This is a genomic window from Prauserella rugosa (genome assembly GCF_000719975.1).
Lineage (GTDB): Bacteria > Actinomycetota > Actinomycetes > Mycobacteriales > Pseudonocardiaceae > Prauserella > Prauserella rugosa.
Map to the genome: position 1 here is coordinate 1 of NZ_JOIJ01000004.1, position 230,686 is coordinate 230,686.

The following is a 230,686-nucleotide window of genomic DNA, read 5'->3' on the forward strand; positions in this document are numbered from 1 at the left end:
TGTGTGGCGCAAAGTCCTCTGCGACCCCGCCACCGGCCAGCCGCTCGACCTGGGTCGTAGTCGACGACGGCCCAACGCAGCCATCCGCGAACTCGTCCGGGTGCGGGATCGGGAATGCGTGGTGCCGTGGTGTCGGCGGCCTGCTCGGCACTGCGACCTCGACCATCAGCGTGAGTGGTCGGCTGAGAACGGGCCCACCTCCGCCGCTAACACCGCACCACGGTGTCGACGTCATCATCGGATGAAGAACGCGCCCGGGTGGATCACCCGCCACGACCCACTCCACGGCACCTCGGCCATCACCACACCCCACGGCTCCACCTACACCGGCAGACGCCGACCCGTCCTCGCGCCGAAACCCACCGGCCCCGACGACCCACCGTTCTGACCGGGCGCCGGCGCATCAACGGTCCGGGTAGAACTCGTCCGGATCCACCAGGCCGTCGTACGCCTCGGGGTGAGCCACGCAGCCCGTGAGTTCGGGATCGACGTCGGGACTCAGATCGGGGTCGACAGGCGGATCCGTGTCCGGGTCCCCGTCGGGGCCGGTCTCCGGATCGACCTCGGGGGCGGGGCGTGCGTCGAGGTCGGTGCGGTAGCGGAACATCGGCAGGAGGTCCTGCTCCACGGCCTCGCCGGCCACGTCCGTGGCGCACGCCTCGACGTCGGCGCGCAGCGCGTCCGCGTCGATGCCGGCGCCGATGAGCACCAGACTCGTACCGGTACCGGCGTCGTCACCGCCGCCGCGGGGACGCTGCCGTGCGGCCAGGCGCACATAGGCACCGACCGTGTGCAGCTCGTAGACCTCGTGGTGCCCGGGCACGCCGAAGCGCACGGAACCCTTCATCCGATACAACCCGGCAGGCCTGGACTCCAGGAACTCCGCGAACCGCCGCGGATGCACCGAACCGAGCTCCACCGTCACCGTGTCGTACACCGCGTGGGCGTGCGTCGAATGGTCGTCCTGCGCGCCGTGATCGTCCCGACCGTCATGAACGCCGTCGTCGCCACGGTCGAGGCGCAGATCGTCGAAGGAAAGCTGGCGTGGGCCGTCGGGGGAATCCGACGTGACGCGGTCGAACAGCAACTCGGGATCGACGCGCCCGAACTCGACGGGAACCACGGGAGTGGCGCCCGCGAGGTCGCGGACGAGATCCACGACGCCGCCGGAAGCCCGGTCGACCTTGTTGACGACCACGAGATCGGCCATGGTCAGCTGCTCGTCGAGCTCGGGATGGCGCTCGCGAGTGTCGGCGAACTCGGCGGCGTCGACCAACTCGACCAGGCCGCCGTACTCGACGTACGGATCCTCACTGGCGAGCACCAAGCGAACCAGACTGCCCGGCTCGGCCAACCCACTGGCCTCGACCACCACGACGTCCAACCCCGCCGACGGATCGGTCAACGCGCCCAACATGCGATCGAGCCCGCTGGCGTCGACGGCGCAACACAAACAGCCGTTCTCGAACGACACCATCGAATCGACCTGCCCGGCCACGCTGAGCGCGTCGACGTTGACACTGCCGAAATCGTTGACCACCACGCCGATCCGCATCCCGCGCGTGTTCGCCAGCAGGTGGTTCAACAGCGTCGTCTTCCCCGCACCCAGAAACCCCGCGAGCACCACCACGGGCACCCGCCGGAGATCGGCACGACTGCGCTGCGGCATGGATCACGCTCCCGGGAACACTCGGACGTCGGCAGCAGTTGAGATAGTCGGCAACACCACCGCCTGAGAGGGTACCGACGTGCCGCACTACGACATCGTCATCATCGGGACCGGATCGGGGAATTCGATCCTCGACCAGCGCTTCGCCGACCGGAAGGTCGCCATCGTCGAAAAGGGCGTGTTCGGCGGCACGTGCCTCAACGTCGGCTGCATCCCGACGAAGATGTTCGTCCACCCCGCCGACCTGGCCGCCACCCCGGCCGCGGCGGCGCGGCTCGGCGTCGACGAAACCCTCGACGGAGTGCGCTGGCGCGACATCCGCGACCGCATCTTCGGCCGCATCGACCCCATCGCCGCAGGCGGACGCGAATACCGCATCGAACACGACGACAACGCCAACGTCACCGTCTACGAAGGCGAAGGCCGCTTCACCGGCCACAAGGAACTCACCGTCGACCTGCCGGGCGGCCAGGAAACCCTCACCGCCGACCGGTTCGTGCTCGCCGCAGGCGGACGCGCCGTCGTCCCCGACATCGCGGGCCTGGACCAGATCGACTACCACACGTCCGACACGATCATGCGCATCGACGAGCTGCCGCGGCGCCTCGTCATCCTCGGCGGCGGATTCATCGCCGCCGAGTTCGCGCACGTGTTCTCGTCGTTCGGCGTCGAGGTGACGGTCGTCGCGCGCTCCAACACGCTCCTTCGCCACGAGGACGAGGACGTCAGCCGCCGCTACACCGACCTCGCCGCGCAGCGCATCGACGTGCACCTCAACCGCGTCGCCCAACGCGCGCGGCGCACCGACGAGGGCATCGCACTCGACGTCGAAGGCCCCGGCGGCGCCGAAACCGTCGAAGGCGACCTGCTGCTGGTCGCCACCGGCAGGCGGTCCAACGCCGACGTGCTCGGCGTCGAGGCCACGGGGGTCACCGTGACCCGCTCCGGCCACGTCGAGGTCGACGACCACCAGCGCACGAACGTCGACGGGATCTACGCGCTCGGCGACATCAGCTCGCCGCACGAACTCAAGCACGTCGCCAACCACGAAGCACGCGTCGTCCAGCACAACCTGCTGCACGACCTCGGCGTCGAGGACGCCCCCGTGACGGCCGACCACCGCTTCGTACCGCACGCCGTGTTCGGCTCCCCGCAGATCGCCTCGGTCGGCATCACCGAACGCGACGCCGCCGCCAAGGGCATCCGCTACGTCACGGCCGTGCAGGACTACGGCGGCATCGCCTACGGGTGGGCGATGGAGGACGAATCGCACTTCGCGAAACTCCTGGCCGACCCGTCCACCGGACAACTGCTCGGCGCGCACATCATCGGCCCGCAGGCACCCACACTGATCCAACCGCTCATCCAGGCGATGAGCTTCGGCCTCGACGCCCGCAGCATGGCCCGCGGCCAGTACTGGATCCACCCGGCCATGCCCGAGCTCATCGAGAACGCGCTGCTGAACCTGCCGCTGGACTGAGCCGGCCGTCAGCTCAGACGAAGCGCCGGGCGGCCGAGGCCGCCCGGGCGCTTCACGTATCGGGTAGCTACACGTACCGGGGTTTGCCCGCGTACCAGCCGAAGGCGAGCTGGGCGACCACGACGCCGATCACCATCGTCATCGGCACCGTCCAGTCCCCCGTGACGTCCCGCAGGAACCCGAACAGGAACGGACCCAACGCACCGAGCAGGTACCCGAGGCCCTGCGCCATACCCGACAGCGACGCCGTGTCTGCCGCCGTCCGCGCCCGCATCGTGATGGCGCTGAGCGCCAACGAGAACACGGCCATGCCCAGTCCGATCAGGACCGACCACAACAGCGGTGCCGCGGCGGGCGCCACGGTGAGGCCCGTGAGCCCGGACACCCCCAGTACGCCCAGGCCCACCGACCAGAAGCCGAGTCCACCGCGCGCGCCCACCAGCGGCGGGATGAGCAGGCTCACCGGCAGCCCGAGCAGCGACACCAAGCCCATCATCAGCCCGGCCGACGTCCGGCTCACCCCGGCGTCGATGAGCACCTGCGGCATCCAGCCCATCATGATGTAGGCGAAACACGCCTGCGTCCCGAAGAAGCCGGTGACGATCCACGCCAACCGGTTCCGCAGCAACGAGCGGCGCTCCCCCTGACCGCCACCCGCGTCCGGTTCGACACTCTCGGCCGCGTCCTGCTCGCCGGAATCGGCCGCAGCGGAGCGTTTTCCGCCGACGACGCCGCCCCTCGTGGCGGCGAACCACAGCACCAGCGCCAGCACGGCCAGGCCCGCCCACGCACCGAGACCGCCGCGCCATCCGCCGGTCGCGTCGCTGAGCGGCGGGGTCAACGACGAGCCGAGAGCGCCACCGGTCTGCAACGCCGCCGTGTACACCCCGGTCATCAACCCCACGCGGGCGGCGAACGAGGTCTTGACGACCACCGGGATGAGCACGTTGGCCAGCGCGATACCCGCGCTCGCCACCAACGTTCCCGCCAGCACCACGAACGGGCCGTTCACCACGCGCACCACCAACCCGGCCGCCAGCACGGCGAGCGCGAGCCCCAGCGCAGGCGCCAGTCCGAGCCTGCGAGCCAGCCACGGAGCGCCGAACCCGGCGATGGAGAAGCACAACCCGGGCATGGTGGTCAGCGCGCCCGCCCACGTGTCGCTCGCACCGAGCGCATGCTGCGCCTCGTCGAGGATCGCGCCCACCGACGTCACCGACGGACGCAGGTTCATGGCGGCCAGGACCACCGCCACCGCGAGCAACCCCGCGCCCGCGACGGCCGCCCTGCCCGTGGCGCTCCGCGCCGTCGAGTCGAGCGTGTCCAGCGAGTCGTCGGTACTCCGTGCCATGCATCCCACGGTAACAAAAGGTAGGATGATCGGGCGTTGGGACGTTCCCCAGGGCATGACCGCACGTCAGGGACGCCCGGGCACAATGGTCCGCTCATCCGGGAGGTGACGTCCGTGCCGCTGTCCACGACCCACCGCACGGGACTGGTCGACCAGGTCATCGAACAGCTGCGGGAGGCGATCCGCAGTGGCGAATGGCCGCTCGGCGAGCGCATCCCCACCGAATGCACCCTCGTCGCCGACCTCGGCGTCGGACGCAACACGGTGCGCGAGGCGGTCCGGGCCCTCGCCCACAGCGGACTGCTGGAGGTGCGGCAGGGCGACGGCACCTACGTCCGCGCGACGAGCGAGGTCTCCGGGGCGATCCGCAGGCTCGCGGGCACCGAACTGCGCGAGGTGCTGCAAGTACGCAAACCCCTCGAGATCGAGGGGGCACGGCTCGCGGCGGACGCCCGCACCGACGACGACCTGACCCGCATGCGCGAGCTGCTCGACGCACGCGACAAGGCGTGGGCGGACGGACGTCTCGACGAGTACGTCCGCATCGACGCCGCCTTCCACCAGGCGACCATCGACGCCGCCCACAACACCGTCCTCACCGAGCTGTATCGCGGACTGACCGAGGTCGTCGTGGCCAGCGTCGCCGCGACCACCCAGCTCGACGTGCCCGAGCCCGCGCCCACCGGCCACCACGGACTGCTCGACGCGCTCGCCGACCGGGACGCCGAGCGCGCCGCCGACGAGGTGTGCGCCTTCTTCGACGAACTGGCGACCCGAGCCTGAGCGGGCGCCTCCGTCGCGGGGTCAGGACAGGCGGTGCAGCCGCAACGCCAGTTGGAGCTCGAGGGCGCGGTCCGGACTCTGCCAGTCGTCGCCGAGCAGCACCCCGATCCGCTCGAGCCGCTGCGACACCGTGTTGACGTGGACGTGCAGGCATTCTTTGGCCCGCGTCAGGTTGCCCCCGCACGCGAAGTAGGCGTCCAACGTGCGCAGCAGTTCGGTGCCCCGCGCCTCGTCGTAGTCCAGCACCGGGCCGAGCGTGTCCCGCACGAATCCCGGCACGTTCGCCTTCTCCCCCAGCAACATGCCCACGAAACCGAGCGCCGCGGCGTCGGCGCCGCTGCCGTGTCTGCCCAGGACCAACAGCGCCCGCAGACATCGGGCCGCCTCGGCGTGTGCCTCGGCGATCCGCGCGGGCCCCACCGCCGGGCCGGCTCCGCCGACCGTCACGGGGAGACCGAGTCTGCGCGTCAGGTCCGCCGCGACGTCCGGAGCCGCTGTACCGCGCTCTGCCTCACGCACCAGCAGCACGACGCGATCGGCGTGCACACCGGCGAGCACCCCGTGCGCCGACGCGGCCGAGGCCAGCCGCGCGCGCGTGACCCCGCCGTCGGAGGCCGTGTGCAGCACCAGGACCGCGTGCGGGGCGTGCAGATCGAGCCCCAGCCTGCGCCCGCGTTCCACCAGCGAAGCCGGCTCGCGGTCCGGCGCGCTCAGCAGATCGACGAGCAGTTCGCCGCGCACGCGTTCCTCCGCCTCGGCCGACGACGACCGCAGCAACAGCACGAGCGCGGTCACCATGCCCGCCCGTTCGAACAGGCGCCGGTCCGCATCGCCCAGGTCCGGCCGTCCGGTGAGCGTGATGCTGCCCAGCAGCTGCGGACCGGCCATCACCGCGCACACCCAGTCGTCCCCGTCGGCGACCGCCCTGCCGGACGCCCGCGACGACGCGACGGCGAAGGCGTTGCGCCCACCCGAGTCGGTGCCCGCGCACGCCAGCTCGGCACCGTCGGGGTCGTGCACGACCACCCCGCCCCCGAGCACGGCCGCCACCTCGGCGGCCACCTGCGGCACGTCGGCACCGCCCGCGGCGAGCTCGGCCAGCCGGTCGTGCGCCTCCTGCGCCCGCGCCAGCGCCTCGTGGTGGGTGCGGATCGTGTCGTTGGCCTCGCCCAGCTCGTCGAGGGCCGCGGCCGTCGACTCGATGAGCCGGGCGTTGTCGATGGCGATCGCCGCGTGGTCGGCGAGCGAGGACAGCAACGCCACCTCGTCCGGGGTGAACGTGCGTGGCCTGCGGTCGGAGGCGTACAGCACGCCGATCACCTGCCCGCCCAGCGAGAGCGGCACGCCGAGGATCGCGATGAGCCCCTCGTCGCCGACCGCCCTGTCGATCGGCCCGGTGTGCTGGAACCGGTCGTCGCCCGGATAGTCCGACGTCGCGTACGGCCGCGCCGTCTGGGCGACCAGGCCGCCCAGCCCTTCGCCCATCCCGAGACGCACCTGTTGGAACAGCGCCGAGGCCGACCCGTCGGTGACCCGCATGTAGGTGCTGTCGGCGCCGTCGTCGTTGAGGCTCAGGTACGACACGTCGACCCGCAACAACATCCGGGCCCGGCGCACGATCGACCGCAGCACCGCATCGAGATCCCGCAACCGCGCCAGGTCGCTCGCCGTGTCGAACAACGCGGCCAGTTCGGTCTCCCGCCGGGTGTGCGCGTCGAGCGTGCGCCGGATCGTCAACGCCGACCGCAGCGCCTCCTCGGCTTCGGGATCACCCGCGGCCGCGGCACCCTGATCAGCCAGTTCCTCCGCAGACGCCCCCTCGGCCAGCAGCCGCAGTAGCCGGACCGCACCGTTGCTCACCGGTCGATCGTCGCACCGCCGGGCTGCTCGGACGAGGCCGACGGCGCCGTCTGGTCGTCGGACAGCGAACTGCCCTTCGTCTCGCGGGCGAGGTAGACCGCCACCAGCGTGACGACGCACGTGAACGCGACGTAGACCGAGATCGCGATGCTGCCTCCGGTGGCGTCCAGCAACGCCGTCGCGATCAGCGGCGCCACGCCGCCCGCGGCGATCGACGCCAACTGGTAGCCGATGGAGGCGCCCGAGTAGCGCACCCTCGTGCCGAACAGCTCGGAGAAGAACGCCGCCTGCGGGCTGTACATCGCGCCGTGGAGCACGAGGCCGACGGTCACCGCGGCGATGGTTCCCCAGCCGGATTCGGTGTCGAGCAGCACGAAGAACACGAACGCCCACACACCGGTTCCGGCGGCGCCGAACAGGTACACCGCGCGCCTGCCGATCACGTCGGACAGCCAGCCCCACACCGGAATCGTCACCAGGTGCACGGCCGAACCGACCAGCACGGCGTTCAACCCCATCGACCGGGAGACGTCGAGATGGTTCGTCAGATACACGAGGACGAACGCGGTGATGACGTAGTACGAGGCGTTCTCCCCGAACCGGGCTCCCATCGCGATGAGCACCTCACGCCAGTGGAACCGCAGCACGGTGAGGATGGGCGCCTTCTCCGGTACTTCCTCACCGTCGGCCTTGCGGACCGCCTCGACGAACACGGGCGACTCGGCGACGGCGAGCCGGATCCACAGTCCGATGACCACGAGCACGCCCGAGAGCAGGAACGGGATGCGCCAGCCCCACGACTCGAACGCCGCGTCGGTCTGCACCGCAGCGAGGATCGCCAGCACCGCGGTGGCGAGCAGGTTGCCCGCGGGCACGCCGGCCTGCGGCCACGACGCCCAGAATCCGCGCCTGCGCTCGTCACCGTGTTCGGAGACGATCAGGACCGCACCGCCCCATTCCCCACCGACGGCGAATCCCTGCACCAGCCGCAGGAACACCAACAGCAACGGCGCCGCGACGCCGATACTGGCGTAGGTCGGCAACAGTCCCATGAGGAACGTCGCACCGCCCATCAGCAACAGGCTGAGCACGAGCAGCTTCTTGCGGCCGAGCTTGTCGCCGTAGTGCCCGAAGACCAGGCCGCCGAGCGGGCGCGCGACGAAGCCGATCGCGTAGGTCGCGAAGGCCAGCAACGTGCCGGTGAGCGGGTCGGACTCCGGGAAGAAGAGCTTGTTGAAGACCAGCGCGGCGGCCGAGCCGTAGAGGAAGAAGTCGTACCACTCGACGGTGGTGCCGATCATGCTGGCGCCGACGACCCGTTTGATGGAGGTCGGTTTCGGCTGCTCGCCGGCCGGGGACGTGGGGTCTGTCATCGTCGATCACCACTTCGTTGTGTGTGGACGGTGTCTGTTGCGGATGGACAGTCGTACGTGGACGGTTCGATGCGGACGGTGGACGGGTCAGGCGGCGGTCCATCCGCCGTCGACGGGGATGGACGCTCCGGTGAGGTAGGCGGCGTGCTCTCCGCACAGCCACACCACCACGGCTGCGACCTCGGCCGGTTCGATGAGCCGTTTGACAGCCGTGCGGGCGAGGAACACCTCGTCGACGACGTCGGCCTCGGCGATGCCGCGGGTGCGGGCCTGGTCGGCGATCTGCCCTTCGACCAGTGGGGTGCGCACATAGCCGGGGTCGACACAGTTGCTCGTGACGCCGTGTGGGGCGCCCTCCAGCGCGGCCACCTTGCTCAGGCCTTCGAGGCCGTGTTTCGCGGCGACGTAGGCGGCCTTGTGGGGACTGGCGCGCAGCCCGTGCACGCTGGAGATGTTGACGACCCGGCCCCAGCCGCGGGCGTACATGCCCGGCAGGTGGCGGCGCATGAGCAGGAACGGTGCGGTGACCATGAGGCGTTGCACCGTGTCGAAGACGTCCGGAGGGAATTCCGGGATCGGCGCGACGTGCTGGATACCGGCGTTGTTGACGAGGATGTCGACGTCGGAGGGCAGGGTGTCGACGGCCGCGGGGTCGGTCAGGTCCGCGGTGTGGGCGTGGGCGCCCGTCTCGTCGGCGACGGCACCGGCGGCGTGGGAATCGACGTCGACGAGGTGCACCGTGGCACCCGCCTCGGCGAAGGCGTGGACGCACGCGCGGCCGATGCCGCTGGCACCGCCGGTGACGAGGACCGTGCGGCCGCCGAGGGTGTCAGGAGTGGTCGTGGTCACAGCTGACGACCGTACGGCCGCGCCATACCGTCGACCATGTGCGTGAGGGCCACAACCGGCAGTGCCGATGTGTGGCCCTCCGACACTCAGTGGCTCACGGGAGGGTGAGCACCTCGGCGCCGTCGGCGTTCACGACGAGCGTGTGCTCGAACTGGGCCGTCCACTTCTTGTCCTTGGTGGTCACGGTCCAGTCGTCGTCCCACACGTCGTAGTCGATCGTGCCGAGGGTGATCATCGGCTCGATGGTGAACGTCATGCCCTCTTCGATGACCGTGGTGACGTTGGGTTCCTCGTAGTGCAGCACGGTGGGCGCGGTGTGGAAGGCGGGGCCGACGCCGTGCCCGGTGAAGTCGCGGACGACGCCGTAGCCGAAGCGCTTGGCGTAGGACTCGATGACGCGGCCGATCACGTTGAGCTGACGTCCCGGCTTGACGGCCTTGATGGCGCGGCGCAGCGACTCCTCGGTGCGTTCGACGAGCAGTCGGGCCTCCTCGTCGACGTTCCCGGCGAGGAACGTGGCGTTGGTGTCGCCGTGCACGCCGCCGATGTAGGCGGTGACGTCGATGTTGCAGATGTCGCCGTCCTCGATGACGGTCGAGTCGGGGATGCCGTGGCAGATGACCTCGTTCAGCGAGGTGCAGCTGGCCTTCGGGAAGCCGCGGTAGCCGAGCGTCGACGGGTAGGCGCCGTGGTCGCAGAGGAACTCGTGGATGACCTTGTCGACGTCGTCGGTGGTGTTGCCGGGCTGGACGGCCTTGCCGCCCTCCTGGAGCGCCTGCGCGGCGATCTTGCCCGCGACGCGCATCGCCTCGATCACCTCGGGGGTGCGTACGCCGTTGCCGGTGTCGCGCTGGGGCGCGGGCTTGCCGACGTACTCGGGGCGGGCGATCGACTTCGGAACGGGGCGCTGCGGCGTCTGAACGCCGGGCGTCAAGGGAGCGCGAACGGGCATACCCCGAGCATAATGCGCGCGTCAGCGCGTCCTTGGGGGGTGGCGGCTGGGCGACGGGTGGGCTAGTCGCGCGTCAGCGCGTCCATGGGGGGTGGCGGCCGGGCGACGGGTGGGCTAATCGCGCGTCGACCACGCTGTCCGCCACGTGATCACACCTCGGCCAGCAGGGTGACGGCTCCGAGACAGCCGAGGGCAACGCTCGCGACCACCTCGATGCCGATCTGGACGGATCGTCGCGCCAAGGTCCGGGTGAGCAGTCCGATCGCAGTGACGTATGCCGTCCACCAGATCGCAGCACAGGCGACGACCACGAACCCGAGCAGCAGGGTTTCGGTGAACACAGCGCCTCCGGGAGTGAGGAACTGTGGAATGAAGGTGAGGTAGAAGATCAGCGCCTTCGGGTTGAGGACGTTGTTCAGGAATCCCTGGACCAACGGAGTCCGGGAACCCGGCTGCTGCGGGACGTTCCCGCCGGGCGTCGATCGTCGACGCCACGCCGACACCGCCAGCATCGCACCGAGGCACAGCAGATAGCCGCCACCGACGATGCGCAGTGCAACAAGAAGTCCGTCATCCGCCGCGACCAACGCGGCGACGCCGCCCGCGGTCGCCAGCGTCAGAAACAACAGTCCGGCACAGATGCCCAGGGCTGTGAAGCAGGCGGATCGCCGGCCGCCGACGGCGGCATTGCGAGTGATGATGACGAAGTCGGGCCCGGGGACGACCAACATCATGAAAGTCGTCGCGACGAAGACGGGCAGTTGCGCGAGCATGGACGGCCCTCACGATCCGAGGTTCGGTGTCAGGCATGAACGCGGCCATCGTCGCTCTGACGCCGATAGAACTGGACTCATTCCGCGTAGGGTTCGGCGCATGCCGAGAACGACCGAACTAGATCCGACGGACCTGCGGATCCTGACGGCGCTGCAGAACAACTCCCGGACCCCCAACAAGGACTTGGCCGCGGCGGTGGGCATCGCACCGTCCACATGCCTGGACCGGGTCAATCGGCTCCGGGAGGCAGGGATCATCCGCGGTTACAAGCTCGCTGTCGACCCGGAGAAGCTGGGCAGACCCCTGCAGGCCCTCCTCTACGTCCGCGTCCAACCCCATCGCCGACCGCTCGTGGACCCATTCGTCGAACACGTACTGGCCCAACCCGAGACGCGCGAGCTGTACCACCTCACAGGTCCCGACGATTTCCTGATCCATGTGGCGGCGGAGAACGCCGCCGCATTACAGCGCCTGGTTCTCGACGAACTCACGGCTCGCGACGAGGTTGCGCTCGTCCACACGAATCTGATCTTCCAACGCTGGGAAGGCGGCCCCTTGCTCCCGCCGTGAACCCACGACGGAAACGTCGCGGTGCCGAAGTAGATCAATACCGTTCCTCGTCCCGCACCCGCTGGAGTTCGTCGGAACCGCTGAAGTCCACCGGAGCGGGGTCGGGAAGGCAGGAGAAGGACCCCGTTCCACGCTCGGCGGGCTGAAGCTCGCCGCTGGCGCGCATGTCCTCGACGGGCGACTCACCGTCCACGGTTCCTTCCATCGGCTCATGCTCGCACGGCACACCGACGATCTCCCGGATCACTGCAGGCCGGTGAGGAAGTCGCGGGTGACGTCGACGGCCGGTTTCGACGAGCCGGCGCCGGTGAGCAGGGTGGCGAACGCGAGATCGTCGCTCGGGCCCTCTCCGACGTAGCCGGCGAACCAGCCGTGTGCGTTGCTCCCGTCGCCGAACTGGGCGGTGCCGGTCTTGCCGTGGACGCCGGGCACGTCGCGGAGTGCGGTGGCGGTGCCGTCGGTGACGACCTCGCGCATCATCCGGCGCAGCGGGCGCAGGACGTCGCCGGACAGCGGTTCGCCCTTCTTGCTTACCTTGGTGCGGTCGCCGCGCACGAGTCCCGGGGTGGGCAGCTCGCCCCGGTCGACGGTCGCCGCGACGAGCGCCATGCCGAACGGACTGGCGAGCGTGGTGCCCTGGCCGATGCCGTTCTCGGCGCGTTGCACCTCGTCGTCGGACTCGGGCACCGAGCCGGTGATGGTGGTGATGCCGGGGATGACGAAGTCCGCGCCGAGGCCGAGCGAGCGTGCGGCGTCGGTCAGTGCGTCGGCGGGCAGTTCGGCTGCCAGCTCCGCGAAAGTGGTGTTGCACGACTCGGCGAACGCGGTGTGCAACGGGACGCGGCCCAGGTCGAAGCGGTTCTCGTTGGGGATGAGCCGGTGCCCGACGGTCGTCGTCGCGGGGCAGGCGACGGTCGCATCGGGACGCGTGGCACCTGCCGACAGTGCGGCCGCCGCCGTGCCGATCTTCAACGTCGACCCCGGCGGATACCGTCCGCTGAGGGCGATCGTCCCCTCGTCGTCGGCGGCCTCGTTCTGTGCCACGGCGAGGATGTCGCCGTCGGAGGGGCGTACGGCCACGACGGCCGCGGGACCGTCGACCCTGGCCAGCGCCCGCTCGGCTGCCTTCTGGGTACGCAGGCTCAGCGTGGTGTGCACCGCGGACGCCGGCTTGGCCGCCGCGGCGTGCAGCTCGTCGATCTCGGCGCCGGTGCTGTCGGTGACGACGACCCGCCAGCCCTCCTCGCCTGCCACCCGATCGGCGACGTGCTCACGGATGAGCGGCAGGATCCGCGTGCCCAGTCCCCGTTCGGCCGACAGCAGCCGCTCCTGGTTGGTGAACCGCACGCCGGGCAGGTCGTAGATGCGCGAACGGATCCGCTCGTAGTCGGCCGAGCGCAGGCTGACGACGGTGTAGGCCTGCCCCTGCTCGGTCTCGCGCAGGCCGGAGCGGATCGAACGGCTCGTGATGTCGTCGTCGAACTGCGACACGGCCTCGGCCAGGGTGGAGACCACGTGGTCGAGCTCGCCGCCAGCCTCCTCGCGGTCGAGGGTCACGCCGATGACGTTGTCGGCCGCGAGCAGCGGCGCTCCGTCCCGGTCGAGGACCGGCGCCGGGGTCGGGGTCTCGGTGACGAGCGACAGGCTCTGCTGCGGGCCGAGCTCCGGGTGCACGATGCGCGGTGTGAAGTGCACCTTCCAGCCGTCGTCGGAGGAACGCACCTCGGCCTGGGCCCGGTAGCTCCACGTCCGGCCGTCGCCGAGGTCCCAGCGGAGCTGGTAGCGGCCGTCGGCGCTCGTGCCCTCTTCCGACTCGGTCACCTCGCCCGGTTCCGCCGACAGTGCCTTCGGGTCGAGCGCCTTCTGCGTGCCGCGCAGCAGGTCGCGGGCGGAATCCGGCGAGTCGGTCAGCGCGGCGGCCTCGCGCAACGAGCCCTCCTGCCAGGCGGCGAGGAACTCCTCGAGCACGTTGCCGGCCTCGCTCCCGCCGAAGACGCTGCACCCGGACGTCGTGAGCACGGCCGCCAGCACGAGGGCGGTCATCGAACGCATTCTCATCGCGACAGCAGCACCGGCCTCAGAACAGCACCGTCGCGAAGCTGCCCACCTGGCGGAAGCCGATCCGCCGGTAGGCGGCCAGCGCCGGGGTGTTGAACGAGTTGACGTACAGGCTCGCGACCCGGCCCATCCCGCGCACCAGCCGGGACGCGATCGCCGCGGTGCCCGAGGCGCCGAGGCCCTCCCCGCGCCGGTCCGGATGCACCCACACGCCCTGGATCTGGCCGACCCGCTGGGACAACGCGCCGATCTCGGCCTTGAACACGACCTCGCCGTCCTCGAACCGGGCGAACGCCCTGCCCCCGGCGATCAGCTCGGACACCCGCGCGCGGTAGCCGGCACCGCCGTCGCCCGCACGCGGGTCGACCCCGACCTCCTCGCGGAACATCGAGATCGCGGCGGGCAGGTAGCGCTCCAGTTCGTCGGCACGCACCGGCCGCACCGCGCGGTCGGGGAGCACGTCGGGTTGCCGGTCCAGCGCCATCAACGGCTGGTCGCTACGGACCTCCCTGGCCGGACCCCACTCCCCCGACAGCTCGTCCCACAGGTCCAGCACCTGCTGCGAGGGCCCGACGACGGACGAGCACATGCGCGCACGCCGCAGCGCCCGGTCGGCGAACGACCTGATCGCCTGCGCGTCACCGCACAAGGGGATCAGGTTCGGCCCGGAGAAGCACAGTCCGTCCAAGGCGGCTTTGGAGGCGTTCAGGCCCGCTCCGAAACCGGAGCCGCCCGCGCCCCAGAGCTCACCGCCCAGACGCCACGGATCCACTCCCGCGATCTCGACACGCGCGGACACCATGCAGCTCGCCACCGGGTTCGCGCCGAGCGCGGCCCGGACGGCCGGATAGTCCCTGTCATCGAGAAGCCGCGCACCAGCAACCCGCAACACGCAACCCAGACTGCCAGAGAACAGGGCGTAAGGGGAAACAACCCTCCGCTCGGGTGGTGCTCCCGAGGGCCCTTTGGTCGCTCCCACCCGTCTCCCACCACCACCCAAACGGACACGCTCCGCGTGACAGCGTTCGATTCAACGCGACTATGGGGCCCTCGGGAGCTGCCCCGGGTGGTCAGGCGCCGGGGTAGGTGCCGAAGACCCAGACGGTTCCTTCGGGGTCGGCGATCGACACGTTGCGGGATCCGTAGTCGGTGTCGCGGGGCGGGTCGACGACGTTCGCACCGGCGTCCACGGCCCGCCGGTGCACGGCGTCCGGATCGGCCGTCACCACGTAGATCCACTGCCCCGCCGGGCTCGCCCCGCCGTGGGCCTGCGGCGTGCGGGAGCCGAACATCACCCCGCCGCCCTCCGGCCAGCGGAGTTCACCGTGCACCACACCACCGTCGTCGCCGGGCACGACCAGCGCCTCGGTGAACCCGAGCACGCCGGTCAGGAATCGGCGCGCCCGTGCCACGTCGGCGTACAACACACTGGGCCACACGCCCGGCTTCACATCCGTTGTCGTCACATCCGTCATGGCTCCGAGTCTCGGACCGGCACCGCACCCGGGTCTTGGAGAAACGGGAGCTCTGCTCAACGGGCCCCGTGCGGACGCTCGTCGGGCGGTTGCTCCTCGGCGAGCCAGGTTGTGGGTGGGCAGCCGGCCAGCGCGCGCCATTCGCCGGTCAGGTGGGCCTGGTCGGCGAATCCGCACACGGCGGCGATGTCGGCGAGCCGTTCGCCGCGGCGCAGCAACGCACCGGCCCGTTCGAACCGCACCACCCGCGCCGCTTGTTTCGGGGTGAGCCCGACGCCGCGCCGGAACCGTTCGCCGAAGTGCCGCCTGCTCCACCCGAGCTCCGCGGCGAGCGTCTCGACGCGGACCGTGCCGCCGGAGCGTCGGATCCGCCGCCACGCCCACTCGACGTCCGGCGGCGGAGCCGACTCACGGACGGCGGCACCGAGCAGGCCGCCGAGCAACCGGTCGAGGAGGGCGAATCGGCTCGGCCAGTCGGGCAGGGCGGCGAGCCGGTCGGCCAGGCCCGCCCACGCCGGACGAGGCAGGTCGGCGAGGTCGACCACGTGCCCGGCGAGCTCGGCCGACGGCAGTCCGGTGAGCGCAGCGACACCCAGGGGTTCGAGCGCGAGCTCGACTCCGTACTCGGCGTCGTCGCGGGCGATGAGCGCGGGCGCGGTGTGCAGCCCGCCGAGCAACGCCTGGAACCGGCCCGGCGACTGGTCCGCCCTCGGCATGCCGACGACGTGCACGGGCGCGCCGAGGCTGATGTTGAGCGTGAGGTGCCCGCTGGGCAGTCCCCGGTGCACACCGCCTGCCGCGACCGCGTGCGCGTAGCCGACGTAGCGGGTCACCCACGGCCGCAGCCGCGGGTGCGGGCGCGCCACCGCCCAATCCGCCACCGCTACGCCCCGCGGCCCGCAGCCATGTCAGCTCACCGTGACGACCGGTTCGCCGGAGCCCTCGACGTCGCCGTTCTCCTCGGCGATGCGCATGGCCTCCTCGATCAGGGTCTCGACGATCTGCGCCTCGGGGACGGTCTTGATGACCTCGCCCTTGACGAAGATCTGACCCTTACCGTTGCCGGAGGCGACGCCGAGGTCGGCCTCGCGCGCCTCACCCGGCCCGTTGACGACGCAGCCCATGACGGCCACGCGCAGCGGCACCTCCATGCCCTCCAGGCCCGCGGTGACCTCGTCGGCCAGCTTGTAGACGTCGACCTGCGCGCGTCCGCACGACGGGCACGAGACGATCTCCAGCTTGCGCGGGCGCAGGTTGAGCGACTGGAGGATCTGCGTACCGACCTTGATCTCCTCGACCGGCGGGGCCGACAGCGACACCCGGATCGTGTCGCCGATGCCCTGCCGCAGCAGTGCACCGAACGCCACGGCCGACTTGATGGTGCCCTGGAACGCGGGCCCGGCCTCGGTGACGCCGAGGTGCAGCGGGTAGTCGCACTGCTCGGCGAGGATCTCGTAGGCCCGCACCATGACGACCGGGTCGTTGTGCTTGACGGAGATCTTCAGGTCGTGGAAGTCGTGCTCGGCGAACAGCGAGGCCTCCCACAGCGCCGACTCGGCGAGCGCCTCCGGGGTGGCCTTGCCGTGCTTCTCCATCAGCCGCTTGTCGAGCGATCCGGCGTTGACGCCGATGCGGATCGGCGTGCCGTGGTCCTTCGCGGCCTGCGCGATCTCCTTGACCTGGTCGTCGAACTTGCGGATGTTGCCGGGGTTCACGCGCACACCCGCGCAGCCCGCCTCGATCGCGGCGAAGACGTACTTGGGCTGGAAGTGGATGTCGGCGATCACCGGGATCTTCGACTTCTGCGCGATCGCGGGCAGGGCCTCGGCGTCGTCGGCACTCGGGCACGCCACGCGCACGATGTCGCAGCCCGCGGCGGTCAACTCGGCGATCTGCTGCAGCGTGGAGTTGATGTCGGCCGTGTTCGTCGTGGTCATCGACTGGACGGAGATCGGGAAGTCGCTCCCGACCCCGACGGAGCCGACCTGCAGCTGACGGGTCTTGCGACGGTCGGCCAGTACGGGCGGGGGTGTTCCGGGCAGACCAAGGTCGACGGTCATCGATTCCTCTGCAAACGTCTGGAGCGAACGCGTTCGCCCCCACGATACTCCCGACGGGTTACCGGCTCGGGTCAGTGGAGGCGACCAGGTGCCGGCCTACTGCATGATGCGGATCGGGTTCACGATGTCGGCGGTGATGGTGAGCAGCACGAACGCCCCACCGATCACCACGATGACCATCGTCACGGCGTTGAGTTTCGTGTAGTCGACCGGTCCACCCGCGGCCTTGCCGCGCAGCTTGCGCAGCCAGTCGCGCACCCGCTCGTACCACGTCACCGCGATGTGCCCACCGTCCAGCGGCAGGAGTGGCAGCAGGTTGAAGATGCCGACGAAGAAGTTGAGGCTGGCCAGCAGGAAGAAGAACAGCTCCCACAGCCCGTGCTGGACGGCTTCGCCACCGATCCGGCTGGCGCCGACGACGCTGACCGGGGTGTTCGGATCGCGCTCGGCACCGAAGATGGACTCGACCACAGCGGGCACCCGCTCGGGGATCTCGAGCAGCCGCTTGCCCGTCTCGACCATGAGGTCGCCGGTGAACGACAGGGTGCCGCCGACGGCGCTCAGCGCGTCGTAGTCCCAGCGGTTCTGGAACGTCACACCGATCGAGCCGATGTCGACCAGCCGGGTCTGGTCCGGGTTCTCCGGGTCGGCGACGGGCCGCGTGACCTTCTCGACGTCGACGGTCAGCGGGACGGTCTCGCCGCCGCGTTCGACCTGGAAGTGCGCGGGGCCGGACAGGTTCTCGACGGCGGCGATGACGTCGCTGTAGGTCTCGGTCTCCTTGCCGTTGACCGAGACGATCACGTCGCCGTGCTGGATACCGGCGTCCCGGGCGGGTGCGGGGGCGCCCGGCTCACAGGTCGGGTCGGTGTACTCCTGGTTGGTGCGGGCGTCCTGCACGCACTGCGAGACCTGGGACACCTCCGGGGTGCCGAACATGTTCGGCAGGCCCATCGTGACCGCCATCAGGTACAGGACGACGAACCCCAGGATGAAGTGCGTGAACGACCCGGCCGCCATGACGACCGTGCGCTTCCAGGTCTTGAAGCGGTACATCGCGCGGGGCCGCTCGTCGTCGGTGATCTCGTCGAGCGCGGTCATTCCGGCGATGTCGCAGAAGCCGCCGAACGGCAGCCACTTCAGGCCGTACTCGGTCTCACCCCGGCGGAAGGAGAACACGGTCGGCCCGAAGCCGACGAAGTAGCGGCGCACCTTCATGCCGAAGGACTTGGCCGCCACCATGTGCCCCGCTTCGTGCAGCGCCACGGACACGCAGACGCCGAGCGCGAAGAGCACGACCCCCAGGATGTAGACGAGCACGCGCTACTTCCCTCCCATACCGTTCATCGGTCCCCCGACCTCGCGAGCACGCGTGCGCGCCCACTCCTCAGCGGCGAAGACGTCGTCGACGTCGCGGGGTTCGCGGCGCCACTCGTCGGCCGCGGCGACCACCGCACTCACAGTGTCCACGATGGACGTGAAGCCGGTGTTGCCGGCCAGGAAGGCCCCGACCAGCTCCTCGTTGGCCGCGTTGTACACGGCGGGCAGGCAGCCACCGACGGCGCCGACCTCGCGCGCGAGCTCCACTGCAGGGAAGGCCTCGTCGTCCAGCGGTTCGAACGTCCACTGCGCAGCCTCGTCCCAGCGGCAGGCCGGCGCGGCTCCGGGCACCCGGTCCGGCCAGTTCAGCGCCAGCGCGATGGGCAGGCGCATGTCGGGCGGGCTGGCCTGGGCGATCGTCGAGCCGTCGGTGAAGGTGACCATCGAGTGCACGATCGACTGCGGGTGCACCGTGACGTCGATGCGCTCGCACGGGATGTCGAACAGCAGGTGGGCCTCGATGAGCTCGAGCCCCTTGTTGACCAGCGTGGCCGAGTTGACGGTGATCAGCGGGCCCATCGCCCAGGTGGGATGCGCCATGGCGTCCTCGACCGTGACGTCGGCCATCTGCGCGCGCGTGCGGCCGCGGAACGGTCCGCCCGAGGCGGTGAGCACGAGGCGGTCGACCTCGGTCTCCCTGCCCCCGCGCAGTGCCTGGGCGATCGCCGAGTGCTCGGAGTCGACGGGCACGATCTGGCCGGGCGCCGCCGCTCCGAGCACCAACGGGCCGCCCGCGATGAGCGACTCCTTGTTGGCCAGTGCGAGGCAGGCGCCCGTCTCGATCGCCGCGAGCGTGGGCAGCAGCCCTTGCGAGCCCGGCAGGCCGTTGAGCACGACGTCGACGGGTTCGGCCGCGACGAGCTCGGTCACCGCGTCGGCGCCGGCGAAGATGCGGGGCAGAGCGAACTCGCCCTTCGCGTAGCCGCGCTTCTGCGCCTCGGCGTACAGCGCGAGTTGGAGGTCCTCGGCCGCGGTCGCGCGCGTGACGGCCACCGAGCTCACCCCGTGCTCGATGGCCTGGGCGGCCAGCACCTTGGGGTCGGAGCCGCCCGCGGCGACACCGGCGACCCGGAACAGGTCGGGGTTGCGGGCGGCGATGTCGAGCGCCTGGGTCCCGATCGACCCCGTGGATCCGAGGATGAGAACGCTGCGTGGGTTGTTCACGTGGCCATTCTCTCCGACTCCTGACGACCACCGGACGGCAGGCGTATGGGATCATCGCCGACGAGCACTGGCTGAGCACGTGAGGAGTGAACGTGGCTGGCAACGCGGTCGAGAAGCGCGCCGGGTCCGAGGTGAACTACTCGAACGGGGTCGACCCCCACGACGAGCCGTCCGCCGAGTGGGGCTGGCACGGCGGGTTCCCGAAGGCCACGCAGGGTGCAGGCTGGTTCACCGTCTTCGCACTGCTGATCATGCTGATCGGCAACCACGAGAACAACACCGAGAACGTGTGGCTCGTCGGTACCGCCATCGCCGTGGCGATCGGCCTGATCTACGACCTGCGGCGTCGTCGCACGGCCTGGCGCCGGAGCTGACCGAGCACTGCAGCCGGCCGAGCACCAAAGCCGGCCCTAGCACGGCCTGTCGCCGGAATCGAGCCGAATACTGCCGAGAAGGTCCCGGACGCGTGACTGTCACGAGTCCGGGACCTTCTCCGTGCCGGTAACCGCCAACCGTCGGCCCGCCTCGAACCTGGCTCCGCTCACTCCGCCACGCGATCCTGCGTCGGGGGCGTCTCACCGCCCATGCGCGGCAATCTCTCTTCGTAGAACGACGGCCACACTGCGCCAATGCCCGGTATGGGCAGCTCGTGCCGCGCCGCTGTGACACCGCACGCCTCGCCCTCGTTGACGGGGCGCCGTTTTGGATCCAAACTGACGGGCATTCGCCGGTCGGTCACGTGGAGGTGCCATGTCGTTCTCGTCCCTCAGCCATCTCGAGTGCTCACGTACGGGCGAACGGGTCGAGGCCGACCAGGTGGCGGGAACGTCGGCCGCGGGCGCGCCGCTGCTGGCCCGCTACGACCTCGACCGGGTTCGGGAGACGGTGACGCCGAAGGACATCGCGGCGCGTGAGCCGAACCTGTGGCGCTACCACGAGGTGCTGCCCGTCCGTTCGCCCGAGCACGTCGTGACGCTGGGCGAGGGCATGACGCCGCTGCTGCCGACGCCGAACTTCGGCAAGCACGCCGGCGTGCCGAACCTGTTGATGAAGGACGAAGGGCTCGTGCCGACGGGCTCGTTCAAGGCCCGCGGCGCGGCCGTCGGGGTCTCGCGGGCGGCCGAGCTGGGCGTGCGGGGCGTCGCGATGCCGACGAACGGCAACGCAGGTGCCGCATGGGCGCTCTACGCCGCGCGGGCGGGCATGAAGAGTCTCATCGCGATGCCGGACGACGCACCGTCGATCACGATGAAGGAGTGCCAGTCGGCGGGCGCCGAACTGTATCGAGTGGACGGTCTGATCGGCGACGCGGGCAAGCTCGTCGGCGCCGCGGTGGCCGAACGCGGCGGCTACCAGGAGACCTCGACACTCAAGGAGCCGTACCGGCTCGAAGGCAAGAAGACGATGGGGTACGAGATCGCCGAGCAGCTCGGCTGGCGCGTGCCGGACGTGATCCTCTACCCCACCGGCGGCGGCGTCGGGATCATCGGCATCTACAAGGCGATCCTGGAGATGCAGCAGCTGGGCTGGATCGGCGACAAGCTGCCCCGCCTCGTCGCGGTCCAGGCGGAGGGCTGCGCCCCGATCGTCGACGCGTTCGCCCGCGGCGCCAGGGAGAGCGAACCGCCTGCCGAGGCACGCACGATCGCCTTCGGGATCACCGTGCCGAAGGCGCTCGGCGACTTCCTCGTGCTCGACGCGGTCTACGCCACCGACGGCACCGCCGTCGCGGTCAGCGACCAGCAGCTCCTGGCCGCGCAGCGCACGCTGACCGAACTGGACGGCACGTTCATCTGCCCCGAGGGCGCCGCCTGCTTCGCCGCGCTGGAGCAGCTGCGGGAGTCGGGCTGGGTCGGTGAGAACGAGGAGGTCGTCGTCCTCAACACCGGCGCGGGGATCAAGTACCCGGAGACGGTGGAGCTCGACGCTCCCCTGCTCGGCAAGACCGAGCCGATCCCCGCTCGATGAGCCGACGAATCGAATCCAAAACCGCAGGGGATCCCGGCAGGTGAGCGATGCGGCGGGCAGTCTCGTCCGGACGGCATACGACGCCGTGCGCGAGGCCGTGCTGAGGCGTGAGCTGCGTCCCGGTCAGCGGGTGACGGTGCGCCCGTTCGCCGAACGTCTCGGCATCTCCCCGACCCCGGTCAAGGCCGCGCTGGCCGTGCTGGAACGCGAAGGGTTCCTCGTCTCGCGCCCGCACGCCGGATACTTCGTCGCCGAGCTGACCGCCGCCGACATGCGCGACATCTACGACCTGCGCTCGGCCGTCGACGCGCTGGCCGCCCGCGACGTCGCACGGGCCAGGTCACCGGAGTTGCTCGCCCGGCTCCACGAGCTGCTGGCCGGCCAGCGCGCCGCCCTCGCCGACGGCGACATCGACCGCTACGCCGACCTCGACCGCGCCTTCCACCAGTCCATCTGGGAGGGCTCGCCCAACCGCCGCCTGCTCGGCATCGCCGACCAGCTCGGCGCGCAACTACGCCTCGGCCGGAACGTCACGATCACGGTGCCAGGACGACCGGAAGCGAGCCTCGACGAGCACGCGGAGATCCTCGACGCGCTCGAGGCGGGCGACACGGCGGCCGCGGAACACGCCACCCGCCGACACGTCACCCAGGTCATTCGCGCACTGGAAACGGCACTGAATTCCACCAACTGACCCGGCGGAACACGTCCGGATAAAACCGCTTCAAGTATCCGTTTCCCCGGCGGTCGAATAATTCCCGTACCCACCAGAACTCGACCAAAGGCCGCATCATGCCACCTCAGAAGCACCGATAATGAGGGCAGTTCTACCCACAAAGCTACCCGAAAAATTCGCGAGCTCGGTTCATTTCAACCCCGTTAACCCAGTATTTGTTGTCGCCACGGAAAGGCGAGCAGTACCACTGAATACGCAGTGATCGACGTTTTCGGAAAGGAATCACATGCGCTCCAGTGTCAAACGTTTCGCCGCGGCGGCCGCCGTGACGGCGGGGCTGACCGCCACCCTGTCCGGCACCGCCTTCGCGGCCGACACCTCGGCCGGCACCACGCCCGCGCCCCAGCAGCTCGCCTGCGCGCCGGGCAGCGCGGCCGCGTGGAACCGCACGGCCGAGACCGCCCCGGTCTTCGAGTTCCCCGGCACCGGCGAGGCGTTCATGTCCGTGCCGCCCGGTGGCCAGGTCTGCACCGACTACAACCGGGCGAACGGCCCCGACGGGGTGTACCTGCACTTCACCGGTGACGGCCACACGGGACCGGCCGACGGCTGGATCCACGAGCGGTTCGTCTCGCCCTGACCCGCCGCGTCCGGCTGGGCGGTCATTCCGCACCGCCCAGCCGGGCGGCCAGTTCGGCCCGTGAGCGGACGCCGAGCTTGCCGTAGACGCGGGTCAGGTGAAACTGGACCGTCTTGGTCGACAGATACAGCTCGGCCGCCACCTCACGGTTCGTCATGCCCTGCGCGACGAGCCTGGACACGGCCTGTTCCTGCGGTGTGAGCTCGCCCGGGTCGCGATCCGCCCGCGGAGCCCGCACGCCGCCCGCCTTGGTCTCGCGGTCGCACCGCTCGACGTAGGTGGCCGCGCCGAGCGCGGCGAACGTCTCCCGCGCGCTGCGGAACACCTCGTCGGCCTCCTTGCGTTTGCCCGCCCTGCGCAGCACCTGGCCGTGCACGAACTCGATACGCGCCCGGTCGTAGCGAAGCGGCAACCCTTCCAGCAGTTCGAGCGCCTCGCCGAACGCCATGCGTGCCGCCTCGAGGTCGCCGCGGGCGGCCTCCAACCTGCCCCGTGCCGCACGCAGCCTGGCGCGAGCCGACGCCGAACCCCGCTCGTCGGCGAGCGTCTCGTGTGGACGGAGGAACCCATCGGCCTCGTCGAGCTTTCCGGAGGCCACCAGTGCGTGGGCGTAGGTGTCGGCCCAGGGCCAGCGGCCCGGCTCGGCCACGATCGACGACCGTGCCCACGGTCGGGTCAACGGGCGCAGCGCACGCAGCACGCCCGCCGCGTCGGCCTGCACCTCCGCGACGAGCGCGTGCGCCAGGCACGACGGAACCTGCATGATCTCGTAGTCCCGTGGCCCCGCGTCGACACGCAGCAGCGCCTCCCGCGCGGCGTCCCACTCCCCGCGCAACGCATGCACCGCAACCGCCGACCAGTGCAGCAGCGGCCCGGTGACGGCGATCCCACTGCGGTCGAGCACATCCTGCGCGGCGTGCACCGTGCGCAGTGCCTCGTCCCAGTCACCGGCCAGGAACTGCGCTCTGGCCAGCCAGCCGCGCGCCCACAACGACACGCGGGTCGATCCGCCGAGCACCGTCGTGGGCACCCCCAGTTCGAGATCGGCCCGCGCGTCCTCGAGCGCGTCCCTGCCCAGGTCCAACCAGCCGCGGCCCATGACGATCCGCTGCCACTGCGCCCCCGACGGCACCCGTTCGGCCAGCTCGGCGTACTCCCTGGCCGCTTCCTCCACCCGGCCCGTTCCGGCGACGCCCAGGCCGCGGATGGCCGCCGCCTCCACCGAAGCCGGGTCGTGCTCCCCGGCCAGGTGCAGCGCGCGGTCGGCCCACTCCACCAGTTCGTCGGGACGGCACCGGCACAGGCAGTGCAGGACGTACCGCTGGCAGATCACCGCCGCGACCTCCGGTTCGCGGTCGGCGTTGACAAGCCGCCACGCACGCGCCAGGCGCGCCTCGGCCTCGGCGGGACGGCCGCGCACGACGGCGAGATAGCCCAGCACCGCGTTGCGCAACGGGGTCTCCCGCAGGCCCTCGATCTCCGGGACCAGCGCACCCGCCCCCAGCGCATCGCCCGCGCCGATGAGCGCGTCGACGGCTCTGGTCATGCGCCGCTCCCGCAGCGGTCGATCCTCGGTCAATCTGCCCGCATCGCTGAGCAGCGAGGCCGCGACACTCCACGCGCCCTCCTCGGCGTGCTCACCTGCCAGCGCGTCGAGCCGGTCAGCCAACTCGGCATCCGGAACCGGGGTCGCCGCGACCAGCAGCCGTGCCCTGCGCACCGGGTCGTCGACGAGATCCGCGGCCCGCCTGCGCAGCTCGGCGGCCGAGGCATGGCCGAGTTCGTCGAGGACGGCCTCGCGCACCATCGGGTCGGCCGGGCTCAGTTCGGTGAGTCCACGGGGGCCGGTGCGGACCAGTCCGCTCGCACACGCCTCGTCGGCCACGTCGAGCAGCGTCGCCGTGCTCGACGTGAACCCGGCCAACATCGCCACGTCGCGCACCGCGGTGCCGGGGCCGAGGACCGCGGCCGCGTCGACGAGCCGCCGTGCGTCGTCCGAGCACCCGGCCCTCGCTGCCCGCACCCGCTCGGCGACCGCCGCGGGCGCGGGCAGCCGCGGGTCGAAACGCCGCCAGGTCTCGGCGGGCACCTCGGCCAGCAGGTCCACCACGTGCAGCGGAATGCCCGACGTGTGCCGGGTCAGCTGCTCGGCCATCGCCCGCGACAGCGGTGTGCCGTGGGCCTCGGCGAGTGCCGCGACGTCCCGGACGCCGAGCGGCCGCAGCGCCGCGACCGTCGTGGCGGCGTGCCGCAGGACGTCCCGGCCCATGCTCCGCGCAACCGCGACCACCAGTAGGCGCGCGGCGGGGTGGTGCCGCACCGCCGACACGAGTGCGCGCAGCGACTCCTCGTCGGCCCACTGGGCGTCGTCGACGACCATCAGCGTCACGGCGTCCGCCTCGGCCTGCGAGGCGGCGGCGATCCGGGCGGCGACCTCCTCGACGCCGAGTTCGGACACCGCGGAGGGCGTCCTGCGCAGCAGCTGGCCCGCGACCCCGAACGCGAGCTCGACCTCCCATTCGGCGCCCGCGGCCCGGTGCACCGGCCCCGCGTGGCGGGCGGCGAAGGCCTCCACCAGTGCGGTCTTGCCGATCCCCCGCTCCCCCGTGACGAGGGCGAATCCCGGTCCGTGCTCGGCGACCCGGTCCCGTGCTCGCTGGAGTGCCGCCAGCGCGCGGCCCTGACCGGCCGGAGCGAGAGCACCATCGCCCGGCCCCGCCGTCCCGAGCACGTCCACGCTGTCGCTCACGCCCGCACCGTACCGCCCGCGCCGCCGCGAGCGGGCCTGTCGATCCGCCCGGGCCCCGGCGGCGGGCCCGGAGACGACCGAGCCAAGGACGACGGACCCAGAGCCGGGCCCGCCGGCGGCAACCACCGGCGGGCCCGGACGCTCACGTGGGGACGCTGCCACGGACGCCGGTCAGGTGGCCGGTTCCGGCTGCACGGCGGACGTCCCGACCCGCGGTGCCGCGGCGTCGGACCGGCGCGGCACCAGCATCGTGACCAGCGCCGCCAGCAACGCGACCCCGGCGAAGATGTAGAACGCCGTGAGACCGCCGAGGCCGGCTCCGACGAGTACGCCGCCCACGACCGGCCCGACGATGCCGCCCAGCCTGCCGAACCCGGCACACCACGCCACGCCTGCCCCGCGTGCCCGCGTCGGGTAGTAGTTCGACACCAGTCCGTAGATCAGCACCTGGGTGCCGATCGTGCCCACGCCGGCGACCGCCACGGCCGCGAGCAGCACCACGAGCGGCAGGTTGAGCGGCAGCAGCGCCAGGGTGATCGCCGCGAGCACGAACGTCGTCGCGACCACCGGTTTCGCTCCGATCCGGTCGGCCCACGCGGAGGCGAGCAGTCCGCCGACGATGGCGCCGCCGTTGAGCACGAGCAGGAACGTCAACGAGTAGCTCTCGCCGTATCCGTTGTCGACCATGATCTGCGGCAGCCACGTGTTGAGGCCGTAGGTCAGCAGCAGTCCGGCGAAGCTCATGGTGCCCAACAGGAACGTGGGCCAGGCCAGGGCTTTCGTGGCCAGCGCGGGGAATCCGACGCGCCCTCCCGGCGGTTCGGTCTCCGGGGCCACGGTGGCGCCCGTGCGTTCGGCGACGATCCGTGCCTCGTCGTGCCGCCCGCGCGAGGCGAGCCACTGCGCCGACTCGGGCAGTTTCACCATGGCGAGCGGCAGGACCAGCACGATCGGCAGCGCGCCGATCCAGAACAGCCCGCGCCACCCGATGAGGTCGGTCAGGCCGAGTGCCAGTAACGAGGCCAGCACACCGCCCGCCGGGATTCCACTGTAGACGATCGCGTTGAGGCGGTTCCGTTGCTGAGGCGGGGCGAACTCGGCGACGATGGCGCCCACCGTGCCCACGAGCGCGCCGACACCGATACCCGTGAGGAACCGGCCGAGGCCGAACACGGTGACATTCGGTGCCATCGCCGTGAATCCCATGCCCAGCGAGAACCAGGCGAGGTTGAACAGCATGACGCGGCGACGGCCCACGACGTCGCCGAACGTGCCTGCGGCCAGCGCACCGACGAGCACGCCCACCAGCGCGTAGCTGCCCAGCGCGCCGCCCTGTTCGGGGCTGAGCGCACCGAGCTGACTCGGGTCGTCGAGGAGGATCGGAAGGATGGTGCCGTAGATGACGAGGTCGTACCCGTCGAAGACGAGGGCGATCGCCGACAGGGCGACCACCCAGAACACGGTACGTCGGCGCTTCGTTGCGTCGAGCTCGGACATGACGGACTCCCGGGGTGAAGGGACGGGTTCTCCGCACACCGGCCGGTGCGCGGTCCAGCGCGCGTGAGCGGCCTGAGCCGCCTGCGCCGCCACGCGATCGCCGTCGAGCGATCCAGGAACGGTTCGGTGTCGTGCCGGCGTGCCGGCCGCCGGGACGGGAGTGGCCGGGTGGGCGCCCGGCTACCCCTGGTCGCCGCCGCCCACGGGGACGACGGTGCCGGTCACGTAGGCGGCCTCGTCGGAGGCGAGGAAGGCGATCACGGCGGCCTGCTCGTCGAGCGTGCCGTAGCGCTTCATCAGCGACGACTCGACGGTCTGGTCGATGTGCGCCTGGAACCAGGCCTTCTCCTGCTCGGTCTGCGGGGCGTCCCCGCCGCGCGGAATCCGCCGCGGCGGGGCGTCGGTGCCACCGGGTGCCGTCGCGACGACCCGGATGCCCGAGCCCGCGTACTCCATCGCCAGCGACTCGGTGATGGCGTTGATGCCGCCTTTGGCCGCCGAGTACGGAATGCGGTGGATGCCGCGCGTCGCCACCGACGAGACGTTCACGATCGTGCCGCTTCCCTGCCGCACCAGCGCGGGCAACGCCGCGCGGCACGACCACAGCGTCGTCATCAGCGAACGGTTGATCTCCGCCTGGATCTGGTCGGCGGTGAACTCGGTGTAGGGCTTGAACCACATGGCGCCGCCGACGTTGTTGATCAGCACGTCGATGCGGCCGAACACCTCGAGCGCCTCGTCGATCACGGCCTGCGCGCCCTCGTAGGTCTCCAGGTCGGCGAGTACGGCCCGCGCCCGGCCGCCCTCGGAGGTGACGTCGTCGGCCACGCCCTGCACCAGGTCGGACCGGTCGGCGAGCACGAGCGCGCCGCCCTCGGCTCCGATCCGCCTGGCGGCGCGTTCGCCGATGCCCTGCGCCGATCCGGTGACCACGACCACCTTGCCCGCGAAGCGCCCCGGGGAGACGAACGCGGGCCTGGTCGCCTCGCGCGCCTCCTTCATCGCGCGCCGGGTCGTCGCCTTGGAGCGTTCCGCGTGTTCGGCGACGAGGGCGCGAGCGGCCTTGCGGTCGCCTGCCTCGAACGCGGACACGATGTCGAGGTGGTCCTGGGTACAGCGCGGATCGCACCACGTGGCCTCGCGCAACGTCTCGTCCATGTGTCCCTTCACGCCGAGGGCACGGTAGGCGTGGAGGAGGTGTTCGTTGCCGGTGAGGGTGAACAGGTAGTCGTGGAACGCCGCGTTGGCCTCGGTGTAGGCGGCGGCGTCGACGAACCGGTCACCGTCCACATAGGGCACTGTGGCCTCGGCGAGGAGCCGGAAGCCGGCCAGCTGTTGCGAGCTGAGCCTGCCGATCGTGATCTCCACGGCGCCGAGCTCGAGGGCTTGGCGTGCGTCGAACACCGCGTCCGACTTGTAGATCGACGGGTGCTGTTCACCGATCTCGTAACCGTCGGGCGTCGCGGTCACCCCGGCAGCCGCGCCCTGGTTCGGTTGCACTGCGTTCGGCTCGGACTGGGGCTCGGACTCGTGCTTGGCGGGTGCCGGTGCCGGACCGCCGAGGGGACGGATGCCGGTGTTCTCGGTGAGCATCTCCTGTCCCGCGATCGCCCGTGCGGCGCCGGCCGGCACGAGGTCCTCACCCGCGTCGAGGGCGCGGGTGGTCCCCGTACCCGCAGGCCAGATGCCCTGGCCCGCGACGGAGCGGAGGGTGTCGACCTCGTCGACGCCGGCCCTGGTGCTCCCGAGGGCCCCATAGTCGCGTTGAACGCGACTATTGTTCCCATCGCGCGCCGCGCCAGGTCCCACGGGTGCGGCCGTAGTGGCGGCGAACATCGGCTGGCCTGCGAGCTCACGCCCCTCCCCCGCCGCGACGGAGGTGAGTTCGAGGAGCTGCTGCCGGTCGCGGGATGCGGGTGAGACGGCGCCGAATGCGGTCTCCTGCATGGTGTCCACGGTGTCCTCCGACGGTGTGTCGGGCTGCGGGGCGTCCTCGGGCTCGGCCGCGCTGTCGGCCTCGGTTCCGGGGGCGGCGGCGAGGGCGAACTTCTCGTAGTAGATGCCGGTGGGTTCGATGCCGCGTTCGGCGAAGTGGGTGCGGACCGCTTCGACCATCGGCGGTGGCCCGCACAGGTAGACGGCGACGTCCCCGCCGTGCAGGTGTTCGTCGCGGATCGGGCTCATCACGTAGCCGGTGTTGGGCGCGGTGCTGGCGGGATCGGAAACGACGTAGTCCCAGGTCAGCTGGGGAAGTTCGGTGGCGAGTTTGGCGATGGTGTCGAGTTCGACGACGTCGTCGTCGGTGCTGACGCCGTACACCAGGTGCACCGGCCTGCGCGAGCCGGTGGCGACCATGGTGCGCAGGATCGACAGGATCGGTGCCAGGCCGGTGCCGCCTGCCAGCAGCAGCACGGGGCGGTCGGTCTCGCGCAGGAAGAAGCTGCCGTGCGGGCCGGTGAAAGTGAGTTCGTCGCCGACGGCGGCACGGTCGGTGAGGTAGTCCGACATGACGCCACCGGGAGACAGCTTCATCAGGAAGGTCAGGGACTTCTCGTCGGGCCCGTTGCTGAACGAGTACGAGCGGGTCTCGTCGGTTCCGGGCACGGCGATATTGACGTACTGCCCCGGCAGGAAGGCCAGGTCGGCGCGCTGCGGGGTGTCGATGGTGAGCGCGACGGTGGTCGGCGAGAGCCGGTCGAGTGCGGTGATCGTGGCGGTGAACTCGCCCGCCTGGGTCTTGGCGACCTCGGAGGTGGTGGCGATCTGCAGGACGAGGTCGGATTTCGGGGTCATGCTGCACGGCAGCACGTAGCCGCTGGCGGCTTCGTCGTCGGTGAGGGCGTCGTCGATGTAGGTGCCGCCGTCGTAGTCACCGGATTCGCAGAACGCTTTGCACGTGCCGCACGCGCCGTCGCGGCAGTCGAGTGGGATGTTGATCCGCTGCCGGTAGGAGGCGTCGGCGACGGTCTGGTCGGGATCGCACTCGATGAAACGTGTGACTCCGTCCTCGAAGGACAGCGCGACCTGATAACTCACAACAGCTCCTAGCAAATATGAGACCCGAAACCGCCACGAAAACCCAGCGATCCAACTTGCCTACGGATACGACCCGCCCACGCGCTATTCACGGGCCCGACCCGGCACGGCCATTGGCACCGACATTGGCACCGACCAGCAAAAGAAGTTGACAGGTTCTAGATGTGGTAGATGTCCACAACGTGGTGGATGTAGTCATTCTTGAGAATGACCGTCTTGCGGCGGATGAGTGGTGATTCGCCGGAGAAGTCGATGGTGTAGAACGAGGTTCCGTAGTAGGGGTCCACCGTGTTGTAGCGAAAGTACATGGTGTGCCAGTTGAACCGCACGTCGAGGAGGTCGCCTCGGCGTTCGATGACCTCGACGTTGTTGATGTTGTGGCTGGTCCGCGGTTCGGGGATGGAGGTGGCGCTGGAGCGTTCGGTGCGGATGCGGAAGACGCGGTCCTCCAGGCCACCCTTGTTGGGGTAGTAAATCAGCGACATCTCCCGCTGCGGGTCTTCGGTGAGGCGGTCGTTGTCGTCCCAGCAGGGCATCCAGAACACGACGTCGTCGGCGTAGCATTCGAGCCATTTCTCGAATTCCCGGTCGTCGAGGTAGCGGGCCTCGCGGTAGAGGAATTGTTCGAGGTCGTTCTGGGTGATGTGCTTGGTCGGGGCGGGGGTGTCGGTGGCCGTGCCCGTCCCGTTCGTGGTGGTGTTGTCGGCGGTGACAGTCATGTCGGGAAAGCCTCCTTGTCGGTGGTGCGGGCGGGCCGATCAGGCGCCGGCGCTGTCGGCCGCGGCCTTCCTGGCGGCTTCCTGCTCCAGGGCTTCCTTGGCGACGGCGGCGCGCATGGTCTGGGTCCAGTAGCCGTGCTGCACGGGATAGAGCCCTTCGTCCTCGTTGCGCTGGCCTGCGGAGATGACGCCGTCCATGCCGAGTGCGGTGGCGACCTCGTCGGGGCCGCTCAGCCAGTGTTCGGCGCCTCGGCTCATGTCGTTCCACGGCGCGGCTGTAGCGCGGAAGGTGAGCTGGCAGGAGCGGAACTCTTCGAGGTCGTCCGGGGTGGCCATGCCGGAGGCGTTGAAGAAGTCCTCGTACTGGCGGATGCGCCAGGCCCGCGATTCGTCGCTTTCGCCCTTCGGGGCGATGCAGTAGATGGTGACCTCGGTCTTGTCGGGCGCGATGGGGCGGAAGTGCCTGATCTGGGTGGAGAACTGGTCCATCAGGTAGACGTTCGGGTACAGGCACAGGTTGCGCGAGCCCTTGACCATGAACTCGCCCTTGGCGTCGCCGAACTCCTTCTTGAGCTCCTCCATGCGCGGCCACAGTGGACGGTCCTGGGGGTTGCCCGCCCATGTCCACAGGCACAGGTGCCCGTTGGGGTACGACCAGTAGCCGCCTCCGGACTTGCCCCAGCTGCCCGCGTCGAGGGTCTTGGTGTCGTTCTTGGACTCGCCGGTGCCCCTGCGGGAGGTGGTGGCGGCGTAGTTCCAGTGCGTCGCGGTGACGTGGTAGCCGTCGGCCCCGTTCTCGGCCTGCACCTTCCAGTTGCCGTCGAAGGTGTAGGTGGAGGAGCCGCGCAGCACCTCGAGGCCTTCGGGCGACTGGTCGACGAGCATGTCGATGACCTTGGTGGTGTCGCCGAGGTGTTCCGACAGCGGCAGCACGTCGGGATTGAGGCTGCCGAACAGGAATCCACGGTAGGAGTCGAACCGGGCGACCTTGGTGAGGTCGTGGGAGCCGTCGGTGTCGAACGAGTCCGGGTAGCCCGCACCGTCGGGGTCCTTGACCTTGAGCAGCTTGCCGTCGTTGCGGAACGTCCAGCCGTGGAACGGGCACGTGAGCGTGGTGCGGTTGTCCGTCTTGCGGCGGCAGAGCATGGCTCCGCGGTGGGCGCACGCGTTGATGAGGCAGTGCAGCTGCCCCTGCTTGTCGCGGGTGATCACGACCGGCTGGCGGCCGATGTAGGTCGTGAAGTAGTCCCCTGGGTTCGGGACCTGGCTCTCGTGGGCCAGGTAGATCCAGTTGCCCTCGAAGATGTGCTTCATCTCGAGTTCGAAGATCTCCTCGTCGGTGAAGATCCGACGGTTGGCGCGGTAGACACCGGCTTCCCGGTCTTCGACGACGGCGTCGGCGAGGACGGCCGACACGTGGTCAAGGGTCTCGGTCATTGAGTCCTCCTGCGGCCGTTCTGATCGGCTCTGATCGGCGGGTGCACCGACTGTGACAGCGCGGTTAACGACGCAAACCGGGTAAATGCCCAGTCCTGACCCAGGGGGCCTTTGATCGTTGTTGTTTATCAATCCTGCGGTAAGAAGTCCTTGTCATGGATCAATGCAGGTACCTACCGTGAAGAATCGGCCCAGCGCGGAGCAGGAAGGAGGTGCGCGGATGGAGCTGCGGCACCTTCGCTACTTCGTGGCGGTGGCCGAGACGTGCCACTTCGGCCGTGCCGCGGAGCGTCTGCGCCTGGCCCAGCCCGCGCTCTCGCACGCCATCCGCCAGCTCGAGTCCGAGTTGGGAGCGACGCTGTTCGCCCGCACGACGCGCCAGGTCAGCCTGACACCCGCAGGTGAGTTCTTCCTGGCCGAAGCGCATCGGGTGCTCGACACGCTCGCCGACGGGGTACACGGGGTCCGCCAGATCGCGGGCGGCAGGCTCGGCCTGTTGCGCATCGGTTTCACCGGTACCGCAGCGTTCTCCCACCTGCCCCGGATCGCCCGCGCGCTGAAGCGGGACCTGCCCGAGGTGGCTCTCGACGTCAACGCCGATCTGCTGACGCCGGCGCAGTGCGATCTGTTGCGTTCGGGCGACCTCGACGTCGGGGTGCTGCGCCCGCCCGCCCGCGGTGAGGACATCGAGCTGCGGATCGTCGAGACCGAGCCGCTCATCCTCGCGGTGCCCGCCGATCATCGGTTGGCCACCGAGCCGGTCGTGTCGATGGGTGACCTGCGGGCGGAGTCGTTCATCGGCTACGCCAGCAAGGACTCCGTGGTCAACGACGCGGTGACCCGCAGTTGCGAGGCCGCGAGCTTCACTCCGCAGCGCGACCATCAGGCAGCCGGGACGGCCGTGTTGTTGTCGCTGGTCGCGGGCGGTCTCGGCGTCGCCATGGTGCCGACGTCGGCGAGGGCGCTGCCGTTGGAGGGCGTGGTGTTCCGCGACCTGACCGACGCGGGCAGCGTCGAACTCGCGCTGGCCTGGCACGCGAGCACCGATTCGCCGTTGGTGCGGTCGGTCGTCGACGTGCTGGAACCCGCCCTGACCGGCCGTGCCGACCCGGCCGCATCGACCCCCGAGGTGAGTCCATGAAGATCACGCGGATCGAGGCGATCCCGTTCGCCATCCCGTATCGCAAGCCGCTGAAGTTCGCCTCGGGTGAGGTGCACGCGGCCGAGCACGTGCTGGTGCGGGTGCACACCGACGACGGTGTCGTCGGTGTGGCCGAGGCGCCGCCCCGGCCGTTCACCTACGGGGAGACCCAGACCGGCATCATCACCGTGATCGACCGGATCTTCGCGCCGCAGCTGACCGGGTTGAGCCTGCTCGAACGCGAGACGATGCACGCGCGGATGCACCGCACGGTCGGCAATCCGGCCGCGAAGGCGGCGGTCGACATGGCGGTGTGGGACGCGTTGGGCCGCACGCTGGACACCGGGGTCACCGAGTTGCTCGGCGGCTACACCGACCGCATGCGGGTCTCGCACATGCTGGGCTTCGACGAGCCCGCGGCGATGGTGGCCGAGGCCGAACGCATGCGGGACCGCTACGGCATCACGACGTTCAAGGTGAAGGTCGGCAGGCGTCCGGTGTCGCTGGACACCGCCGTGGTGCGGGCGCTTCGTGAGGAGCTCGGCGACGACGTCGAGTTGTACGTGGACGGCAACCGCGGCTGGACGCCTGCCGAGTCGGCCGCGGCGATGCGGCAGATGGCCGACCTGGGCCTGCTGTTCGCCGAGGAGCTGTGTCCGGCCGACGACGTACTGGGCCGCCGGTGGCTGGTGTCGCAATTGGACGTTCCGTTCATCGCCGACGAGTCCGCGGTGACGGCCGCCGACGTGACCAGGGAGATCCTGGGCGGTTCGGCGACGGCCATCAACATCAAGGTGGCGCGCAGCGGGTTCACCCTCGCCCAGCGGGCGCACCATCTCGCCGAGGGGCTGGGCCTGGAGGCCGTGATGGGCAATCAGGTCGACGGTCAGCTCGGTTCGATGTGCACGGTCGTGTTCGGTTCGGCGTTCGCGCTCACCTCGCGCCGCGCGGGCGAGTTGTCGAACTTCCTCGACATGACCGACGACCTGCTGACCGAGCCGCTGCAGATCACCGGTGGCGAGTTGACCATCCGGCCGGGCGCGGGCATCGGTGTCGAGATCGATCCCGACAAGTTGGCGCACTACCGCCAGGACGTGTGACGCGCGTACGCGCTTTGGCGAACTGACCGAGGAATCAAGGAGGATCCCATGACCACCATCCCCACCGAGGCGACGGCCGCCGCGGCCGGCGCCAACGCGACGGCGCACTTCGCCAGCGACAAGGACCCGTACGCGGCTGTGAAGGACGTCCCGCCGGCACGCGTCGACAAGCTTGCGAGGCGGGTGCTGGCGGCCGTTCACGACACGATCCGCGAGGAGAAGGTCACCTACGACGAGTACAACGCGCTGAAGGCGTGGCTGATCCAGGTCGGCAAGGACGGTGAGTGGCCGCTGTTCCTCGACGTCTGGGTCGAGCACGTGGTCGAGGAGGTCGCCACCGAGCACCGTGAGGGCAGCAAGGGGACGATCGAGGGGCCGTACTACGTGCCGAACGCGCCGGAGTGCGCGGAGAACGGCGTCGGCACGATCCCGATGCGCGAGGACGAGGCGGGCACCAAACTGACGTGGACGGGCACGGTCACCGCGACCGACGGCACTCCGTTGGAGAACGCCAAGGTCGAGGTGTGGCACGCCGACAACGACGGTTACTACAGCCAGTTCGAACCGAGCCAGCCGCAGTGGAACCTGCGCGGCACGTTCTCCGTCGGTGAGGGTGGCCGCTTCGAGATCCACACCATCCAGCCGGCTCCGTACCAGATCCCGACCGACGGCGCGTGCGGCAAACTGATCGCCGCGGCGGGCTGGCACGCCTGGCGCCCGGCCCACATCCACGTGAAGGTGTCGGCCCCCGGCTACGAGCTGCTCACCGTGCAGCTGTACTTCCCCGGTGACGAGCACAACGACGACGACATCGCCTCGGCCGTCAAGCCGGAGCTCATCCTCGATCCGAAGCCCGCAGGCGACGGCACGGCCACCGTCGACTACGGCTTCGTCCTGGACCCGGTCCGGAACTGACACCACCGGATGTCCGACGTGCGACGCGGTTGGGTCCTCCGGTGCCTGTGGGTGCCGGAGGGCCCAACTGCGTTCGCGGTGGTCTCGTCAGTGGATGTGGGACCCGCCGTTGACGTCGTAGGTCGCCCCGGTGAGGTAGCCGGACTCGGGGCGGCACAGGAACGCCACCATGTCGGCGACGTCGGACACGGCACCCGTGCGGCGCATGGGGATGTCGGCCACCATCGCCGCTTTGCGGTCGTCCGGCAGCTTGCCCGCGGTGATGTCGGTGTCGATCAGCCCCGGTGCCACCGAGTTGACCGTCACGCCCGACGGGCCGAGCTCACGTGCCAGCGAACGGGAGAACCCGAGCAGTGCCGCCTTGGCCGACGAGTAGGCCACCCCGCCGAACACGCCTCCGCCGCGTTCGGCCGACACCGACGACATGTTGACGATCCTGCCGAAACCACGTTCGGTCATGCCCGGCGCGATGCGTTTGGTCATCAGGTAGCTGCCCCGCACGTTGACGGCGAAGATGCGTTCCCATTCGTCGTCTGCCACGTCCAGGAACGTCGTCGGAGACGTGATGCCGGCGTTGTTCACCAACGCCCCGATCTCCGTCAGATTCCCCTCCACCGTCGCGACCGCCTGATCGACGTCGTCGCGGTCGGTCACGTCGCATCGAATGCCCAGCGCGGTGACGCCGTGTCGCTGAGCGACCTGGTCGGCGATCTCCTTCGCGGCGGCCTCGTCGAGGTCGAGCACCGCGATGTCCCAGCCCTGCGCGGCGAGCGCGTGCGCCACGCCCTGGCCGATGCCGCGCCGGGACCCGGCTCCGGTGATCACGGCCGTATGCGTCTGTGTCATCTTCTCCGCTCCTACTTCATCTCGGCCAGCACACGCCGGACGACGCCGTCGGAGGACAGGCCGTAACGGTCGTGCAAGGTCGGCAGCGCACCCGCTGCCAGGAACTCGTCGGGCAGGGCAATGGGCACGATGCGCGCGCACTGCCCCGCGAAGGCCAGGCTCGAGGCGACCGATTCCGCCAGGCCACCGACCACGCTGTGGTTCTCGAGCGTCACGACGAGCCGATCGGTCGCCGCCTCGGCGACTATGCGCTCGGTGTCGAGCGGCTTCACGGTCGGGACGTGCAACACCGCCGCGTCGACGTGGTGCTTGCCCAGTTCCTGTGCGGCGGTCAGCGCGCGCATCGTCATCAGGCCCGTCGAGATCAACAGGACGTCCCGGCCGGTGCGCAGTTCGGCGGCCTTGCCGAGTTCGAACCGGTAGTCGTACTCGTCGAGCACCGTCGGCACCTTGCCGCGCAGCAGTCGCAGGTACGTCGGCCCTGGCGTGTCGGCGAGCTGCGGCACCGCCTGCTCGATGTCCACCGAATCGCAGGGGTCCACGATGGTCAGACCCGGCATCCCGCGCAGGATCGCCATGTCCTCGGTCGCCTGGTGACTCGGGCCGTATCCCGTGGTGAGCCCGGGAAGGCCGCCCACGACGTTGACGTTCAGCCCCGGCTCGGCGATGTCGAGGCAGAAGAAGTCGTAGGCACGCCTGCTGGCGAACACGCAGTACGTCGACGCGAACGGTGTCAGGCCGACCTCGGCCATACCCGCGGCGGCACCGAGCATCGACTGCTCGGCCATGCCCATCTGGAAGAACCGCTCGGGATGGACGTCCCGGAAGATGTGCATGTCGGTGTACTTAGCCAGATCCGCCGACAGGCCCACGATCTCAGGCCGTTGCTCGGCGAGCCGGTTGAGCGCATGCCCGAACGGCGCCGGTGTCGTCCGCTGTCCCGGATCGGCGAACGACGCGATCATCGCCGACGTCGTGAGCCGCTTCCTGCCCGTCGCACCCGTCGCCGTCATACCCGTGTCCCTTCGACGTAGTCGCGCGCCAGTTGCCATTCGTGTTCCTCCACGCGCATGAAGTGCGCCTTCTCCCGCTGTTCGAGGAACGGCACGCCCCGGCCCACCCGGGTGTCGCACACGAGGACCGAGGGACCTGCCGCCTCGTCCAGTTCGTCGAAGGCGCTAATCAACGCGTCCACGTCGTTGCCGTCCACACGGACCGCGTGCCAGCCGAACGCCCGCCACTTGTCCACGACGGGCTCGGTACGCAGCACACCGTCGGTGGGCCCGTCGGCCTGCAGGTGGTTGACGTCGACGATCGCGGTCAGATTGCCGAGTTCGTGGTGCGAGGCAGCCAGCGCCGCCTCCCACGTCGAGCCCTCGTCGAGCTCGCCGTCGGAGAGCAGGTTGTACACCCGCGCGCCGTTGCCCCGGTGGCGCAAGCCGAGCGCCATTCCGACCGCCACGGTCAGACCGTGCCCCAGCGACCCGCCCGAGATCTCCATTCCCGGCGTGTAACTGGCCATCCCCGACATCGGCAGCCGCGACTCGTCGGCGCCGTACGTCTCGAGTTCGGCGACGTCGAGGATGCCGGCTTCGGCCAGCGCGGCGTAGAGCGCGATCGCATAGTGCCCGATGGACAGCAGGAATCGGTCGCGGCCTTCCCACTCCGGATCTTCGGCGCGGTAGCGGAGGCGGTCGGTGTAGGCCACGGCCAGGATGTCGGCCACCCCGAGCGCCTGGGCGATGTAGCCCTGTCCCTGCACCTCCCCCATGTCCAGTGCGTTCTTGCGGATGCGGCGGGCGGATTCGGTGATGCGGGCGATCCGTTCGGATCGTGAAGCGCTTCCGCCCACGCGCTCAGCGTGAGGCTGTACCGACAACGGTCTTCTCCTTCTCTGCGGATGCAGCGGCCACGGATACCGGCCGCCAGGTCTCCGAGGTGATGAGCGCGGCGATCAGGCCGAGCAGGCCGTAGGCGCTGAACAGCACAGCCGGCCCCAGCCACCCGGTCTGTGCGTACAGCGCGGTCGCCACGAACGGCGTGAAGCCGGAGACAACGGCGGAGATCTGGTACGACAGCGACGTCCCCGCCGTGCGGGTCTTGGCGTTGAACAGCTCCGAGAACCACGCCCCCTGCACCCCGGCAAGCGAGTTCTGGCAGACGGCATAGCTGATCACGAACACGATCGTGATCACGACTGCGGAGCCGGTGTCGGCCAGCAGGAACATCGGGATGCCCCACACCAGCGACACCGTGCACCCCACGAGGTACACCGCGCGCCTGCCGAACGTGTCGGACGCGCGGCCCCACAGGGTCGTGGCCGCGATTCCCAACGCGGCCGCGAAGCTGAGAGCGAACAGTGTCACCGACTCCGGTGTCCCATTGGATTCCAAATAGGACATCAGGAAGGTCACCGACAGTGCGTAGCCGCCGGTCTCGACGACCCGGAGACACAACGCCCGCAGCACGTTGCGCCAGTCGTCGCGCAGCACCTCGACCAGCGGGTTCTTCGACACCTCGCCGGAGTTCTTGAGCTCCTCGAACTCGGGGGATTCGTCGACCTTGAGGCGGACCAGGATGCCGACGACGATCAGCACGGCCGACAACAGGAACGGGAGCCGCCACGCCCAGGTTCCGTCGAGGTCGGCACTGAACAGGAAGGCAATGTTCGCCAACAACAGACCGACGGGAAAGCCCGCCTGGGTGATGCCCGTGTACAGGCCACGTCGATGCCACGGTGCGTGTTCGAACGTCATCAGGATCGCGCCGCCCCACTCGGCGCCGAACGCCAACCCCTGCACGATGCGAATCACGACGAGCAGGACTGGCGCCCAGATACCCACCTGCTGATAGGTCGGCAGGAGTCCGATGAGGACGGTCGCGATACCCATGATCAGCAACGACCCGACGAGGACGGGTTTACGTCCGATGCGATCACCGAGGTGACCGGCGATCACGCCGCCGAGCGGCCGCGCCGCGAATCCGACGCCCAGGGTCGCGAACGACATCAGGGTCGCCGAGAGCGGGTCCGACCCGGGGAAGAACGCCGAGCCGAAGTAGAGCGCGGCGGCCGTACCGAAGCCGATGAAGTCGTAGGTCTCGATGGTCGCACCGACCCCGCAACCGAGAGCGACCTTGAGTTTGTCCTGGCTGCCCTCGGGACGCGGCCCGGTGGTGACCGGTGGTGTGGAGCCAGCCATCTCGATCCTCCTTGATCGGCGTTCCGGCTTTGCGGTCGCCGCCGCGGCAGCCCCGCGTGCCCGGCGAGCGGGCGCGGGGACAGCCTTCGCGGAACCGCGGGACGTGTTGAGTGTTAACAGTCGATGTCGACAGGGATACTGGAGGCCGAGAGCGGCGCTTGTCAACAGTCGGGAATCGGCATCAAGGACGCGACGGAAGTCGCTCCCCCGCCGTCTGGTTCGTCAGTTCTCGCCGGTGAGCAGCGCGAATGCGGCTTCCATGTGCTCCTGAACAACCTTGACGGCAGCGTCGACATCAGCCTTCTCGACGGCCTCGACGATCGGCCTGTGCTGGGTGGCCGACATCGACACGCGGCGTTGCTCCCGCCCCGCACTCATCACGACGATGCGCATCGGGCCTTCCAGCTGCCGCCACGTGCTGAGCAGGATCGAGTTGCCGGACAGCTCGCACAGCCTCTCGTGGAAGGCGAGGTCGGCTTCGAACTGGTCGGCAAGCTCGCCCTGTTCCGCAGCGAGCGCGTCCAGTAAGCCGTTCAGCTCACTCACCGCGGAGGAGATGTCGCCGCGCTGGATCAGCTCGGCCGCGGCGAGCCCCTCCAGCGCGCCGCGCACGCGGAACAACTCGTACACCTCGTCCTGCGACAGCGTGCGCACGCGCAGCATGCCGCGCACACCTGCCGTCACGAGGCCCTCCTGCTGCAGGTGACGGAGCGCCTCCCGGACCGTCCCTCTGCTGATGTGCAGCCGGGAGGCGATCTCGACCTCCCCCAGATGATCGCCGGGGGCATAGCCACCCGACACGATCGCCGAGCGGATGGCGACCAGCGCCCGCTCCCGGAGGGTCGTGCGATCCAGACTGCGTAGGGCCTCTTCCGTCACGCCGGTGATCCTAATCGACTGTCGACTGCCGACCTTCGGCATCGCGTGGAACCTCACGACCACTGATGGTCGAGTGTTGACAGTCAACCACCGACGTCGCATAGTGTGTCGCGATCCAGCGGCCGACTCGGGCGAGGAGCCTGCGATGACCGACAGCGACCTGCCGCTCGTCGACGCCCACCAGCATCTGTGGAACCTCGACGAGAACTACTACCCCTGGCTGAGCGACAAGGTCGCGCCTGCGGCGTGGGGAAGCTACGACGCGCTCCTGCGCAACTACACGATCGACGACTACCTGCGCGACGCCGACGGGCAGAACCTCGTCAAGTCGGTCCACCTCGACGTCGGCTGGGATCCGCGTGATCCGGTGGGCGAGACCCGATGGCTCCAGCAGATCGCCGACCAGCACGGCTTCCCGCACGGCATCGTCGGTTACGCCGACCTGTCGATGCCCGACGTGGCCGAGGTGCTTGACGCCCACGCCGAACACGCCAACTTCCGCGGTATCCGCCAGTCGATGAACTACCACCCCGACGAGGCGAAGACCTACCAGAGCCGGCCCGAAGTCAGTCGCACCCCGGAGTGGCGACGCGGCTTCCGCGAACTGCGCAATCGGGGACTGTCGTTCGATCTGCAGCTGTACTACCCGCAGATGGCAGAGTTTTACGACCTGGCGCGGGAGTTTCCCGACGTGCAGATCATCCTCAACCACACGGGCATGCAGGTCGACGGTCCCGACCACTTCGGACGGTGGCGCGAGGGCATGCGGCTACTCGCACAGGCACCGAACGTCGCGTGCAAGATCTCTGGCCTCGGCATGGGCGATCACCACTGGACCACCGAGTCGGTCCGGCCCTACGTGGAGACGGCGCTCGAGTGTTTCGGGGCCGAACGCTGCATGGTCGCCTCGAACTTCCCCGTGGACAGCCTGTTCTCCGACTTCGGCCGCATCTTCGACGCCTTCCGCGAGATCACCCGCGACTACTCGTGGAGCGAGCGGATGGCCCTGTTCCACAACAATGCGGTGTCGTTCTATCGACTCTGATCGTCGCCGGAGACGCGGCCGCGGTAGAAGGACGTGATGTGGTCGGCGACGACGTCGGCGGCCAGATCGCCGTTGCCGTCCTCGATCGCACGCACGATCGCTTCGTGCTCGTCGACGAGCCCGCTCGCAACTGCGCGCCAGTCGTCGAACTCGGCGAACGCTTGAGCCATCTCGTGTTCGACCGCGCCGCGCAACGCCTGCATCAGGTCGACCGCGAGGGCATTGCCGGAAATCCGCGCGATGGAGACGTGGAACTCGGTGTCGAGGGCGTTGAACGACTCGTGGTCCGAATCGGCCGAGCGCATCTGCTCGATCAGTCCCGTCAGGTGGCGAACGTCCTCGTCGGTGCGCGCGTCCGCGGCGCCGCGCGCGGCGGACCGTTCGAGTTCGACCCGCGTCTCGACCAGGTCGGACAGGCTGATCCTGGCCAGCGCGATGTGCAACCGCAGCAGGTTCGTCATCGCGGGTGTCGACGCGCCGGTGATCACCGAACCGGCGTCCTGCCCCGACCCGGTCCGCGCCTCGACGATCCCCATGGCCTCAAGAGCCCGAAGCGCTTCCCGCACACTCGTGCGGCTCACGCCGAGCGCCCCCACGAGTTCACGTTCGCTGGGCAGCCGTTCGCCCGCACGCAGACTGCCGTCGAGGATCTTCTGCTGGATCTGAGCCAGAACCTGTTCGTGGGTGCGGACGCGACGGACCGGCTCCCAGGCCGCATCGCTGCTCACGATCGGCTCCACGTAGTGAACATCGTCGTCGCCTCTCCTCGGGTTCGAGCGACCCGCTTCAGGATGGACGCGGAGGGAGGGTCTGCCTACGAGGCCGGTGAGCGTGTTCGCCCACCACCTCGATCACAGTGGCGCGACCGGTCCGGATTCTCACCGGAATTCCTCGTCTCCACGATCTGTCACGCCAGGTAATCAGAAGCCCCTGGGTCTGTCAATGTGACCTCTCTGTTGGTCTGACCACAATACCCGGGTCGGTGATGACGCGATCCGCCCTGATCCCCCCTGCTCCGCATCACAGCCCACCTCGTCACGGGCCCGCATTGGGACAAAAACCGAACGGCACGAGGTCCCGCTCCCGCCGTTCGACGTGGACCGCGGCGCCGAGCAGAGCCTCGGCCAGCCGGGACAGCCACACCGCCGCGTCGCCGGTCACTGATCGTGACGCCCGCAGGGTGACCATTCGGGCCAGTTTGAGCAGTCCCGCGGCCGGGCTGTAGCCCGCCGACACCGCGTCCCACGCCGTCGGCGTTTCGGACGGTGCCTCGAACGACGAGTACTCGGCCAGCAACCGGTTCACCGCGGACGGACGCGCCGGAGTCCGACCGGCATCGACCGCCTCGGCAAGGTCCAGCAGTTCCCGCTGCACCTCACCGAGCACCGTGTCGAGCCGCCGCGGCAACCCGAGGGTCGACACCGCTGCACCGATGGCCGCGTTCGCCTCGTCGATCGCATCCCGCTGGGCCGACATCAGGGCACCATCCACGACAGTACCGGCGTGGACTGCAGATAGACGAGGATGCACATCAACGGCACGAACAGCGCGGACGCTGCCAACACCTTCCGGAACAGCACGCCTTCCCTGCCTGCGAGGCCAACCGCACTCGCCCCGATGGCCAGGTTCTGCGGACTGATCATCTTGCCGAGCACGCCACCGCTCGTGTTGGCCGATGCGGTCAGGATCGGATCGAGACCGGCGCCGTGCGCAGCGCTCACCTGCAGTGCACCGAACAACGAGTTGGCCGACGTGTCCGACCCCGTCACGGCCGTCCCGAACCAGCCGAGCAAAGGCGACAGGAACGCGAACGCACCACCCGCACCGGCCAACAGGAGCCCGAGCGTCGCCGTCTGGCCCGACATGTTCATGACGTACGCCAGCCCGAGCACCGCCATGACCGTGATACCCGCCGTCCGCAACTGGCCGACGGTCTCGCCGTAGGCACGCACCGCGTCCCGCAACGGCACCCGCAGCACCGGAATGGTCAGCAACCCGGCCACGAACAGCACCGTTCCGCTGCTGGCCAGCCAGTCGAACTTGTACTCGGCCAGGCTCAGCGGTTCTCCCGCCGCGTCGACGACATTCAGCCCCGGCCACGGGAACGACAGCGTGGTGGTGTCGAGCAGATCGGCGACCGCCGGGATCGCGACCACCGAGAACAACGCGATGATCGTCGCGTACGGCGCGAACGAACGGACGCGTTCGGCCGGCGCGTCGACGACCTGCTCGGTGGCAGCCAGGGTCGCCGTCGCACCACCGCCGTTCGCGGGAACGGGCGACGTGCCGTGCCCGGTCCCGGCGCCGGCCTTCGACACCGGTGCTGACTCTGGCTCTCCCCCTGGCTCTGGTCCTGGCTCGGTACGGCGCGTCCCACGCAGACGCACCAACAGCAGCACCGCTGCCGCCGAGGCGAGCGCCGCCACGATATCGGTCAGCTGCACGGCACCGAAGTTCGCCATGAGGTACTGAGCGACGGCGAACGTCGCACCGCACACCAGCGCAGCAGGCCACGCCTCGCGCAGACCACGCTTGCCGTCCAGCACCACGACCAGCACCAACGGCACGATCAGCGCCAGCACGGGCACCTGCCTACCCGTCATGGCCGACAGGTCGTCGAGCGGCAGTCCGGTGACCCGCTCGAGCGTGATCACCGGGAGCGCGACGGCACCGTAGGCGACGGGAGCCGTGTTGGCGATCAACGCCACTGTCGCGGCCTTGATCGGCTTCAGCCCCACGGCCACGAGCATCACCGAGCAGATGGCGACCGGCGCGCCGAATCCGGCCAGCGCCTCCAGCAGTGCGCCGAACGAGAACGCGATGATGATGCCCTGGATGCGCTGGTCGTCGCTGATCCGGGAGAAAGCCCGCCGCAACACGTCGAAATGGCCGGACGCCCGCGTCATCTGGTAGATCCAGATGGCGTTGACGACGATCCACAACGCCGGGAACAAGCCGAACGCGGCGCCTTCGAGCGCCGAGTTGAGCGCCAACCCCGCCGGCATTCCGTAGGCGGCCACCGCGACGACGATCGACAACGCGAGACCGATGAGCGAGGCCAGCCAGGCGCGCATGCGGAACACGCCCAGCAGTACGAACAACGTGAGCAGCGGAACGGCCGCGACCAACGCGGACCAGGCGAGGCTGCCCCACAGGGGATCGGGGATCTGCTGGTACATGACGACCTCCGGAAACTCTCGACACTGAGAGGGAGCAGGTCAGAACACGGGTGTCTCCGTGTACGTGCCGAACACCTCGCGCAACGCGCCGGTGATCTCACCCATGGACAGGTGGGCCTTGACCGCATCGATCGTGGCCGGCATCAGATTCGCGCCCGGGTCGGACGCGACGGCGAGCAGGTTCTTCATGGCGGCTTCGGCGCGCTCGGGATCACGTTCCCTGCGCACCTGCTGAAGCCTGGCGATCTGCCGAGCCTCCGACTCCGGATCGAGTTGATGTGTCTCGATCCTCTCCCCGGACTCGGCATCGACATGTTTGTTCACGCCGATCACCGGACGGTCGCCGGATGCCTTGCGGCGGGCGTACTCGTAGGCCGAATCGGAGATCTCCCGTTGGAAGTAACCCTGCTCGATCGCGGCGACCACACCGCCGAGGCGTTCGATCTCGGCGAAGTAGTCCCAGATGCCCTGTTCGAGTCGATCAGTGAGGTCCTCGAGGTAGTAGGAACCGCCGAGCGGGTCGATCACGTTGGTCACGCCCGTCTCGTCGGCGATGATTTGCTGGGTGCGCAGAGCGATCTTCATCGCCTGCTCGCTGGGAATCGTGTAGGCCTCGTCGAGCCCGTTGGTGTGCAACGACTGCGCACCGCCCAGCACCGCCGACAGCGCCTGCAACGCGGTACGGATGATGTTGTTCATCGGCTGCGGCTTCGTCAGCGTCGCGGCGGCGGTCTGCGCGTGGAAGCGCAGTCGCATCGAGGCCGGGTTCTTCGCGCCAAAGGTCTCGGCCATCATGCGGGCGTAGAACCGCCGCACCGCACGGAACTTCGCCACCTCCTCGAACAGATCGGCCTGGCTGACGAAGAAGAACGACAGCCGCGGTGCGAACGCATCGACATCGATCCCCGCCGTGACGACGTCCTCCACGTACGCCTTGGTGATCGCCATGGTGAACGCGATCTCCTGTTGGGCGTTCGCACCGGCTTCGCTGATGTGGTAGCCGCTGATGTTGACCGGGTTGTACCTCGCCATGTTCTCGGCGCAGTAGCCGACAGTGTCCCGGACGATGCGCATGCTCGGCTGGACCGGGAAGATCCACTCCTTCTGCGCGACGTACTCCTTGAGGATGTCGTTCTGGATCGTCCCCGACAGCTTGTTCAGGTCGTAGCCCCGTTGTTCGGCCACGGCGACGTACATCGCCAGCAGGATCCAGGCCGACGGGTTGATCGTCATCGATACGCTGATCCGTTCGAGGTCGATGCCGTCGAACAGAGCCTCCATGTCGGGCAGCGTGTCGATCGCGACGCCTTCCCTGCCGACCTCGCCGAGACTCATCGGATCGTCGCTGTCCAGGCCCATGAGGGTGGGCATGTCGAAGTCGATGGACAGTCCCGTCTGTCCCTGCGCGATCAGGTACTGGAAACGTTTGTTCGTCTCCTCGGCCTGCCCGAACCCGGCGATCTGGCGCATCGTCCACGTGCGACCCCGGTACATCGTCGGATAGGGCCCGCGTGTGAACGGATACCGGCCGGGCAGTCCGATGTCCCGCCAGTCACCGTCCACATGCGCCGGGGTGTACACCCGCTCGACGGCAAGGCCGCTGCCGGTCCGGTACTCCTCACGCGACTCCGGCTGTCGGGCGAGGAACGCGGCGAGCTCGTCCTGCTCCCACTCCTTGACGTCGGCTGTCGCGGCCGCGGCGAGGTCGTCGGAGCTGAGTGGATACTTCTCTTCTGTCATGGCAATTCCCTCCGAAAGCTCGTGGTAGGCGTCCGGTCAGGCCCGGTCGAGGAGCCGACGTGCGGCGGCCAGCGGATCGCTACGGTGTGCCGTCACGGCGTCGACGGCGGCGTCGAACTCGGCCAGGCCCGGGCGCAACTGCTGGAGGACGAGTTCCTCGGCGACCCAGCGGATGCGTGTCGCGGCGTTGCGCCGGGCACGCCGGTCGAGCTCCCCGCATTCGGCCATCCACGTCAGGTGTTTGGCGAACGCGTCCGCGAGGTCGGCCACGCCGTCGCCCGTGGCTGCGACGGTCTGCTGGATCGGCACGTTCCACTGTCCGGCGCGCCGGTGGCTCAGTCGCAACATCTCGCGCAGTTCCGCGACGGTGCGGGACGCGCCCTCGCGGTCGGACTTGTTGACCACGTGCACGTCGGCGACTTCGAGCAGTCCCGCCTTGATGGCCTGCACGTCGTCGCCCATGCCGGGGACGCTCACCACGGCGATCGTCTGTGCCGCGCTGATCACGTCCACCTCGGCCTGTCCGACACCGACGGTCTCGAGGACGACGACGTCGATGCCGGCCGCGTCGAGAACCGTGATCGCATCCAGACAGGCTCGGGACAGCCCACCCAGTGCCCCGCGGGTCGCCACCGAGCGGATGAACACCCCCTCGTCACCACCGTGATCACTCATCCGAATGCGGTCGCCGAGGATGGCGCCACCGCTGAACACGCTCGACGGGTCGACGGCGAGCACGCCTGCCGTTCTGCCCTGGTCGCGGTAGTGGCGGACCAGTGCGGACACGAGCGTGCTCTTGCCGCTGCCGGGCGGTCCGGTCACGCCGAGCACGTGCGCCCGGCCCGCGTGCGGGTGCAGCGCGGCCAATGCTTCGTCCACACCGGACGTTCGCCGTTCCACGTGGGTCAGCATTCGCGCGATCGCTGGATGCCTCCCCGCGAGAACTCCGTCGACGATCTCAGCCTGCACCGTCATGGCGTGTTCTCCAAGCGCCGCAACAGATCCCGGTCGTCCACGACCCTGCGGGCCTTGAACTCGGTGCGATCGAACGTCTGGTGCTCGACGGGCACCACCCGCGCACCGATGCCGAGCACCGAACGCAACCGGTCCGCGATGCCGCCGGCCCAGGAATCCACCGACGATTCGGGGACGTCCTTGTACTCGACCTGAACGGCGAGGGTGTCCATAGCGGACTCGCGGCTGATCACGATGCGGTGTTCACCGCCGTAGCCGTCGGCCGCCATGACGACGTCGTCGATTGCGCTCGGGTACACGTTCTCGCCGCGCACCGTGAACATGTCGTCGATCCGCCCGTAGATACCCCTCGGCAGGAAGGGGTACGTGCGGCCACGGTCGGCCGACGGGGCCTCCCAGCGTGTCAAGTCGCCCGACAGCAGGCGGATCATCGGCTGGCTGGTGCGCTCGAGCGTGGTGTACACCGGCGTGCCTTCACAGCCGTAGTCCACCCGCTGGTAGGTGCCCGGGTCGCAGACCTCGGTGTAGACCAGGTCCTGCCAGCACAGCACGCCCGGTTCGTTCGCACCCGCGCCCAGGTGCATCCACGGACTGACCTCGGCCATGCTGCCCGAGTCGTACACCTGGGCATCGAAGGCGTCGACGATGCGCGAGCGGATCGCGGGCACGCTGGCACCTGGTTCCCCCGAGAAGAACAGTGCCCGCAGCCCCAAGCCGGCCGGATCGAACCCCTCGTCCCGCGCGACCTCCGCCAGATGCAGGGCGTAGGACGGCGTTCCGTAGAACACGGTGACCCCCATCTGCTTCATCCAGCGCACCGTGCGTGCGGTCTGGCCCGGAGTTCCCGCTCCGAACGGGAACACCCGCGCACCCAGGCGCTCGGCACCGATGTAGGCGCCCCACGAACCCCAGTACAGGCTCAGCGGCGAGGCGACCAGCACGGTGTCGTCGGGGCGGATGCCCATGGCCCACATGACGCGGGCATGCGCGTTGGCGACGCTGCGCCAATCACGCTCGTTGATCCCGAACGCCGTCGGCCTTCCCGTGGTCCCCGACGTGCCGTTGATGTGTTTGACCTCGGATGGCGGCGCGGCGAGATAGCTACCGAACGGCTCGTGCTCGGCCTGGTCGGCGCGCAGTTCCTCCTTGCGCACCACGGGAACCTTCTCGAAGTCCTCGAGGCTCCTGATGGACGACGGGTGGATACCCGCCTCGTCCCACTTGCGACGGTAGAAAGGCGCGTTGTTCCACGCGTACTCCATGACCTGCCGGATGCGTTCGAGAATCGCCTCGTCCCGCTGTTCGGCCGGCATCGTCTCCCTGCGAGGGAACCAGAAACGTTGGGCGATCTCGGGGCGGTAGGACTCGTCGTAACTCGGCGGCCAGCTCCACTGTTCCATCACGCCTCCCCGACCGGTGCACAGACGCCGCGGATCCGTTCGACGATCGTCTCCGGCGTCGTGTCCTGTCCGAGCACCTCGGCGACGCCCATGTTCCTGAGTTCCTCGACGTCCTCGTCGGGCATCACCCCGCCTGCGACGAGCGCGAAGCGGGGCCGGTCCGGCATGTCGTCGATCAGCTGAAAGATGCGGGTGAAGATCGGCATGTGAGCGCCCGACAACAGGCTCACGCCGAGTACGTCGACGTCCTCCTGCACGGCGGCATCGAGTACCTGTTCGGGACTGCGGTGCAGGCCGGTGTAGATCACCTCCATCCCCGCATCGCGCAGGGTCCTGGCGACGACCTTGACGCCGCGGTCGTGTCCGTCAAGTCCGATCTTCGCGAGCATCACGCGAATCGGTTCCTCGCTCGTGTCCATCTCAGCTCCGAGTGTTGGTACGACAGCGATGTGGTCAGACCATAGGACTGGCCAGACATCGCCGCAAGGCCTAATCTCGACACGCGGTACTGGCCGAAGGAGGCTCGATGGAGGACCGGACAGGTGTCGCCTGCCGCGTACACGGAACCGCGGGACACCTCACGCTCGACCGCGCCGAAGCACTCAACGCGTTGAACCTGCCGATGATCCGGCACATGCATGCGGCCCTGGACCTATGGGAGGACGACGACGCGGTCTCGGTGGTTGTGCTCGACTCCGCATCGCCACGCGCCTTCTGTGCGGGCGGCGACATCGGCGTCGTCCACCGGTCGGCCAGGTCGGACCCCGAACAGGCGCGGCAACTGTGGCGCGAGGAGTACCGGCTCGACGCACGCCTGACCCGCTATCCCAAACCCGTGGTGACGCTGATCGACGGGCTTGCGCTCGGCGGGGGCATGGGCATCGGCTGCCACGCCGCCGTCCGGGTGGTGACCGAACGTGCGCAACTGGCGATGCCCGAGGTTGCCATCGGCTTGGCACCCGACGTCGCGGGTACGTGGCTACTCACCCACGCGCCGGGGCGCATCGGCACCCACCTGGCCCTGACGGGGACGCGGGTGGGTGCCGGCGACGCGGTCTACTGCGGACTCGCCGACCACGTCGTCGACTCGTCACTACTCCGCCAGCTCAGGGCCGATCTGTTCGCCGGCTGCCCGCCCGCCGAGACGGTGGCAAAGTACAGCCGCCCACCCGAACCCACGCTCGCCGAGCACCGAGCGTGGATCGACCGCTGCTACACACCCGTCGACGTCGCCGCGATCGTCGAAGAACTTCGCGCGGCGGCCGCCACCGACGCTCTGAACGCGCTCGCCGCCGGATCACCGACCGCACTGAAGGTCACTCTGCGCGCACTTCAGCGGGCGAGCACCATACCCGCGATCGAGGACTGCCTCGTGCAGGACTACCGGGTATGCAGCCGGTTCCTCGCACATCCGGACCTCGAGGAGGGCATCCGCGCGAAGATCATCGACAAGGACCATGCACCGCGCTGGAACCCCGCACGGCTCGACGAGCTATCAGACGCCGACGTCGAGCGATTCTTCGCTCCCCTGCCCGACGACCTGCGGCTGTGACCGACCACCAGAGCTTCGATCAGTCCTCGATTGTGGTCCGACCACTATCGAGCTACGCTGCCGCACCAGACAGCGCTGTCGAGGAGGCGACTTTTCGATGGATGGGCCCGTACCGGACAACGTTCGCTCCCTTCGACCCCGCCGCACGGCCGTCGCCGCCGTCGAGCACGTGATCCTGCGCAGACGGCTCGGCGAAGGAGATCCACTGCCCTCCGCGGCCCACTTGGCGCGCACCCTCGAACTCGGCATCCACGACGTTCAGCACGCGCTCGAGGTACTCGAATCGATGTACGTCCTACGCCACGACGACGGCAGATACGTCGTGACCGGGCGCAGCTCCGCGCTCGTCGATCGACTGGTCCGGTTGCGCATGAGTCTGTCCGGCTTCGACCGCGGCGATCTCATGGCCATCCGCATCGATCTCGAACGCGGCGCCGCTCTTCGCGCCGCAGCCGAGGCCACCCCGGCCGACCTCGCGTCACTGCACGAGGTCGTCGCCGCCATGGCCGAACCGGACGTCTCGCCCGAGCGATTCAGCGAGCTCGACCGCGAGTTCCACACCGGACTCGCCAGGGCCGGCCGGAACGAACTCGCGACCCTGTTACTGACCTCGCTCGGCGACGCGGTGCAGAACGAGATGCGCACCGCCTACGGCCGCATGCTGCGCTGGCCGCACACGGCCGCCAGACTTGCCGAGGAACACCGGCGGATCCTCGCCGCCGTCGAGCAGGGCGCTGCCGGTGCCGCTTCGGAGGCCATCACCGCACACATCGGACGGTTCTACGACCTTCAGGCCGGATAGCGATCGGCGGCCACCCATACGGGTTCCGGGGCCCCACGACCGAGGGAACACCGACGCGTGGAGTGAGGATCACGGTCGAGTGCGGACCGGAACAGGCGAGTGACCACGGCCGATCCGCTTCCTACCGTGAACGGGGTGGGCAAGCACCGGAAGCTCGTCAGCACCCCGGCTCCGACACCTGCGGCACCGCAGGCCGCACCGTCACGGCGACAGCGTCGCGTCGCCCTGCGCAGACAGCACGCGGAGAGAACGCTGCGCCGCCTGTCCACCCCCGTCACCGGCGGGGCCGTCGCCTGCGCGTTCGACAGCGAGGGGTTCTACGTCCGGCTGGCCGATCGGATCCTCGACCGGCTGCCGTGGCACCTGCGCATCCGCCACAAAGGGCACGCGCTGTGCGTATGCCTGCACGACCTGACGACGGGGCTCGAGTCGAGCCGATACGCCAAACTCGCCCAGATGCCGCTCCACGAGGCGCTGCTGCGCCTGCGCTTCCCTCACTTCCTCGCCGACCTGATGGCCTCCCGCGAGGTGTTCGGCGACAAGCCCATTCTCGGCGCACTGCCCGCACGCGATCTGGCGACGACGTTGACCGCCGTCGTCCCGCTCACCTGTCCCGACCTCGACCGCTGTCCGGCACGCGGCGACGTCCTGCGGACCTACAACTCCCCCGCGTCGACCGAACGGCTACGCGCGCTCGCCGGCTGAGGCCCGCGGATCAGTTCTCGGCGGCCAGCTGGCCACAGGCGGCGGCGATCTCCTGACCCCGCGTGTCGCGCACCGTGCACGCCACTCCGCCGTCGTTGACGCGGCGGACGAACTCGCGCTCGACATCCTTCGGCGAGGCGTCCCATTTGGACCCGGGCGTCGGGTTCAGCGGGATCACGTTGACGTGCACCAGGTGCCCCAGGTGCTTGCGCAACCGCTTGGCCAGCAGATCCGCCCGCCACGGCTGGTCGTTCACGTCGCGGATGAGCGCGTACTCGATCGACACCCGCCGCCCGGAGGTGTCGGCGTAGTACCGCGCGGCCTCCAGAACCTCGTCGACGGACCAGCGGTTGTTGACCGGCACCAGGGTGTCGCGCAGCTCGTCGTCCGGCGTGTGCAGGGACACAGCGAGGCGCACCTGCATCTGTTCGTCGGCGAGCTTGCGGATCGCGGGCGCGAGGCCGACGGTCGACACGGTCACCGACCGCTGCGAGATGCCGAGTCCCGACGGCGCGGGCTCGGTGATCCGCCGCACCGCGGCCACGACCCGCTTGTAGTTGGCGAGCGGCTCGCCCATGCCCATGAACACGATGTTCGACAGCCTGCCCTCGCCGCCCGACATCGTGCCGTCGCGCATCACCGCGGCCGCGGCCCGCACCTGGTCCACGATCTCCGCCGTCGACAGGTTGCGCTCCAGCCCGCCCTGGCCGGTGGCACAGAACGGGCAGGCCATGCCACATCCGGCCTGGCTGGAGATGCACAACGTCGCCCGGTCCGGGTAGCGCATGAGCACGCTCTCCAGCAGCGTCCCGTCGTGCGCGCGCCACAGCGTCTTGCGCGTCTCACCGTCGTCGCAGTCCAGGGCCCGAACCTCAGTGAGCAGCGGCGGCATCAGCTCGTCGACCAGCTTCTGCCGGGAGGCCGCCGGGATGTCGGTCATCTCCTCCGGGTCGACGGTCAGCCGGGAGAAGTAGTGGTTCGACAGCTGCTTCGCACGGAACGGCTTCTCGCCGAGTTCGGCGACAGCCTCCGCACGCTCGTCCAGCGTGAGGTCGGCGAGGTGGCGCGCGGGCAGGCCGCGGCGGGGTGCGTCGAAGACGAGGGGAAGGGCAGTCATAGCGCTGTCCATGGTCCCACATGTCGACATATTGCGCGCCGACTGTTAGCGATATATCGTTGATGTGTCGCCGACGATCGGAGACAGAGCAGATCCCCACATCACACAGAGGAGGCGGACGTCATGAGAGGACGTTTTCGCAGATTCGACAGCCACGACCACTCCGACCACGGTCATCCCGCGTTCGGGCCGTTCGGCCCGGGATTCGACGGCGGCTTCGGCCCGGGGTTCGGCCCCGGCCGCCGCGGTGGACATCGGCGGGGACCGGGCGGTCCACGACGCGGCAGGCGGGGCGACGTACGCACGGCGGTACTCGCACTGCTGGCCGAACAGCCGCGGCACGGGTACGAACTCATCGGCGAGATCGCCGAGCGCAGCGGCGGGTTCTGGCGGCCGAGCCCCGGGTCGATCTATCCCACCCTGCAGACACTCGCCGACGAAGGCCTCGTCCGCAGCGACGAGGGCAGCGGCAAGCGCCTGTTCGAACTGACCGATGCAGGCAGGGCTGCGGCCGAGAAGATCGACTCGCCGCCGTGGGAACACTTCACCGAGGAGGCCGATCCGAACGAGGTGGCGCTCCGCGACGCCGCCGGCGCGCTCATGGGCGCCGTCAAGCAGGTCTCCCACGTCGCGACGAGCGACCAGAAGTCGCGCGCGGCCGACGCGCTCGACCAGGCACGCCGCACGCTCTACGGAATACTCGGCGAAGCACCCGCGGCCGATGAGTGAGCGACGAGGCCGGTCGGCTTCCTCCTGGTCAGCACGCGGTAGCCGACCGGCAGCTCCACCTCCCCCGCGCTCCCGCGGCGGCGCAACGTCTCGGCGACGGCCCGCCGCGCGACCGCGGGGCTGAACTCGATCCCGAGTACCGCCTCGACGGTGCGTTCGTCGGGAAACACCCAGCGGGTTTCCACCCTGGCGCACGAGAAGCCCTGAGCGGCGAAGAACGCATCGACGGCATCCGCGTCGTAGTGCGGAAGATCGGCCGACATCCATGCGCCGTACGGCGCGTGCCGCGTGTCCAGGTCGACGACGGCCAGCACGCCGCCGGGCCGCAACACGCGGTCGACCTCGAGCAACCCGGGTTCGCATCCGGGTCCGAAGAAGTACGCCGTGCGCGCGTGGACCACGTCGACCGCACCGTCCGCCGCCGGAATGCGCTGGGCACGACCGCGCTCGACCGTCACCCCCGGCAGTTCCGCCACCCGCTGCCGCGCCCTGCGCACCAGCGGAGGATGCGGTTCCACGCCGAGCACCGATCGCGCGTGTTCGGCCAGCCGCGGCAGGTGGAACCCGTCGCCGCAGCCGAGGTCGATCACGTCGGCACCCCACCACGGAGCCTGCCGTTCCAGCTCCCGCCAGATCACGCCGTCGACGTCCTGCACCTGGTTCTCGAGTTCGTAGACGTCGGCGTGGTACCAGATGTTCGGACTGGGGTAGACCTCCGTCTTGCGGGAGAACCGGTTCACGCACTCAGCCTATCGACGCCGCCCCGAAGGCGTAAGATCATCGACCACTTACGCACGAGGACGGCACCGAAGGGGTCTGGTGACCATGTCCGAATCGCACGCGGCATCCGCGATCCTGCCCGCAGGAACACCGTGCTGGATCGAACTCGCCACCCCCGACGACGCAGCCGCCCGTGCGTTCTACGGGGAGCTGTTCGGGTGGGAGTTCGACGTCCGGCGTGACCCGGCGCCCGTGACCCACCGCTACAGCATCGCGACCCTGAACGGCTGGGAGACCGGCGGTCTGTACCAGGCCGGTCCACACCAGCCGACGGGCTGGATCCCGCACCTCGCGGTCACCAACGCCGCCGCCACCGTCGAATGGGTGCAGCACCTCGGCGGCCTCGTCACCCTCGGCCCCGTCGACATCCCCGACCGCGGCAGCGTCGTGCACGCCATCGACCCGAGCGGCGCACCCGTCGTGTTCTGGCAACTCGCGCCGTCGTGGACGTTCGCCAAGCTCCTGCCCGGCACGTTCAGCGGCGTCGACCTCAACACCCACGACGCCAGCCGCGCCGACGACTTCTACGGCAAGCTGTTCGGCTACACCAGCCAGCAGATCGGCACCGACGGCATCGACTACCTGGAATGGCGCATCAACGCCGAGCCCGTGCTGTACCGGTACGTGCTGGCCGCGGAACAGCGTCATCAACAGCCGCACTGGACGGTGTACCTGCAGGTGGATCCGCACCGGGGAACCGACGCAGTGGCAGGCCACGCGATCATGCTCGGCGGTCAGGTCGTCACCGCACCGTTCGACAGCCCGTTCGGCCGCGTCGCCGTCCTCGCCGACCCCTCAGGAGCGGTCTTCTCCGTGGTGGACCACAGCCGGTCGGTCGACCTCGGCACCGGCCGCGCCGAGGTCGACGACCCGTACGACGACTGACCGCTACATGCACCCAACGGCCCCATGGCGGCGCTCAACGCGACTATGGGGCCCTCGGGGGGACCGTTAGGCAGGGACGAACAGGCTGAGCAGCAGCCAGGAGGCGAGTGCCGAGGGCAGGAGCGAATCGAGGCGGTCCATCAACCCACCGTGGCCCGGCAGCAGGTCACCCATGTCCTTGATGCCGAGGTCCCGTTTGATGAGCGACTCCATCAGGTCGCCGAGCGTGGCCGTCAGCACGATCGCCATACCGAACAGCACACCCTGCCAGGCGTGCCCGTCTACCAGGAACGCCAACGACAGCGCACCCGCGACGATGCCCGCCGTCATCGAACCCGCGAAGCCCTCCCAGCTCTTCTTCGGACTGATCGACGGCGCCATCGGATGCCTGCCACGCAACACTCCCGCGGCGTAGCCACCGGTGTCGGAGGCGATCACCACGATGAGGAATGCGATCACCCGTCCCACGCCGTCGTCCGGCGGGACCAGCATCGCCGCGAACGAGGCGAACAACGGCAGGTACGCCGCGGCGAACACCGACGACCCGACGTCGCGCACATAGCCGGACGCACCACCGGGCAGACGCCACAGCAGGCACAGCAACACGGTCACGACGAACGCCGTCAGGGCACCTTCGCGACCGAACGGCCAGGCCAGCCAGATCATCGCCTGGCCACCGACCAACACCGGGGTCAGGGCGATCCGGATGTCGGCCGAGCGGAACGCTCTGCTCAGTTCGATGGTGCCGACCGCGATGGCGATCGCGATGACACCGATGAACAGGTAGCGGACCGTGAACAGCGACACCAGGATCGCGGCACCGAGCAGTACCCCGACCCCGATCGCGGCGGGGAGGTTACGACCGGCGCGGGACGGCTTCTTCTCCCCCACACCCTCGGATGCACCCTCCGGCTCCCCACCTCCGGCGGAGGTGGGAAGGTCGGGCTCTGCGGCATCGCGCACGTCGTCCGGAGGGCGGCCAGGTTCGGCGGCACCGGAGCGCTGCTCCCGGTCGTCGGTCACCTTCGTCATCAGACCTCGAGAAGCTCGGATTCCTTGTGTTTCACGAGCTCCTCGACCTGCGCCACGTACTTGTCGGTCAGGTTCTGCAGTTCCTTCTCGGCGCGCGCGACCTCGTCCTCACCGGCTTCGCCGTCCTTGCCGATGCGGTCGAGCTCCTCCTTGGCCTTACGGCGCACGCTGCGGACGGACACGCGCGCCTCCTCGCCCTTCTGCTTGGCGACCTTCACCATCTCCTTGCGCCGCTCCTCGGTGAGCTGCGGGATGACGACGCGGATGATGCTGCCGTCGTTCGTCGGGTTCACGCCGAGGTCGGAGTCCCGGATGGCCTTCTCGATCGCCGCCAGCTGCGTGGCGTCGTACGGCTTCACGACAGCCATGCGCGCCTCGGGGATGTTGACGCTGGCCAGCTGGTTGAGCGGCGTCGGCGCGCCGTAGTACTCGACGGTGATGCGGGAGAACATCGCCGGGGTCGCCCTGCCGGTGCGCACCGACGACAGCTCCTCCTTGGCGTGGGACACCGCCTTTTCCATCTTCTCTTCTGCGTCGAAGAGCGTCTCGTCGATCACGGCTGCTCCAGGTTCGTGGGTGTACTGACCAGGGTCCCGATCCTCTCACCGCTGACCGCGCGCGCGATGTTGCCCTCGGTGAGGAGGTTGAAAACGATGATCGGCATGTTGTTGTCCATGCACAGGCTGAACGCCGTCGCGTCGGCGACCTTGAGGCCGCGCTCGAGCACCTCGCGATGGGTGATCTCGTCGTAGAGCTTGGCGTCCGCGTCCACCCGCGGGTCGGCGGTGAACACACCGTCCACGGCCTTGGCCATGAGCACCGCGTCGCACCCGATCTCGAGAGCGCGCTGCGCGGCGGCCGTGTCGGTGGAGAAGTACGGCATCCCCGTGCCTGCGCCGAAGATGACGACGCGGCCCTTCTCGAGGTGCCGCTCGGCCCGGCGGGGGATGTACGGCTCGGCGACCTGGCCCATCGTGATGGCGGTCTGCACGCGTGTCGGCACGCCTTCCTTCTCGAGGAAGTCCTGCAGTGCCAGCGAGTTCATGACGGTGCCGAGCATCGCCATGTAGTCGGCGCGGTCGCGGTCCAACCCCCGCTGGGACAGCTCCGCACCGCGGAAGAAGTTGCCGCCGCCGATGACGACGGCGATCTGCGCGCCGTCGCGGACGACCTCGGCGATCTGCACGGCGACCGAGTGGACCACGTCCGGGTCGACGCCGACGGAACCACCGCCGAACATCTCGCCACCGAGTTTCAGCAGCACCCTGCGGTAGCCGCGTCCGGGCCTGTCGGCGTCTCCCTCGTTCATCTCCGGCATCCCTTCGGCGTCGTCGACGGACTGTCGCGGATCGTCACTGTCGGTGTGTCTCGCACATGTGCCCCGCCTCCTGACTGGCGGGAGACGGGGCACATGCGCCTGGCTGGGTCAGGCCTGGCCCACCTCGAAGCGGGCGAACCGCGTCACGGTGACCCCTGCCTCGTCGAGCAGCGCCTTCACGGTCTTCTTGTTGTCCGTGACCGACGGCTGCTCCAGCAGCACGTTGTCCTTGTAGTAGGCGCCCACCTTGCCCTCGATGATCTTCGGCAGAGCCTGCTCCGGCTTGCCCTCCTCGCGGGCGGTCGACTCGGCGATCCGACGCTCGTTCTCGACGACGTCGGAGGGCACCTCGTCGCGCGAGAGGTACTGCGCCTTGAGCGCAGCGACCTGCAGCGCGGCACCACGGGCGGCCTCGGCGGCCGCATCGCCCTCGCCGGTGTACTCGATGAGCACGCCGACCGCGGGCGGCAGACCCGAACCACGACGGTGGAGGTAGGTCTCCACCTTGCCGTCGAAGTAGGCCACCCGGCGGACCTCGAGCTTCTCACCGATCTTGGCCGAGAGCTCCTGGACCACGTCGGCGACGGTCTTGCCGTCGACCTCGGCGGCCTTGAACTTCTCGACATCGTCGGTCTTCTGCTCCTGGGCGACCTGGACGAGCTTGTCGGCCAGCTGCTGGAACTCGTCGTTCTTCGCGACGAAGTCCGTCTCGGAGTTCAGCTCGACGAGGGCACCGCCGGCACCGGCCACCAGGCCCTCAGCGGTCGCGCGCTCGGCACGCTTGCCGACGTCCTTGGCGCCCTTGATGCGCAGGATTTCAACGGCCTTGTCGAAGTCGCCTTCGCTCTCCTCCAGCGCCTTCTTGCAGTCCATCATGCCGGAGCCGGTGAGTTCGCGGAGGCGCTTGACGTCTGCCGCGGTGTAGTTCGCCATCGTGCGTTTCCGTTCTCTGTCGCGGGATGCGCAGGTGGTGTCTGTACTGGATCAGGAAGCGGTGCTCTGACCGGCGGTCTCGGAGCCGGCGAGCAGCTCCTGCTCCCACTCGGGCAGCGGCTCGGCGGCGGCCTCGGGCTTGTCCTCGCCCTCCGGAGCGGCACCGTTGCGGCCGGAACGCGCCATCAGACCGGCGGCCGCGGCCTCGGCGACGACCTTGGTCAGCAGCGCGGCCGAGCGGATCGCGTCCTCGTTACCCGGGATCGGGTAGTCGACCTCGTCCGGGTCGCAGTTGGTGTCGAGGATGGCCACGACCGGGATGTTCAGCTTGCGAGCCTCGCCGACGGCGATGTGCTCCTTCTTGGTGTCCACGATCCAGATGGCGCTCGGGACCTTGGACATGTCGCGGATACCGCCGAGGGTCTTCTCGAGCTTGTCCTTCTCGCGGGTCAGCGTGAGGATCTCGCGCTTGGTCAGGCCCTGGAAGCCGCCGGTCTGCTCCTGCGACTCGAGCTCCTTCAGACGCTGCAGACGCTTGTGCACCGTCTGGAAGTTGGTCAGCATGCCGCCGAGCCAGCGCTGGTTCACGAACGGCATGCCCACGCGCTGGGCCTCCGTCGCGATGGCTTCCTGCGCCTGCTTCTTCGTGCCGACGAACAGGATCGTGCCGCCGTGCGCGACCGTCTCCTTGACGAACTCGAACGCGCGGTCGATGTAGCTCAGCGTCTGCTGCAGGTCGATGATGTAGATGCCGTTGCGCTCGGTGAGGATGTAGCGCTTCATCTTCGGGTTCCAGCGGCGGGTCTGGTGCCCGAAGTGCACGCCGGAATCGAGCAGCTGCTTCATGGTGACGACGGCCATGGCCTGATTCGCACCTCTTCTGTCTCGGCGCACCGGATTCGACGTCCGATACGCGGGCCGGTTGTCGCGGTCCACCGGGTCGGTGGCCGCCCTGGTGCCGTGCCGGTGACCGGACTCCCTGGCCATACCCTCGACCTGAAAGACCGCCGGGCACCGCTGCCCCGCTCGGCGGGGCGCGCACGTGCACGCGAAGTCAGCCTGTGCGTACACAGACTGCGCCAAGCAGTGTACGCCGACCGGACGCCGGCGCTCGACCCGGACCACCTCGGCGGTCCGGTGCCGGCGCGCGCCGCCCGAGTCATCCGCAGCGGCCGGTCCCCGAGTGCTCGGTCCGTGGGCGCTCGGTCCGTGGGCGGCCTGTCCGTGGGGATCTGTCCGTGGGGATCTGTCCGTGGGCGGCCTGTCCACGAGCACGTTGTCCACACCGGCCCTGGCCGTCCACAGATTCGCCGTACCCACCCTTCGTCCGGCTGCCGGCCGCCACGCTGGACGAATGAGCTCTGCCCGGACGAGCCTCGGCCTACCCCACCGGCGGCGACCGCCGACCCGCCGTCGCCTGGTCGCCGCCGAGGCGATCGCGATGACGGTCGTGGTCGTTGCCGTGACCCTGCACAGCCCCACGCCGGTCGCTCCCGCGCAGGCCCAGCACTCCCCTGGCCGGGGCCTCCCCAGCACGGTGCGCAGCCCTTCGTTCGACTGGCCGTTGACGCCGCGGCCACGGGTGGTGCGCCCGTTCGACCCGCCCACCTCTCCCTACGGACCGGGACACCGCGGCGTCGACCTGGCCGCCGCACCCGGCCAACCGGTGCTCGCCGCCGCGGAGGGCCGGATCGTGCACGCCGGCACGGTGGCGGGCAGAGGCGTCGTGTCGATCCAGCACGACGGCGGCCTGCGCACCACCTACGAACCGGTGCGCGCCTCACCCGAGGACGGCGTCACACCGGGCACGCGGGTGACCGGCGGGGAGCGGATCGGGACGGTCGCCGGGCACCACGCCGGGTGTCCCACCGTGGCCTGCCTGCACTGGGGCGTGCGTCGCGGCGAGGAGTACCTCGATCCGCTCGAGTTCGTGCCACCGGCGGGCCCGCTGCGGCTGAAACCGTGGCCCGATGAGGCTTCGGCCGGCCCCTCGTGACGGTCCGGCTCAGCCCGCGGCGCCCTCCTGCAGTTTCGCCCTGAGACGCAGGACGGCGCGAGTGTGCAACTGGCTCACCCGCGACTCGGTCACGCCGAGCACCTTGCCGATCTCGGCGAGCGTCAGGCTCTCGAAGTAGTAGAGACTGACGACGATCCGGTCACGTTCGTTCAGCTGCGAAATGGCGTCGGCGAGCTGCTTGCGGTTGTCCCTGTCGACCAGCACGGCCGCGGGGTCGACCGCATCGTCGTCCGGGAGCGACTCGACGACCGACTCGCTCTCCTTGCCTTCGGCGACGAGCGCTTCGAGCGCGACGACGCTCGTGAGTCGCAACTGCCCGTACAGCTCCCGCAGCTCGGCCAGCGAGATGCCGAGCTCCGCGGCGACCTCGGCGTCGGTCGGTGTGCGGCCGAGCCGGGCACCGAGCCGTTCGAGGGTGCGCTGCACCTCGCGAGCACGGCTGCGCACGACCCGCGGCACCCAGTCCTGCGACCGCAGATCGTCGAGGATGGCGCCCCGAATGCGCTGCATGGCGTAGGTCTCGAACCGCAGTCCCCGGTCGGGGTCGAACTTCTCGATCGCGTCGACCAGCCCGAAGATCCCCGACTGGATCAGGTCGGCCACGTCGACGTGGGTGGGCAACCCGGTGCCGACGCGTCCGGCCACGTACTTCACCAGCGGCGCGTAGTGGAGCACGAGACGGTCGCGCGTGCGCTGCGACGGTTCGGTGGCGAACTCCTGCCACAGGGCCCTGATGGCCACGTCCGCCTCGGTACGCGCCGGAGCTGCGGCTTCGGCATCAGCCGTGTCGGGTTCGGGCGGTGTGTCGGCGTCGGGCCGCTCGTCGGTCTCGGCCGGGGACGTCGAGGTCGTCACTGTGTCACCCGCCCTGTCACCCGCAGTCCTGCCGTTCGCCGCACTGTCGCGGCCGGCGTACCTGGCAGGTGTGCCGTCAGTGTGCCTGTCGTCCGCGTGCGTCGAACCGGCCGTACCTGCCGAAACTCCACCGGCGTCATTGGGCACGGGGGTGGGTTCGGTCATGAATCGCCTTCAGCCGCTCGACGGTCACGTGTGTGTAGAGCTGCGTGGTCGCAAGCGTAGCGTGACCGAGTAGTTCCTGAACGCTGCGCAGGTCCGCTCCCCCCTCGAGCAGATGGGTGGCCGCCGAATGGCGGAGGCCGTGCGGCCCCATGTCGGCAGCGGACACCGACTCTACGGCGTCGTGTACCACGCGTCGTACCGTCCTGGGATCGACGCGCCCACCGCGGGCACCGAGGAACAACGCCGGCCCGGACGCGCCCGTCGCCACGGCACCACGGCCGAGGTCGAGCCACCGGCGCAGTGCCGTGTCGGCGGGCACGCCGAACGGCACCATGCGTTCCTTGTCCCCCTTGCCCAGTACGCGCGCCAGCCGGTTGCCGAGGTCGACGTCGTCGACGTCGAGTGCGCACAGTTCGGACACCCGGATACCGGTCGCGTACAGCAGCTCCACCATCGCGTGGTCGCGGAGCGCGACGGGGTCCTCCTGCTGCGCCCCTGCCGCCGACGCGCGCATGACCTCGCCCGCTTGTTCCGGACGCAGGGTTCCGGGCAGCGTCCGGTGTGCCTTCGGTGCCGCCAGCCGGAGCCCCGGATCGACCGCCAGCAGGCCTCGGTCGGCGGCCCACGCCGTGAAGGTCCGCGCGGAGGCCGCCCGTCGCGCCAGCGTGGTGCGACTGCGGCCGTCGTTGCGCTGGCTGCCGAGCCACGCACGCAGGGCCTCGAGGTCGAGACCGGCCAACGCGGGCCCGCCGTCCGCAGCGTCCGCTCCGGCAATATCAACTCCGCCAGTGCCCACTCCGGCAGCGTCCACTCCGGCAGCTTCCACTCCGGCAGCTTCCACTCCGGGTTCGGACGCGTCCTGCCCGGTCGCGTCCGTGCCGTGGACGAAGGCCAGCAGCGAGACGACGTCACCGACGTAGGCACGGACGGTGTGCGCGGACAGGCCACGTTCCGAAGTCAGGTGCCGCTCGTACTGGTCGACGACCGTGGCGGTGCCGGAAGGCAGTGCGGCACGCAGCCGGCGCAGGTCGGTGCGCCGGTCCGCGGGCCGGCGCCCGCGACCACCACGCGTGGTCGATGAACTCATGCCGCTGACGCTGCGGTACCGCACGTGCGCGGTCAAGCATCGCCACGCCACGATGATCAAGCTGCAATCCGCAGGTGTCCGCCACCTCCTCCTTCGCTCTCGCATCACCCACTCGGGGTCACCCGGCTGGAATTCACCTGCTGGTCGCGCGCGATCTGCGCCACCCGGTGTCGCAACGCTCCACCAGTCCCGACAACTCGAGTTCCGGCAGGAGCGCGCGCACCCGCGGCAGCGGCACTCCGGACGCCTCGGCGATGCGTTCGGCCGCCGTGCCCGTGCGCTCGTCCACGGCTTCGTGGACGCGCAACGCCTCGGGGCCGAGGTCGTCAGTGGGTCGTCGTGGACGTGGCGCCGACTCCGTGCGGGCCGCTCCGCCGAGACTGCCGACGGTGTCCAGGACCTCGTCGACCGACGACACGAGCGTGGCGTGGGCGTCACGGATCAGCTCATGGCATCCCACGGAGGTCGCCGACCCGACGGGTCCGGGCACCGCCATGACGACCTTGCCGAGCGCACCCGCGGTCGCCGCCGTGTTGCGCGCCCCGCTGCGCCGCCCCGCCTCGACCACCACGGTGCCTGCGGTCAGCGCCGCCAGAAGCCGGTTCCGGACGAGGAACCGGTGCCGTGCGGGCGGAGTCGTCGGCGGGTACTCGCTGATCACCGCACCCTGTTCCGCGATCCGGTTCACCAGGCCGACGTGGCCCGCGGGATAGCCGACCTCGAGACCGCAGCCCAGCACAGCGACGGTCGGTCCACCCGCAGCCAGCGCACCGCGGTGCGCGGCTCCGTCGATGCCGTAGGCGGCACCGGAGAAGACGGCCGCACCGTCCTGTACGAGGCCGTAGGCGAGCTCGGCGGCGGTGTGCTCGCCGTACTCGCTGGCCGCGCGGGCGCCCACGATCGCCACCGCACCGTCGACGACCTGGTCCAGTCGGGCGCTTCCGCGGACCCACAGGGCGACGGGCGCGGCGACGTCACGGACGCCCCGCCCCGTCGCGATCTGCAACGACAGCAGTGGCCACGCCGGCCATTCGTCGTCCTCCGGGATGACCAGCCGATGCCCCGACTCGGCGGCGCGGCGCAGATCGTCGGCCGACCGCTCGACCAGCCGCCGCGCCTGCGTCTCGCGTGCGACCCCGTCGGGCACCTGGCCCCGGTGCACGCGTTCGGCCGCGACGACGGGACCGTGTTCGGCCACGAACGCGTGCAGTGCGGGCGCAGGCGGTTCGGCCACCCCGAGCAGATACGCACGCGCGAGGCGCACCTCGTCGGCAGTCGGCTGATCCGCCGTCGCAACGTCCGCCCGCGCAACGTCCGTGGTCCCGATGTCCGGGGTCGCGGACCTGTGCTCGGTCATGCCGCCCTCCGATCACGGAACTCCAAGGCCGCGGCGACGTGGTCGCCGTCCGGTTCGTCGACACCCGCCAAGTCGGCGAGCGTCCACGCGATGCGCAGACACCGGTCGGCTCCTCGCGCCGTGAGAGCCCCGCGGTCGAGGCTGCGGTCGAGCAGCCGGGTGACCGGTCCCGGCAACGCGAACTCGCGGCGCAAGGCGGGCCCCGGTACCTCCGCGTTGGTCCGCCAACCCCGCTCCGACCACCGTTTCGCCGCCCGCTCGCGCGCCGCGACGACCCGTTCCCGGACCTGCGCCGTGGATTCGCTCTGGCCGCCGGCGTCGACGACACTCAACGACGTTGCAGGCCGCATCCGCACGCGAAGGTCGACCCGGTCGAGCAGTGGCCCGGAGAGTTTGGCGAAGTAGCGCCGTCGCGCGGCGGGGCTGCACCGGCACTCGGTCTCGCGGGCGGGAGCGCACGGGCACGGATTCGCCGCCAGCACCAGTTGGAACTGCGCCGGATACCGGACCCAGCCCTTCGCACGCCCGATGCGCACCTCGCCCTCCTCGAGCACGGTGCGCAACGCCGCGAGGCGTTCGCCGCCGAACTCCGGAGCCTCGTCGAGGAACAGCACCCCTCGGTGGGCCCTGCTGATCGCGCCGGGACCTGCCAGGCCCCTACCGCCGCCGATCAGCGCGGGCACGGAGATCGAGTGGTGCGGCGCCACGAACGGCGGCACGCGCACCAGCGGCGACTCGGCTCGGAGTGCGCCGTCCACCGAATGCACGGCCGTGACCTCGAGTGCCTCGTCGTCGTCGAGTGCCGGCAACAGACCGGGAAGGCGTTTCGCGAGCAGGGTCTTCCCGATGCCGGGCGGGCCGGTCATGAGCAGGTTGTGTCCCCCTGCCGCGGCCACCTCCAGTGCCCACCGTGCTTCCGGCTGCCCGACGACGTCGGCCAGATCGGGCACGTTCTCGTCGAGGCAGGAGTCCGGGGGTACGTCGGCACGCGTCAGCCCACCGTCATCGGTCAACCAGGCGATCAACTCGCTGAGCCGCTCGGCACCGCCGACGTCGAGGCCCGCGACCAACGCACCCTCGGCCAGCGATTCGACCGCCACAACGGCCCGCCGGTATCCGGCCCTGCGGGCCGCCAGCAGTGCGGGCAGCACGCCGCGGACGGGACGCACCCGTCCGTCGAGAGCCAGCTCCCCCACCAGCACGGTGTCGAGGAGCTTGTGCGCGGGCACCGCACCGGACGCGGCCAGCACCGCCGCCGCGATGCCCAGGTCGTACCCGGAACCGTCCTTGGGCAGATTCGCGGGCGACAACCCGAGCGTGATGTTGCTGTCGGGCCAGCTCTGCCCGCTGTTGCGCACGGCCGCTCGAACCCGGTCCTTCGCCTCCCGCAGACCCGGATCCGGCAGGCCGACGAGTTTCGTCCCCGGCAGTCCGGCCCCGATGTCGGCCTCGATCTCCACCGGACGCCCGTCGACGCCGATCAGCGCGACCGACCAGGCACGCGCGAGGGGCATCAGAACGCCCCCGGGATGTGCCGGACTGTCGGTGCGCGCCCCGGGGAACAGTCGACGGCGAGCACGTCGAACCGGATCGGACACCAGCCGACACCGAACTCCGACAGCCACCGCGACGTGATGCGGCGGATGCGCGCCTGCTTGTCCTCCGTGACCGCCTCGGCCGGTTCTCCGAAACGCGGACCGGAACGGGTCTTGACCTCGCACACGACGAGCGTCGTGCGGTCGGTCGCGATGATGTCGAGCTCGCCCTCGCGACATCGCCAGTTGCGGCTCAACACGACCAGCCCGCGGTCGGTCAGATAACGAGCCGCGAGCTCCTCACCGCGCCGCCCCAACGCCAGATGTGCCCCGCGTCCTCTGCTGCGGGGCCGATGGGACGACGTGCCACCCACTGTGGCGCTCATACGCGTTCACCCCCAAGGTCCGCGGCCGGCACGCGCCGGCCGTGACCTCACGATCACAGGGGTGCCAGGCCCGCGGCAGGGGCAATTCGCGAAACTGTGGACAACCGGGGCGATGTGGACAACTCACCGCGTCGAGCACCGCTGCCGTCCGACCTGTCGGTGTCCCGTGCTAGCGGCGGATCAGCCGCCGAACGGCCCCTCCTCGGGCAACCGGAGCTCGGGTTTCTCCAGCTCCTCGACGTTGACGTCCTTGAACGTGATGACCCGAACGCTCTTGACGAACCGAGCGGGGCGGTACATGTCCCACACCCACGCGTCGGACATCCGCACCTCGAAGTACACCTCGCCGCCGCTGTCACGCACCTGCACGTCGACCGCGTTGGCCAGGTAGAACCGCCGCTCGGTCTCCACGACGTACGAGAACTGGCCCACGATGTCGCGGTACTCCCGGTACAGCGACAGTTCCATCTCGGTCTCGTACTTCTCGAGATCCTCTGCGCTCATCTGCTCCTCGCAAGCCTTACGAGCCGTTCGGTGGCGAACAACCATTGTGACACTCGGCGAGTCCCGACTCGACGGACTGCCGCCTGATCACCCTGCCGGGAGCTCGAAGAGCACCTCTTGATTCTCGTGGGTACGCGCCGGTTTGGCGTGCAACGCGGCCGCGGTGAGCAGCACCTTGTGCGGAGGCTGCTTGCCGTGCAGACCGCCCGCGGCCGCCACGTTCGTGTAGGACCAGCGGTGGACCGGACTCGGCCCGTGCGCCGTCAACGCCTCGCCGTGCTCGCCCGTCGTGTAGCCCTTGTGCACGTCGAACCCGTACTCCGGATACTCGGCGTGGAGCTCGGTCATGATCCGGTCCCGCGTCACCTTCGCCAGCACCGACGCCGCCGCCACACACGCCACCGCCCGGTCGCCCTTGATCACGGGGACGCTGGGCGCGGGCAGGCCCGGCACGCCGAACCCGTCGATGAGCACGTATCCGGGAGGGGTCGACAGTCCGGAGACCGCTCGGCGCATGCCCTCGATGTTGGTGACGTGGATGCCGAGGGCGTCGACCTCCGACGGCGGCACGATCACGATCGAGTAGGACACCGCGCGGCGCACCACCCGGTCGTAGACGCGTTCACGCGCGGCCGCGGTCAACAGCTTGGAGTCCGTCAGTTCGGACAGCCGCGCCGCGTCGCCGTTGCGGAGGATGCACGCGGCGACCACCAGCGGACCGGCGCACGCACCACGTCCTGCCTCGTCGACCCCGGCCACCGGACCGAGGCCGCGACGTTCCAACGCGCCCTGCAACGCCCATGGGGTCGCGCCGCGGATGATCGCGCGCGGTGGACGTGGGCAGTCTGCGGTCAGGAGCGACCGGGTCGCGGTCCGCGACCTCTTCGGGCTTGTCGTCGGCTTGGGCACGAGAACGTCCAACGCTCGCCGGGTGTGGTTACCGCCCGCGGCGTACCGCCCCGCCGACGGCCGAACTGATCCGGCGGCCGATCTTCAAGACGGGCCAGGCCGCGACGACGCCGACGCCCAGCGGGAGTCCCTGCTGCCACGCGGGTGCACTCATCGCGTTCGCCGTGCTCTCCTGCGGGTTGGGCGCGCTGATCACGTCCCAGCGCGACGGCGGCAGCACGATCAGCCGAGCCTTGCCGATGATGTTGTCCTCGGGAACGGCGCCACTGGCCGTTCCCTCCTCGTTGTGCGCCCTGGAGTCGGCCGAGTTGTTGCGGTTGTCGCCCATCATCCAGACGTAGCCCTCGGGCACCGTCACCTTCGGGAACGGCGCCTGCGGCCGGGCGCCCTCGAGGTGCAGATACGGCTCGTCGAGCGGTTTGCCGTCGACCAGAACGCGGTTCTCGTCGTCGCAGCACTCGACGGTCTGGCCGCCGGTGGCGATGATCCGCTTGACGAAATCGCGCTCGTCGGGCGGGGCGAGACCGAACGCGGAGCCGACCATCTGGAAGAAGTCGGCCACGGCATTGCTGTCGTCCTCGGCAAGCTGGCCGCCGACCCAGGAGTCGGGGCCACGGAAGACCACGACCTCTCCGGGCTCGGGTTCGGAGAAGTCGTAGACGAGCTTGTCGACGAGGATGCGGTCCGGCGTGCACCCCGGGCATCCGTGGAGGGTCTCCTCCATGGAGCCCGACGGGATCATGTACACGCGGGCCAGGAACTGCTGGATCAGGAAGGCCAGCACGAGCGCGATCCCGATGAGGATCGGCAGTTCCTTCCAGAACGACCGCTGCTTCTTCGCCTTGCCGCGGCCGCCGCCACCGCCGGCGGCCTGTGCCTTCTCGCCGGCTCCGGTGTGACCGTGCTCGGCCGAGGCTCCGTCACCACGGTCAGCAGGATCGACGGGGTCGGCGGGCTTGTCGAACGGATTCTTCCGCTCTTCGTCCGGGCGTTCCGGTTCGTCCTCTGAGGCGTTTGAAGGCACAGGCTCGACCACGGCGTCAGGCTACGGGAAGCTCCCGAAAGCTCAGGAGGCGGAGGGGCTCTCGCGACGCTCCTTGATCTTGGCCGCCTTGCCGCGCAGGTCGCGCAGGTAGTAGAGCTTCGCGCGGCGCACGTCGCCCTTCTTGGAGACCTCGATCTTCGCGATGTTCGGCGAGTGGACCGGGAAGGTGCGCTCGACGCCGATGCCGAACGACATCTTGCGCACGGTGAACGTCTCGCGGATGCCGCCGCCCTGACGGCGGATCACGACGCCCTCGAAGACCTGGTTCCGCTCGCGGTTGCCTTCGATGACTCGGACATGAACCTTGAGCGTGTCGCCCGGGCGGAAGTAGGGGATGTCGGAACGCAGCGACTGAGCGTCCAGCGCGTCCAGGGTGTTCATCTTCTGGTCCGTCCTCGTCCTAGTGGCAATGTGGCTTGAGTTGGTCCGGGCGCGCACCGGCCTCACAGCGGGCGGCCCTGGAGTTTCGGCAGCGCGTGCTCACACGTCGCGCCAACTGGTCAAGTATGGCATGTGGGCTGTCCGTACCGGACAAGGGGCTGCCGGCGGCCCGCGTCAACCCTGGTCGCGCAGCCTGTCGAGCACCGCACGGTCGCGGGCGTCGAGGTCGGCCTCGCCGAGCCGTTCGAGCAGGTCGGGGCGCCGGTGGTAGGTGCGCTCGAGTGCCTGGTCGCGTCGCCAGCGGTCGATGTGGGCGTGGTTTCCCGAGCGCAGCACGTCCGGCACCGGGAGGTCACGCCAGACCTCGGGGCGGGTGTAGCTGGGTCCTTCGAGCAGGCCGTCGGAGAACGAGTCCTGTTCGGCCGAGACCGGGTTGCCCAGCACACCGGGCAGCAACCGGACGACGGCCTCGACCATCACCAGCACCGCGGCCTCTCCGCCGACGAGCACGTAGTCGCCGATGGACACCTCGTCGACGGGCATGCGGCGGGCCGCGTCGTCGAAGACTCGCTGGTCGATGCCCTCGTACCGGCCGCAGGCGAACACGAGGTGCTCCTCCTCGGCGTAGGCCCGCGCCATGGTCTGGGTGAACGGCGTCCCCGCGGGCGTCGGCACGACGAGCCGGGACCGTTCGGTGCACACCGTGTCGAGTGCCTCGCCCCACACCTGCGGTTTCATCACCATGCCGGGACCGCCGCCGTACGGCGCGTCGTCGACGGCCCGGTGCACGTCGTAGGTCCAGTCCCGCAGGTCGTGAACCCCGATCTCGATGAGCCCGCGCTCGATCGCCCTGCCCAGCAGCGCCGCACGCAGCGGCTGCAGGTACTCGGGGAAGATCGTGACGACGTCGAGTTTCACGGCGGGCCTTCGGCGGGACGGTGGGGTCAGCGGCTGATCAACGGGCTTTCAACGGGCTTTCAATGGGCTTTCAATGAGCGACGTCGGCGTCGCTGTCCTCGAGCAGCCCTTCGGGCGGGTCGAGCACGACGCGGCGCGCCTGCACGTCGACCTCGGGGACGATCGCCCGCACGAACGGGACGAGCACCTCGGGCAGGCCTTCCCTGTCGACGACGAGCAGTTCACCACCCGGCGAGTGAACCACTTCGCGCACGGTGCCGACGACCGTTCCGTCGGCCAACTCGGCGCTGAGCCCCTCGAGTTCGTGGTCGTAGAACTCGTCGGGGTCGTCGATGGGAGGGAGCTCGCCTGCGTCGGCGAGCAGAAGAAGTCCGCGATGCGTCTCAGCTGCGGTCCGGTCGGGGACCTCCTCGAAACGCACCAGCAGCCGCCCGCTGTGCCAGCGGGCGGCTGCCACGGTGAGTCGCAAGGTGTCGCCGCCTCGGGTCCTGCCGGTCAGGACCGCGCCTTCGACGAACCGCTCGTCCGGCGAGTCGGTGCGCACGTCCACGGCGAGTTCACCACGGATGCCGTGCGCCTTCGCGACCCGGCCGACCACGACCTGTTCGGTCATCCGCTCAGCGGTCGGTGTCGATCACGTCGACGCGGATTCCCTTGCCGCCGACGGATCCCATCACGGTGCGCAGCGAGGTCGCCGTACGACCGCTGCGGCCGATCACCTTGCCGAGGTCGTCCGGGTGGACGTGAACCTCGAGGGTGCGGCCGCGGCGGGTGGTGACCAGGTCGACACGGACCTCGTCGGGGTTGTCGACGATGCCGCGCACGAGGTGCTCGAGCGAATCGGCGAGGAAGCTCACGCCTCGTCGGCCTTCTTCTCGCCCTCGGCCTCCGGCGCGGCGGAAGCCTCGGCCGACTCGGTGGCCTCGGCGGTCTCCTCCGCGGGCTTGTCAGCCTTGTCGGCCTTCTTGCCACCGCTCTTCTTCTTCGGGGTGACGGCCTCGACGGAGGGCTCCTCGTTCGCGGCGGCGAGCGCCTCGTTGAACAGCTCCTGCTTGGTCTTCTTCTCCGGGCGCGGCTTCAGCGTGCCCTCGGCACCGGGCAGGCCCTTGTGCTTCTGCCAGTCACCGGTGATCTCGAGGATGCGCTGCACCGGCTCGGTGGGCAGTGCGCCGACGCCCAGCCAGTACTGGGCGCGCTCGGAGTCGACCTCGATGAAGCTCGGCTCTTCCTTGGGGTGGTACTTGCCGATCGTCTCGATGGCCTTGCCATCCCGGCGGGTGCGCGCGTCCGCGACGATGATGCGGTAGTACGGCGCGCGGATCTTGCCCAGGCGCTGCAGCTTGATCTTGACGGCCACGGGTGTGGGTACTCCTGTCGTGTTCGCTTGCTCGGTTCGTAGGCACCACCCCGAGTGGGGAGCGGATCGGCGATGCCCCGCAGGTCTGTGGTCTCGCTCCGAACGCGGTGAGAGGGCCCGTTCGGAGCGGGCAAGCTCCCATTTTGCCAGAGCGATTTCGCTCACCCGCGCCGGGCTCCCCTACCCGGCCGTCTTCGGCACCGGAGAACACTGCGGTCCGGACCCCGGGCACTCCGGAGCGTCCGCGGCCCGAACCGGGTCGTGCGCACTGGCTGTCGTGGAAAGGATCGCACGTGGACGTCGGCACGCTCGCCCTGCTCGCCGGAGCCGGTGTCGCCGCGGGGCTGGCGTCGTCGATCGCCGGGTTGGCCTCGCTGTTCAGCTATCCGGCTCTGCTGGCAGCCGGCCTGCCGCCGCTGACGGCCAACATGACGAACACGGTGGCGATGCTGGCCACGACCGTCGGCGCGGCGGGCGGGTCGCGACGGGAACTGCGGGGCCAGGGCCGCAGGCTCGTGCGGATCATCGCCGCGGCGGTGGTCGGCGGCTCGGCCGGTGCGGCCCTGCTGCTGACGACCCCGGCCGACACATTCGAACTCGTCGTGCCGTGGCTCATCGCGCTGGGCTCGATGCTGCTGCTCCTGCGGGACCGGTTGCGGCAGGCCGCGGACATCCGCGCCGCCCGGAAGGGCAAGGAGCGCAAGCCCGGCAGGGGATTCGTCGCCGCGTTCCTCGCGGTGACGGTCTACTCGGGGTACTTCGGTGCGGGTTCGGGGATCATGATGCTCGCCGTCCTGTCGGTGTCCCTACCCGATGCGCTGCCGGTGTCGAACGCGTTGAAGAACGTCGCCACGGGCGCGGCGAACGGCACGGCGGCGATCGCGTTCGCCCTGTTCGCCCCGGTCAGTTGGCCTGCCGCGGTGTCACTGGCCGCGGGCTCGTTCGTCGGCGCCTGGATCGGGCCGATCATCGTGCGCAGGCTTCCCGAACGGCCGTTGCGGATCGCGATCGCACTGGCCGGTCTGGGACTGGCTGCGCACCTGTTCGTGCAGGCCCTGTAGACCCTGCCCGCCCGGTCACTCCGAGCACGCCCACGTGCTCACGCCTCGGCGATCCCCAGCGCGGTGAGCAGGATGGCCACGGCAGGCAGGAAGTTGTTCATCTGGTGGGCCACGATGCTGCCGAGCAGTCGTCCCGTGATCAGCCTGGCCAGCCCGATGGGCACGGAGATCAGCAACAGCAGCGACGTGCGCAGCGGTTCGAGGTGGCTGACGGCGAACACCGCGGTCGAGAGGGCGAAAGCCGCGATGCGGCCCCATTTCTCCTTGCGCCACTCCAGCCGTTCCGTGGCACTCCACAGCAGCCCGCGGTAGATGACCTCCTCGCAGATCGGGCCGAGGAGCCACAGGTACAGGAACATCACGACCGCGGCCTGCACCGACATCGGCTTGTCCTCGACGAGCGCGCTGATCGCCGACCTGGCGTTGCGCTCCCCCACGATCTCCGTCCACACCCACGCGCCGACGCTGGTGAGTACGAGGCCCACCATGCCGAGCTTCAGGCCCAGTTTGACGTCGTCCCAGCGCCAGGACAGGTTCAGGTCGGCCAACGGACCGTTGCCGCGGACCTTCGTGATCACGAGCGCGGTGCTCGCGGCGATCAGCGTGGGCATGATCGTGCCGATCAGCACGTTGCGCACCGACACGTCCTCGCCGGGGCCGCTGCTGCGGCTGAGGATCGCTCCGATCAGGGCGGCCGAGGCGAGCAGGACGAACTCGACGAGCAGGAACGCGCCGAATCCCCAGCGCGGTGGTGGCAGCGAGGCCGAGCGAGGTGCACCGGCGACACCGGGCGAATCGGACGAGGTCTCCGACGACGATCCTTCCGACGGCACCGCGTCACCCGGATCCGGTGCCGTCACGCTGGTCCTCCCCGGGGTTCTCCTCGACGGGTTCTCCTCGACAACGCCGCGAGCCTACTGTGCGCATCCACGCGATCACAGCCCGGCGGTGGCCGTCAGCGCACGAGGCGACCGCGAAGAACGATGTGCTGGGGAGCGGAGAGGACGTCGACGTCCTCACGAGGATCGGTGTCGTACACGAGCAGGTCGGCGTGCCCACCGTCGACGACGCCGTCGTAGCCGAGCCACGCGCGCGCCGCCCAGGACGCCGCGCCGATCGCCCGCTCGGCGGGCATTCCCGCACGGTGCAGGGCCGAAACCTCGTCGGGCAACCGACCGTGCGCGACCATGCCGCCTGCGTCACTGCCCGCGTAGATGTCGACACCCGCGTCGATGGCCTGGCCGATCATGTCGCCGACCCCCGCGTGCAACGCGCGCATGTGGGCGGCGTACGTCGGATACTTGGCCGCCTGGTCGGCGATACCGGGGAAGTTCTCGATGTTGATCAGCGTCGGCACGAGCGCGGTGCCCTGCCGTGCCATGCGGTCGAGGAGCTCGCGGTCCAGCCCGGTGCCGTGCTCGATGCAGTCGATGCCCGCGTCGACGAGCCCGGGCAGAGCGTCCTCGCCGAACACGTGCGCGGTCACCCGAGCGCCCGCGTCGTGCGCCACCTTGATCGCCTCGGCGACGACGTCGTCGGGCCACAGCGGCGCCAGGTCACCGACCCCGCGGTCGATCCAGTCGCCGACGAGTTTGACCCAGCCGTCACCCGCGACGGCCTGTTCGGCGACGGCGTCGGGCAGCTGGTCCGGGTGGTCGAGGTCGATGCCGAGCTTGGGGATGTAGCGCTTGGGCAACGCGATGTGCCTGCCACTACGGATGATCCGCGGCAGCTCGACGCGCTCCTGCAGGGGCCGGATGTCGATCGGCACACCGCAGTCGCGGATCAGCAGGGTGCCCGCGTCGCGGTCGGCCGTGGCCTGGGCCGCAGCCTCGTCGAGGGTCACCGCGCCGTCGACGCCGATCCCGGGGTGGCAGTGCGCATCCACCAGGCCGGGCAGGACGAACGCACCGTCGAGTGTCGTCGCACCGTCGACCGGGGTCAGCGAGATCCGGTCGCCGTCGGTCCAAACGTCCTGCTCACGACCGTCGGGCAGGACCACACCGCGGATGTGGAACATGGCTCACTTGTTCTTCGGCAGCTTGAGCTTCGACGGGTCGAAACCGGGCGGGAGGTCGTTGAGGCCACCGCCGAGCTGCGACAGGTCCGGGGTGCCGCCCCCGCCGGACATGCCGCCCGGCATGCCACCGGGCAGTCCACCGGGAAAGCCGCCGGGCATCTTCTGCTTCGGGGCCTTGTTCTTGCCCTTCTTGCCCTTGCGGCCCTTCTTCTGCTTCTTCGTGGCGCTGCCGCCGCCTCCGCCGAAGCCGAACCGGCCCGCCATCTGCTGCATCATCTTGCGGGCCTCGAAGAACCGGTTCACCAGGTCGTTGACCTCGCGCACCTTGACGCCGGAACCGTTGGCGATGCGCTGGCGCCGCGAGGCGTTGATGATCTTCGGGTTCTCGCGCTCCGCGGGCGTCATGCCGCGGATGATCGCCTGCAGCCGGTCGAGCTGGGCGTCGTCGACCTGCGCGAGCTGGTCCTTCATCTGCCCCGCGCCGGGGAGCATGCCGAGGAGGTTGCCGATGGGGCCCATCTTGCGGACGGCCTGCATTTGCTCGAGGAAGTCCTCGAGTGTCATGTCGCCGGTGCCCAGCTTGGAGGCGGCCTGCTCGGCCTTCTCCTGGTCGAACGCCTGCTCGGCCTGCTCGATCAGCGTGAGCATGTCGCCCATGCCGAGGATGCGGCTGGCCATGCGGTCAGGGTGGAAGACGTCGAAGTCCTCCAGCTTCTCCCCGTTGGAGGCGAACAGGATCGGCTCGCCCGTCACCTGCCGCACCGACAGCGCGGCACCACCGCGGGCGTCACCGTCGAGCTTGGTGAGCACGACACCGGTGAACCCGACGCCGTCGCGGAACGCCTCGGCCGTGGTCACCGCGTCCTGACCGATCATCGCGTCGACGACGAACAGCGTCTCGTCGGGCTGGACCGCGTCCCGGATGTCCGCGGCCTGCTGCATCAGCTCCTCGTCGACACCGAGCCGTCCGGCGGTGTCGACGACGACCACGTCGTGCTGCGCGTGCCGCGCCTCCTCGATGCTGCGCTTGGCGACGTCGACCGGGTCGCCGACGCCGTTGCCAGGCTCCGGGGCGAAGGTCGTGACGCCTGCGCGCTCACCGACCACCTGCAGCTGCGTCACCGCGTTCGGGCGCTGCAGGTCGCACGCGACGAGCATCGGGGCGTGGCCCTGCTTCTTCAGCCACATCGCGAGCTTGCCGGCGAGGGTCGTCTTACCGGCACCCTGCAGACCGGCCAGCATGATCACGGTCGGCGGGTTCTTGGCGAGGTTCACGCGCCGGGTCTCGCCGCCGAGGATGCCGATGAGCTCCTCGTTGACGATCTTGATGACCTGCTGGGCCGGGTTCAGCGCCTCGGAGACCTCCGCGCCCTTGGCGCGCTCCTTGACCTGCTTGATGAACTCGCGCACGACCGGCAGCGCGACGTCGGCCTCCAGCAGCGCGATGCGGATCTCGCGCGCGGTGGCGTCGATGTCGGCGTCGGAGAGTTTGCCCTTGCCTCGCAGGTTCTGCAGGACCGATGTGAGCCGATCCGAGAGGGTGTCGAACACGGGGTGCACGCTCCAGCAGGTCGTCGTTCCTGGCGCCGGCTCATCGCGCCGACGACGTCCCAGGGTACTGGCCGCGGATGGTCGAGGGGCCGCCCGGCCGGTCTGTCCCCCACAGATCCCCCTCGTCCGGCCGGGCGGCGTCTCTTCCCGGCCGTGAGCGCCCAGGTCGGCCTGTTCGCCAGACCCCCAGCACCAGGCGAACCCCACCGAACGGGAGCTCACGTCCGAGCTGTGTGTCAGCATGCCGTCCGAGGGGCATCGCCCGGCAGCGTGAAGACACCGCAATCGGGCTGAGTAGGGCTACTCACGTGGTGGTGGGTAAACCTCCGTCTCCTATGTCTCGTCGAACCCGTGCCACCAGCCTCACGCCGAGGCCGCCGACAGCACCGCCTGCTCGACCCGCCTGCGCCACGCGAGGTCGTCCACGTCGGCGGCTCCTGCGACGCCGGAACGCGGCGTGACGGCGAACGAGTCGACGACCCGGTCGCCGAGCGTGGCGACCTTCGCCCACCGCACGTCCGCGTCGCAGCGGCGCAGCGCTCCCGCCACCCGGTACAGCAGGCCGATCCGATCCACGGCCCGCAGCTCGACGACGACGGTGTCCGCACCCGCCGTCTCGTCGTCGAACCACACGACCTTCGGTTCGACCGGCCGCGCCGTGTGGTGGTAGGCCTGCTCCTTCTCGGCCAGCTTCCTGGCCAGCGCCAGTCCGCCCGCGACCGCGCGTGCGAATTGGTCGCGCAGCAGTGCCGGGTCCGGCAGGGTGCCGAACCGCGGCGAGGCGGTGAACACCCCGACCCGGCCACCGCCGTGCCCGCGCAGGGTGGCGGTGTGCACCTGGAGCGAGTTGAGCGCGAGCACCCCGGCCGCGGGCGTGAGCAGCTCCGCCCCCGCGGGCACCGCGAGCACGACGGTGGCGATCTTGTCGTCGTCGCCGGAGACCGACACCGTCGCCTGTCCCCTCGTGGTGCGCACGGCTTCCTCGACGAGCGCGGCCTGAGCCTCGTCGGCCGCGGCGGGCTCCTGCGACGACGTACCCGCCAGCAGCTCGCGGGTGCGCCCGACCAACTCGGCGATCAGTCCCGCCTTCCACCGGGTCCACACCGCGGGCCCGGTGGCGAGTGAGTCCGCCTTGGACAGTGCGTGGAGCAGGTCCAGCAGTAGCGGGTCCGAGTCGATCGTCTTGGCGACCCGTTCCACCGTCTCCGGTTCGCTGATGTCGCGGCGCGTCGCGGTGTCCGGCAGCAACAGGTGATGCCGGACCATGCCGGTCACGACCGCGGTGTCGCGTTCGGACAGTCCGATGCGCACGGCCACGTGGTGGGCGATCTTCGCGCCGAGCTCCGAGTGGTCCGCCGCGCGCCCCTTGCCGATGTCGTGCAGCAACGCACCCAGCAACAGCAGATCCGGACGCGCGACCGTGTCGGTGAGCTTGGCGGCCTCGACACACGTCTGGACGAGGTGCCGGTCGACCGTCCACACGTGCACGGGCTCACGGGAGGGAAGGTCGCGTACCGCTCCCCATTCGGGCAGCAGACGGGCCCAGAGCCCGGTGCGGTCGAGCGCCTCGACCGCGTCGACGAGCCCGTCGCCCGCGCCGAGCAACTCGGTCAGTGCGGTGCGGGCCGACTCCGGCCACGGCGCGCGCAGTTCCGGTGCCGTGTCGGCGAGGGTCCGCAGCGTGCCGTGCGAGACGGGCGCCGAGGTCCGCGCCGACGACGCGGCGACCCGGAGCAACAGCCCGGGATCGCGGGCGGGCACGGCGTCGCGCGCCAGTGCGACCTCGTTGCCGTGCAGCACCACACCGTCGTCCAACGGCGTGCGCGAGGGTTTCCTGCCGAACCTGCCCTTCGGCGGGTCCGCCGAGCGCAACGCCACGTCGACGGCGTAGGCGATCGTCCTTCCCGCACTGGACAGTGCGCGGGCGAGCGTGAACCGGTCGCCGAACTCGAGTTCGGCCGCGACGACGGCCGCGTCGTCGGCGCCGAGCACGTCCCTGCTGCGCCGGACCGTGCGCCGCAGTTCGGTGCGGACGTCGAGCAGCAGTCCACGTGCCTCGGCGATCTCGTCCGACCCCCGGTCGGTCACCTGCGCGACCGCGAGTGCGTCGAGCAGGCTCAGGTCGCGCAGTCCGCCGCGGCCGTGTTTCAGGTCCGGTTCGGACATCTGCGCGATCTCGCCGCTGCGCCGCCAGCGCTCGCGGACGGACTCGAGCAGTTCCGGGACGCGCTTGCGCGCGCCGCGCCGCCACTGGTCCCGTGCGGCGTCGACGAGCCGGGACGCCAGTTCGGCGTCACCGGCGATGAGCCTGCCGTCGAGCAGGCCCATCGCGGTGCGCAGATCCTCCGAGGCGACCTTGAGCGCCTCGGCCGGGGTGCGCACCGCGTGGTCCAGGCCGACCCGTGCGTCCCACAGCGGGTACCACAGCGCGTCGGCGATCTCCCCGATGTTCGGATGTCCATTGTGGATGAGTACGAGGTCGAGGTCGGAGAACGGGGCGAGTTCACGACGGCCAAGGCCGCCGACGGCGACCAGCGCGACGCCGGCAGGCGCGGTGCCTGCGACGCCGATGCCGGCCGCCGTGGCGGCCTTGTTCAACCAGAACTCGTACAGATCGACCAGGGCGGTCCGCAGTGCCGTGGCACCGAGCCGTCCGTGCCGACCCTCCAGCAGCCGTTCGGCCGCCTCGACAAGTCCCCCTACGACCACCGCGCGCGCCTAGAGGGCATCCGCGCCGCGTTCGCCGGTGCGGACACGGACCACGGTGTCGACGGGGGTGACCCACACCTTGCCGTCACCGATCTTGCCGGTGTGGGCGGCGGTGGCCACCGCGTCGATCACCTTGTCGACGCCTGCGTCGTCGGTGACGACCTCGATCTTCAGCTTGGCCACGAAGTCGACGGCGTACTCGGCGCCGCGGTAGACCTCGGTGTGGCCCTTCTGCCTGCCGTAGCCCTGCACCTCGCTGACCGTCATCCCCAGCACGCCGAGCTGTTCGAGCGCGGAGCGGACGTCGTCGAGAGTGAACGGCTTGACGATGGCGGTGATCAGCTTCATGACGTGGATTCCTCCATCTTCCTCGCCGCGCCGGCAACGCTGGTGTCGACCGAGGCCGGGCGACCACCGCGGCCGCCTGCGAAGTCGTAGGCCGATTCGGCGTGCTCCGCCTCGTCGATGCCTGCAACCTCGTCCTCGGTGGACACTCGGCCGCCGGTGACGGCCTTGACGATCAGGCCGAGGATCGCCGCGACCACACCGGAGTAGATCATGACGACGACCACCGACAGCACCTGCTTGCCCAGCAGGTCGATGCTGCCGCCGTAGAACAGGCCGTCCGTGCCCTCACCGTCCGGCACGACGCTCGCCGTGGCGACGAAACCGAGCATGACGGTACCGATCAGACCACCGACGAGGTGGACGCCGACGACGTCGAGGGAGTCGTCGTAGCCGAAGCGGTATTTCAGGCCCACCGCGGCGGCACAGGCGATACCGGCGATCGCACCGATGGCCAGGGCACCCCAGGTGTCGACGAACGCACACGCGGGCGTGATCGCGACCAGACCGGCCACGACGCCGGAGGCGGCACCGAGGCTGGTCGGCTTGCCGTCGCGGATGCGCTCGAGCAGCAGCCAGCCGAGCATCGCCGCGCACGTCGCGGTCACCGTGTTGATGAAGGCGATACCGGCGACACCGTCGGCGGCGTAGGCCGAACCGGCGTTGAAGCCGAACCAGCCGAACCACAGCAGACCGGCACCGAGCATCACGTACGGCAGGTTGTGCGGCTTCATCGGCTCCTTCGGCCAGCCCGCACGCTTGCCGAGCACCAGCACGAGGCCGAGGGCCGCCGCACCGGCGTTCGTGTGCACCGCGGTACCACCGGCGAAGTCGAGCGCGCCCATCTCGTCGATCCAGCCGCCGTCACCCCACACCCAGTGCGCCACCGGGAAGTAGACGAGCGTGGCCCACAGGCCGCCGAACAGCATCCACGCGCCGAACTTCATGCGGTCGGCGACCGCACCGGCGATGAGCGCGACGGTGATGATGGCGAACATCGCCTGGAACGCGACGTCGACGGTGCCCTCGGTCGGGTTGCCCTCGGGCGTCATCAGACCGGACAGGCCCAGCATGTCGAACGGGTTGCCGACGACGTGGCCGATGTCCGAGCCGTAGGTCATCGAGTAGCCGTACACGACCCACAGCACGCCGATCAGGCCCATCGCGCCGAAGCACATCATGAGCATGTTCAGGACGCTCTTCGAGCGGACCATGCCGCCGTAGAAGAACGCCAGTCCCGGCGTCATCAGCAACACCAGTGCAGCACTGGTGAGCAACCAGGCGGTATTCCCTTCCACGCTTCTCCTCCTTCGAGAGGCAGCCGAACTCGCAATTGCGCGTCAGCATCGAGAAGCCGTGTTGCACCGAATGGCTCATCGCGTTTCGGGTGCGTGAAGCGATTCGCGGCCATTGTTACGTCTGCGTTTCCGCCGAAGGGGGTAGATACGTCCGGTTGCGAAACGTCGTGGTCGAATAACCTGTGTGACCTCTCGGAACAGCTCCGCGCCGCAGTTACCGCCCGCGATCGTGGCGGTGTTGCGTTGCTCCGTGTGCGCGACGCCGCTGCACCCGGAAGGACGGTCGCTGCGGTGCGCTCGGCGGCACTCGTTCGACATCGCGAAGCAGGGTTACGTCAATCTGCTGCACGCGAAGGTCGCCGCGGGCACCGCGGACACGAGCGAGATGGTCGCCGCCCGCGCCGAGTTCCTCGCGACCGGGCACTACGCCCCGCTCGTGACGCTGCTGGCCGAGGCCGCACGGGACGCGCGCGGGCGCGAGGAGACTCCGCTGATCGTCGACGCGGGCGCGGGCACCGGCTACTACCTCGCCGGCGTGCTCGACGCCGTGGGCGGTGCCGGGCTCGCCCTCGACGTGTCGGCTCCGGCGTTGCGCAGGGCCGCGAGGACACATCCACGTCTCGGCGCCGTGGTGTGGAACCTGTGGGAGCCGTGGCCGGTCGCCGACGGGGTCGCCGACGTCGTGCTGAACGTGTTCGCGCCGCGCAACGCCGCGGAGTTCCACCGCGTGCTCCGCCCCGGCGGCCTGCTCGTGGTCGCCACTCCGGGACCGCGCCATCTGCACCAGCTCGTCGACACGCTCGGACTCCTCGACATCGCCGGCGACAAGTCCGAACGGCTCACCGAGGCGCTCGCCGGCCGGTTCGACCACGTCGCCACCCGGTCGACGTCGGAGACCGCGTCGCTGGACGCCGACGACGTGCGCGCGCTCGTCCTGATGGGGCCGAACGCCCACCACCTGGACCGCGACGGACTCGGCGACCGGCTGCGGAACCTCAGCGGCACCATGGAGGTGACGACCGACTTCGACGTGTCGGTCTTCCGCAGGACGGACGGCCGACCGGACGAAACCGCGGGAACCCCAACCACGGGAAGCACAGCCACGGGGAGGACGTCGTGACCGAGGTACCCGCGACCGTGTTGGCCGACCGCGCGTGGTTGCGCGAGGACCTGCGGCGGTCGGCGACGTTGTACGGGCGCGCCGGCGACCGGGTGCTGGGCACGATCCGCTGGTATTCGGCGTCGTCGATGCTCGTGGCACCGGCGCTGGAGCCGTGGGTGCACACCGGGGTGGCGCGCGATCCCGCGCTCGACGCGGTCGTGCTCGACGTCCACGGCGACGGGCGCATCCTCGACGCCAGGTCGGTGCGCACCCTCGAGGGCGGGCTCGCTGCCCTCGCCGATGCCTTCGCGACCGCACTCGGCGCGGTGGTGACGGCGATGGCCGAGGTGAGCGGAGCGTCGGAACGCTCGTTGTGGGCGATCGCGGCGGACTCGATCGGCAACCGCCTGCTCTGGGCGGGAACGGCGCTGGGCCGCGGCGACGAGGCGGTCCGGCTCGCCGGCGAACTCGGCGAGGCCGTCGCCGCCGCGGGCGCGCCCATGCCGCGTCCCCTGTTCACCGACGTCGGCGGCACACCGGTCGTGCGGCGCACCTCCTGCTGCCTGATCTACGAGATCCCCGGCGGGCAGAAGTGCACCAGCTGTCCGAAACAGACACCGGCCGAACGCACCCGCCGCCTGCGCAACCTCCTCGGCTGACCCCGCCGAGCCACCGACGTCCCCGCCGGGTCAGCCCGCCTCGTAGCGTGCGGCGAGGTCGCGCCTGCCGTCCTCGGTGAGTCCGCCCCAGAGCCGAAGCCGAGCGAGGCCGCCGTCCGGGTGGATGTCCAGCCGTACGTACCGCGCCGCGGCGGCGTCGGGCACGGGGAAACGGTGCCGGGTGTCGGGCTGCAACCTCGTGGCGGGCAGCAGCTCGAACCACGTCTCGCCGTCGGCCGATCCGCTCAGTGACGCCGAGCCCGGCGCGTTGCCCCGCAGGTTGCTGGTGTCCAGCTCGGCGAAGCGCACCACGCCCTCACCGGCGAGCCGCACCGTCATCCAGTCGTTGCCGTCGTCGCGGCGCCGCGCGGTCTCCCAACCCTCCGCCTGGTTGGCGGCGAGCCCGGGGGCCAGCACGTTGTTCGGCGACGAGTAGAACATGTTGCTGCACCCGGTGACGACAGCGCCGTTCTCGAGTGCCGCCAGGTCGAGTGCCGAGGCGTCGACCAGCGCCGGATCGGGCACCACCGTGCCGTGCACCCGCAGCCGGGCCACTCCCCCGTCGGGATGCATCGTCAGGCGCACGTGCGTGTACCGGCGCGCCGACTCCACGGCGTAGGTGTTCTCCGTGTGCCCTTCGGCCTGCGCCCGGTCGACCAGTACGTCCCAGTCCGCCGCGGCCACCTCGTCGACCCCGGGATATCCCGGCAGCGCACACGCCTCGACCGACACGTGCGGCGGATAGTTGCCCTTGAAGAACGCCGTGTCGACCACCACGCCCGCGATCACACCCGGCATGCCGAGCCGCACGATCGCCTGGTCGTCCCCGGGTTCACGGTGCCGCCTGGTCTCCCACCCGTCGTAGACCTGCCCCTTGGGACCGAACGTCTCCGGCTGGTGTCTCGGCGTCCACGGGTTGAGCAGGTTCTCCTTCTCGGCGAACAGCTCGTCGCTGGCCCACATGACGGTGCCGCCGAAGCGCCGCGACGCCAGATCGATCGACCTCGTCCACTCCGGACGGTCCTCGGTCATGCCCGCTCCCTTCGCGCTGCTCGTCGTCACGATCCCGCCTCTCGCACCAGAAACTCGCCGAAGGGCTCCCCGGCCACTTCCCTGCCCCGCAACCATGTCGAGCGCACGACCCCGGCCAGCGGCCGATCGTGGTAGGCGCTCACCGGATTGCGGTGCCGCAGCCGCGCGGGGTCGACCACGAACGCCTCGTCCGGCGCGAACACCACGAAGTCGGCGTCACAGCCGACCGCGATCCGCCCCTTGCGCGACAGTCCCACCTGTTCGGCCGGCCGCTGCGCCATCCACGTCGCGACGTCGGAGAGCGTGTATCCGCGTTGCCGCGCGCCCGTCCACACCGCGGGCAGACCGACCTGCAACCCGGCGACACCGCCCCATGCCTCGCCGAAATCGCCGCTGTCGAACCGTTTCAGCTCGGGGGTGCAGGGCGAATGGTCCGTGACGACGCAGTCGATGACCCCGTCGCCGAGCGCCCGCCACAGCTGCTCGCGGTTGGCTGCCTCGCGGATCGGCGGACAGCACTTGAACTCCGTCGCACCGTCGCGGATCTCCTCGGCGACGAAGCTCAGGTAGTGCGGGCAGGTCTCGGCGGTCACCGCCACCCCGTCCGCGCGCGCCTCGGCGATGAGACCCACCGCATCGGCCGAGGCCAGGTGCAGGATGTGCACGCGCGCGCCGGTCTCCCGCGCCAACCGCAGCACCCGGGCGATCGCGGTGTTCTCCGCCTCGCGCGGGCGGGATCCGAGGAAGTCGGCATAGCGCGGCCCGCTCGGCCGGGGCGCGCGGTCGATCACGTCGGCGTCCTCGGCGTGCACGATCAGCAGTCCGCCGAACCCGGCGAGTTCCCGCATCGCCGCACCCAGCTCGGCCTCGTCGAGCGGCGCGAACTCGTCGACGCCCGAGTGCAGCAGGAAACACTTGAAGCCGAAGACCCCCGCCTCGTGCAGCGGCCGGAGCGCTCCGAGGTTGCCCGGCACGGCACCGCCCCAGAACCCGACGTCGACCGCGATCCGCCCCGCGGCGGCCTTCCGCTTCACGGCGAGGGATTCGACGTCGACGGTGGGCGGAAGGCTGTTGAGCGGCATGTCGACGATCGTGGTGACGCCGCCTGCCGCGGCGGCACGGGTCGCGCTGTCGAAGCCCTCCCACTCGCTGCGTCCCGGGTCGTTGACATGCACGTGCGTGTCGACCAGACCCGGCAGGAGCACCTCGTCGTCACCCAGTTCGAGCACCCGCTCACCGGTCAGCGCGACGGCCCCGCTTTCGACAGTCCCGCTTTCGACGGCCACGATCCGGCCGCCGGCGACGCCGACACTGCAGGGCCGCTGCCCCTCCGGGGTGATCACGCGCTCGGCCCGGATCACGAGATCCATGCGCGGAGACTCCATCCGCCACCTCCTGCGGCGCAGCATAGGCACATGTGAAGCCATCGGTAAACACCCGCGACGCCCGAACGCGCGGACGAGGCACTAGGTTCACAGCCGTGCTGCCTGCCGACGACGTCGAACTCGGTGCCCGCCTCCGCGCGCTGCGCACCGAACGCGGGATCTCGCTGCGCGCCCTGTCTGCCGAGCTCGGCATCAGTCCGAGCGCGCTGTCCCAGATGGAGCGCGGCTCGAAACGGCCGTCGGTGACCCGGCTGTTCCAGATCCTGACCGTGCTCGACGTCCCGCTGTCTGCGGCGTTCGGCGACCCCGCCGGCAGCGACGCAGCACCCGCCGAACCGGTGGTGGTCACGCGCGCGGGCGAGGTCCCGGAGCTCTCACTCGGCAACGGCGTGACGTATCGCAGCCTGACCCCGGTGCCCGTGTCCGGCGCCGAGGTCTACGAGACGGTGTACCCGCCCGGGTCGAGCTCGAGCCAGGACACCGAATACCTGCGCCACACCGGCCACGAGATGGGCACGGTGACCTCGGGAACGCTCACCGTCGAGGTCGACGGCGAGCGGTACGAACTCGGACCCGGCGACGGCATCCGTTTTCCGTCGGCCAGCCCGCACCGCATCCACAACGCCGGCGAGCGGACCGCCGTCGCCGTGTGGATCAACCTGCGCTGAGGGCGACCTCACCCGGCGCGGTCTCCCCCGGCCCAAACCTCACCCGGCCCACCTCACCCGGCGCGCCGGGAGCGCGGCAGCCATTCCAGGGACGTCGCCGTGTCGGTGGTCGGCAGGTATTCCAGGCCGACGTAGCCGTCGTAACCGGCGGCCTCGAGCGCCGCCAGCCATCCGTCGAGATCGGTGGTCCCGGTACCCGGTTCGTGCCTGCCCGGCGCGTCGGCCAGCTGCACGTGGCCGGTGCGGGCGGCGTGGTCGGCGACGGTGTCGATGTCGCCCACGACCGCGCGGTGGTACAGGTCGGTGAGCAACGTGATCTCGGGCCTGCCCACGCGGTCGAGGACGGCGAGCGCGTCGGCCGTGGTCTTGACCGGGTAGGCGGGGCGTCCGGAGAGTGCCTCGAGCACGATCCGGCCGTCGAACGTGCCGACCCGGTCGGCCAGCCAGTCCAAGGTGGACGCGGCGAGGTCGTCCTGCTGCCGCGGGTCGACGCCGTCGAGGCGGTTGCCGTAGAGCGCGTTGAACCGGCGGGTGCCCAGCCTGCGGGCGATGTCCAACGCGACCTCGACGCTCTCGCGCAGTTCGGCCTCGCGGCCGGGCCACGACACCAGTCCGCTGTCCCCCGCGGCCATGTCGCCCGCGAAGAAGTTGAGGCTGACCAGCCGCACCCCGGCGTCCTCGATCGCCGAGACAAAGGCGTCGACCTCGGCGCCGGAGGGCACCGCGACGGCGTCGAACGGCCACCAGCACTCCACCGCGTCGAACCCGGCCTCCCGTGCCGCGCGGGGGCGTTCGAGCAGCGGCAGCTCGGTGAACAACGTCGAGAGGTGGGCGTCGAACCGCAGTCCGTGCCGTGTCGGGTCAGGCGTCATGCGGGTCATTCTGGCCCGTACCGATCCACGCCACGTAGCCTTCCCCTCGTGGGACAGCTGGAGGCCGAGTTCACGAGCGAGCCCTTCCGCGGTGAGGGGACCCCGCCGGACCACGCCGTCAAGGCGAGGGAGGCCGCCGAGCTCGCCGGCCTGACCACCGACTTCGGCCCGCTCGGTACCTCCGTGCGCGGCGAGGCCGACGCGGTGCTCGACGCCCTGCCCGCGATCGCCCGTGCCGCCCTCGACGGCGGCGCGACCCGGCTGACCCTGCGCCTGCAGGCTCCCGGGGAACCGCCCGCCGACGAGGCCGGTCCCGGCCGCGTCCTGGACGGCATGGTCCGCCAGGTCGAGGCCGAGCTCGGCGCACGTCTGTCCGAACTCGACCGCCCGGGCAAGCAACGCGCGGTGCGTATGCTCGACGAACGCGGCGCGTTCCAGGTGCGCCGATCGGTCGCCGAGGTGGCGGAATTGCTCGGCGTCACGCGATTCACCGTCTACAACTATCTGAATCGCGAATGATCACCGCGAGAACCGATCAAGCCCCTTCGATTTCAACAAACTGTTGACGCACCGGTAGGGCTCGCTTACTTTTCAACGGATGAACAGGCTCTCGCTGGCCGAGTTCAACACGGCCGACGCCACCCGGCTCCGGCCGATGTTGACCGAATGCCTCGCCGTGCCACGCTGGGCCGACCACGTACTGGCCGGCCGCCCGTATTCCGACCTCGACGCACTGCGGACCCACGCCGCACTGACCCTGACTCCCGACGAGATCCACACGGCCATGGCGGCCCATCCGCGGATCGGGGAGAAACCCGCCTCCGGAACGTCGCACGCCGAGCAGTCCGGTGTGGACGATGAGGACGCGCGCCGATTCCGCAACGCCAACGCCGAGTACGAGGAGCGGTTCGGCCACGTCTTCCTGATCTGCGCGAGCGGGCGCAGCGGAGCCGAACTGCTCGCCGAACTCCGCGGCCGCATGACCAACGATCCGGAGACCGAGTTGCGGATCGCGGGCGAGGAACTCGTCAAGATCGCACAGCTGCGCCTGGCCAAGGAGGTCTCGTGAGCCTGGTGACCACCCACGTCCTCGACACCGCACGAGGCACGCCCGCCGCCGGAGTCCCCGTCCGGCTCGACGCCCGCGACGACGGCTGGTCCACGATCGCGGCCGCCACCACCGACGACGACGGACGGGTCCGCGAGCTCGGTCCCGACAGTCTGCCCGCCGGCGTCTACCGGCTGGTGTTCGACATCGAGGCCTACGCCGGCCCCGACTGCTTCCTGCCCGAGATCACCGTCACCTTCCGCATCACCGACCCGTCCGCACACCACCACGTTCCCGTGCTGTTGAGCCCGTTCTCGTACTCCACCTACCGAGGGAGCTGATCCACGTGGGCATGTCGCTGGGGCCCAACCAGTACGGCAAGGCCGAGATCCGCCTCGTCACGGTCGACCGCCAGGGGCCGGTGCACCACCTGAAGGACGTCACCGTCTCGACGTCGTTGCGCGGTCACCTGGAGCGGACGCATCTGACGGGCGACAACGCCGACGTCGTCGCCACCGACACCCAGAAGAACACGACGCAAGCCTTCGCCAGGGACGGGATCGGCGAGATCGAGGACTTCGCCCTGCGCCTGGCCGAACACTTCACCGGCTCGTTCGAGCACATCACGGGCGCGCGCATGCTGATCTCCGAGCACGGCTGGAACCGCATCACCGTCGGCGGAACGCCGCACGACCACGCGTTCAGCAGGGCAGGGGACGAGGAGCGCACCACGGCCGTCACGGTCCAGGACGGACAGGCGTGGGTCGTGTCGGGCGTGACCGGACTGACCGTGCTGAAATCCACCGGTTCGGAGTTCCACGGCTTTCCGCGCGACCGGTACACCACGCTCGCCGAGACCGACGACCGCATTCTTGCGACGGCGGTCACGGCACGCTGGCGCTACGCGAGCACCACGGGTATCAACTGGTCCGAGTCGTACGACGCGATCCGCCGTGCGCTGCTCGAGACGTTCGCCACGAAACACAGCCTGTCGCTGCAGCAGACCCTGTACGCGATGGGCGAAGCCGTACTCGAAGCGCGGCCGGAGGTCGCCGAGATCCGGTTGTCACTGCCGAACAAGCACCACTTCCTGGTCGACCTGAGCCCCTTCGGACTCGACAACCCGGGCGAGGTGTTCTACGCGGCGGACCGTCCCTACGGGCTCATCGAGGGCACGGTGCGGCGCGACGACGAGACCGGCTCGGACCCGGGTCTGGCCTGGTACTCCCTTCCCGAGTTCTGACCCGCTCCGCGTCCCGGCGTGAGCGGCCGCGTCGCCGCGGCGCCCGTCCGATCGGCGTGATCAGCCCCCACCGTTTGGAGTCTCCCGTGCATCCCGTCGACGCGAAACCGCCCTTGGCCCAGCTGATCGCAGGAGGACTGCAGCACGTCGCGGCGATGTACGCCGGTGTCGTGGCTCCGCCGCTGATCATCGGCGGAGCGGTGGGCCTGTCCCCCGGTCAGCTGAGCCTGCTCATCAGCGCCAGTTTGTTCACCGCGGGCCTGGCCACCCTGCTCCAGACCCTCGGCGTGTGGCGGTTCGGGGCCCGGCTGCCGCTCGTGAACGGCGTGACGTTCGCGACGGTGGCTCCCGTACTGGCGATCGTCGACCAGCACGGGCCGGACGCGTCGCTGGGCGTGGTCTACGGGGCGACGCTCGTGGCCGGGGTGCTCATCGTGCTGGCCGCGCCGTTCTTCTCCCGGCTGACGCGGTTCTTCCCTCCGATCGTCACGGGCACGGTCATCACGCTCATCGGTGTGTCCCTGCTGCCGGTGGCCGTCGGGTGGGTCTCGAACCAGCAGGAGTCGGCCGACGGCACCAATCTGCTGCTCGCCGGGATCACGCTCGTCGCGGTACTGGCGTTCAACCGGTTCCTGTCGGGTTTCTGGAGCCGTGTGGCCCTGCTGCTGGGGCTCGTGCTGGGCACGCTCGTGGCGTGGCCGCTGGGTGAGGTCGACACGTCGACGCTCGCCGACGCGCCCGCGTTCGGCATCGCGACCCCGTTCCACTTCGGAACTCCGGTGTTCGACATCGCCGCGATCATCTCGATGGCGATCGTCGCGCTGGTGATCATGGCCGAGAGCACGGCCGACATGCTCGCGCTCGGCGAGGTGGTCGACCGGCCGACCTCGGAACGCACGCTCGCCGACGGTCTGCGCGCCGACGGTGTCGGCACCGCCGTGGCGACCGTGTTCGGCGGGTTCGCCTGCACCGCGTTCGCCCAGAACGTCGGACTCGTCGCACTGACCCGCATGGTCAGCCGGTACGTCGTGGCCGCGAGCGGGCTGATCCTGGTGCTGTTGGGCATGTTCCCGGCGGCGGGCGGCATCGTGGCGCTGGTGCCGCAGCCGGTGCTGGGCGGAGCCGGGCTCGTGCTGTTCGGCAGTGTGGCGGTGTCGGGTCTGCGCACGCTGGCGAAGGCGTCGTTCGAGCGTCCGGCGAACGTCACGATCGTCGCGGCCGCGCTCGGCATCGGCCTGATCCCCATCGCCGCACCGGAGTTCTACGCCGGATTCCCTTCGGCCCTGCGCACGGTACTCGACTCCGGGATCAGCGCCGGATGCCTCGCGGCGGTGGTGCTCAACCTGATCTTCGGCGACCGCATCCGCAGGTCCACAGCAGACTCCGCGGCAGACTCCGCAGCGGACTCCCCCGCCGGTAACGCAGCCCCCGCCGACGCCACCGAGAAGGCGTGATGCGTGACCCGGCTTCCGATCGGGTAAGCCGGGTCCATGGCGGATCGAACGGTGTCGGCTGCGGATTTCGTTCCGGACACGCGCGAGTTGCGCGCGCTGTCTCGCGCGGTGCGCGACTGCCGCGGCTGCGGGCTCTACGAGAACGCGACACAGGCGGTGTTCGGGTCGGGGCCGGCGCAGGCACGCGTAATGGTGGTGGGCGAACAGCCCGGTGATCGCGAGGACACCGAAGGCGAACCGTTCGTCGGCCCCGCGGGGCGGCTGTTGGACAAGGCCTTCGCCGACAGCGGGTTCGACCGGGAGGATCTGTATCTGACCAACGCGGTCAAGCATTTCAAGTTCGTGCCGCCGGAGCGGGGCAAACGGCGTATCCACCAGAAGCCCTCCCGTGGCGAGGTCGTGGCGTGCCGGCCCTGGCTCACGGCCGAGCTGGAGACGGTGCGCCCCGAACTCGTGGTGCTGTTGGGCGCCACCGCGGCGCAGGCGGTGTACGGCACGTCGTTCCGCATCACGCAGCAGCGGGGCGAGGTCCTGCACCTGCCGGAGGAACTGGCCGATCCGGACACCCGCGCCGTCGCCACGGTGCATCCGTCGTCGGTCCTGCGCTCCCGCGACCGCGACGCCGACTACGACGCCCTGGTCGCCGACCTCCGCAGCGCCGCCGACGCGCTGTGACGCTCAGCGGCGCGCCGGGGAGTTCGGCGGCACGGACGCATCGGTGACGAACTCGTGCAGCAGGCGGGCGAAGAAGTCCGGGTTGTCCTCGGGGATGAGCGTGCGGCTGTCGGGCACCTCGACGAGCCTGCCCTGCGAGCACAACTCGGCCAGCCTGCGCCCGTGCTCGCGCGGCATCACCTTGTCCTCGGCCGCCCACGCCACCAGCACGGGCCGGTCGAAGGTGCCCATCGCCTCGGCCCATTGCCGCAGCACGGGTTTCGGCGGAATGCCCCTGCCGTATCGGATCAGGTCGCGCCGCACGGCCCTGTCCCCACGGCCCGGTGTGAACCAGTCCCGTTGGACCTCTTGGGGGATCGGACGTTTCGACATCCACCCCCATCCGCCGGGAGCACGCTGGACGGCGCGGAACCTCAACAGATGCAGCAGCGCGGCGATGCCACCGGGGATGCGACCGAGCGCCCCGAGCAGCTTTCCGGGGATCCCGGGCGGGTAGTTGTCGAAGGCCTCGCACGAGGACAGCACCACCCTGGCGAGACGTTCGGTCCTTCCCCTCGGTGAGCAGCACCTGGCCGCCGCCCCAGTCGTTGAGCACGAGCGTCACGTCGCGCAGGTCCAGTCGCTCGAGGAACTCGCCCACGAGCAGGCCGATGCCGCGCAGGCTCAGGTCGGCGTCCGGCCGCATGGGGATGCGGTGCCCGCCGAGCGGCCAGGTCGGCAGTACGCAGCGGTACTCGCCCGGCAGCCGCTCGAGCACCTTGCGCCACACCGTGGCGTTCATCGGCGGTCCGTGCAGGAACACCAGCACCGGGCCGTCCCCGCCGGTGTCGCGGTACTCGATCGTGCCTGCGGACAGTTCGACCGTGGCGAGCTCACCACGCATCTCGACGGCCATGACCACTCCCCACCCGAGTCCCACTCGACGACCCGTGACTCGTGCGAACGCCGTGACTTGATAGATCGCTCTAGTGAGAGGCTAACGTAGAATGCAGCGCATGGCGAGCACACGCGAACGCATCGTGACCGCAGGCGCCGAACTGTTCCGGCGGCAGGGCTACACCGGCACCGGGGTCAAACAGATCATCACCCGCGCGGAGGCGCCGTTCGGCTCGCTCTACCACTTCTTCCCCGGTGGCAAGCAGCAGCTGGGCGCCGAGGTGATCCGCGAGGCCGGCCTTCCCTACGCGGCGCTGTTCGACATCTACATCGCTGCGGCCGACGACCTCGTCGACGGCATCGAGAGCGCCTTCGCGGGTGCCGCAGAGACGCTCGTCGAGACCGACTACGCCGACGCCTGCCCCATCGCGACGATCGCCCTCGAAGTGGCCAGCAGCAACGAGAACCTGCGCCAGGCCACGGCCGAGGTCTTCGAGGCGTGGCTGGCGAAGGGCACCGAGGTCTACACCGCGTTCGGCCTGTCCGCCGAGGACGCACGCAGGCTGGCGATCGCGACGGTGACGAGCCTCGAGGGCGCGTTCGTGCTCAGCCGTTCGCTGCGCAGTACCGAACCGCTGGCCGCCGCGGGCCGCACCGTCGCGGCACTCGCGCGTGAACTGCGCTGAGGCGTCAGCCGGCGTCCCCCGTGGGCGAGCCCTCCGGAACCGCATCGCCTGCGCAGGCGATGTGTTCGGGGCGCACCGGCACCCGCGGAAGCTCCTTGCCGGTCGCCGCACGGATGGCGGCGACGATCGCCGGGGTGGACGAGATCGTCGGCGGCTCCCCCACCCCGCGCAGACCGTAGGGCGCGTGCGGATCGGCGCGTTCGAGCACGTCGATGGTCATCGGCGGCATGTCGAGAACGGTCGGGATGAGGTAGTCGGTGAACGACGGATTGCGGATCACGCCTCCGTCGGTCCGGATCTCCTCCATCACGGCCAGACCGAGTCCCTGCGCCGAACCGCCCTGGATCTGCCCGACGACCGCCTGCGGGTTGAGCGCCTTGCCGACGTCCTGCACGCAGTCGAGCGCGACCACCTTGACCAGGCCGAGTTCGGTGTCGACGTCGACGACCGCGCGGTGGGCGGCGAAGCCGTACTGCACATGGGCATCGCCCTGGCCGGTCTCCGGGTCGAGCGTCTCTGTCGGACGATGGCGCCACTCGACCGTCTCGTCGAGTTCGCCGTCCCCGAGCACGTCGGCCACGTCGGCGAGCACCTCGTCGTCGGCGGAGGTCACCTTGAGTCCGTCGAGGTGCAGCTCCGCCTCCGTGCGCCCCAGCGTGGCCGCGGCCCTGGCCAGTAGCGCAGACCGCACCGTCAACGCGGCCGCCCGCACCGCTCCGCCGGTGACGTAGGTCTGCCGCGACGCCGACGTCGAACCGGCGCTGCCGATCGAGGTGTCCATCGGCAGGATCGTCACGCGCTCGACACCGAGTTCGGTGCGCACGATCTGCTGCAGAACGGTCACCAGTCCCTGGCCGACCTCGGCGGCCGCGGTCTGCACCGTCGCCGCGGGCTCGCCGCCGACCACGGCCAGCCGCACCCGGGCGGTCGAGTAGTCGTCGAAGCCTTCGGAGAAGCAGATGTTCTTGATGCCCACGGCGTATCCGACACCGCGCACCACGCCTTCGCCGTGCGTCGTGTTCGACACTCCGCCGGGCAGCCTGCGCAGGTCGGTGCCGCCGGCTTCCGCAGCGCTCCGTTCCGGCAGCGGCATCCGCTCGAGGCGGTCGAGCAGCTCGGCGACGGGCGCCTCGGAATCCACGACCTGGCCGGTCGGCATGACGGTGCCCTCCTGCATGGCGTTGCGACGGCGGATCTCCGTCGGCGACAGTCCACATGCGTCGGCGAGTTTGTCCATCTGCGACTCGTAGGCGAACGCGGCCTGCACCGCACCGAACCCGCGCATCGCCCCGCAGGGCGGATTGTTCGTGTACACGCCCCAACAGTCGACGCGCACGTTCGGCACGTCGTACGGGCCGACCCCCAGGGTGGCGGCGTTGCCCACCACCGCGCCGGTGGACGAGGCGTAGGCACCGCCGTCGAGGTAGATCCGCGCGGTGACGTAGACGAGCCTGCCGTCCCGGGTCGCGCCGTGCTCGTAGTACATCGTCGCGGGGTGCCGATGCACGTGACCGTGGAACGACTCCTCGCGGTTGTAGACCATCTTCACGGGTTTGCCGGTGCGCAGCGCCAGCAGGCACGCGTGGATCTGCATCGACAGGTCCTCGCGGCCACCGAACGCACCGCCGACCCCGCCGAGCGTCAGGCGCACCTGTTCGGGCGACAGGCCGAGCGCGGCGACGATCTGCTGCTGGTCGACGTGCAGCCACTGGGTGGCGACGTACAGGTCGACCCCGCCGTCGCCGTCCGGCACCGCCATGCCCGACTCGGGGCCGAGGAAAGCCTGGTCCTGCATGCCGACCTCGTAGCGTCCGGTGACGACGACGTCGGCGTTGACAGCCGGCTGCCCGCGCCGCACCGGCGCGTGGCGGACGACGTTGCCGTCGGGGTGCAGCGGGGCCGCCTGACCGTGGGCCGCCTGTTCGGCGTCGGTGACCGGGTCGAGCGGCTCGTAGTCGACGTCGATCAACGCCACGGCACGCTGGGCGATCTCCGGGTGGTCGGCGGCGACGACGGCGACGGGTTCGCCGCAATACCGGACGACGTCCTCGGCGAGCACCGGCTGGTCGGGATGTTCGAGGCCGTACCGGTTGAGCCCGGGCACGTCGTCGTGGGTCAGCACCGCGTACACCCCGGGCAGAGCCAGCGCGCGGGAGGTGTCGATCCGCGTGATGCGCGCGTGCGGGTACGGGCTGCGCAGGGTGCCGCCCCACAGCATGTCCTCGTGCCACAGGTCGGACGAGTAGGCGAACTCGCCCCGCACCTTGCGCGTGCCGTCGGGCCGGGCCGGACTCGCGCCCACCCCGCCCTCGGTGGCGGTGCCGCCGGTGACGAGTGGGCCTGCCGTCGAGGAGCTCGTGGTCATCGCATCCTCCTGCTCGCAGCGCTCAGTTCCGCGGCCACGGTGGTCTCGTCGGTGCTGTGCAGTTGCCCGTCGGCGACGACGGTCTCGCCGCCGACGAGCAGCAGTCTCACGTCGGCCCGGGGTCCCAGCACGAGTGCGGCCACCGGGTCGTCGATGCCCGCGAAGCCCAGTCGGCGCAGGTCCCACACGGCCAGGTCGGCGAGCTTGCCCGGTTCGAGCGAGCCGAGTTCGCCGTCCCGGCCGAGGCACCGCGCCCCGCCCATGGTCGCCATCCACAGCGCCTGCCTCGTGGTGAGCGCCTGGGGCCCGCCCTGTTGCCGGGCCTGCAGCAACGCCTGGTGCAGTTCCTCGCCGAGCCCACCGGACTCGTTGGACGCGGCACCGTCGACCCCGAGGCCGACCGGCGCGCCCGCGTCGAGCAGTGCGCGCGCCGGTGCGATACCCGTGCCGAGGCGGCCGTTCGACGTCGGGCAGTGCGCCGATCCGGTGGCGGTGGCACCCATCCGGCGGACGGCGTCGTCGGCCAGGTGCACGGTGTGGGCCAGCCACACGTCGTCGCCGAGCCAGCCGAGTTTGTCGGCGTACTCGGCGGGCGTGCACCCGAACTCGGCGAGACACTGCCGTTCCTCGTCGAGCGTCTCCGCGAGGTGCGTGTGCAGCCGGACTCCCTTGCGGCGGGCCAGTTCCGCGGCCTCGACCATGAGCCGCTCGGTGACCGTGAACGGCGAACACGGCCCCACGGCGATGCGCACGCGTGCCTCGGGCGAGGGATCGTGGTGGGTGTCGACGGCGGCCTCGGTACCGGCGAGCGCGGCGTCGATGTCCTCCACGAGATGGTCCGGCGGCAGTCCGCCCTGCGACTCGCCGCGGTCCATGGAGCCGCGGACCAGGTGCCCGCGCACGCCGACGCGCCGGACCGCGGACACGAGCGCGTCCATCTGGTCGCCGCCGTCGCGGGGGAAGACGTAGTGGTGGTCGGCGACCGTCGTGCAGCCGGTGAGGGCCAACCTCGCCAGCCCCGCCGACGCCGCGGCATGGGTGATCTCCGCGTCGAGCCCGCCCCACACGGGGTAGAGCTCGACGAGCCACTCGAACAGCGTCGAGTCGGCGGCGTAGCCACGGGTCACCCACTGGTACAGGTGGTGATGGGTGTTGACCAGTCCGGGGGTGACCAGGCAGCCCGACGCATCGATCCGGGTGCCGGTGTACTGACCGGGCGCCGGTCCGTCACCGACGGCGACGAGAACCCCGCCGTCGACGACCACGTGGCCGTTGCGGTACTCGGTTCCCTGCGCGTCGACCGTGGCCACGGCCGCGTTCTCGACGATCATCATCGCGCACTCGCCGCCGTCCGTACCGCCTCGAGGATCTTCTCGTATCCGGTGCACCGGCACAGGTTTCCGGCGAGCGCCTCCCGGATCTCCTCGTCGCTCGGGTCCGGTTCACGCGCCAACAGGTCGTGGGCGGCGACGACGAGGCCGGGGGTGCAGAATCCGCACTGCACCGCCCCGGAATCCACAAAGAACTGCTGCACCGGGTCGAGCTTCTCGCCGTCGGCCAGCCCTTCGACGGTGCGCACCTCGCGTCCCTCGGCCTGTCCCGCGGCGACGAGGCACGAGCACACGACCGCACCGTCGAGATACACCGTGCACGAACCGCATTCGCCCTGTTCGCACGCGTTCTTCGAGCCGGGAAGGCCGAGACGCTCGCGCAGCACGTACAGCAGGCTCTCGCCCTCCCACACGTCGTCGGCCCACCGCTGCTCACCGTTCACGGTCAGGGTCACGCGCATGCCCGCTCACTCCCTCGGTAGTCGTTCCACGCCCACGTCAGTGCTCGTCGCGCGAGGACACCCAGGGCGTGGGTGCGGTACTCGGCGGTCCCGCGGACGTCGTCGATCGGTTCGGTGGCCGCGCCGACGAGTTCGGCGAACCGCCGCGTGAACGCGTCCGGCAGCGGCGCGCCGGTGTCCCACGGCAGTTCCGCCGTGGCGAACGCCTCGGCGTCGGCGACCCTGCGGGGTGTGGGCGCGGCCGAACCGATCGCCACTCCCACGTGCCCCTCGCGGATCACCACCGCCAGCGAGCACACCGCGATCACCATCGCGTTGCGCGTGCCGATCTTGCTGAACTGCTCGGCCGACCTGCCGGCGGTGGGCACGTGGACGGCGGTGATCAGTTCGCCGGCCTCGAGCGCGTTGCGTTTGACCCCGGTGTAGAACTCGGTCGCGGGGATCCGTCTGCTCCCGCGTGCCGACGCGACCTCGACCTCGGCGCCTGCGGCCAGCAGGACCGGATGCGTGTCGCCTGCGGGAGAGGCGGCGCCGAGATTGCCTCCGACGGTGCCGCGGCTCCGGATCTGCGGGGAGCCGACGGTGCGGGCCGCCATGGCCAGTCCGGGCAACGCATCGCCGAGTTCGGTGATGAGGCGGGTGTAGGGCACGCCCGCGCCCAGGCGGACGTGCCCTTCCGACGCGGACCAGGTTGCGAGTTCGGCGATCCGCGTCAGGTCCACCAGGCAGTCCGGACGGCGGTGGTCGTAGTTGAGTTCGACCATGACGTCGGTGCCGCCCGCGATGGGCAGGGCGCCGGGCCGCTCGGCGATGACGGCGAGCGCCTCGTCCAGGGTCTCCGGTCGGAGGAATTCCACGGGCTGACTCCAGGGTCTCGGGCTGTGTGTGCCAGTAGACAGCCAGGGTTACCCCGCGGCAACGGCGCGGATGTATGAAACGACGAGCCCCACGAGCCGCCGGTTTTGTGCTTTCCTACAAACCTGATGACGCTGGTGAAAACTCTGCTGGAGCTCCCTGGCCTGCGGTTGCGGCTGCACGCGGGCGGGGACCTGCTCGACCGCGAGGTCAGCCGGATCTACGTGACCGAGCTGCCCGATCCGAGCCGGTACCTGTCCGAGGGCGAGTTCGTCCTGTCGGGGCTGCTGTGGTGGCGCGCTCCCGGAGACGCGGACCCGTTCGTGCGTGCGCTCGCCGAGGCCCGGTGTGCCGCGCTGGCCGCGTCCGGCGCCGACACCGGCGGCATCCCCGACGACCTCGTCGCGGCGTGCAGGCGGCATCGTATTCCCCTGCTGGAAGTGCCCGCGGACCTGTCGTTCGCGGTGATCACCGAACAGGTCGTGCTCGCGTTGGCAGCCGAGACCGACGGCGCGCGCAAACGGTTGCTGTCGGCGGCTGCGGAGGACTCGTCGCTGCCCGCGCTGTTGACCTACGGCGCGGCCGAGCTGGGTGCGGACTGCTGGGTGGTCGCGGCGACCGGACGTGTGGTGGCGGCCAGCACGCCGGGGCCGCCGCGGCGGCGGGCGGCCGTTCCGGTCGGCGGACGGCATGCCGTGCCGTGGTCGCTGATCGTCGACGCCGAGCTCAGCCCCGGAGGCCAAGAGGTCGCCGAGGAGCTGGCGAATCTGGTCGGTTTGGCCAGGGGCAGGCGGGACGAGGTGCGGCGCGCGCGGATGCAGGTCGCCGTGCCACTGCTGGAGGCGTTGGCCGATCCGGCGTGCACGGGTGCGGAGCTCGCCCGTGCCGTCGAGGCGGCGGGCCTGTCGCCGGACGAGTCGGTGCGGGTGCTGTTGGCGCGCACGCCCGGTGCCGATGCGGCCGCCGAGATCCTCGACGAGGCGCTGACGGCGTTCGCCGACCTCGACCGCGTGTTCGTGGGCGAGGTCGGCGGCCGGGTGGACGGAGTGGACGGGGAGTCCTGGGCGGTGGTCGCCTCGGACGCCCCCTGGCCGGACGACTGGGCCGAGCAGGCGATGGACGTGTTGTCGGTGCTCGGCAGCGGACGGGTGCTGATCGGTGCGGGTGGGCCGAGTTCGGTGCACGGACTGCGCGGGGCGGGCGAGGAGGCTCGCCATGCGGTGCAGGCCGCGGCGGCACGGCCGGAGCGGGTGGCGGTCGCCTCGGGTGTCGAACTGGGGATGCACCGTCTGTTGTTGGCGGGCGCGCCCGACGAGTTGCGCCGCGCGTTGGCCGCGCGCGTGCTGGGACCGTTGCCGGAGCACCCGGAGTTGCTGCGCACGGTGCGGGTGTATCTGGAATGTTCGGCCTCGCCCGCACGCGCCGCGCGCCGACTGCACGTGCACGTCAACACGTTGCGGTACCGGATCGCTCGGGCGGGCGAACTGCTGGGCGTCGATCTCACCGATTTCCGCACCCAGGTGGACGTGTATCTGGCGTTGTCGGCCGAGTCCTGATCCACGTGCCACGCCCACGACCCGTACCGTGGACAGGCGATGGCACGTGACAGGGGCGACGAACGGACGGTCGACGAGCTCGCACGGCGGCTCACACAGCTCGACGGTCAGAGTTACGGCAGGTACAAGAGTCTCCAGGGCGACTGGACGGCCGACGGTTACACGGTGACGGTGCGGAAGGCGCAGACCGATCCGTTCGCGCCGGCGAGCCGGGTCGAGATACGCGTGGACGCCGAGTACGCGGCGTTTCCCGGGTCCTGGTGGAACACTCCGGTGCGGGCGCGCGCGTTGGCGGACTTTCTGTTGCGGACGCTGGGAAAGCAGCTGCGCGGGTCGCTGTTGAAGGTCGACGTCGGCGGGCAGCAGGTGCTGGATCGCAGCGCCATGCGCGTGTCCGGCGGCGCGTTGACGGTGCGGCTGGGCATCGATCTGCCCGGACCGCGGCGCCGGATCGACGGCCGCGGCGCGCGGCGGGCGTTGTGCGAACAGCTCCCCCGCGCCGTGGAGGCGTTGCGCCGCGACGCGCTGGACGCCGACGCAGTGGAGGCGTTCGTCGAGTCCGTCGAGGACACCGATGCGTTGCGCGGAATGCTCGCCGAACGTGGACTGGTGGCCTTCGTGGCCAACGGCGCCATGCTCGCGCGTCGCAGTGGCACCGACGACCGGCCATTGGCCGACGGGGTTCCGTTCACCTCGCCGGAGTCACTGCGCACGACGGTCGAGCTGCCCAACCGCGGCACGGTCAGCGGCATGGGGATCGCCGAGGGCATCACGTTGGTCGTCGGCGGTGGTTTTCACGGCAAGTCGACATTGTTGCGCGCGTTGGAGCGCGGCGTGTACGACCACGTTCCCGGCGACGGCAGGGAGTTGGTGGTCAGCCGCTCGTCCACCGTGAAGGTGCGCGCCGAGGACGGCCGCAGCGTGCAGCGGGTCGACGTGAGTGCGTTCGTCGGCGAACTGCCGACGGGCAGCGACACCCGCGATTTCTCGACCTCGAACGCGTCCGGTTCGACGTCGCAGGCGGCGACCACGATCGAGGCCGTCGAGGCGGGCGCCGAGGTGTTGCTGATCGACGAGGACACGGCGGCGACGAACCTGATGATCCGCGACGCGCGGATGCAGGAACTCGTGGCGAAGGGCAACGAGCCGCTGACGCCGTTCGTCGACCTGGTGCGGCCGTTGTACGAGCAGCACGGCGTGTCGACCGTGTTGGTGATGGGCGGGTCCGGGGACTACCTCGACGTCGCCGACCGCGTGATCATGATGGCCTCCTACCACCCGGAGGATGCGACCGAGCGGGCGCTGCGATTGCGCTCGTCGGAGCATCGCGTGGTCGAGGCCGACGGTTTCCCCGCGATCCGGCATCGCGTGTGCGACCCGGCGTCGTTGTCGGCCGAGCACAAGGGGCGGCGCAAGCTGAAGACCCGCGGGATCGACACGCTCACCTACGGCGAGTCGGACATCGATCTGCGCGCGGTGGAACAGATCGTCGACGCGGGCCAGGTGATGGGCATCGGGTTGGCGTTGACCCACGGTGTCGAGAGTGGACTGATCGACGGCAAGCGGACGGTCGCGGAGTTCCTCGAGCTGCTCGAGCGGGACCTGGCCGACGGCGCGGATGCGATCCGGCACGGTTTCCTCGGCGATTACGTCGTTCCGCGGCGGTTCGAGGTCGCGGCCGCGTTGGCGAGGTTGCGCACGCTCCGCGTGGCCGAGCTGCGGGACACATGACGGGCGGCGGCGATGAGTGACGCGCGGGAACGGGGCGACGCTGCCACGTGGCCGCCACCCCGGGTGGCGTTCGTTGCCGGGGTGGTGGTTGCCGGCATTGGTCTGTGGCTGGCGGTTGGTTCGGACAACCCGGTGTGGTTGTCCCTGGCTCAGGTCTGCGCGGGCGTAGTGATGGCTGTGTCGGCCTGGCGCTCCGGACGTCGCGGCGGCCATCACGGTCGAGACGCCTGAGGGCGACGAGCCCCCGCCGTCGGCGGTTATGCGAAGGGTGCGAGTTCGACGCCGGCGTCTAGGAGTCCTGTTCGGACGCGCCGGGCGAGGTCGACGGCGCCTGCGGTGTCGCCGTGGAGGCACAGGGACCGTGGGCGTGCGTCGATGTCGGTTCCGTCGATCGCGGTGACCGTGCCGTCGGTGGCCATGCGCACGCTGCGCGCGACGACCGTGTCGGCGTCGTGGATGACGGCGCCGGGTTCGCGGCGGGAGACGAGGCGGCCTTCGGGCGTGTAGGCGCGGTCGGCGAAGGCTTCGGCGACGGTGGGCAGGTTCGCCTCGTCGGCGAGTCGGAGGAGTTCGGACCCGGGCAGTCCGAGGATGGGCAGCGTGGGGTCGTAGCGGCGGACGGCGTCGACGACGGCTTCGGCTTGTGCCGTGTGGTGGGCGACGGTGTTGTACAGGGCGCCGTGGGGTTTGACGTAACGCACGCGGGTGCCGGCGATGCGTGCGAATCCGTCGAGTGCACCGATCTGGTAGATGACGTCGTTGACCAGTTCGGCCGGGTCGACGTCGATGAAGCGCCTGCCGAAGCCGGCGAGGTCGCGGTAGCCGACCTGCGCGCCGATGGCCACGCCGCGTTCGGCGGAGCGTTCGGTGACGCGGCGCAGCACGGTGGGGTCGCCTGCGTGGAATCCACATGCGACGTTGGCACTGGTCACGACGTCGAGCAGGGCGTCGTCGTCGGTGAGCGGCCAGATGCCGAAGCCTTCGCCGAGGTCGCTGTTGAGATCGAGCACCATGCCGGCCAGGGTAGACGTTTCGTCGTCGACGACCGGCACGCCTTCGTCACCGGCCGAACAGCCACCCCCGCCAAACCCGCCCGTGTTGCGGATTCCGGTGCGCGTGTTGTGGTCCTGGGGGCCCGTGTTGCGGATTCCGGTGCGCGTGTTGTGGCTCTGTGGGCGTGTGTGGTGAATTCGGGGGCTGGTTTTGCGGGTCCGGGGACTCGTGTCGTCCCCGGGCGAGCCCCCCGTAACCCGCAACACGATGTCCCTGCATCCGCAACACGGCACCCAGTCACGCCACGAGCCCGGAGCTGCAATTTCACCCGCGAGCCGCAACACGAACTCCCGGGCTCGCAACACGCGCCCCCGAAACCGCAACACGGACCCCTGAACCCGCAACACGGACCCCTGAACCCGCAACACGGGCCCCTGCATCCGCAACACGCGGCCCTGAGACCGCGACACGGGTCAGCCGGCTCGGGCTGCCAATCGGGCCAATGTGCGACGGTCGATGTTGCCGAGTTGGCCGAGTTCGGTCTCGTCGACGGCTCCGCAGTCGAGGCCGCGGAGCACGTACGTCGCCAGGGCCTGGGCGGTGGCTGGTTCGTCGAGCACGCCGCCGTCGACGGCGCCGACGTAGGCGTCGAGTCGGGCGAGTGCGGAGGGGAGATTCTCGCGGAAGAAGCCGTAGGTGGCGGCGAAGCGGCTGGGAAGTTGGTGGGGGTGCAGGTCCCATCCCTGGTAGAAGCCGCGTTCGAGGGAGCGTCGCACGAGCCGTGCATGTTCGGCCCACGCCGCCCGCACGGTGTCGACGCCGCCGACGGGAAGGCGGTTGGTGGAGCCGTCGGAGAGCCGCACTCCCCTGCCCGCGGCGGCGACCTGCATGAACTGCTTGGCGAAGTCGGCGGCCGGGTGGTCCATGCTCTGGTAGGCGCCCGCGATGCCGAGACCGGCGCTGTAGTCGTAGGTGCCGAAGTGCAGGCCGCTGCAACGGCCGTCGGCAGCACGCAGGATCGACGGCAGCGCCACGGTGCCGTCGTGCGACAGGACCGACTGGGTGGTCTCGACCTGCACTTCGAACCGGAGTGTCCCGACCGCGAGGCCGTTGGCCTTCTCCAGTTCGGCGAGCACGTCGGCGGCCGCCGAGACCTGGTCGACGTCGGTCACCTTCGGAAGCGTCACCACGAACCCGGCGGGCGGCGGCCCGCCGAGCGCCTCGAGGAACACGTCGAGGGTGCGCATCCCGCGCCTGCGGGTGGCGAGTTCGAAGCTCTTGAACCGGATGCCGCAGAACGGTGCGACGGTCCGGGAGGCGAGTTCGCGGGCACAGCGCACGGCTTCGGCGTCCTCGACGTCGTCGCCGGGGTTGCCGTAGCCGTCCTCGAAGTCGATCCGCAGATCCTCGATCGGCTCGGTGGTGAGTTTGGTGCGCACGCGGGTGAGCACGTCGTCGGGGGCGTCGAGCTCGCCCGTGGCGAGCACGTCGAGAGCGGCGGCGCCCCACTCGCCGACCAGGTCGGCGTGGAATCGCCCCGCGGGCACGTACACGGTGTGCACGGGTTGGCGTCCGGTCGGCTCACCGGGATAGGTGGCGGCCACGCGCGCGTCGGCCACGGCGAGCGAGGCGTCGATGCGCGCGTAGACGTCCTCGGTGAGCCGACCGGCTGCCATTACTTGATCCGCTCGTAGGCGGGCAGCGTGAGGAAGTCGACGAACTCGTCGGCGAGCGCGACCTCCTCGAACAGCTCCACGGCCGGCTGCAGCAGCTCCGGCTTGACCTCGCCGCCGAGCTGGCCCTTGACCTCGTCGAGCAGCGAACGGACGAGGTCGCGGGTCACGGTTTCACCGGAGTCGGCGAGCACGACGCTGTTCTGCACCCACTGCCACACCTGCGAGCGCGAGATCTCCGCGGTGGCGGCGTCCTCCATGAGGTTGTGGATACCGGCCGCGCCGTTGCCGCCCAGCCAGGAGGCGATGTAGCGGACACCGACGTCGACGGCACCGCGCAGGCCCTCCTTCGTGCACTGGGCGTCGGTGGCGGCGACGTCGAGCAGCTGGTCGGCCGTCACCGAGACGTCCTCGCGGAGCCGGTCGAGCTGGTTGGGCTTGTCGCCGAGGACCTTGTCGAACTCCTCCTTGCAGAGCTCGACCATGCCCGGGTGCGCGACCCACGAGCCGTCGAAGCCGTCGCCTGCCTCACGCGACTTGTCGGCGTGCACCTTCTTCGAGGCGTTCTCGGCGACCTCGGGGTCCTTGCTCGGGATCTGCGCGGCCATGCCGCCGATCGCGAACGCGCCGCGCTTGTGGCAGGTGCGCACGAGCAGCTCGGTGTAGGCGCGCATGAACGGCGCGGTCATGGTGACGGCGTTGCGGTCCGGCAGCACGAACTTCTCACCGGCGTCGCGGAAGTACTTGATGACGCTGAACAGGTAGTCCCAACGACCCGCGTTCAGACCCGAGGCGTGCTCGCGGAGTTCGTAGAGGATCTCCTCCATCTCGAACGCGGCCGGGATGGTCTCGATCAGCACCGTGGCGCGGACGGTGCCGTGCTGGACGCCGAGGGTCTTCTCCGCGTAGGTGAACACGTCGTTCCACAGACGCGCCTCGAGGTGGCTCTCCATCTTCGGCAGGTAGTAGTACGGGCCCTTGCCGCGCGAGAGCAGTTCCTTCGCGTTGTGGAAGAAGTGCAGGCCGAAGTCGACGAGCGCGCCGACCCCCTTGCGGCCGTTGAACTCCAGGTTCCGCTCGTCGAGGTGCCAGCCGCGCGGGCGGACGACGATCGTGGCGTGCTCGACGTCGTCGCGCAGCGCGTAGTGCTTGCCGTTCGAGTCGAGCTCGATGGTGCCGCGGATGGCGTCGGACAGGTTGATCTGCCCGTTCACGACGTTGCTCCAGTGCGGCGTGTTCGCGTCCTCGAGGTCGGCGAGCCACACCTTGGCCCCGGAGTTGAGGGCGTTGATCGTCATCTTGCGCTCGGTCGGCCCGGTGATCTCCACCCGGCGGTCGCGCAGCGCAGGCGGCGCCTCGGCGACCTGCCAGTCGGACTCGCGGACCTGCTTGGTCTCGGGCAGGAAGTCCAGCCGTCCGGTGCGCTTGGCCTCCTCACGCTTGGCCTTGCGCGCCTCGAGCAGCTGGTCGCGGGTGGCCGCGAAGTTCTCGTGGAGACCGGCCAGGAACTCCAGCGCCTCCTGCGTCAGCACCTCGTCGCCGCGCTCGACGGCCTCGCCGAGCACACGAACATCAGACATGGAACACCTCAGGGAACGTCGTCTCTATGGGGTCGTCTTTTACATGACGGACTATAGTTTCTACATTACGGAAGCTCAATGCGAGCGACGGTGCAGTACACGCGGAAGGAGCCGTGGTGGCCGCGAACGGTGGAGTGCAGTCCCTCGAGCGGGCGTTCGAGCTGCTCGAACGACTCGCCGATGCGGGCGGCGAGGCGAGTCTGTCCGAGTTGGCGACGTCGTCGGGCCTGCCCATGCCGACGATCCACCGGCTGATCCGCACCCTCGTAGCGTCGGGCTACGTCCGGCAGAACGCGAATCGGCGCTACGCGCTCGGCGCGCGGCTGATCCGGCTGGGCGAGCACGCCAGCCTGCAGTTCGGCACGTGGGCGCGTCCGCTGCTGGCGGAACTGGTCGACGAGGTGGGCGAGACCGCCAACCTGGCCGTGCTGGAACGCGACGAGGTCGTGTACGTCTCGCAGGCACCTTCCAAACACTCGATGCGGATGTTCACCGAGGTCGGCAGGCGGTTGTTGCCGCACGGCACGGGCGTGGGCAAGGCGATCCTCGCCGGGCTCCCTTCCGACGAGGTACGCGCACTGCTCGGACGCACCGGAATGCCGGCCTACACCGACCACACCATCACGGACGTGGACCGGTTCCTGGCTCACCTGGCCGACATCGCCGAACAGGGGTACGCGCTGGACGAGAGCGAACAGGAACTGGGCGTGCGCTGCATCGCCGTACCTGTTCCCGGGACCCCCACCCCCACCGCGGTGTCGGTGTCGGGGCCGGAGGGCAGGCTGACGAAGGACGCGGTGGGCCGTATCGCTCCCCTGGTCATCCGCACCGCGGAACAGCTGTCGAAGCAGCTGCCGAGCTGACGCGTCAGCCCAGCTGCGGCCGCACCGACGCGATGAACTGTTGGAAGTCAGGCCCGAGGGTGGACATCTTGTCGGCGGTGGTGCTGAACGTAGCCAGGTCCACGGCAGTCCGCCCAGAACCGTCGACGTCCCGGAACCCGAACAGCACCTGGATCACCGCGATGTCCAGCTGCCTGCCGTTCACGGTCTGAGTCGACCGAATCACCTGGGTGAGCGACTTCGCCCGACCCGAGCCGCCTTCCTCGCGCTTGCTCAGCTTGACGTTCGTACCGCCGACACTTCTGAACTGCTGGTCTGCCAACGCGGTCAGCGTCGTGGAGCCGTCGACAACAAGCCCCTCTACGAGGATGTTCGTGGCGAACGCCTCGGCCCGCGACGCATCCTGCAGACCTGCCCAGGCGGCGTTCTCCACACCCAGCTGAGCCGGGTCCACGGAACTCCACCCCTCAGGGACCGTGACCGACAACGGCACGGGGAGCGCGGAGATGGTCGTCGTGCCACCGGCGTCCGTGGTGTTTCCGGAATCTGCAGTGCTACTACTCGAGTCGGTGGAGTTGCCGGAAGGCGCGGCAGCCGTGGAAGACGCGGTGTCGGAGGCCGATGATGCCGGACCGGCCTGGCCCTCCTCCTCGGCCGAACATCCGGCGAGCACGATCGCCGCGCACATCACCGTTGCCGTCAGTGCCCGTCGCATCCGCCTACCTCTGGTTGTCCGTGCCACCCTGGAAGAAGTCCAGGTTCTCGAAGTCCTCTTCCGGATACGGTTGACCGGTCGCTGGACGTGGCACGCTACGCCGCACGGGCGGCGCCGCGTCCGGCGAGAGCTGCGGGCCACCGAACAACCGCGTATCGGCCGCGGTCACCGCGTTCAGCGCAGCAGTGTCGCCGAGACCTCTACGCACGACCTCGGCCTGCAACCGGGCCACTTCTGCTACCGCGGCAGCGATCGTCTGTCGTGCAGTGACCGACAACGTGGCCGGTGACGTCGCGGAGACCGCGGACGAGAACGTGATGTCCCGGATCTCGCCGCCGGGCCCTGCCACGACGGTCACAAGGCCGTCAGGGGAACTCACCTCGGCCCGCGCCTCTTTCAGCTCTTCTTCGAGCTGTCGATACGACTCGGCTCTGCGCACGTTGCCGGCCGCCATGGCTTCGACACCCTCGATGCGCCGGACCAGCTGACTCGCGTACTCGCTCACGCTCACCCCTCGGTCACCGTTCCTGCGGTTCTCTCACAGCGTCGTTCAGTACTGCCGCGCTGCGCCGGACCACGCGGTCTCCGGAACCCGATCCACGATGTCGCAGCACATGTCCAGATACCTCACCAAGTTGTCCGGGTCACGGTAGGTACCTTCGTAGCGACCGGTGAAGATCTGGTTGCCGAGCATCGACACACGATCTATCGATCTGCCCTGCGCCAGGATGTAATCCACAACGGCAGGATTGACAAAGATCTGCGCGAAGTTCTGATCCGTCGTGACGATCTCAAACTTCCGGTCCACGTCCGAGTTGCCGGTTCGGAAATTGTTCCAGCCGAGCGCCGTATTGACCGTCGCCGACAGCCCGTCACTCCTGTGCATCTCGAGCACTCCGCCGTATCCGGGGACCATCACCCAGACTCGGTCATCCGGAGTACGTCGCCCGTCCGTCGTCAGCACCTCGAACTTTCCGGCCACGAAGAAGCGCCCCCGGTGTTGCCCACTGATCACCGCTGTGGCTGAGATCGCCTTCGCCGGACCGCGAAGCGACTGTCGGCGAGGCAGTTCGTATTGCTGCAGACAAGCCTGGTTGTACAGCTGGAGCGCCTGCTTCGGGTTGCCATCGACAACCCACCCGCGCCGAGAGGCCTCGACCGCGAGACGTGACTCGACGTCGGTCTCCGCGGCCGAGTTCTGGTTGCGCAGAAGCCGCATCATGGCCCACAACCCCAGGCCCATCAGCAGAATCCCGCCGACTGCTATCGCCACGCCCCACATCGGATGCATGGTTTCACCGACCCGTTTCGAAGCGAACGGTCTCGATGAATGCCCGGAAGTCGGGGAGCAACTGCACGAACCGATCAGGAAGTGCGCTCAACGTGAAATGCAGCACGACACTGGAACGGCCGCTATTAGAACTCTGCAGCGCCATCAGTACCTGATACTGGACAACGGACACCCGCTCGCCACTCGGTAAGGACAACGGAAACCGAACGACCTGCGCCAGCACCGGCCCGTTCGACGTCGTCGACTCGTCGCGCTTTCCGCGCTTGATCTCACCAGCCGCCGCGCCTAGCTTCTCGACCAGCCCATCGGCGACACTCACCAGCCCGTCGAACTCCGTGCACACCTCCGAGTTGATCGTGATGTTCGCGGCAAATCGGTCACCTGCAGCGGCACGGCTGAACGCGATAAACGCGACCTCGCCGGCGTTGACCTCGTCCGGGTCCGCAGACGTCCAGCCATCAGGCAACGAAAACTCGATGGGCACGGGCAGTGTTGCAGCCATTGTCCTCACAATCCCACCGCGTCGAGAGCACCGCTGACAGTGTTGCCGATTCCTTCGGCCACGTTACCTGCTACGTCACCAGCCGTATCGACGGCATCACTGGCGGCGTTTGCCACGGTTTCCGCCGTATCGGCAACGAAACCACCGGCGTCCTTCGCGAAATCGACAACGCCGCTCGGGTCAACGGCGAACTCGAAGCCAAGGGTCCCACCGATCCCCAGGGACGCCCCGAAACTCGCACCAATGTGAAACTTCCCATCCTCGCCCATACCGAACTGGGCGTCGGCTTCGGCACCAATACCGGCGCGTGCTCCTACTTCCACACCGCCCTTGACACCGCCGACCTCGGCCCCGATATCGGCGCTCACCTCACCACCCGCGAACGCACTGGCATTCGCGTTGACACCGGTAGCACCAGCTGAGAATCCGGCATCCGCTTTTCCACCGGCAAAGCCCTCGGCGTTGCCCGATACCGCGACGTGGTCCCCTATCCGCTGTTCTCCGCTGAGGCCACCTTTCGCCAGGTATGCCTCCGCCGATGCACCTGCGGAGACGCCCAGGTTGCTGCTGGTAAAGGTGGCATCGGCGTTGGCCCCGAGGATTCCCCCCGACATGCTTCCCTCACCGGAGAAAATCCCCGACTTGTAGTCCCCGCCGAGCTCACCCTCCAGAAAGGCCACACCTGCCTCGGCCTCGTATGTCTCCTCGTTGACATCGACGCCGAGATCTTCGAGAACGGCCTTCGTCTTGTCGTGGAGCATTCCGTCCGAGACATCACCGTTCCCGTATCGATAGCTCCGACCTGCACGACCGTGGTCGATCCGGCCTTTTGCGTCGTCGTCGCGATTCTGATTACCGAACCTTCGATCGCGAAGCCGGCCCTCGTCCTCGCTGGTCTCACCTCTCGCGGCGCGATCGCCGGCCTCGGAAACCTTCACCCGCGCGTTGTTCAAGACCAGCTGAGCTTCCTGCGCCAGCCCCGCGCCGGGATCCTGGAAAGACCCTGGCGGAGCGCCTCCACCTGACGCAGCGGCCTGGACTGCGTTGTTGTGCTGCGCCGTCGCCGCCCGCGTCGCCGCCTGGGCTTGTAGGTACATCTCGATTGCGCGCTGCGCCTCGCCGTGCCCCCAGTTCAGATACTCGGCATACTCGGCGAGCGCATGGCCTCTACGGTCGAAGCCCGCGATGGTCTCGAACCACCGAGGTGGTTCGAGACCGAACTCTTGACGGAACGTCGACGCCGCATCCCCGGTCCAATCACCGGGATCGACGCTCTGTAGCTCGCTACCAGCTCGACCGACCTTGTCAATGTTCGCAACCAGCGACCGAAGATCCGCTGCGATCGACTCGGGGCTGCCCGGGATCAGCTCTCGGGGATTTGTGGTTTGCCCTAGCTCCGCCATCAGAACTCCACATCCCCGGTGTCGGCCGAAGCCGCATCGCTGCCAGCCAGACGACGCGCTGTCTCCGGGCTCATGACTCCGTCCGTGCCCGCGCCGGACGCTTCCTCAGTCACGGCGGATTCCTTCGCCTCGGGCATGACGCCACCGGTGAAGCCACCACCGGGAATCTCTTCGTTCGCGCCAGCCGTGTGCTGCTCGACGGCTTCCGCCTTAGTCTCCGCCGACAGCCCGCCGGTGAAGCCCCCTCCGGGTATGCCTTCCTGCGCTTCGACCGTGCCCGACCCAGCGTCGCCGCCGTCGAGAATGTCGCGAATTCCGCCAGTCAATCCACCTGCGACGATGCCTTCGTCGCCGAATGCGCCGGCATTCGCGCCGATCGCGATACCGCCACCGAGTCCGCTGCTCTGCAACGAGCCACCGATCTTCCCAATGGCCGCGGTGGTCTCCGCGTCACTCTCGATGTACCGCGAGGCGGCAGAACGTAGCTGGTCGCCACGCTCCATCGCCACCTCAGGCAAACGCTGCACGTCGCGCCTGGCTTCTTCAATGAAGGCGGCCCAGCTGCCTTGCACACCAGGATGGCCGTAATCGCCACTCGGACCGTGCCACGGTCCATTCAGGACATCAGTCACGACATCGTCGATCGTGCCCGCGGCCTGTTGCAAGCTATCGAATAGGGCGTTGAACCCTCCACGAGACCCCTCCCCCGAGATCCCGGGGCGCTTCTTACTGCACCCCAGTGAATATCCCCGCGCGATGGTGTCGTATTCGATCTTCGCGTGCGCCGACCGAACCGCGAATATCACCCGAAAGAACCACATCGTCCGGAGAGTCCGGTGCCGACGACCATGCGGGGGTTCACGGTCGAAAACAAGGCACCGTCCGCCGGCGGCGATGGATTCGGCCGTGAATCACAGCTCGCCTTCGAGCGGCTGACCGTCGACCTTCGCGTAGATATTGACGTTGCCCGATTCCGGATCAGCTTCGGTCACCCTGATCGTCACACCGAAGCGCGTGCCCTGCGGGTTGGTGAGCACGCATCGCGTCTGTGCGCCGACCTCGGCCGCGACACTCTCGGGACAGCTCACGGTGCCGACATCCCGCCGCAGCTGCTGGCTGAGCATCTGGCCTGCCGCCTGCTCGAGCCCCGCCTTGTCGATCTCCCCCGTCGCCGGCGCGTCCCGGGCAACGACGTCGAGCTTGGCCCGGTCGTTGTCTCCGACCTCGGTGACGGTGACGTTCACGTCGTACTCGGTGCCGTCCTCGGCAGTCGCTGTGCACGTGGTCTTGGCGTCGACCTCGGCGTCGACGTCCTCCGGACACGTGACGTCCTTCGGCCGCTGGCCTTTCTCGGACAGCACACCCATCGCCTGCTCGGCCACCTCGTCCTTGCCGATGGTCGAACCCACGGACACCTCGACCGAGCACGCGGACAACCCCAGCACGGTGAGGACGGCGGGCAGGGCGACGACGCCGGCAAGACGGGACACGGTGCGTCCTCCTCATGGGTGACCCGGCCGGCGGTCGGCGGGTCGGCGGGTCGGGACGTGGGGCAGGCAGGGACCCCGTTCGGACTTCCTCCTCGGCGCCCCACCGAGCACCCCAGCGACAACCACAGCACGCAAGGGCGAACAACCAGAAACACACGGTTGCCGGGCGCCGCGACGGCTGAATCCGGCAGGCAGCGCCCGGCGGGACGTCAGTCCAGCAGAGCGTCGACGAACGCGGACGGTTCGAACGGCGCCAGGTCGTCGGGCCCCTCGCCGAGTCCGACGAGCTTGACCGGCACACCGAGCTCGCGCTGCACCTGGAAGACGATGCCGCCCTTCGCGGTGCCGTCGAGCTTCGTGAGCACCACACCGGTGACGTCGACGACCTCGGAGAACACGCGCGCCTGCGCCAGGCCGTTCTGACCGGTCGTCGCATCGAGCACGAGCAGCACCTCGTCGACCTTCGCCTGCTTCTCCACGACGCGCTTGACCTTGCCCAGCTCATCCATCAGGCCGGTCTTGGTGTGCAGTCGGCCCGCCGTGTCGACGAGAACCGCGTCGACCCCGGCGTCCACGCCGCGCTTGACCGAGTCAAAGGCCACCGACGCCGGGTCCGCACCTTCCTTGCCACGCACGACCTCGGCACCGACCCGCTGCGACCAGGTCTCCAACTGATCGGCGGCCGCAGCGCGGAACGTGTCGGCCGCTCCGAGCAGAACCTGCCTGCCCTGCGCGACCAGCACACGCGCCAACTTGCCCGTGGTCGTCGTCTTTCCGGTGCCGTTGACGCCGGCGATCAGGACGACCGCCGGCTGCTTGGCACCGTCGACCGTGTGCGGCAACGCATGCACCGAGCGGTCCGCCTCCGGCCACAACGCCTGCGTGAGCACGTCGTGCAGCGCGGTCCGCGCCTCGGCGGCAGTGCGCACGCCGCGAGTGGACAGCTCCTCGCGCAGCTTCTCGACGATCTCCGTGGTCGTCGAGGCGCCGAGGTCGGCGACGAGCAGCGTGTCCTCGATCTCCTCCCACGAATCCTCATCCAAATCGCCCGCACCCAGCAGGCCGAGCAGCCCCTGGCCGAGCGCCGAACGCGACTTCGACAGCCGCCCGCGCAGCCGCTCGATACGGCCAGCCGCGGGTTCGGGCTCCTCCACCGCAGCGGGCGCGGGCTCGTGCTTCTCCGGCTCCTGCTTGCCCGGAGCCTCCTCCGCCGGGGCCGTGCCGGTCGGAGCCCCAGCCGCCGGAGCTGTGTCGGCCGGGGCTGTGGCTGTGCCGGCCGGAGCCGTGTCGGCCGGTTCCTGCTCAGCAGGCTGGTCCTCGGTGTCGGGCAGGCCGACATCGACGATGTCCCGCCGTGGCGCGTCCCGTGGCACGGATGCGTCGTCGCCGACCCCGGGTTGACCGTCGACCTCGGTGCGTTCTTCGACGGGATGCACCGGAGGCTCCGGCACGTCCGCCTGCTTCTCCTCCGTCGGAGTGGCGCTTGCGGTGTCGGCAGCGTCAGCGGTGTCCGCGGAGCCGGACGCCGTACCGCCCGGCGCGAGCGAGATGCCACCACCGGCGGTGTATCCGCCGCCCTTCGGGGCCTCCTTCTCCTTGTCCCTGTCGCGCTCGAGGCTGATCCTGCGCTTGCGCTGCAGCGTCAGCCCCGCCACGAGGGCGACCACCAGCACGGCGGCCACGACGACAACGATCCAGATCACGGCTGTGTTCGACACGGTCGCCATCCTCCCACTGGCCTAATCTCCGATCGGTATACCCCTGGCACGCGGCGTGAGAAGTTAACGGTCTCGCATACATCGCAGCCAGAATCCCACCGAACGTGTTGCGCACATCAACTGATTGGACTAGACCACTCTCGTGTCCCCTTCGCTCCGTGTTGCCGGGTTGCTCTCCGGCACGTCCGTGGACGGCATCGACGTCGCCATCGCCGAGATGACCGTCGACCCGGCCTCCGGCGACCTCGTCCTCACGCCGCGCGGCCAGTGGGAACGCCCATATCCCGACGATCTCCGCGCCGACCTGCTCGCCGCCCTTCCCCCGGCCGCGTGCAGTGCCGAACAGCTGGCCAAGCTCGACACGCGGGTCGGCCAGGCGTTCGCCGACGCCGTCACGTACGCCGAGCAGCAGGACGGAGCGGTCGACGTCGTCGCCTCGCTCGGGCAGACCGTCTTCCACTGGATCTCCGATGGCCGCGCGCTGGGCACCCTGCAGATCGGCCAGCCCGCGTGGATCGCCGAGCGCACCGGCCGCCCCGTGGTGTCGGACCTGCGCGTGCGCGACGTCGCCGCGGGAGGTCACGGAGCACCGCTGGCGAGCACGCTCGACACCTTGCTGCTGCGCACGGTCGCCGACGCCGAAGGTGCCCCGGCGGTCGCCCTGAACATCGGCGGGATCAGCAACATCACGGTGGTCCCGCCCGATACGCCCGACGTGGTCGCCTACGACACCGGACCGGGCAACGCCCTGCTCGACCTGGCCGCCGCACAGGTCACCGGCGGTGCCCAGCACAGTGACGTCGACGGCGCGCTCGCCGCGCGAGGACGTGTCCGCCACGACCTGCTGGACACACTCCTGGCCGACCCGTACTACGCGGCCGCACCGCCGAAGACCACGGGCAAGGAGCACTTCCACCGCGCGTACCTGGACGACGCGCTCTCCGGCCTCCCCGCCGTCGACGACACCGACCTGCTGGCCACCCTCACCGAGCTCACCGCAGTGACGATCGCCGACGCGTGCGCCCGGCACGGCGCGACGACCGTGTACGCATCCGGCGGCGGCGTCCGCAATCCGACGCTGATGCGCTCGCTCGCGGCCCGGCTGACCGTGCGGACGAGCGACGAACTGGGCCTGCCGCCCGATGCCAAGGAGGCGTATCTGACCGCGGTGCTGGGCTGGCTGTCCTGGCACGGCCTCGCGGGCACCGTGCCGAGCGCGACGGGTGCCGACGGGCCCCGGGTCCTCGGCAGCATCACCCCCGGTGAGCGACCGCTCGCCCTCCCGACCCCACCAACGTCGCCGATTTCGCGGCTGAGGGTGGCCAACCCGCGCGAGACACGGTAGGAGAGACCAATGCGCGCACTGGACCTCGCGATCATCGCGATCTTCCTGGTGGGAACACCCATCCTGGGAATCCTGCTGGGCGGCAAACAGAAGTCGTCGAACGACTACTTCGTCGGCAGCAGGAAGGTGCCGTGGTGGGCGGTGACCTTCTCGGTGGTGGCCACCGAGACGTCGACGCTGACCGTGCTCAGCGTCCCGACGGTGGCCTACCTCGGCAACATCACGTACCTGCAGCTCGCGATCGGTTACCTCATCGGCCGCGTCATCGTGGCGTTCGTGCTGTTGCCGAAGTACTACGCGGGCAATCTGGTGAGCGCCTACGGCTTCCTCGGCAAGCGCTTCGGCGGCGCGCTGCAGGGCACGGCGTCCGTGACGTTCCTCGTCACGCGGCTGCTGGCCGACGGTGTGCGGCTGTTCGCCACGGCCATCCCGGTCAAGCTCGTCCTCGACGGGCTGGGGCTGGACGTCTCGTACTGGGTCATCATCGCCGCGATCGCACTGGTCGCCGTCATCTACACCTACTTCGGCGGCATCCGCGCCGTCATCTGGGTCGACGTGGTGCAGATGGGCATCTACGTCGCCGGGGCCATCGTCGCGATCTTCGTGCTGATCGGCGAGCTGCCGAGCGGCTGGTTCGGCCAGCTGGCCGACGAGGGCAAGTTCCAGCTGTTCGAGTTCGGCTCCGACATCATCACCGACCAGTACGCGTTCGTCACCGCGGTCGTCGGCGGTGCGCTGTTCGCCATGGCCTCGCACGGTGCGGACCAGCTGATGGTGCAGCGCCTGCTGGCCTGCAAGGACGTGCGGGACAGCCAGAAGGCCGTGATCGCCAGCGGTGTCGTGGTGTTCATCCAGTTCGCCATCTTCCTGCTGGTCGGCGCGCTGCTCTGGTCGTTCTACGACGGCCAGAGCCCGGAAGACATGGGCTTGAGCAACCCGGACGACCTGTTCGCCTCGTACATCATCAACGAGCTGCCTGCGGGCCTGTCCGGCCTCCTGATCGCCGGCATCCTGGCCGCCGCGATGTCGACCATCTCGTCGTCGCTGAACTCGCTGTCGACCTCGACGATCGCCGACCTCTACGAACGGTTCACCAAGAAGAAGATCCCCGACACCGTTCTGCTCAAGCAGGCCAAGCTGTGGACGCTGGTCTGGGCCGTGGTGTTCGTCGTGTTCGCGTCGATGTTCACCAGCAGCGACACCCCTGTCGTCGAGCTGGGACTGAGCATCGCGAGCTACACCTACGGCGCGCTGCTCGGCGCGTTCTTCCTCGGAATGCTGGTGAAGAAGGCGCGCCAGCTCGACGCGCTCATCGCGTTCGTCTGCACGATCGCGGTGTCGGCGGTGTTCGTCCTCGGCGTCGAGTTCACCGTCGACGGTGAGGCCCTGCCGCTGGCGTTCCCCTGGTACGTGCCGATCGGTGTCGTCGTGACGCTCGTGGTGGGCGGTCTGCTGTCGCTGCGCCACCGCGGTCCCGACCCGCGCACCGTCGAGCCGGCCAAGGAGGAGGAGCCGGTCTGAGGCAGACCGCTACCGATACGGCGAAGGCCGGCAGGCGGGAAACCGCCTGCCGGCCTTTTCCGTGCAGCCCGCCGAGCCGACGGTCGGACCGGTCACGCCTCGATGGGTTCGGCCTGTGCTTCCTCGTCGGGTCGAAGTTCGGGCTGACCGGTGTCGGTGCGCATGCGCTGCGAGATGACCTTGGTGATGCCGTCGCCCTGCATGCTCACGCCGTAGAGCGCGTCGGCGATCTCCATGGTCGGCTTCTGGTGGGTGATGATGATCAGCTGCGAGTTGTCCCGCAGCTGCTCCATCAGCCCGATGAGCCTGCGCATGTTGGTGTCGTCGAGCGCGGCCTCGACCTCGTCCATCACGTAGAACGGCGAAGGCCGGGCGCGGAAGATCGCCACCAGCATCGCCACGGCCACGAGCGACTTCTCCCCACCGGACAGCAGCGACAGTCGCTTGACCTTCTTGCCCGGCGGACGCGCCTCGACGTCGACGCCGGTGGCGAGCATGTCCTCGGGCTCGGTGAGCACCATGCGCCCCTCGCCGCCGGGGAACAGCACCGAGAACACGGTCTCGAACTCCCGCGCGACGTCCTGGTAGGCGCTCGTGAACACCTCGAGGATCTTGTCGTCGACCTCCTTGATGACCGTCAGCAGATCCTTGCGGGTCTCCTTCAGGTCCTCGAGCTGGGTCGACAGGAACTTGTAGCGCTCCTCGAGTGCCGCGAACTCCTCGAGCGCGAGCGGGTTCACCTTGCCCAGCTGCGCGAGATCCTTCTCGGCCCGTTTGGCCCTGCGCTCCTGCGTCGGCCGGTCGTACGGGATCGGCTGCGGTTCGGACACCGTCTCGCCGCGTTCCTTGGCCGCCTCGTACTCGGCGAGCTCGCCCGCGCCGGGTGGCACGTCCACGTGCGGCCCGTACTCGCTGACGAGGTCGTCGAGGCCGATCCCGAACTCCTCGGTGATCTTGGCCTCGAGCTGTTCGAGGCGCAGCCGCTGTTCGGCACGCGCGACCTCGTCCCGGTGCACGGCGTCGGTGAGCTTCTCCAGCTCGCCGGTCAGCTCCTTGACCTTGCCGCGCACCTGCGTCAGTGCGGTCTCGCGTTCCTCACGCCGGGCCTTGATCGCGTCCCGTTCGGCCGCCGCGCGCTGCAGCGACGTCTCGATGCGTTCGAGCGCGACCTCGCCGCCGTTCACGACGGCCTCGGCGACGGCGGCACCACGTTCCCGCGCGATGCGCGCCTGCTCGGCACGCTCCCGCGCCAGCCGTTCGGCCTCGGCCTCCCTCAGCAGGGCGTCGGACTTGCCCGCGATGCTCCGCGCCCGTTCCTCCGCGGTACGCAACGCCAGCCGCGCGTCGACCTCTTCCTGCCGCACCTCGGTGAGTGACTCGGCCGCCTCGTCCCGTTCGGAGGTGTCCGGGTCCTCCTCGACGGGCTGCTCGGACACTGCGGCGAGCCGGTCCTCCAGCTCGGCCAGCTGAGCCAGCACGTCCTCGCGGCTCTGCTCGACCTTGGCGCGCTGGTTGCGGAGCCGGTCCACCTCCGACTCGGCGGACCGTGCGGTCTGCTCCAGGCTGCTGAGCCGCTCGGTCGAACGTGCCTTGCGGACCTTCGCCTCGTTCAACGCCTCCTTGGCTGCCGTCACCTCGGCCTGACGGTCCTCCTGGTCGGCGCGCGCACCTTCGAGTTCGGCGGAGGCGCGTTCGAGTGCGCGCTCGGCCGCGGCAAGGCGGTCCTGCGCCTCGTCGACCGCGGCCTGCACCTCGATGACGCTCTCGTCCTTGGCCGACCCGCCGACGGCCCAGTGGTCACCGAGGACGTCGCCCTCCTTGGTCACCGCCGTCACGCCAGGGTGGGCGGCCACGAGGGCACGCGCGTCGTCGAGCCGGTCGACGACGGCCACCTGCTCGAGCGCCCGTTCCACCGCGGGGCGCAGGGCCTCCGGCGCGGTGACGACCTCCCTGGCCCATCGCGCCCCGCCGGGCAGCGCAGGCCACGCAGACGGGTCGACGTCGGAACGCGCGCCACCCAGCAGCAGCCCTGCGCGGCCCGATTCGTTGTTCTTCAGGTACGTCAGCGCCGCGAGGGCGTCTTCGCCCGCGGACACGGCCACGGCGTCGGCGACCGGACCGAGCGCGGCGGCCAGCGCGACCTCGAACCCGGTCTCGACCGTGAGCAGCGCGGCCACCGAGCCGAGCAGCCCCGGCAGTTCGTCGGAGGCACCGAGCAGCGCCCCCGCACCGTCCTTGCGGCTGAGTCCCATCGACAGCGCGTCCACCCGCGCCTTCTCGGACGCGATGTCCCGCTCGGCACTGCGTTCGGCCTTGACGAGCTCGTCCACGCGCTGCTTGGCGGCGTTGGCGGCCTCGACCGCGCGCTGGTGACGTTCCTGCAGCCCCTCGTCGTCGGAGTCCTCGACGCCGCCCTCCGCGCGCGCCGCCTCCAGTTCCTCCGCGGCGGCCTCGGCCCTGGCCTCGGCCTCCTCGATACCCGCCGTCAGCCGCTCGACCTCGTCGGCCGTGGCGTTGTTCTTGCTGCGCAGAGCCTCGACCTGGCCGGAGAGCTTCGCAATGCCCTCCCGCCGGTCCGCGATCGCCCTGACCGCGGCCATGTGGGCGCGTTCGGCCTCCTGCACCACGCGCTCGAGATGTTCGCGCCGTTCGGTCGCCTCGGCCAATACCGACCTGGCCTCGGTGACGGCCTCGTTGAGCTCCTCCTCGCGCGCAGCCGCCTCCTCGGCCTCGGCGACGAGCTCCTCGGGGTCGCGGCCACTGCCCTGCGTCTCGACCTCGGCCGACAGGTGCCGCTGGCGTTCCACGGCGAGCCGCACGGTGCCGCGCAGGCGTTCGGCCAGCGACGAGAGCTTGTACCAGGTGTCCTGGGCGCTCTGCAGCATCGGCGCGTCCTCGGCCAGCGAGTGCTCCAGGTCGGCCTGCTCGGAGCTGACCACTTCGAGCGCCTGCTCCACCTCCGCACGCCGGGCACGAGCCGCGTTCTCGTCGGCCTCCTCCTTGGCGATGGCCTCGCGCTGGGTCACCAGATCGTCGGCGTAGAGGCGCAGCTTCGCGTCCCGCAGCTCGGACTGCACCGTCTGGGCCTTACGGGCGATCTCGGCCTGCTTGCCGAGCGGCTTGAGCTGGCGCCGCAACTCGGTGGTGAGGTCGTTCAGCCGGTCGAGGTTGCCCTGCATCGCGTTGAGCTTGCGGAGGGCCTTCTCCTTGCGCTTGCGGTGCTTGAGGACGCCCGCGGCCTCCTCGATGAACGCGCGCCGGTCCTCCGGTTTGGCCTGCAGGATCTCGGACAGCTGGCCCTGACCCACGATGACGTGCATCTCGCGGCCGATACCCGAGTCGGACAGCAGTTCCTGGATGTCGAGCAGCCTGCAGCCGGAGCCGTTGATCTCGTACTCGCTGGCGCCGTCGCGGAACATGCGGCGCGTGATCGACACCTCGGAGTACTCGATGGGCAACGCGCCGTCGGAGTTGTCGATCGTCAACGTCACCTCGGCGCGGCCGAGCGGGGCGCGTCCCGCGGTGCCGGCGAAGATGACGTCCTCCATCTTCCCGCCCCGCAGGTCCTTGGCGCCCTGGGTGCCCATCACCCACCGCAGCGCGTCGAGGACGTTCGACTTACCGGAGCCGTTCGGGCCGACCACGCACGTGATGCCGGGTTCGAACCGCAACGTGGTCGCCGACGCGAACGACTTGAAGCCTTTGAGCGTCAGGCTCTTGAGGTACACGCGGCGTCGACCTTTCCTTCACGAGGCGGGGAATTCAATCGGCAGATGCTACCCGGCGGCTCTCACCAGCCGTGGGACGACGCCCGGGCGTGGCCGAGCTCGATCGCTCGCCGACCTGCCACTTCAGCCTCGCCCATCCCCTGCGGCGCAGCCGTCACACCCGTCACACGAGCGCGATCCGTGCAGCGTTATTGGTGAACGCTGTTGGTGAGCGCTGTTGATCAGCGTTCCACGAAGTCGGTCAGACCGCCCTTGGGCTCGGCCCACAGCTCGGCGACGTGATCGACCCTGCCCGGGGTCTCACCGCCCCGCAGCCGGGCGAGCAGTTCCGCGCAGGCGTCCTTCGGACCCTCCGCGACGACCTGCACCCGGCCGTCGGACAGGTTGGTCGCGCTGCCCACGAGGCCGAGTTCGAGCGCCCTGCCGCGGGTCCACCAGCGGAACCCGACCCCCTGCACCGCACCGTGCACCCACGCGGTCAACCGTGCCGTGTCCTGTCGCTCACCCACGGGTCCATGGTGCCGCACCGCCGGGTGACCGCCCACACACCCTCAGGTGGTACTCGATCTCGGGCCATGACCCGAAGGTGGTAGCGTGCCGCCGGCATCACCCCCGCCCACCCGATCTTTCGAGTCGGAGGAACCGTATGGCCCCCTCGAGTGAGGTCGCACCGCCCAGCGAGCCGTCCGGCCGCTGGCAGCGCACCGGCTACCTCGCGCTGGCCGCGAGCGGGCTGGTGCTCGCCACCGCGTTCGGCGCCGTCGCCCAGGTGACGAGCTCGGACGGCCAGGACACCGCTGACGGCGACGACAGCTCGCAGGTCACGAACACCGGCAACAACGGCCAGACCCCCGAGCTCGACAACCCCGCGCCGGCCGCGACGACCGAGATGGTGGACGGCAAGCCGGTTCCCGGCGAGCGCCCCGGTCGCCCCTCGCCGACGGTGACGACCTCGATCAGCATCGGCCCCGACGGCACGCCCACGCGGGTGACGACCACGCAGGAGAACCCGCAGCGCCCGCCCCAGTCCTCCTCGCGCGACGACCTGCCCTCCCGCCCCGACCCGGACCCGACCACGACCCGGCCCGACCCGACCTCGGAGCCGGATCCGACGACGAGCAATCCCCCGCCGTCGAGCGACACGAGCGAACCCAGCGACCCGCCGCCGTCGGAGCCGTCGCCCTCGGAGCCGGAGCCCGACCCGACCTCGGGCTCGGGTGAGCCGCCGTCGAGTGACACGTCGTCCAGCGGCTCGGCGACCGCGGAGAACTGACGTTCGGCCGTACTCCTCGGCCGTACTCCTCGGCCGCTCAGGCCGGGCGCGGCGCTCGCGGCCGGCGTTGACATCGCGGGCAGAAGTACGACGAGCGGTTCATGAACGCCTCGCGGCGCACGAGCGCGCCGCACCGACGGCACGGCTCTCCCGCGCGCCCGTACACGTTGAGCGACCGTTCGAAGTAGCCGGACTGGCCGTTGACGTTCACGTACAGCGCGTCGAACGACGTGCCGCCCGCGACGAGGGCGTCGGCCATGACCTGTGAGGCCGCACCGAGCACCTCCGCGACCTGACCACGGGTGAGCCGCTGGGTGGGCCTGCTGCCGTGCAACCGGGCCCGCCACAGCGCCTCGTCGGCGTAGATGTTGCCGATGCCCGACACGAGCGTCTGATCCAGCAGGGCACGTTTCAGTTCGGTGCGGCGTCTGCGCATGGCCGCAATCGCGGCGTCGAGATCGAACGCGGGATCCATGGGGTCACGGGCGATGTGCGCGACCGTGCCGGGCAGCAGCGTGCCGTCGGAGTCGACAAGTTCGTCGAGCGCGAGACCACCGAACGTGCGCTGGTCGACGAACCGCAGTTCGGGACCGCCGTCGGCGAAGCGGAACCGCACCCGCAGGTGCTTCTCGTCGGGCGCCTCGGCGGGCTGGACCAGCATCTGGCCGCTCATGCCCAGGTGGGCGAGCATGGCCTCGCCGTCGGAGAGTTCCAGCCACAGATACTTCCCGCGCCTGCGCGCGGCCGCGACGGTGACGCCTGCCAGCCGTGCGGTGAAGTCGTCGGCGCCGGGCACGTGCCTGCGAACGGCACGGGGGTGCAACACCTCGACCGAGGCGATCGCCCGGCCTTCGACGTGCCGCTCGAGGCCCAGCCGGACGACCTCGACCTCGGGAAGTTCGGGCACGCGCTACCCCGTCAGGCCGACGAGTCGCCGAGTTCGAGCTCCTCGGACAGCGCACGCCACGCCGTTTCGGCGGCCTTCTGCTCGCCTTCCTTCTTGGTCGTGCCGCTGCCGCTGCCGAGGTCACGACCGCCGACGTAGACCGTCGCGGTGAACTCCTTGCGGTGGTCGGGACCGGTGTCCTCGACCTTGTACTCGGGCACGCCGAGACCGGCGGACGCGGTCAGTTCCTGCAGGCTGGTCTTCCAGTCGAGGCCGGCGCCCCGCAGCGGTGCCTCCTCGAGCAGTTGGCCGAACAGCCGGTGCACGAGCTCCCGCGCGGTCTCGATGCCGTGGGCGATGTACGTCGCGCCGATGACGGCCTCGAGCCCGTCGGCCAGGATGCTCGCCTTGTCGCGTCCACCGGTGAGCTCCTCGCCCTTGCCGAGGAGCAGGTGCGCACCGAGACCCCCTTCGCCGAGCCCGCGCGCCACGCCCGCCAGCGCGTGCATGTTCACCACGCTGGCGCGCAGCTTCGCGAGCTGCCCCTCCGGCAGATCGGGGTGCCTGCGGTACAGGTGATCGGTCACCACCAGGCCCAGCACCGCGTCACCGAGGAACTCGAGACGCTCGTTCGGCAACAGGCCACCGTTCTCGTACGCGTACGAACGGTGCGTGAGCGCAAGCGTCAGCAGCTCGGTGTCGAAATCGACACCGAGCGCCTCGAGCAGCGGTGTGGGATCTGTAGCCGGGCCTGCCGGCGCCTTACCCCCCATCTCGCGGGACCTCAGGCCGGCTCGACAACCTGCCGGCCGGCGTACTGACCGCACTCAGGGCAGGCGACGTGCTGCGGCTTCTTGGCCTTGCAGGCGCGGTTCGAGCACTCCACGAGCTGCACCGGCGTCGCCTTCCACTGCGAACGGCGAGCGCGGGTGTTGGAGCGCGACATCTTCCGCTTGGGGACAGCCACGGCTGGTTCTCCTCATCAAAATCTGCCCGCGATCGCGCGAGCTGCTTGCCTCGAACTCGGGGGTGGGGACGGGCGATGCGATAACCGCGTCACCTGTCCGAGCCGTCGCCTCCGTCGCCTGCCTGGTCACTCGGGACGTCGGAGACGTCGTCTGTGTCCTGCAGCCGTTCGACGAGCGCGGCCCACCGAGGATCTATGGTCTCATGCCCGTGTCCGGGCTCGAGTTCGGCCCACTTCACGCCGCATCCCGAGCACAGCCCCTCGCAGTCCTCCCTGCACAGGGGCACCAGCGGCAGGGCGAGCACGAGGGCGTCGCGCACGACCGGCTCCAGGTCGATCCGGTCGTCGACGACCCGGCTGACCTCGTCCTCCTCGGTCGTCTCGTCGGTGGTCGACTCGGGGTAGGCGAACAGCTCGGTGATGTCGATGGACACTTCGCCGGTGATCGGGTCGAGACAGCGGGAGCACTGTCCCGTCGTCGGCGCCGTGGCCGAGCCGGTGACGAGGACACCCTCGACGACCGATTCGAGCAGGACGTCGACGGAGATCGCGGCGCCGGAGGGCACGGTGACGACGTCCGGGACGCCGAGCGGCGTCTCGACGGGGATGTCGAGTTCCAGCTGCCTGCTGGCGCCCGGGCGACGGCCGAGTTCGTGGGTATCGATCACCCACGGGTTGCTGTCGGCGCGCGCGTTGCCGCGGTCGGTCGCGCGTTCGTCGCCGGCGTTCGGGGAGCGTTCGTCAGACATCGGATTTCTCGGATCGAGGACGTTCGGATTCGCCGCCTTCAGGTGGAGGACGTACGTCCCCCGGGCGCGTCCGTCCAGCGTACGCGAGCATCACGGAGCCACGCCCCGCGGCCGGTAATCAAGCTCCCGAGGGCCCTATAGTCGCGTTGAACGCCGCCAAGGGACCGTTGGTCGCATCACCGCAGCCAAGGGCGCGTTGGTCGCGTTGAATGCAACCAAGGGGCCCTCGGGAGCAACGATTCGGTGCCTCAGTGGGCCTGGAAGTCGTAGAAGCCGCGGCTGCCGGCACCCGTGTTGTAGGCACCGGAGCCACCGCCGTTGTAGCCGCCCGTGGCCGTGCCACGCAGGTGGTTGCGGCCGGAGTCGACGGTGCGGAGCGTGGTGGACAGCAGCTCGGAGAACTCGGCGAGCTTGCCGTCGACGTAGGCGTCGCAGTCGCCGCGCTGCTTGTCGGCCTCGGCGTGCGCCTCGTCGACGATGCGCGCCGCCTCGCCGTGCGCGGCCTGCACGACCTCGGTCTGCGCGACCAGCCGGGCCTGCTCGGCGCGGCCCTCCTCGACGGACCGGTCGTAGGCGTCGCGACCGGCCTGGATCATGCGCTCGGATTCGGCTCGCGCGCGTTCGGTGAGGTCGTGGTACTCGGCCTGTCCGGCGGACACGGTGCGCTCGGCCTCGGCCTGCGCGTCGGCGACGAGCTGTTCGGCGCGCGCCCTGGCCTCGGCGACGAGGCGTTCGGCCTCGGCGTTGGCCTCCGACACGGTCCGTTCGGCCTGCTCGTTCGCGTTCGAGATGGTCGTGTCGGCCTCGGTGCGCGCGGTCTGCACGATCTCGTCGCGCTTGTCGAGCACGTCCTGGGCGTCGTCGACCTCGGTGGGCAACGCTTCGCGGATGTCGTCGAGCAGTTCGAGGGTGTCCCCGCGCGGCACCACGCAACTCGAGGTCATCGGGACACCCCGCGCCTCTTCGACGATCGTGACGAGCTCGTCGAGCGCCTCGAACACCCGGTACACGGCAACTCCCTCAAAAACCCGATCGTGGCCACCACCAGTGTGCCGGTCCGGCGGCGACTTTTCGGTGACCGAAGCCCGGTCGGGCGTGTCAAGCCGCCAACCAGGCAAGCGCGGACCCTCGGCCGAGCGAGGTGACGTTGCGCCCGCTACGCGCCGTCAGTCCCGCTCGGCGAGCTTGGCCAGGAGCCGCTCGTGGACGTACGGCGGGACCATGTCCTTCACGTCGCCGCCGTAGGTCGCGACCTCCTTGACCAGCGAGCTGGACAGGAAGCTGTAGGCCGGGTTGTTCGACATCAGCAGCGTCTCGACACCCGAGATCTCCCGGTTCATCTGCGCCATCTGCAGCTCGTAGTCGAAGTCGCTGACCGAGCGCAGGCCTTTGACGATCGACTGGATGCCCTGCTCCTTGCAGTAGTCGGTGAGCAGGCCGTGCCACGAGTCGACGCGGACGTTGCTGAGGCCCTTCGTCGACTCCCGCAGCAGGTCGAGGCGCTCATCGATGGTGAACATGCCCCGCTTGCTCTTGTTGATCAGAACCGCGACGACGACCTCGTCGAAGAGGTGCGAGGCCCGCTCGATCACGTCAAGATGCCCGTTGGTCGCCGGGTCGTAGGAACCGGGACATACCGCTCGCCGCATGCGCGCAACCCTAACGGGACTGCTCGCCCTCGCCGGTCCGGCCCACACGCTCGCCCCAGTACAGGGCCGTGTCGCCGTACTTCTTGGTGCGGAACGACTCGAGCCCCTCGGGCCACGCCGGTTCACCGTCGCGCACCGACCGCTCGACGACCACCAGCGCGTCCTCGGCCAACCAGCCGCCCTCCACGAGGTCGGTCAGCATGCCGGTGAGCGTGTCGCCGGCGAGCTTGTACGGCGGGTCGACGAGCACCACGTCGTAGGCGCTCGCGCTCCCTTCGGCGACCACCGACTCCACCTTGCCCTGCCGCACCCTGCCGCCGAGACCGACCGTCTCGACGTTGGCGCGCAGCACGTCGACGGCGCGGCGCTCCGACTCCACGAACAGCACGTCGGCCGCGCCGCGGGACAGGGCCTCCAGGCCGAGTGCTCCCGATCCGGCGTACAGGTCGAGCACCCGGGCCTCGTCGAGGTCACCGGCGGTCTCGAGCGCGTTGAACAGCGCCTCGCGGACCCGCTCCGACGTCGGGCGGGTGGTCCGTGGAGGAACACGCAGCGTCCGCCCGCCCGCACGGCCCGACACGATCCTGGTCACAGCCTCATCGTAGAAACCGTGGCGAGTGTGACTCTTGGCCGGACCTCGTGATGCCGTCGCGCGGATTCGCGTATTGTCGTTCTTCCCCTTCCCCGGCGACTTTGCACCCAGGAGCGCGTCAGTGTCGGAACCTCGGGTCAGACGGGCCGAGATCGCCATCGAGCAGTCCCACGTGGACCGGGTCTACACCCGGCTCGCCGAGCTCCGCAGGCAGGCCGAGGACATGCGCGCGAAGGGCTACGAGATCGGCCACGGCGCTCAGCGTGAGGCCGTCTTCGAGCAGGCGTCGATGCTGTTCGAGCGCGACATGATGGTGTTCCACGCCAACCAGACGCTGCAGTCGCTCGACGCCGAGTACGAGGGGCTGGTGTTCGGCAGGCTGGACCACACCACGGCCGAACCGGTCTACGTCGGCAGGCTCGGCATCCGCGACGCCGACTTCGAGAACCTGGTCACCGACTGGCGCGCGCCGGCCGCGGCGCCGTTCTACCAGGCCACGGCCGAGGAGCCGATGGACGTCGTGCGGCGCAGGGTGATCCGCTGCTCCGGACAGCAGGTGCTCGACGTCGACGACGACGTGCTCATGCCCGAGTCGGTGCCGGACGGCATGCCCGTGGTCGGCGAGGGCGCGCTCATGGCGGCGCTCGGCAGGGCGCGCGGCGATCGGATGCGCGACATCGTCGCGACGATCCAGAAGGAGCAGGACGAGGTCATCCGCGCGCCCTGGCGCGGGGTCACCGAGATCACCGGCGGTCCGGGGACCGGCAAGACGGCGGTGGCGCTGCACCGCGCCGCGTACCTGCTCTACCGCTACCGCAGGCAGCTCGGTGGCGCCGGGGTGCTCGTGGTGGGCCCGTCGGGTGTGTTCACGTCGTACATCTCGCGGGTGCTGCCGTCGATGGGCGAGACGAACGTCGAACTGCGCTCGCTCGGTGAACTGCTCGACGGGATGCAGGCGACCCGCTACGACCCGGCGCCGCTCGCCGCGGTCAAGGGCTCGCTGCGGATGCGCAAGGTGCTGCTCAAGGCGCTGCGCGACACCCCGCCGGAGGCGCCGACCGAGCTGCGGATCGTCTACAAGGGCGAGGTGCTCAAGCTCGGGGCCAAGGAGCTCGAGAAGGCACGCAAGAAGGTGCACTCCGCGGGCGGGCCGCCGAACCGCTCGCGGGTGCGCGCGGCCGAGACGCTGCTCGAGGCGCTTGCCGACAAGGCCGAGGAGAACGCCAAGGCGGGAGGGCCGCAGCTCGACCGTGCCGACGTCGTGCACGACCTCGGCGAGCGGATCGACTTCCACCGGTTCCTCGTCACGTGGTGGCCCGTGCTGTACCCGGCGCAGGTGCTGCGCTGGCTGGGAGACGAGCGCAAGCTCGCGCGGGCGGGCAAGAACGTGCTCACCGCCGAGGAGGTCACCCTGCTCGCGGAGTCGCTGCGGGGCGAAGGGGACGACTGGACGGTCGCCGACGTCGCGCTGCTGGACGAACTGCGGGTGCTGGCCGGTCCCCCGCCGAAGCGCCGCACGCAGCGGGCGCAGGACATCGAGCTGGACGCCGCGCAGACGCGCGATTCGGACGACCCGGCACGCCACCGGGCCGCGCGCCCTGCGCACTACGACGAGTACTCGCACATCGTGGTCGACGAGTCGCAGGACCTCTCGCCCATGCAGTGGCGCATGCTCGGCAGGCGCGGGGCGTACGCGAGCTGGACCATCGTCGGCGATCCGGTGCAGAGCTCGTGGCCGGACCCCGCAGAGGCCGACCAGGCACGCACGCAGGCGTTCGGCGCGAAGACCGCACGTCGCCGGTACACGCTGCGCACGAACTACCGCAACTCCGCGGAGATCTTCGACCTGGCCGCCGAGGTGGTCGCGGGCAGGGCGGCCTCCGGTGAGGAGCTGCCCAACGCGGTACGGAAGACGGGCCTGGAGCCGGAGATCCGCCGCGTCGACGACGCGACACGGGAGACCGCGGTGCACGCGGCGGCCAAGGAACTGCTCGACGCGGTCGACGGCACGGTCGGCGTCATCTGCGCGATGGACCGGGTCCCCGAGGTGGAGCGCTGGCTCGCGGGCCAGGCGGAGGAACGGCTCAAGGTCGTCGGCAGCCTCGATTCGAAGGGGCTCGAGTACGACGCCGTCGTGCTCGTCGAGCCGACCGAGCTCATCACCGAGTCGCTCACCGGAAGGCGCGTGCTGTACGTGGCACTGACCCGCGCGACCCAGCAGTTGACCGTCCTCGCCTCCGACGACGACTGGCGGTAACTTCCACCCCTCGGTCGGGGGATGTTCGCTCACACTAAGGTGACCTCTCACGCCGTTCATCTCACGCCGCGGGGAGCGAGCATGGACACGTCCGCGATCTTTCCGCGTCTGGTGCCCGCGAGCGCGGCACGCACCGAACCGGACTGGGACTACGCCACGGAGGCCCTGCCGGACACGGCCACCGTCTACGTCCACGACGCACCGGACGGGGTCAGCTATCTGAACTCGGACCTGGTGGCCCGTCACGGCGCCGACGCCGTGGCACAGGCGGCGTTCGACAACCTCCACGCCGTCACGTTCGACGCCCCGGACACGCTGGACGGTGACCTTCACGTCGTGACCGGCGAGCACGCCGGCACCGCCGCGCTGATCCTGCCCGACGTGCTGCCGCGTCTGACGGGTGAGGCGGTGTTCCCCGACGGCGTACTGTTCGCCTGCCCCACCAGCTACGTCCTGCTGGTGCACGTGCCCCGCCCGGGCGGGGTGGATGCGGGCCTGCGCAATCTCGCCGTGCACGCGGCGGGCGAGTTCGAGTACGACGAACTGCGCCGCATCACCCCGTCGACGTTCTGGTGGGACGGCCTCGCCAGCGCCGAGCAGGTCACCACCGTGGAGAACAGGGAGATCTCGGTCGACATGTCCGGACCCTTCGGCACGACCTTCGCCCGCCTGAGTTCCTGAGTTTTGAGCTACTGAGCCACCGAGCTACTGAGCTACTGAATTACTGAGTCACTGAATTACTGAGCGGCGAATTCCAGGACGGGTGGGCACCACCACGCACCCAGGGGCGGAATGTGTGGCCGGCGCATCGCTGTTGACCATGGGCGTGAGCTCACTGCGTGACATCCCGTTGTCGGTACTGGACCTGTCCCCCGTCGTCGAGGGCTCGGACGCCGCGACGGCGTTGCGCAACTCGCTCGACCTCGCGCGGCACACCGAACAGCTGGGGTACCGGCGCTACTGGGTCGCCGAGCACCACAACATGCCCGGTATCGCCAGTTCGGCCACCGCCGTGCTGATGGGACAGCTCGCGGCCGCCACCGACCGCATCCGCATCGGATCGGGCGGCATAATGCTGCCGAACCACGCACCGCTGGTGGTCGCCGAACAGTTCGGCACGCTCGAAGGTCTGTACCCGGGGCGCATCGATCTGGGCATCGGCCGGGCTCCCGGTACGGACCAGCGCACGGCCATGGCCCTGCGCGGACGGGCGGGGCGCACCGCGGACGACTTCCCGCAACGGCTCGCCGAGCTGACCGCCTACTTCGACCACGACGACGAACGTCCGGTGGGCGCGGTGGTCGCGGAGGGCAACCGGCCCGCCGTGTGGCTGCTCGGCTCGAGCGGGTTCAGCGCGCAGCTCGCGGGCTCGCTGGGGCTGCCGTTCTCGTTCGCGCACCATTTCAGCGCCGACAACACCGATGCCGCACTCGCGCTGTATCGCGAGTCGTTCCAGCCGTCGGCGGTGCTGTCGGAGCCGTACGTGCTGCTGGGGGCGTCGGTGCTGTGCGCGGAGACCGACGAGCACGCCCACTATCTCGCCCAGTCGCAGGCACTCAACTTCCTGAGTCTGCGCAAGGGCAAGCCGATCGCGCTGCCCAGCCCCGAGACCGCGGCGAACTACCCTTACACCGAGCTCGACCGGGCGTTCATCGAGAAGAACTCGGCCGCCAACATCGTCGGCTCCCCCGAGACGGTGCGGAAACGACTGGATCAACTGGTCGCCGACACCGGTGCGGACGAGCTGATCATCACGACGATGGCGCACGACCACGCGGCCAGGAAACGGTCCTACGAACTGGTGGCTTCCGTCACGGGGGCTGATTCCTAACCCGAAACGGTTACCATGCGTTCTGGCGTGCGCTCGACGTGACCAGGCGTAATGGGGAGGATGCGATGGGTGAGCCACTGAGCCACGATTGGGGTGGCCAGTACGACCCTGATCCTGCAGACGGATACAGAGAGTGGCTACCTGAATCCGGTGTCGCCCCCGGTGCCGCCCCCGCGGAGCCCGCAGCGGACACCGCGGACACCGTGGACACACCGATCCGGCGCGCCCCCGCGCACGCCCTTCCCGACCCCGAGGACGAACCGCACACCCCGGCCGACGACCACGCCCCGCGCCACACGGCCGACGCGCCCGAGGAGCAATCCGACGTCGTCGAGGAGACCGTGCAGCGCGCGCTCGCCGTGCACCGCCTGTTGAACGGCCAGACCCCGCCGACGCCCGAGCCGCTGCCCGGCATCCGGCGCATCCCCCTCCCCGACGTCGAACCGCCACGCGCCGACCTGGTGAAAACCCTGGTTCGACGTCGCTCCTGGGACGTGTTCGCCCACCGCGACCTCGACCTCGCCGCGCTGAGTGGTCTGCTCCGGTTCGCGCTCGGCGTGCAGCGGTTCGAACCGGCCTACGGCTCCGAACACCACCCGATGGGCATGGCGCCCTCCGGCGACGGTCTGGACCTGTTGCGCGCCTACGTACTGATCCGCGGCACGGATCTGCTCGAACCGGGTGTGTACCGGTACGAGGCCATCGCGCACGAACTCACCCGGCTCACCATCGCCGACCCGGTGCGTCCGCTGCAGCAGATCTACTGGCAGCCTGAGTTCGCCGCGGCTCCGGTGACGATCGCGCTGACGACCCGCATGCGCGTGGCCTTCGAGCACAAACCGCTGCGCCACTACCGCACGATGCACGTCGACTCCGGGATCGCGGTGCAGAACGTCTACCTCATCGCCACCGCGCTCGGACTGGCGTGCTGTGCGGTGTCCGACTTCGACGACGCGGGCCTGTCGCAGCTGCTCGGCGTCCCCGAGTCCGAGGTCCCCACAATGCTGATCCCGGTGGGTCATCCGCCCCTGTGAGCGCGCCGAAGCCCGGGGCCCGCGGCGACCGGAACGGACGCCACGAACCCCGGGCAGGACGGACTCTGGCCGGACTCAGCCGATCGTGATCGGGGTGTCGGGGTCGGTGATGTCGTAGACGGCCTCGAACGTCAACGCGTCCCCGTCGTTGACCAGCCCGAGACAACCGCTCGTGTTCGTGGCCTCGAGCGGTGCCACCCCGTCGGGCAGTGCCACGTCCGGCGTCACGGTCAGCTGGCCCGTGGCGTTGTCGTACTCGCCCGGCGCGTTGCCGACGGCGTCGAAGCTGCACGTCACCGTCGAGATGCTGACGTTGACCTCGCCGACCCACCCGGTCGAGACGCCGGTCGCACTGTCGAACGAACCGATATGCAGCTGGTACGGCTGTGCGTTCGGAGTCACCGAGACGCTGCCGAGCGGACCGGTGCAGCTGTCGAAGCCGACCGACAGGTCACCGATGGCGGCGGGCGCGGTGTGGGCTCCGCTCGGGATGGTGCCGTCGGCGGCCGAGGACGAGCAGTTCACCTCGGTGCCCGTGTCGGCGTCGGCGAGCACGACGCCATCGGCCGAGGCGGCCACGGCGCCGTCGTCGTTGGGGTTGGTGACGGTGATGTCCTGAGCCGCGAACGCGGCGGGGGCGGCGACCAGCGCGACGGCCGCGGACACGGCGATACCACCGAGAAGGCCCGGCATACGGTTACGCATCGAACTCCATCCTCCGTTGGGTGAAGACAGCTACCTGCGAATACCTGCGACGAGAGACCGGCCGATCTCGGTGGCGACGTCCGGCACGCGCCGGCATCACCGCGCTCGACGCTAGGCCGCGCCCACGAACCGGAACAAGACATTCACGGCGCGACGCGGTCAGCGCTCACCGGAGCGACAACTTTCCGCGTCGGCGTTGTCATCATCGGACGAATCCGGCGCCAGTTCCGAATCCGGCAGACTGCGCACCGCCGCCTCCAACTCGAACCGGGCACGCGGATCGTGCAGTCGTTCACCGAAGGCCTCCTCCATCCGGCGGACCCGGTACCGCACGGTCTGCGGATGCAGCCCGAGCCGTTCGGCCACGGCGTGCACGCTGCCCTGCGCGTCGAGCCACGCACTGAGGGTCTGGATGGTGCGAGCCCGCCTGCGCTCGGTCATCCCCTCGAGGGGTGCGAACAGCCGGCGCCGGAGTTGCGCGGTGACGGCGTCCCCGGTGCGCAGCAGCAGTTCCGGCAACACCCGCTCGGACCACACCACCTCCCCCTGCGGCACGAGCCCGTCGTCGACCAGCGCGAGCGCGCGCCGCGCGAGCCGCACCGAGTCGGCCGCCGCGACGGGCTCCACCGCGGCGCCGACACCGACGCCGACCCTCTGCGGTCCGCAACTCACCGCCTCGCGCAGGGCACGCACCCTCTCCTCGGTGACCGTGCCTGCGACGAGCAGGCACGGAGCCGTCCCGGACAGGTCGGCCAGCACCTCGTCACCGAGCGGGGCGACGATACGCACGGGACCGCGCAACGCGATCCCGGTTGCCGTGTCCGGCAGCGGCCACCGGGCGAGCGCGGCGAGTTCGGCGAGCTCACCGCGCGGCGCCGCACGCCGTCCCACGAGCAGGCGGATCAATCTGCGCCGTGCCGCGAAGGCCGGATCGGACGTCTCTGCCTTGGCCTCGCGATAGCCGTCGAGCGCCACCGACGAGAGTTCGTCCATCAAGGCCAGCATCCGGTCGGCCAACTGCGACATCACCGCCGAGGAGAAACCGCTCTGCCTGCCGACGCGCATGATCCGCCGCCACGCCACCCGCACCCCGATGCGGTAGGCACTCTGCAGCGTGTCCAGGCTGCGCCCCTCGCGCAGCTCCTGCCTGCCGATGCGGCGGTGCACCTCGTGGCCGTCGTTCAGTACCGGCATGGTCGACGTGCTCGACGGCGCGGCACCGGCCGGATCGGCGACCGGACCGGCCGGCGCCGTGATCGCCGCGGAGTCGGGCCGCCCGGCCGTGACGGTCGACGGCTCGCCGAGCCGGTCGATGAACAGGGTGATGGCGTGCCGCACGCCTTCCCGGATCCAGATGCCGTAGGGCCCGTCGAACGACCCGCGGTACTCGGGAATGGCCGCGCGGATCTCGGCGATGATCTCTCCTGCGACGTCTTCCAGCTCGGGCCGCACGATGCCGCGGAGGCCCTGTAGTACGGGGGTGTCGGCGGGCGGGCCGACCCGGTGAGCTCTCACGGACGGTCACGACTCCCTTCCCTACGGTCATCGGAGGGCGGAGAGCGAGCACATCACACCGCACGCCAGGGTGGAAGGGCCGCCGACCCGGGCAGCGGCAGGCGTTCACCCGGGCGGCTCACCACCAACGGCGGGTCCGCGCAGTGCACGAGCGAGCGCGTCGAGCACCGGGGTGAGCGCGCGCAGCAGGCCGGGGTCGGTGGTGGCGCACTCGGTGAGCCCCGCACCGACGACATGGGCTCCCGCCAGTGCGTCGATCCCAGCCACGAGCCGCTCGATCGTCAGCCCGCCGGGCTCGCGGTAGTGCCCGCCCGGCCATTCCCGTGGATCGAGGACGTCGACGTCGACGTGGAGGTACACCGGTCCGTCCCCCACCGTCTCGCGCACCACGACGGGGTCGGCAGGCGGCGGAACGTGCCGCACCAGACCCTGTTCGACGGCCCCACGTTCGTCGGGGTCGAACACGCGGGTACCGATGAGCACGGCGTTTCCGGGCGCCAGCGGCGGACTACCCGCCACGTCGGGACCGCCGTCGCCGAGTAGTGCACGCAGGACCATGCCGTGGAACGCGCCGGACGGCGAGCCGGCGGCCGTGTTGCAGTCGGCGTGCGCGTCGAACCACGCAACGGTCAACGCGGGGCCGTGGCGCATGCGCGCGAAGCCGACGGGTACGAGTTCGACCGCGCAGTCACCGCCGATCGTCAGCATCGGACCACCGGGCCCGATCGCCGACAACGCCGTGTCGCGACAGGACACCAGCGCCCGCCGGTTGGCGACACCGTCCACAGTGTCCGAGGACGACGACGGCACCGGAAGCTGTTCGACCGGCGTGTCCAGTACGTCACCGGCGAGCTCGGCGAGCGCCCGGCCGCCTGCGGGCAGGACCTCCGAAGCGCCCTCCCACGTAGCGCCCTGCCACTGCGGGAACGCCACGATCCTCATTCGACACCCACCCGGTGCTCGCGCGGCGACAATCCGCGATGTCGTTTGAACGCCGCGCTGAACGCGAACGCATTGGCGTACCCGACCTTTCTGGCGACGGACTCAGCCGTGTCGCCGGTGGTGCGAAGCAGGTCGGCCGCGACCGTCATGCGCCAGTCGGCGAGGTAGGCCATGGGCGGACTGCCCACCAGATCGGTGAACCGGCGCGCGAAGGCGGCCCGGCTCACCCCGCAGTGCGCGGCCAGCCGCGCCACCGTCCACTGTGCTCCCGGGTCGTCGTGGATCAGCCGGAGCGCCTGGCCCACCACCGGGTCGCTCTGCGCCCGGAACCATCCGGGCGCCGCGTCGCGCTGACCGTCCAACCAGGTCCGTACCGTCTCGATCAACGCGAGGTCGAGCAGCCGGTCGAGCACCACCTGCTGACCGGGACGGGAACCGGCCAGCTCCGCGATCAGCAGGTCCAGCACGGGAGACCCGATGTCGGCGGCCGCGACGAGCGCGACGTCGGGCAGCGCCCCCAGCAGGCGGGCACCCACGTCCCCGGCGACCTGATAGGTCCCGCTGACCATCACCGAGGAGCCGGGGGTCTCGGATTCGGCCGCGGCGGTGAGGAACTCGTCGGTGATGTCTGTTCCGTCCACTGTGGTCAGCCGATTGCCGGGGCGGACGACGACGGAGGCCGGGGTGTCGATCTCGTCGGCGACCACGTAGGGCCCCGGCCCTTTCACCACCGCCACGGTCCCCTCGCCGATCAGTACCGGTTCGGCGATTCCCGGTTCGGCGATTCCCGACTGGACGGCGCCAGAACCAGCGTCCGGGACGATCCATGCGTGCCCGCGCACCATCGTGACGAGTGCGAGGCGCGCGCCGTCGTCGATCCGCAGTGCCCACGGCGGTTCCAGCACCGTCCGGCAGAACGCGGCCGACCGCGCGCGCACGCCCGCGAGCACGTCCGCCAGGGCATCCATGCGCCCCAGTGTAGACGATTCCGTATGTCCGCGAGCCCTTCGAACATGGATCGTCTCGTCTCCGGCGACGACTCTGGACGGTGTTCACCCAACACAGTTCACCCAACACAGTTCACCCCAACACGGCCCATCCACCACGGCCCACGTTCAGATCGGAGACCACCATGTACGCCATCACCGGAACGACCGGACACGTCGGCGGTGCCGCCGCACGAACCCTGCAGGAGAAGGGCCTGCCCGTGCGCCGCGTCGTACGGAACGCCGCACGCGCGACAGGCCAGGACGCCGGAACCGAGACCGTCGTGGCCGACCTCGGAGACCGCGACGCACTCACCGACGCCTTCCGCGACAGCGACGGCGCCTTCGTCCTGCTCCCGACCCTGCCCTCCGGCTCGGACACCGAACACCGGCGGATCGCCGACACGATCGCCGCCGCGGTGGACGCGAGCGGGGTCCCGCACGTCGTCGCACTGTCGTCCTGGGGCGCCGACCGCGCCGACGGCACGGGCCCGATCCCGCTGGCTGAACCACCTGGAACACGCGCTCACCGGTACCCGCGCGGTCGTGACCGCGGTGCGCGCACCGCATTTCCAGGAGAAGGTCGAAACGACGCTGGACGCCGCGACGGGCGCGGGAATCCACCCGGTGTTCGCCCCCTCGGCCGACGTCGACGCGGCGATGGTCGCCACCCGCGACATCGGCGCCGTCGTGGCGGCGGCACTCGCCGCGCCCCCGAAAAGCAGCGAGATCGTGCAGCTGGACGCGCCGCACTACAGCGAACGGGACGTGGCGCGGCGACTCGGCGCGCGACTGAACAGGGACCTCGACGTCGTCGTCCTGCCCCGCGAGACGTGGGAACCGACGCTCATCGACGCCGGCCTGTCCCCCACACTGGCCGCCGAGATCGCGGCATTGTACGACGCGGACGCCCGCGGACTGCTGCAGCCCGCGGGCGACCGCGTGCACCGCTGCCACACCGAGCTCGACAGCACCCTGGCCGGCCTGATCGCGCTCGTGTGACGCGGGTTTCAGCTCATTCGAGCACGATCAGCAGGTCGCCACCTTCCACCTGCTGTACGGCGTTGATGGCGAGCCGCCGCACCGTGCCCCCTGCGGGTGCGGTGATGGCGGCCTCCATCTTCATCGCCTCGATGGTCGCGACGGTGTCACCGGCCGCGATCTCGTCGCCTTCGCCGACCTGCAACGTGACGACCCCCGCGAACGGCGCGGCGACCTGGTTCGGATCGCTCTTGTCGGCCTTCTCCGCGGCCGGGATGTCGGTGGCCACCGACCTGTCCCGCACCGGGATCGGGCGCATCTGACCGTTCAACGTGGACATCACGGTGCGCATGCCGCGTTCGTCGGCCTCGCCGACCGCCTCCAGCTCGATGAACAACCGCACCCCCGGTTCGAGGTCCACGGTGTACTCCTCGCCGGGGCGCAGACCGTAGAAGAAGTCCTTGCTCGGCAGCACGCTCGTGTCGCCGTAGGCCTCGCGGTGCGCCTCGAACTCCTTGGTGGGCCCGGGGAACAGCAGCCGGTTCAGCGCCGCCCTGCGGTCCTCGGCGAGCTCGGTACGGTCCTGTTCGGACAGTTCGACCTCGTCCTTGGCCTCGGCCCTTCCTTCGAGCGCCTTGCTGCGGAACGGTTCCGGCCACCCACCGGGCGGGTCACCGAGTTCCCCGCGCAGGAAGCCGATGACCGAGTCGGGGATGTCGAACTTGCCCGGCTCGGCCTCGAACTCGGCCGGGTCGACGCCCGCACCGACGAGGTGCAGCGCCAGATCGCCCACGACCTTCGAGGACGGGGTCACCTTGACGATGTGGCCGAGCATCCGGTCGGCCGCGGCGTACATGGCCTCGATGTCCTCGAACCGGTCGCCGAGGCCGAGCGCCTTCGCCTGGGTGCGCAGGTTCGACAACTGGCCGCCGGGGATCTCGTGGTCGTACACCCGGCCGGTCGGCGAGGCCAGACCCGCCTCGAACGGAGCGTAGATCTTCCGCACGGTCTCCCAGTACGGCTCGAGCTCACCGACGGCACGCAGATCCAGTCCGGTCGGCCGGTCGGAGTGGTCCGTGGCCGCCACGATCGCCGACAGCGAGGGCTGCGACGTCGTGCCCGCCATCGACGCGACCGCACCGTCGACCGCGTCGGCACCGGCACGGATCGCCGCGAGATAGGTGGCGAGCTGACCGCCCGCGGTGTCGTGGGTGTGCAGGTGCACGGGGAGGTCGAACTCCCGGCGCAGCGCGCTCACCAGCTTCTCCGCCGCCGGAGCACGCAGCAGGCCCGCCATGTCCTTGATGGCCAGGACGTGCGCGCCCGCCTCGACGATCTGCTCGGCCAGGCGCAGGTAGTAGTCGAGGGTGTACAGCTTCTCGTCCGGATCGGACAGATCCGAGGTGTAACACAGCGCCACCTCGGCGACCGACCGTCCGGTGGCCCGCACCGCCTCGATCGCCGGCCGCATCTGCGAGACGTCGTTCAACGCGTCGAAGATGCGGAAGATGTCGATGCCGGTCCGCGTGGCCTCCTCGACGAACGCGTCGGTGACCTCCGTGGGGTACGGCGTGTAGCCGACCGTGTTGCGCCCGCGCAGCAACATCTGCAGGCAGATGTTGGGCATCGCCTCCCGCAACAGGGCGAGCCGCTCCCACGGATCCTCGGCGAGGAAGCGCAGTGCGACGTCGTAGGTCGCCCCGCCCCAGCACTCGACCGACAGCAGCTGCGGCAACGTGTGCGCCACCGCGGGCGCGATCGCCGTCAGGTCCTTGGTGCGCACCCGCGTGGCCAGCAGCGACTGGTGCGCGTCGCGGAAGGTGGTGTCGGTGACCCCGACCGTGCCCGACGAGCGCATCCACTGCGCGAACCCTTCCGGGCCCAGCTCGGTGAGTTTCTGCTTCGACCCTGCGGGCGGCTCGCCGTCGGGAACGGCGGGCACCTTCTGCTCGGGGTCGATCAGCTTGGGCCGCTCACCGTTCGGCTTGTTGACCGTGACGTCGGCCAGGTAGGTCAGCAGGCGCGTGCCGCGGTCGGCCGAGTGGCGCGCCGTGAGCAGATGCGGACGCTCCTCGATGAACGCGGTCGTGACGTTGCCCGCCTGGAAGTCCGGGTCGTCCAACACGGCCTGCAGGAACGGGATGTTCGTGGCGACACCCCGGATACGGAACTCGGCCAGGGCGCGCCGCGCACGGCCCACGGCGGTGTCGAACGTCCGCCCGCGGCACGTGAGCTTGACGAGCATCGAGTCGAAGTGGGCGCTGATCTCCGTACCCGAGAACGCGGTGCCGCCGTCGAGCCGGATGCCCGAACCGCCCGGCGAGCGGTAGGCGCTGATCATGCCGGTGTCGGGGCGGAACCCGTTGGCGGGATCCTCCGTGGTGATGCGGCACTGCATCGCCGCACCGCGCAGGTAGATCGCCTCCTGCGACAGGCCGAGGTCGGCCAGGCTCGCACCGGAGGCGATGCGCAGCTGGGACTGCACCAGGTCGACGTCGGTGACCTCCTCGGTCACCGTGTGCTCGACCTGGATGCGCGGGTTCATCTCGATGAATACGTGGTTGCCCGAGCGGTCGACGAGGAACTCGACGGTGCCCGCGTTGCGGTAGCCCATCTGCCTGGCCAGCTTCACCGCGTCGGCGCAGATGCGCTCCCGCAGGTCCGGATCGAGGTTCGGGGCGGGCGCGAGTTCGACCACCTTCTGGTGCCTGCGCTGCACCGAGCAGTCGCGCTCGTAGAGGTGGATCACGTTGCCCTGGCCGTCGGCCAGCACCTGAACCTCGATGTGCCGCGGCTGCACGACCGCCTGCTCGAGGAACACGGTGGCATCGCCGAACGCCGACTCCGCCTCCCGCGAGGCGGCCTCGATGGCCTCACGCAGGTGGGCCTGGTCCTCGACGCGGCGCATACCGCGGCCGCCACCACCCGCGACCGCCTTGACGAACACGGGGAACGTCAGGTCCTTCGCGGCCGCGACCAGCTCGTCGACGTCCGCGGACGGCGCCGAGGAGCCCAGCACCGGCACGCCCGCCTCCCGGGCGGCCGCAACGGCACGTGCCTTGTTGCCGGTCAGCTCGAGCGTCTCGGCGTCGGGGCCGACGAACGTGATGCCCGCTTCCTCGCACGCGCGCGCGAGGTCCGGGTTCTCGGACAGGAAGCCGTAGCCCGGATAGACGGCGTCGGCACCGGCCCGCTGTGCGGCACGGACGATCTCGTCCACCGAGAGGTAGGCGCGCACCGGATGGCCCGGTTCGCCGATCTCGTACGCTTCGTCGGCTTTCAGCCGGTGCAACGAGTTGCGGTCTTCGCGCGGGAACACGGCCACCGTTCCCGCGCCCAGTTCGTAGGCTGCGCGGAACGCGCGGATGGCGATCTCGCCACGGTTCGCGACGAGCACTTTGCGGAACATTCCCGGTCCTTCCGTCCCTCGGATCGGTCGCGGGGCACGTTACCCCGAAACTCCCGCGTCCTGGGAGAACCTGCCCACATTCCGGAACACCCGCTGGCCGGTTCATGCCCCCGAGGGCCCCTTGGTTGCGTTGAACGCGACCATTCTTCCCCTCACCCACCACCCTGCGCCTGCCGGTGCGCGCTGTGGAGCGAAGGGAACATTCGTCGCGTTGAACGCGACTATGGGGCCCTTGGGAGCTCCTCACCACGGGTCAGGTCTTCTCGAGGAATTCGGCGCGCTCCGCGTCGATCACGTCGGCCACCATGCGCGCCAGCCCGGGACTGTGCACCAGGTCCGGGTCGTCGTCGACCACCCGCTGCGCAACGCTGCGGGCCCGCGCGATCACGTCCTCGTCGTCCAGCAACGACAGCATCTTCAGCGCCGACTTCGTGCCCGACTGCGCCGAACCGAGGATGTCGCCCTCCCTGCGCAGTTCCAGGTCGAGCTTCGACAGTTCGAACCCGTCGAGCGTCGAGGCGACCGCGTCGAGCCGCTGGCGCGTCGTCGTGCCCTCCGGCACCTCGCTCACCAACAGGCACAACCCCGGCGCCGACCCGCGGCCCACCCGGCCGCGCAACTGGTGCAGTTGGCTGACCCCGAACCGCTCGGCGTCCATGATCACCATCGTCGTCGCGTTCGGCACGTTGACCCCGACCTCGACGACCGTCGTGGCGACCAGCACGTCCACCTCGCCGGCCGCGAACGCCCGCATGACGCCGTCCTTCTCGTCCGCGGGCTGTTTGCCGTGCAGAACGCCGACCCGCAACCCGTGCAGCGGCCCCTCCTCCAGCATCGGAGCGAGGTCGAGCACGGCCAGCGGCGGGCGGCGGCCACCGGTGTCGGCGGGCGGTTCGTCGCCGATCCGCGGGCACACCACGTACGCCTGCCTGCCCTTGCCGACCTCCTCGATGATCCGCTGCCAGGCCCGGTCCAGCCACGCAGGTTTCTCCGCGACCGGCACGACCGTGGTGGAAATCGGCGAACGTCCCTCAGGGAGCTGCCGCAGCGACGAGGTCTCCAGATCGCCGTAGACGGTCATGGCGACGGTGCGCGGGATCGGCGTCGCGGTCATCACCAGCACGTGCGGACTGGTGCCCTCGACACCCCTCGTGCGCAGCGCGTCCCGCTGCTCCACACCGAACCGGTGCTGCTCGTCGACGACGGCCAGCGCGAGGTCGGCGAACGTCACGTGGTCCTGGATCAGGGCGTGGGTGCCGACGACGATGCCCGCCTCGCCGCTGGCCGCCTCCAGCAAGGCCTGTTTGCGTTCCTTCGCGCCCATCGAGCCGGTCAGGAGCGTGACCTTCGTCGCGTGTTCCGCCGCGCCGAGCTCGCCCGCGGTGCCCAGATCGCCCAGCAGTTCCCGCAGCGAACGCGCGTGCTGAGCCGCCAGGACCTCGGTGGGCGCCAGCATCGCGGCCTGTCTGCCCGCGTCCACGACCTGCAACATCGCCCGCAGCGCCACGATCGTCTTGCCGCTGCCGACCTCACCCTGCAACAGGCGGTTCATCGGATGCTCGGACGCGAGGTCCTCGGCGATGGTCTCGCCGACCTCGCGCTGCCCCTCGGTGAGCTGGAACGGCAGGCGTTCGTCGAACGCCGCCGCGATGCCGCCTTCGACGCGGGGACACGCCCGCGCGGGTTCGCTGATCTCACTGCGCCTGCGCTGGGCGAAGATCAGCTGGATGGACAGCGCCTCGTCCCACTTGAGTCGTTCCTTCGCGGCCGCGAGCTGGTCCCAGCTCTCCGGCCGGTGCACATGCCTGAGCGCGGTGTCCAGATCGGCCAGACCGAGTTCGGCGCACAGCACCTCCGGAACCGGATCCTCCACCGGATCGAGGGTGTCCAGCACCTGCCGCACCGAGCGGGCGATCATCCACGATCCGACCCCCGCCGCGGCCGGATATACCGGAATGATGCGGTTGAGGAAACTGTCCATCGTGGACGTGCTGTCGTCCTCCTCGAACAGCTCGTACTCCGGATTGGACAGCTGGAGGTCGTTGCGGAAGGCCGACACCTTGCCCGCGAACAATCCCGTCCTGCCCGCACGCAGTTCCCGCTCACGCCACGCCTGATTGCCGAAGAACGCGCAGGTGAGCCGCCGCTTGCCGTCGGTGAGGTGGACCGTGAGGATCTGCCCCTTGCGTTGGCGCATGGGCCGTTTCTCGGTCCGTTCGATCTTCGCCATCACCGTGACGTGCTCACCGATCTCGAGCCCGCCGATGTCGGTCAACTCACCGCGGCGCTGATACCGGCGCGGGTAGTGCCGCAGCAACTCGGCGACGGTGCGCAGGTTCAACGACGTGTCGAGGGCCTTCGCCGTCTTGGCCCCCAGCACCGCCGAGAGCTTGTCCCCCATACCCGTCATGCCACTCGCCTACCCTCCTCGGGGCCGTCCGGTACCGGCGTCACTCCACGCCCATCAGCAGCACCGCATCCGCCTGCCCACCGTAGTAGCACACCAGTTCGACCTCCGGATGCTCGGCACGCAGACGGTCGGCCAGGACGTCGCCGATCCCCTCTGGCGCACCGGCTCCGGTGAGCACCGTGACGAGTTCACCGCCGACCGCGAGCATGCGCTCCAGCACCTCCAGTGCCGTCTCGGCCACGCGACCCGGCTCACCGATGCGCACCACCTCGCCGTCGACCAGTCCGAGCACGTCGCCGGCATGCACGTGGCCGACCCACGTGATCGCCTCCTCGGCCGCGACCACGATGTCGCCGCGCCGTGTCGCCGCCGCAGCCTCCGCCATCGCCACGACGTCGGCACTCGCCCTGCGTTCCGGGTCGTGGACGGCCAACGCGGCGAGTGCCTGCACCGGCGAGGCGCACGGCACCACCACGACGTCCCGGTCGGCGAGCACGGGATGGTTCGCGGCGCGTTCGGCCACGGTCGTCAGGTCGACGTCGCCCGGCACGACCGTGACGTGGCCGGCTGCCGTCTCCCCGACGAGTCCGATGAGCTGCTCCAACGTCGGCCCCGTGGGTTCGGCCGACTCGTCCTCGGCGGCCAGCACGGGCACGCCCTCGTTCGCGACGAGCTCGACGACGCCGTCTCCACGCAGTACGACCACCACGGCGCGTTCGGCCGCCGTGCTCTCGGGTGGGGCGGGCGTCATCAACGGCTCCACGCGCACCCGGTGTGGCCTGCCGTGCCGCAACCCGGCCTCCAGGGCGGCCCCGATGTCGTCGCAGTGGACGTGCACGGCGTGATTGCCCTGCCCGTCCCCGGCGACCGTGACGCTGTCGCCCAGTGCGGCCAGATCCCTGCGCAGCCGGTCCAGCGCCGCGTCCTGCTCACCGTGGCGCAGGTCCGACAGCAGGTACATCACCTCCCACGCCTGCGGCGCGGGTGCGGCGGGTGGTGCGGTGACCGCCCGTTCCGGGGTCGCACCTCCGCCGGTCACGACCGCCTCGAGCGCGTCGAGCACCGCCACGAGCCCCCGGCCACCCGCGTCGACCACCCCGGCGGCAGCCAGCGCCGCCAGCTGCCGCGGCGTCTCGTCCAGCGCCTCGGCCGCGGTGCGCGCCGCCGTGCGGGTGATCTCGGCCAACGTGGCCGCCTCCCGCCCCACGGCCGTGCCGACCGCGTGCAGGACACTCAGCATCGTTCCGGCGACCGGCCTGGCGACGGCACCGGTGGCGAGCTCGTCGGCGCGGCGGAGCGCAGCGGCCAGGCCGGCACCGTCCAGCCGTGCGGCGTCCCCCGCCGACTCACCCAGCCCACGGAGGAACTGCGACAGGATGACGCCCGAGTTGCCCCTCGCCGCCGCGACGGCCCCGCTCGCCAGCACACGCAGCGCCGCGCCGGCGGTGGCGACCTCGGGACGCTCCGTGAGCGCGACGTGGGCGGCGGTGAACGTGTGGAGCAGGTTCGACCCGGTGTCGGAGTCGGCGACCGGGTAGACGTTGATGCCGTCGATGTCGGCGCGCAGCTGCTGGAGACTGCCGACGCACGCGCCCGCCCACGCGCGCACGGCCGCCGCGTCCAAGTGCTGCACCGCGTACCCTCCAGCCGGGAAGTCGTCGGATCGAGCCGAGCGTATCGACCCGGATAGAAGCGCGCGGAACGCACCGGCTACCCTGGTCGAGATGCCCGGCATTCCCGGGCGGATTGTGTTTACCTACTTTCTCGAGGAGTGTTCGACGTGGCTGCCGTGTGCGACGTCTGTGGCAAGGGGCCGGGCTTCGGCAAGTCGGTCTCGCACTCTCACCGGAAGACCAACCGCCGGTGGAACCCGAACATCCAGACCGTGCACGCGAAGCTCGGGCTTTCCCAGAGGAAGCGTATGAACGTGTGCACCTCCTGCCTGAAGGCCGGCAAGGTCGTTCGGGGCTGACGCCTCAGAACCTCAAACTCTCGGAGCCCCGGGGATCAGCTGATCCCCGGGGCTCCGTGCTGTGCGCAACTCGACCCGCGTGTTGCGGACTCAGGAGCCCGTGTTGCGGATCCAGGGGCGCGTGTTGCGGATTCCGGGGCCCGTGTTGCGCGTTCCGTCGGCGTCGTCAGCGCAGGGAGTCGGCTAACAGCGCGGCGGCCAACGCTCCATAGACGGTCGCGGCGAGCCGTTCGAACAGCGAGCGCACCCGTGGCCGCCCCAGCACCCGCTCACGGACCGCACCGGCCAACTGACCCGTGACGAGGTCCACGACCAGGCCGATCGCCTGCAGGAGCAGGCCGAGCACGAGCAGCTGCAGCGCCGGGTTCCCTGCAGCGTCGCCCAGAAACTGCGGCAGGAACGCGGTGAAGAACAGCAGAATCTTCGGATTCGACACATTCACGAGGAATCCGCGCCGGAATGCCCGCGGCTGCGGCGCCGATTCGACCGCGACCGGCGCGCCCGCGGAACGCCACGTCGCCCAGGCCAGGTAGACAAGGTACGCGGCTCCACACAGCCGGATCATGTCACCCACCTGCGGCATCGCGGCGAGCAGCGCACCGAGGCCGAGCGCGGTCAACACGACGTACACGCTCACGCCCGCGGTGATGCCGAACGCCGCCTGCGCCGCTGCGCGCCGGCCGTCACGCAGCCCGGTGGCAACCATGAACGCCATGTCCGGTCCCGGCACGACCATCAGCACCACGACGGCCCCCAGGAACGCGGGCAGCACGCCGACATCGATGTAACCGGAAAACATGCTTCATGAGGTTACACAGGTCGCGTAACCACATGAACCCGCGGATCCGGTTAGCCTGAGCCGATGCCGGATGTACCCGTGCTCGAGATGCGCGACGTGGTCGAGTTCGTGAACGAGTTCTCCGACGCGGCTCGCGAGGCCGCCGGCGAGCAGCACACCCGCTACCCCGACGCCGCCGAGTTGCTGGTCTGGACCGCGCCACTGCCCGGTATCGACGGTCTCGTCGAGGCCGCCAACGCGATCCACCCACTGTTCGCCGCGAGCGGATCCACCCGGGAACGCCTCAACGAGCTCTTGCGGTCCCTGCGGCCGACGCCGGTCGCCGCGGCCGACGGGCTGCGATGGACCGTGGACCACCCCGCCGACGTCCTGCTCACCGCCCTCGCGACGGCCGTGCTGGCCTGGCTCCTACGACACGGCCCGGACCGGCTCGGTACGTGTGGAGGTGCCGACTGCGCCGACGTCTACGCCGACTCCTCCCCCGCGGGCCGTCGCCGGTTCTGTTCGACGACCTGTCTCAACCGGCACAAGGTCGCCGCCCACCGACGCCGCGCTGCCGGCACCGACTGAGCCCGACTCACGGCGAGCGGTCACCTGGCCACGCCCGAGCGCAACACGCGCTCCTGAACCCACAACACGGGCTCCCGAGCCCGCAACACGGGCCCCCGAGAACGCAACACGCGCCCCTGGATCCGCAACACGCGCCCCCGAGAACGCGACACGGGCGTTATGGGAGACGCCAGTCGATCGGCGCGGAGCCCTGCGCCTGGAGGAGTTCGTTGGCACGGCTGAACGGGCGCGAGCCGAAGAATCCGTTGTGGGCCGACAGCGGGCTCGGGTGCACCGACTCGATGCACCGCTCGGCCCCGATCAGCGGCTTGAGTTTGCGCGCGTTGCTGCCCCACAGGATCGCCACCAACGGCTCCTCCCGCGCGGCCAGCGCACGGATCGCCTGCTCGGTGATCTCCTCCCAGCCCTTGCCCTGATGCGAGTTCGGCTTCCCCGGCTGCACCGTGAGCGCCCTGTTCAACAGCAGCACGCCCTGCCGGGTCCACGGCGTCAGGTCCCCGTTGGACGGCATCGGATGCCCGAGGTCCTCGCAGTACTCCTTGTAGATGTTGATCAGGCTCTTCGGCAGCGGGCGCACGTCGGGCGCCACGGCGAAGCACAGGCCGATCGGGTGTCCCGGTGTCGGATACGGGTCCTGGCCCACGATCAACACGCGCACGTCCGCGAACGGCTGCTGGAACGCCCGCAGGATGTGCTCGCCCGCGGGCAGATACGTCCGACCCGCGCCGATCTCGGCGCGCAGGAACTCGCCCATGGCGCCGATCCGGTCCGCGACGGGTTCGAGAGCCTGCGCCCAGCCTGCTTCGACGACGTCGGTCAGTGCTCGTCCGGAAGTACCCGTGGAAGTCACGGCCCGGACTCTAGCGCGCCGGAGAGTCGGCGCTCACGGTCAGTCGATCCTGCGCAGTTCCGCCCGGAACCGCTTCGCCCGCTGCACGTAGCCGTCGACGATCCGGCTGATCGCGTCCGCGCCGAGCGAGGTGTTCTCCCGCGTCTTCGCAGGCACCCCCAGCGCGATGTGCCCGGAGGGCACGTGTCCGCGATAGGAGACCACCGCGCCGGCACCGACGACGCCGCCGTCCTCGACGACCGTGCCGTTGAGCACCACGGAGCCGGACGCGATCAGACAGCCCGTCCCGATCGTCGCCCCTTCCACGTGGACGTTGTGGCCGATCGCCGAGCCGGGCCCGAGGACGGTCGGCTGGCCCTTCGCGACGTGCACGATGCAGCCGTCCTGGATGTTGGAGCGCGCGCCGACCTCGATGTAGTCGTTGTCGGCGCGCAGCACGGTCTGCGGCCAGATCGACGCCTCGGGCCCGAGCCGCACGTCCCCGATCACCGTCGCGTCGGGGTGAACCCACGCGTCGGGGTGGATGTCCGGTTCGAGGTCGCCGAGCGCGTAGATCGCCATCCGCGGTTACTCCAGTTCCTTCGCCATGCAGACGCTGAGTTCGTCCTGGGCGTACACGCCGAACTTGTCGATCTCGTGATAGCCCGACGAACGGTACAACGCGATCGCCTCCGGCTGCTTGAGCCCGGTCTCCAGCACGATGCGGTGGCATCCGGCGTCGGACGCCGTCCGTTCGAGCGCCGCGAGCATGGTGCGGGCGTAACCCTTGCCGCGTTCACCGTCGACGACGAACATGCGCTTGATCTCGGCATCGCCCGCCCGCAGCGATCCGTCGTCCTCGTCGTGGGATCGCCATCCGCCGCAGGCGACCGGCACCTCGTCGCGGTAGCCGACGAGGAAGATCCCCTGTGGTGCGGCGAACTCCGCCGGGTCGACGGGCGTCACGTCGGGGTCGCCGTAGCGCGTGACGTACTCCTGCTGCACGAGATCGATGAGCTTGGCCGAGTCCGGGTGATCGAAAGGCAGGGTGCGAATGTCCACCCATCCATGTAACCCGATTCAGCGCCAGTGTTCCCAGCCGGTTTCGCCGTCGTAGGGCTTTCCGTCGACGGTCACGCCGGTGTCGGGCATGAGTACGGTGCCGATCTGCCGCCAGCCCTGCGGGAGATCGGTGAACGAGGGGAACGTCGCCACCAGCGCGTGATCCTCCCCACCCGTGAGGACCCAGTGCATCGGATCGGCGCCGAGCGCGCCGGCGACGTCGACGAGTTTGCGGTCCACCTCCAGCGACTCCGACGCGATGTCGATGCCGACGTCGGAGGATTCGGCGAGGTGCTGCAGATCGGCGAGCAGTCCGTCGGAGACGTCGATCATCGACGTGGCGCCCGCGTCGGCGGCGACGAGCCCGGCCTCGTAGGGCGGTTCGGGCGCGCGCTGGGCGTTCACGACCCCGACCGGGGAACGGAAACCCCTGCCGAGCACGGCCAGTCCGGCCGCGGCCCAGCCGAGCCTGCCGCACACGGCGACGATGTGGCCGGGCCGCGCGCCCGACCGGGTCACCGGTTCGCGGCCACCCAGGTCACCGATCGCCGTCACGCTGATCACCAGCTGGTCGGCTTGCACCACGTCGCCGCCGACGATGCCCGCGCCTGCCCGCGCGGCCTCGGCGGACATGCCGTCCGAAACCGCGGTCGCCACGGCGGCGTCGGTGTCGGCGGGACAGGCGAATCCGACGACGAGTGACGTCGGCCTCGCCCCCATCGCGGCCACGTCGGCCAGATTCACCGCCGCCGCCTTGTGCCCGACCTGTTCGGGACTGGACCAGTCGAGCCGGAAATGCACGCCCTGCACCAGCACGTCGGTGGTGATCACCACTCGGCCGTCGGGCGCCTCCACGACGGCGGCGTCGTCACCGGGGCCGACGACCGTGCCCTTCGGCACCTGCTGCCTGCCCGTGACCTCCCGGATCAACCCGAACTCACCGACGTCGGCGACCGTGCCGCCGACCCCGGCTCTGTCTGTGTCCCGTCCCTCCACACAACACCTCCGGTGCCCCGCCTGCGGTACGTTGCAGCGACGTTACCTATCTTGAGGCCGCTGGGGCTCATTCGGACGAAGGGACGCGCCGTGGTGCACGCATACATCCTCATCCAGACCGAGGTCGGCAAGGCGGCGTCGGTGGCTGCCGAGATCGCCGGGCTGCCCGGGGTCGCCAGTTCCGAGGACGTCACCGGGCCGTACGACGTCATCGTGCGTGCCGAAGCCGACAACGTCGACGACCTCGGCCAGCTCGTGGTCGCCAACGTCCAGAACGTCGACGGCATCACCCGCACGCTCACGTGCCCGGTGGTGCACCTGGCCCGGTGAGCGCCGCGCCCACCACCGATCCGAACGCACCGATGACCGACACGGGCGCACCGCCACGGACGCTGTTGATCACGGCGGCGGTCCTGGCCGTCGCACTGGCCGTGGCCGTCGGCGCGATCGGCCTGTTCGGTCGCGACTCCGGTGAGAGCACCGCCCAGCACGGGCAGCCGGACGCCACCGGGCCGCTGCCGCTGGTGTCGATCCCCGCGCCCGAGGCAGGCAGCGACGAGTGCCGGACCGTGCTCGACGCGGTTCCCGGCACGCTGACCTCCTCCGGACAGCGCCTCGAACGCCGCGAACTCGCCGAGCCGAAACCGGAGGCGACCGCGGCGTGGGGCCCTGACGACCGGCCCGTGGTGCTCCGGTGCGGACTCGAACGTCCGCCCGAACTGTCCCGCACGTCGGCACTGCGGCAGATCAACGGCGTGCAGTGGCTGCAGGTGCCCGGGGACGGGACGTCCACCTGGTACGTCGTCGACCGGCCCGTCTACCTGGCCCTCACGGTTCCCGAGGGCACGGGAACGGGGCCGCTCCAACTGGTCTCCGACCTGGCCGACGAGCACTTGAAGCAGGTCCCGCTCTCGTTCTGACGTCGCCTGCTCAGCCGTGCCGCAGGTGGTTGCTCAGCGCAGGCCGGTGCCGCGGGCGATCGCCGTGTCGACGAGCGTCGACAGCAGGGTCGGGTAGTCCACCCCCGTCACCGCCCACATCTTCGGGTAGGCCGACGTGGTGGTGAATCCCGGCATCGTGTTGACCTCGTTGATGACGAGCTCGCCGGCGTCGGTGACGAAGAAGTCGACGCGGGCCAGGCCCTGACAGTCCAGCGCCCGGAACGCCTCGACCGCGCACGCCCTGATCCGCTCGATCACCGCGTCGTCGAGCTTGGCCGGGATGTCGAGTTCGGCGTCCTCGCCGAGGTACTTGGTCTCGAAGTCGTACCAGGCGTCGGAGTCGTCGGACAGCACGCGGATCTCCGCGGGCAGCGACGCCTCGACGCGGCCGTCGGGGAACTCCAGGACACCGCACTCGACCTCGCGGCCGGAGATACCCGCCTCGACGAGTACCTTCGGGTCGGTCTCCCGTGCGAGTGCGATCGCGTCGTCGAGCTGCGACCAGTCGGTGACACGCGTGATGCCGACCGACGACCCCGCCCTGGCCGGCTTGACGAACGCGGGCAGCGCGAGCCGCTCCCGGTCGGCCCCGGACAGCGTCGACTGTCCACGACGGACCGTCGCGTAGGGCCCGACCGGCAGCTCCTCGGCCACCAGCAGCTTCTTGGTGAACTCCTTGTCCATGGCCGCGGCGCTGGCCAGCACCCCCGCACCGACGTAGGGGATGTCGGCCATCTCCAGCAGCCCCTGGATGGTGCCGTCCTCGCCGAAAGCGCCGTGCAGCACGGGAAACACGACGTCCACCTCGGACAGGACCTCGGCCTCGCGGCCGGGCTCGATGCTCACGACACTCTTGCTCGTCGGGTCGCCGGCCAGCACCAGCGCCTGCCCCTCGTCGACGGACGGCAGCTCGCGGCCACGGATCTCCAAGGCCTTCGGGTCGTCGGTCCCGAGCACCCAACCCCCCTGCGGGGTGATGCCGACCGGGACGACCTCGAACCGTTCCGGGTCGAGGTTCGCCAGCACGCAGCCTGCGGACACGCAGGAGATCGTGTGTTCGCTGCTGCGGCCGCCGAACACCACGGCCACGCGCGTCTTGCGGCTACTCATAGGCGGCCACCCTACCGGGGTCCGTTACGGGACAACTCGACGAGCGTCGGCACGCATTCGGCCAGTTCCGTGCGTGAACACCCGGCGTAGCCGACCAATACACCGTGCGCGGTCGGAGTGCTCGCAAAGTGCCGGGCGAGCCCGTCCAGCAACACTCCGCTGCGCTTGCCCGCCGCGATCGTCTCCCGCTCCCCCTCGGCCGTGGCCAACGGCACGACGAGGTGCGCGCCCGCGTCGTCCCCCAGCACGCGCACGCCCGCGCGCGCGAACGCCTCCACGAGGATGGTCCTGCGGTCCGACAGTTCCCTGCGGAGCCGGCGCAGATGCCTGCCGAGATCGCCGTGTCTGGCGAGTTCGACGACCACGTGCTGACCCGCTGGCGAGGGCCGGGTTCCCGTGAGCTCCCGGTGTTCCAGCACAGCCTGCGTCACGGGTGGCGGAGCGACCATCCACCCGGCACCGAGGGTCGGGGTGAGGATCTTGCTCGTCGTACCGAGATGCACCACGACGTCGGGCGCCAACGAGGCGAGCAACGGCAGCGGCGCGACGTCGTAGCGCAGTTCGCCGTCGTAGTCGTCCTCGACGACGAGCATGTCCCGCCTGCGCGCCAGTTCGGTGAGCTCGACGCGCCGGGACGCGCTCATCCGGCAGCCCATCGGATACTGGTGCGCGGGCGAGCAGTAGACGAGGCGCGCGCCTGGCGGCACGAGGTCCGTCCGCAGCCCTTCGCCGTCGATCGGCACACCCACCACGCGCATGCCGGCACGCACGAACGCCTGCACCGCACGTTGATAGCCGGGCTCCTCGACGGCCACGAGGTCGCCGGGCCGCAGGACCGCCGCGGCGAGCTCGACGACGGCGGCGGTCGTGCCCCCGGTCGCGAGCACCGATTCGGTGTCGGCATCCAATCCGCGGTGACGCAACAGGTGTTCGGCGATCACCTCGCGGTACTCGGCCAGTCCCGTGCGCGACAGGTACACCGCGGGCGGGGTGTCCGACGCCGCCCGCCAGGCCCGCCGCCACGCCGACCGGTCGAGCCCCTCGGCCCACGGGACGCCGGGCAGCAGGGCGAGCCTGCCCGGCGGCAGTTCGTCGCGGGCCGCGGCGGATCGGTGTTCCGGGCGCGCGGTGGGCGGCGAGGTGGTGACGTAGGTGCCGGAACCGTGTTTGCCCACGATCCAGCCCTCGGCGTGCAACTGCTCGTAGGCGGCCGCGGTGACGGTTCGGCTCACGCCCAGTCGGTCGGCCAGCGCACGCGTCGACGGCAGGCGGTCGCCGCCGCGGAGGTGGCCCGACGACGCGGATTCCCGCAGCGCGTCGGCCAGCTGCACCGCCAGTGGCACCGCCGAGGCGCGGTCGAGCGTCACCGGCAGAGCCGTGTCGCCGCGCGGCATGACCTCACCGCGGGGCACGGTCGCCCCCGGAACCCGTTCGTCGCAAAGTGGACTCCCCGTTCAGCGCAATTGTGGCTGTTTCATCATGCCACTGGCTCGGGCATCGTCGTCGGCATGTCCTCGAGTTCCTCCACCACACCCGTTCCGCCCGCCGCCGGATCCGGTCTGCGCACTCCGGCGCCACTGTCGTCGACCCCGCGCAGCACGCTGACCCGCAAGAAGGACCGCGCCTCGACCGACCGCGCCGATCTGCACGCGGTGCTCGACGCCGGTCTCGTGTGTCACGTCGCCCTCGTGTCGAACGGATCGCCGGTGTGCGTTCCGACCGGGTATGGCCGCGACGGCGAGACGCTGTACCTCCACGGTTCCACGGGCTCGGGCAACGTGCGCGCCGCAGGAAGCGGCGTCGACATCTGCGTCACGGTCACGATTGTCGACGGCATCGTCTACGCACGCTCGCTGAACAACCACACCTTCAACTACCGCTGCGCGGTGGTCCACGGACGCGCTCGGCCGGTCACCGGCGACGACGAACGCGACCACGCCCTGCGCGTGATCAGCGAGCATCTGGCTCCGGGATCGTGGGACTACGCGCGTACGCCGAACGCCAAGGAGCTGGCCGGCGTGGCGGTGCTGGCCCTCGACCTGGACGAGGCGTCCGTGAAGATGCGCGGCGCCGAGCCCGGCGAGCAGCAGGAGGACGTCGGGACCGACGACGTCTGGGCAGGCGTGGTGGGCGTGCGTACGGTCTTCGACCCACCGAAGCCCGCCTCGTACGTGCCCGGCGACCTGCCGGTGCCACCCCACATCGCGGAACGGACCCCGCACCCGTGACGCCGGAATCGGTTCGCCGTCTGCGGGCCGCCCGGCGCGCCGCAGACGTCAGGTCGGCGTGACCTGCGCGGTGACCGGGTCCACGTGGACCGGCCGCGTGGTCCTGCCCGCGGAGCGGTAGACGTGCACGCTGATCGCCGGATCCGGGCCCTCGTTCCGAACCTCGTGGGCATAACCGGGGCCGAACACGCGCGACTGTCCCTGCGCGAGCGCGTGCACCTCCGTCACGACCCGGCCCGAGGGCGCCGTGCGGGTCACCGATTCGGTCAACTGTCCGGACACGACCGTGAAGGCACCCACGGCGTCGCCGTGGTCGTGCAACCCGGTGCCCTGGCCGGGAAGCCAGCTCAGCAGCCACACCTCGTCGCCGTCGACGCGATCGACGAGCGCGGCGAACCGGCGGTCCGGGTCGTACCGCAGCAGGGTGCGCCAGCGCTCGCGGTCGACGGCGTAGTCGAGCGCGATCCGCACCGGGTGCGTGGCCAGGCGGTTACCGGCCTCGGGCAGGGCGATGGTGTTCTCGGGAACGGCGAACATGAACGTGCGACATCCTTGTTGTCGGGCCTGCTGTGTTGCAGGAGGCGAAGCAAGTCGGCGGGAAGGCGAAAATTCACCGGCGACAGCGACAACAAGGCGCGCAGCACGTACCGCGGCGGCCGGTGACCGGCCCCCGTACGGCGGAAACGTTCTGCGTCAGCACGTCCACAAGCGAACCAGCGGCCCGCGAGGGCGTCAAGCGAATCCCACGCTGTGACACGGGTGCGGGAGACGCAGCTCACGAACTCACATGCGTTCGGGCTTCTGCTGCCTGCCCAACAGCTCGGCGCCGACGGTCGCGGGATCGCGCCCCTCGTGGCACACCCGGTACATGGCGTCGGTGATCGGCATGTCGACACCGCAGCGGTGGGCGAGGTCGCGAATCGACCGGCAGGACATGACGCCCTCGGCGACCTGCCCGCCCACGGCCTGCTGCGCCTGCTCGATCGTCTCCCCCTTGCCGATGCGCTCGCCGAAGGTGCGGTTGCGCGACAACGGTGAGGCGCACGTCGCCACCATGTCGCCGACCCCGGCGAGCCCGGCGAACGTCATCGGGTCCGCACCCAGTTTCACCCCGAGGCGCCCGGTCTCGGCGAGTCCGCGGGTGATGAGCGTCGCGACGGTGTTCGCGCCGAATCCCAGTCCCGCCGCCATTCCGCACGAGAGCGCGATGACGTTCTTGCAGGCACCGCCGAGTTCGCTGCCGACGACGTCGGTGTTGGTGTACGGACGGAAGTAACCGGTGAACGCGGCCTCCTGCACGGCCACGGCACGCTCGTGGTCACCGCAGGCGAACACGCCCGCCGCCGGTTGTCCCTGCGCAATCTCCTTGGCCAGATTGGGACCGGCGACGACCACCACCGACGTCTCGGGCACGCCCGCGACCTCGCCGATCACCTCGCTCATCCGCTTGAGCGTGCCGAGTTCGACCCCCTTGGCGAGGCTGACGAGGATCGTGTCGGCGGGCAGCAGATCCCGCCAGCGCTCGAGGTTGCTGCGCAGGCTCTGGCTGGGTACGGCGAGCACGACGGCGTCGGCGCCCTCGAGCGCCTCGGCCGCGTCGGAGGTCGCCCTCAGGTTGCCGGGCAGGGTGATGCCCGGCAGGTATCCCGAGTTCACGTGCTCGTGGGTGATCTCGTGGGCCACCTCGGGCCTGCGGGCCCACATCGTGACGTCTCTGCCCGCGTCGGCGAGGATCTTCGCGAACGTCGTGCCCCACGATCCGGCGCCCAGCACGGTGACCGAACGCACGACACGGGACGGTGCCGGGGACTGCGCTGCGGACTCCGCCATGTCAGGCATCGCCACCGGTCTTCGCGGGCGGCTGTTCGCCGCGGATCTCGGCCAGCAACGTCGTGACCTCGCCCATCAGCAGTTCGGTGACCTCGCGCAGCAGTTCCGGCGTCTGCGGCTTCCCGCGGTAGGCGCTCAGGTCCACGGGCTCGCCGACCGAGTGCACGACCGTTTTGCGCGGCAAGGGGCGGAACTTCTTGGTGTAGCCGTTGAAGACCTCCTGCGTCCCCCACCGCGCGCACGGGATCACCGGGACGTCGTTCTCCAGCGCGAGCCTGGCCACGCCCGGGTAGGAGCGTTTGGGCCAGAAGTGCGGGTCCTTCGTGATCGTGCCCTCGGGGTAGATCACGATGACCTTGTCCTCCTGCAGTGCCCGGTGCGCGGCCCTGAGGCTGTCGCCCGCCGAGCTCGTTCCCCTGGCGACGGGGATCGATCCGGCCCCGGTCATGATGCGGCCGAAGATCGGCACGCGCGTGAGGCTGTCCTTGGCCAGGAACCGCGGCACCCGCTTGTTCTGGTGGACGAACACGGCGTCGACCGCGGGATCGAGGTGCGACACGTGGTTCATCACCACCAGCGCGGGCCCCTTCCTGGGAATGCGCTCGGCACCGCGGTAGTCCCGCTTGCTCATGTAGGTCAGCGGATAGAACAACGCCGCGGCCGCACCGACCCAGAAGCCGCCCTTCTCCCGATCAGCCAAGACTCCTCCTCGTCCGCCCGCTCCTCGCTTCGGCGGGTCCGATCCTCCCACGGGCGCCGACCACCGATGATGCGGGAAGATGGTCTCGTGGCCGTCACCCTTCTCGTGCCGATGAAACCGCCCCGTGCAGGCAAGTCCCGACTGCGCGGTGCCTTCGGTGTGGCCCCGCACACGTCGCTGGTGCTCGCGCTGGCGAGCGACACCGTGTCTGCGGCCGTCGCCGCGCCCGGAGTCGACCGCGTCGTCGTGGTGACCGGCGACGTCGAGGCACTGGCGACGTTGGGCGATCTGGGTGCCGACGTGGTCGACGACGAGGGCGCCGAGGACCTCAACGCGGCGCTCCTGGTCGCCGAGCGCCGCTTGTTCGGACCATCCCGCGCGGGCGATGCGGTCGTCGGTGCGCTGCAGGCCGACCTGCCCGCACTGCGCCCTGCCGAGCTCGGCCGCGCCCTGGCCGAGGCCGGCGGACGACGGGCGTTCACCGCGGACCGGCACGGCACGGGCACGACGCTGTTGCTCTCGGCGCCCGGCGGGCCGTTGGCGCCGCGGTTCGGTGTCGGGTCGGCCGCGGCGCACGCGGCCTCGGGCGCACTGGCACTGACCACCTCTGCCCCGTCCCTGCGCTCGGACGTCGACACCGCGGACGACCTTGCGTATGCGCGGGAGCTGGGCCTGGGCACCCACACGGCGGAGCTGCTCACCCAGGCCTGCGCCGTGCCGTGAACAGCGAGGGAATGCGACGCGAAACGTCTCACCGTGACTGCACGAATTCGCCGATCTGGTGGACAATACCTGCGTGACCATGGACGAGAGCACCACGCCCGCGAGCTCTCCCGATGCCCGCCGGGCGACCACCGAACCGCCGCCGGAAGCGACCACCGTCGAGTCGGCGAACCACTCCCTGCCCTCCGCACCGCCTGCCGCGACCCAGGTCGAACAGGTGCCGGACGCGCTGCCGGACAACCGGTACTTCAACCGGGAGCTCTCGTGGCAGGACTTCAACGCCAGGGTGCTGGCCCTCGCCGAGGACGAGTCCCAGCCCCTGCTCGAGCGCGCCAAATTCCTGGCCATCTTCGCGTCCAATTTGGATGAGTTCTACATGGTCCGGGTGGCGGGACTGAAGCGCCGCGACGAGACCGGCCTGTCCGTACGCAGCGCGGACGGCCTCACCCCGCGCGAGCAGCTCAGCCACATCGCCAAGCGCAACCAGGAGCTCGTCCAGCGGCACAACGCCGCGTTCGAGTCGCGGGTGCGGCCCGCGCTGGCTGCCGAGGACATCCACATCATGCGGTGGTCCGATTTGGATGAATCGGACCACGAGCGGCTCTCCCGGTACTTCCGCGAGCAGATCTTCCCGGTGCTCACTCCCCTCGCGGTCGACCCGGCGCATCCGTTCCCGTACATCTCCGGCCTGTCGCTGAACCTCGCGGTGACGGTGCGCGACCCCGAGGAGGGCACCGAACGCTTCGCCAGGGTCAAGGTGCCCAACAACGTCCCGCGGCTCGTGCGCACCGAGCCCCAGCGCGACAACCCCACGGCCACGTTCCTGCCTCTCGAGCAGCTCATCGCCGCCCATCTGGGCGAGCTGTTCTCGGGCATGGAGGTGATCGAGCACCACGCGTTCCGGGTGACGCGCAACGCCGACTTCGAGGTGGAGGAGGACCGCGACGAGGACCTGCTGCAGGCACTCGAACGCGAACTCGCCCAGCGTCGGTTCGGGCCGCCGGTGCGTCTCGAGGTCTCGCAGGACATGAGCGAGCACATGCTCGAACTCCTGTTGCGCGAGCTGGAGGTCGACCCGCGGGACGTCGTCGAGGTCCCGGGGCTGCTGGATCTGTCGTGCCTGACCCAGTTGCTGTCTGTGGACCGGCAGGAACTGAAGGATCGGCCGTTCGTGCCCGCGACGCCGCCCGCGTTCGGCGAACGCGAGACGCCGAAGAGCGTGTTCTCGACCCTGCGCGACGGTGACGTGCTCGTGCACCATCCGTACGACTCGTTCTCCACGAGCGTCCAGCGGTTCATCGAGCAGGCCGCGGCCGACGACAAGGTCCTGGCCATCAAACAGACGCTGTACCGCACCTCGGGCGACTCCCCGATCGTCGACGCACTCATCGACGCCGCGGAAGCGGGCAAACAGGTCGTCGCGCTCGTGGAGATCAAGGCGCGGTTCGACGAGCAGGCCAACATCACGTGGGCCCGCACGCTCGAACGGTCCGGCGTCCACGTGGTGTACGGGCTCGTCGGTCTGAAGACCCACTGCAAGGTGGCACTCGTGGTCCGCCAGGAGGGCTCGACGATACGGCGCTACTGCCACATCGGCACGGGCAACTACAACCCGAAGACCGCGCGCCACTACGAGGACCTCGGCCTGCTCACCGCGGATCCGGACATCGGAGCCGACCTCACGGACCTGTTCAACGTCCTGACCGGCTACTCGCACCAGGCCACGTACCGCAACATCCTCACCTCCCCCAACGGGATCCGGCGCGGGATCCTCGACCAGATCTCCGACGAGATCGAACTGGCCCGCCAGGGCCGGGAGGCGGGAATCCGGCTGAAGTGCAACTCGTTGGTCGACGAACAGGTCATCGACGGGCTGTACCGCGCATCACAGGCCGGAGTTCCGGTGGACATCGTCGTGCGCGGCATCTGCGCGCTCAAGCCGGGTGTGGAAGGGCTGAGCGAGAACATCCGGGTGCGCTCGATCCTCGGCCGGTTCCTCGAGCACTCGCGCATCTTCCACTTCCGCGGCGCCGGTGCGTACTGGATCGGCAGCGCCGACATGATGCACCGCAACCTCGACCGCCGGATCGAGGCGCTCGTGCAGGTTCGCGATCCCAAGCTGACGGCCCAGCTGGACGCGACGTTCGATTCCCAACTCGACCCGCACACGCGGTGCTGGGTGCTCTCGTCCACGGGCGAATGGCACCCGTCCCCCGCCGACGTGTCCGACGTCCGCGACCATCAGCTCGAAACGTTACGCAAGCACGGAGCAACAGGGTGAGCAGTACCGCCACGGACCACATCGTTTCCCACGCCGCGGGCGCCGTGCTGTGGCGCGCGGCGGGTCCGACCGCATCCGACATCGAGGTCGCCGTCGTCCACCGTCCGCGATACGACGACTGGTCACTTCCGAAAGGCCATCTCGATCCCGGCGAAACGGCACCCGTGGCCGCGGTCAGGGAACTCGAGGAGGAAACGGGCCACTCCGCCGTTCTGGGCGCTTTCCTGAAACGCGTCGAATACCGCATCGCGCGCGGCAGGAAAGCGGTCGACTACTTCTCGGCCCGCGTGAGCGGAGATGTGCGGAGCGGTTTCACCCCGAATGAGGAAGTGGACGAGCTGCGCTGGTGCACTCCGCCGGAGGCGAAAGGACTGCTGTCGTACGAGTCCGACTCCGAGGTGCTCGATCTGCAGACCGCCCTTCCGCAGCAGCGCACGACGCTGCTGCTGGTGCGGCACGCCAAAGCCGGTAAGCGGGAACACTGGGCAGGCGACGACGATCTGCGTCCGCTGAGCGACGCCGGCGAACGCCAGGCGAGCGCGCTGCGGGAGATGCTGGCGACGTTCGGCCCGGACCGGGTCGTGTCCGCGCCGCTGCTGCGCTGCGTGCAGACGGTGCAGGGCGTGGCGGAGGACATCGGCACCGAGGTCGCCCACGAGACGGCGTTGTCGGAACGGTCGCATGCCGCCGACCCGGACGCTGCCGTGCGCAGGATCGTCGAGATCGCCGCCGACGGCGGCACTCCGGTGGTGTGCAGTCAGGGCGGCGTCATCCCGCATGTCGTCGAGACGCTCGCCGCCCGCGGTGGCGTACCGCTGCCCGCGACCAAACGGGACGGTGTCGCGGCCAAGAAGGGCTCGCTCTGGCAGCTCACCTTCGACGGCCGCGGCCGGCTCGTAGGTGCCAACTACCTTCCCAGCGCGCTTCCCACACCGCTGCCCGCGTAGCGACAGTCTCCATCGCCGACTCCGGCACAGTCAGCCTTCTGTCGGCGTTCTGTGGCCCGCTGAGGCTTTCGTGCGCCGTTCCGGGTGTCTCCGCGTGCCCCGAACGGCGACGCCGTCTGTGAACCACACAGGGCCCCGCATGCGAACGGGCCCCGCACCGTTGCCGTTTCGGCAAGGGATGCGGGGCCCGTTCGCGATGAGGACGATGCCGCCGTGGGCGGGAAGCCGACCTACTTCTTCTTGGCGGTCGTCTTCTTCGCCGTGGACGCCTTCGCGGTGGCCTTCGCCGGCTTGGCGGCGGCCTTGGTCGTCTTCGACGTCGACTTCGGAGCCGCCTTCGTGGTGGCCTTCTTCGCCGTGGAGGCCTTCGAGGCCGTGCTCTTGGCAGCGGTGCTCTTCGTCGCCGCGGCCTTCGACGTCGACGCCTTCGAGGTCGTGGCCTTGCTCCTGGTGGCGGTCGACTTGGCCGCGGTCTTCGGCGCGGCCTTGGCGGTGCTCTTCGACGCGGTCGTCTTGCCCTTGGTGGCGGTCGACTTGGCCGCCGTCGACTTCGCGGCCGTGGCCTTCGACGCGGTCGTCCTGCCCTTGGTGGCGGTGGACTTCGTCGCCGTCGACTTCGCGGCGGTCTTCGGGGCCGTCTTGGTGGCGGTCGCACGCGTCGCGGTGGTGGCCCGCGAACGCGTCGTCGTGCTGCGCGTGGACGCAGCGGCGGTGGCGCGGGTCGCCGTGCCACGGGCCGTGGTGCCCGACACAGCCGGCTTGGACTTCGACACCTTCGGCAGCTTCTTCGTGCCGCTCACCACATCCTTGAACGTGGTGCCTGCGCGGAAGGCCGGGACGTTCGTCTTCTTCACCCGCACGGTCTCACCGGTGCGCGGGTTGCGGGCGGTGCGGGCGGCGCGGGCGCGCTTCTCGAACACACCGAAGCCGGTGATGTTCACCTTTTCGCCCTTGTTGACCGTCCGGATGATGATGTCGACGAGATTGTCGACGGCCTGCGTGGCGACCTTCTTGTCGCCCAGGCGCTCGCCGAGCGCCTCGATGAGTTGGGCCTTGTTGGCCATTCCAGTCCTCCAAGAAGAACTACGTGTTACCCGGCCACACCGGCCGACATGCGCACACGGTATTACCTACGCAGCACAAATTCCAAACGGCACGCGGATTTTTTCCTTATCGGATGGGCGATCGGGCCCCGATAAGGTCCGCCGGAGCGGTGCTGGCGTGGCCGTCTGGTGTCGGGTGGCCGGCCGGTGGGCCGGGTCGGTTTCCCTTGCTCAAGCAGGGAATCCTTGCAGTTCTCCTGGGGGCGGACCGCCCCGTTACGCCGTCGACGCGGGCAGGGTCACCGGTTTGTGAGCGGGGCGTGTGGCCTCGAACGCAGCGATGTCGTCGGCGTGCCGAAGGGTGAGGGCGATGTCGTCGAGTCCCTCCATCAGGCGCCAACGGGTGTAGTCGTCGATCTCGAAGGCCGCGCTGAAGTCCTTGGCCCGTACGGTCTTCTCGGCAAGGTCCACAGTGACCTCGGTGCCGGGCTCGTTCTCGAGGATCTTCCACAGCAGCTCGACGTCGTCCTGCTTGCACTGGGCCGCGACGAGACCCTGCTTGCCCGCGTTGCCGCGGAAGATGTCGGCGAACCGGGACGAGATGACCACCCGGAAGCCGTAGTTCATGAGCGCCCACACGGCGTGCTCACGGGACGACCCGGTGCCGAAGTCCGGTCCGGCGACCAGCACGCTGCCCCGGTTGAATGGCTCCACGTTGAGGACGAACTGCTCGTCGCCGCGCCAGGCGGCGAACAGGCCGTCCTCGAAACCGGTGCGGCTCACACGCTTGAGGTAGACGGCCGGGATGATCTGGTCGGTGTCCACGTTGGACCTGCGCAGGGGGACACCGATGCCGGTGTGCTCGGTGATCGCTTCCATCGCTGTTGACTCCTTGACTCGCTGGTGGCTCGCTGGTGCTGGGAAACGCTCAGAGGTCTTCCGGCGAGGACAACGTGCCCCGCACGGCTGTGGCGGCCGCCACGAGCGGGGACACGAGGTGGGTCCTGCCGCCCTTGCCCTGCCTGCCTTCGAAGTTGCGGTTCGAGGTGGAGGCGCTGCGCTCACCCGGCTTCAGCTGGTCCGGGTTCATGCCGAGGCACATCGAGCAACCCGCCTGCCGCCATTCGGCACCCGCGTCGATGAAGACCTTGTCCAGGCCCTCCTCCTCGGCGGTCTTACGCACCCGCATCGAGCCGGGCACGACCAGCATGCGCACGCTGTCGGCGACCTTCTTGCCCCGCAGCACGTCCGCGGCGGCGCGCAGGTCCTCGATCCGGCCGTTCGTGCACGAGCCGAGGAACACGGTGTCCACCGCGATGTCCCGCAGCGGGGTGCCGGGCTCGAGATCCATATAGGACAGGGCCTTCTCGGCGGCGAACTTGGCGCTCTCGTCACCCATCTGCTCCGGGTCGGGCACGCGCTCGCCCAGCGGCAGACCCTGCCCCGGGTTGGTGCCCCAGGTGACGAACGGGGTGAGGGCGTCGGCGTCGATGGTGACCTCGGCGTCGAACTCGGCGTCGGCGTCGGTGCGCAACTCGCGCCACGCGGCCACGGCCTCGTCCCACTGCTCGCCCTGCGGGGCGTGCGGACGGCCCTTGAGGTATTCGAAGGTGGTCTCGTCCGGCGCGATCATGCCGGCGCGGGCACCCGCCTCGATGGACATGTTGCAGATCGTCATGCGGGCTTCCATCGACAGCGACTCGATGGCGCTGCCGCGGTACTCGAGCACGTAGCCCTGACCGCCGCCGGTACCGATCTTCGCAATGACCGCGAGGATGATGTCCTTCGCGGTGACGCCGGGGCGCAGCGTGCCCTCGACGTTGATCGCCATCGTCTTGAACGGACGCAGCGGCAGGGTCTGCGTGGCGAGCACGTGCTCGACCTCGGACGTGCCGATGCCGAAGGCCATGGCACCGAACGCGCCGTGCGTGGAGGTGTGGCTGTCGCCGCACACCACGGTCATGCCGGGCTGGGTCAGGCCGAGCTGCGGGCCGATGACGTGGACGATGCCCTGTTCCGCGTCGCCCATGGGGTGCAGCCGGACGCCGAACTCCTCGCAGTTCTTGCGCAACGTGTCGACCTGGGTCTTGGAGACCGGGTCGGCGATCGGCAGTTCGATGTCCACCGTGGGCACGTTGTGGTCCTCGGTGGCGATGGTCAGGTCGGGCCGCCGCACCGGGCGACCCGCGAGCCGGAGACCGTCGAAGGCCTGCGGACTGGTGACCTCGTGCACGAGATGCAGGTCGATGAACAGCAGATCGGGCTCTGCGCCTTCGCCACGGCGTACCGTGTGCTCGTCCCACACCTTTTCCGCGAGTGTGCGGCCCCGTTTCTCCGCCATCAGGGCTCCTCCATGAGCGTCGCTGGGAACTGGCCGGCCGGGCGGTGAACTCCCGGCCGTGTGTCCCAAAATCTGGACGTCCCAGACTTCGGGATTGTAGTATCGCTGTGTGGGACAGCATAACTCTGAAGCTCAGCAGAGCGGTATCGGCGTCTTGGACAAGGCGGTCGCGGTGTTGCAGGCGGCCGCGGCACAGCCGTGTGGCTTGGCGGAGTTGTGCGCCGAGACGGGCCTTCCCCGGGCGACGGCGCACCGGCTCGCGGTGGGCCTGGAGGTGCATCGGTTGTTGCGGCGTGGGCCGGACGGCCGGTGGCGTCCCGGCGCGGCGCTGGCGGAGCTGTCGGGCGGTACGGCCGATCCGTTGTTGGACGCGGCTGCCGTGGTGTTGCCCAAATTGCGGGACATGACCGGCGAGAGCGTCCAGTTGTACCGGCGGGACGGGGTGCAGCGGGTGTGTGTGGCGGCTGCGGAACCGCCGAGTGGGTTGCGGGACACGGTGCCGGTGGGTTCGCGGTTGCCGATGACGGCGGGGTCGGGGGCGAAGGTGCTGACCGCGTGGGCGGATCCGCATACGCAGCAGGCGATCTTGTCGGAGGCGGTGTTCGGGGAGCGGACGCTGTTGGAGGTGCGGCGTCGCGGGTGGGCGCAGAGTGTGGCCGAGCGCGAGCCGGGGGTGTCGAGTGTGTCGGCGCCGGTGCGTGATTCGTCGGGTGCGGTGGTGGCCGCGGTGTCGGTGTCGGGTCCGGTGGATCGGATCGGCCGGAAGCCGGGGGCCAGGTGGGCGAGCGACCTGCTGGAAGCAGCGGAGTCCCTACAGGAACGCCTCTGACCCCCGGATGAAGCCCCCGAGGGCCCTTTGGTCGCGTTCAACGCAACCATTGTTCCCTTCACCAGCTCCTGTCCCTGCCGATTCACGCCATCGGAACGAAGGGAACATTCGTCGCGTTCAACGCAACTATGGGGCCCTCGGGAGCATCACCACACACGGCGGAACCGGCGAACAGAGCGCAAGCGTAGGCAGGGGGGCCCGGGGGGGGGCGAAGCCCGTCGGGGTCGGGGTGTGGGGCTGCGGCCCCCACAAGACATAACGAGAAAAACCCTATCTGCGCTTTCCGCAGATAGGGTTTTCCCTTTTTCTTGTACCCCCGATGGGATTCGAACCCACGCTACCGGCGTGAGAGGCCGGCGTCCTAGGCCGCTAGACGACGGGGGCTTGCTTTTGTGTTGGAAGAGAACTTACCAGACCGGTCTGTTCGCTTCTCAGCTGGGGTACCAGGACTCGAACCTAGACTAACTGAACCAGAATCAGTCGTGCTGCCAATTACACCATACCCCAACGGATACTTCGTCCGAGCTCACCGGAGTGCTTCCCGGGTCCGTATCGCGTTGTTGAAGAAAGCATAGACCACGCTCTGTGGCCGCTCGCAGGCGGGGTCCCGCTGCGCGGTGCGTGACGCGTCCCCGCAGGTACCGGCCGCGCACCTGGCTCGGCTGGGGCTCCTCACCGCGGGGCTGGCACGCCCACCCGGACGAACTCGGAGACGAGCAGTTCCGGCAGTTCGGCGAGTGTGGTGAGCACGTGCACGCCGTCGGGCACCGCCTCGCCCGGCTCCACGTCCTCCCCCGTTGCTGCCGTCTCGGCAGACCCGTCGGACTCACGGGCATCGTCGGTCTCGCCGGCCTCGGCCGCGCAGACCCCTCCGCGGTCGAGCCACACGCCGCCGAGGCCCGCGTCCCGGGCGCCGACGGCGTCGGTGGTGAGTTTGTCGCCCACGTGCACGGCTTCCCGTGGGTCGCAGCCGAGCTGGAGGCACACGGACTCGAACATCGCGGGGTCGGGCTTGGCCATCCCGATCTCGCCCGCGATCGCGACGTGGTCGAAGAACGGCGTGAGCCCGAGCGCGGCGAGTTTGTCGCGTTGGTGCGCACCCGAGGCGTTCGTCACGGCGGCGAGCTGCACACCGGCGGCCGTGAGCCATTCCAGGCACGGCAACACGTCGTCGAACAGCCGCCACGAACGGTTCAGCAGAGCCTTCCGCCGCGATTCGAACTCGGCGGCGTCGTCGAGATCGACGCTGAGGCCGAGCCCGGTGAGGAACGCGTGGCTGCGCCGTGTGTGCATCTCGGCGTAGTCGAGCCGTCCTTCGACGACGCGGGCGACGTGCTCGTCGGTGACGCGCTCCCAGGTCGCCCACATGTCGCTGCGGCCGATGAGTGCCGCGAGCGTGCGCTTTCCCGTCGCCGTGAAATCGATGAGCGTGTCGTCGATGTCGAGGCACACCGCCCGCAGTTCGGGGGGCGCCCACACATCGGCGTCGACACGCCTCTCACCGGCGACGGTTTGCGGAGCTGTCGGGGAGCCAAGCGCAAAAGCCACCCACGCGAGGCTAGGGGGTTTTCGGTGAGCCCGACTCTGCTAACGAGGTGATATGGCCGGTTCTGTTTCGGTCCAGGTTCCCTACGCTCAGTTGCCCGGCAACGCGCGGCGCAGCCGTCCGAGTGATACGTCCCGTCCGAGCAATTCCATCGATTCGTAGAGCGGCGGTGACACCGTGCGTCCGGTCACAGCCACCCGCACGGGCGCGAACGCCTTGCGGGGCTTGAGACCCAGCTTCTCGACGAGTGCGTCCTTGAGTGCCTGCTCGATCTCGGCGGCCTCCCAGGACGACAACGCCTCGAGCGCCTCGATGGAGGCACGCAGTACCGGCTCCGAGTCCGGGCCCAGTGCCTTCGCGGCCGCGGCCTCCTCCGGCGCGAACTCGGCCTCGTCGATGAACAGGAACCGCAACAGGTCGCCGGCCTCGGACAGCACGGCGACACGCTCCTGCACGAGCGGGGCGATCGCCGAGAGCTTCTCACGCTGCTCGGTGGTCGGCTCCTCGGGAAGCACCCCGGCATCGGTGAGATAAGGGACGAGTCGCTCGACGAAGTCGTCGTGGGCCAGCGCCCGCACGTGCGTGCCGTTGATGGACTCGGCCTTCTTCTGGTCGAACCGCGCGGGGTTGGCGCTGACCTTGGTGATCTCGAACGCCTCGACGAGTTCGTCGACGGTGAAGATGTCCCGGTCGTCGGCGATCGACCAGCCGAGCAGGGCGAGGTAGTTCAGCAGCCCTTCGGGGATGAAGCCGCGGTCGCGATAGTTGAACAGGTTGGACTGCGGGTCCCGTTTGGACAGTTTCTTGTTGCCCTCGCCCATGACGTAGGGCATGTGGCCGAACTCGGGCACGAACTCGGCGACACCGATGCGCTGCAGCGCCCGGTACAGCGCGATCTGGCGCGGCGTGGACGGCAGCAGATCCTCACCGCGCAGCACGTGGGTGATGCGCATCAGCGCGTCGTCGACCGGATTGGTCAGCGTGTACAGCGGTGCGCCGTTGGCGCGCACGAGCACCGGGTCGGGCACGGTGCCCGCCTTGAACTCGATCTCACCGCGCACGAGGTCGTTCCACGACAGGTCCTCGTCGGGCATCCGCAGCCGCAGCACGGGCTCGCGTCCCTCGGCGCGGAACGCCTGCTTCTGCTCGTCGGTGAGGTCGCGGTCGTAGTTGTCGTAGCCCAGCTGAGGGTCCTGGCCCGCGTCCTTGCGCCGCTGCTGGACCTCCTCGCCGGTCGAGAACGACTCGTAGAGCTCACCGGCCTCGAGGAGCTTGGCGGCGACGTCGCGGTAGATGTCGGCGCGCTCGCTCTGGCGGTACGGCCCGTAGTCCCCGCCGACCTCGGGGCCCTCGTCCCAGTCGATCCCCAGCCAGCGCAGTGCATCGAGCAGCGCCTCGTAGGACTCCTCGCTGTCGCGCGAGGCGTCGGTGTCCTCGATCCGGAACACCAGCTTGCCGCCGTTGTGCCGGGCGAAGGCCCAGTTGAACAGCGCGGTGCGGATCAGGCCCACGTGCGGCGTGCCGGTGGGCGAAGGGCAGAAGCGAGCACGGACGGCCGTGGTGACGTCGGCGGGCTTGGTCTCAGTCATAGCCCGACCAGCGTAGCGCTGTTGACTTCGCCGATGTTCGAGCGCATCCTCGTATTATTCAACGCCCGTTGAATAGCCTGTCGAACGGGCCCGTCGAATACGGGCGGACGAAGCGAGGTGGAGGAGGTGGACGACGTGGAGACACGGACGACGTGCGTGGTCGCAGGCGGCGGCCCCGCGGGCATGGTGCTGGGCCTGTTGCTCGCACGCGCGGGCGTGGACGTGACGGTGCTCGAGAAGCACGGGGACTTCCTGCGCGATTTCCGGGGCGACACGGTGCACCCGTCGACGATGACGCTGCTCGACGAGCTCGGTCTCGGTGAGCAGTTCGCCGCACTGCCCCAAACACGTCTCGACGAGATCGCCTTCCCCACCGCGGGCCACGGTTCGGTACGGGTCGGCGATCTGCGCAGGCTGCGCCGCTGGACGAAGTACCCGTACATCGCGATCGTGCCGCAGTGGGACGTGCTGAACCTCATCGAGAAGGCCGGGGCCGAGGAACCGGCGTTCACGCTGCGCATGAACACCGAGGCGACCGGCCTGGTGTGGGACGGCGACCGCGTGGCGGGCGTGCGCTACCGGGACGCCGAGGGCGAGGGCGTACTCCGCGCGGACCTCACGATCGCGGCCGACGGCAGGGGATCACGACTGCGCGAAGAGGCCGGCCTCGTGCCGAAGGAGTTCCCGGTGCCGTTCGACGCCTGGTGGTTCCGCGTCGGCAGGAAAGCCGACGATCCCGCCTCGCTGGCGCCGACGATGCGCAGGGGCACGTTCGTCATCGACATCCCCCGCGAGGGCTACCGCCAGCTCGGGTACCTGGCCCGCAAGGGCACGGACCGGCAGCTGCGCGAGCGCGGCATCGAGGCGTTCCGCGCCGAGATCGCCCGCGCCCTGCCGCACCTGGCCGGCCGCATGGACGACGTGCGGTCCATGGACGACGTCAAACACCTCGACGTCCGGTTGAACCGACTCGACCGCTGGCACGTCGAGGGCCTGCTGTGCCTGGGCGACGCGGCGCACGCGATGTCGCCGATCGGGGGCGTCGGGGTGAACCTGGCCGTCCAGGACGCCGTCGCCGCGGCCACCTTGCTGGCCGCACCGCTGCGGGCGGGCACGACCACGGCCGCCGACCTGGCCACCGTCCGTCGTCGTCGCTGGGCCCCGACGGTCGCGGTGCAGCTGTTGCAGCGCCTGCTGCACCGGGTCGTCGCCGCGCCGGTCGTCGAGGGCAGGCGCGAAGGGCCGCCCGCCCCGTTCGCGGCGGTGCTGCGCAGGCTGCCCGCGCTGTCGGTGGTGCCCGCCTACCTCATCGGTATCGGAATCCGGCCCGAACACGCACCGGAGTTCGCCCGCAGGGGCGCGTCCTGAGCCGCCGGGCTCAGGCGTCCTGGACCGGGTTGGTGAGCGTGCCGATCTTCTCGATCGTCACCGACACCTCGTTGCCCGCGACGATGGGACCGACGCCCGCGGGCGTTCCCGTCAGGATCGTGTCACCGGGCAGGAGCGTCATGACCGAGGAGACGAACTCGATGAGCTCCGGGATCTTGTGCACCAGCTCCGAGGTCCGCGAGTCCTGTTTGGTCTCGCCGTCGACGGTGGTCGAGATGGCGAGATCGGACGGGTCGAGCTGGGTCTCGATCCACGGGCCGATCGGGCAGAACGTGTCGAAGCCCTTGGCACGCCCCCACTGGCCGTCGGACTTCTGGAAGTCCCTGGCGCTCACGTCGTTGGCGACCGTGTAGCCGAGCACCGCCTGCGGGGCCTGTGCGGCGGAGACGTTCTTCACCGGCTGTCCGATGACGACGGCCAGCTCGCCCTCGAAGTCGACCTTGGAGGATTGCTGGGGCCTGCGGATCGGCGCGTTGGGGCCGATGACGGTGGTCGACGGCTTGAGGAAGATCATCGGCTCCGCCGGGACCTCGTTGCCCATCTCGCGGGCGTGGTCGGCGTAGTTGCGGCCGACGGCGATGACCTTGGTCGGCAGAATGGGGGCCAGCAGCCGGACGTCCGACAGCGGCCACTTCCTTCCGGTGTAGTTCGGCGTACCGAACGGATGGTCGGCGATCTCCGAGACCATCGTGTCGTTGCTGTCGCCGTCTCCGTCCACCGAGACGAAGGCGACACCTTCCGGGTGAGCAATCCGAGCCAAACGCACGAGCCCCATCGTAGCCGTGCGTGCCCGCAACCGGCCGACGCCTCGCAGGATCCGTTCCCGGACAGCCGGAGGCGATGCCCGCACCGCCCCGGAGACGGCGGGCACTCCGGGGCGGTGCGGTCGTAGTCGGCGCGGTCGTAGTCCGCGGTCGTCAGTCGGTGCTCGCGCGGAGCGCCTTGTGCGCCAGTGCGTCGCACAGGGCGAGCCAGCTGGCCTCGACGATGTTCTCGTGGACGCCGACCGTGGTCCACTCGCGTTCGCGGTCGGAGGATTCGACCAGTACCCGCGTCACCGCACCGGTGCCCTGCCGGTTCACCAGGATGCGCACCTTGTAGTCCGACAGCGCCATCTCGTCGAGCCACGACAGATGCGGCCGCAGCGCCTTCCGCAGTGCCGCATCGAGTGCGTTGACCGGACCGTTCCCCTCGGCGGTGGCGATGACCCGCTCCCCCGCCACGTGCACCTTCACGGTGGCCTCGGAGACCACCTCGCCGTCCACGCGGTGGTCGAGCACCACCCGGTACGACTCGAGCGTGAACGGCGGCGCCGCGGCCTCGCGGCCCTCGGCACCGGCGATCTCGCGGCGCATCAACAGTTCCAACGATGCGTCGGCTGCCTCGAACGACCAGCCGCCCGCCTCGAGGTCCTTCACCTTGTCGACCGTGCTGCTCAACGCCTCGGGATTGCCGGCGAGGTCGACGCCCAGTTCGGCGCCCTTGAGTTCGAGGCTCGCCTTGCCCGCCATCTCGGTGACCAGGACGCGCATGTCGTTGCCGACGGTCGCCGGGTCGATGTGGTTGTACAGCAACGGATCCACTTTGATCGCGCTCGCGTGCAGCCCCGCCTTGTGGGCGAAGGCCGACGACCCGACGTAGGCCTGGTGGGTGTCGGGTGCGATGTTGGCGATCTCGGCGAGGGCGTGGGACACCCGGGTCAGCTCGGCGGCCCGGCCCTCGGGAAGGACGTTCATCCCCAGTTTGGCCACGAGGTTTCCCGTGACGGCGAACAGATCGGCGTTGCCGGCACGTTCCCCGTAGCCGTTCGCGGTGCACTGCACGTGGGTGGCACCCGCCTGCACCGCGGCGATGCTGTTGGCGACGGCGCACGAGGTGTCGTCCTGACAGTGGATGCCGATGCGCAGTCCGGTGCGGTCGGCCACCTCGCGGACGGTCTCGGCGATACCGAGGGGCAGCTGGCCGCCGTTGGTGTCGCACAGCACGACCACGTCGGCGCCCGCGGTGCCCGCCGCGTCCAGCACGCGCAACGCGGAGTCCGGATCGTGGGCGTAGCCGTCGAAGAAGTGCTCGGCGTCGAGGAACACGCGCCTGCCTTCGCCGACGAGGAACTTCACCGTGTCGGCGACCATGGCGCACGCCTCGTCGACGTCGACCCGCAGCGCGCGCTCGATGTGCCGAACGTCCGATTTGGCCACCAGGGTCACGACGGGCGCCTGTGAGTCGAGCAGTGCGCGTACCTGCGGGTCGTCCCCCGCCGCGGTGCCGGCACGCCGGGTCGATCCGAACGCGACGAGTGCGGCGTGGGACAGCTCGAGCTCACCGGCGGCCGCACGGGCGAAGAACTCCGTGTCCTTCGGCATGGCACCCGGCCAGCCACCCTCGATGAACCCGACACCGAGCTCGTCGAGATGCCGTGCGACGGCGAGCTTGTCGGCCACCGAGTACGAGATCCCCTCACGCTGGGCCCCGTCGCGCAGCGTGGTGTCGTACAGGTGGAAGTCGTCGCCGAGCGGGGTGCCGGCCGGTTCCGTGCGGGTCACGGGTTCGTCTCCTCGGAAAGAGTGCGGGCTGGGTCTGCGGTGGACGCGGGCCTGTGTGGCCAACAAAAAAGACCCCCCGCGTGAGGATGCGAGAGGTCTGCGCGCCGGGTGCTCGAAAGGGCACTTATCCGGCGCGCCTGCCAATAATGATCACGCGAAGCGTGTGCATGACTCGCATCATGCCACACGCCCGCATCCACGGTCCATCCAGTGGGCATCCCTCTCACATTCCGGACGCACCTCGGGCATGAGAAAGGCGCCCCGGCGTGCTGCCGAGGCGCCTTTCGGAGTCCGCAGGTGTCACATGGCGGGACGCGTGGTGTTCGACGACACCAGCGCGGCGAGCCGGTCACCGATCGCGGTGGTCGTACCCGGCGAGGCCTGGTCCCGGGTGGCGAGATCGAACGCGACCGACGCCTCGATCCGGCGCGCCGCCTCCTTCTCGCCGAGGTGGTCGAGCAGCAGCGACACCGACAGCACGGTGGCGGTCGGGTCGGCCACGTTCTGGCCCGCGATGTCGGGCGCGCTGCCGTGCACCGGCTCGAACATGCTCGGGTTACGGCCGGAGATGTCGAGGTTGCCGCTGGCGGCGAGGCCGATGCCGCCCGTCACGGCGGCCGCGAGGTCGGTGATGATGTCGCCGAACAGGTTGTCGGTGACGATCACGTCGAAGCGGCTCGGGTCGGTGACCATGTGGATGGTCGCGGCGTCGATGTGCGAGTACGCGACCGACACCTCCGGGTATTCCAGCGAGACCTCTTCGACGATCCGCGACCACAACGAACCCGAGTGCAGCAGCACGTTCGTCTTGTGCACCAGCGTGAGGTGCTTGCGGGGCCGCTCGTTGGCGCGGCGGAACGCGTCGGTCACGACCCGGCGGATGCCGAAGGCCGTGTTGAGGCTGACCTCGGTGGCGATCTCGTGCTCGGTGTCCTTGCGCAGCAGGCCGCCGTTGCCCGCGTACGGGCCCTCGGTGCCCTCGCGGACGACGAGCATGTCGATCTCGCCGGGGTCGCCCAACGGACCGGCAACGCCCGGGTACAGCCTGCCGGGACGAAGGTTGACGTGGTGGTCGAGCTCGAACCGCAGCCGCAGCAGCAGGCCACGCTCGAGAATGCCGCTGGGCACGCTCGGGTCGCCCACCGCGCCCAGCAGAATCGCGTCGTGCTCGGCGAGCTCGCCGAGCACCGACTCGGGCAGCAGTTCACCCGTCGAGTGCCAGCGGGACGCACCGAGGTCGTAGCTGGTCGTCTCCGCGTTCGGCACGACCTCCTTGAGCACCTTCAGGGCCTCGGAGACCACCTCGGGCCCGATCCCGTCACCGGGGATCACAGCGAGCCGCATCCACACACCTCCGTCAGGTCGGGCCCCACCGGCCGCGGGTACCCCATTCGCATCCAAAGCCAGCGACGGCAGGTTACCGGGCGTCGACAAACTGTCGACCCACGACCACCCCAACGTCGCATCCGGACACGTACGCGGTCCCCCGACCGGTGGGTTCCGGACCGGTCAGCCGGCCGTGCCTGCCCGCGTCGTGTCTGCCTGCGCCGTGCCTGTCCGTGCTGCTCCGGCCGCCTCACCGGAGCGGCCGGTGTCGCGGATCTTCACGGTCGAGGCGCGATCCCCGGACTCGTTGTGGTGCGACAGCACCAGAAGCCGATCGGCTTCGCCGGCTGCCGCGGGGTTGCGGGTCACGGTGACGGCATCGCCCCCACCGACCACGTACGACAGCGCGGCTCCGTCCCCGCCGCTCACGGTGTGGGCCGGGTTGAGCGCATCGAAGGTCACCGGCTCGTCGATCCGGTCCACGTCACCGGTCTCCGGGTCCCCGTAGAGCCCGGAGACCGCGGCGGTGTAGGAGATCTCGTGGCTCTCGGCAGCAGGATCGATGCCCAGTGCCGTCATCGACACCGGCAGCACGGCGACGTCGCTGTCGAAGACGTTCGTGTCGACGTCGCCGAACTGGCCGTTGATCGGCTGCACGTCCACTGTGGAGCCGTCGGCGAGGTCGACGGTCCTGGCCACGAGCACGTCCGTGGACGGCAGAACGGCCACCGACGTCTCGAAATCCGGCTCTCCGTCTCCGCTGACGTCGATCTCCACGTACGGGACGGTGTTCCCCCCGAGGTTGGCCCACGTTCCCCACGTGGACAGTCCGAAGGCGACGAACGCGTCGTCGTTCTCGCCGGAGGACCCCGTACCGAAGGACCCCGCGCCGACGTAGCGAAGGTCGCCGCCCTCGGCCGTCTCGTTGATCGTGCACGTCCCGTTCGGCTCGCCGCCCCGGCACGACGGCATCTTCGGCGACTCGGCGTGCAGGTCCAGCACGCTGACCATCGAGCGGTACGCCTCGCTGCCCTCCCCCTGGTCGAGACCGCGGCCACGGAAGGCGAGCTCGCCCGTGCCGTCGGAGAGGGTCAGCGAACGCGCGTGGTGCAGATCCGCCGCCGGTTTGGGCGCGGCGTGCACGGGCAGGTGCAGCGTCGAACCCTCGCCCTGCGGGGTCAGCACGAGCCGGCCCGCCTCCTCGGCCACGAACTGCCGTGCGACGTCGAGCTGGGTGGGCTCGAGCGTGGGGTCCATGGTCTTGCGCAGGGCTGCGGGGTCCTGGATCCGCAGCCGGACGGTCAGGAACGCGGTGCCGTGGGCGGGGACCTCGACCGTGTCCTTCGACGGTTCGACGGCGACTCCGGGCACCGTGCCTGCCGCCTCGTAGCCGACCGAGTACCGCGCGGGTGTGTCGCCCTTGTTCTCCAGGCGGACGATCTTCGTCTTCGTCGTCGGCCGGCTCACCTCGAGGACACCGAACGAGAGACTCACGGCCTTCCGATCGCGGAGCGAGTACGCGAGCACCGCGTTGTCGACCGCGGCCTGAGCGTCGATCCGCCCGGCGCCGACGCGCTGGGGACCCACGACGGTGCCGTCCGCGGTCACCTCGTGGACCGCGGTGTTCATCAGCGCGTTCTTCACCTCGGTGGCGTTCCACCCCGGACGGGTCTCGCGGACGAGCGCGGCGATGCCCGCGGCGTGCGGCGAGGCCATCGACGTTCCCGACATCACGGTCGCGGCCGACCCTCCGCCCATCAGCGCCGAGGCGATCGTGTCGCCCGGCGCGGCGAGGTCCGGTTTGACGGCCGGCGCCCGTACGCCACGGGAGGTGAACGAACTCGGAGTGTCCTCGATGGACTCGTCCTTCGTGGGCAGTGAGGTGCGCCCGTCCCCCGTCATCCGGATCTCGAGCGTGCCCGCCTCGGCCGAGGAGCGCAGGCGCTCGGTGGCGGTGGCCGTCAACTGGAACACGGGCACGTCGGCGTTGCCCGCGATGGCGGCGCCGAAGTGCGCCTCGCCGGACGTGAACAACACCCCCGCGGCCCCGGCCGCGGCGGCGTGATCGGCCCGGTCGACCGATCCGCACACCCTGGTCTCGTCGTTGTCGTCCCACTCCAGCCACACGATCCGGTCGGCGACCGCCGTGGCGTCACCGTCGGAGTAGGCAGCGCAGCCGTCGGCGTTGTCCCCGGACGGCGTGACGACCTCGCGGGTGATGTCGAGTTCGTCGTAGGCGGCGTAGTCCTGGCTGAACTGCCCCGGAACGTCGCCGGCCACATCGGACGGTGCGGTGACCTCCACGGCGTCGCGGAGCACGGAGGCGTCGCGGATACTGGCCACGCCCAGCCCCTCGGGCGTGTTGCCGGGACTGCCGCCGACGCCGTACAGGTCACCGCCGTTGCCCGCCGACATGACCGGCAGCACGTCGTTGTCCACCAGCTTGCGGACGAAGTCGGCCTCGGGATCGTCCGGGGCGCCGTAGTCGCTGCCGACGGACATGTTCACGACGTCGAGCTTGTCGGAGAAGTCGCCGTCGCCGTTCGGGTCGAGCGCCAGGTCCATCGCCTGTGCCATCACGTCGGTGGAACCGGCGCAGCCGAACACCTTGATGTCGTAGAGCTGCGCCTTCGGTGCACTCCCCGGTGCGACCGTCATGGCCTCGAGCGCTGCGCCGTCCAGAGTGGAGTAGTCGCCGTCGAACGTCGAACCGTCGGCCCGGACGCCGTACCCCGCGGCCGTGCCCGCGACGTGCGTGCCGTGGGCCATGCAGGGAAGGGGGTTGGCGTCGGGCTTCGGTTCGGGCGATCCGTTCTCCCCCGAGGCGTCGTAGTCGTCGCCGACCAGGTCCGTGCCGCCGACGACCTTGTCCGAGGGGAACAGGTCGGCCGGAGCGTCCGCGGCGGGATCGACCGACTCGTAGGCCTCGGTCGTGCCCGGGCCACCGAACGTCGCGTGGGTGTAGTCGATGCCGCTGTCGATGACGCCGATCGTCACGTCCTCGCCGTACGTGCCGGTCTGCTGCCACACGTCGACGGCTTTCGTCAGCTGGTCGGCGCCCGCGTTCTGGTGGCGCTTGGGCACGATCGGCTTGACCGACACGACGTCGTCACGTTCGGCCAGCGACCGCAGGTGCGCGGCGTCCGCGGTGACGATGGCTCCGGGGACCGCGTTGGCGGTACGGCCGAGCACACGCGTGCCGCCGTCGAGGGCCCTGAGCCCGCCGAGCACGCCGTCGACCGCGGCCAGAGCGGCCCCGCGAGCACGTTTGCCCGCGGCCGCGGCCGCCTTCACGCCGTTGTCGCGCTCGGCGTTGAACGCATCGACGGCCGCCTGCTCGTCCACCTCGACGAACGCCGAGACCTCGCCCTGCGCGCCGGCAAGGCGCGGCGAGATTCCGGAGGTCGGCGACACCGTGGCCGGATCGATCCGCGCACCCGAGGCGAACGGTACGGCCTCGATTCCCGAAGCGTCCTGCGCGGCCGCGCCACCCACCGCAACGGTGGCGGTGAGCAATGCGGCCGAACAGGTCGCGGCAACACGCGCTCGCCGACGTCTCATCACGAGATGCCCCCAATGGGTCAACTGGTTGACATTGCGACAATCAGCCAGCTAACCGCACCGGGGGCATCTCTCGACAGCGCCGTTGGTAGCGCTTTATCCGAATGTAATGGTCCGAACCTTCCGGTTCCTCGTGCCGCGCGGGTGTTTCCGGCGGCGGACCCGGATCAGAGGAAGCTGATGGAACGGATCTTGCGCGCCGACACCGCAGCACCGATCGGGTCGAGCAGCGCCGGGTCGACGGGACGGTCCACCCGCAGCAGCATCACGGCGTTGGAACGGTCGGCCGTCTGGCTGATCTGCGCGGCGTCGATGTTCACGCCCGCCTCGCCCAGGACGGTACCGACGCGGCCCATGGTGCCCGGCTTGTCGGGGTACTCCATGAGGAGCATGTTGCCCTCGGCGCGGATGTCGAAGTGCCTGCCGTCGATCTCGATCAGCTTCTGCACCTCCTCCTTGCCGGTGACCGCACCGGACACGGTGTGCGCGGTGCCGTCCTCCTGCACGGCACGCACGCTGAGCTGGCTGCGGTAGTTGGGGCTCTCGGGCTCGGTGCTGACCGACACCTGCACGCCCAGTTCCTCGGCCAGCCGCGGTGCGTTGACGAACGTGACCTGCGACTCGACGACATTGGCGAACACGCCCCTGAGCGCGGCCAGCTGAAGGACGCTGACGTCCTCACCGGACAGCTCACCCGAGGCGACGACCGACACCGACTGCGGGGCCTTGGCGCTGAAGGCCGACAGCACGGTGCCGAGCTTCTGTGCCAGCGGCAGGTACGGCCGCACCTCGTCGGTGACCGCGCCGCCCGCGACGTTCACGGCGTCGGGCACGAAGTCGCCGCGCAGCGCCAGCAGTGTGGAGCGGGCGACGTCGGTGCCCGCGCGGTCCTGCGCCTCGGCGGTGGAGGCACCCAGGTGCGGCGTCACCACGACGTTGGGCAGCCCGAACAGCGGGCTCTCGGTGACCGGCTCCGACTCGAACACGTCGATCCCGGCACCGGAGACCTGGCCGTCGGAGATCGCCTTGGCCAGGGCCGCCTCGTCGACGAGACCACCACGGGCGGCGTTGACGATCACGACGCCCTTCTTGGTCTTCGACAGCGCCGCGGCGTCGATGATGCCCTTGGTCTCCGGCGTCTTCGGCAGGTGGACGGTGATGATGTCGGCCTGCGCCAGCAGGTCGTCGAGGCTGACGAGCTCGACACCGAACTGCTTGGCGCGCGCGGCCGAGGCGTACGGGTCGTAGGCCAGCAGCTTCGTGTCGAACGCCGCGAGCCGCTGCGAGACGAGCTGGCCGATCTTGCCGAAGCCCACGACACCGACGGTCTTGCCGTTGAGCTCGACGCCGGTGTAGGCGCTGCGCTTCCACTCCCCGCCCTGCAGGCTCTGGTCGGCGGCGGGCACGCGGCGCAGCACCGACAGCAGCAGAGCGATCGCGTGCTCGGCGGCGGAGACGATGTTGGACGTCGGAGCGTTCACGACGAGGACGCCGCGCTCGGTGGCCGCGGGTACGTCGACGTTGTCGAGGCCGACCCCGGCCCGCGCCACGACCTTCAGCGAACCGGTCGCATCGAGCACTTCGGCGTCGACCTGCGTGGCGGACCGGACGAGCAGCGCGTCGGCGGTCTTCACCGCCTCGAGCAGTGCGGGCCGGTCCGTTCCGTCCACGTGCCGGATCTCGACCTCGTCTCCGAAGACGCTCACCGCGGAGGGAGCGAGCTTCTCGGCGAGGAGGACGACGGGCTTGGTGGAAGTGGTCACGATGCGCCTTTCGTAGCTCGGCTCACTGTTCAGGTTCGGCAGGCGCACAGACGACCCGGCAGACCCGTCACCGCAGACCGGATCGTGGTGGCGATCAGGCCGTGCGCGTCGCGGACGTCCGCTGCGCCGCTCGGTCGCGACGTGCGCGCCTACCGTGCGTCTGCCTTGTGCTCGCCGACGGAGAAACGCCCGGCCTGCACCGCAGCCGCAGCCGTCGTCGGCGTGGTCGAGGTCACGTCGCTGTGTCCTCGGTAGGCGGAGTCTATCCGCCGGGGTTAACGCGAGCGCAATGCTCGACGGCGAATTCGGCGCAATCGGGGAAAAATCTCTTCGCGTTTCCGCAGGTCAGACCGCGCGGTTTCGGACTTCGTTCGTCCCGTCACTTCACTGCGCTGGCGATCGCGACATCTCCAGGAGAAGCGCGAGATCAATCCTGCGGACGGTCGAATTCCCCGTCGCGCGCGCCCGCGAGAAAGGCATCCCACTCGGACGGCGTGAACACGAGAACCGGTCTGGATTCGCCTTCCGGACGGGCGTACCGCAGCACCACGTAGGTCACGCCGTCGCTGTGCGGCACGAATGCGTACTCGAGATCGCCGCCCTCCGGCTGCACCCTGGACCATCGCGCCGAGGCCAGATCCAGTGCCGCCGCCAGGGCGACCTTGCCCCCGTTGCTCTCAACACCCCACGTCATGACCCCGCACGCTAGGGCATTCGGCCCTACCTCGCCGGAGCGCTCGGACGGTCGCATCCCGCCCGAACAGCAGTGGGCCCCGGGACGGTGCTGCGTCCCGGGGCCCACGAGCCAATGACCGACGATCAGGCCGTCTCGGTAATCGGACGGTCCACCCACGACATGAGGTCGCGCAGCTTCTTGCCGGTCTCCTCGATCGGGTGCTTCTCGCCGCTCTCGCGCAGCTTGGTGAAGTTCGCGCGGCCCGACTCGTCCTCGCCGACCCATTCGCGGGCGAAGGTGCCGTCCTGGATCTCGGCCAGCACGGCCTTCATGTTCTCCTTGACCTCCGGCGTGATCACGCGCGGACCACGGGTGAGGTCGCCGTACTCGGCGGTGTCCGAGATCGAGTACCGCATCCGGGCGATGCCGCCCTCGTACATGAGGTCGACGATCAGCTTGAGCTCGTGCAGCACCTCGAAGTAGGCGATCTCCGGGGCGTAGCCCGCCTCGGTGAGCACCTCGAAGCCCGTCTGCACCAGCGCCGAGGCGCCACCGCAGAGCACCGACTGCTCACCGAACAGGTCGGTCTCGGTCTCCTCGGTGAAGGTCGTCTTGATGACGCCGGCCCGCGCACCGCCGATGGCGGCCGCGTACGACAGCGCCAGGGCCTGGCCGTTACCGCTCGGGTCCTGCTCGACCGCGATCAGGCACGGCACACCCTTGCCGTCGACGAACTGACGGCGCACCAGGTGGCCGGGGCCCTTCGGGGCGACCATCGCGACGTCCACATTGGCCGGAGGCTTGATGAGGTCGTACCGGATGTTGAAGCCGTGGCCGAAGAACAGCGCGTCGCCGTCGGACAGGTTCGGCTCGATCGACTCGGTGTAGATGGCGCGCTGCTTGGTGTCGGGCGCCAGGATCATGATGACGTCGGCCCACGCGGACACCTCGGACACCGTGCCGACCTGCAGGCCCTCTTCCTCGGCCTTGGCCCGCGACTTCGATCCCTCGGCCAGGCCGATCCGGACGTCGACGCCCGAGTCGCGCAGGCTCAGCGCGTGTGCGTGGCCCTGACTGCCGTAACCGATGACGGCGACCTTGCGGCCCTGGATGATGCTCAGATCGGCGTCGTCGTCGTAGAAGATTTCGACTGACATGAGGGGCGGTACTTCCTTTCCCATCGCTTCGTGGGCCCGGCGGATGCGCCGGGCCGGGGAGCGCACACCGTCCGAGTCGGCGGCGGCGTGCGTTCTCGTTTCGCGTTCTAGCGGGCCTGGCTCGCCGTGATCGACCGGGCACCCCGGCCGAGTGCGACCATGCCGGACTTCACGAGCTCGCGCACACCGTACGGTTCCAGCATGCGCATCAGCGCGTTCAGTTTGTCGTGCGGGCCGGTGGCCTCGATGGTGAGCGCCTCGGGCGAGACGTCGACGACCTTCGCCCGGAACATCTCCACGGTCTCGAGGACCTGACTGCGCACGGTGGCGTCGGCCCGCACCTTCACGAGCAGCAGGTCGCGCTGCACCGAGCTGGCGGGGTCGAGCTCCACGATCTTGATGACGTTGACGAGCTTGTTGAGCTGTTTGGTCACCTGCTCGAGGGGTTGTTCCTCGACGGCGACCACGATCGTCATCCGGGACACCTCCGGGTTCTCCGTGGGCCCGACGGCGAGGGACTCGATGTTGAACCCGCGCCGGGAGAACAGTCCGGAGACACGGGCGAGCACGCCGGGGACGTTCTCCACCAGGACGCTCAGCGTGTGCATGCTCATGACTCGTTCTGCTCCCCTCGCACGTCTTCGGTGCTGCCGGTGGCGGCCTTGTCCGTCACGGCCCGGTCGGCGACGATGCCACCCTCGGCAGGGCCGTCGGTGACGTCGTCGTCGTCGAACAACGGCCGGATACCCCTGGCGGCCATCACCTCGTCGTTGCTCGCACCGGGTCCGACCATCGGCCACACCTGTGCATCCTTGCCCACGACGAAATCGATCACGACAGGGCGGTCGTTGATGGCCATCGCCTGCTTGATCACGTCGTCGACCTCGTCGGCCGTCTCGCACCGCAGACCCGCGCAGCCCAGCGACTCGGCCAGCAGCGCGAAGTCCGGGATGCGGTGCTTGTGCGTGCCGAGGTCGGTGTTGGAGTACCGCTCGGCGTAGAACAGGTTCTGCCACTGCCGCACCATGCCGAGGTTGCCGTTGTTGATCACGGCGACCTTGATCGGCGCGCCCTCGATCGCGCACGTGGCGAGTTCCTGGTTGGTCATCTGGAAACAGCCGTCGCCGTCGATGGCCCACACCTGCTTGTCCGGCTGGCCGAACTGGGCACCCATCGCCGCGGGGACGGCGAAGCCCATCGTGCCGAGCCCGCCGGAGTTGATCCACGTGCGCGGGTTGTCGTACTTGATGAACTGGGCGGCCCACATCTGGTGCTGGCCGACACCCGCCGCGTAGTAGGCGTCCGGGCCGACGAGTTCACCGATGCGCTCGATGACGTACTGCGGCGCGAGCGTGCCGTCCTCGGGCCACTCGTAGCCTGCGGGGAAGGTCTCCCGCCACGCGTTGATCTGCGTCCACCATGCGGACAGGTCCGGCCTGTCCCCACGGTCGTGTTCGAACTTCACCGCCTCGATGAGCTCGCGGATGATCTCCTTGCAGTCGCCGACGATCGGCACGTCGGCCTTGCGGTTCTTGGAGATCTCGGCGGGGTCGATGTCGGCGTGCACGACGGTGGCGTCGGGGGCGAACGAGTCGAGCCTGCCCGTCACCCGGTCGTCGAACCGCGCACCGAGCGCGATGAGCAGGTCCGAGCGCTGCATCGCCGCGACGGCCGAGACCGTGCCGTGCATGCCCGGCATGCCGACGTGGTGGTCGTGCGAGTCGGGGAACACGCCGCGTGCCATGAGCGTCGTGGCCACCGGGATTTTGGTGAGTTCGGCCAGCTCCCGCAGTTCCTCGGCGGCCTCGGCCTTCAGCACGCCGCCGCCGACGTACAGCACGGGCCTGCGGGAACGGGAGATGAGCCGCGCCGCCTCGCGCACCTGCTTGCCGTGCGGACGCAGTGTCGGGCGGTAGCCGGGCAGCCGCATCTCCGGCGGCCACGCGAACGACGTGGTCTCCTGCAGCACGTCCTTCGGGATGTCGACCAGCACCGGTCCGGGACGGCCCGTGCTCGCCAGGTGGAAGGCCTCGGCGATGACGCGCGGGATGTCGGCCGGGTCGGTGACGAGGAAGTTGTGCTTGGTGATCGGCATCGTGATGCCGCAGATGTCGGCTTCCTGGAACGCGTCGGTTCCGATGAGGCCGCGGGTCTGCTGACCGGTGATCGCGACGACGGGAACCGAGTCCATGTTGGCGTCGGCCAGCGGCGTCACCAGGTTCGTCGCGCCCGGACCCGACGTGGCCATGCACACGCCGACCTTGCCGGTGGCCTGGGCGTACCCCGTGGCGGCGTGCCCGGCCGCCTGTTCGTGACGGACGAGGACGTGGCGGACCTTCGTGGAGTCGAGCAGCGGGTCGTAGGCGGGCAGAATCGTGCCGCCGGGGATGCCGAAGACGACTTCGGAGCCGACGGCCTCGAGCGCGCGTACGAGCGACTGCGCGCCGGTCACCCGGACGGGGGTGCCTGCGGGCGGGGCGGGCTTCGGACGGGCACCGCCTGCGGCGGGTCCGTTCGGCTGGGCGGACTTCGGGGACCCCTCGTGGGCGTCCTGGGCTCCGGTGTCTCCGGCGGAGCCGGATTCCGATCGCGACGTCGCGCTAGTCATGGATTCTGCCTCGTGTCCTGAGTGCGGTCCTGCGGAGTTCTTTCGGCTTTCCGTGTGCTGTCGAGTCGGTCCTGCTGGCATGTCGCCGGGCCCGCCGGGTCCGTCGTGGCGGATGACGACATCAAAAAACCCCCGCCGACCGGGGTGGCCGTACGAGGGTCGCGCGTCGATGCAGAAGAGGACTTCCTAGGCGTTGTCCTCGACATCAACGCGCTTGGGAAGTACGAGAATCGTCTGCGGTGTCACGCCGGTGACGGTAGTCCGCCGCCGGGAGAGGTGTCAACTCTGCGGGACAGTGATTCCGGATACTGGAACCCTGATCCACGTGGCGGACACCGCTCCCCCACCCGGCCGCCGTGTTGCGCCTCCGGGGCCGTGTGTCGCGGATCCGGGGGCGCGTGTTGCGGATCCAGGGGCTCGTGTTGCGGATTCCGTGGTCGATCACGGCACCGTTGCCCCTGCGCAAACCGGCCCGGAATGCCGGAAGACCACCCGACGGTGGCACCATCGAGGTGTGGCAGACGAACCAGGCGAACCGCAGCAGCAGTCAGCGACCCAGGTCCGCGAGCGTGCGACCCGCGACGAGCACGTCGTGCGGAAGCAGCGCCGCGCGGTGTTCCGCGTCCCGCCGGTGTCCCTGCTGACCATCCCGATCCTGCTGTTCTGCATCACCCCCGTGGCGTTCACCGCACCGGGCCTGCAGGCGCTGTACCTGATCCCGGTCGCCATCGTCGTGTGGGTGCTGCGCGTGCGCACCGTCGCGACCCCCGAGGGACTGTCGGTCCGCACCCTGACGTCGTCGCGGTCCATCCCGTGGGACGAGCTCTCGGGCCTGTCGGTCACCAAGAAGGCGGGTGTCGAGGCCGTCCTGCGCGACCGCAAGGGCAACGACGAGACCGCCACGCGGATCCGCCTCCCCCACGTGCGCCTGCGCCACGTGCCGGTGCTGTCCCTGTTGTCGAACGGGCGCGTGCCGGATCCGTCGGGAGCACTCGCCGGCGAATCGGCCGAGCCGGCCAAGCCCGAGCCGACCGAGCCCGCGCCGACCAAGACCGACGAGACCACCACGACCGACGAGACCACGACCGCCGAGACCAAGACCGACGCCGCCACGGCCTGACTACGCACCCGGAAGCCGTTCGACGGCCCCGTATCCCACATGCCGGGCACGTCGCCGTGGCGATCACCGCATGTCGGGCCGCCACCTGTCCAGGCGTTGGAACACGGGCGTAGCCTTGCCCCATGCCTGCTCTGCGTTCCCGAACCACCACCCACGGCCGTAACGCCGCCGGGGCGCGTTCCCTGTGGCGAGCGACCGGGATGACCGACAGCGACTTCGGCAAGCCGATCGTCGCGATCGCCAACTCGTACACCCAGTTCGTCCCCGGCCACGTACACCTCAAGGATCTCGGCGAGATCGTGGCGAAGGCGGTCGGCGAGGCGGGCGGCGTGGCACGCGAGTTCCACACCATCGCGGTCGACGACGGCATCGCCATGGGCCACTCGGGCATGCTCTACTCGCTGCCCTCGCGTGAGATCATCGCCGACTCGGTCGAGTACATGACCAACGCGCACCAGGCCGACGCGCTGGTGTGTATCTCCAACTGCGACAAGATCACGCCCGGCATGCTCAACGCCGCGATGCGGCTGAACATCCCGACGGTGTTCGTCTCCGGCGGTCCGATGGAGGCCGGTAAGGCGGTCGCCGTCGACGGCGTGGCTCACCCGTCGAGCGACCTGATCACGACGATCTCGGCGTCGGCCAACGACAAGGTCGACGAGGAAGGGCTGTCGGAGGTCGAACGCTCGGCGTGCCCGACGTGCGGTTCCTGCTCGGGCATGTTCACGGCGAACTCGATGAACTGCCTGACCGAGGCGCTCGGCCTGTCGCTGCCCGGCAACGGATCGACGCTGGCGACCCACGCCGCACGGCGCGCCCTGTTCGAGAACGCGGGCCGCACGGTCGTCGAGCTGGCCAGGCGCTGGTACGCCGAGGACGACGAGTCGGCGCTGCCGCGCAGTATCGCCTCGAAGGAGGCGTTCGAGAACGCCATGGCGCTCGACATGGCCATGGGTGGGTCGACGAACACCGTGCTGCACATCCTCGCCGCCGCACAGGAGGGCGAGGTCGACTTCTCGATCGACGACATCGACCGCATCGGCCGGTCGGTGCCGTGTCTGTCCAAGGTGGCGCCGAACTCGGACTACCACATGGAGGACGTCCACCGGGCCGGCGGAATCCCGGCGATCCTCGGCGAGCTGTACCGCGGCGGCCTGCTCAACACCGGCGTGAGCTCGGTGCACTCGCCGTCGCTCGAGCAGTGGCTGTCCACGTGGGACATCCGGAGCGAGTCCCCTTCGCAGGAGGCGGTGGAACTCTTCCACGCGGCGCCGGGCGGGGTGCGCACCACTCAGGCGTTCTCGACCGACAACCGATGGTCCTCGTTGGACACCGACGCGGCCGGCGGCTGCATTCGCGACGTCGAGCACGCCTACACCGCCGACGGCGGACTGGCCGTGCTGCGCGGCAACCTCGCCGAGAACGGCGCGGTGATCAAGTCGGCGGGCATCGACGAGGAGCTGTGGCACTTCGAGGGCCCGGCACGCGTCGTCGAGAGCCAGGAGGAGGCCGTGTCGGCGATCCTCGGCAAGAAGATCCAGCCCGGTGACGTGATCGTCGTGCGCTACGAGGGTCCTTCTGGCGGTCCCGGCATGCAGGAGATGTTGCATCCGACGGCGTTCCTGAAGGGCGCGGGCCTCGGCAAGGTGTGTGCGCTGATCACCGACGGCCGCTTCTCCGGCGGGTCGTCGGGCATCTCGGTCGGGCACATCTCGCCGGAGGCCGCGGCGGGCGGCGCCATCGGACTGGTCGAGGACGGCGACCGCGTGCTCATCGACGTCCATGAGCGCAGGCTCGAACTGCTCGTCAACGAGGACGTGCTCGCCGAGCGCAGGGCCAAGATGGACGCCAGTGAGCGGCCGTGGCAGCCCGCCGAACGCCAGCGTCCGGTGACGATGGCACTGCAGGCCTACGCGAAGATGGCGACGTCGGCCGACCGGGGCGCGGTGCGCGACATCAACCAGTAACCCCAGACCACGAAGGCGCCGCACCCGTCGGGGTGCGGCGCCTTCGTGGTGTTCGGACCGCCTGCCGGCGGCAGTCTTCTCGGATGTGCGGTGGTCAGCGGAACAGGACGATGACCACTGTGGACGCCGCGGCGGCCAGCAGCAGGCCCACCGCGCCGAAGGCGCCCGGCTTGCGGCGCCAGGGCGTGTTCTTGTCGATCGAGACGCGGCCCGCACCGGTGAACAGCAGGGTCAGCGCCATCAGCGCGAGCACGATGTCGAGTTCGGCGTCGAAGTAGCCACTGCCGAGCTGGAACTTCGTGAACACGATGTTGGCGGTGACGCCGAGGATCGCGGCCGCACCGAGCGGGGTGAACAGACCGAGCGCGAGCAGCAGCGCACCGCCGGTCTCGGAGACGGCGGTGATCCACGCGAGCAGGGTGGTCTGACTGGTGTAGCCCATGCCGGTCAGCGCGTCGGCGAACCCGCCGATGCCGGGACCGTCGAACAGGCCGAACAGTTTCTGCAGGCCGTGCGCACCCATCACCATGGCGAGTGCGAGACGCAGCACCAGCAGGCCGATGTCGAGTCCGGCGTGCCACCGGTCGGGTTCACGGCGGGTGTCCTCGACGTCGTCCAGCAGGGCGTTCTGGTCTGTTGTCGAGTAACCGGAGCTGTATCCGGAATCGTCGAACGCGCCGGGGGAACCGGCCGGGAAGTGGGTCGTGGGCTCGTCGGGTGTGCTCATACGCGCGCAGGGTAGAGCATCACCGCGACGACACCGTGAACGCCGCACTGCTCACGGTGTCGCCGCGGTGACGATCGGCTTCAGGCGTGTGGATCGAAGGGGATGTCCTCGGGCTTGGCCTTCTCCAGGTTGCTTTCGAAGGCTCCGTCCGAGATGGCCAGACTCGCACTGCCGAAGTCGGCCGCGACGAGCGTGTCACGGATGCCGTCCGGGAAGTGGTCCCAGCTGACGAGGTCGGGATACTGCCAGGTGCCGTAGTGGTTCTCCGGCGGCTCGTCCCCTGTGGACGCGATCCGGAAGCAGTGGGTGCTGGCACCGTCCTTGTGGTAGACGATCTTGGGATGGGTGCCTTCCCACTGCACCTCGGAGGCGGGATAGGTCGAGTAGTCGCCGTGGGCGGAGACGGAGACGTACTGGGCCTCGTCGCCGTTGACCCACACGACGACGTGCTCGATGTCGTGCCGGTGACCGAACGCGTCGAGTCCGGGAACGGCCTGATCCTTCTCGAAGTACAGGTCGTAGAGATAGGCGCACCAGTCCCCGTCGCACAGCGACCGTGAGTAGGAGTTGGTGTTGTCCAAATCGGATTGGTCACGGCATTCGCCGTTGAGGGCACCGGAGTTGTTCAGCCCCTCGGCGACCGTACCGTCGGGACCGATGGCGGGCGTGGGGTAACAGCCGTCGGTGTCGTAGTCGAACGCGGGCTGCCAGGTGCCGTCGGCCTCCGCGTGGCTGGCGGGCAGCGCGGCAGGCGGTTCGGCGTAGGCCACGCCCGCCATCGGTGCGGCGAGCAGCAGGGCCGTCGCGGTGACGGTCTTGAGCGCGAAGACGGGACGGGTGAGTCGGCGACGGGAGCCGGGCACGCGCCGGCCGGTGCGGGGCGAGCTGGTGACGGGTGAGCCGGTGGCGGTCGGGCCAGTATCGGTTGATCCGGTGGCGGGTGAGCTGGTGTCGGACGATCGGTCGGGCACGGCCGTTGCCGAGTCCATGGGGATCCTCTCTGCCGTCGGTGATCGACTGACAGAGAAGCAGCGCGCCGAGCAAACGAACAACCAACATTGGTCGAGAAGTTCGTGCGGATCACTCCGACGGCCCAGCCACGCCGCCGAGCACACCGGCCGGGCACACCCGTGGGACGGGGTCCGACGCCCGGAGGCCCCGCACGCCGACACCCGTACGCCGACACCCCGCGGGCCGAGGCTCGCCTCAGTACTCGCCGTGCACCAGGTTCTCCGGCAGCTCCCCGCCCGCGTACCTGGCCAGCTCCTTCGCGACGATCGCGTACGAGCGATCGAGCCTGCCGTTGACGAATCCTCCGGTGTGCGGGGTGATGACCACGCCCGGTGTCGTCCACAGTGGATGCCCGTCCGGCAGCGGTTCCGGCTCGGTGACGTCGAGGATCGCGCGCAGCCGCCGGGACGTCAGCTCCGCCGTCAACGCGTCGGTGTCGACGACCGGTCCCCTGGCGGCGTTCACGAGCACCGCCCCGTCGGGCATGGCCGCGAGGAACTCGGCGTCGACCATGCCGCGGGTACGGGAGGTCAACGGCACGAGGAGGACGACGATGTCGGCCTCGCCGAGCAAGGTGGGCAGTTCGTCGACGCCGTGCACTCCCTCGCGGGCGGTCATACCGACCATCGTGACGCGGACGTCGAACGGGGTCATCCGGCGTGCGAGCTGCCTGCCCACGTCGCCCGCACCGACGATGACGGCACGTTTGCCCTGCAGGGTGTCGGTGCCGTGCGGGCGCCACGTGCGTTCGGCCTGGGCCGCCTGGAAGTCCGGCAGTTCGCGGTAGAGCGACAGCAGCGTGGCCATGGCCCACTCCGCGGTGCTCCCGCCGTGCGCGCCGCGGCACGTCGACAGCAGCACCCCGGGCGGGACGATGTCCACCCACTCCTCCGCCCCGGCACTGCGCAGCTGGATGAGCCGCAGTTTCGGCAGGTCGGCGAGGATCTTCTCGGTGACTCCGAACCCGGGCACGAGCACCTCGGCCTCGGCGGCCGCATCGGGCAGCGGCTCGCCGGGTACGTACCGGACACCTCGCACGCCGTCGACCTCGGAGAGAGCCGTCATACCTTCGTCATCGGGAACCAGAACCGTGATCGCCATGGCCCCCATCCTGTCCGACCTCGCCGGACCCGCTTACTCGAGGCTCACGGGCGGCGACTTACGCTCGTCTACCGTGCGCACCCGACCGCAGCGCAGGTCGTGGCCGCTGGCGATCGCCGTCAGCGGCGTGCTCGTGCTGTCCGGGTGCGCCGATTTCGGTGACGAGGCGGCGGGTGAGAAGTGGTCGGCCGCACCGGAGCTGACCCCCGAGCAGGGCCCGCAGCCGGAGCTGCCCGAGGCGGCGACGCCCGAGGTACCGAGCGCGCCGCAACAGCAGCAGACCGAGGTGCCGCCGCCCGAGGGGTGCAAGGACTTCGACGAGGCCGTCATCGCGACATGCCTGGACACGGTGTCGGCCGTGGCGCCGTTGCCCGGCAGTGGGCAGGTGATCAGCGCGCTGGCCGGCGAGCGCAAGAGCGGCCGCGTGATGCTCGTCGACTCGGAGGGCAAGGAGCAGGAGTTCGCGAAGCTCGACGTCGACGCCTCGGGTGGTGGCGGTCTGACGGGCCTGGCCTTGTCCCCCACCTATTCGGAGGACCGGCTCGTCTACGCCTACATCACGACCGCGCAGGACAACCGGGTCGTCCGGTTCGCGCAGGGACAGCCGCCGAAGCCGGTGGTGACGGGCATCCCGAAGGGCTCGTCCGGCAACGCGGGAGCCCTGCTGGCCACGGCCGACGGTTCGCTGCTGGTGGCGACCGGCGACGCGGGCGACCCGGCCCAGGCGCGTCAGCCACGCACCCTGGCGGGCAAGGTGCTGCAGGTGAACGGCACGGGCGATCCGGTGGAGGGTGATTCGCCGGTGCTGGCGTCCGGGTTGACGCAGCCGGGTGGGCTCTGCCAGACGGCCGACGGCGCGCGCACCTGGGTCACCGACCGCGGCGGCGACAAGGACGCGCTGTACCAGGTCCCTGAGGACGCCGACGGCGGTGCGCTGCCCGCCGCGGCGTGGACGTGGCCGGACAAGCCGGGCGTGGCCGGGTGCACCGACTGGGCCGATTCGGTGGCGGTGGCCACCGAGTCGGGCGCGAACGTGCAGAATCTGCCGCTGACTCAGGACGGCTCCGTGGGCGGCGAGCCGCAGGTCATGATGGACGGGGACAACGGCCCGAGTTACGGCAGGCTGGGTGCGCTCGCGCAGGCCTCCGAGGACGTGGCCATTGCGGGCACGGTGAACAAGGACGGTGGGGACCCGGTGTCGAGTGACGACCGGGTGGTGCTGATCGTGCGGCAGCCGTCGGGCGGTTCGGGCCGCGACTGACGCCCCCGGCTCGGGCGGTGCGCGGAGGTCAGCGACGTCGGCGGGCGGGGCGGCGCCGTCGGGTTTCGGCTCGGAGCGCGCGCACGTCGAGGACGGCGAACACGAGGCTGGCGAGGGCGGCGAGCGCGCCGAGGTATCTCCCGGTCCCTGCGGCGACGGTGACGCCGCTGGCTTCGAGCACGGCGCGTTCTTCGGCGCCGAACTGCCATTCGATGTAGATCCAGCCGAATGCGGCGCAGAGCGCGGCGACGACGGCGGCGATGAGCCACAGTTGCGGCAGGCCGCCGGTGCGGGCGGCGTGGATTCGGCCGATGGCCGCGACGGTGCCACCGGCTGCAGCGATGAGCAGGGGCGGGAACCAGCCGAGGAATGTCGCCCGCCATACCGAGCGCGTGACGTCGCCGGGTGGCAGTTCGGCGAGCGCGGCTTGCACGTCGGGGTTGGCGGAGGAGAGCACGGTCCAGGGCAGGAACAACGAGATGACGGCGAGCACCGCAGCCGCGAGCCCGCCGATCCCCTGCCACGAAGGCCGAGCGATCACGAATACACCTTCCAGCTCACGAAGACCTGTGCCCTTCGGCCCCCGCACCCCAGCAAGGCAAGCCGCGTTGCGCCAGAAACCCCAGCGCCAGGCGACCCGCGTTGCGCCAGAACCACAGCGGCAAGGCGAGCCACGTTGCGCCACCAACCACAGCGGCAGGTGAGCCGCCGCTGCGACCGCCCGAGCAACCGGCGCCGCCGGGGGTTCTGAGTGGTCCTCTCGCGAGGACAGCCCTGACGTGGTGAATTGGACATTCATGAGGAAGGGGGCCCGGAGCGAGAGGGCCACTCAGGTTCCCCTACCCGCACCGCCTATCAAGCCGCTCCAACACGTTCCAAAATAAGCTCGCGAACACGAGCGGCGTCGGCCTGCCCCTTGGTGGCCTTCATAACGGCGCCGACGATGGCGCCTGCGGCCTGCACCTTGCCGCCGCGGATCTTGTCGGCGACGTCGGGTTGGGCGGCGAGGGCTTCGTCGACGGCGGCGAGGAGGGCCGAGTCGTCGGAGACGACCTTGAGGCCGCGTTTCTCGATGACCTGGTCGGGGTCTCCTTCGCCGTCGAGGACGCCGTCGACGACCTGGCGGGCGAGTTTGTTGGTGAGTTCGCCGGAGCCGACGAGTTCGATGACGCGTGCGACCTGGGCCGGGGTGATGGCCAGGTCGCCGAGTTCGACCTCGCGGGTGCTGGCCTGTTGGTTGAGGTATTGGACCCACCAGCTGCGGGCGTCGGCTTGGCTGGCGCCTGCGTCGACGGTGGCGGCGACGAGGTCGATGGCGCCGGTGTTGACGAGGTCGCGGAGTTCCTCGTCGGTCAGGTTCCAGTCGTCCTGGATGCGTTTGCGGCGTTCCCAGGGCATCTCGGGGATGGTGGCGCGCAGCTGTTCGACCCATTCCCTGGACGGTGCGATGGGGACGAGGTCGGGTTCGGGGAAGTACCGGTAGTCCTCGGCGGTCTCCTTGGCGCGGCCGGCGGCGGTGGTGCCGTCGGCTTCCTGGAAGTGCCGGGTCTCCTGCTTGATGGAGCCGCCGTCGGCGAGGATCGCGGCGTGCCGGGTCATCTCGTACCGCACGGCGCGTTCGACGCTGCGCAGCGAGTTGACGTTCTTGGTCTCGGTGCGGGTGCCGAACTCGGTCGCGCCCTTGGGCATGAGTGAGACGTTGGCGTCGCAGCGCAGCGAGCCCTGGTCCATGCGGACGTCGGAGACGTCCATGGCGCGCAGCAGGTCGCGCAGCGCGGTCACGTACGCGCGGGCGACCTCGGGGGCGCGCGCGCCCATGCCGACGAGGGGTTTGGTGACGATCTCGATGAGCGGCACGCCGGCACGGTTGTAGTCGAGCAGGGAGTGCTCTGCGCCGTGGATGCGGCCCGTGGCGCCGCCGACGTGCAGCGACTTGCCGGTGTCCTCCTCCATGTGGGCGCGTTCGATCTCGACGCGCACCGTCTCCCCGTCGTCGAGTACGACGTCGAGGTAGCCGTCGAAGGCGATCGGCTCGTCGTACTGCGAGGTCTGGAAGTTCTTCGGCATGTCCGGGTAGAAGTAGTTCTTCCGGGCGAACCGGCACCATTCGGCGATCTCGCAGTTCAGTGCGAGGCCGATGCGAATGGCGGATTCGACGGCGGTGCCGTTGACGACGGGCAGGGCGCCGGGAAGGCCGAGGCACACCGGGCAGACATTGGTGTTCGGGTCGCCGCCGAAGGCGTTGGCGCAGCCGCAGAACATCTTGGTCTTCGTCGACAGCTCGACGTGCACCTCGAGGCCGAGCACCGGGTCGTAGCGCTCGACGACCTCGTCGTAGTCCATGAGTTCAACCGTGGTGGTCACTTGGCGGCCTCCAGTTCCCCCAGCTTGTCGAGCACAGGGCCACGCGCGGCCTCGTAGGCGGCGCCGACCCGGTAGAGGCGGTCATCGGCGAGCGCGGGTGCCATGATCTGCAGCCCCACCGGCAGGCCGTCCTCGTCGGACAGACCACTGGGGACGCTCATGGCGGCGTTGCCCGCGAGGTTCGTGGGGATCGAACAGATGTCGTTGAGATACATGGCGAGCGGGTCGTCGACCTTCTCACCGATCTTGAACGGGGTGACGGGCGTGGTCGGCGAGACCAGCACGTCGACCTTCTCGAACGCGGCGGCGAAGTCGCGCGTGATCAGCGTGCGCACCTTCTGCGCCGAACCGTAGTAGGCGTCGTAGTAGCCGGACGACAGCGCGTAGGTGCCGAGCATGACGCGGCGCTTGACCTCGGCGCCGAAGCCTTCCTCACGGGTCAGCGACATGACCTCTTCGGCGCTGTGGCTGCCGTCGTCGGCCACGCGCAGGCCGTAGCGCATGGCGTCGAACCGGGCGAGGTTCGACGAGCACTCGCTCGGCGCGATGAGGTAGTAGGCGGGCAGCGCGTAGGTGAAGTTGGGGCACGAGACCTCGACGACCTCGGCGCCCAGTTCCTTGAGCTGCGCCACGGCCGCTTCGAACGAGCGCAGCACGCCGCCCTGGTACCCCTCGCCGGACAGCTCCCTGACCACGCCGACGCGGACGCCGCTCAGGTCGCCGCGGGCGCCCTCACGTGCGGCGTCGACGACGGCCGGCACGGGCGCGTCGATGGACGTGGCGTCCATGGGGTCGTGCCCGCCGATCACCTCGTGCAGCAGCGCCGCGTCGAGCACCGTGCGGGCGCACGGACCCGCCTGGTCGAGCGACGAGGAGAAGGCCACGAGTCCGTAGCGGGACACGCCACCGTAGGTGGGCTTCACGCCGACGGTGGCGGTGACCGCGGCGGGCTGGCGGATCGATCCGCCGGTGTCGGTGCCGATGGCCAGCGGCGCCTCGTAGGCGGCCAGGGAGGCCGACGAACCGCCACCGGAGCCGCCGGGGATGCGGTCGAGGTCCCACGGGTTGCGCGTGGGACCGAACGCCGAGTTCTCCGTCGACGAGCCCATCGCGAACTCGTCCATGTTGGTCTTGCCGAGGATCGGCACGCCCGCCTCGCGCAGCCGCCGCGTGACGGTGGCGTCGTAGGGCGGCAGCCAGCCCTCGAGGGTCTTCGAACCGCAGGTCGTGGGCACACCCTTGGTGGTGAGCACGTCCTTGAGCGCCAGCGGGACGCCGGCCAGCGGTGACGCGGGCGCCTGCCCCGCCGCGACGGCCGCGTCGACGGACCTGGCGGCCTCGAGCGCGCCCTCGGAGTCGACGTGCAGGAAGGCGTGGACGTCCCCGTCGACCTCGGCGATGCGGTCGAGGTGGGCCTGGGTCGTCTCGGCGGCCGACACCTCACCGGCGTGGATCTTCTCCGCGAGCTCGGCCGCGGTGAGCCTGGTCAGATCGCTCACTGTTCCTCCCCCAGAATGCGCGGGACGCGGAACCGTCCCTCTTCGGCCGCGGGCGCCCCGGACAGGGCCTCGTCCTGGGTCAGCCCCGTGCGGACCTCGTCGGGACGGAAGACGTTGGTCAGCGGCACGGCATGGGACGTCGGCGGGATGTCGTCGCCCGCCACCTCGCCGACCTTGGCCACCGCGTCCAGGATCTGGTCGAGCTGGCCTGCGAAGGTGTCCAGCTCCTCCTCGGTGACGGCCATCCTGGCCAGTTTCGCGAGGTGCGCGACCTCGTCGCGGGAAATGTTCGACACGCAGCTGACTCCGATGGGATGTGTCGGACCGCAGGATCGCCGACCTGCGGAATCGTCTCTTCTCCCCGGGAAGTCTATGGCGGGCCGGACACGCGGGTTCGGCCGGGCGGGTGGTCGCAGGAAGGCTGGCAGAGTGGACGAGGAGGACACGGCGTGAGGCGCACCGGCGGCGGCTATATCCGGGCGTCGTGTTCTGCGACAATCACCGCCCTGGCGGCAGCCCGCCACCGTGGGTGCGGGGGCGGCCCGACGACGGACATGACCATACGACCTGACGTGACGAGGTCCGCGATACCCGCATGAGCTGCGAGAACACGCTCGCACAGCCACCGGGTTTCCCGCTCCTCGCACCTGCTCGAAGGGAGACCGCGGTGTCGTTCCTGATCCGTGTGCAGCTGCCGGACACCCCCGGCATTCTCGGAGCGATCGCCACCGCGCTCGGCACGGCGGGTGCCGACATCCTCAGCGTCGACGTCGTGGAGCGCAGCGGGGGTGTCGCCATCGACGACCTCGTGGTCGACCTGCCGTCGGACCGGCTGCCCGACGCGCTCATCACCGCGGCCGAGAGCGTCGAGGGCGTCGAGGTGGACGCCGTGCGGCCGTACGCGGGCGTGCTCGACACGCACAGTGAGCTCGAGCTGGTCGAGGAGGTCGCGGCTCAGCCCGCGACCGGGTTGGCCGTGCTCGCCGACGGCGTCCCGAAGATCATGCACGCGGGGTGGTCGGTGATCGTGCACCGCACGTCGGAGGGCGGTGTCGAACGGCTGGCCGCGTCGGGCGCGGCGCCGGAGACGCGACTGCAGGACGTTCCGTGGCTGCCGCTCGAACGGGCGACGATCCTCGACGGCGAGGAGAACTGGATCCCGGAGACCTGGCGTGAGCTCGGCACCGAGCTGGCCGCCACCCCGTTGGGCAAGCCCGACCTGGTGTTGTTGGTCGGCAGGCCGGGCGGCCCGATGTTCCGCGCTGCGGAGGTGGCACGGCTGGCGCATCTGGCCGGCATCGTCGCGGTGGTCCTCGACGGCTGAGTTCCCTGGGTCGAGGGCGGGCGTGTCCGGGGAGAGCGGCGATCGGGGGCCCGATGGCGGGTCCGGGGAACGGGACTCGGGAGCGAGCCCCATGGGGAAGTCGGGCGCCGTCGATCGGGCCGAGGAGTTCGAGCGCAGGCTGACGGTGCCGGTGCTCGTCGCCGCGTTGGCTTCGATCCCCGCGGTGTTCCTGACCAGGACAGACGGCGTGACGGCGGCGATCGGCATCGCGCTGAACTGGGCGTCGCTGGCGGTGCTGGTCGGCGAGTCGGCGGGGTTGCTGTGGTTGTCCGGCAGCGTCCAGGTCTGGTTGCAGCGCTACCGCTGGCAGCTGATCGTGGCCGCCGCGGCGGTGCCGGCGGTGGTGTTCGTCGTCGGACCGTTGCAGGTGTTGCGGCTCGCGCTGCTGCTCGGTGGGTTCCACATTCTGCGGGCACGCAGGATCGTCCGTGCGGGCCGACTGGTGGTCGATCGCCTCGGCCTGAGCGCGCGGCGGGCACGGTGGGTGTTCGCCGGGGTGATCGTCATGGCGGCCGGGTTCACAGCGATCGTGTTGGCCGATCCGGAGTCGCGCAGCAGGCGCGTGGTCGACTGGTTCGTCGACCGCATCGGGCCGGTGCCGACCGTGGTGGTGGCGGTGGTGGCCGCGGCGGTGGTCTACACCGTCGTCCGGCTGATCACCCGCACCCGCGGCGACCACTGAGCCGGCGTCCACTGAGCCGGCGACCACTGTGCCGCGGCGCAGGGCCCGCTCGGTGGGTGCGGCTCACGTGCGGCTCATGTGCGGGACGGTCACAGGTCCAGGGAGAAGGCCAGGAGCGGGATCGCGGGGTACGGGCTCCAGTCGCGCTCCGGGCAGCGGACGAAGCCGAGCCGTTGGTAGAGGCGGTGCGCCGTGGTCATCCGGTCGCGGCTGCTCAACACGACGCGGTGGGCCCTGCGCTGCCGGGCGATGTCGATGACCGCCCTGGTGAGCGCCTCGCCGACACCACGGCCCTGTGCGCCTGGCGCCACGGCGAGCATGCGGAACTCGACCTCGCCGTCGCGGGCGACCTCCGCCTTCGGCGACCCCGCGGCCGCGACGGTCACCGACCCGAGCACCTGGTCGTCGTCGTCGACGGCGACCAGCACGTCGGCGCTGGCGGCACGGCCCGCGACGTCGCGCAGGCTCGCCGCGTACCCCGGCTCGTCGTCGAGATGCCCGCCGACCGTGTACGCGGTCACCGTCAACTCCCCGACGACCTCGTACTCGGCAGGCACCGCAGGCCGAACCCGGATGTCACTCATCGCCCGCGACCTCGGTAATAGCCGTCAATCGGCGCCGGATCGCGTCCGCAAGCGGCGCTGCGTGATTGTCGACCACGTCGACGATGATCGCCGTATCGATGCGGAAATACTCGTGAATGACAATGTTGCGCAAACCAGCAATGCTATGCCAAGACGTCGCAGCGAACTCCGCGCGCATCTCCTGCGACAGCGCCTTGGCAGCTTCCCCAGCAACAGCCAGGTTCCGCAGGATCGCGTCCAGCGCCATATCAGCGAGGACAACGTCGTCGGCGTCCAGATGTGTGCGGAACGTCAGACACCGATCCAACGCAGCCAGGACGTCACCCAGGCGCTCGATATCGGACCGGCTCACAGCGCGACAGCCTCCGCACGAGCCGTCATCGAGACCTGTTCCCGCAGCAGTTCATCGCATACCACGTCCACGCGAAGACCGAGAAGCTCGCCGAGCTCGTCACTCATGCCGGCGATCCGCAGCAACGGATTCCCAGCATCCGGATCGAGGTCCACGATGATGTCGATGTCGCTGTCCGGGCCCGCGTCCCCGCGTGCGACCGAGCCGAACACACGTGGATTCGACGCGCCGTAGCGCTGGACGACCGCCGACACCTCGTCACTCCTGAGCCTGAGCATCGCCCGGAGGCTGCGAGAACGCGGTGTGGCTTGTTCCATACACCCAGGATAACCACCGTTGGCCGGATAACCAGGCACCGCAGGCCGGACCCGGATGTCACTCATCGCCCGCGACCTCGGCGATCTCGCGCGCCGCCTCGGCGCCCTGTTCGAGCAGCACCGTGAGTCCGTTCTCGTCGAGGACCGGCACCTTGAGCTGCACCGCCTTGTCGTACTTCGACCCCGGCGCGTCGCCGACCACCACGAACGCGGTCTTCTTCGACACCGACCCGGCGGCCTTCCCGCCCCTGGCCATGATCGCTTCCTTGGCCTCGTCGCGCGAGTAGCTCTCGAGCGATCCGGTGACCACGATGGACAGTCCTTCGAGGTTGCGCGGGATGGAGGTGTCGCGTTCGTCCTCCATCCGCACCCCCGCGGCACGCCACTTGTCGACGATCTGCCGGTGCCAGTCGACGGCAAACCATTCCCGCACGGCCCTGGCGATGGTCGGCCCGACCCCGTCGACGTCGGCCAGTTCCTCCTCGCTGACCGCGTCGATCCGCTCGATGGAGCCGAACTCGCGCGCCAGCGCCTGCGCCGCCGTCGGGCCGACGTGCCGGATCGACAACCCCACCAGGACCTTCCACAGTGGACGATCCTTGGCCGCGTCGAGATTGGCCAGCAGGCGCCTGCCGTTGGCCGACAGCTCCCCTGCCTTCGTGACGAACAGGTCGACCTGGAGCAGTTTCTCCTCGTCGAGGTCGAACACGTCGCCCTCGTCGGTGACCACTCCGGACTCCAGCAGTGCCGCGGCCGCCTCGTAGCCCAGCACCTCGATGTCGAAGGCGCCGCGACCGGCGAGATGGAACAGCCGCTCGCGCAGCTGCGCGGGGCAGGTCCGCGCGTTCGGGCAACGGATGTCGACGTCGCCCTCCTTCTGGTAGGCCAGCAGGGTCCCGCACTCGGGACAGTGACTCGGCATGACGAACGCGCGCTCGTCGCCGGTGCGCACGTCGACGACCGGACCGAGCACCTCGGGGATCACGTCACCCGCCTTGCGGATCACGACGCGATCGCCGATGAGCACGCCCTTGCGCTCGACCTCCTCGGCGTTGTGCAGGGTGGCCATCGCGACCGTCGAGCCCGCGACCTTCACCGGCTCCATCACCGCGTACGGCGTGACCCTGCCGGTGCGGCCGACGTTGACGCGAATGTCCTGCAGACGGGTCGTGGCCTCCTCCGGCGGATACTTGTAGGCGATCGCCCACCGGGGCGCACGTGCCGTGGCGCCGAGCCTGCGCTGCTGCGCGACGTCGTCGACCTTCACCACCACACCGTCGATCTCGTGCTCGGCGTCGTGGCGGTGCTCGCCCCAGTACTCGATGTGCTCGACCAGGCCCTCTGCCGTGTCGATCGTCGTGCTGTAGCGCGACACGGGCAGCCCCCACGCGGCGAGCGCGTCGTAGGCCTCCGACTGGCGTCCCGGCTCGAATCCCTCCCGTTTGCCGAGACCGTGGCAGATGAGCCGCAGCGGACGCGAACGCGTGACCTTCGGGTCCTTCTGCCGCAGCGACCCCGCCGCGGCGTTGCGCGGGTTGGCGAACGGCGGCTTGCCCGCGTCGACCAGCCCGGCGTTGAGCTCGGCGAACTCCTCGACCCGGAAGTAGATCTCGCCGCGCACCTCCACCAGCCGCGGGACCGGGAACTCGTCGGTGCCGGTGAGCCGCTCGGGCACGTCCTCCATCGTGCGCACGTTGAGCGTGACGTCTTCGCCCGTGCGCCCGTCACCGCGGGTGAGCGCGCGCGTGAGCTTGCCGTCCTCGTAGAGCAGGTTCACCGCGAGCCCGTCGATCTTGAGCTCGCACAGGTACCTGGCCCGGCCGCCGATCTCCTTCTCGACCCGGTCCACCCACGCGCGCAGCTCGTCGACGTCGAAGGCGTTGTCGAGGCTGAGCATGCGCTCGAGGTGGTCGTGGGCCACGAACTCGGTGGAGAAGGTGCCGCCGACCTTCTGGGTGGGCGAGTCCGGCGTCGCCAGCCCGGGGTAGTCGCGCTCCAGTTCCTCCAGCTCGCGCAGCAGCGTGTCGAACTCTCCGTCCGTGATGGTCGGCGAGTCCAGCACGTAGTAGCGGAACTGGTGGCCCTTGATCTCCTCGGTCAGCGCGGCGTGCCGTTCCCGCACGTCACCGGGCACGTCCTTGATGTCCTCGGCCACGTGGCCGCCCGACAGGTCCTCAGTGCTCACGCCTGCTGAGAGTAGTCAGGGGCACCGACATTCCGCCGACCCACTCCGATGCGTGAGGGACCGAGACTCAGGGGTTCAGGGCTCAAGGGCTCAAGGGCTCAGGGGTTCAGGACGAGGCGTCCGACTCGGGCCCACCCGGATCCGCCTCCCCGGCGAGGCGCCGCACCAGGTCGCGGAACTCGACCAGCGTCAGCGTGTTCGACGGCGGGGCGACGGCCGTCTCCACCCGCCCCAGCCGTTCGGCCGCGAGCCGCTCCCCGAGGGTGACGTCGAGCGGCAGGAAGGTCATCGTGCGCCGCACCGTGTCGTCGACCTCGTCGAACAGCGGGTGGTGCACCGCCACGTCCACCACGCCGTCGGAGTCGTCGACCTGGGCCACGATCCGCACCTCACCCAGCTCGAAACGCCTGCCCGCGAAGTTCACCGCCACCCCGGCCGGATCGGGCACGGGCGGCACCGAGTCGTGGTACTCCCAGATCGCGTCGTCCGGCGGTGCCGCGGCCTTCCACGCGTCGGTGTAGGGCCGCAGTTCGGGGTCCTCCCTGCCGCTGACGACCAGCGCGTAGATCGCCGTCCCACCTCGGTCCACACTGAACTGCAGGCCGGGGTGGACGGCGGCGACCGGTTCGACCAGCAGGTTCTCGGCGCGTTCGGTGTCGCCCTCCCCCAGCGCCGCACTCAGGTGCGGCAGCAGTTCGGCCCACGTCCGCCAGAACTCGGCGGCAGCCGCGTGCGGATCGTCGGGCACGTGCTGCTCGGGCCACGGCGTCCGGGGATCGGGCGCCTCGGCCCTGGCGCCGTCGGAGCCGTCGGTCGCCTCGACGCGTCGTTTCCTGCGAAACCACCCCATGATCGTGCCTTCCTACCACCGCTCGGGCGGTTCGACGAACGCCTTGCCGACGTCGCGGGTCAACGACAGTGCCCTGCGCAGCCAGTCCCCGGTCGCACCGGCCAGTCCGCACGTGGGCGTCACGAAGGCGCGTTCGACCAGGATCGAGCGCGGAAAGCCCAGCCGGTCGACCAGGTCGAGCGCAGGCCGTGCCACCTCGTCGAGCCCGGGCCGCACCTCGGGCGGCTGCCCAGGAACCAGGCCCATGCCGAGCCGGACGCCCGCGTCCCAGGCCTCGCCGATCTCGTCGAGAAGCGCGCCCGGCGCCCCGGCCAGCAGCGTCGCATCGAGCGCGATCGCGTCGGCGCCTGCGGCGCGCAGCAGCGCCACGGGTGGACGGCGGGCGCACGTGTGCACGAGCACGGGGTTGCCGGTCAGCTCCCGCGCCCTGTCGATCGCCCTGCGCAGCAGCTCGCGCGCCTCCGGTTCGGGCACCGCACCGACCGTTCCGTAGCCCGACGCCGTGGGCAGTGCGCCGGCCAGTACGTCGGGAAGCAGCGGTTCGTCGAACTGCACGACGACGCCCGACCCGGTGCGCTCGGCCAGCTCGGCCACGTGCGCGGCCAGTCCTTCGAGCAGCGACTCGACGACGTCCTTGGTCGCGCCGTGGTCGGTGAGCACGCGGTGGCCACGGGCCAGTTCGATCCCCGCCGCGAACGTCCAGGGCCCGGCGACCTGCGTCTTGACCGCCCACGGCGCACCGCCCGCGTGCTCGGCGGCGTCGGTGACCGCGTCGATGTCCCAGCGCATCAGGTCGACCGCACGCCGGTGGTGGTGTCCGGGCCGCGGTGCAATGCGGTATCCGGTCGGCACGACGTCCACGGCGATGTCGACAAGCAGACCCGCTGACCTGCCCAGCAGGTCGGCGCCGACGCCGCGCGCGGGCAACTCGGGAAGGTACGGCAGGTCGGGCAGCTCGCCGAAGACGATCGCGGCGGCCTCCGCGATGTCGGTGCCCGGCATCGAGCCGATGCCCGTGGCCATGCCGTACGGCCATGCTCGCTCAGTCACGCTCCCGATTGTTTCCCATCGCCCCGCGCTCGTGTGCCCTCGCCCCGCACGTCGCGCCGGCCCGCTCGAACGGCCGCCGCTGCGTCGCCGCTACGGGCTCGGCGGGGTCAGCAGGTCGGCGAACCGCTGCGCCCCCGGCGATTCGACGGGGAAGTGTCCCGCGCCCTCGAGCGGCACGTACTCCTTCGGCGCGGCGATCCGGTCGAAGAACCGCAGACTCACCTCGGCGGGCGTCCACCGGTCGTCGGCCGGGTGGGCCAGCATCACGGGCGGGTGCGTCGCGTCCTCGGGTTCGACGGCCGGTGCGGATTCGAAGAAGCTACGGAAGAACCCGAGCGGCATGCGGTTCCCTCCCCCGCGGCGGTCGCGGACGACCAGATCGGTCAGTGCGGGGTCGTTGGCGATGGCGCGCATGTTCGTCAACCACGGCAACGGGACACACACCCCGGCGGCAGGTCCTGCGGCGAGCCGCAGGACCTGCCGCGACCACCGGCCCATCCACGGGAAACGGGCGGCCACGACCCGCGCTTCGGCGTCTCGCGGATCGAGCAGACACGTCGCGATCAGCCGGTCGACGGCACCGGTGCGCGTGGCCGCCTCGTAGGCGAGCATCCCGCCCACACTGGCCCCGAGCAACCACAGTGGACCGTCGTGGTGGGCGCGCTCGGCGAGCACGAGGTCGCGGGCCACGCAACCCAGTCGGGATAGCGGATCGCCGACCGGTCGGCGACGCGCGTGCGCCCGTAGCCGGGAAGATCGGGCACCACGACGTGGACGCCCGAACGGGCCGCGAGAGCCGCGTAGGGCCACAGCAACGCCGCGTGTCCGCCCGCGCCGTGGAAGGCGATCGCCCGCACGGACGCGTCGGGGTCGCCGACCCGTTCGACGTGCACGTCGGTCCCGCGCCGCCACCGCCACCACGTCGACACCCGCTGCGGAGGCGGCTCCACGCGCAGCTCGCACGGAAGGAAACGTCGGTAGGCTTCGTGCATACGCCCATCCCAGCTCCCGTTCGCGGTGCGGACAACTCGCATTGGGACCGTCATGGACACACCCCGAAAACGCCCGCGCCAGCAGCGATCCCGCGCCACGGTCGACACCGTGCTCGAAGCGGCTGCTCAGGTTTTCGAGCGCGAGGGCATGGCGGCCACGACCAACCGCATCGCCGAACGGGCCGGGTTCTCCATCGGCACGCTGTACCACGCCGAGGCCACCGCCGCCCTCGCCGCACACGTACACCGGTGCGGCGTCGCGCCGGCCGGTACGGGCGACGCCGACCCCGGTGGTGCCCGTGAGCAGGCGCACCGCACGGCAGCACTGCTGGTGCAGACCGCCGAGGTCACCCTTCACCGCGTCGTGCTCGCCGACACCGCGGCCGGCACCGACGAGTTGGCTGCACGTCTGGCCGAGACGCTGCTGGCGCTCGTCCCCGCACCTACCCGCTGAAGCGGTCGCGCAGCTCGCGCTTGAGGATCTTGCCGGAGGCGTTGCGCGGCAGGTCCTCGACGAAGCGCACCGTCTTCGGAACCTTGAACGGCGCCAACCGCTCCTTGACCCACTGGGTGAGGTCGGCCTCCGCCGGTGCGCCGCCCGCCCCGTCCTTGGGCACCACGACGGCCGTGATGGCCTCGATCCACTTCTCGTCGGGAAGTCCCACCACGGCCACCTCACCGACCGCGGGGTGGGTGTAGAGCGCGTCCTCGACCTCCCGGGAGGCCACCATGACCCCGCCGGTGTTGATGACGTCCTTGATGCGGTCCACGACGAAGATGTAGCCCTCCTCGTCCACGCGCACCAGGTCTCCGGAATGGAACCAGCCGCCGGCGGCACCCCGGCCGTCCGTGACGTCCGTGGAGTCGGTGGTGTCCGTGGCGTCCGTGGCGTCCCCGCCGAACGCCTCCGCCGTCTCCTCCGGCTTGTCCCAGTACCCCAGGCACAGCTGCGGCGAGCGGTAGACGATCTCGCCCTCACCGCCGGGCGGGACGTCGTTGCCGTCGGCGTCCACGACGCGCGCCTCGACGAACAGGGCGGGCCGGCCGGCCGAGTCCGGTCGCGTGTCGTGGTCCTCGGGGCGCAGGACGCACGCCAGCGGACCGATCTCCGACTGCCCGAAACAGTTGTAGAACCGCAGATCCGGCAGCGTGGTCCGCAGGCGTTCCAGGATCGGCCCCGGCATGATCGAAGCGCCGTAGTAGGCCTTGCGCAGCGCCGACAGGTCTCGGGTGCCGAAGTCCGCGTGGTTGGCCAGCGCGACCCACAGCGTCGGCGCTGCGAAGAACGCGCCGTGCCGGTCGTCGGCCATGCGCCGCAGGATGTCGGTGGGATCGGGCGTCTCGACGATCGTGTTCGTGGCGCCCACAGCCAGCCACGGCAACAGGAACACGTGCATCTGGGCCGAGTGGTACAGCGGCATGACGTGCAGCGGTTCGTCGTCCGCGGCGAGGTCCAGGTCCACGATGCACGACAGGTACTCGTGCACGAGCGCGCGGTGCGTCATCATCGCGCCCTTCGGCCGCGACGTCGTACCCGAGGTGTACAGCAGCTGCGCCAGGTCGGTGTCGGCGACCTGCACGTCGAGCTCGGGGACCTCGCCGGTGGTCGCGGCGGCCAGCAGCGAGTCGTCGGCGTCCCGCAGCGCGACGATGCGTTCGACGTCGAGGTCGAGCTCGTCGAGGTGGGAGCGCAACGCCGGGTCGGCGAGCACCGTCCGGCTGCCCGACTGCGTGACCAGGTAGGCGAGTTCGTCGCCGGTCAGGTTGTAGTTGACCGGCACGTGTACGAGGCCGGCGCGGGCGCAGGCGAGGAATCCGATGAGGAAGGCGTCGGAGTTCTTGCCGTAGGCGGCAACCCGGTCGCCGGAGCGCAGGCCGAGGGAGAGCAGGTGCGCGGCGGCGCGGGTGACGGCGGCGTCCAGCTCGGCGTAGGTCCACGTGCGGTCGGCGAACCGCACGGCGACGCGGCCGGGGGTGCGTGACGCGCTGCGCCGCGGGATGTCCGCGATGGTGCTGGACCGGATGGTGCTCACTGCGGCGCCCGACGTGCCGACTGCGGATGCTGCGTTCATCTTCGAACTCCTCCGTACTCGCGGCGCCGCTCGCGCCGTACGGCGATCCTGCCCCACGCCCGCAACACCTTCAACGCCGTGTCGCCCCGAGAGCCCGTGTTGCGCCTTGGGGAGCCCGTGTTGCGCCCTCGGGAGCCCGTGTTGCGGATCCGCGGGCGCGTGTTGCGCCCTGAGGAGCCCGTGTTGCGGATCAGGGGGCGCGTGTTGCGTCCCGAGGACTCCGTGTTGTCGATGCGGGACAGCGCGGTGCAGCGGACTCGGTCCGCATCATCAGTTCCGGAGACGACTCCATGACGTCCCGACGCCGCGACGGAGACCCGGGAGGTGCAACGCGACCGCCGGGAAACGCAACACGGCACCCCGACGACGCAACACGCGCACCCCAGAACGCAACACGGGCCCCGGAATGCGCAACACGCGCGCCCGAGGACGCAACACGGGCTTTGGCGGGTTTATGCCGTGGCGGCGATCTTGGCGCTGCCGAGGACGACGTCGCCCTCGTCGGCGTCGGGCCGGTAGAGCACCGCGACCTGGCCGGGGGCCACGCCGGTGAGCGGCTCGCGCAGCGACATCCGCACCTCGTCGCCGTCGGCCTCCGCGACGGCAGGTGCCATGCCGCCGTGCGCACGCACCTGCACGACGCACTCGGTGGGACCGTCGAGCGGACGCTGCGACGGCCAGATCGCGCGGTCGGCGTCGATGCGCGAGACGGCCAGCTCGTCCGAGGAACCGACCTTCACCGTTCCCGACACCGGCTCGAGCGAGAGCACGTACCGCGGCCTGCCGTCGGGCGCGGGCGCGTCGATACCGAGGCCCTTGCGCTGACCGACCGTGAACCCGTGCACACCCGTGTGCTTGCCGAGCACGGCGCCGGTCTCCGCGTCGACGAGGTCACCGGGACGCTCGCCGAGGCGCGATTCGAGGAACTTCTTCGTGTCGCCGTCGGGGATGAAGCAGATGTCGTGGCTGTCGGGCTTCTCGGCGACGGCGAGCCCGCGCTCGGCGGCCTCGGCGCGTACGTCCGGCTTGCGCGAACCGCCCAGGGGGAACATCGCGTGCCGCAGCTGCTCGGGTGTCAACGAGGCGAGCACGTACGACTGGTCCTTGCTCTCGTCGGCGCTGCGCCGCAACTCCGGCACACCATCCACAACGGACAGCCGTGCGTAGTGACCGGTGCAGACGGCGTCGAAGCCGAGGGCGATCGCCTTCTCCAGCAACGCCTCGAACTTGATCTTCTCGTTGCACGTCACGCACGGATTGGGGGTACGGCCCGCGGCGTACTCCCCGACGAACGTCTCGACGACCTCCTCGGTGAACCGCTCCGCGAAGTCCCAGACGTAGAACGGGATGCCGAGGATGTCGGCGGCACGCCGCGCGTCCCGCGAGTCCTCGATCGTGCAGCATCCGCGCGCGCCCGTGCGCAACGTGCCGGGCTTGGCGGACAACGCCAGGTGCACGCCCGTCACGTCGTGTCCGGCCTCGACCGCACGCGCGGCCGCCACCGCCGAGTCCACACCCCCGCTCATCGCGGCCAGTACGCGCATCGGCTCATGCCTCCTGCTTCTGCTTGCGCATGCCGGAGAGTCCGGCCTGACGTGCGCGGTCGACGACGCCCCTGAGTTCGCGGGCGAGGGCGTCGACGTCGTCGCGCGTGGATGTGTGGCCCAGTGAGAACCGCAGCGATCCGCGGGCGGCCGTGGCGTCGGCTCCCATGGCGGTGAGCACGTGGCTGGGCTCGGCGACGCCCGCGGTGCACGCCGAGCCGGTGGAGCATTCGATGCCCTTGGCGTCGAGCAGCATCAACAGGCTGTCGCCCGCACACCCGGGGAACGTGAAGTGCGCGATGCCGGGCAGCCGGTCCGGCGACTCGGCAGGCAGGCCGTTCAGCACCGCGTCCGGCACCTCGGCGCGCACGGCGGCGATGAGGTCGTCGCGCAGTTTCGTCACGTGGTCGGCGCTGTCCCTGCGGTGTTCGACGGCCGCGCTGACGGCCGTGGCGAACGCATGGATCCCGGGCACGTCGAGGGTGCCCGAGCGCACCTCGCGCTCCTGACCGCCGCCGTGCAACAGCGGCAGGCAGGACGCCGACCGGTCGAGCAGCAGCGCACCCACGCCGTACGGACCGCCGATCTTGTGCCCGGTCACGGTGAGCGCCTGGGCGCCGCTGGCGGCGAAGCCGACGTCGACACCGCCCACGGCCTGCACGGCGTCGGTGTGCAGCGGCACGTCGTACTCGGCGCAGACGGCGGCGATGTCGGCGACCGGGTTGACCGTGCCGACCTCGTTGTTGGCCCACATGACGGTCGCGAGCGCCACGTCGCCGGGTTCCTCGGCGAGGGCCGCGCGCACCGTCTCGGGGTGCACCCGGCCGGCCGCGTCGACCTCGAGCCACGTGAGCTCGGCGCCCTCGTGGTCGGCGAGCCACGTCACGGTGTCCAGGACTGCGTGGTGCTCGACGGCGCTGACGAGGATCCGGCGGCGACGTGCATCGGCGTCCCTGCGCGCCCAGTAGATGCCCTTGACGGCGAGGTTGTCGCTCTCGGTCCCGCCACCGGTGAAGATCACCTCGGACGGGCGCGCGTCGAGGGCCTCGGCGACCGCCTCCCTGGCCTCCTCCACCACGCGCCGCGCCCGCCGGCCGGAGGAATGCAGCGACGACGCGTTGCCCACCGTGGACATCGCGTCTGTCATCGCCGCAATCGCGGCCGGCGACATGGGGGTCGTCGCCGCATGGTCGAGGTACGTCATCGCCTGTCCAGGGTAGTCGGCTGCCTGTGGCGAACGCTGCGGCCTCGCTCACCCGGTGTACCCACCCGGCGCGCTCGCCTCGCGCGCTCCCCCGGCGTCCTGCCCCGTCCGGCCGCGCACCCCGCCTGCGGCCAGCCCGCCGGCCGCCGCGACCGCAGCCAGACTCGCCCCCAGCACCACGATCGCCGCGGCCGGGTCGGCTGCCGTGGCGATGCTGCCGAGCAGCACCCCGCCGAAGCCGATGACCAGCGCGGAGGCCACCCAGTCGCCGAGCTGCATCGCCGAGCTCGCGAACCCGCGCTCGGACTCGCGCACGTGGCGCAACATGAGGACCTGCAGCGACGGGACGCCGAGGCCCATGCCGGCGCCGCCGACCGCGGAGGCCACGAACGCGACCCATCCGGGGAAGCCGGGGACGGCGGCGCAGCCGAAGAGGCCGATCCCGACGGCCACGAGCACGAACGCGGTGCGCACGAGCCGGCCCCGGTCCCAGTCCGGATAGCGTCCCTGCAGTGCCGATCCGAGCGACCAGCTGATGGCCGTGACCGTCAGCGGCATCCCGGCCAGCGCGGGCGAGTACCCGTGCACGGCGGTCATCGTCAGCGGGAGGTAGGCCTGCATGCCGGCGAACGTGGCGGCGAGCAGGGCGCGGCTGCGGACGACGGCGGGCAGCCCGGTGCCCGCGCCGAAGGTTCCGGCCGGCAGCAGCCGCCGCAGCGCCACCGTGACGGCGAGCAGCCCCGCACCGCCGTAGGCGAGCGCGGTCGCCGACGGATGCTGCGCCGCCCACGTCAGCGCCGCCACCCCGGCCGCGGCGAGCGCGGCGGAGGGGACACCGGCGATCCTGGCCGGCTCCCCGGCCGACGCGGCCGGCTCCCTGGCCGACTCCCTGGCCGACGTGGCCGACGCGGCCGGCTCCGTGGTCGACGTGGCCGGACGGTAGCGGCCGAACCGGCGCAGTACCGGCACCAGCAGCAGGACTCCGAGCGGCACCAGGGGCACGAGCCCGAAGAACACCCAGCGCCAGCCGGCCGTGCCGGTGACGAATCCGGCGATCGGCGGGCCCAGCACGGCGGGCAGCACCCAGGCGGCGGCGTTGGCCGCGTAGATCACCGGACGTTGCCGGTCGGTGAAGACGAGCGCGACCAGCAGCGACGTCGCGACCAGCACCGTGCCGGTACCGAGGCCCTGCAGGACCCTGCCCACCAGCAGCACCGACATCCCGGGAGCGCACCCGGCGACGACGAGACCGGCGAGGAACACCGCGGGCCCAGCCAGCAACGACGGAACGGGACCGCGGCGATCGCACAGCCTGCCGGAGAGCACCGTCGCGACGACGCTGGCGACGAGGAACGCCGTGAACGGCCACGAGTACAGCTCGCCGCCGTCGAGATCGGCGACCATGGTCGGCATCGCGGTGCCGACCCCGAGGTTCTCGAACGCCATGAGCGTCACGATCAGCAGTAGCCCGCACGTGGTGCCGCGGTGTTCGCGGCCGAACAGGACACGACGCGCGGGCTGCCGGGCCGCCGGTGAGCCGGACGGATCCGGCGTGGTGGTCGTCATCCGGTCACGATGCAACCTCGAGTGCGCTGGAGGTCCAGCCGCGAACCCACGTTCCGTCCCTGACGGCCGGTCACCACCACCGGGCGGGTGTTGATCCCGACTACGTGCGGATGCCAGGCTCGATCGTGTCCGCAACGGGGCGCGACATGCTGCGCTGGAGGGGTCGCCGATGACCGAGTACCTGAACGAGACCGTGTTCACGTGGGGTGCCACGCCGTTGAAGTTCGGCGCCGGTGCCGTCGACGAGATCGGGTGGGACCTGGCGAAACTCGGGGCCGAACGGGTGCTGATCGTCACCGACCCCGCGGTGGCAGCCACCGGTCTGCCCCAGCGGGTCGCCGACGCCGCGAAGTCGGGCGGTCTCACCGTCGAGGTCTACGACCGCGTGCACGTCGAACCCACCGACGCGAGCATCCGCGAGGCGATCGACTTCGCCAACCAGTCCACGTGGGACGGTTTCATCGGCGTGGGCGGCGGTTCCTCCATCGACACCGCCAAGGCCGTCAACCTCTTCACGACCCATCCCGCGGATCTCTACGACTACGTCAACAAACCCCTCGGGGAGGGCAAGGCACCGCCGGGGCCGCTCAAGCCGCTCGTCGCGGTTCCGACCACCGCGGGCACGGGCTCGGAGACCACCCCCGTGTGTGTCATGGACTTCCTGGACCACCAGGTCAAGTCGGGCATCAGCCATGCGTACCTGCGGCCCGATCTCGCGGTCATCGACCCGTTGCTGACGCTGTCCATGCCGCCGGAGGTCACCGCGGCCAGCGGGATGGACGTGTTGTGTCACGCGCTGGAGTCCTACACGGCCCGGCCGTTCCACTCCTTCCCCCGGCACAGTCCGGAAACCCGCGTGGCGTACAACGGCTCGAACCCGATCTCCGACGCGTGGACCGAGCAGGCGCTGCAGTTGCTGGCCCGTTCGTTCCGCAAGGCGGTACTCAACGGCGGCGATCTGGACGCCCGCACCGACATGATGCTCGCGGCCACGTTCGCGGGCATGGGGTTCGGCAACGCGGGCGTGCACGTGCCGCACGCGTGCGCCTATCCGATCGCGGGCCGGGTGCGGGAGTACCGCCCTGCGAACTACCCGCAGGACGTCGCGCTCGTACCGCACGGCGAGTCCGTGTCGTTGACCGCGCCGGCCGCGTTCCGGTTCACGTTCCCCACCGATCCGGCCAAACACCTGCGCGCGGCCGAGATCCTCGACCCGCGGGGCAGTGCGGCCGTCACCGACGACCGCGAACGCCTGCCCCACGTGCTGACGTCGCTGATGCGCGACATCGGGATCCCGAACGGGCTGTCCGGCGTCGGCTACGGCGAGAGCGACGTCGGCGCGCTCGTCGAGGGCACGATGCAACAGCAGCGGCTGCTGGCGGTCGCACCGCGCACGGTGCGCGACGAGGACGTCGAAGCGGTCCTGACCGAGTCGCTCCGCAACTGGTGACACCCCGATCGCCGGGCCCGGCCGTCGTCCATCGGGCAGCACGACCTCTACTACGGTGGCCCCGTGAGCGATCTCGTCAGTGATCTGCGGGCCTCCGTCACCGGTGACGTCGAGGCAGGTCCGACGGCGCGCGCCGTGTTCAGCATGGACGCGTCGAACTACCGGCACGTACCGCGCGCCGTGGTGTTCCCCCGCGGCGCCGACGACCTCACGGCCGTGCTGCGGGTGTGCCGGGACCACGGGGTGCCGATCACCGCGCGCGGGGCGGGCACGAGCATCGCGGGCCAGGCGGTCGGCGAGGGCGTGGTGCTCGACCACACGCGGTACATGAACCGCATCCTCGACATCGACCCGGAGTCGCGGACCGCACGGGTGCAGCCCGGCGTCGTGCTCGACCACCTGCGCGCGGAGGCGGGGCGGCACGGGCTGACGTTCGGGCCCGATCCGTCGACGCACAGTCGCTGCACGCTCGGCGGCATGATCGGCAACGACTCGTGTGGGTCGCATTCGGTCGCATGGGGCCGCACGACGCACAACGTCGTCGCACTCGACATCCTGACCGCCGACGGCACCGCCATGACGGTGGGACCCGGCGACGCCCCCGACAACGCCTACACGCGCGCGTTGCGGCGGCTCGTCGACGAGAACCTGGCCACGATCCGGCAGGGCTTTCCGGCGTTGCCCCGCCGCGTGTCGGGGTACGCACTCGACCGGCTCCTGCCCGAGAACGGGTTCGACGTCGCGCGTGCGCTCGTGGGCAGCGAGGGCACGTGCGCCCTGCTCACCGAGGCGACCGTGCGGCTCGTGCCGTCGCCTGCCGTGCGCGTGCTGGTGGTCGCCGGTTATGCCGACGACGTCGCCGCGGCCGACGCGGTGCCGCACGTGCTGCCCCTGGATCCGCTGACCATCGAGGGCATGGGTTCGGACATGATCGATGCGCTGCTCGTGCGCGGCCGCAGGCCTGCGGCGCTCGACCGGCTGCCGGACGGCGGCGGGTGGTTGTTCATCGAGATCGGTGGCGACGACGCGGCCGACGCCCACGCCCGTGCCCAGCACGTGGCCGAGGTGCTGGCCGAACGCACGGATGCGGCGACGTCGATCGCCGGCGATCCCTCCGACCAGAAGCAGCTGTGGTCCATTCGCGAGGCGGCCTCGGGGATCGCCACGCGCATCCCCACTCCGGAGGGCAGCACCGAGGCGTGGCCCGGCTGGGAGGACGCCGCCGTGCCACCGGAGCGTCTCGGCGCCTACCTGCGCGAGTTCCGCGCGCTGCTCGCCCGACACGAACTCCGCGGAATCCCGTACGGCCATTTCGGCGAGGGCTGCGTGCACGTACGGATCGACTTCGAGCTCGAGACCACGCAGGGGCGAGCCCGGTTCCGGTCGTTCATGGAGGACGCGGGCGACCTCGTCGTGGCGCACGGCGGGTCGCTGTCCGGAGAGCACGGCGACGGGCAGGCACGGGCCGAACTCCTGCCCCGCATGTACTCGCCCGAGGTCCTGCGGCTGTTCGAGGCCTTCAAGGCCGTGTGGGATCCCGACGACCTGCTCAACCCGGGCGTGCTCGTGCGCCCGCGTGCGATGGACGCGGACCTGCGGTTCGACGGACCCGTGCGCGAGTTGCCGCTGACGCTGCGCTATCCGCACGACGGTGGCTCACTCGCCGTCGCGGCGCGGCGCTGCGTGGGGGTCGGCAAGTGCATCGACACCTCCACCGGCGTGATGTGCCCGAGTTACATGGCGACCGGCAAGGAGGAGCACTCGACGCGCGGCCGCGCGCGGCTGCTCTCGGAGATGATGCGCGGGGAGACCGTCCCGGACGGCTGGCGCTCGACCGAGGTCCGCGACGCCCTCGATCTCTGCCTGGCGTGCAAGGGATGTCTGTCCGACTGTCCGGTCAATGTGGACATGGCCTCCTACAAGGCGGAGTTCCTGCACCAGCACTACCGCGGGCGCCCCCGTCCGGCGCCGCACTACTCGCTCGGTTTCCTGCCGTTGTGGTCGCGCATCGCGGCACGCATGCCACGGCTGGCCAACGCCGTGCTGGGTTCCCGTCGCCTGTCTGGAATTCTCGCCCGGGCAGGCGGGATCGCCCCGCAGCGTTCACTGCCCCGGTTCGCGCGGCGCACGTTGCGCAAACGGCTCCGCACCCACGCCGAGGGCATTCCGCGGACGTTCACGCGGCCGCGGGTGGTGCTGTGGCCGGACACCTTCACCGACCACTTCTCCCCCGAGGTCGGCCTCGCCGCGGCCCGCGTACTCGACCACGCCGGATTCGACGTGGTGCTGCCGCGCTCGTCGGTCTGCTGTGGACTGACGTGGATCTCGACCGGGCAGCTCGGCATCGCCAGGCGCGTGCTGCGCAGGACACTGTCGGTGCTCGCGCCCGAGATCGCAACCGGCACGCCGATCGTGGCACTGGAACCCAGCTGCCTGGCCGTGCTGCGGCACGACATCCACGACCTGCTTCCGCCGGACGAGATCGGCGAGATCACGGCACTGACGCTGGCCGAGTTCCTCGAGCGGTACGCCCCGGACGTCGAGTTCGGCGACCTGAGTGCCGAGGCGCCCACGCAGGCGATCACCCAGCAGCACTGCCATCAGCACGCGGTGGTGGGAAACGCGGCCGACGAGCGAATCCTCGCCAGGGCGGGGATCGCGAACCGCACGCTGGACTCCGGATGCTGCGGGCTGGCGGGCAACTTCGGCATGGAGGCCGGGCACTACGAGGTGTCGGTGGCTGCGGCCGAACGCGTCCTGGTCCCGGAGGTCACGGGTGCCGATCCGGACACCCTCGTGCTGGCCGACGGGTTCAGTTGCCGCACCCAGATCGAGGACCTCACCTCCCGCAGAGCACTGCACCTCGCCGAGGTGCTCGACCGCGCGCTCGGCCGATCGTCCCGGTAACCGGAACACTCCGCTTGCTCCGGCCGCGACCCGACACCGAATGTGAGCCCATGGACGCCACTTCCGCTCTCGACGCCGCCACCGTCGCCGACCTCGCGAAACGTCTGCAGCAGGCGTACGAGACGGCCACCCCGATCGATCCGCTGATCGACGAGCGAGGCGAGCTCACGATCGCCGACGCCTACCGGATCCAGCAGGAACAGGTCCGTGGATGGCTGCAGGCGGGCGAGATCGTCAAGGGCCACAAGGTGGGCCTGTCCTCCCCGGCGATGCAGCAGCAGATGGGTGTCGACCAGCCGGACTTCGGCCACCTCACGAGTGGCATGTTCCACCTGGAGCACCGGCCGATCACGGCGTCGTTCCTGCAACCACGGATCGAACCCGAGGTCGCCTTCGTGCTGGGCAGGGAGTTGACCGGCCCCGGCGTCACGGTGGCCGACGCGGTGCGAGCCGTCGAGTTCGTGCTGCCCGCACTGGAGATCGTCGACTCCCGCATCCGTGACTGGCGCATCTCGATCGTCGACACCGTGGCCGACAACGCCTCGTCCGGCGGCGTCGTACTGGGCACCACGCCGGCTCCGCTGTCGGCGGTCGACCTGAAGGCGATGGGCTGCACGCTGTACCGCTCGGGATCCCTGCTCGCGACCGGCACGGGTGCCGCGGTCCTGGGCTCGCCGCTGAACGCCCTGGTGTGGCTGGCCAACACGATCGGCCCACTGGGCATCTCGCTCGAACCGGGACATGTCGTACTCCCGGGGACGATGACGCAGGCCTTCCCCGTCGCGCCGGGCGAGACCATCACCGCCCACATGGACGGTCTCGGAGATGTCACGGCGGTATTCGCGCGCGAGGACGGCACCGCGGGCTGACCGTGGTCCGCACCTACCGGGATCGCCGACGTTTTCACTGGTCACAAAGTTATGTAACGATCAACCAGTTGACGGGGACGTCGTCAATCCCGCAGTGTTGTATCCCACGCGCGTTCACTGAGAAGTCCCGATAACGGCGATTTCACATTACTGTCATAAGACCGGTTAACCCCGGGACGTTCAGCGCGCGTCGACACGGCAGGCGAACCCTGCCCCGTCGGCGCGTGCCTGCACTACCGCCAGCCGTGCGCAGACGCCCTGCGCACACCGGCTCTCCCGAGCCAGGCCTTGCCACACAACGGCGTGTGGTCGACACCGCGGCGCCTTGCCCTGTCGTCCTACGCCGGACACGCGGCAGGTCGCCGTTGTCGAGTCCCCTACTGACAATCGCACCACCAGGCCGGACCGTTAGCCGACCGAAGTCACCCGGTCGGCTGGCAGCCCGGCCTGGCTGTGCCGAGCCAAGGAGGGCGGCAAGCCGTGACCCGCCACGCACCGCGCAAGCCGAACACCGGTCTGTACGACGAGCAGTACGAACACGACGCCTGTGGTGTCGCTTTCGTCGCCGACCTGTCCGGTCGCCCCGATCACGAGATCGTGCGCAAAGCACTGGTCGCCCTGAGCAATCTCGAGCACCGCGGCGCCCGCGGAGCCGAGACCGAGACCGGTGACGGCGCCGGGATCCTGATCCAGATCCCCGACGCCTTCTTCCGCGAGGTCACCGACTTCGAACTGCCCGAACCGGGCACCTACGCCGCAGGCACCGCGTTCCTTCCCCAGGACGAGACGGCGCGCGGCAAGGCCATGTCGGCCGTCGAGCGCATCGCCGCCGAGGAGAACCTGCGGGTACTCGGCTGGCGCGACCTGCCGGTCGACGCCGAGCACGTGGGCCCGAGCGCCCGCGAGACCATGCCGTACTTCGCCCAGGTGTTCCTCGCCCCGCAGCGCGACGGGGACGCCGGGGTCAGCGGCCTCGAACTCGAGCGCGCGGCGTTCGTCGTGCGCAAGCGCGCCGAGCACCAGCTGGAGGACTCGGGCGTCTACTTCCCGAGCCTGTCCTCGCGCACCATCGTCTACAAAGGAATGCTGACCGAGCCGCAGGTTCCCAAGTTCTTCCCCGACCTCGCCGACGAGCGCGTCGTGAGCGCGATCGGCCTGGTCCACTCGCGCTTCTCGACGAACACGTTCCCCTCGTGGCCGCTGGCGCACCCGTACCGCTACGTGGCGCACAACGGTGAGATCAACACGCTCAAGGGCAACCGCAACTGGATGGACGCCCGCGAGTCGCAGTTAGACACCGACCTGATCCCCGGCCCGCTGCGCCGCATCTACCCGGTGATCACCCGCGGCGCCAGCGACTCGGCCTCGTTCGACGAGGTGCTCGAACTGCTGCACCTCGGTGGCCGCAGCCTGCCGCACGCGGTGCTGATGATGATCCCGGAGGCGTGGGAGAACCACGCCGAGATGGATCCGGCCCGGCGCGCGTTCTACGAGTTCCACGCCACGATGATGGAGCCGTGGGACGGCCCCGCGCTCGTGTCGTTCACCGACGGAACGCAGATCGGCGCCGTGCTCGACCGCAACGGCCTGCGCCCCGCCCGCTACTGGATCACCGAGGACGGCCTCGTGGTGCTGGCCAGCGAGGCGGGCGTGCTGGAGCTCGACCAGTCCTCGATCGTCCGCAAGGGCCGTCTCGAGCCGGGCCGCATGTTCCTCGTCGACACGGCCGAGGGCCGCATCGTCGACGACGAGGAGATCAAGGGCCAGCTCGCAGCCGAGCATCCGTACGACGAGTGGCTCGCCAAGGGCCGGCTCAAGCTCGACGACCTGCCCGAACGCGAGCGCGAGGTGCCGACGCACGCCTCGCTCGTGCGCAGGCAGCAGGCCTTCGGCTACACGTCCGAGGAGCTGGACGTGCTGCTCGAGCCGATGGCGCGCACCGGCGCCGAGCCGATCGGTTCGATGGGCAACGACTCGCCCATCGCCCCGCTCTCCAGCGGGCAGCGGCCGATCTTCGACTACTTCACGCAGCTGTTCGCCCAGGTGACGAACCCGCCGCTGGACGCGATCCGCGAGGAGCTCGTCACCGCGCTCGGCACCCAGCTGGGCTCCGAGCCGAACCTGCTTGAGGCGGGGCCGGAGCACGCGCGCAAGATCGTGCTGCCGTTCCCCGTACTCGACAACGACGACCTGGCCAAGCTGGTCCACGCCAACGACGACGGCAACCTGCCCGAGTTCTCGTCGTACACGGTGCACGGCACCTACGACGTGGCGGGTGGCGGCGCGGCGCTGCAGCACCGCCTCGACGAGATCCGCACCGAGGTCTCCGAGGCCATCGCCGACGGCGCGCGGCTGATCGTGCTGTCCGACCGCGGCGTGAACGCCGAGCAGGCCGCGATCCCGTCGCTGCTGCTGACCGGCGCGGTGCACCACCACCTGGTGCGCGAGAAGAGCCGTACGCAGGTGGGCCTGATCGTCGAGTCCGGCGACGCCCGCGAGGTGCACCACATCGCGCTGCTCATCGGCTACGGCGCGGCCGCGGTGAACCCGTACCTGGCGATGGCCACCGTCGAGGAGCTCGCCGAACAGGGCCGCATCCCCGGCATGACCACCAAGGACGCCACGGCCAACCTCATCAAGGCGCTCGGCAAGGGCGTGCGCAAGACGATGTCGAAGATGGGCGTATCCACGGTGGCCTCGTACACCGGCGCGCAGATCTTCGAGGCCATCGGCCTGGGTTCCGAGGTCATCGACACCTGCTTCACCGGTACGACGTCGCGACTCGGCGGTGTCGGGTTCGAGGTGCTCGCCCGCGAGGTCTCCGAGCGGCACCGGCGCGCGTTCCCCGCCGACGACGTGCGGCCGAGTCACCGCGAGCTGGCCACGGGCGGCGACTACCAGTGGCGCCGCGAGGGCGAACCGCACCTGTTCAACCCGCAGACGGTGTTCAAGCTGCAGCACTCCACGAGGTCGGGCAAGTACGAGATCTTCAAGGAGTACACCAAGGCCGTCGACGACCAGGCCGAGCGGCTGATGACGCTGCGCGGGCTGTTCAAGTTCAAGGAGGGCGAGCGCCCGCCGGTGCCGATCGAGGAGGTCGAGCCGGTCTCGGAGATCGTCAAGCGGTTCGCCACCGGCGCGATCTCGTACGGTTCGATCTCGGCCGAGGCGCACGAGACCCTCGCGATCGCGATGAACCGGTTGAAGGGCAAGTCCAACACCGGTGAGGGCGGCGAGGACCCCGAGCGGCTCTACGACCCCGAGCGGCGCAGCGCGATCAAGCAGGTCGCGAGTGGACGGTTCGGCGTGACGAGCGAGTACCTCGTCAACGCCGACGACATCCAGATCAAGATGGCCCAGGGCGCCAAGCCCGGTGAGGGCGGCCAGCTGCCCGGCGGCAAGGTCTACCCGTGGATCGGCAAGACCAGGCACTCCACGCCGGGCGTCGGGCTGATCTCGCCGCCTCCGCACCACGACATCTATTCGATCGAGGACCTCAAGCAGCTGATCCACGATCTGAAGAACGCCAACCCGGCCGCGCGCATCCACGTGAAGCTCGTGTCCGAGGTCGGCGTCGGCACGGTCGCCGCGGGTGTGTCGAAGGCGCACGCCGACGTCGTGCTGATCTCCGGCCACGACGGCGGTACCGGTGCGTCCCCGTTGTCGTCGATCAAGCACGCGGGCGGTCCGTGGGAGCTGGGCCTGGCCGAGACACAGCAGACGCTGCTGGCCAACCGGCTGCGCGACCGCATCGTGGTGCAGACCGACGGGCAGCTCAAGACCGGACGCGACGTGCTCATCGCGGCCCTGCTGGGCGCCGAGGAGTTCGGTTTCGCGACCGCACCGCTGGTGGTGTCGGGCTGCATCATGATGCGCGTGTGCCACCTGGACACGTGTCCGGTCGGTGTCGCGACGCAGAACCCCGCGCTGCGGGAGAAGTTCAGCGGCAAGGCCGACTACGTGGTGAACTTCTTCGAGTTCATCGCCCAGGAGGTGCGCGAGTACCTGGCGGCGCTGGGCTTCCGCTCGATCGCCGAGGCGGTGGGCCACGCCGAACTGCTCGACACCCGCGACGCGGTGGACCACTGGAAGGCCGAGGGCCTGGACCTCTCGCCGATCTTCGAGGTGCCGGAGATCGAGCCGGGCGCCGCGCGGCACCAGGTCGTCGCTCAGGACCACGGGCTCGACAAGGCACTCGACAACACGCTGATCCAGCTGGCCGAGGGCGCACTGCGCTCGGGTGACCGGGTGAAGCTCGACCTGCCGGTGCGCAACGTGAACCGCACCGTCGGCACGATGCTGGGCCACGAGCTGACCAAGCAGTGGGGCGGCGAGGGCCTGCCGGACGACACGATCGACATCACGTTCACCGGCACGGCGGGGCAGGCGTTCGGCGCGTTCGTGCCGAAGGGCATCACGCTGCGCCTGCGCGGCGACGGCAACGACTACGTCGGCAAGGGCCTGTCCGGCGGGCGCATCGTCGTGCGTCCGCCCGAGGATGCGCCGATCGTGGCCGAGGAGCACATCATCGCCGGCAACGTGATCGGCTACGGCGCCACGGGCGGCGAGCTGTTCCTGCGCGGCAAGGTCGGCGAGCGGTTCTGCGTGCGCAACTCGGGCGCGCTGGCCGTCGTCGAGGGCGTCGGCGACCACGGCTGCGAGTACATGACCGGCGGCCGGGTGGTCGTGCTCGGGAAGACGGGCCGCAACTTCGCGGCGGGCATGTCGGGCGGTGTCGCCTACGTGCTCGACCTCGACGCCGGGCGCGTCAACGGCGAGATGGTCGACCTGGAAGGGCTCGACGACGAGGACGTCGAGGTGCTCCGCGAGGCGATCGAACGGCATTACACCGAGACCGAGTCGGCCGTGGCACACGCGCTTCTCACCGACTGGGAGTCCGCACTGCCGCGGATCACGAAGGTCATGCCGAAGGACTACAAGCGGGTCCTGCAGGCACGCGCGGCGGCCGAGCGGGACGGCAGGGACGTGAACGAGGCGATCATGGAGGCGGCTCATGGCTGACCCCAAGGGTTTTCTGAACACCAAGCGGGAGACACCGAAGTCACGTCCCGTCGACATCCGGATCAAGGACTGGCGCGAGGTCTACGAGGACTTCGAGCGCACGAAGCTCAAGGACCAGGCCGGACGCTGCATGGACTGCGGCATCCCGTTCTGTCACCAGGGTTGTCCGCTGGGGAACCTGATTCCCGAGTGGAACACGCTGACGTGGCGGGACGACTGGCGCGACGCGATCGAGCGGCTGCACGCCACGAACAACTTCCCGGAGTTCACGGGCACGTTGTGCCCTGCGCCGTGCGAGACGGCGTGCGTGCTGGGCATCAACGACGACCCGGTGACCATCAAGCGGGTCGAGATATCGATCATCGACCGTGCGTGGGAGGAAGGCTGGGTCACCCCGCAGCCGCCGACGACGAAGACGGGCAAGAAGGTCGCGGTCGTCGGTTCGGGCCCGTCGGGGCTCGCGGCGGCGCAGCAGCTGACGCGCGCCGGGCACGACGTCGTGGTGCTGGAGCGTGCCGACGCGATCGGCGGGCTGCTGCGTTACGGCATCCCCGAGTTCAAGATGGAGAAGCACCGGCTGGACCGGCGGCTCGAGCAGATGCGCGCCGAGGGCACGGAGTTCCGCACGAACGTCAACGTCGGGGTCGACGTCACCGCCGAGCAGTTGCGCTCGGAGTACGATGCGGTGGTGCTGGCCGGTGGCGCGACGGCGTGGCGCGACCTGCCCGCTCCCGGCCGCGAGGCCAAGGGTGTCTACCAGGCGATGGAGTACCTGCCGCCTGCGAACAAGGTGGCGAGCGGTGCGCTGGACGTCTCGCCGATCGACGCGGCGGGCAAGGACGTCGTCGTCATCGGTGGCGGTGACACCGGCGCCGACTGTGTCGGCACGGCGCACCGCCAGGGTGCGAGGTCGGTGACGCAGCTGGAGATCATGCCGAAGCCGCCGGAGTCGCGTTCCGAGGCGCATCCGTGGCCGACGTACCCGATGATCTACCGCGTCTCGTCGGCGCACGAGGAGGGCGGCGAGCGCCTGTACTCGGTGAACACGCAGGAGTTCCTCGCCGACGACGAGGGCAACCTGCGCGCGCTGAAGCTGGTCGAGGTTCAGCGCGGTGACAGCGGCTTCGAGCCGGTGCCGGGCACCGAGCGGGAGCTGCCCGCGCAACTCGTGCTGTTGGCGATGGGCTTCGTCGGTCCGCAGAAGGCGGGTCTGATCGAGGACCTGGGTGTCGAGCTGGACGAGCGCGGCAACGTGGCGCGGGACGCGCAGTTCCGCACGAGCGTGGACAACGTGTTCGTGGCAGGCGACATGGGCCGCGGCCAGTCGCTCATCGTGTGGGCGATCGCGGAGGGCCGTTCGGCCGCCGCGGGCGTGGACGCCTACCTCACGGGCCGCGACATGCTCCCGACGCCGATCGCGCCCACAGACCGCCCAATCTCGTAAACCGGAGGGCGGGGCGCGCGCAAAGCGCCCCGCCCTCCGGGGACCGTGTTGCGCCCTCCGGGGACCGTGTTGCGCCCTCCGGGGACCGTGTTGCGCCCTCCGGGGACCGTGTTGCGCCCTCCGGTCGGCCCAGGGCCGACCGTCGGCGAGACGCGGCGCCGGCACCGTCGGCCGGTCTCGATTCGGACACAGTGGACGGGCAGAAGTTCAGCGTTGCTCAACATCCGTGCCACGTAGCGGCCAACGACGGCGACGAGACTGCGGGCCATGTCCCCTTCCGGTGTCTCCCGACGCTCCGTCCTGTCCGCCGCCGTCGCGACCCCTGCGGTCGTGGCAGCGTCCGGAACGGTCACCCCGACGTCCGCCGAGGCCGCGCAGACCGCCCAGACGTCCCGGAACCACGGTGCCGGCGACGGTGCCCGGTTCACGATCGCGGTCCTGCCGGACATCCAGTACCTCATCGACGAAGGCGGTTCGGACCACGAACCGGCGTTGGCGAGCCTGCGCTGGGCGGTGCGGGAGCGAGAAGCCCACAACATTGCGTTCCTCGCCCAGCTCGGTGACCTCACCGAACACGGGACCGAGGCCGAGATGCGCATCGCCGACAAGGTCTTCCGCACCGGGATCGACGGCAGGCTGCCCTACAGCGTCCTCGCGGGCAATCACGACGTCACCGACGACGACCAGCGCGGCGACACCCCGTACCTGCGCACGTTCGGACCGGACCGGTTCGCGAACTCGAGCACCTACGGTGGGTCGTCACCGGACGGCTACAACAGCTTCCACACCGTCGAAGGCGGCGGCCGTACGTGGCTGGTGCTCGCGCTCGACTGGCGCGTGTCGGACGCGGGAATCGGCTGGGCGCAAGGCGTTCTGGACCGCCACCCGACCCTGCCGACGATCCTGACGACGCACGACATCGTCTCGGCCGACGAATCCGGGGAGGCCACCCTCTCCGAGCACGGCAGGCATCTGTGGGACGGGTTGATCCGCGGCAACGACCAGATCTTCCTGGCGATGGGCGGGCACTACTGGCCGTGTGGTCGCACGACGCTCACCAACGACGCGGGCAACGCCGTCCACCTGCACATCACGAACTACCAGGACCGCTACTACGGCGGGGCGGGCATGCTGCGGACGTACGCGTTCGACCTCGCCCGCGGCCGCATCGACGTCGAGACGTTCTCGCCGTGGCTGCTGGACAAGAAGGATCCCACGCCGTTGGAGGCCGAGACGGTGGAACTGACCGGCGACGTCGACCGCTTCAGTATCGAGATCGCGTTCGCCGAGCGCTTCGCGGGGTTCGCCCCGCCCGAGAACCCGGAGCCGCGGCCGCCGTCGGAGATGCTCGTCGCCGGGACGGCCGCCTACTGGCGGTTCGACGACGCGGGTTTCGGTGCCGTGGCCGGCGACGGCACGCCGGTACGGAACGGTGCGCGCGCCCGTGACCTGTCGGGCAACGGCAACGACCTCGTCGCCGTGAGGCTGCACGACGGTCCGGCCGACGTGCTGACGTGGTCGGCCGGCCACCATGTCGGCGCCCCGGCACACGCGAGCCTGCGGTTCGACGGCGCCAAGGACCCCGACCGCGGCGCCGTGCTGCACACCCGGCGGGGAGCGCCGATCAACACGGCGAGGTTCGAAAGCGGCTACACCATCGAGACGTTCTTCCGGTTGCCGGATCCGTTCGAGGGCGATCACGCGTGGATGGGAATCCTCAGCTGGGAGGGCCGCGCGGGCGAGGCGGGCAAGGACGGCGGCTATTCCCCCGACGACGCCGTGTGCAGCCTCAACGTCACCAGCGAACGTTTCCTGCAGTACGTCGTGTACCCGACGTCGACCGACGACGACCCGACGTGCTGGAGCCACGCGATTCCCGTCGGCAGGTGGACGCACGTCGCGGTCGTCAACGACGGCAGGCGGACGGTGGTCTATGTGGACGGCTCGAGGATCACCCGCAACGCGGCGCAACGGTCGCAGGGGATCTCCACGGTCGGCAAACCGTTCGCGATCGGCGGCACCCAGTCGGGTGGACGGTTCGGGCAGGGTTTCTACGGCCACATCGGCGACACCCGCATCGTGTCGAGGGCCCTGTCGCCGCGGGAGTTCATGCTGCCGCGCTGACCGGTTCCGGCCGCCCCGCCCGCAAGGCGTGCGCGGGGCGGCACCGTCGGGCAGGATCGCGGCCGAGATCCGCACCGAGCCAGGAGGCACGCATGACGACACCGACCGTTCCGGAACCCGTGGCGGCGTTCATCGACCACGTCAACGCCCACGACAACGAGGCGTTCCTCGACTCCTTCACCGCCGACGGCTTCGTCGACGACTGGGGCAGGGTGTTCACCGGCCGCGACGAGATCGCGGCCTGGAGCGACAACGAGTTCATCGGCGCGCGTGGCACGCTCACGGTCGAGGAGGTCGACGTCACCGACGGCCTGATCACGGTCGTCGGCGACTGGCGTTCGAACCACGCCAACGGACGGTCGTCGTTCGCGTTAGAGACCGACGGAGACCGGATCACGTCGATGACGATCCGCGAGGGCTGACCTTCCCGCGCCGGGGCCGCACCGCGGCCATCGCCGCGACGCCGAGGGACACCAGTCCGACCGCGCGCGACAGGCGCACCGCACGGTCCAGATCGCTCACCCGGGGTGGCGGGCCGTCGCCCAGCGTGCCGCGGTCCTCCACCGCGCCGCCGTAGACGTTGGTGCCGCCGAGCCGCACGCCGAGCGCACCGGCGAACGCCGCCTCGACGGGACCGGCGTTGGGACTCGGATGCCGGTGGGCGTCGCGTCGCCAGGCCCGCAGTGCCTGCCGAGGACGTCCGCCCACGGCGGCCGCGGCCAGTGCCGACAGGCGCGAGGGCACCAGGTTGGCGATGTCGTCGCCGCGCGCGGCGGCCCAGCCGAACCGCTCGTAGCGCGCGTTGCGGTGTCCCACCATGGCGTCGAGCGTGTTCAGCGCGCGGTACCCCAGCAGCCCCGGAATCCCGGCCAGGCCTCCCCAGACCAGCGGTGCCACCACGGCGTCGGAGGTGTTCTCGGCGATCGACTCGGTGGCCGCGCGCGCCAGTCCCGTCTCGTCGAGGCCGGTGGCGTCGCGGCCGCACAGGTGGCCGAGCCGCGTGCGGGCCGCGGGCAGGTCGCCTGCGGCGAGGTGCCGGGTCATCGCCTCGCCCTCCCGCGCGAGGCCCGTGCCGCCGAGCACCGTCCACGTCGCGGCGGCCGTGCTCACGAACCTGGCCAGCGGCCTGCGCCGGGTGGCTCGTTGGAGCAGCGCACCGGCCGCGGTCGCCGCGCCCACGCACGCCCCCGCGTAGGCAGCGCCACGTAGCCGCGAGTCGGCCCACATGCGTCGTTCCACCGCACCGGCGGCCGTACCGAACAGCGCCACGGGGTGGCCGTGCCGAGGGTCACCGACCACGACGTCCGCCACGTACCCAGCGACGATCCCGGCGGCGGTGACAGCTTGAACACGGACCACAGCGCTCACCCTATCGAGTGGTCCAGAATGCCCCGCATGACGAATGATCCGAAGCGCCGACTCGCCCGGTTCGCGGCGGACCGCCTCGAGCGCGCGGCCGCCCGGCTCCGTGGCCTTGACGCCACCCGCAACGACGCGGACGGACCGGCCGGAGGCAGGACGCTCGTGCTCGGCGGCGTGCGCTCCGGCAAATCCCGCTACGCCGAACAGCTCGCCGCCCACCACCCGCACGTGACCTACATCGCGGCGGGAATGCCGCCGAGCGACGACGATCCCGAGTGGAGCGCCAGGGTCGCGGCCCACCGCGCACGCAGGCCCGCCCATTGGGGCACCGTCGAGACCGGTGACATCACGGCTGCGCTGCGTGAGGCCGACCGGCCCGTGCTCATCGACTGCCTCGGCACCTGGTTGACTCGGGTACTCGACGAGTCCGGCGCGTGGGAGCAGAGTGACGGCTGGCAGCAACGCGTGGACGAACGCCTCGGCGCGTTCGCCGACGCGTGGCGGCAGGCCGACGTCCCGGCCGTCGCGGTGAGCAACGAGGTCGGCAGCGGCGTCGTTCCCGCCGCCGCGTCCGGGCGGATCTTCCGCGACGTCCTCGGCGCGCTGAACACCGCCGTGGCCGCGCATTCCGACCACGTCCGGCTCGTCGTGGCCGGACGCGTCCTGACCCTCGACTAGGAGACGCCGTGGAGATCCCCTCTCTCGACGAACACGCACACGCCGAAGCCCTCGCGCAGCTGGACGGACTCGTCAAGCCCGTCGGCGCGCTGGGCAGGCTCGAGGAGCTGGCCGCGTGGCTGTGCGCGGTACACGGCACGGTGCCGCCGCGCCCCCTCGACGACGTGCGCGTCGTGGTGTTCGCAGGCGATCACGGGGTGTCGGTCTCCGGCGCGGTGTCGGCGTATCCGCGGCATCTGACCGCGGCGATGGTGCGGGTGTTCCTCGCGGGCGAGTCCGGCGTGAACGTGCTGGCTCGTGAGGTGGGCGCGCACGTCCGGGTGCTCGACATCGCGGTCGACGATCCGCTCGACGACGTCCCCGACGAGGTCCGCAGCCGCAAGATCCGCCGCGGCTCGGGCTCCATCGACGTGGCCGACGCGGTGACCGGCGACGAGGCACAGCGGGCCTTCGACGCGGGTGTCGCAGCCGCCGACGCCGAGATCGACGACGGCGCCGACCTGCTCATCCCCGGTGACATGGGCATCGGCAACACGACGATCGCCTCTGCGCTCGTGGCGGCGGTGCTCGGACTGCCCGCCGACGACGTCGTCGGCACCGGCACGGGGGTCGACGACGAAGGACGTGCCCGCAAGGTCGCCGTGCTGGAGCGGGCGTTGACGCGGCGCGCGATGCACGGCCCGATGGACACGCTGGCCTCCGTCGGCAGTGCGTGCGCGGCCGCGACGGCGGGGTTCCTCGTCCGTGCGGCGGCGCGGCGGGTTCCGGTCGTGCTGGACGGGGTGTTCCCGTGCGCGGCGGCGGTCCTGGCGCGGGAGATCGCGCCGGGAGCCGAACGCTGGTGGGTGGCCGGGCACCGGTCGACCGAACCGGCGCAAGCGTTTGCCCTGAAGGCACTCGGCCTCGACCCGATCCTCGACCTCGGACTGCGCCTCGGCGAGGGCAGCGGCGCGGTGCAGGCCGTTCCGCTGCTGCGCGGCGCGCGGGCGGTCCTCAGCGACATGGGACGGCTGGCCGACCTTGGCTGAACCGGCAGGCGGAGCCGGCGGTGTGGTCCGCGACGGACTGCGGATGGCGATCGGGACGCTGACCGCGTTGCCCGTACCCGCACCCGCGGCCATCGACCGCAGGGTCGCCGGCGCCGCGATGACGTTCGCCCCGCTCGCCGGGGCCGTGCTCGCCGTCGGGGCCGGGGTCGTCGTGGGCGTCGGCGGACTCCTCGGCCTGCCCGCGTTCGTCCTGGCTGTACTGGGCGTCGGAGTGGTGGCGCTGGCCACGCGTGGTCTGCACCTGGACGGGCTCGCCGACACGGCCGACGGCCTCGGTGCCTCCTACGACCGCGACCGCGCCCTCGAGATCATGCGGCGGGGTGATGCGGGCCCGACCGGTGTGGCGACGTTGCTGTTCGTCGTCGTCCTGCAGATCGCGGGACTGGCGGGTGCGACGGCGGCGGGAGCCGGGGTCGCCGCGGTGGTCGTCGCCGTCGTCGCGAGCCGGGTGGTGCTGCCGTTGTGCTGTACGCGGCTCGTGCCGTCGGCCAGGCCGGAGGGTCTCGGGGCGACGGTGTCCGGTTCGGTGGCGCTTCCCGTGGCGATCGGCGTCGCCGTCGCGGTCGCGGGCCTGTCGGCGCTGTCGGCTCTGGTGTCCGGACTGGCGTGGTGGCAGGCGCCCGTGGCGGTGGTCGTGGGCTGGGTCGCGGCCGGTGTGGTGCTGGCGCGATGCATCCGCAGGCTGGGCGGCATCACCGGCGACGTGCTCGGCGCGTGCGTCGAAACGGCCACAGCGGCGACCCTGGCCGTCCTGAGCATCTGACCACGCCCGTGTTGCGCCCTCCGGAGCGCGTGTTGCGGATTCCGGGGCCCGTGTTGCGGATTCAGGGAGGGCGGACGTCGCGTCAGAGGAGGGTCTTCAGCTCCGCGAGGAATCCGTCCATCTCGGAACGGACCGCGATGCGAAGCCAGTCGGGCCCCAGGCCGGGGAACGTGTCGGCCCTGCGCACCGCGTAACCGGCCGCCCGCAGCGCCAGGCGGATCTTCTCCCCTTCCGGGACGCGCACGAGCACGAACGGCGCCCTCGGTTCGCCGGCGACCTCCACTCCGAGCCCCCGTAGTCCGTCGACCAGCCGCAGCCGGTCGGCCTCCGCGGCGCGCGCCAACGCGGCGGCCTCGTCGACCGCGTGCTGCTCACTGCACGCGGCCATCGCGACCGCGGCCGGTGTCGACACCGACCACGGCGGCTGCACCGCCGCCAGCCGGTCGGCCACGTCCGGTTCGGCCAGCACGTAGCCGGCGCGCAACCCGGCGATCCCCCACGTCTTCGTCAGACTGCGGACCACGGCGATGCCGCGGATCCGTTCAGCGGCCAGGCTTTCCGGTTCGCCGGGCACCGCGTCGAGGAACGCCTCGTCCACGACGACAAGCCGTCCCGGCCGCACCAGTTCCCGGATCGCGGTCGCCGGGTGCAGCACCGAGGTCGGATTCGTCGGGTTGCCGACGACGACCAGGTCGGCCTCCTCCGGCACCAGACGGGGATCGAGCCGGTAGCCGTTCGCCGCATCGAGCACCACCCGCGTGACGTCGTGGCCGGCAGCCAGCAGCGCCGCTTCCGGCTCGGTGAACTGCGGGTGCACCACGACCGGCGACCGCGTGGGCCAGGCTCGTGCCAGCAGGGTGAACGCCTCCGCGCCGCCCGCGGTGGGCAGCACGTCCGAGGCCTGCCTGCCGTGCCGCGCGGCGACGGCGCTGCGCGCACCCTCGACGTCGGGATACGCGGCCACAGTGGACAGACTGTCGGTGAGCCGGGCGAGCAGCCAGTCCGGTGGGGCGCTCACCCGCACGTTCACGGCGAGGTCGACGAGCCCGTCACCGACCTCGCGGTCACCGTGATGCCACAGGTCCACCATCGGCGCTCACCCGCGTGCCCGGCGCCGCGCCGCACCGGCGAAGGCCCGTGCCAGCTCGGGATGTCCGGCCCAGTGGACGTGGAGGTAGGACGCGTGCAACGTCGGGGTGGCGAACCCCTCCGGCTCGTCGTGCCAGGTCCACGCGGGACTCGCGCCCGCGCGCGGCTCGACGACCGTGCGGTGGAACTCGTGGCCGCGTGCGGTGTCGCCTGCCGAGGCGAGCACGTTGTCGGAGGCCGACGTGGCCGTGCGGTATCCGAGCGCGCCGCGGCGCGTCATGCGGGCCGTGGCGTCGATCGCACCGACCATCGGCAGCCCGTCGAGCTCGCGGCACAGGTACAGCAGTCCGGCACACTCGGCCACCGCAGGCATACCGCCTGCCAGCGCCCGTGCGAGCGCCGCGCGCAGGGATTCGTTGGCCGACAACGCCTCCAGATGCGCCTCGGGGAATCCGCCGCCGAAGTAGACCCCGTGACAGTCCGCCGGCAATGTCGCCTCGTGCAACGGATCGAGGTCGACCACGTCGACCCCCAACGCGGCGAGCAGCTCGGTGTTCTCGGTGTAGCGGAACGTGAACGCCTCCCCCGCGGCCGCCGCCACCACCGCGCGGGGACCGTCCGGAGCCGCCCCGGCGACGTCCACGGGCGACCACGGCGTGCCGCCGAGCGCGGGCGCTTCGCGAGCCGCACGGACGATCGCGTCGAGGTCGACACCTCCGGCGATCCATTCAGCGAGCTTCGGCAACAGTTTCCGCGAATCGGTCTCCCGCTCGGCGGCCGGTACCAGGCCGAGGTGGCGACTCGGGGCGTGGATCTCGTCGCTGCGCCGCAACGCCCCGAGCACCGGAATGCCGGTCGGTGCGAGCGCACCGCGGATCTCGTCCTCGTGCCGCTGCGAACCGAGCTTGTTCAGGACGACGCCGGCCAGGTGAACCTGCGGGTCGTACCTGGCGAACCCGAGCACCAGCGCGGCGACACTGCGACTCGCCGCGCTCGCATCGACAACGAGGACCACCGGTGCCTGCACGAGCTTGGCGACGTGCGCGGTCGAGGCATAGCCGTCGGTGCCGAGTGCACCGTCGAACAGGCCCATGACGCCTTCGATCACGGCGACCTCGGCACCGGCCGAACCGTGCAACAGCAACGGCACGAGCCGGTCCTCACCCTGCAGGAAGGGATCCAGGTTGCGCGGCGGCCTGCCCGTGGCCATCGCGTGATAGCCGGGATCGATGTAGTCGGGACCCACCTTGTGCCCCGACACGGCGGTGCCGCGCGCCCGCAACGCGGCCATCAGTCCGGTCGCGACCGTCGTCTTGCCGTGCCCGGACCCGGGAGCGGCGACGACGACGCGCGCTACCACTCGATGCCCCGCTGTCCTTTTTGGCCGGCGTCCATCGGATGCTTCACCTTGGACATCTCGGCGACCAGATCGGCGGCCTCCAGGAGAGCCTCCGGAGCGTTGCGCCCGGTGATCACCACGTGCTGCCGTCCCGGTCGCTGCTGCAACGTGGACACGACGTCGTCGGTGTCGATCCACCCCCAGTGCAACGGGTAGGTGAACTCGTCGAGCACGTAGAAGTCGTGCGTCTGTTCGGCGAGCCTGCGCTTGATCTCCGCCCAGCCCTCACGGGCGTTCTCGGCGTGGTCCTCCTCGGTTCCCTTCTTGCGGGACCAGCTCCAGCCCTCGCCCATCTTGTGCCATTCGACCGGGCCACCCTGACCCGATTCGCCGAGCGTGCGCAGGGCGTTCTCCTCGCCCACCCGCCACTTGGCCGACTTGACGAACTGGAACACACCGATGTTCCAGCCCTGGTTCCACGCGCGCAGCGCCATACCGAAGGCCGCGGTGGACTTGCCCTTCATCGGTCCCGTGTGGACGGCGACGATCGGGCGGTTGCGCCGCTGCCGCGTGGTCAGTCCGTCGTCCGGCACCGTCGCCGGCTTACCCTGCGGCATCAGGCCGCCCTCCGTTTCACCTCGTCCGTCAGCGTCTCCGCCGCCACATCACCGAGCGCCACGTGCTCGGCCCCGAGCCGGCCGGCCAGCGTGGCCGCCAGCCCGAGCCGCATCCGTCCCGACTCGCAGTCCATGACCACACTGGACACCCCGGTGCGGGCGATCGCGTCCGCGGCCGCGTGTGCGCGCGCCAACGCCTCGGGACCGCTCGTGGCCCTGCCGTCGGTCACCACGACCAGCAGCGGACGTCGGTTCCCGTCCCGCAGCGCCTCGACACGCAACACCTCGGCGGCCCGCGTGAGTCCCTCGGCCAGCGGCGTGCGGCCACCCGTGGGCAGTTGTTCCAACCTCGCCGCCGCGACGTCGACGCTGCCGGTGGGGGGCAACGCCACCTCGGCCTCCGAGGCGCGGAACGTCACGAGCCCGACCTTGTCGCGCCGCTGGTAGGCATCGAGCAGCAGCGACAGCACGGCCGTCTTCACCTCGCGCATCCGCGACTTCGCGCCCATCGACCCCGACGCGTCCACGCACAGCAGAACGAGGTTGCCCTCCTTGCCCTCCTTGCGGGCGTACCGCAGATCACGGGGAAGGACGACGAGCCCGCCGCCGTCGCGCGCGCCGCGCCGGGGACGCTGCCGCGCGGCGGCACGCAGGGTCGCGACCAGGTGCGCCGATCCCGCCGATCCCACCGACCTCGACGAGCCGGAGCGGCGACCCTCCGGCAACACGCCGACGGTGCGGCCCCGCTCGCCCTCCGCGCGGGAACGCCTGCCGTCGGCACCCGTTCCGGCGCCCTGGACGGTGAACAGCTTGGCCCGGTACGGCGCCTCGGCACCGACCCGCTGCTGCTTGCGCGGCGCCGTGCCGTCCTCGCCGTCTCCGGCCGGTTCTCCCGTGTCCCCCGTCGGCCGGGACCCGTCGCCACGTCCTCCGGAGTCGGTTCCGGCCTCGTCCCCCGGATCGGGCGCGCCGCCACCGGGGCCGTCGTCGTCCGGGCCGTCCGGGTCGTCGGGCCCGCCACCGGAATCACCGGAATCACCCGAGTCGCCGGAGTCGCCGGAGTCCCCGTCGGGATCGGTCTCGGGTGGCTGCGCGTTGCGCAACGCCTCCTCGAGCTGGTCGGAATCGATCCCGGGTGCGTCGAACGGGTTCCGCCGCCTGCGGTGCGGCAGCGCCAGCCGTGCCGCCACCCGAATGTCCTCTGTGGATACCGTGTCGCGGCCGCACCAGGCGGCGTGCGCGGCTGCGGTGCGCGCGGTGACGATGTCGGCACGCATGCCGTCGACCTCGAAGGCGGCGCACACCTCGGCGATCTGCAGCAGGGCCTCGTCGGTCAGCGTCACCGAGGGCAGCAGATCACGGGCGGCGGCGATGTCGGCGGCCAGCGCGGCGTCGTCGTCGGCGTACCCGGCGGCGAAGGCGTCCGGATCGGCTTCGTAGGCGAGCCGCCTGCGCACGACCTCGACACGTTCGGCGGCGTCCCTGCTCGAGGCGACCTCCACCGTCAGGCCGAAGCGGTCGAGCAGCTGCGGCCGCAGCTCCCCCTCCTCGGGGTTCATCGTTCCGATGAGGACGAACCGCGCGGCGTGGGACACCGACACGCCTTCGCGTTCCACCGTGACCCTGCCCATGGCCGCGGCGTCGAGGAGCGTGTCGACGAGGTGGTCGTGCAGCAGGTTGACCTCGTCGACGTACAGCATGCCGCGGTGCGCGCCCGCCAGCAGGCCGGGCTGGAAGTCGGTCGTGCCGTCCCGCAGCGCGCGTTCCAGGTCCAGCGAGCCGACGACCCGCTCCTCGGCGGCACCGACCGGGAGTTCGACGAGCCGGGCTGGACGTCGCGCCTCCTCGGGCGTCCCGTGTGGACCGTCGGGGCAGGAGTCGTCGGGTGCGGCGGGATCGCAGGAGAACCGGCAGCCGTCGACGACGTCCACATCGGGCAGCAGACCGGCGAGGGCGCGCACCATCGTGGACTTCGCGGTGCCCTTCTCGCCGCGCACGAGGACCCCGCCGATGGAAGGTGAGATCGTGCACAGCAGAAGTGCCAGACGGAGCTCGGCCATACCGACGACTGCCGTGAACGGATACGGCCGCATGCACACTCCCTTGCTCGACGGCGGGTTTCCACGCCCACCGGGTTTTCACCACGCAAGCATTCGCACGGCCGCCGAAGCTCTGACTCCCGGCCGCACGCGACCGGTCACAGTGGCGGGACCGTCCCGGATTCGCACCGGGTTCCACGGCGACCACGCATGCGCATCATCGCACAGGTTCCACCGGACGCGGGTGTTCGTCGGAACACAACTACCGTGGCCGATCGTGACGATCACCGTGGTGGGCATCGGGGCGGACGGCTGGGACGGGATGTCCCCGGAGGGCCGCGCCGAGCTCGAGACATGCGATGTGCTGGTCGGTGGGCAGAGGCAGCTCGACCTCGTGCCGGAAGGGACCTACGAGAAGCGCCCCTGGCCCAGTCCGCTGCTGCCCGCGCTCGACGAGCTGCTGGCCGAGCTGCGGGGACGGCGCGTCGGGGTGCTGGCCAGCGGCGATCCGCTGCTGTCCGGCATCGGCGGGACGCTCGTGCGCAGGCTCGGTGCCGACGCGGTGCACATCGTGCCCGCGGTGTCGTCGGTGACGCTGGCCCGCGCCCGGCTGGGCTGGACGGCCGAGGAGACCGAGGTCGTCAGCGCCGTGGGCCGCGACGTTCGGGCCGTCCTGCGCGTGCTCGCACCCCGCAGGCGCGTGCTGGTGCTCAGCACCGGTGCCGAGACGCCACGCGAGCTGGCGCGGCTACTGTCCGACCACGGATTCGGCGACAGCGCGATGACCGTGCTCGAGAACCTCGGCGGCGCCGGCGAACGCCGCATCGACGCCGCGGCACGCGACTGGGACGAGGCGGCACCGCCCGCGATCGCCCCGCTCAACGTCGTCGCCATCGAGTGCGTGGGCACGGCGTACTCGCTGGTCGCAGGGCTGCCGGACGAGGCCTTCGAGCACGACGGCCAGCTGACCAAGCGCGACCTGCGCGCAAGCGCGTTGGCCCGGCTCGCGCCCACACCGGGCGAGGTGCTCTGGGACGTGGGCGCGGGGGCGGGCAGCGTCGCCGTCGAATGGTGCCGCGTGCACGCGGCCAACCGGGCGATCGCCGTCGAGTCCCGGCAGGACCGCGGGGAACGCATCGCCCGCAACGCAGGCAACCTCGGCGTGCCGCACGTGCGCGTCGTCACCGGCCGGGCCCCCGAGGCGCTCGCCGACCTGGACCGGCCCGACGCCGTGTTCGTCGGCGGCGGCGTCGCGGGCGAGGGCGTGCTCACGACGTGCTGGCACGCGTTGCGTCCGGGTGGCAGGCTCGTCGCCCACGGCGTGACGCTCGAAGCGGAGCGGGTCCTCGCCGAGCAGTACGCCAGCCTCGGCGGAGAGCTGACCAGGATCTCGGTGGAACGAGCCGCGCCACTGGGCGGCCTCACCGGATGGACGCCCGCCCGGGCCGTGACGCAATGGAGTGTGAACAAGCAGCCATGACCTCACCGACAGCGCATCCTGCC

The 230,686-nt window shown here is 70.2% G+C and carries 207 protein-coding genes, 2 tRNA genes, 1 pseudogene and 1 riboswitch (1 of these 211 cut by a window edge); of the genes and pseudogenes, 68 read left to right on the top strand and 142 right to left on the bottom strand.

Going from position 1 to position 230,686, the window contains the following annotated elements; translation table 11 throughout:
• Positions 1-403: 403 nt before the first annotated feature.
• A complete protein-coding gene (locus tag IF64_RS0106780) occupies positions 404-1,669 on the bottom strand; it encodes a CobW family GTP-binding protein (RefSeq protein WP_084705710.1) in 1,266 nt (421 codons plus the stop codon).
• A 79-nt stretch (positions 1,670-1,748) separates the two neighbouring features.
• Here IF64_RS0106780 and IF64_RS0106785 point away from each other — a divergent pair, with 79 nt between their 5' ends.
• On the top strand, positions 1,749-3,149 hold the full coding sequence (locus IF64_RS0106785; RefSeq protein WP_030531156.1) for a mycothione reductase: 1,401 nt from the start codon (positions 1,749-1,751) through the stop codon (positions 3,147-3,149).
• A gap of 67 nt (positions 3,150-3,216) precedes the next feature.
• Here the strand turns inward: IF64_RS0106785 and IF64_RS0106790 are convergent, their stop codons facing one another.
• Positions 3,217-4,500 carry an MFS transporter gene (locus IF64_RS0106790; protein ID WP_051757534.1) on the bottom strand — a complete coding sequence of 428 codons (1,284 nt, stop codon included), beginning with the start codon at positions 4,498-4,500 and terminating at the stop codon, positions 3,217-3,219.
• A gap of 114 nt (positions 4,501-4,614) precedes the next feature.
• Between IF64_RS0106790 and IF64_RS0106795 the strand changes: the two genes are divergently transcribed.
• A complete protein-coding gene (locus tag IF64_RS0106795; RefSeq protein ID WP_036875981.1) occupies positions 4,615-5,283 on the top strand; it encodes a FadR/GntR family transcriptional regulator in 669 nt (222 codons plus the stop codon).
• A 21-nt stretch (positions 5,284-5,304) separates the two neighbouring features.
• Here the strand turns inward: IF64_RS0106795 and IF64_RS0106800 are convergent, their stop codons facing one another.
• From IF64_RS0106800 to IF64_RS0106820, 5 genes are all read right to left on the bottom strand, one after another.
• Entirely contained in the window at positions 5,305-7,143 is a 1,839-nt protein-coding gene (locus tag IF64_RS0106800) for a helix-turn-helix domain-containing protein (RefSeq protein WP_030531159.1), read from the bottom strand.
• Positions 7,140-8,516, bottom strand: coding sequence for an MFS transporter (locus IF64_RS0106805; RefSeq protein ID WP_048808290.1), 1,377 nt, complete (start codon positions 8,514-8,516; stop codon positions 7,140-7,142). The genes IF64_RS0106800 and IF64_RS0106805 overlap by 4 nt, the downstream gene beginning before the upstream one ends.
• A gap of 87 nt (positions 8,517-8,603) precedes the next feature.
• On the bottom strand, positions 8,604-9,365 hold the full coding sequence (locus IF64_RS0106810; protein ID WP_030531161.1) for a 3-hydroxybutyrate dehydrogenase: 762 nt from the start codon (positions 9,363-9,365) through the stop codon (positions 8,604-8,606).
• 94 nt (positions 9,366-9,459) lie between these two features.
• Positions 9,460-10,317 carry a type I methionyl aminopeptidase gene (gene map / locus IF64_RS0106815; RefSeq protein ID WP_030531162.1) on the bottom strand — a complete coding sequence of 286 codons (858 nt, stop codon included), beginning with the start codon at positions 10,315-10,317 and terminating at the stop codon, positions 9,460-9,462.
• A gap of 149 nt (positions 10,318-10,466) precedes the next feature.
• Positions 10,467-11,090: a LysE family translocator gene (locus tag IF64_RS0106820; protein WP_051757535.1), complete on the bottom strand. Its 624-nt coding sequence runs from the start codon at positions 11,088-11,090 to the stop codon at positions 10,467-10,469.
• A gap of 100 nt (positions 11,091-11,190) precedes the next feature.
• On the opposite strand from IF64_RS0106820, the gene IF64_RS0106825 reads away from it, so the two are divergent.
• Positions 11,191-11,661 carry an Lrp/AsnC family transcriptional regulator gene (locus IF64_RS0106825; RefSeq protein ID WP_030531164.1) on the top strand — a complete coding sequence of 157 codons (471 nt, stop codon included), beginning with the start codon at positions 11,191-11,193 and terminating at the stop codon, positions 11,659-11,661.
• A 34-nt stretch (positions 11,662-11,695) separates the two neighbouring features.
• On the opposite strand, the gene IF64_RS0106830 is transcribed toward IF64_RS0106825, so the two are convergent.
• From IF64_RS0106830 to dxr, 8 genes are all read right to left on the bottom strand, one after another.
• Positions 11,696-11,866 carry a hypothetical protein gene (locus IF64_RS0106830; protein WP_157575502.1) on the bottom strand — a complete coding sequence of 57 codons (171 nt, stop codon included), beginning with the start codon at positions 11,864-11,866 and terminating at the stop codon, positions 11,696-11,698.
• A 38-nt stretch (positions 11,867-11,904) separates the two neighbouring features.
• Positions 11,905-13,704, bottom strand: a complete 1,800-nt coding sequence (locus tag IF64_RS0106835) for a penicillin-binding transpeptidase domain-containing protein (RefSeq protein WP_030531166.1) — start codon at positions 13,702-13,704, stop codon at positions 11,905-11,907.
• A 34-nt stretch (positions 13,705-13,738) separates the two neighbouring features.
• Positions 13,739-14,611: a GNAT family N-acetyltransferase gene (locus IF64_RS0106840; protein WP_030531167.1), complete on the bottom strand. Its 873-nt coding sequence runs from the start codon at positions 14,609-14,611 to the stop codon at positions 13,739-13,741.
• A gap of 178 nt (positions 14,612-14,789) precedes the next feature.
• Complete coding sequence (locus IF64_RS0106845; RefSeq protein ID WP_030531168.1) at positions 14,790-15,194, bottom strand: VOC family protein; 405 nt, start codon at positions 15,192-15,194, stop codon at positions 14,790-14,792.
• Positions 15,195-15,250: 56 nt separating this feature from the next.
• Entirely contained in the window at positions 15,251-16,060 is an 810-nt protein-coding gene (locus IF64_RS0106850; RefSeq protein WP_246134866.1) for an AraC family transcriptional regulator, read from the bottom strand.
• Positions 16,061-16,102: 42 nt separating this feature from the next.
• The gene (gene ispG / locus IF64_RS0106855; RefSeq protein WP_030531170.1) at positions 16,103-17,254 is read right to left on the bottom strand and encodes a flavodoxin-dependent (E)-4-hydroxy-3-methylbut-2-enyl-diphosphate synthase; all 1,152 of its coding nucleotides are present in this window, start codon (positions 17,252-17,254) and stop codon (positions 16,103-16,105) included.
• A 96-nt stretch (positions 17,255-17,350) separates the two neighbouring features.
• On the bottom strand, positions 17,351-18,574 hold the full coding sequence (locus IF64_RS0106860; protein ID WP_030531171.1) for a M50 family metallopeptidase: 1,224 nt from the start codon (positions 18,572-18,574) through the stop codon (positions 17,351-17,353).
• Positions 18,575-18,577: 3 nt separating this feature from the next.
• Complete coding sequence (gene dxr / locus IF64_RS0106865; RefSeq protein ID WP_051757565.1) at positions 18,578-19,774, bottom strand: 1-deoxy-D-xylulose-5-phosphate reductoisomerase; 1,197 nt, start codon at positions 19,772-19,774, stop codon at positions 18,578-18,580.
• A gap of 116 nt (positions 19,775-19,890) precedes the next feature.
• On the opposite strand from dxr, the gene IF64_RS0106870 reads away from it, so the two are divergent.
• From IF64_RS0106870 to IF64_RS0106885, 4 genes are all read left to right on the top strand, one after another.
• The gene (locus IF64_RS0106870) at positions 19,891-20,172 is read left to right on the top strand and encodes a DUF2631 domain-containing protein (RefSeq protein WP_030531173.1); all 282 of its coding nucleotides are present in this window, start codon (positions 19,891-19,893) and stop codon (positions 20,170-20,172) included.
• 376 nt (positions 20,173-20,548) lie between these two features.
• Positions 20,549-21,766, top strand: a complete 1,218-nt coding sequence (locus IF64_RS0106875; protein ID WP_030531174.1) for a threonine synthase — start codon at positions 20,549-20,551, stop codon at positions 21,764-21,766.
• Positions 21,767-21,806: 40 nt separating this feature from the next.
• Entirely contained in the window at positions 21,807-22,460 is a 654-nt protein-coding gene (locus IF64_RS0106880) for a GntR family transcriptional regulator (RefSeq protein ID WP_030531175.1), read from the top strand.
• 268 nt (positions 22,461-22,728) lie between these two features.
• The gene (locus IF64_RS0106885) at positions 22,729-23,082 is read left to right on the top strand and encodes a hypothetical protein (RefSeq protein WP_030531176.1); all 354 of its coding nucleotides are present in this window, start codon (positions 22,729-22,731) and stop codon (positions 23,080-23,082) included.
• 22 nt (positions 23,083-23,104) lie between these two features.
• On the opposite strand, the gene IF64_RS0106890 is transcribed toward IF64_RS0106885, so the two are convergent.
• The 5 genes from IF64_RS0106890 to benA all read right to left on the bottom strand — a co-directional run bounded on the left by IF64_RS0106890 (position 23,105) and on the right by benA (position 32,520).
• Complete coding sequence (locus IF64_RS0106890) at positions 23,105-25,831, bottom strand: helix-turn-helix transcriptional regulator (protein WP_281292277.1); 2,727 nt, start codon at positions 25,829-25,831, stop codon at positions 23,105-23,107.
• A gap of 171 nt (positions 25,832-26,002) precedes the next feature.
• Positions 26,003-27,328, bottom strand: a complete 1,326-nt coding sequence (locus IF64_RS0106895; protein ID WP_030531178.1) for an MFS transporter — start codon at positions 27,326-27,328, stop codon at positions 26,003-26,005.
• A gap of 180 nt (positions 27,329-27,508) precedes the next feature.
• The gene (gene benC, locus IF64_RS0106900; protein ID WP_030531179.1) at positions 27,509-30,364 is read right to left on the bottom strand and encodes a benzoate 1,2-dioxygenase electron transfer component BenC; all 2,856 of its coding nucleotides are present in this window, start codon (positions 30,362-30,364) and stop codon (positions 27,509-27,511) included.
• A gap of 158 nt (positions 30,365-30,522) precedes the next feature.
• Positions 30,523-31,083 (bottom strand): benzoate 1,2-dioxygenase small subunit, encoded by a 561-nt coding sequence (gene benB, locus IF64_RS0106905; protein WP_030531180.1) that lies wholly within the window; start codon positions 31,081-31,083, stop codon positions 30,523-30,525.
• A gap of 39 nt (positions 31,084-31,122) precedes the next feature.
• Complete coding sequence (gene benA / locus IF64_RS0106910) at positions 31,123-32,520, bottom strand: benzoate 1,2-dioxygenase large subunit (RefSeq protein WP_030531181.1); 1,398 nt, start codon at positions 32,518-32,520, stop codon at positions 31,123-31,125.
• Positions 32,521-32,740: 220 nt separating this feature from the next.
• Between benA and IF64_RS0106915 the strand changes: the two genes are divergently transcribed.
• The 3 genes from IF64_RS0106915 to catA are packed head-to-tail and all read left to right on the top strand — an operon-like array spanning position 32,741 to position 35,676.
• Entirely contained in the window at positions 32,741-33,661 is a 921-nt protein-coding gene (locus IF64_RS0106915; protein ID WP_030531182.1) for a LysR substrate-binding domain-containing protein, read from the top strand.
• Positions 33,658-34,761, top strand: a complete 1,104-nt coding sequence (locus IF64_RS0106920; RefSeq protein WP_030531183.1) for a mandelate racemase/muconate lactonizing enzyme family protein — start codon at positions 33,658-33,660, stop codon at positions 34,759-34,761. The genes IF64_RS0106915 and IF64_RS0106920 overlap by 4 nt, the downstream gene beginning before the upstream one ends.
• A 48-nt stretch (positions 34,762-34,809) precedes the next feature.
• Positions 34,810-35,676 carry a catechol 1,2-dioxygenase gene (gene catA / locus IF64_RS0106925; protein ID WP_030531184.1) on the top strand — a complete coding sequence of 289 codons (867 nt, stop codon included), beginning with the start codon at positions 34,810-34,812 and terminating at the stop codon, positions 35,674-35,676.
• An 87-nt stretch (positions 35,677-35,763) separates the two neighbouring features.
• Here catA and IF64_RS0106930 read toward each other — a convergent pair whose 3' ends face one another.
• The 5 genes from IF64_RS0106930 to IF64_RS0106950 form a co-directional block, all read right to left on the bottom strand.
• Positions 35,764-36,522, bottom strand: a complete 759-nt coding sequence (locus tag IF64_RS0106930; RefSeq protein WP_030531185.1) for an SDR family NAD(P)-dependent oxidoreductase — start codon at positions 36,520-36,522, stop codon at positions 35,764-35,766.
• 11 nt (positions 36,523-36,533) lie between these two features.
• Entirely contained in the window at positions 36,534-37,535 is a 1,002-nt protein-coding gene (locus tag IF64_RS0106935) for a transketolase family protein (protein WP_030531186.1), read from the bottom strand.
• Positions 37,532-38,374, bottom strand: coding sequence for a transketolase (locus IF64_RS0106940; RefSeq protein WP_030531187.1), 843 nt, complete (start codon positions 38,372-38,374; stop codon positions 37,532-37,534). The genes IF64_RS0106935 and IF64_RS0106940 overlap by 4 nt, the downstream gene beginning before the upstream one ends.
• 4 nt (positions 38,375-38,378) lie before the next feature.
• A complete protein-coding gene (locus tag IF64_RS0106945) occupies positions 38,379-39,722 on the bottom strand; it encodes an MFS transporter (RefSeq protein ID WP_051757536.1) in 1,344 nt (447 codons plus the stop codon).
• 222 nt (positions 39,723-39,944) lie between these two features.
• Positions 39,945-40,643, bottom strand: coding sequence for a GntR family transcriptional regulator (locus IF64_RS0106950; RefSeq protein WP_048808275.1), 699 nt, complete (start codon positions 40,641-40,643; stop codon positions 39,945-39,947).
• Positions 40,644-40,746: 103 nt separating this feature from the next.
• Here IF64_RS0106950 and IF64_RS0106955 point away from each other — a divergent pair, with 103 nt between their 5' ends.
• The gene (locus IF64_RS0106955) at positions 40,747-41,646 is read left to right on the top strand and encodes an amidohydrolase family protein (RefSeq protein WP_030531190.1); all 900 of its coding nucleotides are present in this window, start codon (positions 40,747-40,749) and stop codon (positions 41,644-41,646) included.
• On the opposite strand, the gene IF64_RS0106960 is transcribed toward IF64_RS0106955, so the two are convergent.
• The 7 genes from IF64_RS0106960 to IF64_RS0106990 form a co-directional block, all read right to left on the bottom strand.
• Positions 41,634-42,374, bottom strand: a complete 741-nt coding sequence (locus tag IF64_RS0106960) for a FadR/GntR family transcriptional regulator (RefSeq protein WP_030531191.1) — start codon at positions 42,372-42,374, stop codon at positions 41,634-41,636. The two genes, IF64_RS0106955 and IF64_RS0106960, sit on opposite strands and share 13 nt — an antisense overlap.
• 307 nt (positions 42,375-42,681) lie before the next feature.
• Entirely contained in the window at positions 42,682-43,122 is a 441-nt protein-coding gene (locus IF64_RS0106965) for a hypothetical protein (protein ID WP_030531192.1), read from the bottom strand.
• A complete protein-coding gene (locus IF64_RS0106970) occupies positions 43,122-44,825 on the bottom strand; it encodes an L-lactate permease (RefSeq protein ID WP_030531193.1) in 1,704 nt (567 codons plus the stop codon). Before IF64_RS0106970 ends, IF64_RS0106965 begins: the two co-directional genes overlap by 1 nt.
• 39 nt (positions 44,826-44,864) lie before the next feature.
• Positions 44,865-46,565, bottom strand: a complete 1,701-nt coding sequence (locus tag IF64_RS0106975; protein WP_030531194.1) for a methylmalonyl-CoA mutase family protein — start codon at positions 46,563-46,565, stop codon at positions 44,865-44,867.
• Positions 46,566-46,601: 36 nt separating this feature from the next.
• Positions 46,602-47,540 (bottom strand): methylmalonyl Co-A mutase-associated GTPase MeaB, encoded by a 939-nt coding sequence (gene meaB / locus IF64_RS0106980; RefSeq protein ID WP_030531195.1) that lies wholly within the window; start codon positions 47,538-47,540, stop codon positions 46,602-46,604.
• On the bottom strand, positions 47,537-48,940 hold the full coding sequence (locus tag IF64_RS0106985; protein WP_030531196.1) for a phenylacetate--CoA ligase family protein: 1,404 nt from the start codon (positions 48,938-48,940) through the stop codon (positions 47,537-47,539). Before IF64_RS0106985 ends, meaB begins: the two co-directional genes overlap by 4 nt.
• Positions 48,940-49,359: a cobalamin B12-binding domain-containing protein gene (locus IF64_RS0106990; protein WP_030531197.1), complete on the bottom strand. Its 420-nt coding sequence runs from the start codon at positions 49,357-49,359 to the stop codon at positions 48,940-48,942. The genes IF64_RS0106985 and IF64_RS0106990 overlap by 1 nt, the downstream gene beginning before the upstream one ends.
• A gap of 107 nt (positions 49,360-49,466) precedes the next feature.
• Here IF64_RS0106990 and IF64_RS0106995 point away from each other — a divergent pair, with 107 nt between their 5' ends.
• The 3 genes from IF64_RS0106995 to IF64_RS0107005 all read left to right on the top strand — a co-directional run bounded on the left by IF64_RS0106995 (position 49,467) and on the right by IF64_RS0107005 (position 51,999).
• Positions 49,467-50,492 carry an enoyl-CoA hydratase/isomerase family protein gene (locus tag IF64_RS0106995; protein WP_030531198.1) on the top strand — a complete coding sequence of 342 codons (1,026 nt, stop codon included), beginning with the start codon at positions 49,467-49,469 and terminating at the stop codon, positions 50,490-50,492.
• Positions 50,493-50,589: 97 nt separating this feature from the next.
• Positions 50,590-51,294, top strand: a complete 705-nt coding sequence (locus tag IF64_RS25265) for a FadR/GntR family transcriptional regulator (RefSeq protein WP_036875930.1) — start codon at positions 50,590-50,592, stop codon at positions 51,292-51,294.
• 135 nt (positions 51,295-51,429) lie between these two features.
• A complete protein-coding gene (locus tag IF64_RS0107005; RefSeq protein WP_246134865.1) occupies positions 51,430-51,999 on the top strand; it encodes a hypothetical protein in 570 nt (189 codons plus the stop codon).
• A 10-nt stretch (positions 52,000-52,009) separates the two neighbouring features.
• On the opposite strand, the gene rlmN is transcribed toward IF64_RS0107005, so the two are convergent.
• Positions 52,010-53,116 carry a dual-specificity RNA methyltransferase RlmN gene (gene rlmN, locus IF64_RS0107010; RefSeq protein ID WP_030531200.1) on the bottom strand — a complete coding sequence of 369 codons (1,107 nt, stop codon included), beginning with the start codon at positions 53,114-53,116 and terminating at the stop codon, positions 52,010-52,012.
• Between the two features lie 123 nt (positions 53,117-53,239).
• On the opposite strand from rlmN, the gene IF64_RS0107015 reads away from it, so the two are divergent.
• On the top strand, positions 53,240-53,845 hold the full coding sequence (locus IF64_RS0107015; RefSeq protein ID WP_030531201.1) for a PadR family transcriptional regulator: 606 nt from the start codon (positions 53,240-53,242) through the stop codon (positions 53,843-53,845).
• Here IF64_RS0107015 and IF64_RS0107020 read toward each other — a convergent pair.
• Positions 53,806-54,585, bottom strand: a complete 780-nt coding sequence (locus IF64_RS0107020) for a class I SAM-dependent methyltransferase (RefSeq protein WP_030531202.1) — start codon at positions 54,583-54,585, stop codon at positions 53,806-53,808. The genes IF64_RS0107015 and IF64_RS0107020 overlap by 40 nt on opposite strands.
• 85 nt (positions 54,586-54,670) lie before the next feature.
• Here IF64_RS0107020 and IF64_RS0107025 point away from each other — a divergent pair, with 85 nt between their 5' ends.
• Positions 54,671-55,510: a VOC family protein gene (locus IF64_RS0107025; protein WP_030531203.1), complete on the top strand. Its 840-nt coding sequence runs from the start codon at positions 54,671-54,673 to the stop codon at positions 55,508-55,510.
• A gap of 66 nt (positions 55,511-55,576) precedes the next feature.
• Here the strand turns inward: IF64_RS0107025 and IF64_RS0107030 are convergent, their stop codons facing one another.
• The 5 genes from IF64_RS0107030 to rpsB form a co-directional block, all read right to left on the bottom strand.
• Positions 55,577-56,542: a phosphatidate cytidylyltransferase gene (locus tag IF64_RS0107030; RefSeq protein ID WP_030531204.1), complete on the bottom strand. Its 966-nt coding sequence runs from the start codon at positions 56,540-56,542 to the stop codon at positions 55,577-55,579.
• The gene (gene frr / locus IF64_RS0107035; protein ID WP_030531205.1) at positions 56,542-57,099 is read right to left on the bottom strand and encodes a ribosome recycling factor; all 558 of its coding nucleotides are present in this window, start codon (positions 57,097-57,099) and stop codon (positions 56,542-56,544) included. The genes IF64_RS0107030 and frr overlap by 1 nt, the downstream gene beginning before the upstream one ends.
• Positions 57,096-57,851 carry a UMP kinase gene (pyrH, locus tag IF64_RS0107040; RefSeq protein ID WP_030531206.1) on the bottom strand — a complete coding sequence of 252 codons (756 nt, stop codon included), beginning with the start codon at positions 57,849-57,851 and terminating at the stop codon, positions 57,096-57,098. Before pyrH ends, frr begins: the two co-directional genes overlap by 4 nt.
• Positions 57,852-57,968: 117 nt before the next feature.
• The gene (gene tsf, locus IF64_RS0107045; RefSeq protein WP_030531207.1) at positions 57,969-58,793 is read right to left on the bottom strand and encodes a translation elongation factor Ts; all 825 of its coding nucleotides are present in this window, start codon (positions 58,791-58,793) and stop codon (positions 57,969-57,971) included.
• A 51-nt stretch (positions 58,794-58,844) separates the two neighbouring features.
• A complete protein-coding gene (gene rpsB, locus IF64_RS0107050; RefSeq protein ID WP_030531208.1) occupies positions 58,845-59,654 on the bottom strand; it encodes a 30S ribosomal protein S2 in 810 nt (269 codons plus the stop codon).
• Positions 59,655-60,147: 493 nt separating this feature from the next.
• Between rpsB and IF64_RS0107055 the strand changes: the two genes are divergently transcribed.
• Positions 60,148-60,789 carry a M23 family metallopeptidase gene (locus IF64_RS0107055; protein WP_246134864.1) on the top strand — a complete coding sequence of 214 codons (642 nt, stop codon included), beginning with the start codon at positions 60,148-60,150 and terminating at the stop codon, positions 60,787-60,789.
• Positions 60,790-60,798: 9 nt separating this feature from the next.
• Here IF64_RS0107055 and IF64_RS0107060 read toward each other — a convergent pair whose 3' ends face one another.
• The 13 genes from IF64_RS0107060 to rpsP form a co-directional block, all read right to left on the bottom strand.
• Positions 60,799-61,830, bottom strand: coding sequence for a FliA/WhiG family RNA polymerase sigma factor (locus IF64_RS0107060; protein WP_048808271.1), 1,032 nt, complete (start codon positions 61,828-61,830; stop codon positions 60,799-60,801).
• On the bottom strand, positions 61,802-62,917 hold the full coding sequence (locus IF64_RS0107065) for a tyrosine recombinase XerC (RefSeq protein WP_084705727.1): 1,116 nt from the start codon (positions 62,915-62,917) through the stop codon (positions 61,802-61,804). Before IF64_RS0107065 ends, IF64_RS0107060 begins: the two co-directional genes overlap by 29 nt.
• Before the next feature lie 133 nt (positions 62,918-63,050).
• Positions 63,051-64,274, bottom strand: coding sequence for a DNA-processing protein DprA (gene dprA / locus IF64_RS0107070; RefSeq protein ID WP_084705713.1), 1,224 nt, complete (start codon positions 64,272-64,274; stop codon positions 63,051-63,053).
• On the bottom strand, positions 64,271-65,788 hold the full coding sequence (locus IF64_RS0107075; protein ID WP_030531213.1) for a YifB family Mg chelatase-like AAA ATPase: 1,518 nt from the start codon (positions 65,786-65,788) through the stop codon (positions 64,271-64,273). Before IF64_RS0107075 ends, dprA begins: the two co-directional genes overlap by 4 nt.
• A complete protein-coding gene (locus IF64_RS0107080) occupies positions 65,788-66,195 on the bottom strand; it encodes a YraN family protein (RefSeq protein ID WP_051757537.1) in 408 nt (135 codons plus the stop codon). The genes IF64_RS0107075 and IF64_RS0107080 overlap by 1 nt, the downstream gene beginning before the upstream one ends.
• 180 nt (positions 66,196-66,375) lie before the next feature.
• Positions 66,376-66,699, bottom strand: coding sequence for a DUF2469 domain-containing protein (locus IF64_RS0107085; protein WP_030531215.1), 324 nt, complete (start codon positions 66,697-66,699; stop codon positions 66,376-66,378).
• An 87-nt stretch (positions 66,700-66,786) separates the two neighbouring features.
• Entirely contained in the window at positions 66,787-67,521 is a 735-nt protein-coding gene (locus tag IF64_RS0107090; protein WP_051757568.1) for a ribonuclease HII, read from the bottom strand.
• A 115-nt stretch (positions 67,522-67,636) separates the two neighbouring features.
• Positions 67,637-68,644: a signal peptidase I gene (gene lepB / locus IF64_RS0107095; protein WP_211252539.1), complete on the bottom strand. Its 1,008-nt coding sequence runs from the start codon at positions 68,642-68,644 to the stop codon at positions 67,637-67,639.
• Between the two features lie 30 nt (positions 68,645-68,674).
• Positions 68,675-69,034 carry a 50S ribosomal protein L19 gene (rplS, locus tag IF64_RS0107100; RefSeq protein WP_030531218.1) on the bottom strand — a complete coding sequence of 120 codons (360 nt, stop codon included), beginning with the start codon at positions 69,032-69,034 and terminating at the stop codon, positions 68,675-68,677.
• Between the two features lie 174 nt (positions 69,035-69,208).
• Positions 69,209-69,952: a tRNA (guanosine(37)-N1)-methyltransferase TrmD gene (trmD, locus tag IF64_RS0107105; RefSeq protein WP_030531219.1), complete on the bottom strand. Its 744-nt coding sequence runs from the start codon at positions 69,950-69,952 to the stop codon at positions 69,209-69,211.
• A gap of 70 nt (positions 69,953-70,022) precedes the next feature.
• Positions 70,023-70,565: a ribosome maturation factor RimM gene (gene rimM / locus IF64_RS0107110; RefSeq protein WP_030531220.1), complete on the bottom strand. Its 543-nt coding sequence runs from the start codon at positions 70,563-70,565 to the stop codon at positions 70,023-70,025.
• Between the two features lie 4 nt (positions 70,566-70,569).
• A complete protein-coding gene (locus tag IF64_RS0107115; protein ID WP_030531221.1) occupies positions 70,570-70,809 on the bottom strand; it encodes an RNA-binding protein in 240 nt (79 codons plus the stop codon).
• Positions 70,806-71,309 (bottom strand): 30S ribosomal protein S16, encoded by a 504-nt coding sequence (gene rpsP, locus IF64_RS0107120; RefSeq protein ID WP_030531222.1) that lies wholly within the window; start codon positions 71,307-71,309, stop codon positions 70,806-70,808. The genes IF64_RS0107115 and rpsP overlap by 4 nt, the downstream gene beginning before the upstream one ends.
• A gap of 293 nt (positions 71,310-71,602) precedes the next feature.
• On the opposite strand from rpsP, the gene IF64_RS0107125 reads away from it, so the two are divergent.
• Positions 71,603-72,370, top strand: coding sequence for a sulfite exporter TauE/SafE family protein (locus IF64_RS0107125; RefSeq protein WP_030531223.1), 768 nt, complete (start codon positions 71,603-71,605; stop codon positions 72,368-72,370).
• A 38-nt stretch (positions 72,371-72,408) separates the two neighbouring features.
• On the opposite strand, the gene IF64_RS0107130 is transcribed toward IF64_RS0107125, so the two are convergent.
• The 6 genes from IF64_RS0107130 to IF64_RS0107155 form a co-directional block, all read right to left on the bottom strand.
• Positions 72,409-73,128 carry a CPBP family intramembrane glutamic endopeptidase gene (locus IF64_RS0107130; protein ID WP_051757569.1) on the bottom strand — a complete coding sequence of 240 codons (720 nt, stop codon included), beginning with the start codon at positions 73,126-73,128 and terminating at the stop codon, positions 72,409-72,411.
• A 197-nt stretch (positions 73,129-73,325) separates the two neighbouring features.
• Positions 73,326-74,390 (bottom strand): amidohydrolase family protein, encoded by a 1,065-nt coding sequence (locus IF64_RS0107135; protein ID WP_030531225.1) that lies wholly within the window; start codon positions 74,388-74,390, stop codon positions 73,326-73,328.
• Between the two features lie 3 nt (positions 74,391-74,393).
• Positions 74,394-75,941 carry a signal recognition particle protein gene (gene ffh / locus IF64_RS0107140; protein ID WP_030531226.1) on the bottom strand — a complete coding sequence of 516 codons (1,548 nt, stop codon included), beginning with the start codon at positions 75,939-75,941 and terminating at the stop codon, positions 74,394-74,396.
• A gap of 363 nt (positions 75,942-76,304) precedes the next feature.
• Positions 76,305-78,650 carry a [protein-PII] uridylyltransferase gene (locus tag IF64_RS0107145; protein ID WP_030531227.1) on the bottom strand — a complete coding sequence of 782 codons (2,346 nt, stop codon included), beginning with the start codon at positions 78,648-78,650 and terminating at the stop codon, positions 76,305-76,307.
• 9 nt (positions 78,651-78,659) lie between these two features.
• Positions 78,660-78,998, bottom strand: coding sequence for a P-II family nitrogen regulator (locus IF64_RS0107150; protein ID WP_030531228.1), 339 nt, complete (start codon positions 78,996-78,998; stop codon positions 78,660-78,662).
• Complete coding sequence (locus IF64_RS0107155) at positions 78,995-80,293, bottom strand: ammonium transporter (protein WP_030531229.1); 1,299 nt, start codon at positions 80,291-80,293, stop codon at positions 78,995-78,997. The genes IF64_RS0107150 and IF64_RS0107155 overlap by 4 nt, the downstream gene beginning before the upstream one ends.
• Positions 80,294-80,477: 184 nt before the next feature.
• On the opposite strand from IF64_RS0107155, the gene IF64_RS0107160 reads away from it, so the two are divergent.
• Entirely contained in the window at positions 80,478-81,413 is a 936-nt protein-coding gene (locus tag IF64_RS0107160) for a putative RNA methyltransferase (RefSeq protein WP_145600654.1), read from the top strand.
• Positions 81,410-82,054, top strand: coding sequence for a (2Fe-2S)-binding protein (locus IF64_RS0107165; RefSeq protein WP_030531231.1), 645 nt, complete (start codon positions 81,410-81,412; stop codon positions 82,052-82,054). The genes IF64_RS0107160 and IF64_RS0107165 overlap by 4 nt, the downstream gene beginning before the upstream one ends.
• 30 nt (positions 82,055-82,084) lie before the next feature.
• On the opposite strand, the gene alc is transcribed toward IF64_RS0107165, so the two are convergent.
• Together alc and allB are read right to left on the bottom strand one after the other, a co-directional pair.
• On the bottom strand, positions 82,085-83,086 hold the full coding sequence (gene alc, locus IF64_RS0107170) for an allantoicase (RefSeq protein ID WP_030531232.1): 1,002 nt from the start codon (positions 83,084-83,086) through the stop codon (positions 82,085-82,087).
• Positions 83,087-83,112: 26 nt separating this feature from the next.
• On the bottom strand, positions 83,113-84,456 hold the full coding sequence (allB, locus tag IF64_RS0107175; RefSeq protein WP_030531233.1) for an allantoinase AllB: 1,344 nt from the start codon (positions 84,454-84,456) through the stop codon (positions 83,113-83,115).
• A 110-nt stretch (positions 84,457-84,566) separates the two neighbouring features.
• Here allB and IF64_RS0107180 point away from each other — a divergent pair, with 110 nt between their 5' ends.
• Positions 84,567-85,139, top strand: a complete 573-nt coding sequence (locus tag IF64_RS0107180; protein WP_036875940.1) for a cupin domain-containing protein — start codon at positions 84,567-84,569, stop codon at positions 85,137-85,139.
• Positions 85,140-85,192: 53 nt separating this feature from the next.
• Here IF64_RS0107180 and IF64_RS0107185 read toward each other — a convergent pair whose 3' ends face one another.
• Positions 85,193-86,011: a hydroxypyruvate isomerase family protein gene (locus IF64_RS0107185; RefSeq protein WP_030531235.1), complete on the bottom strand. Its 819-nt coding sequence runs from the start codon at positions 86,009-86,011 to the stop codon at positions 85,193-85,195.
• Positions 86,012-86,059: 48 nt separating this feature from the next.
• Between IF64_RS0107185 and IF64_RS27455 the strand changes: the two genes are divergently transcribed.
• The 6 genes from IF64_RS27455 (at position 86,060) to IF64_RS0107215 (ending at position 90,431) form a co-directional block, all read left to right on the top strand.
• Complete coding sequence (locus tag IF64_RS27455) at positions 86,060-86,530, top strand: helix-turn-helix domain-containing protein (RefSeq protein ID WP_030531236.1); 471 nt, start codon at positions 86,060-86,062, stop codon at positions 86,528-86,530.
• A gap of 79 nt (positions 86,531-86,609) precedes the next feature.
• A complete protein-coding gene (uraD, locus tag IF64_RS0107195) occupies positions 86,610-87,080 on the top strand; it encodes a 2-oxo-4-hydroxy-4-carboxy-5-ureidoimidazoline decarboxylase (protein ID WP_030531237.1) in 471 nt (156 codons plus the stop codon).
• Positions 87,077-87,400, top strand: a complete 324-nt coding sequence (gene uraH, locus IF64_RS0107200) for a hydroxyisourate hydrolase (protein WP_030531238.1) — start codon at positions 87,077-87,079, stop codon at positions 87,398-87,400. The genes uraD and uraH overlap by 4 nt, the downstream gene beginning before the upstream one ends.
• 5 nt (positions 87,401-87,405) lie before the next feature.
• Entirely contained in the window at positions 87,406-88,302 is an 897-nt protein-coding gene (gene pucL / locus IF64_RS0107205) for a factor-independent urate hydroxylase (protein ID WP_030531239.1), read from the top strand.
• Between the two features lie 86 nt (positions 88,303-88,388).
• Entirely contained in the window at positions 88,389-89,756 is a 1,368-nt protein-coding gene (locus IF64_RS0107210) for a nucleobase:cation symporter-2 family protein (protein ID WP_246134863.1), read from the top strand.
• 36 nt (positions 89,757-89,792) lie between these two features.
• Positions 89,793-90,431, top strand: coding sequence for a UdgX family uracil-DNA binding protein (locus IF64_RS0107215; protein ID WP_030531241.1), 639 nt, complete (start codon positions 89,793-89,795; stop codon positions 90,429-90,431).
• A gap of 3 nt (positions 90,432-90,434) precedes the next feature.
• Here the strand turns inward: IF64_RS0107215 and IF64_RS27875 are convergent, their stop codons facing one another.
• Positions 90,435-90,959 carry an alpha/beta fold hydrolase gene (locus tag IF64_RS27875; RefSeq protein ID WP_246134862.1) on the bottom strand — a complete coding sequence of 175 codons (525 nt, stop codon included), beginning with the start codon at positions 90,957-90,959 and terminating at the stop codon, positions 90,435-90,437.
• Positions 90,960-91,426: 467 nt separating this feature from the next.
• Between IF64_RS27875 and IF64_RS0107225 the strand changes: the two genes are divergently transcribed.
• A complete protein-coding gene (locus tag IF64_RS0107225; protein ID WP_030531242.1) occupies positions 91,427-91,993 on the top strand; it encodes a TetR/AcrR family transcriptional regulator in 567 nt (188 codons plus the stop codon).
• 4 nt (positions 91,994-91,997) lie between these two features.
• Here IF64_RS0107225 and pucD read toward each other — a convergent pair whose 3' ends face one another.
• From pucD to IF64_RS0107245, 4 genes are read right to left on the bottom strand one after another with little or no spacing between them, the layout of a single operon-like run.
• Complete coding sequence (gene pucD / locus IF64_RS0107230) at positions 91,998-94,358, bottom strand: xanthine dehydrogenase subunit D (protein ID WP_051757538.1); 2,361 nt, start codon at positions 94,356-94,358, stop codon at positions 91,998-92,000.
• A complete protein-coding gene (locus IF64_RS0107235) occupies positions 94,355-95,692 on the bottom strand; it encodes an 8-oxoguanine deaminase (protein ID WP_030531244.1) in 1,338 nt (445 codons plus the stop codon). Before IF64_RS0107235 ends, pucD begins: the two co-directional genes overlap by 4 nt.
• Positions 95,689-96,150, bottom strand: coding sequence for a (2Fe-2S)-binding protein (locus IF64_RS0107240; protein ID WP_030531245.1), 462 nt, complete (start codon positions 96,148-96,150; stop codon positions 95,689-95,691). Before IF64_RS0107240 ends, IF64_RS0107235 begins: the two co-directional genes overlap by 4 nt.
• Positions 96,141-97,007, bottom strand: coding sequence for an FAD binding domain-containing protein (locus IF64_RS0107245; protein ID WP_030531246.1), 867 nt, complete (start codon positions 97,005-97,007; stop codon positions 96,141-96,143). The genes IF64_RS0107240 and IF64_RS0107245 overlap by 10 nt, the downstream gene beginning before the upstream one ends.
• A gap of 126 nt (positions 97,008-97,133) precedes the next feature.
• On the opposite strand from IF64_RS0107245, the gene IF64_RS0107250 reads away from it, so the two are divergent.
• Both IF64_RS0107250 and IF64_RS0107255 read left to right on the top strand, forming a co-directional pair.
• Complete coding sequence (locus IF64_RS0107250) at positions 97,134-98,561, top strand: PucR family transcriptional regulator (protein ID WP_030531247.1); 1,428 nt, start codon at positions 97,134-97,136, stop codon at positions 98,559-98,561.
• A gap of 39 nt (positions 98,562-98,600) precedes the next feature.
• Positions 98,601-100,292 carry an ABC-ATPase domain-containing protein gene (locus tag IF64_RS0107255; protein ID WP_036875942.1) on the top strand — a complete coding sequence of 564 codons (1,692 nt, stop codon included), beginning with the start codon at positions 98,601-98,603 and terminating at the stop codon, positions 100,290-100,292.
• Between the two features lie 257 nt (positions 100,293-100,549).
• On the opposite strand, the gene IF64_RS0107260 is transcribed toward IF64_RS0107255, so the two are convergent.
• From IF64_RS0107260 to aceB, 3 genes are all read right to left on the bottom strand, one after another.
• Positions 100,550-101,305, bottom strand: a complete 756-nt coding sequence (locus IF64_RS0107260) for a LamB/YcsF family protein (protein WP_030531249.1) — start codon at positions 101,303-101,305, stop codon at positions 100,550-100,552.
• Positions 101,306-101,758: 453 nt separating this feature from the next.
• Positions 101,759-102,961: a DUF6986 family protein gene (locus IF64_RS0107265; RefSeq protein WP_030531250.1), complete on the bottom strand. Its 1,203-nt coding sequence runs from the start codon at positions 102,959-102,961 to the stop codon at positions 101,759-101,761.
• Positions 102,961-104,538 carry a malate synthase A gene (aceB, locus tag IF64_RS0107270; RefSeq protein ID WP_030531251.1) on the bottom strand — a complete coding sequence of 526 codons (1,578 nt, stop codon included), beginning with the start codon at positions 104,536-104,538 and terminating at the stop codon, positions 102,961-102,963. The genes IF64_RS0107265 and aceB overlap by 1 nt, the downstream gene beginning before the upstream one ends.
• Before the next feature lie 116 nt (positions 104,539-104,654).
• On the opposite strand from aceB, the gene IF64_RS0107275 reads away from it, so the two are divergent.
• Positions 104,655-105,401: an IclR family transcriptional regulator gene (locus IF64_RS0107275; RefSeq protein WP_246134861.1), complete on the top strand. Its 747-nt coding sequence runs from the start codon at positions 104,655-104,657 to the stop codon at positions 105,399-105,401.
• Positions 105,402-105,405: 4 nt separating this feature from the next.
• On the opposite strand, the gene IF64_RS0107280 is transcribed toward IF64_RS0107275, so the two are convergent.
• The 8 genes from IF64_RS0107280 to ftsY all read right to left on the bottom strand — a co-directional run bounded on the left by IF64_RS0107280 (position 105,406) and on the right by ftsY (position 112,508).
• Positions 105,406-106,095, bottom strand: a complete 690-nt coding sequence (locus IF64_RS0107280) for a hypothetical protein (protein WP_030531253.1) — start codon at positions 106,093-106,095, stop codon at positions 105,406-105,408.
• 4 nt (positions 106,096-106,099) lie between these two features.
• The gene (locus IF64_RS25275) at positions 106,100-106,600 is read right to left on the bottom strand and encodes a YbaB/EbfC family nucleoid-associated protein (RefSeq protein ID WP_048808254.1); all 501 of its coding nucleotides are present in this window, start codon (positions 106,598-106,600) and stop codon (positions 106,100-106,102) included.
• A gap of 45 nt (positions 106,601-106,645) precedes the next feature.
• Positions 106,646-107,386, bottom strand: coding sequence for a hypothetical protein (locus IF64_RS0107290; RefSeq protein WP_030531255.1), 741 nt, complete (start codon positions 107,384-107,386; stop codon positions 106,646-106,648).
• A gap of 4 nt (positions 107,387-107,390) precedes the next feature.
• Positions 107,391-107,888 (bottom strand): hypothetical protein, encoded by a 498-nt coding sequence (locus IF64_RS0107295; RefSeq protein ID WP_030531256.1) that lies wholly within the window; start codon positions 107,886-107,888, stop codon positions 107,391-107,393.
• Between the two features lie 5 nt (positions 107,889-107,893).
• Positions 107,894-109,291 carry a putative T7SS-secreted protein gene (locus tag IF64_RS27050; protein WP_048808253.1) on the bottom strand — a complete coding sequence of 466 codons (1,398 nt, stop codon included), beginning with the start codon at positions 109,289-109,291 and terminating at the stop codon, positions 107,894-107,896.
• The gene (locus IF64_RS25935; RefSeq protein WP_051757541.1) at positions 109,291-110,112 is read right to left on the bottom strand and encodes a hypothetical protein; all 822 of its coding nucleotides are present in this window, start codon (positions 110,110-110,112) and stop codon (positions 109,291-109,293) included. The genes IF64_RS27050 and IF64_RS25935 overlap by 1 nt, the downstream gene beginning before the upstream one ends.
• Before the next feature lie 90 nt (positions 110,113-110,202).
• Positions 110,203-110,781, bottom strand: a complete 579-nt coding sequence (locus IF64_RS25940; RefSeq protein WP_048808251.1) for a DUF4333 domain-containing protein — start codon at positions 110,779-110,781, stop codon at positions 110,203-110,205.
• Positions 110,782-110,990: 209 nt separating this feature from the next.
• Positions 110,991-112,508 (bottom strand): signal recognition particle-docking protein FtsY, encoded by a 1,518-nt coding sequence (gene ftsY, locus IF64_RS0107320; RefSeq protein ID WP_030531261.1) that lies wholly within the window; start codon positions 112,506-112,508, stop codon positions 110,991-110,993.
• Positions 112,509-112,641: 133 nt separating this feature from the next.
• On the opposite strand from ftsY, the gene IF64_RS0107325 reads away from it, so the two are divergent.
• Together IF64_RS0107325 and IF64_RS0107330 are read left to right on the top strand one after the other, a co-directional pair.
• Positions 112,642-113,844, top strand: a complete 1,203-nt coding sequence (locus IF64_RS0107325; RefSeq protein WP_030531262.1) for an anhydro-N-acetylmuramic acid kinase — start codon at positions 112,642-112,644, stop codon at positions 113,842-113,844.
• Between the two features lie 9 nt (positions 113,845-113,853).
• Positions 113,854-115,365, top strand: coding sequence for a sodium:solute symporter (locus IF64_RS0107330; protein ID WP_030531263.1), 1,512 nt, complete (start codon positions 113,854-113,856; stop codon positions 115,363-115,365).
• 92 nt (positions 115,366-115,457) lie between these two features.
• Here the strand turns inward: IF64_RS0107330 and smc are convergent, their stop codons facing one another.
• Positions 115,458-119,093, bottom strand: a complete 3,636-nt coding sequence (smc, locus tag IF64_RS0107335) for a chromosome segregation protein SMC (RefSeq protein WP_030531264.1) — start codon at positions 119,091-119,093, stop codon at positions 115,458-115,460.
• A gap of 221 nt (positions 119,094-119,314) precedes the next feature.
• Positions 119,315-119,602, bottom strand: a complete 288-nt coding sequence (locus IF64_RS0107340; protein WP_030531265.1) for an acylphosphatase — start codon at positions 119,600-119,602, stop codon at positions 119,315-119,317.
• 137 nt (positions 119,603-119,739) lie between these two features.
• Here IF64_RS0107340 and IF64_RS0107345 point away from each other — a divergent pair, with 137 nt between their 5' ends.
• A complete protein-coding gene (locus IF64_RS0107345; protein ID WP_051757542.1) occupies positions 119,740-120,366 on the top strand; it encodes a hypothetical protein in 627 nt (208 codons plus the stop codon).
• 37 nt (positions 120,367-120,403) lie between these two features.
• On the opposite strand, the gene mutM is transcribed toward IF64_RS0107345, so the two are convergent.
• From mutM to rsmD, 7 genes are all read right to left on the bottom strand, one after another.
• Entirely contained in the window at positions 120,404-121,273 is an 870-nt protein-coding gene (gene mutM, locus IF64_RS0107350) for a bifunctional DNA-formamidopyrimidine glycosylase/DNA-(apurinic or apyrimidinic site) lyase (protein ID WP_030531267.1), read from the bottom strand.
• A gap of 11 nt (positions 121,274-121,284) precedes the next feature.
• A complete protein-coding gene (rnc, locus tag IF64_RS0107355; protein WP_030531268.1) occupies positions 121,285-122,025 on the bottom strand; it encodes a ribonuclease III in 741 nt (246 codons plus the stop codon).
• A gap of 11 nt (positions 122,026-122,036) precedes the next feature.
• Positions 122,037-122,219 (bottom strand): 50S ribosomal protein L32, encoded by a 183-nt coding sequence (gene rpmF, locus IF64_RS0107360; protein ID WP_030531269.1) that lies wholly within the window; start codon positions 122,217-122,219, stop codon positions 122,037-122,039.
• An 89-nt stretch (positions 122,220-122,308) separates the two neighbouring features.
• Complete coding sequence (locus IF64_RS0107365; RefSeq protein WP_036875946.1) at positions 122,309-122,968, bottom strand: YceD family protein; 660 nt, start codon at positions 122,966-122,968, stop codon at positions 122,309-122,311.
• Between the two features lie 248 nt (positions 122,969-123,216).
• Positions 123,217-123,978 carry a flotillin family protein gene (locus tag IF64_RS0107370; protein WP_051757543.1) on the bottom strand — a complete coding sequence of 254 codons (762 nt, stop codon included), beginning with the start codon at positions 123,976-123,978 and terminating at the stop codon, positions 123,217-123,219.
• A 156-nt stretch (positions 123,979-124,134) separates the two neighbouring features.
• The gene (gene coaD / locus IF64_RS0107375; RefSeq protein WP_030531272.1) at positions 124,135-124,617 is read right to left on the bottom strand and encodes a pantetheine-phosphate adenylyltransferase; all 483 of its coding nucleotides are present in this window, start codon (positions 124,615-124,617) and stop codon (positions 124,135-124,137) included.
• A gap of 10 nt (positions 124,618-124,627) precedes the next feature.
• The gene (rsmD, locus tag IF64_RS0107380) at positions 124,628-125,209 is read right to left on the bottom strand and encodes a 16S rRNA (guanine(966)-N(2))-methyltransferase RsmD (protein ID WP_030531273.1); all 582 of its coding nucleotides are present in this window, start codon (positions 125,207-125,209) and stop codon (positions 124,628-124,630) included.
• Between the two features lie 121 nt (positions 125,210-125,330).
• Between rsmD and IF64_RS0107385 the strand changes: the two genes are divergently transcribed.
• The 4 genes from IF64_RS0107385 (at position 125,331) to IF64_RS0107400 (ending at position 130,331) form a co-directional block, all read left to right on the top strand.
• A complete protein-coding gene (locus IF64_RS0107385; protein WP_030531274.1) occupies positions 125,331-127,466 on the top strand; it encodes a HelD family protein in 2,136 nt (711 codons plus the stop codon).
• Positions 127,467-127,547: 81 nt separating this feature from the next.
• Positions 127,548-128,147, top strand: coding sequence for a hypothetical protein (locus IF64_RS0107390; protein WP_030531275.1), 600 nt, complete (start codon positions 127,548-127,550; stop codon positions 128,145-128,147).
• A gap of 139 nt (positions 128,148-128,286) precedes the next feature.
• Positions 128,287-129,297 carry an LLM class flavin-dependent oxidoreductase gene (locus IF64_RS0107395; RefSeq protein WP_030531276.1) on the top strand — a complete coding sequence of 337 codons (1,011 nt, stop codon included), beginning with the start codon at positions 128,287-128,289 and terminating at the stop codon, positions 129,295-129,297.
• A gap of 341 nt (positions 129,298-129,638) precedes the next feature.
• Complete coding sequence (locus IF64_RS0107400) at positions 129,639-130,331, top strand: SagB/ThcOx family dehydrogenase (protein ID WP_030531277.1); 693 nt, start codon at positions 129,639-129,641, stop codon at positions 130,329-130,331.
• A 75-nt stretch (positions 130,332-130,406) separates the two neighbouring features.
• On the opposite strand, the gene IF64_RS0107405 is transcribed toward IF64_RS0107400, so the two are convergent.
• The 4 genes from IF64_RS0107405 to IF64_RS0107420 all read right to left on the bottom strand — a co-directional run bounded on the left by IF64_RS0107405 (position 130,407) and on the right by IF64_RS0107420 (position 134,461).
• The gene (locus tag IF64_RS0107405; protein ID WP_145600650.1) at positions 130,407-131,036 is read right to left on the bottom strand and encodes a hypothetical protein; all 630 of its coding nucleotides are present in this window, start codon (positions 131,034-131,036) and stop codon (positions 130,407-130,409) included.
• 159 nt (positions 131,037-131,195) lie between these two features.
• Entirely contained in the window at positions 131,196-132,551 is a 1,356-nt protein-coding gene (locus IF64_RS0107410) for a PucR family transcriptional regulator (protein ID WP_030531279.1), read from the bottom strand.
• Positions 132,552-132,656: 105 nt separating this feature from the next.
• A complete protein-coding gene (locus tag IF64_RS0107415) occupies positions 132,657-133,493 on the bottom strand; it encodes an arginase family protein (RefSeq protein ID WP_030531280.1) in 837 nt (278 codons plus the stop codon).
• Positions 133,490-134,461: an AraC family transcriptional regulator gene (locus IF64_RS0107420; RefSeq protein WP_030531281.1), complete on the bottom strand. Its 972-nt coding sequence runs from the start codon at positions 134,459-134,461 to the stop codon at positions 133,490-133,492. The genes IF64_RS0107415 and IF64_RS0107420 overlap by 4 nt, the downstream gene beginning before the upstream one ends.
• A gap of 164 nt (positions 134,462-134,625) precedes the next feature.
• Here IF64_RS0107420 and IF64_RS28190 point away from each other — a divergent pair.
• A pseudogene (locus IF64_RS28190) lies at positions 134,626-134,943 on the top strand (SDR family oxidoreductase); the annotation flags it as partial.
• Between the two features lie 82 nt (positions 134,944-135,025).
• Positions 135,026-135,481 carry a Rossmann-fold NAD(P)-binding domain-containing protein gene (locus IF64_RS25950; protein WP_051757545.1) on the top strand — a complete coding sequence of 152 codons (456 nt, stop codon included), beginning with the start codon at positions 135,026-135,028 and terminating at the stop codon, positions 135,479-135,481.
• 13 nt (positions 135,482-135,494) lie between these two features.
• Here IF64_RS25950 and IF64_RS0107430 read toward each other — a convergent pair whose 3' ends face one another.
• The 3 genes from IF64_RS0107430 to IF64_RS0107440 form a co-directional block, all read right to left on the bottom strand.
• Entirely contained in the window at positions 135,495-138,869 is a 3,375-nt protein-coding gene (locus IF64_RS0107430; RefSeq protein ID WP_030531282.1) for a pyruvate carboxylase, read from the bottom strand.
• Positions 138,870-139,122: 253 nt separating this feature from the next.
• Complete coding sequence (gene recG / locus IF64_RS0107435; RefSeq protein WP_030531283.1) at positions 139,123-141,279, bottom strand: ATP-dependent DNA helicase RecG; 2,157 nt, start codon at positions 141,277-141,279, stop codon at positions 139,123-139,125.
• A gap of 40 nt (positions 141,280-141,319) precedes the next feature.
• Positions 141,320-142,912, bottom strand: a complete 1,593-nt coding sequence (locus IF64_RS0107440; protein WP_030531284.1) for a DAK2 domain-containing protein — start codon at positions 142,910-142,912, stop codon at positions 141,320-141,322.
• A 147-nt stretch (positions 142,913-143,059) separates the two neighbouring features.
• On the opposite strand from IF64_RS0107440, the gene rpmB reads away from it, so the two are divergent.
• On the top strand, positions 143,060-143,251 hold the full coding sequence (rpmB, locus tag IF64_RS0107445) for a 50S ribosomal protein L28 (RefSeq protein WP_030531285.1): 192 nt from the start codon (positions 143,060-143,062) through the stop codon (positions 143,249-143,251).
• A 166-nt stretch (positions 143,252-143,417) separates the two neighbouring features.
• On the opposite strand, the gene IF64_RS0107450 is transcribed toward rpmB, so the two are convergent.
• On the bottom strand, positions 143,418-144,050 hold the full coding sequence (locus tag IF64_RS0107450; protein WP_030531286.1) for a LysE family translocator: 633 nt from the start codon (positions 144,048-144,050) through the stop codon (positions 143,418-143,420).
• A 63-nt stretch (positions 144,051-144,113) separates the two neighbouring features.
• On the opposite strand from IF64_RS0107450, the gene IF64_RS25955 reads away from it, so the two are divergent.
• Positions 144,114-144,620 carry a CGNR zinc finger domain-containing protein gene (locus IF64_RS25955; protein WP_145600648.1) on the top strand — a complete coding sequence of 169 codons (507 nt, stop codon included), beginning with the start codon at positions 144,114-144,116 and terminating at the stop codon, positions 144,618-144,620.
• Between the two features lie 157 nt (positions 144,621-144,777).
• Here the strand turns inward: IF64_RS25955 and IF64_RS0107460 are convergent, their stop codons facing one another.
• The 4 genes from IF64_RS0107460 to IF64_RS0107475 all read right to left on the bottom strand — a co-directional run bounded on the left by IF64_RS0107460 (position 144,778) and on the right by IF64_RS0107475 (position 147,507).
• The gene (locus IF64_RS0107460) at positions 144,778-145,440 is read right to left on the bottom strand and encodes a uracil-DNA glycosylase (RefSeq protein WP_030531288.1); all 663 of its coding nucleotides are present in this window, start codon (positions 145,438-145,440) and stop codon (positions 144,778-144,780) included.
• A 69-nt stretch (positions 145,441-145,509) separates the two neighbouring features.
• Positions 145,510-146,031, bottom strand: a complete 522-nt coding sequence (locus IF64_RS0107465) for a gamma carbonic anhydrase family protein (protein WP_030531289.1) — start codon at positions 146,029-146,031, stop codon at positions 145,510-145,512.
• Between the two features lie 6 nt (positions 146,032-146,037).
• Positions 146,038-146,511, bottom strand: a complete 474-nt coding sequence (locus tag IF64_RS0107470) for a GNAT family N-acetyltransferase (protein WP_030531290.1) — start codon at positions 146,509-146,511, stop codon at positions 146,038-146,040.
• Positions 146,512-146,529: 18 nt separating this feature from the next.
• Complete coding sequence (locus IF64_RS0107475; RefSeq protein WP_030531291.1) at positions 146,530-147,507, bottom strand: thiamine-phosphate kinase; 978 nt, start codon at positions 147,505-147,507, stop codon at positions 146,530-146,532.
• Positions 147,508-147,597: 90 nt separating this feature from the next.
• On the opposite strand from IF64_RS0107475, the gene IF64_RS0107480 reads away from it, so the two are divergent.
• Together IF64_RS0107480 and IF64_RS0107485 are read left to right on the top strand one after the other, a co-directional pair.
• Positions 147,598-147,837 (top strand): Lrp/AsnC ligand binding domain-containing protein, encoded by a 240-nt coding sequence (locus IF64_RS0107480; protein ID WP_030531292.1) that lies wholly within the window; start codon positions 147,598-147,600, stop codon positions 147,835-147,837.
• A 32-nt stretch (positions 147,838-147,869) separates the two neighbouring features.
• A complete protein-coding gene (locus IF64_RS0107485; protein ID WP_030531293.1) occupies positions 147,870-148,427 on the top strand; it encodes a DUF3515 domain-containing protein in 558 nt (185 codons plus the stop codon).
• Positions 148,428-148,460: 33 nt separating this feature from the next.
• On the opposite strand, the gene IF64_RS0107490 is transcribed toward IF64_RS0107485, so the two are convergent.
• A complete protein-coding gene (locus IF64_RS0107490) occupies positions 148,461-149,558 on the bottom strand; it encodes a D-alanine--D-alanine ligase family protein (protein ID WP_030531294.1) in 1,098 nt (365 codons plus the stop codon).
• Positions 149,559-149,569: 11 nt separating this feature from the next.
• The gene (gene pdxR, locus IF64_RS0107495; protein WP_030531295.1) at positions 149,570-150,952 is read right to left on the bottom strand and encodes a MocR-like pyridoxine biosynthesis transcription factor PdxR; all 1,383 of its coding nucleotides are present in this window, start codon (positions 150,950-150,952) and stop codon (positions 149,570-149,572) included.
• A 114-nt stretch (positions 150,953-151,066) separates the two neighbouring features.
• Here pdxR and IF64_RS0107500 point away from each other — a divergent pair, with 114 nt between their 5' ends.
• The gene (locus IF64_RS0107500; protein WP_084705715.1) at positions 151,067-151,786 is read left to right on the top strand and encodes a pyridoxamine 5'-phosphate oxidase family protein; all 720 of its coding nucleotides are present in this window, start codon (positions 151,067-151,069) and stop codon (positions 151,784-151,786) included.
• A gap of 48 nt (positions 151,787-151,834) precedes the next feature.
• Here the strand turns inward: IF64_RS0107500 and IF64_RS0107505 are convergent, their stop codons facing one another.
• The 3 genes from IF64_RS0107505 to IF64_RS0107515 all read right to left on the bottom strand — a co-directional run bounded on the left by IF64_RS0107505 (position 151,835) and on the right by IF64_RS0107515 (position 154,316).
• On the bottom strand, positions 151,835-152,323 hold the full coding sequence (locus IF64_RS0107505; RefSeq protein ID WP_030531297.1) for a cysteine dioxygenase: 489 nt from the start codon (positions 152,321-152,323) through the stop codon (positions 151,835-151,837).
• A gap of 246 nt (positions 152,324-152,569) precedes the next feature.
• Entirely contained in the window at positions 152,570-153,616 is a 1,047-nt protein-coding gene (locus tag IF64_RS0107510) for an NAD(P)H-dependent glycerol-3-phosphate dehydrogenase (RefSeq protein WP_051757547.1), read from the bottom strand.
• A 1-nt stretch (position 153,617) separates the two neighbouring features.
• Complete coding sequence (locus IF64_RS0107515) at positions 153,618-154,316, bottom strand: lysophospholipid acyltransferase family protein (RefSeq protein WP_030531299.1); 699 nt, start codon at positions 154,314-154,316, stop codon at positions 153,618-153,620.
• Positions 154,317-154,403: 87 nt separating this feature from the next.
• On the opposite strand from IF64_RS0107515, the gene cofC reads away from it, so the two are divergent.
• The 3 genes from cofC to IF64_RS0107530 all read left to right on the top strand — a co-directional run bounded on the left by cofC (position 154,404) and on the right by IF64_RS0107530 (position 158,267).
• A complete protein-coding gene (gene cofC / locus IF64_RS0107520) occupies positions 154,404-155,039 on the top strand; it encodes a 2-phospho-L-lactate guanylyltransferase (RefSeq protein WP_030531300.1) in 636 nt (211 codons plus the stop codon).
• Positions 155,040-155,118: 79 nt separating this feature from the next.
• A complete protein-coding gene (locus IF64_RS0107525; protein WP_048808232.1) occupies positions 155,119-157,320 on the top strand; it encodes an RNA degradosome polyphosphate kinase in 2,202 nt (733 codons plus the stop codon).
• Positions 157,321-157,364: 44 nt separating this feature from the next.
• Positions 157,365-158,267, top strand: coding sequence for an NUDIX hydrolase (locus IF64_RS0107530; protein ID WP_030531302.1), 903 nt, complete (start codon positions 157,365-157,367; stop codon positions 158,265-158,267).
• 230 nt (positions 158,268-158,497) lie between these two features.
• On the opposite strand, the gene IF64_RS0107535 is transcribed toward IF64_RS0107530, so the two are convergent.
• From IF64_RS0107535 to leuC, 3 genes are all read right to left on the bottom strand, one after another.
• Positions 158,498-159,331, bottom strand: coding sequence for an HU family DNA-binding protein (locus IF64_RS0107535; protein ID WP_030531303.1), 834 nt, complete (start codon positions 159,329-159,331; stop codon positions 158,498-158,500).
• 255 nt (positions 159,332-159,586) lie between these two features.
• Positions 159,587-160,189 carry a 3-isopropylmalate dehydratase small subunit gene (gene leuD, locus IF64_RS0107540; protein ID WP_030531304.1) on the bottom strand — a complete coding sequence of 201 codons (603 nt, stop codon included), beginning with the start codon at positions 160,187-160,189 and terminating at the stop codon, positions 159,587-159,589.
• Between the two features lie 49 nt (positions 160,190-160,238).
• The gene (gene leuC, locus IF64_RS0107545) at positions 160,239-161,651 is read right to left on the bottom strand and encodes a 3-isopropylmalate dehydratase large subunit (protein WP_030531305.1); all 1,413 of its coding nucleotides are present in this window, start codon (positions 161,649-161,651) and stop codon (positions 160,239-160,241) included.
• Positions 161,652-161,760: 109 nt separating this feature from the next.
• Between leuC and IF64_RS0107550 the strand changes: the two genes are divergently transcribed.
• Entirely contained in the window at positions 161,761-162,480 is a 720-nt protein-coding gene (locus IF64_RS0107550; RefSeq protein ID WP_030531306.1) for an IclR family transcriptional regulator, read from the top strand.
• A gap of 311 nt (positions 162,481-162,791) precedes the next feature.
• Here IF64_RS0107550 and IF64_RS0107555 read toward each other — a convergent pair.
• From IF64_RS0107555 to gltX, 4 genes are all read right to left on the bottom strand, one after another.
• Positions 162,792-162,864 (bottom strand) — tRNA-Glu (locus tag IF64_RS0107555).
• A gap of 51 nt (positions 162,865-162,915) precedes the next feature.
• A tRNA-Gln gene (locus tag IF64_RS0107560) sits at positions 162,916-162,987 on the bottom strand.
• Between the two features lie 165 nt (positions 162,988-163,152).
• Positions 163,153-164,028, bottom strand: a complete 876-nt coding sequence (locus IF64_RS0107565) for an HAD family hydrolase (RefSeq protein WP_425468468.1) — start codon at positions 164,026-164,028, stop codon at positions 163,153-163,155.
• A gap of 87 nt (positions 164,029-164,115) precedes the next feature.
• Positions 164,116-165,615 carry a glutamate--tRNA ligase gene (gltX, locus tag IF64_RS0107570; RefSeq protein ID WP_030531308.1) on the bottom strand — a complete coding sequence of 500 codons (1,500 nt, stop codon included), beginning with the start codon at positions 165,613-165,615 and terminating at the stop codon, positions 164,116-164,118.
• A 135-nt stretch (positions 165,616-165,750) separates the two neighbouring features.
• Between gltX and IF64_RS0107575 the strand changes: the two genes are divergently transcribed.
• Positions 165,751-166,983, top strand: a complete 1,233-nt coding sequence (locus tag IF64_RS0107575) for an FAD-dependent oxidoreductase (protein ID WP_030531309.1) — start codon at positions 165,751-165,753, stop codon at positions 166,981-166,983.
• A gap of 10 nt (positions 166,984-166,993) precedes the next feature.
• On the opposite strand, the gene IF64_RS0107580 is transcribed toward IF64_RS0107575, so the two are convergent.
• From IF64_RS0107580 to IF64_RS0107620, 9 genes are all read right to left on the bottom strand, one after another.
• Entirely contained in the window at positions 166,994-167,770 is a 777-nt protein-coding gene (locus tag IF64_RS0107580) for a fumarylacetoacetate hydrolase family protein (protein WP_030531310.1), read from the bottom strand.
• A gap of 151 nt (positions 167,771-167,921) precedes the next feature.
• A complete protein-coding gene (gene cimA / locus IF64_RS0107585) occupies positions 167,922-169,547 on the bottom strand; it encodes a citramalate synthase (RefSeq protein WP_030531311.1) in 1,626 nt (541 codons plus the stop codon).
• A 300-nt stretch (positions 169,548-169,847) separates the two neighbouring features.
• The gene (locus tag IF64_RS0107590) at positions 169,848-170,891 is read right to left on the bottom strand and encodes a 3-isopropylmalate dehydrogenase (protein ID WP_030531312.1); all 1,044 of its coding nucleotides are present in this window, start codon (positions 170,889-170,891) and stop codon (positions 169,848-169,850) included.
• Positions 170,892-171,056: 165 nt separating this feature from the next.
• Positions 171,057-174,434, bottom strand: a complete 3,378-nt coding sequence (locus IF64_RS0107595; protein WP_084705717.1) for a S8 family peptidase — start codon at positions 174,432-174,434, stop codon at positions 171,057-171,059.
• 167 nt (positions 174,435-174,601) lie between these two features.
• Positions 174,602-176,197, bottom strand: coding sequence for a phosphoglycerate dehydrogenase (serA, locus tag IF64_RS0107600; protein WP_030531314.1), 1,596 nt, complete (start codon positions 176,195-176,197; stop codon positions 174,602-174,604).
• A gap of 427 nt (positions 176,198-176,624) precedes the next feature.
• Positions 176,625-176,891: a DUF397 domain-containing protein gene (locus tag IF64_RS0107605; RefSeq protein WP_048808224.1), complete on the bottom strand. Its 267-nt coding sequence runs from the start codon at positions 176,889-176,891 to the stop codon at positions 176,625-176,627.
• Between the two features lie 125 nt (positions 176,892-177,016).
• On the bottom strand, positions 177,017-178,030 hold the full coding sequence (gene ilvC / locus IF64_RS0107610; protein ID WP_030531316.1) for a ketol-acid reductoisomerase: 1,014 nt from the start codon (positions 178,028-178,030) through the stop codon (positions 177,017-177,019).
• A 107-nt stretch (positions 178,031-178,137) separates the two neighbouring features.
• The gene (ilvN, locus tag IF64_RS0107615; RefSeq protein WP_030531317.1) at positions 178,138-178,644 is read right to left on the bottom strand and encodes an acetolactate synthase small subunit; all 507 of its coding nucleotides are present in this window, start codon (positions 178,642-178,644) and stop codon (positions 178,138-178,140) included.
• Positions 178,641-180,482, bottom strand: coding sequence for an acetolactate synthase large subunit (locus tag IF64_RS0107620; protein WP_425468490.1), 1,842 nt, complete (start codon positions 180,480-180,482; stop codon positions 178,641-178,643). The genes ilvN and IF64_RS0107620 overlap by 4 nt, the downstream gene beginning before the upstream one ends.
• 670 nt (positions 180,483-181,152) lie before the next feature.
• Here IF64_RS0107620 and IF64_RS25290 point away from each other — a divergent pair.
• Together IF64_RS25290 and ilvD are read left to right on the top strand one after the other, a co-directional pair.
• Positions 181,153-181,758, top strand: coding sequence for a PH domain-containing protein (locus IF64_RS25290; RefSeq protein WP_246134858.1), 606 nt, complete (start codon positions 181,153-181,155; stop codon positions 181,756-181,758).
• Between the two features lie 122 nt (positions 181,759-181,880).
• Positions 181,881-183,725 carry a dihydroxy-acid dehydratase gene (ilvD, locus tag IF64_RS0107630; RefSeq protein ID WP_030531320.1) on the top strand — a complete coding sequence of 615 codons (1,845 nt, stop codon included), beginning with the start codon at positions 181,881-181,883 and terminating at the stop codon, positions 183,723-183,725.
• Positions 183,726-183,819: 94 nt separating this feature from the next.
• Here the strand turns inward: ilvD and IF64_RS0107635 are convergent, their stop codons facing one another.
• The 3 genes from IF64_RS0107635 to IF64_RS0107645 all read right to left on the bottom strand — a co-directional run bounded on the left by IF64_RS0107635 (position 183,820) and on the right by IF64_RS0107645 (position 186,564).
• Positions 183,820-184,452 (bottom strand): DoxX family protein, encoded by a 633-nt coding sequence (locus tag IF64_RS0107635; RefSeq protein ID WP_030531321.1) that lies wholly within the window; start codon positions 184,450-184,452, stop codon positions 183,820-183,822.
• 80 nt (positions 184,453-184,532) lie between these two features.
• Positions 184,533-185,231, bottom strand: coding sequence for an NPP1 family protein (locus tag IF64_RS0107640; protein ID WP_211252544.1), 699 nt, complete (start codon positions 185,229-185,231; stop codon positions 184,533-184,535).
• Between the two features lie 427 nt (positions 185,232-185,658).
• Entirely contained in the window at positions 185,659-186,564 is a 906-nt protein-coding gene (locus IF64_RS0107645) for a 2-hydroxyacid dehydrogenase (RefSeq protein WP_030531323.1), read from the bottom strand.
• Between the two features lie 73 nt (positions 186,565-186,637).
• On the opposite strand from IF64_RS0107645, the gene IF64_RS0107650 reads away from it, so the two are divergent.
• On the top strand, positions 186,638-187,825 hold the full coding sequence (locus tag IF64_RS0107650) for a PQQ-dependent sugar dehydrogenase (protein WP_036876013.1): 1,188 nt from the start codon (positions 186,638-186,640) through the stop codon (positions 187,823-187,825).
• A 28-nt stretch (positions 187,826-187,853) separates the two neighbouring features.
• Here IF64_RS0107650 and IF64_RS0107655 read toward each other — a convergent pair whose 3' ends face one another.
• The 4 genes from IF64_RS0107655 to gatC all read right to left on the bottom strand — a co-directional run bounded on the left by IF64_RS0107655 (position 187,854) and on the right by gatC (position 191,984).
• Positions 187,854-188,366 (bottom strand): hypothetical protein, encoded by a 513-nt coding sequence (locus IF64_RS0107655; protein ID WP_246134857.1) that lies wholly within the window; start codon positions 188,364-188,366, stop codon positions 187,854-187,856.
• Positions 188,367-188,680: 314 nt separating this feature from the next.
• The gene (gatB, locus tag IF64_RS0107660) at positions 188,681-190,189 is read right to left on the bottom strand and encodes an Asp-tRNA(Asn)/Glu-tRNA(Gln) amidotransferase subunit GatB (RefSeq protein ID WP_030531326.1); all 1,509 of its coding nucleotides are present in this window, start codon (positions 190,187-190,189) and stop codon (positions 188,681-188,683) included.
• On the bottom strand, positions 190,186-191,688 hold the full coding sequence (gatA, locus tag IF64_RS0107665) for an Asp-tRNA(Asn)/Glu-tRNA(Gln) amidotransferase subunit GatA (protein ID WP_030531327.1): 1,503 nt from the start codon (positions 191,686-191,688) through the stop codon (positions 190,186-190,188). The genes gatB and gatA overlap by 4 nt, the downstream gene beginning before the upstream one ends.
• Entirely contained in the window at positions 191,685-191,984 is a 300-nt protein-coding gene (gatC, locus tag IF64_RS0107670) for an Asp-tRNA(Asn)/Glu-tRNA(Gln) amidotransferase subunit GatC (RefSeq protein WP_030531328.1), read from the bottom strand. The genes gatA and gatC overlap by 4 nt, the downstream gene beginning before the upstream one ends.
• Positions 191,985-192,355: 371 nt before the next feature.
• Between gatC and IF64_RS0107675 the strand changes: the two genes are divergently transcribed.
• A complete protein-coding gene (locus IF64_RS0107675; RefSeq protein WP_030531329.1) occupies positions 192,356-193,012 on the top strand; it encodes an ACT domain-containing protein in 657 nt (218 codons plus the stop codon).
• 91 nt (positions 193,013-193,103) lie between these two features.
• Positions 193,104-193,715 (top strand): hypothetical protein, encoded by a 612-nt coding sequence (locus tag IF64_RS0107680; RefSeq protein WP_030531330.1) that lies wholly within the window; start codon positions 193,104-193,106, stop codon positions 193,713-193,715.
• Between the two features lie 89 nt (positions 193,716-193,804).
• On the opposite strand, the gene IF64_RS0107685 is transcribed toward IF64_RS0107680, so the two are convergent.
• The 7 genes from IF64_RS0107685 to IF64_RS25295 form a co-directional block, all read right to left on the bottom strand.
• A complete protein-coding gene (locus IF64_RS0107685; RefSeq protein WP_030531331.1) occupies positions 193,805-194,299 on the bottom strand; it encodes a GNAT family N-acetyltransferase in 495 nt (164 codons plus the stop codon).
• Positions 194,292-194,651: a HepT-like ribonuclease domain-containing protein gene (locus IF64_RS0107690; protein WP_030531332.1), complete on the bottom strand. Its 360-nt coding sequence runs from the start codon at positions 194,649-194,651 to the stop codon at positions 194,292-194,294. Before IF64_RS0107690 ends, IF64_RS0107685 begins: the two co-directional genes overlap by 8 nt.
• Positions 194,648-194,929: a nucleotidyltransferase family protein gene (locus tag IF64_RS0107695; protein WP_211252540.1), complete on the bottom strand. Its 282-nt coding sequence runs from the start codon at positions 194,927-194,929 to the stop codon at positions 194,648-194,650. The genes IF64_RS0107690 and IF64_RS0107695 overlap by 4 nt, the downstream gene beginning before the upstream one ends.
• 97 nt (positions 194,930-195,026) lie before the next feature.
• A complete protein-coding gene (gene ligA, locus IF64_RS0107700; RefSeq protein WP_051757548.1) occupies positions 195,027-197,153 on the bottom strand; it encodes an NAD-dependent DNA ligase LigA in 2,127 nt (708 codons plus the stop codon).
• 106 nt (positions 197,154-197,259) lie between these two features.
• Positions 197,260-198,003 carry a hypothetical protein gene (locus IF64_RS0107705; RefSeq protein WP_030531335.1) on the bottom strand — a complete coding sequence of 248 codons (744 nt, stop codon included), beginning with the start codon at positions 198,001-198,003 and terminating at the stop codon, positions 197,260-197,262.
• A 12-nt stretch (positions 198,004-198,015) separates the two neighbouring features.
• Positions 198,016-199,053, bottom strand: a complete 1,038-nt coding sequence (locus IF64_RS0107710) for a uroporphyrinogen decarboxylase/cobalamine-independent methonine synthase family protein (RefSeq protein ID WP_030531336.1) — start codon at positions 199,051-199,053, stop codon at positions 198,016-198,018.
• Positions 199,054-199,143: 90 nt separating this feature from the next.
• Positions 199,144-199,743: an alpha/beta fold hydrolase gene (locus IF64_RS25295; protein WP_246134856.1), complete on the bottom strand. Its 600-nt coding sequence runs from the start codon at positions 199,741-199,743 to the stop codon at positions 199,144-199,146.
• Positions 199,744-200,097: 354 nt separating this feature from the next.
• Here IF64_RS25295 and IF64_RS28195 point away from each other — a divergent pair, with 354 nt between their 5' ends.
• Positions 200,098-200,499: a helix-turn-helix domain-containing protein gene (locus tag IF64_RS28195; RefSeq protein WP_051757549.1), complete on the top strand. Its 402-nt coding sequence runs from the start codon at positions 200,098-200,100 to the stop codon at positions 200,497-200,499.
• Here IF64_RS28195 and IF64_RS0107725 read toward each other — a convergent pair.
• From IF64_RS0107725 to IF64_RS0107740, 4 genes are all read right to left on the bottom strand, one after another.
• Entirely contained in the window at positions 200,489-202,078 is a 1,590-nt protein-coding gene (locus IF64_RS0107725; protein ID WP_030531338.1) for an acyl-CoA synthetase, read from the bottom strand. The two genes, IF64_RS28195 and IF64_RS0107725, sit on opposite strands and share 11 nt — an antisense overlap.
• A 491-nt stretch (positions 202,079-202,569) precedes the next feature.
• Positions 202,570-203,661 (bottom strand): tRNA 2-thiouridine(34) synthase MnmA, encoded by a 1,092-nt coding sequence (mnmA, locus tag IF64_RS0107730; protein ID WP_030531339.1) that lies wholly within the window; start codon positions 203,659-203,661, stop codon positions 202,570-202,572.
• Positions 203,662-203,665: 4 nt separating this feature from the next.
• Complete coding sequence (locus IF64_RS0107735) at positions 203,666-204,865, bottom strand: cysteine desulfurase family protein (protein ID WP_030531340.1); 1,200 nt, start codon at positions 204,863-204,865, stop codon at positions 203,666-203,668.
• 48 nt (positions 204,866-204,913) lie between these two features.
• Positions 204,914-206,431 (bottom strand): MFS transporter, encoded by a 1,518-nt coding sequence (locus IF64_RS0107740; protein ID WP_084705719.1) that lies wholly within the window; start codon positions 206,429-206,431, stop codon positions 204,914-204,916.
• A 169-nt stretch (positions 206,432-206,600) separates the two neighbouring features.
• On the opposite strand from IF64_RS0107740, the gene IF64_RS0107745 reads away from it, so the two are divergent.
• From IF64_RS0107745 to IF64_RS0107775, 7 genes are all read left to right on the top strand, one after another.
• A complete protein-coding gene (locus tag IF64_RS0107745) occupies positions 206,601-207,881 on the top strand; it encodes a hydroxyacid-oxoacid transhydrogenase (protein WP_030531342.1) in 1,281 nt (426 codons plus the stop codon).
• A gap of 63 nt (positions 207,882-207,944) precedes the next feature.
• Entirely contained in the window at positions 207,945-210,788 is a 2,844-nt protein-coding gene (locus IF64_RS0107750) for an FAD-binding and (Fe-S)-binding domain-containing protein (protein WP_030531343.1), read from the top strand.
• Positions 210,789-210,838: 50 nt separating this feature from the next.
• Positions 210,839-211,657: a 2-keto-4-pentenoate hydratase gene (locus tag IF64_RS0107755; protein WP_030531344.1), complete on the top strand. Its 819-nt coding sequence runs from the start codon at positions 210,839-210,841 to the stop codon at positions 211,655-211,657.
• Positions 211,658-212,137: 480 nt separating this feature from the next.
• Positions 212,138-216,679, top strand: coding sequence for a glutamate synthase large subunit (gene gltB / locus IF64_RS0107760; protein WP_030531345.1), 4,542 nt, complete (start codon positions 212,138-212,140; stop codon positions 216,677-216,679).
• The gene (locus IF64_RS0107765; protein WP_030531346.1) at positions 216,672-218,123 is read left to right on the top strand and encodes a glutamate synthase subunit beta; all 1,452 of its coding nucleotides are present in this window, start codon (positions 216,672-216,674) and stop codon (positions 218,121-218,123) included. Before gltB ends, IF64_RS0107765 begins: the two co-directional genes overlap by 8 nt.
• 267 nt (positions 218,124-218,390) lie before the next feature.
• Positions 218,391-220,247, top strand: a complete 1,857-nt coding sequence (locus tag IF64_RS0107770) for a laminin G domain-containing metallophosphoesterase family protein (RefSeq protein ID WP_030531347.1) — start codon at positions 218,391-218,393, stop codon at positions 220,245-220,247.
• A 92-nt stretch (positions 220,248-220,339) separates the two neighbouring features.
• A complete protein-coding gene (locus tag IF64_RS0107775) occupies positions 220,340-220,669 on the top strand; it encodes a Cif family virulence factor (RefSeq protein WP_030531348.1) in 330 nt (109 codons plus the stop codon).
• Here the strand turns inward: IF64_RS0107775 and IF64_RS0107780 are convergent.
• A complete protein-coding gene (locus tag IF64_RS0107780; RefSeq protein WP_051757550.1) occupies positions 220,641-221,606 on the bottom strand; it encodes a cobalamin biosynthesis protein in 966 nt (321 codons plus the stop codon). The genes IF64_RS0107775 and IF64_RS0107780 overlap by 29 nt on opposite strands.
• A 36-nt stretch (positions 221,607-221,642) precedes the next feature.
• Between IF64_RS0107780 and IF64_RS0107785 the strand changes: the two genes are divergently transcribed.
• From IF64_RS0107785 to IF64_RS0107795, 3 genes are read left to right on the top strand one after another with little or no spacing between them, the layout of a single operon-like run.
• Positions 221,643-222,287, top strand: coding sequence for a bifunctional adenosylcobinamide kinase/adenosylcobinamide-phosphate guanylyltransferase (locus IF64_RS0107785; RefSeq protein WP_030531350.1), 645 nt, complete (start codon positions 221,643-221,645; stop codon positions 222,285-222,287).
• Positions 222,288-222,295: 8 nt separating this feature from the next.
• On the top strand, positions 222,296-223,315 hold the full coding sequence (gene cobT / locus IF64_RS0107790) for a nicotinate-nucleotide--dimethylbenzimidazole phosphoribosyltransferase (RefSeq protein ID WP_030531351.1): 1,020 nt from the start codon (positions 222,296-222,298) through the stop codon (positions 223,313-223,315).
• A 22-nt stretch (positions 223,316-223,337) separates the two neighbouring features.
• The gene (locus IF64_RS0107795) at positions 223,338-224,099 is read left to right on the top strand and encodes an adenosylcobinamide-GDP ribazoletransferase (RefSeq protein ID WP_030531352.1); all 762 of its coding nucleotides are present in this window, start codon (positions 223,338-223,340) and stop codon (positions 224,097-224,099) included.
• Between the two features lie 82 nt (positions 224,100-224,181).
• Here the strand turns inward: IF64_RS0107795 and cobC are convergent, their stop codons facing one another.
• The 4 genes from cobC to IF64_RS0107815 are packed head-to-tail and all read right to left on the bottom strand — an operon-like array spanning position 224,182 to position 229,237.
• Positions 224,182-225,189: an Rv2231c family histidinol phosphate aminotransferase CobC gene (cobC, locus tag IF64_RS0107800; protein WP_030531353.1), complete on the bottom strand. Its 1,008-nt coding sequence runs from the start codon at positions 225,187-225,189 to the stop codon at positions 224,182-224,184.
• A gap of 6 nt (positions 225,190-225,195) precedes the next feature.
• Positions 225,196-226,548: a cobyrinic acid a,c-diamide synthase CobB gene (locus IF64_RS0107805; protein ID WP_030531354.1), complete on the bottom strand. Its 1,353-nt coding sequence runs from the start codon at positions 226,546-226,548 to the stop codon at positions 225,196-225,198.
• A complete protein-coding gene (gene cobO, locus IF64_RS0107810; RefSeq protein WP_030531355.1) occupies positions 226,542-227,144 on the bottom strand; it encodes a cob(I)yrinic acid a,c-diamide adenosyltransferase in 603 nt (200 codons plus the stop codon). The genes IF64_RS0107805 and cobO overlap by 7 nt, the downstream gene beginning before the upstream one ends.
• A complete protein-coding gene (locus tag IF64_RS0107815; RefSeq protein ID WP_030531356.1) occupies positions 227,144-229,237 on the bottom strand; it encodes a putative cobaltochelatase in 2,094 nt (697 codons plus the stop codon). Before IF64_RS0107815 ends, cobO begins: the two co-directional genes overlap by 1 nt.
• A gap of 62 nt (positions 229,238-229,299) precedes the next feature.
• Positions 229,300-229,393, bottom strand: a riboswitch (adenosylcobalamin (AdoCbl) riboswitch).
• A 67-nt stretch (positions 229,394-229,460) separates the two neighbouring features.
• Between IF64_RS0107815 and cbiE the strand changes: the two genes are divergently transcribed.
• Both cbiE and cobM read left to right on the top strand, forming a co-directional pair.
• A complete protein-coding gene (gene cbiE / locus IF64_RS0107820) occupies positions 229,461-230,663 on the top strand; it encodes a precorrin-6y C5,15-methyltransferase (decarboxylating) subunit CbiE (RefSeq protein WP_281292275.1) in 1,203 nt (400 codons plus the stop codon).
• Positions 230,660-230,686 carry the start of a precorrin-4 C(11)-methyltransferase gene (gene cobM, locus IF64_RS0107825; protein WP_051757552.1) on the top strand. The gene runs 798 nt beyond the window's last position, so only the first 27 of its 825 coding nucleotides appear in the window; its start codon is at positions 230,660-230,662; the stop codon falls past the right edge of the window. The genes cbiE and cobM overlap by 4 nt, the downstream gene beginning before the upstream one ends.

Excerpts from the sequence above, each read along its gene's own strand:
- coaD (WP_030531272.1), bottom strand. The coding sequence starts at position 124,617 with ATGCGGCGAGCGGTATGTCCCGGTTCCTACGACCCGGCGACCAACGGG.
- IF64_RS0107265 (WP_030531250.1), bottom strand. The coding sequence starts at position 102,961 with ATGGCAGCCGGTCGGCTCACCGAGGACGTCTACGCGCGCATCGACGCC.
- IF64_RS0106780 (WP_084705710.1), bottom strand. The coding sequence starts at position 1,669 with ATGCCGCAGCGCAGTCGTGCCGATCTCCGGCGGGTGCCCGTGGTGGTG.
- mnmA (WP_030531339.1), bottom strand. The coding sequence starts at position 203,661 with ATGCGCGTACTGGCCGCGATGAGCGGGGGTGTGGACTCGGCGGTGGCG.
- IF64_RS0107765 (WP_030531346.1), top strand. The coding sequence starts at position 216,672 with ATGGCTGACCCCAAGGGTTTTCTGAACACCAAGCGGGAGACACCGAAG.
- IF64_RS0106990 (WP_030531197.1), bottom strand. The coding sequence starts at position 49,359 with ATGGACACGAGCGAGGAACCGATTCGCGTGATGCTCGCGAAGATCGGA.
- IF64_RS0106920 (WP_030531183.1), top strand. The coding sequence starts at position 33,658 with ATGAAGATCACGCGGATCGAGGCGATCCCGTTCGCCATCCCGTATCGC.
- IF64_RS0107680 (WP_030531330.1), top strand. The coding sequence starts at position 193,104 with ATGGGGAAGTCGGGCGCCGTCGATCGGGCCGAGGAGTTCGAGCGCAGG.
- IF64_RS25955 (WP_145600648.1), top strand. The coding sequence starts at position 144,114 with ATGCCGGATGTACCCGTGCTCGAGATGCGCGACGTGGTCGAGTTCGTG.
- IF64_RS0107065 (WP_084705727.1), bottom strand. The coding sequence starts at position 62,917 with ATGAGTTCATCGACCACGCGTGGTGGTCGCGGGCGCCGGCCCGCGGAC.
- uraD (WP_030531237.1), top strand. The coding sequence starts at position 86,610 with ATGAACAGGCTCTCGCTGGCCGAGTTCAACACGGCCGACGCCACCCGG.
- IF64_RS0107080 (WP_051757537.1), bottom strand. The coding sequence starts at position 66,195 with ATGAGCGCCACAGTGGGTGGCACGTCGTCCCATCGGCCCCGCAGCAGA.
- rlmN (WP_030531200.1), bottom strand. The coding sequence starts at position 53,116 with ATGACTGCCCTTCCCCTCGTCTTCGACGCACCCCGCCGCGGCCTGCCC.
- IF64_RS0107025 (WP_030531203.1), top strand. The coding sequence starts at position 54,671 with ATGTCCGAATCGCACGCGGCATCCGCGATCCTGCCCGCAGGAACACCG.
- allB (WP_030531233.1), bottom strand. The coding sequence starts at position 84,456 with ATGGATCTCGTGATCCGGGCCGAGCGCGTGATCACCCCGGAGGGGCAG.
- IF64_RS0107740 (WP_084705719.1), bottom strand. The coding sequence starts at position 206,431 with ATGACGACCACCACGCCGGATCCGTCCGGCTCACCGGCGGCCCGGCAG.
- IF64_RS0107485 (WP_030531293.1), top strand. The coding sequence starts at position 147,870 with ATGACCGACACGGGCGCACCGCCACGGACGCTGTTGATCACGGCGGCG.
- ftsY (WP_030531261.1), bottom strand. The coding sequence starts at position 112,508 with ATGGCGACCGTGTCGAACACAGCCGTGATCTGGATCGTTGTCGTCGTG.
- IF64_RS0107055 (WP_246134864.1), top strand. The coding sequence starts at position 60,148 with ATGAGCTCTGCCCGGACGAGCCTCGGCCTACCCCACCGGCGGCGACCG.
- IF64_RS0107775 (WP_030531348.1), top strand. The coding sequence starts at position 220,340 with ATGACGACACCGACCGTTCCGGAACCCGTGGCGGCGTTCATCGACCAC.
- IF64_RS0107405 (WP_145600650.1), bottom strand. The coding sequence starts at position 131,036 with ATGCGTAACCGTATGCCGGGCCTTCTCGGTGGTATCGCCGTGTCCGCG.
- IF64_RS0107240 (WP_030531245.1), bottom strand. The coding sequence starts at position 96,150 with ATGCGCGTGACCCTGACCGTGAACGGTGAGCAGCGGTGGGCCGACGAC.
- IF64_RS0106935 (WP_030531186.1), bottom strand. The coding sequence starts at position 37,535 with ATGACGGCGACGGGTGCGACGGGCAGGAAGCGGCTCACGACGTCGGCG.
- IF64_RS0107640 (WP_211252544.1), bottom strand. The coding sequence starts at position 185,231 with ATGGCGGGCGTGGCCTACGCCGAACCGCCTGCCGCGCTGCCCGCCAGC.
- benB (WP_030531180.1), bottom strand. The coding sequence starts at position 31,083 with ATGACTGTCACCGCCGACAACACCACCACGAACGGGACGGGCACGGCC.
- rnc (WP_030531268.1), bottom strand. The coding sequence starts at position 122,025 with ATGGGGGGTAAGGCGCCGGCAGGCCCGGCTACAGATCCCACACCGCTG.
- IF64_RS0107085 (WP_030531215.1), bottom strand. The coding sequence starts at position 66,699 with ATGAGCGCAGAGGATCTCGAGAAGTACGAGACCGAGATGGAACTGTCG.
- ilvN (WP_030531317.1), bottom strand. The coding sequence starts at position 178,644 with ATGAGCATGCACACGCTGAGCGTCCTGGTGGAGAACGTCCCCGGCGTG.
- IF64_RS0107345 (WP_051757542.1), top strand. The coding sequence starts at position 119,740 with ATGGCCCCCTCGAGTGAGGTCGCACCGCCCAGCGAGCCGTCCGGCCGC.
- IF64_RS0107030 (WP_030531204.1), bottom strand. The coding sequence starts at position 56,542 with ATGACGAAGGTGACCGACGACCGGGAGCAGCGCTCCGGTGCCGCCGAA.
- IF64_RS0107290 (WP_030531255.1), bottom strand. The coding sequence starts at position 107,386 with ATGCATCCGATGTGGGGCGTGGCGATAGCAGTCGGCGGGATTCTGCTG.
- recG (WP_030531283.1), bottom strand. The coding sequence starts at position 141,279 with ATGACGGGTATGGGGGACAAGCTCTCGGCGGTGCTGGGGGCCAAGACG.
- IF64_RS0106955 (WP_030531190.1), top strand. The coding sequence starts at position 40,747 with ATGACCGACAGCGACCTGCCGCTCGTCGACGCCCACCAGCATCTGTGG.
- cobC (WP_030531353.1), bottom strand. The coding sequence starts at position 225,189 with ATGGTGGACCTGTGGCATCACGGTGACCGCGAGGTCGGTGACGGGCTC.
- IF64_RS0107595 (WP_084705717.1), bottom strand. The coding sequence starts at position 174,434 with ATGAGACGTCGGCGAGCGCGTGTTGCCGCGACCTGTTCGGCCGCATTG.
- IF64_RS0106845 (WP_030531168.1), bottom strand. The coding sequence starts at position 15,194 with ATGACGGATGTGACGACAACGGATGTGAAGCCGGGCGTGTGGCCCAGT.
- catA (WP_030531184.1), top strand. The coding sequence starts at position 34,810 with ATGACCACCATCCCCACCGAGGCGACGGCCGCCGCGGCCGGCGCCAAC.
- alc (WP_030531232.1), bottom strand. The coding sequence starts at position 83,086 with ATGACCGAGGACCGTCCGGAGTGGACGAGGTCGATCGATCTGGCGTCG.
- IF64_RS0107135 (WP_030531225.1), bottom strand. The coding sequence starts at position 74,390 with ATGTTCCACATCCGCGGTGTGGTCCTGCCCGACGGTCGTGAGCAGGAC.
- IF64_RS0106945 (WP_051757536.1), bottom strand. The coding sequence starts at position 39,722 with ATGGCTGGCTCCACACCACCGGTCACCACCGGGCCGCGTCCCGAGGGC.
- IF64_RS0107225 (WP_030531242.1), top strand. The coding sequence starts at position 91,427 with ATGGCGAGCACACGCGAACGCATCGTGACCGCAGGCGCCGAACTGTTC.
- IF64_RS0106915 (WP_030531182.1), top strand. The coding sequence starts at position 32,741 with ATGGAGCTGCGGCACCTTCGCTACTTCGTGGCGGTGGCCGAGACGTGC.
- IF64_RS0106835 (WP_030531166.1), bottom strand. The coding sequence starts at position 13,704 with ATGACCGCCCTCGTGCTGGCGGCCGTGCTCACGACGTCCGGGTGCAGC.
- IF64_RS0106970 (WP_030531193.1), bottom strand. The coding sequence starts at position 44,825 with ATGTACCAGCAGATCCCCGATCCCCTGTGGGGCAGCCTCGCCTGGTCC.
- IF64_RS0106930 (WP_030531185.1), bottom strand. The coding sequence starts at position 36,522 with ATGACACAGACGCATACGGCCGTGATCACCGGAGCCGGGTCCCGGCGC.
- ilvC (WP_030531316.1), bottom strand. The coding sequence starts at position 178,030 with ATGTCAGTCGAAATCTTCTACGACGACGACGCCGATCTGAGCATCATC.
- IF64_RS0107465 (WP_030531289.1), bottom strand. The coding sequence starts at position 146,031 with ATGGCGATCTACGCGCTCGGCGACCTCGAACCGGACATCCACCCCGAC.
- IF64_RS0106965 (WP_030531192.1), bottom strand. The coding sequence starts at position 43,122 with ATGTCGGCCCAGCGGGATGCGATCGACGAGGCGAACGCGGCCATCGGT.
- IF64_RS0106790 (WP_051757534.1), bottom strand. The coding sequence starts at position 4,500 with ATGGCACGGAGTACCGACGACTCGCTGGACACGCTCGACTCGACGGCG.
- leuC (WP_030531305.1), bottom strand. The coding sequence starts at position 161,651 with ATGGCGGAGAAACGGGGCCGCACACTCGCGGAAAAGGTGTGGGACGAG.
- dprA (WP_084705713.1), bottom strand. The coding sequence starts at position 64,274 with ATGACCGAGCACAGGTCCGCGACCCCGGACATCGGGACCACGGACGTT.
- IF64_RS0107395 (WP_030531276.1), top strand. The coding sequence starts at position 128,287 with ATGGGCGTGAGCTCACTGCGTGACATCCCGTTGTCGGTACTGGACCTG.
- IF64_RS0107705 (WP_030531335.1), bottom strand. The coding sequence starts at position 198,003 with ATGGGGTGGTTTCGCAGGAAACGACGCGTCGAGGCGACCGACGGCTCC.
- IF64_RS0106975 (WP_030531194.1), bottom strand. The coding sequence starts at position 46,565 with ATGACAGAAGAGAAGTATCCACTCAGCTCCGACGACCTCGCCGCGGCC.
- IF64_RS0107420 (WP_030531281.1), bottom strand. The coding sequence starts at position 134,461 with ATGGATGCCCTGGCGGACGTGCTCGCGGGCGTGCGCGCGCGGTCGGCC.
- IF64_RS0107060 (WP_048808271.1), bottom strand. The coding sequence starts at position 61,830 with ATGACCGAACCCACCCCCGTGCCCAATGACGCCGGTGGAGTTTCGGCA.
- IF64_RS0107295 (WP_030531256.1), bottom strand. The coding sequence starts at position 107,888 with ATGGCTGCAACACTGCCCGTGCCCATCGAGTTTTCGTTGCCTGATGGC.
- IF64_RS0106895 (WP_030531178.1), bottom strand. The coding sequence starts at position 27,328 with ATGTCCGAGCTCGACGCAACGAAGCGCCGACGTACCGTGTTCTGGGTG.
- IF64_RS0106805 (WP_048808290.1), bottom strand. The coding sequence starts at position 8,516 with ATGACAGACCCCACGTCCCCGGCCGGCGAGCAGCCGAAACCGACCTCC.
- cobO (WP_030531355.1), bottom strand. The coding sequence starts at position 227,144 with ATGCCGCAGGGTAAGCCGGCGACGGTGCCGGACGACGGACTGACCACG.
- IF64_RS0107330 (WP_030531263.1), top strand. The coding sequence starts at position 113,854 with ATGCGCGCACTGGACCTCGCGATCATCGCGATCTTCCTGGTGGGAACA.
- ispG (WP_030531170.1), bottom strand. The coding sequence starts at position 17,254 with ATGACCGTCGACCTTGGTCTGCCCGGAACACCCCCGCCCGTACTGGCC.
- pucD (WP_051757538.1), bottom strand. The coding sequence starts at position 94,358 with ATGACCACGAGCTCCTCGACGGCAGGCCCACTCGTCACCGGCGGCACC.
- IF64_RS0107785 (WP_030531350.1), top strand. The coding sequence starts at position 221,643 with ATGACGAATGATCCGAAGCGCCGACTCGCCCGGTTCGCGGCGGACCGC.
- meaB (WP_030531195.1), bottom strand. The coding sequence starts at position 47,540 with ATGACGGTGCAGGCTGAGATCGTCGACGGAGTTCTCGCGGGGAGGCAT.
- IF64_RS0107075 (WP_030531213.1), bottom strand. The coding sequence starts at position 65,788 with ATGCCCCTCGCGCGTGCCTGGTCGGTCGCGCTGATCGGCGTCGACGGG.
- IF64_RS0107490 (WP_030531294.1), bottom strand. The coding sequence starts at position 149,558 with ATGAGTAGCCGCAAGACGCGCGTGGCCGTGGTGTTCGGCGGCCGCAGC.
- IF64_RS25935 (WP_051757541.1), bottom strand. The coding sequence starts at position 110,112 with ATGTGGTTCTTTCGGGTGATATTCGCGGTTCGGTCGGCGCACGCGAAG.
- IF64_RS0107430 (WP_030531282.1), bottom strand. The coding sequence starts at position 138,869 with ATGTTCCGCAAAGTGCTCGTCGCGAACCGTGGCGAGATCGCCATCCGC.
- IF64_RS0106950 (WP_048808275.1), bottom strand. The coding sequence starts at position 40,643 with ATGCCGAAGGTCGGCAGTCGACAGTCGATTAGGATCACCGGCGTGACG.
- IF64_RS0106820 (WP_051757535.1), bottom strand. The coding sequence starts at position 11,090 with ATGCTCGCGCAACTGCCCGTCTTCGTCGCGACGACTTTCATGATGTTG.
- IF64_RS0107415 (WP_030531280.1), bottom strand. The coding sequence starts at position 133,493 with ATGAGGATCGTGGCGTTCCCGCAGTGGCAGGGCGCTACGTGGGAGGGC.
- IF64_RS0107280 (WP_030531253.1), bottom strand. The coding sequence starts at position 106,095 with ATGCGACGGGCACTGACGGCAACGGTGATGTGCGCGGCGATCGTGCTC.
- IF64_RS0107215 (WP_030531241.1), top strand. The coding sequence starts at position 89,793 with ATGGCGGATCGAACGGTGTCGGCTGCGGATTTCGTTCCGGACACGCGC.
- IF64_RS0107260 (WP_030531249.1), bottom strand. The coding sequence starts at position 101,305 with ATGGTGCTCGATCTCAACAGCGACCTCGGCGAAGGCTTCGGCATCTGG.
- IF64_RS0107525 (WP_048808232.1), top strand. The coding sequence starts at position 155,119 with ATGGACGAGAGCACCACGCCCGCGAGCTCTCCCGATGCCCGCCGGGCG.
- IF64_RS0106830 (WP_157575502.1), bottom strand. The coding sequence starts at position 11,866 with ATGGAAGGAACCGTGGACGGTGAGTCGCCCGTCGAGGACATGCGCGCC.
- ilvD (WP_030531320.1), top strand. The coding sequence starts at position 181,881 with ATGCCTGCTCTGCGTTCCCGAACCACCACCCACGGCCGTAACGCCGCC.
- tsf (WP_030531207.1), bottom strand. The coding sequence starts at position 58,793 with ATGGCGAACTACACCGCGGCAGACGTCAAGCGCCTCCGCGAACTCACC.
- IF64_RS0107735 (WP_030531340.1), bottom strand. The coding sequence starts at position 204,865 with ATGACGTACCTCGACCATGCGGCGACGACCCCCATGTCGCCGGCCGCG.
- IF64_RS0107250 (WP_030531247.1), top strand. The coding sequence starts at position 97,134 with ATGACGCTGGTGAAAACTCTGCTGGAGCTCCCTGGCCTGCGGTTGCGG.
- rimM (WP_030531220.1), bottom strand. The coding sequence starts at position 70,565 with ATGACCGAACAGGTCGTGGTCGGCCGGGTCGCGAAGGCGCACGGCATC.
- IF64_RS0107505 (WP_030531297.1), bottom strand. The coding sequence starts at position 152,323 with ATGTTCGCCGTTCCCGAGAACACCATCGCCCTGCCCGAGGCCGGTAAC.
- IF64_RS0107255 (WP_036875942.1), top strand. The coding sequence starts at position 98,601 with ATGGCACGTGACAGGGGCGACGAACGGACGGTCGACGAGCTCGCACGG.
- IF64_RS25265 (WP_036875930.1), top strand. The coding sequence starts at position 50,590 with ATGGATGGGCCCGTACCGGACAACGTTCGCTCCCTTCGACCCCGCCGC.
- IF64_RS0107695 (WP_211252540.1), bottom strand. The coding sequence starts at position 194,929 with ATGCTCAGGCTCAGGAGTGACGAGGTGTCGGCGGTCGTCCAGCGCTAC.
- IF64_RS28195 (WP_051757549.1), top strand. The coding sequence starts at position 200,098 with ATGGACACACCCCGAAAACGCCCGCGCCAGCAGCGATCCCGCGCCACG.
- pdxR (WP_030531295.1), bottom strand. The coding sequence starts at position 150,952 with ATGCCGCGCGGCGACACGGCTCTGCCGGTGACGCTCGACCGCGCCTCG.
- IF64_RS0106885 (WP_030531176.1), top strand. The coding sequence starts at position 22,729 with ATGCGCTCCAGTGTCAAACGTTTCGCCGCGGCGGCCGCCGTGACGGCG.
- IF64_RS0107150 (WP_030531228.1), bottom strand. The coding sequence starts at position 78,998 with ATGAAGCTGATCACCGCCATCGTCAAGCCGTTCACTCTCGACGACGTC.
- IF64_RS0106985 (WP_030531196.1), bottom strand. The coding sequence starts at position 48,940 with ATGGAACAGTGGAGCTGGCCGCCGAGTTACGACGAGTCCTACCGCCCC.
- IF64_RS0107535 (WP_030531303.1), bottom strand. The coding sequence starts at position 159,331 with ATGGCCAACAAGGCCCAACTCATCGAGGCGCTCGGCGAGCGCCTGGGC.
- aceB (WP_030531251.1), bottom strand. The coding sequence starts at position 104,538 with ATGTCTGATGTTCGTGTGCTCGGCGAGGCCGTCGAGCGCGGCGACGAG.
- rpsB (WP_030531208.1), bottom strand. The coding sequence starts at position 59,654 with ATGGCCGTCGTCACCATGAAGCAGCTGCTCGATTCCGGCGTGCACTTC.
- IF64_RS0107815 (WP_030531356.1), bottom strand. The coding sequence starts at position 229,237 with ATGCGGCCGTATCCGTTCACGGCAGTCGTCGGTATGGCCGAGCTCCGT.
- IF64_RS0107510 (WP_051757547.1), bottom strand. The coding sequence starts at position 153,616 with ATGGCGGAGTCCGCAGCGCAGTCCCCGGCACCGTCCCGTGTCGTGCGT.
- IF64_RS0106995 (WP_030531198.1), top strand. The coding sequence starts at position 49,467 with ATGGAGGACCGGACAGGTGTCGCCTGCCGCGTACACGGAACCGCGGGA.
- IF64_RS0106825 (WP_030531164.1), top strand. The coding sequence starts at position 11,191 with ATGCCGAGAACGACCGAACTAGATCCGACGGACCTGCGGATCCTGACG.
- IF64_RS0107185 (WP_030531235.1), bottom strand. The coding sequence starts at position 86,011 with ATGACGCCTGACCCGACACGGCACGGACTGCGGTTCGACGCCCACCTC.
- benA (WP_030531181.1), bottom strand. The coding sequence starts at position 32,520 with ATGACCGAGACCCTTGACCACGTGTCGGCCGTCCTCGCCGACGCCGTC.
- IF64_RS0107770 (WP_030531347.1), top strand. The coding sequence starts at position 218,391 with ATGTCCCCTTCCGGTGTCTCCCGACGCTCCGTCCTGTCCGCCGCCGTC.
- rplS (WP_030531218.1), bottom strand. The coding sequence starts at position 69,034 with ATGAACACCCTGGACGCGCTGGACGCTCAGTCGCTGCGTTCCGACATC.
- IF64_RS0107390 (WP_030531275.1), top strand. The coding sequence starts at position 127,548 with ATGGACACGTCCGCGATCTTTCCGCGTCTGGTGCCCGCGAGCGCGGCA.
- IF64_RS0106875 (WP_030531174.1), top strand. The coding sequence starts at position 20,549 with ATGTCGTTCTCGTCCCTCAGCCATCTCGAGTGCTCACGTACGGGCGAA.
- IF64_RS0107645 (WP_030531323.1), bottom strand. The coding sequence starts at position 186,564 with ATGGCGATCACGGTTCTGGTTCCCGATGACGAAGGTATGACGGCTCTC.
- gltX (WP_030531308.1), bottom strand. The coding sequence starts at position 165,615 with ATGACTGAGACCAAGCCCGCCGACGTCACCACGGCCGTCCGTGCTCGC.
- IF64_RS0107685 (WP_030531331.1), bottom strand. The coding sequence starts at position 194,299 with ATGAGTGACATCCGGGTTCGGCCTGCGGTGCCTGCCGAGTACGAGGTC.
- pyrH (WP_030531206.1), bottom strand. The coding sequence starts at position 57,851 with ATGAACGAGGGAGACGCCGACAGGCCCGGACGCGGCTACCGCAGGGTG.
- IF64_RS0107365 (WP_036875946.1), bottom strand. The coding sequence starts at position 122,968 with ATGTCTGACGAACGCTCCCCGAACGCCGGCGACGAACGCGCGACCGAC.
- IF64_RS0107015 (WP_030531201.1), top strand. The coding sequence starts at position 53,240 with ATGAGAGGACGTTTTCGCAGATTCGACAGCCACGACCACTCCGACCAC.
- IF64_RS0107755 (WP_030531344.1), top strand. The coding sequence starts at position 210,839 with ATGGACGCCACTTCCGCTCTCGACGCCGCCACCGTCGCCGACCTCGCG.
- IF64_RS27050 (WP_048808253.1), bottom strand. The coding sequence starts at position 109,291 with ATGGCGGAGCTAGGGCAAACCACAAATCCCCGAGAGCTGATCCCGGGC.
- IF64_RS0107235 (WP_030531244.1), bottom strand. The coding sequence starts at position 95,692 with ATGATGATCGTCGAGAACGCGGCCGTGGCCACGGTCGACGCGCAGGGA.
- IF64_RS0107590 (WP_030531312.1), bottom strand. The coding sequence starts at position 170,891 with ATGCGGCTCGCTGTGATCCCCGGTGACGGGATCGGGCCCGAGGTGGTC.
- IF64_RS0107450 (WP_030531286.1), bottom strand. The coding sequence starts at position 144,050 with ATGTTTTCCGGTTACATCGATGTCGGCGTGCTGCCCGCGTTCCTGGGG.
- IF64_RS0107635 (WP_030531321.1), bottom strand. The coding sequence starts at position 184,452 with ATGAGCACACCCGACGAGCCCACGACCCACTTCCCGGCCGGTTCCCCC.
- IF64_RS0107605 (WP_048808224.1), bottom strand. The coding sequence starts at position 176,891 with ATGACGTGGGGTGTTGAGAGCAACGGGGGCAAGGTCGCCCTGGCGGCG.
- map (WP_030531162.1), bottom strand. The coding sequence starts at position 10,317 with ATGCCCGTTCGCGCTCCCTTGACGCCCGGCGTTCAGACGCCGCAGCGC.
- IF64_RS0107745 (WP_030531342.1), top strand. The coding sequence starts at position 206,601 with ATGACCGAGTACCTGAACGAGACCGTGTTCACGTGGGGTGCCACGCCG.
- IF64_RS0107500 (WP_084705715.1), top strand. The coding sequence starts at position 151,067 with ATGTCCTCGAGTTCCTCCACCACACCCGTTCCGCCCGCCGCCGGATCC.
- leuD (WP_030531304.1), bottom strand. The coding sequence starts at position 160,189 with ATGGAAGCGATCACCGAGCACACCGGCATCGGTGTCCCCCTGCGCAGG.